Origin of the sequence: Bacillus sp. FSL P4-0334 (genome assembly GCF_038004825.1) — a bacterium.
GTDB lineage: Bacteria > Bacillota > Bacilli > Bacillales > Bacillaceae > Bacillus > Bacillus velezensis.
Map to the genome: position 1 here is coordinate 1,940,001 of NZ_JBBORX010000001.1, position 228,670 is coordinate 2,168,670.

233 protein-coding genes, 2 tRNA genes, 2 pseudogenes and 2 riboswitches (1 of these 239 running past the window's edge) are annotated in these 228,670 nt (G+C 47.7%); of the genes and pseudogenes, 142 read left to right on the top strand and 95 right to left on the bottom strand.

Annotated features, from left to right (window positions below):
• The first annotated feature begins 138 nt into the window (after positions 1–138).
• The 4 genes from NSQ37_RS09960 (at position 139) to thiC (ending at position 4,776) form a co-directional block, all read left to right on the top strand.
• A tRNA-Leu gene (locus NSQ37_RS09960) sits at positions 139–220 on the top strand.
• Between the two features lie 146 nt (positions 221–366).
• On the top strand, positions 367–1,938 hold the full coding sequence (locus NSQ37_RS09965; protein WP_341123667.1) for a Na+/H+ antiporter NhaC family protein: 1,572 nt from the start codon (positions 367–369) through the stop codon (positions 1,936–1,938).
• Between the two features lie 85 nt (positions 1,939–2,023).
• A complete protein-coding gene (locus tag NSQ37_RS09970; RefSeq protein WP_326365217.1) occupies positions 2,024–2,722 on the top strand; it encodes a Type 1 glutamine amidotransferase-like domain-containing protein in 699 nt (232 codons plus the stop codon).
• Between the two features lie 49 nt (positions 2,723–2,771).
• Positions 2,772–2,882: riboswitch (TPP riboswitch) on the top strand.
• A 121-nt stretch (positions 2,883–3,003) separates the two neighbouring features.
• Positions 3,004–4,776: a phosphomethylpyrimidine synthase ThiC gene (gene thiC / locus NSQ37_RS09975; RefSeq protein WP_042634986.1), complete on the top strand. Its 1,773-nt coding sequence runs from the start codon at positions 3,004–3,006 to the stop codon at positions 4,774–4,776.
• A gap of 40 nt (positions 4,777–4,816) precedes the next feature.
• Here the strand turns inward: thiC and NSQ37_RS09980 are convergent, their stop codons facing one another.
• Positions 4,817–6,172: an FAD-binding oxidoreductase gene (locus NSQ37_RS09980; protein ID WP_326365236.1), complete on the bottom strand. Its 1,356-nt coding sequence runs from the start codon at positions 6,170–6,172 to the stop codon at positions 4,817–4,819.
• A 259-nt stretch (positions 6,173–6,431) separates the two neighbouring features.
• On the opposite strand from NSQ37_RS09980, the gene NSQ37_RS09985 reads away from it, so the two are divergent.
• From NSQ37_RS09985 to NSQ37_RS10010, 6 genes are all read left to right on the top strand, one after another.
• Positions 6,432–6,611 (top strand): FbpB family small basic protein, encoded by a 180-nt coding sequence (locus NSQ37_RS09985; protein WP_015417079.1) that lies wholly within the window; start codon positions 6,432–6,434, stop codon positions 6,609–6,611.
• 2 nt (positions 6,612–6,613) lie between these two features.
• The gene (locus NSQ37_RS09990) at positions 6,614–8,335 is read left to right on the top strand and encodes an ABC transporter substrate-binding protein (RefSeq protein WP_341123668.1); all 1,722 of its coding nucleotides are present in this window, start codon (positions 6,614–6,616) and stop codon (positions 8,333–8,335) included.
• Positions 8,336–8,403: 68 nt separating this feature from the next.
• Entirely contained in the window at positions 8,404–9,360 is a 957-nt protein-coding gene (locus NSQ37_RS09995; protein ID WP_007408412.1) for an ABC transporter permease, read from the top strand.
• Positions 9,361–9,372: 12 nt separating this feature from the next.
• Positions 9,373–10,278 (top strand): oligopeptide ABC transporter permease, encoded by a 906-nt coding sequence (gene opp4C, locus NSQ37_RS10000; RefSeq protein WP_032868248.1) that lies wholly within the window; start codon positions 9,373–9,375, stop codon positions 10,276–10,278.
• The gene (locus tag NSQ37_RS10005; protein ID WP_020955542.1) at positions 10,275–11,261 is read left to right on the top strand and encodes an ABC transporter ATP-binding protein; all 987 of its coding nucleotides are present in this window, start codon (positions 10,275–10,277) and stop codon (positions 11,259–11,261) included. The genes opp4C and NSQ37_RS10005 overlap by 4 nt, the downstream gene beginning before the upstream one ends.
• The gene (locus NSQ37_RS10010; protein WP_020955543.1) at positions 11,254–12,219 is read left to right on the top strand and encodes an ABC transporter ATP-binding protein; all 966 of its coding nucleotides are present in this window, start codon (positions 11,254–11,256) and stop codon (positions 12,217–12,219) included. Before NSQ37_RS10005 ends, NSQ37_RS10010 begins: the two co-directional genes overlap by 8 nt.
• Before the next feature lie 71 nt (positions 12,220–12,290).
• On the opposite strand, the gene katA is transcribed toward NSQ37_RS10010, so the two are convergent.
• Positions 12,291–13,736: a catalase KatA gene (gene katA, locus NSQ37_RS10015; protein WP_003155420.1), complete on the bottom strand. Its 1,446-nt coding sequence runs from the start codon at positions 13,734–13,736 to the stop codon at positions 12,291–12,293.
• 256 nt (positions 13,737–13,992) lie between these two features.
• Here katA and NSQ37_RS10020 point away from each other — a divergent pair, with 256 nt between their 5' ends.
• The 6 genes from NSQ37_RS10020 to rpsN all read left to right on the top strand — a co-directional run bounded on the left by NSQ37_RS10020 (position 13,993) and on the right by rpsN (position 19,361).
• The gene (locus NSQ37_RS10020) at positions 13,993–14,928 is read left to right on the top strand and encodes an amidohydrolase family protein (protein ID WP_163113829.1); all 936 of its coding nucleotides are present in this window, start codon (positions 13,993–13,995) and stop codon (positions 14,926–14,928) included.
• Positions 14,929–15,150: 222 nt separating this feature from the next.
• A complete protein-coding gene (locus NSQ37_RS10025; RefSeq protein ID WP_020955545.1) occupies positions 15,151–15,918 on the top strand; it encodes an ABC transporter ATP-binding protein in 768 nt (255 codons plus the stop codon).
• A gap of 15 nt (positions 15,919–15,933) precedes the next feature.
• A complete protein-coding gene (locus NSQ37_RS10030) occupies positions 15,934–16,923 on the top strand; it encodes an aliphatic sulfonate ABC transporter substrate-binding protein (RefSeq protein ID WP_020955546.1) in 990 nt (329 codons plus the stop codon).
• The gene (locus tag NSQ37_RS10035; protein WP_007408419.1) at positions 16,923–17,756 is read left to right on the top strand and encodes an ABC transporter permease; all 834 of its coding nucleotides are present in this window, start codon (positions 16,923–16,925) and stop codon (positions 17,754–17,756) included. Before NSQ37_RS10030 ends, NSQ37_RS10035 begins: the two co-directional genes overlap by 1 nt.
• Before the next feature lie 24 nt (positions 17,757–17,780).
• Positions 17,781–18,917, top strand: coding sequence for an FMNH2-dependent alkanesulfonate monooxygenase (ssuD, locus tag NSQ37_RS10040; RefSeq protein WP_149061635.1), 1,137 nt, complete (start codon positions 17,781–17,783; stop codon positions 18,915–18,917).
• A 174-nt stretch (positions 18,918–19,091) separates the two neighbouring features.
• Positions 19,092–19,361: a 30S ribosomal protein S14 gene (gene rpsN, locus NSQ37_RS10045; RefSeq protein WP_025284463.1), complete on the top strand. Its 270-nt coding sequence runs from the start codon at positions 19,092–19,094 to the stop codon at positions 19,359–19,361.
• A 20-nt stretch (positions 19,362–19,381) separates the two neighbouring features.
• Here rpsN and NSQ37_RS10050 read toward each other — a convergent pair whose 3' ends face one another.
• Both NSQ37_RS10050 and NSQ37_RS10055 read right to left on the bottom strand, forming a co-directional pair.
• Complete coding sequence (locus NSQ37_RS10050; protein ID WP_007408423.1) at positions 19,382–19,849, bottom strand: hypothetical protein; 468 nt, start codon at positions 19,847–19,849, stop codon at positions 19,382–19,384.
• Positions 19,846–20,049, bottom strand: a complete 204-nt coding sequence (locus tag NSQ37_RS10055; protein WP_003155407.1) for a helix-turn-helix transcriptional regulator — start codon at positions 20,047–20,049, stop codon at positions 19,846–19,848. Before NSQ37_RS10055 ends, NSQ37_RS10050 begins: the two co-directional genes overlap by 4 nt.
• Positions 20,050–20,239: 190 nt before the next feature.
• Between NSQ37_RS10055 and NSQ37_RS10060 the strand changes: the two genes are divergently transcribed.
• Positions 20,240–20,313, top strand: a tRNA-Gly gene (locus tag NSQ37_RS10060).
• An 89-nt stretch (positions 20,314–20,402) separates the two neighbouring features.
• Here the strand turns inward: NSQ37_RS10060 and NSQ37_RS10065 are convergent.
• Positions 20,403–21,026 (bottom strand): hypothetical protein, encoded by a 624-nt coding sequence (locus NSQ37_RS10065; RefSeq protein ID WP_326365221.1) that lies wholly within the window; start codon positions 21,024–21,026, stop codon positions 20,403–20,405.
• An 84-nt stretch (positions 21,027–21,110) separates the two neighbouring features.
• On the opposite strand from NSQ37_RS10065, the gene queG reads away from it, so the two are divergent.
• From queG to NSQ37_RS10155, 18 genes are all read left to right on the top strand, one after another.
• Positions 21,111–22,271, top strand: coding sequence for a tRNA epoxyqueuosine(34) reductase QueG (gene queG, locus NSQ37_RS10070; RefSeq protein WP_015239452.1), 1,161 nt, complete (start codon positions 21,111–21,113; stop codon positions 22,269–22,271).
• A 75-nt stretch (positions 22,272–22,346) separates the two neighbouring features.
• A complete protein-coding gene (locus NSQ37_RS10075) occupies positions 22,347–23,258 on the top strand; it encodes an amidase domain-containing protein (protein ID WP_144464986.1) in 912 nt (303 codons plus the stop codon).
• Positions 23,259–23,294: 36 nt separating this feature from the next.
• Positions 23,295–23,777 carry a tRNA (uridine(34)/cytosine(34)/5-carboxymethylaminomethyluridine(34)-2'-O)-methyltransferase TrmL gene (trmL, locus tag NSQ37_RS10080; RefSeq protein WP_007610253.1) on the top strand — a complete coding sequence of 161 codons (483 nt, stop codon included), beginning with the start codon at positions 23,295–23,297 and terminating at the stop codon, positions 23,775–23,777.
• 136 nt (positions 23,778–23,913) lie between these two features.
• A complete protein-coding gene (locus tag NSQ37_RS10085) occupies positions 23,914–24,546 on the top strand; it encodes a YhbD family protein (protein WP_341123672.1) in 633 nt (210 codons plus the stop codon).
• Positions 24,537–25,250 carry a polymer-forming cytoskeletal protein gene (locus NSQ37_RS10090; protein WP_007408429.1) on the top strand — a complete coding sequence of 238 codons (714 nt, stop codon included), beginning with the start codon at positions 24,537–24,539 and terminating at the stop codon, positions 25,248–25,250. Before NSQ37_RS10085 ends, NSQ37_RS10090 begins: the two co-directional genes overlap by 10 nt.
• 11 nt (positions 25,251–25,261) lie before the next feature.
• Positions 25,262–25,972, top strand: coding sequence for a hypothetical protein (locus NSQ37_RS10095; RefSeq protein ID WP_072588933.1), 711 nt, complete (start codon positions 25,262–25,264; stop codon positions 25,970–25,972).
• Between the two features lie 358 nt (positions 25,973–26,330).
• Positions 26,331–28,226 carry a serine/threonine protein kinase PrkA gene (gene prkA, locus NSQ37_RS10100; RefSeq protein ID WP_003155391.1) on the top strand — a complete coding sequence of 632 codons (1,896 nt, stop codon included), beginning with the start codon at positions 26,331–26,333 and terminating at the stop codon, positions 28,224–28,226.
• Between the two features lie 190 nt (positions 28,227–28,416).
• On the top strand, positions 28,417–29,601 hold the full coding sequence (yhbH, locus tag NSQ37_RS10105) for a sporulation protein YhbH (RefSeq protein ID WP_100001312.1): 1,185 nt from the start codon (positions 28,417–28,419) through the stop codon (positions 29,599–29,601).
• 180 nt (positions 29,602–29,781) lie between these two features.
• On the top strand, positions 29,782–30,246 hold the full coding sequence (locus NSQ37_RS10110) for a MarR family transcriptional regulator (protein ID WP_003155389.1): 465 nt from the start codon (positions 29,782–29,784) through the stop codon (positions 30,244–30,246).
• A 36-nt stretch (positions 30,247–30,282) separates the two neighbouring features.
• A complete protein-coding gene (locus NSQ37_RS10115; protein ID WP_007610259.1) occupies positions 30,283–30,948 on the top strand; it encodes an HlyD family secretion protein in 666 nt (221 codons plus the stop codon).
• Positions 30,949–30,988: 40 nt separating this feature from the next.
• Positions 30,989–32,584 (top strand): MFS transporter, encoded by a 1,596-nt coding sequence (locus NSQ37_RS10120; RefSeq protein WP_003155387.1) that lies wholly within the window; start codon positions 30,989–30,991, stop codon positions 32,582–32,584.
• A gap of 24 nt (positions 32,585–32,608) precedes the next feature.
• Positions 32,609–33,142, top strand: coding sequence for an NAD(P)H-dependent oxidoreductase (locus tag NSQ37_RS10125; RefSeq protein ID WP_003155386.1), 534 nt, complete (start codon positions 32,609–32,611; stop codon positions 33,140–33,142).
• 12 nt (positions 33,143–33,154) lie between these two features.
• Positions 33,155–33,526, top strand: coding sequence for a hypothetical protein (locus NSQ37_RS10130; protein ID WP_025284468.1), 372 nt, complete (start codon positions 33,155–33,157; stop codon positions 33,524–33,526).
• Between the two features lie 119 nt (positions 33,527–33,645).
• Complete coding sequence (locus NSQ37_RS10135; protein WP_012117148.1) at positions 33,646–34,413, top strand: hypothetical protein; 768 nt, start codon at positions 33,646–33,648, stop codon at positions 34,411–34,413.
• Between the two features lie 2 nt (positions 34,414–34,415).
• Positions 34,416–34,793, top strand: a complete 378-nt coding sequence (locus NSQ37_RS10140; protein ID WP_061581849.1) for a GntR family transcriptional regulator — start codon at positions 34,416–34,418, stop codon at positions 34,791–34,793.
• The gene (locus NSQ37_RS10145; protein WP_025284469.1) at positions 34,783–35,499 is read left to right on the top strand and encodes an ATP-binding cassette domain-containing protein; all 717 of its coding nucleotides are present in this window, start codon (positions 34,783–34,785) and stop codon (positions 35,497–35,499) included. The genes NSQ37_RS10140 and NSQ37_RS10145 overlap by 11 nt, the downstream gene beginning before the upstream one ends.
• A complete protein-coding gene (locus NSQ37_RS10150) occupies positions 35,500–36,417 on the top strand; it encodes an ABC transporter ATP-binding protein (protein ID WP_012117151.1) in 918 nt (305 codons plus the stop codon). It abuts the gene before it with no gap.
• Positions 36,410–37,357 (top strand): ABC transporter permease, encoded by a 948-nt coding sequence (locus NSQ37_RS10155; protein WP_025284471.1) that lies wholly within the window; start codon positions 36,410–36,412, stop codon positions 37,355–37,357. Before NSQ37_RS10150 ends, NSQ37_RS10155 begins: the two co-directional genes overlap by 8 nt.
• A 90-nt stretch (positions 37,358–37,447) precedes the next feature.
• Here the strand turns inward: NSQ37_RS10155 and cspB are convergent, their stop codons facing one another.
• Entirely contained in the window at positions 37,448–37,648 is a 201-nt protein-coding gene (gene cspB, locus NSQ37_RS10160) for a cold shock-like protein CspB (RefSeq protein WP_003155376.1), read from the bottom strand.
• A gap of 382 nt (positions 37,649–38,030) precedes the next feature.
• On the opposite strand from cspB, the gene NSQ37_RS10165 reads away from it, so the two are divergent.
• On the top strand, positions 38,031–38,861 hold the full coding sequence (locus NSQ37_RS10165) for a MetQ/NlpA family ABC transporter substrate-binding protein (RefSeq protein ID WP_122503798.1): 831 nt from the start codon (positions 38,031–38,033) through the stop codon (positions 38,859–38,861).
• A gap of 16 nt (positions 38,862–38,877) precedes the next feature.
• Here the strand turns inward: NSQ37_RS10165 and NSQ37_RS10170 are convergent, their stop codons facing one another.
• The gene (locus tag NSQ37_RS10170) at positions 38,878–39,957 is read right to left on the bottom strand and encodes a GGDEF domain-containing protein (RefSeq protein ID WP_012117154.1); all 1,080 of its coding nucleotides are present in this window, start codon (positions 39,955–39,957) and stop codon (positions 38,878–38,880) included.
• 151 nt (positions 39,958–40,108) lie between these two features.
• On the opposite strand from NSQ37_RS10170, the gene NSQ37_RS10175 reads away from it, so the two are divergent.
• Entirely contained in the window at positions 40,109–41,500 is a 1,392-nt protein-coding gene (locus tag NSQ37_RS10175; protein ID WP_122503799.1) for an L-cystine transporter, read from the top strand.
• 102 nt (positions 41,501–41,602) lie between these two features.
• Here the strand turns inward: NSQ37_RS10175 and NSQ37_RS10180 are convergent, their stop codons facing one another.
• Positions 41,603–42,181, bottom strand: coding sequence for a hypothetical protein (locus NSQ37_RS10180; RefSeq protein WP_043021368.1), 579 nt, complete (start codon positions 42,179–42,181; stop codon positions 41,603–41,605).
• Between the two features lie 142 nt (positions 42,182–42,323).
• On the opposite strand from NSQ37_RS10180, the gene NSQ37_RS10185 reads away from it, so the two are divergent.
• Both NSQ37_RS10185 and NSQ37_RS10190 read left to right on the top strand, forming a co-directional pair.
• Positions 42,324–42,863 carry a YhcN/YlaJ family sporulation lipoprotein gene (locus NSQ37_RS10185; RefSeq protein WP_003155362.1) on the top strand — a complete coding sequence of 180 codons (540 nt, stop codon included), beginning with the start codon at positions 42,324–42,326 and terminating at the stop codon, positions 42,861–42,863.
• Positions 42,864–42,983: 120 nt separating this feature from the next.
• Positions 42,984–43,886: a hypothetical protein gene (locus tag NSQ37_RS10190; RefSeq protein ID WP_014417278.1), complete on the top strand. Its 903-nt coding sequence runs from the start codon at positions 42,984–42,986 to the stop codon at positions 43,884–43,886.
• Here the strand turns inward: NSQ37_RS10190 and NSQ37_RS10195 are convergent, their stop codons facing one another.
• Positions 43,887–44,549: a spore coat protein gene (locus NSQ37_RS10195; RefSeq protein ID WP_099566517.1), complete on the bottom strand. Its 663-nt coding sequence runs from the start codon at positions 44,547–44,549 to the stop codon at positions 43,887–43,889.
• Positions 44,550–44,741: 192 nt separating this feature from the next.
• Here NSQ37_RS10195 and NSQ37_RS10200 point away from each other — a divergent pair, with 192 nt between their 5' ends.
• Together NSQ37_RS10200 and NSQ37_RS10205 are read left to right on the top strand one after the other, a co-directional pair.
• Complete coding sequence (locus NSQ37_RS10200) at positions 44,742–46,796, top strand: bifunctional metallophosphatase/5'-nucleotidase (RefSeq protein WP_341123676.1); 2,055 nt, start codon at positions 44,742–44,744, stop codon at positions 46,794–46,796.
• Positions 46,793–47,389, top strand: a complete 597-nt coding sequence (locus NSQ37_RS10205) for a class D sortase (protein WP_039062837.1) — start codon at positions 46,793–46,795, stop codon at positions 47,387–47,389. Before NSQ37_RS10200 ends, NSQ37_RS10205 begins: the two co-directional genes overlap by 4 nt.
• On the opposite strand, the gene NSQ37_RS10210 is transcribed toward NSQ37_RS10205, so the two are convergent.
• Positions 47,386–48,294 carry an RluA family pseudouridine synthase gene (locus NSQ37_RS10210; protein ID WP_007408447.1) on the bottom strand — a complete coding sequence of 303 codons (909 nt, stop codon included), beginning with the start codon at positions 48,292–48,294 and terminating at the stop codon, positions 47,386–47,388. The two genes, NSQ37_RS10205 and NSQ37_RS10210, sit on opposite strands and share 4 nt — an antisense overlap.
• Positions 48,295–48,403: 109 nt before the next feature.
• On the opposite strand from NSQ37_RS10210, the gene NSQ37_RS10215 reads away from it, so the two are divergent.
• The 13 genes from NSQ37_RS10215 (at position 48,404) to NSQ37_RS10275 (ending at position 62,525) form a co-directional block, all read left to right on the top strand.
• On the top strand, positions 48,404–48,799 hold the full coding sequence (locus NSQ37_RS10215) for a DUF5365 family protein (RefSeq protein ID WP_015239467.1): 396 nt from the start codon (positions 48,404–48,406) through the stop codon (positions 48,797–48,799).
• 130 nt (positions 48,800–48,929) lie between these two features.
• On the top strand, positions 48,930–49,352 hold the full coding sequence (locus tag NSQ37_RS10220; RefSeq protein ID WP_007408449.1) for a CBS domain-containing protein: 423 nt from the start codon (positions 48,930–48,932) through the stop codon (positions 49,350–49,352).
• Between the two features lie 127 nt (positions 49,353–49,479).
• The gene (locus NSQ37_RS10225; RefSeq protein WP_003155347.1) at positions 49,480–50,169 is read left to right on the top strand and encodes an HAD family hydrolase; all 690 of its coding nucleotides are present in this window, start codon (positions 49,480–49,482) and stop codon (positions 50,167–50,169) included.
• Positions 50,162–51,700 (top strand): bifunctional GNAT family N-acetyltransferase/carbon-nitrogen hydrolase family protein, encoded by a 1,539-nt coding sequence (locus NSQ37_RS10230; RefSeq protein WP_007408451.1) that lies wholly within the window; start codon positions 50,162–50,164, stop codon positions 51,698–51,700. Before NSQ37_RS10225 ends, NSQ37_RS10230 begins: the two co-directional genes overlap by 8 nt.
• Before the next feature lie 244 nt (positions 51,701–51,944).
• Positions 51,945–53,297, top strand: coding sequence for an aspartate aminotransferase family protein (locus NSQ37_RS10235; RefSeq protein WP_095352277.1), 1,353 nt, complete (start codon positions 51,945–51,947; stop codon positions 53,295–53,297).
• 16 nt (positions 53,298–53,313) lie between these two features.
• Positions 53,314–53,889, top strand: a complete 576-nt coding sequence (locus tag NSQ37_RS10240; protein WP_007409286.1) for a glycerol-3-phosphate responsive antiterminator — start codon at positions 53,314–53,316, stop codon at positions 53,887–53,889.
• A 172-nt stretch (positions 53,890–54,061) separates the two neighbouring features.
• Positions 54,062–54,889, top strand: coding sequence for an MIP/aquaporin family protein (locus NSQ37_RS10245; protein WP_032874243.1), 828 nt, complete (start codon positions 54,062–54,064; stop codon positions 54,887–54,889).
• A gap of 16 nt (positions 54,890–54,905) precedes the next feature.
• The gene (gene glpK / locus NSQ37_RS10250; protein WP_007409284.1) at positions 54,906–56,396 is read left to right on the top strand and encodes a glycerol kinase GlpK; all 1,491 of its coding nucleotides are present in this window, start codon (positions 54,906–54,908) and stop codon (positions 56,394–56,396) included.
• A gap of 138 nt (positions 56,397–56,534) precedes the next feature.
• A complete protein-coding gene (gene glpD, locus NSQ37_RS10255) occupies positions 56,535–58,202 on the top strand; it encodes a glycerol-3-phosphate dehydrogenase (protein WP_003155341.1) in 1,668 nt (555 codons plus the stop codon).
• A 139-nt stretch (positions 58,203–58,341) separates the two neighbouring features.
• On the top strand, positions 58,342–60,084 hold the full coding sequence (locus NSQ37_RS10260) for a phospho-sugar mutase (protein ID WP_012117166.1): 1,743 nt from the start codon (positions 58,342–58,344) through the stop codon (positions 60,082–60,084).
• A 145-nt stretch (positions 60,085–60,229) separates the two neighbouring features.
• A complete protein-coding gene (locus NSQ37_RS10265) occupies positions 60,230–61,357 on the top strand; it encodes a GAF domain-containing sensor histidine kinase (protein WP_032871069.1) in 1,128 nt (375 codons plus the stop codon).
• Entirely contained in the window at positions 61,357–62,001 is a 645-nt protein-coding gene (locus NSQ37_RS10270) for a response regulator (protein ID WP_012117168.1), read from the top strand. Before NSQ37_RS10265 ends, NSQ37_RS10270 begins: the two co-directional genes overlap by 1 nt.
• On the top strand, positions 62,001–62,525 hold the full coding sequence (locus NSQ37_RS10275; protein WP_167340582.1) for an NADPH-dependent FMN reductase: 525 nt from the start codon (positions 62,001–62,003) through the stop codon (positions 62,523–62,525). The genes NSQ37_RS10270 and NSQ37_RS10275 overlap by 1 nt, the downstream gene beginning before the upstream one ends.
• Before the next feature lie 13 nt (positions 62,526–62,538).
• Here NSQ37_RS10275 and NSQ37_RS10280 read toward each other — a convergent pair whose 3' ends face one another.
• Entirely contained in the window at positions 62,539–62,781 is a 243-nt protein-coding gene (locus tag NSQ37_RS10280) for a YhdB family protein (RefSeq protein WP_003155335.1), read from the bottom strand.
• Positions 62,782–62,971: 190 nt separating this feature from the next.
• Between NSQ37_RS10280 and NSQ37_RS10285 the strand changes: the two genes are divergently transcribed.
• Positions 62,972–63,295 carry a DUF3889 domain-containing protein gene (locus NSQ37_RS10285; protein WP_007610300.1) on the top strand — a complete coding sequence of 108 codons (324 nt, stop codon included), beginning with the start codon at positions 62,972–62,974 and terminating at the stop codon, positions 63,293–63,295.
• A 44-nt stretch (positions 63,296–63,339) separates the two neighbouring features.
• Here the strand turns inward: NSQ37_RS10285 and NSQ37_RS10290 are convergent, their stop codons facing one another.
• From NSQ37_RS10290 to NSQ37_RS10300, 3 genes are all read right to left on the bottom strand, one after another.
• Complete coding sequence (locus tag NSQ37_RS10290) at positions 63,340–64,794, bottom strand: C40 family peptidase (protein WP_167340583.1); 1,455 nt, start codon at positions 64,792–64,794, stop codon at positions 63,340–63,342.
• 178 nt (positions 64,795–64,972) lie between these two features.
• Entirely contained in the window at positions 64,973–65,407 is a 435-nt protein-coding gene (gene nsrR / locus NSQ37_RS10295; protein ID WP_007409277.1) for a nitric oxide-sensing transcriptional repressor NsrR, read from the bottom strand.
• 132 nt (positions 65,408–65,539) lie between these two features.
• Positions 65,540–67,054, bottom strand: coding sequence for a mechanosensitive ion channel (locus tag NSQ37_RS10300; protein ID WP_015239475.1), 1,515 nt, complete (start codon positions 67,052–67,054; stop codon positions 65,540–65,542).
• A 169-nt stretch (positions 67,055–67,223) separates the two neighbouring features.
• Here NSQ37_RS10300 and NSQ37_RS10305 point away from each other — a divergent pair, with 169 nt between their 5' ends.
• On the top strand, positions 67,224–68,630 hold the full coding sequence (locus NSQ37_RS10305; protein WP_015239476.1) for a SpoVR family protein: 1,407 nt from the start codon (positions 67,224–67,226) through the stop codon (positions 68,628–68,630).
• Positions 68,631–68,668: 38 nt separating this feature from the next.
• On the opposite strand, the gene NSQ37_RS10310 is transcribed toward NSQ37_RS10305, so the two are convergent.
• Positions 68,669–70,048 (bottom strand): alkaline phosphatase, encoded by a 1,380-nt coding sequence (locus tag NSQ37_RS10310; protein ID WP_043021357.1) that lies wholly within the window; start codon positions 70,046–70,048, stop codon positions 68,669–68,671.
• A 459-nt stretch (positions 70,049–70,507) separates the two neighbouring features.
• Here NSQ37_RS10310 and NSQ37_RS10315 point away from each other — a divergent pair, with 459 nt between their 5' ends.
• Positions 70,508–71,332, top strand: coding sequence for a C40 family peptidase (locus NSQ37_RS10315; protein WP_007409272.1), 825 nt, complete (start codon positions 70,508–70,510; stop codon positions 71,330–71,332).
• A 68-nt stretch (positions 71,333–71,400) separates the two neighbouring features.
• On the opposite strand, the gene NSQ37_RS10320 is transcribed toward NSQ37_RS10315, so the two are convergent.
• A complete protein-coding gene (locus NSQ37_RS10320; RefSeq protein ID WP_043021356.1) occupies positions 71,401–72,276 on the bottom strand; it encodes a LysR family transcriptional regulator in 876 nt (291 codons plus the stop codon).
• 109 nt (positions 72,277–72,385) lie between these two features.
• Here NSQ37_RS10320 and NSQ37_RS10325 point away from each other — a divergent pair, with 109 nt between their 5' ends.
• The 4 genes from NSQ37_RS10325 to NSQ37_RS10340 all read left to right on the top strand — a co-directional run bounded on the left by NSQ37_RS10325 (position 72,386) and on the right by NSQ37_RS10340 (position 77,645).
• Positions 72,386–73,489 carry a citrate synthase/methylcitrate synthase gene (locus tag NSQ37_RS10325; protein ID WP_042635013.1) on the top strand — a complete coding sequence of 368 codons (1,104 nt, stop codon included), beginning with the start codon at positions 72,386–72,388 and terminating at the stop codon, positions 73,487–73,489.
• Between the two features lie 79 nt (positions 73,490–73,568).
• The gene (locus NSQ37_RS10330; RefSeq protein WP_007409269.1) at positions 73,569–74,438 is read left to right on the top strand and encodes an SDR family oxidoreductase; all 870 of its coding nucleotides are present in this window, start codon (positions 73,569–73,571) and stop codon (positions 74,436–74,438) included.
• A gap of 333 nt (positions 74,439–74,771) precedes the next feature.
• Complete coding sequence (locus tag NSQ37_RS10335) at positions 74,772–76,175, top strand: amino acid permease (RefSeq protein ID WP_160241833.1); 1,404 nt, start codon at positions 74,772–74,774, stop codon at positions 76,173–76,175.
• Between the two features lie 114 nt (positions 76,176–76,289).
• Positions 76,290–77,645 carry a sodium-dependent transporter gene (locus NSQ37_RS10340; protein WP_015239483.1) on the top strand — a complete coding sequence of 452 codons (1,356 nt, stop codon included), beginning with the start codon at positions 76,290–76,292 and terminating at the stop codon, positions 77,643–77,645.
• Positions 77,646–77,680: 35 nt separating this feature from the next.
• Here NSQ37_RS10340 and NSQ37_RS10345 read toward each other — a convergent pair whose 3' ends face one another.
• From NSQ37_RS10345 to sigM, 3 genes are read right to left on the bottom strand one after another with little or no spacing between them, the layout of a single operon-like run.
• Complete coding sequence (locus NSQ37_RS10345; RefSeq protein ID WP_003155315.1) at positions 77,681–77,971, bottom strand: anti-sigma-M factor; 291 nt, start codon at positions 77,969–77,971, stop codon at positions 77,681–77,683.
• A complete protein-coding gene (locus NSQ37_RS10350) occupies positions 77,959–79,032 on the bottom strand; it encodes an anti-sigma factor (protein WP_099566527.1) in 1,074 nt (357 codons plus the stop codon). Before NSQ37_RS10350 ends, NSQ37_RS10345 begins: the two co-directional genes overlap by 13 nt.
• Positions 79,025–79,516, bottom strand: coding sequence for an RNA polymerase sigma factor SigM (gene sigM / locus NSQ37_RS10355; RefSeq protein ID WP_003155312.1), 492 nt, complete (start codon positions 79,514–79,516; stop codon positions 79,025–79,027). The genes NSQ37_RS10350 and sigM overlap by 8 nt, the downstream gene beginning before the upstream one ends.
• A 240-nt stretch (positions 79,517–79,756) precedes the next feature.
• On the opposite strand from sigM, the gene NSQ37_RS10360 reads away from it, so the two are divergent.
• Positions 79,757–80,356, top strand: coding sequence for a lysophospholipid acyltransferase family protein (locus tag NSQ37_RS10360; RefSeq protein ID WP_007409265.1), 600 nt, complete (start codon positions 79,757–79,759; stop codon positions 80,354–80,356).
• 45 nt (positions 80,357–80,401) lie between these two features.
• Here NSQ37_RS10360 and NSQ37_RS10365 read toward each other — a convergent pair whose 3' ends face one another.
• Together NSQ37_RS10365 and NSQ37_RS10370 are read right to left on the bottom strand one after the other, a co-directional pair.
• Positions 80,402–81,736: a hemolysin family protein gene (locus NSQ37_RS10365; RefSeq protein WP_003155308.1), complete on the bottom strand. Its 1,335-nt coding sequence runs from the start codon at positions 81,734–81,736 to the stop codon at positions 80,402–80,404.
• A 61-nt stretch (positions 81,737–81,797) separates the two neighbouring features.
• On the bottom strand, positions 81,798–82,223 hold the full coding sequence (locus NSQ37_RS10370; protein WP_007409263.1) for a MerR family transcriptional regulator: 426 nt from the start codon (positions 82,221–82,223) through the stop codon (positions 81,798–81,800).
• Between the two features lie 179 nt (positions 82,224–82,402).
• Between NSQ37_RS10370 and NSQ37_RS10375 the strand changes: the two genes are divergently transcribed.
• The 3 genes from NSQ37_RS10375 to NSQ37_RS10385 all read left to right on the top strand — a co-directional run bounded on the left by NSQ37_RS10375 (position 82,403) and on the right by NSQ37_RS10385 (position 86,482).
• The gene (locus NSQ37_RS10375; RefSeq protein ID WP_043021383.1) at positions 82,403–83,587 is read left to right on the top strand and encodes a pyridoxal phosphate-dependent aminotransferase; all 1,185 of its coding nucleotides are present in this window, start codon (positions 82,403–82,405) and stop codon (positions 83,585–83,587) included.
• A 32-nt stretch (positions 83,588–83,619) separates the two neighbouring features.
• Positions 83,620–84,864, top strand: coding sequence for a beta-ketoacyl synthase N-terminal-like domain-containing protein (locus tag NSQ37_RS10380; protein ID WP_015239486.1), 1,245 nt, complete (start codon positions 83,620–83,622; stop codon positions 84,862–84,864).
• Positions 84,865–85,093: 229 nt separating this feature from the next.
• Positions 85,094–86,482: a hemolysin family protein gene (locus NSQ37_RS10385; RefSeq protein ID WP_007610337.1), complete on the top strand. Its 1,389-nt coding sequence runs from the start codon at positions 85,094–85,096 to the stop codon at positions 86,480–86,482.
• A 13-nt stretch (positions 86,483–86,495) separates the two neighbouring features.
• Here NSQ37_RS10385 and crcB read toward each other — a convergent pair whose 3' ends face one another.
• The 3 genes from crcB to NSQ37_RS10400 are packed head-to-tail and all read right to left on the bottom strand — an operon-like array spanning position 86,496 to position 87,965.
• Positions 86,496–86,855, bottom strand: a complete 360-nt coding sequence (crcB, locus tag NSQ37_RS10390; protein ID WP_012117180.1) for a fluoride efflux transporter CrcB — start codon at positions 86,853–86,855, stop codon at positions 86,496–86,498.
• Positions 86,852–87,247, bottom strand: coding sequence for a fluoride efflux transporter FluC (locus NSQ37_RS10395; protein WP_341123688.1), 396 nt, complete (start codon positions 87,245–87,247; stop codon positions 86,852–86,854). Before NSQ37_RS10395 ends, crcB begins: the two co-directional genes overlap by 4 nt.
• 1 nt (position 87,248) lies before the next feature.
• Positions 87,249–87,965: a glycerophosphodiester phosphodiesterase gene (locus tag NSQ37_RS10400; protein ID WP_015417128.1), complete on the bottom strand. Its 717-nt coding sequence runs from the start codon at positions 87,963–87,965 to the stop codon at positions 87,249–87,251.
• Between the two features lie 169 nt (positions 87,966–88,134).
• On the opposite strand from NSQ37_RS10400, the gene NSQ37_RS10405 reads away from it, so the two are divergent.
• From NSQ37_RS10405 to NSQ37_RS10415, 3 genes are all read left to right on the top strand, one after another.
• The gene (locus tag NSQ37_RS10405; protein WP_003155299.1) at positions 88,135–88,239 is read left to right on the top strand and encodes a YhdX family protein; all 105 of its coding nucleotides are present in this window, start codon (positions 88,135–88,137) and stop codon (positions 88,237–88,239) included.
• Positions 88,240–88,402: 163 nt separating this feature from the next.
• Positions 88,403–89,518, top strand: a complete 1,116-nt coding sequence (locus NSQ37_RS10410; protein WP_007409256.1) for a mechanosensitive ion channel family protein — start codon at positions 88,403–88,405, stop codon at positions 89,516–89,518.
• 63 nt (positions 89,519–89,581) lie between these two features.
• Positions 89,582–90,313: an NAD-dependent protein deacylase gene (locus NSQ37_RS10415; RefSeq protein WP_301294548.1), complete on the top strand. Its 732-nt coding sequence runs from the start codon at positions 89,582–89,584 to the stop codon at positions 90,311–90,313.
• Between the two features lie 33 nt (positions 90,314–90,346).
• Here the strand turns inward: NSQ37_RS10415 and NSQ37_RS10420 are convergent, their stop codons facing one another.
• Positions 90,347–91,195, bottom strand: a complete 849-nt coding sequence (locus NSQ37_RS10420; RefSeq protein ID WP_326365232.1) for a polysaccharide deacetylase family protein — start codon at positions 91,193–91,195, stop codon at positions 90,347–90,349.
• A gap of 256 nt (positions 91,196–91,451) precedes the next feature.
• Between NSQ37_RS10420 and dat the strand changes: the two genes are divergently transcribed.
• Positions 91,452–92,303 (top strand): D-amino-acid transaminase, encoded by an 852-nt coding sequence (dat, locus tag NSQ37_RS10425; protein WP_047935539.1) that lies wholly within the window; start codon positions 91,452–91,454, stop codon positions 92,301–92,303.
• A 41-nt stretch (positions 92,304–92,344) separates the two neighbouring features.
• Here the strand turns inward: dat and NSQ37_RS10430 are convergent, their stop codons facing one another.
• Positions 92,345–92,929 carry a TetR/AcrR family transcriptional regulator gene (locus tag NSQ37_RS10430; protein WP_012117186.1) on the bottom strand — a complete coding sequence of 195 codons (585 nt, stop codon included), beginning with the start codon at positions 92,927–92,929 and terminating at the stop codon, positions 92,345–92,347.
• A 108-nt stretch (positions 92,930–93,037) separates the two neighbouring features.
• Between NSQ37_RS10430 and NSQ37_RS10435 the strand changes: the two genes are divergently transcribed.
• Positions 93,038–93,589 carry a hypothetical protein gene (locus NSQ37_RS10435; protein WP_007409251.1) on the top strand — a complete coding sequence of 184 codons (552 nt, stop codon included), beginning with the start codon at positions 93,038–93,040 and terminating at the stop codon, positions 93,587–93,589.
• A 38-nt stretch (positions 93,590–93,627) separates the two neighbouring features.
• Here the strand turns inward: NSQ37_RS10435 and NSQ37_RS10440 are convergent, their stop codons facing one another.
• Complete coding sequence (locus NSQ37_RS10440; protein ID WP_015239493.1) at positions 93,628–94,128, bottom strand: universal stress protein; 501 nt, start codon at positions 94,126–94,128, stop codon at positions 93,628–93,630.
• Positions 94,129–94,549: 421 nt separating this feature from the next.
• Here NSQ37_RS10440 and NSQ37_RS10445 point away from each other — a divergent pair, with 421 nt between their 5' ends.
• Together NSQ37_RS10445 and NSQ37_RS10450 are read left to right on the top strand one after the other, a co-directional pair.
• Positions 94,550–96,307: an ABC transporter ATP-binding protein gene (locus NSQ37_RS10445; protein WP_015239494.1), complete on the top strand. Its 1,758-nt coding sequence runs from the start codon at positions 94,550–94,552 to the stop codon at positions 96,305–96,307.
• A complete protein-coding gene (locus NSQ37_RS10450; protein WP_015239495.1) occupies positions 96,304–98,325 on the top strand; it encodes an ABC transporter ATP-binding protein in 2,022 nt (673 codons plus the stop codon). Before NSQ37_RS10445 ends, NSQ37_RS10450 begins: the two co-directional genes overlap by 4 nt.
• Before the next feature lie 38 nt (positions 98,326–98,363).
• Here NSQ37_RS10450 and NSQ37_RS10455 read toward each other — a convergent pair whose 3' ends face one another.
• From NSQ37_RS10455 to NSQ37_RS10480, 6 genes are all read right to left on the bottom strand, one after another.
• Positions 98,364–98,984 (bottom strand): NAD(P)-dependent oxidoreductase, encoded by a 621-nt coding sequence (locus NSQ37_RS10455; RefSeq protein ID WP_015417136.1) that lies wholly within the window; start codon positions 98,982–98,984, stop codon positions 98,364–98,366.
• Between the two features lie 28 nt (positions 98,985–99,012).
• Entirely contained in the window at positions 99,013–99,138 is a 126-nt protein-coding gene (locus NSQ37_RS10460) for a hypothetical protein (RefSeq protein ID WP_007610363.1), read from the bottom strand.
• Between the two features lie 101 nt (positions 99,139–99,239).
• Positions 99,240–99,446, bottom strand: coding sequence for an alpha/beta-type small acid-soluble spore protein (locus tag NSQ37_RS10465; RefSeq protein ID WP_007610368.1), 207 nt, complete (start codon positions 99,444–99,446; stop codon positions 99,240–99,242).
• A gap of 224 nt (positions 99,447–99,670) precedes the next feature.
• A complete protein-coding gene (locus NSQ37_RS10470; protein WP_012117190.1) occupies positions 99,671–99,886 on the bottom strand; it encodes a YheE family protein in 216 nt (71 codons plus the stop codon).
• A gap of 82 nt (positions 99,887–99,968) precedes the next feature.
• Entirely contained in the window at positions 99,969–101,327 is a 1,359-nt protein-coding gene (locus NSQ37_RS10475; protein ID WP_015239497.1) for a YheC/YheD family endospore coat-associated protein, read from the bottom strand.
• Positions 101,317–102,408 carry a YheC/YheD family endospore coat-associated protein gene (locus NSQ37_RS10480; protein ID WP_012117192.1) on the bottom strand — a complete coding sequence of 364 codons (1,092 nt, stop codon included), beginning with the start codon at positions 102,406–102,408 and terminating at the stop codon, positions 101,317–101,319. The genes NSQ37_RS10475 and NSQ37_RS10480 overlap by 11 nt, the downstream gene beginning before the upstream one ends.
• Before the next feature lie 237 nt (positions 102,409–102,645).
• Here NSQ37_RS10480 and NSQ37_RS10485 point away from each other — a divergent pair, with 237 nt between their 5' ends.
• Both NSQ37_RS10485 and NSQ37_RS10490 read left to right on the top strand, forming a co-directional pair.
• Positions 102,646–103,779: a DUF445 domain-containing protein gene (locus NSQ37_RS10485; protein WP_015417139.1), complete on the top strand. Its 1,134-nt coding sequence runs from the start codon at positions 102,646–102,648 to the stop codon at positions 103,777–103,779.
• Positions 103,780–103,864: 85 nt separating this feature from the next.
• Positions 103,865–104,215 (top strand): YlbF family regulator, encoded by a 351-nt coding sequence (locus tag NSQ37_RS10490; RefSeq protein ID WP_014720937.1) that lies wholly within the window; start codon positions 103,865–103,867, stop codon positions 104,213–104,215.
• A gap of 38 nt (positions 104,216–104,253) precedes the next feature.
• Here the strand turns inward: NSQ37_RS10490 and NSQ37_RS10495 are convergent, their stop codons facing one another.
• Positions 104,254–105,393 (bottom strand): DNA alkylation repair protein, encoded by a 1,140-nt coding sequence (locus NSQ37_RS10495; protein WP_079891469.1) that lies wholly within the window; start codon positions 105,391–105,393, stop codon positions 104,254–104,256.
• 383 nt (positions 105,394–105,776) lie between these two features.
• Between NSQ37_RS10495 and NSQ37_RS10500 the strand changes: the two genes are divergently transcribed.
• The 3 genes from NSQ37_RS10500 (at position 105,777) to NSQ37_RS10510 (ending at position 109,649) form a co-directional block, all read left to right on the top strand.
• Complete coding sequence (locus NSQ37_RS10500) at positions 105,777–106,643, top strand: Cof-type HAD-IIB family hydrolase (RefSeq protein ID WP_007409237.1); 867 nt, start codon at positions 105,777–105,779, stop codon at positions 106,641–106,643.
• A 112-nt stretch (positions 106,644–106,755) separates the two neighbouring features.
• A complete protein-coding gene (locus tag NSQ37_RS10505) occupies positions 106,756–108,258 on the top strand; it encodes a coproporphyrinogen III oxidase (protein ID WP_326365233.1) in 1,503 nt (500 codons plus the stop codon).
• 101 nt (positions 108,259–108,359) lie between these two features.
• Entirely contained in the window at positions 108,360–109,649 is a 1,290-nt protein-coding gene (locus NSQ37_RS10510) for a lysine N(6)-hydroxylase/L-ornithine N(5)-oxygenase family protein (protein ID WP_136396240.1), read from the top strand.
• A 47-nt stretch (positions 109,650–109,696) separates the two neighbouring features.
• On the opposite strand, the gene NSQ37_RS10515 is transcribed toward NSQ37_RS10510, so the two are convergent.
• The 3 genes from NSQ37_RS10515 to NSQ37_RS10525 are packed head-to-tail and all read right to left on the bottom strand — an operon-like array spanning position 109,697 to position 111,776.
• Positions 109,697–110,890 (bottom strand): cation:proton antiporter, encoded by a 1,194-nt coding sequence (locus NSQ37_RS10515; protein ID WP_254003640.1) that lies wholly within the window; start codon positions 110,888–110,890, stop codon positions 109,697–109,699.
• A 7-nt stretch (positions 110,891–110,897) separates the two neighbouring features.
• On the bottom strand, positions 110,898–111,395 hold the full coding sequence (locus NSQ37_RS10520) for a cation:proton antiporter regulatory subunit (RefSeq protein WP_012117200.1): 498 nt from the start codon (positions 111,393–111,395) through the stop codon (positions 110,898–110,900).
• A gap of 27 nt (positions 111,396–111,422) precedes the next feature.
• Entirely contained in the window at positions 111,423–111,776 is a 354-nt protein-coding gene (locus NSQ37_RS10525) for a hypothetical protein (protein WP_326365234.1), read from the bottom strand.
• Positions 111,777–111,960: 184 nt separating this feature from the next.
• Here NSQ37_RS10525 and NSQ37_RS10530 point away from each other — a divergent pair, with 184 nt between their 5' ends.
• Positions 111,961–112,728 carry an enoyl-CoA hydratase gene (locus NSQ37_RS10530; RefSeq protein WP_007409232.1) on the top strand — a complete coding sequence of 256 codons (768 nt, stop codon included), beginning with the start codon at positions 111,961–111,963 and terminating at the stop codon, positions 112,726–112,728.
• A gap of 24 nt (positions 112,729–112,752) precedes the next feature.
• Here the strand turns inward: NSQ37_RS10530 and NSQ37_RS10535 are convergent, their stop codons facing one another.
• Positions 112,753–112,938: a YhzD family protein gene (locus tag NSQ37_RS10535; RefSeq protein WP_015239502.1), complete on the bottom strand. Its 186-nt coding sequence runs from the start codon at positions 112,936–112,938 to the stop codon at positions 112,753–112,755.
• Positions 112,939–113,043: 105 nt separating this feature from the next.
• Between NSQ37_RS10535 and NSQ37_RS10540 the strand changes: the two genes are divergently transcribed.
• The 7 genes from NSQ37_RS10540 to NSQ37_RS10570 all read left to right on the top strand — a co-directional run bounded on the left by NSQ37_RS10540 (position 113,044) and on the right by NSQ37_RS10570 (position 122,054).
• The gene (locus NSQ37_RS10540; RefSeq protein WP_007409231.1) at positions 113,044–113,940 is read left to right on the top strand and encodes an ABC transporter ATP-binding protein; all 897 of its coding nucleotides are present in this window, start codon (positions 113,044–113,046) and stop codon (positions 113,938–113,940) included.
• A complete protein-coding gene (locus tag NSQ37_RS10545) occupies positions 113,933–115,192 on the top strand; it encodes an ABC transporter permease (RefSeq protein ID WP_025284501.1) in 1,260 nt (419 codons plus the stop codon). Before NSQ37_RS10540 ends, NSQ37_RS10545 begins: the two co-directional genes overlap by 8 nt.
• 114 nt (positions 115,193–115,306) lie before the next feature.
• A protein-coding gene (locus NSQ37_RS10550; RefSeq protein ID WP_094031235.1) for an IS3 family transposase occupies positions 115,307–116,457 on the top strand; the annotation gives its coding sequence in 2 pieces (ribosomal slippage) (positions 115,307–115,580 and positions 115,580–116,457; 1,152 coding nt in all).
• Between the two features lie 134 nt (positions 116,458–116,591).
• Positions 116,592–117,815, top strand: a complete 1,224-nt coding sequence (locus tag NSQ37_RS10555; RefSeq protein WP_151280474.1) for a metallophosphoesterase family protein — start codon at positions 116,592–116,594, stop codon at positions 117,813–117,815.
• Positions 117,812–120,694: an ATP-binding protein gene (locus tag NSQ37_RS10560; protein WP_341123703.1), complete on the top strand. Its 2,883-nt coding sequence runs from the start codon at positions 117,812–117,814 to the stop codon at positions 120,692–120,694. The genes NSQ37_RS10555 and NSQ37_RS10560 overlap by 4 nt, the downstream gene beginning before the upstream one ends.
• A 73-nt stretch (positions 120,695–120,767) precedes the next feature.
• Positions 120,768–121,712, top strand: a complete 945-nt coding sequence (yhaM, locus tag NSQ37_RS10565; protein ID WP_015239507.1) for a 3'-5' exoribonuclease YhaM — start codon at positions 120,768–120,770, stop codon at positions 121,710–121,712.
• Positions 121,713–121,826: 114 nt separating this feature from the next.
• Positions 121,827–122,054 (top strand): sporulation YhaL family protein, encoded by a 228-nt coding sequence (locus NSQ37_RS10570; protein WP_012117207.1) that lies wholly within the window; start codon positions 121,827–121,829, stop codon positions 122,052–122,054.
• Positions 122,055–122,092: 38 nt separating this feature from the next.
• Here the strand turns inward: NSQ37_RS10570 and NSQ37_RS10575 are convergent, their stop codons facing one another.
• Positions 122,093–122,944 (bottom strand): peptidylprolyl isomerase, encoded by an 852-nt coding sequence (locus tag NSQ37_RS10575; RefSeq protein WP_015239508.1) that lies wholly within the window; start codon positions 122,942–122,944, stop codon positions 122,093–122,095.
• 158 nt (positions 122,945–123,102) lie between these two features.
• On the opposite strand from NSQ37_RS10575, the gene yhzE1 reads away from it, so the two are divergent.
• Both yhzE1 and yhzE2 read left to right on the top strand, forming a co-directional pair.
• Positions 123,103–123,189 (top strand): sporulation protein YhzE1, encoded by an 87-nt coding sequence (gene yhzE1, locus NSQ37_RS10580; RefSeq protein ID WP_017417375.1) that lies wholly within the window; start codon positions 123,103–123,105, stop codon positions 123,187–123,189.
• Between the two features lie 124 nt (positions 123,190–123,313).
• Positions 123,314–123,400 (top strand): sporulation protein YhzE2, encoded by an 87-nt coding sequence (gene yhzE2, locus NSQ37_RS10585; protein ID WP_003155248.1) that lies wholly within the window; start codon positions 123,314–123,316, stop codon positions 123,398–123,400.
• A 57-nt stretch (positions 123,401–123,457) separates the two neighbouring features.
• Here yhzE2 and NSQ37_RS10590 read toward each other — a convergent pair whose 3' ends face one another.
• Entirely contained in the window at positions 123,458–123,676 is a 219-nt protein-coding gene (locus NSQ37_RS10590) for a hypothetical protein (RefSeq protein ID WP_003155245.1), read from the bottom strand.
• 60 nt (positions 123,677–123,736) lie between these two features.
• The gene (locus tag NSQ37_RS10595; protein ID WP_007409225.1) at positions 123,737–124,267 is read right to left on the bottom strand and encodes a DUF3267 domain-containing protein; all 531 of its coding nucleotides are present in this window, start codon (positions 124,265–124,267) and stop codon (positions 123,737–123,739) included.
• 210 nt (positions 124,268–124,477) lie between these two features.
• Here NSQ37_RS10595 and NSQ37_RS10600 point away from each other — a divergent pair, with 210 nt between their 5' ends.
• Positions 124,478–124,819 carry a YhaI family protein gene (locus tag NSQ37_RS10600; protein ID WP_003155243.1) on the top strand — a complete coding sequence of 114 codons (342 nt, stop codon included), beginning with the start codon at positions 124,478–124,480 and terminating at the stop codon, positions 124,817–124,819.
• On the opposite strand, the gene NSQ37_RS10605 is transcribed toward NSQ37_RS10600, so the two are convergent.
• Together NSQ37_RS10605 and NSQ37_RS10610 are read right to left on the bottom strand one after the other, a co-directional pair.
• Complete coding sequence (locus NSQ37_RS10605; RefSeq protein WP_003155240.1) at positions 124,816–125,427, bottom strand: HTH-type transcriptional regulator Hpr; 612 nt, start codon at positions 125,425–125,427, stop codon at positions 124,816–124,818. The genes NSQ37_RS10600 and NSQ37_RS10605 overlap by 4 nt on opposite strands.
• Before the next feature lie 180 nt (positions 125,428–125,607).
• Positions 125,608–125,964 (bottom strand): YtxH domain-containing protein, encoded by a 357-nt coding sequence (locus NSQ37_RS10610; protein WP_007409224.1) that lies wholly within the window; start codon positions 125,962–125,964, stop codon positions 125,608–125,610.
• Between the two features lie 117 nt (positions 125,965–126,081).
• Here NSQ37_RS10610 and NSQ37_RS10615 point away from each other — a divergent pair, with 117 nt between their 5' ends.
• Positions 126,082–126,273, top strand: a complete 192-nt coding sequence (locus NSQ37_RS10615; RefSeq protein ID WP_007409223.1) for a hypothetical protein — start codon at positions 126,082–126,084, stop codon at positions 126,271–126,273.
• A 57-nt stretch (positions 126,274–126,330) separates the two neighbouring features.
• Here NSQ37_RS10615 and NSQ37_RS10620 read toward each other — a convergent pair whose 3' ends face one another.
• The 3 genes from NSQ37_RS10620 to NSQ37_RS10630 all read right to left on the bottom strand — a co-directional run bounded on the left by NSQ37_RS10620 (position 126,331) and on the right by NSQ37_RS10630 (position 128,622).
• Positions 126,331–126,849, bottom strand: coding sequence for a tryptophan transporter (locus NSQ37_RS10620; RefSeq protein WP_007409222.1), 519 nt, complete (start codon positions 126,847–126,849; stop codon positions 126,331–126,333).
• 120 nt (positions 126,850–126,969) lie between these two features.
• Positions 126,970–128,049 carry a 3-phosphoserine/phosphohydroxythreonine transaminase gene (gene serC / locus NSQ37_RS10625; protein WP_015239509.1) on the bottom strand — a complete coding sequence of 360 codons (1,080 nt, stop codon included), beginning with the start codon at positions 128,047–128,049 and terminating at the stop codon, positions 126,970–126,972.
• 135 nt (positions 128,050–128,184) lie between these two features.
• On the bottom strand, positions 128,185–128,622 hold the full coding sequence (locus NSQ37_RS10630; protein WP_007409220.1) for an HIT family protein: 438 nt from the start codon (positions 128,620–128,622) through the stop codon (positions 128,185–128,187).
• A 490-nt stretch (positions 128,623–129,112) separates the two neighbouring features.
• Here NSQ37_RS10630 and NSQ37_RS10635 point away from each other — a divergent pair, with 490 nt between their 5' ends.
• The 3 genes from NSQ37_RS10635 to NSQ37_RS10645 are packed head-to-tail and all read left to right on the top strand — an operon-like array spanning position 129,113 to position 131,822.
• Positions 129,113–129,856, top strand: coding sequence for an ABC transporter ATP-binding protein (locus NSQ37_RS10635; protein ID WP_025284506.1), 744 nt, complete (start codon positions 129,113–129,115; stop codon positions 129,854–129,856).
• On the top strand, positions 129,849–131,075 hold the full coding sequence (locus NSQ37_RS10640) for an ABC transporter permease (protein WP_253613115.1): 1,227 nt from the start codon (positions 129,849–129,851) through the stop codon (positions 131,073–131,075). Before NSQ37_RS10635 ends, NSQ37_RS10640 begins: the two co-directional genes overlap by 8 nt.
• 42 nt (positions 131,076–131,117) lie before the next feature.
• Positions 131,118–131,822: an EcsC family protein gene (locus NSQ37_RS10645; RefSeq protein ID WP_103527015.1), complete on the top strand. Its 705-nt coding sequence runs from the start codon at positions 131,118–131,120 to the stop codon at positions 131,820–131,822.
• 22 nt (positions 131,823–131,844) lie between these two features.
• Here NSQ37_RS10645 and NSQ37_RS10650 read toward each other — a convergent pair whose 3' ends face one another.
• The 3 genes from NSQ37_RS10650 to hmoB form a co-directional block, all read right to left on the bottom strand.
• Positions 131,845–133,032: a M20 family metallopeptidase gene (locus NSQ37_RS10650; RefSeq protein WP_132106317.1), complete on the bottom strand. Its 1,188-nt coding sequence runs from the start codon at positions 133,030–133,032 to the stop codon at positions 131,845–131,847.
• 69 nt (positions 133,033–133,101) lie between these two features.
• On the bottom strand, positions 133,102–134,487 hold the full coding sequence (locus NSQ37_RS10655) for a hypothetical protein (protein ID WP_163113810.1): 1,386 nt from the start codon (positions 134,485–134,487) through the stop codon (positions 133,102–133,104).
• A 117-nt stretch (positions 134,488–134,604) separates the two neighbouring features.
• A complete protein-coding gene (gene hmoB / locus NSQ37_RS10660) occupies positions 134,605–135,105 on the bottom strand; it encodes a heme-degrading oxygenase HmoB (RefSeq protein WP_059367301.1) in 501 nt (166 codons plus the stop codon).
• A 122-nt stretch (positions 135,106–135,227) separates the two neighbouring features.
• Between hmoB and NSQ37_RS10665 the strand changes: the two genes are divergently transcribed.
• The 6 genes from NSQ37_RS10665 to NSQ37_RS10690 all read left to right on the top strand — a co-directional run bounded on the left by NSQ37_RS10665 (position 135,228) and on the right by NSQ37_RS10690 (position 144,155).
• Positions 135,228–137,369: a transglycosylase domain-containing protein gene (locus NSQ37_RS10665; RefSeq protein ID WP_015239514.1), complete on the top strand. Its 2,142-nt coding sequence runs from the start codon at positions 135,228–135,230 to the stop codon at positions 137,367–137,369.
• 123 nt (positions 137,370–137,492) lie between these two features.
• Complete coding sequence (gene hemE, locus NSQ37_RS10670; protein WP_015239515.1) at positions 137,493–138,554, top strand: uroporphyrinogen decarboxylase; 1,062 nt, start codon at positions 137,493–137,495, stop codon at positions 138,552–138,554.
• Between the two features lie 75 nt (positions 138,555–138,629).
• Positions 138,630–139,565, top strand: coding sequence for a ferrochelatase (gene hemH / locus NSQ37_RS10675; RefSeq protein ID WP_003155221.1), 936 nt, complete (start codon positions 138,630–138,632; stop codon positions 139,563–139,565).
• 27 nt (positions 139,566–139,592) lie between these two features.
• The gene (gene hemY / locus NSQ37_RS10680; protein ID WP_012117218.1) at positions 139,593–141,026 is read left to right on the top strand and encodes a protoporphyrinogen oxidase; all 1,434 of its coding nucleotides are present in this window, start codon (positions 139,593–139,595) and stop codon (positions 141,024–141,026) included.
• A 148-nt stretch (positions 141,027–141,174) separates the two neighbouring features.
• Positions 141,175–141,747, top strand: a complete 573-nt coding sequence (locus tag NSQ37_RS10685) for a TetR/AcrR family transcriptional regulator (protein ID WP_003155219.1) — start codon at positions 141,175–141,177, stop codon at positions 141,745–141,747.
• Between the two features lie 74 nt (positions 141,748–141,821).
• A complete protein-coding gene (locus tag NSQ37_RS10690; RefSeq protein WP_007409209.1) occupies positions 141,822–144,155 on the top strand; it encodes a YhgE/Pip domain-containing protein in 2,334 nt (777 codons plus the stop codon).
• Between the two features lie 61 nt (positions 144,156–144,216).
• Here the strand turns inward: NSQ37_RS10690 and fabHB are convergent, their stop codons facing one another.
• Positions 144,217–145,194 (bottom strand): beta-ketoacyl-ACP synthase III FabHB, encoded by a 978-nt coding sequence (gene fabHB, locus NSQ37_RS10695; protein ID WP_003155217.1) that lies wholly within the window; start codon positions 145,192–145,194, stop codon positions 144,217–144,219.
• Positions 145,195–145,331: 137 nt separating this feature from the next.
• Entirely contained in the window at positions 145,332–145,562 is a 231-nt protein-coding gene (locus NSQ37_RS10700; protein WP_122503813.1) for a hypothetical protein, read from the bottom strand.
• 131 nt (positions 145,563–145,693) lie between these two features.
• Here NSQ37_RS10700 and NSQ37_RS10705 point away from each other — a divergent pair, with 131 nt between their 5' ends.
• Complete coding sequence (locus NSQ37_RS10705) at positions 145,694–146,725, top strand: M42 family metallopeptidase (RefSeq protein WP_007409206.1); 1,032 nt, start codon at positions 145,694–145,696, stop codon at positions 146,723–146,725.
• Between the two features lie 40 nt (positions 146,726–146,765).
• Here NSQ37_RS10705 and NSQ37_RS10710 read toward each other — a convergent pair whose 3' ends face one another.
• Positions 146,766–148,055 carry a cation:dicarboxylate symporter family transporter gene (locus NSQ37_RS10710; RefSeq protein WP_003155211.1) on the bottom strand — a complete coding sequence of 430 codons (1,290 nt, stop codon included), beginning with the start codon at positions 148,053–148,055 and terminating at the stop codon, positions 146,766–146,768.
• A gap of 234 nt (positions 148,056–148,289) precedes the next feature.
• The gene (gene yhfH, locus NSQ37_RS10715) at positions 148,290–148,430 is read right to left on the bottom strand and encodes a protein YhfH (protein WP_012117221.1); all 141 of its coding nucleotides are present in this window, start codon (positions 148,428–148,430) and stop codon (positions 148,290–148,292) included.
• 151 nt (positions 148,431–148,581) lie between these two features.
• On the opposite strand from yhfH, the gene NSQ37_RS10720 reads away from it, so the two are divergent.
• The 4 genes from NSQ37_RS10720 (at position 148,582) to NSQ37_RS10735 (ending at position 152,723) form a co-directional block, all read left to right on the top strand.
• Complete coding sequence (locus NSQ37_RS10720) at positions 148,582–149,316, top strand: MBL fold metallo-hydrolase (RefSeq protein ID WP_032866173.1); 735 nt, start codon at positions 148,582–148,584, stop codon at positions 149,314–149,316.
• Positions 149,317–149,328: 12 nt separating this feature from the next.
• A complete protein-coding gene (lplJ, locus tag NSQ37_RS10725; RefSeq protein ID WP_167340588.1) occupies positions 149,329–150,324 on the top strand; it encodes a lipoate--protein ligase LplJ in 996 nt (331 codons plus the stop codon).
• Between the two features lie 80 nt (positions 150,325–150,404).
• Positions 150,405–151,049 (top strand): SDR family oxidoreductase, encoded by a 645-nt coding sequence (locus tag NSQ37_RS10730; protein WP_007409203.1) that lies wholly within the window; start codon positions 150,405–150,407, stop codon positions 151,047–151,049.
• A 132-nt stretch (positions 151,050–151,181) separates the two neighbouring features.
• Positions 151,182–152,723, top strand: coding sequence for a fatty acid--CoA ligase family protein (locus tag NSQ37_RS10735; protein WP_253613111.1), 1,542 nt, complete (start codon positions 151,182–151,184; stop codon positions 152,721–152,723).
• A gap of 47 nt (positions 152,724–152,770) precedes the next feature.
• Here the strand turns inward: NSQ37_RS10735 and NSQ37_RS10740 are convergent, their stop codons facing one another.
• The gene (locus tag NSQ37_RS10740; protein ID WP_012117225.1) at positions 152,771–153,166 is read right to left on the bottom strand and encodes a hypothetical protein; all 396 of its coding nucleotides are present in this window, start codon (positions 153,164–153,166) and stop codon (positions 152,771–152,773) included.
• A 154-nt stretch (positions 153,167–153,320) separates the two neighbouring features.
• Between NSQ37_RS10740 and NSQ37_RS10745 the strand changes: the two genes are divergently transcribed.
• Positions 153,321–154,571: a M48 family metallopeptidase gene (locus NSQ37_RS10745; RefSeq protein ID WP_012117226.1), complete on the top strand. Its 1,251-nt coding sequence runs from the start codon at positions 153,321–153,323 to the stop codon at positions 154,569–154,571.
• A gap of 45 nt (positions 154,572–154,616) precedes the next feature.
• Here the strand turns inward: NSQ37_RS10745 and NSQ37_RS10750 are convergent, their stop codons facing one another.
• A complete protein-coding gene (locus NSQ37_RS10750) occupies positions 154,617–155,765 on the bottom strand; it encodes a S8 family peptidase (RefSeq protein WP_341123716.1) in 1,149 nt (382 codons plus the stop codon).
• Positions 155,766–156,254: 489 nt separating this feature from the next.
• On the opposite strand from NSQ37_RS10750, the gene NSQ37_RS10755 reads away from it, so the two are divergent.
• Positions 156,255–157,133, top strand: a complete 879-nt coding sequence (locus NSQ37_RS10755; RefSeq protein WP_072588957.1) for an ABC transporter substrate-binding protein — start codon at positions 156,255–156,257, stop codon at positions 157,131–157,133.
• A 15-nt stretch (positions 157,134–157,148) separates the two neighbouring features.
• Here the strand turns inward: NSQ37_RS10755 and NSQ37_RS10760 are convergent, their stop codons facing one another.
• The 7 genes and pseudogenes from NSQ37_RS10760 to NSQ37_RS10785 form a co-directional block, all read right to left on the bottom strand.
• Positions 157,149–157,724 carry a histidine phosphatase family protein gene (locus NSQ37_RS10760; protein ID WP_341123717.1) on the bottom strand — a complete coding sequence of 192 codons (576 nt, stop codon included), beginning with the start codon at positions 157,722–157,724 and terminating at the stop codon, positions 157,149–157,151.
• 50 nt (positions 157,725–157,774) lie between these two features.
• A complete protein-coding gene (locus NSQ37_RS10765; RefSeq protein WP_043021333.1) occupies positions 157,775–158,866 on the bottom strand; it encodes an acetyl-CoA C-acyltransferase in 1,092 nt (363 codons plus the stop codon).
• Positions 158,854–160,290, bottom strand: coding sequence for an acyl-CoA synthetase (locus NSQ37_RS10770; protein WP_341123718.1), 1,437 nt, complete (start codon positions 160,288–160,290; stop codon positions 158,854–158,856). The genes NSQ37_RS10765 and NSQ37_RS10770 overlap by 13 nt, the downstream gene beginning before the upstream one ends.
• 11 nt (positions 160,291–160,301) lie before the next feature.
• Entirely contained in the window at positions 160,302–160,859 is a 558-nt protein-coding gene (locus tag NSQ37_RS10775; RefSeq protein WP_003155185.1) for a biotin transporter BioY, read from the bottom strand.
• 130 nt (positions 160,860–160,989) lie between these two features.
• Positions 160,990–161,505, bottom strand: a complete 516-nt coding sequence (locus NSQ37_RS21245) for a methyl-accepting chemotaxis protein (protein ID WP_370529535.1) — start codon at positions 161,503–161,505, stop codon at positions 160,990–160,992.
• 291 nt (positions 161,506–161,796) lie between these two features.
• A pseudogene (locus tag NSQ37_RS21250) lies at positions 161,797–162,384 on the bottom strand (protoglobin domain-containing protein); the annotation flags it as partial.
• 18 nt (positions 162,385–162,402) lie between these two features.
• Positions 162,403–163,926 carry an FAD-dependent oxidoreductase gene (locus NSQ37_RS10785; protein ID WP_341123719.1) on the bottom strand — a complete coding sequence of 508 codons (1,524 nt, stop codon included), beginning with the start codon at positions 163,924–163,926 and terminating at the stop codon, positions 162,403–162,405.
• 124 nt (positions 163,927–164,050) lie between these two features.
• Between NSQ37_RS10785 and NSQ37_RS10790 the strand changes: the two genes are divergently transcribed.
• Positions 164,051–164,908, top strand: coding sequence for an SDR family oxidoreductase (locus NSQ37_RS10790; protein WP_007610477.1), 858 nt, complete (start codon positions 164,051–164,053; stop codon positions 164,906–164,908).
• A 30-nt stretch (positions 164,909–164,938) separates the two neighbouring features.
• On the opposite strand, the gene NSQ37_RS10795 is transcribed toward NSQ37_RS10790, so the two are convergent.
• Positions 164,939–165,172: an IDEAL domain-containing protein gene (locus tag NSQ37_RS10795; protein ID WP_012117233.1), complete on the bottom strand. Its 234-nt coding sequence runs from the start codon at positions 165,170–165,172 to the stop codon at positions 164,939–164,941.
• 315 nt (positions 165,173–165,487) lie between these two features.
• Here NSQ37_RS10795 and NSQ37_RS10800 point away from each other — a divergent pair, with 315 nt between their 5' ends.
• The 4 genes from NSQ37_RS10800 (at position 165,488) to NSQ37_RS10815 (ending at position 167,610) form a co-directional block, all read left to right on the top strand.
• Positions 165,488–166,066, top strand: coding sequence for a competence protein ComK (locus NSQ37_RS10800; protein ID WP_012117234.1), 579 nt, complete (start codon positions 165,488–165,490; stop codon positions 166,064–166,066).
• 145 nt (positions 166,067–166,211) lie between these two features.
• Positions 166,212–166,580, top strand: a complete 369-nt coding sequence (locus NSQ37_RS10805) for an iron chaperone (RefSeq protein ID WP_012117235.1) — start codon at positions 166,212–166,214, stop codon at positions 166,578–166,580.
• A 26-nt stretch (positions 166,581–166,606) separates the two neighbouring features.
• Positions 166,607–166,978 carry an iron chaperone gene (locus NSQ37_RS10810; protein ID WP_015239528.1) on the top strand — a complete coding sequence of 124 codons (372 nt, stop codon included), beginning with the start codon at positions 166,607–166,609 and terminating at the stop codon, positions 166,976–166,978.
• 122 nt (positions 166,979–167,100) lie between these two features.
• Positions 167,101–167,610, top strand: coding sequence for a MepB family protein (locus tag NSQ37_RS10815; RefSeq protein ID WP_012117237.1), 510 nt, complete (start codon positions 167,101–167,103; stop codon positions 167,608–167,610).
• Positions 167,611–167,838: 228 nt separating this feature from the next.
• Here the strand turns inward: NSQ37_RS10815 and NSQ37_RS10820 are convergent, their stop codons facing one another.
• On the bottom strand, positions 167,839–168,549 hold the full coding sequence (locus tag NSQ37_RS10820) for a YrpD family protein (RefSeq protein WP_085341868.1): 711 nt from the start codon (positions 168,547–168,549) through the stop codon (positions 167,839–167,841).
• Between the two features lie 195 nt (positions 168,550–168,744).
• Between NSQ37_RS10820 and NSQ37_RS10825 the strand changes: the two genes are divergently transcribed.
• Complete coding sequence (locus tag NSQ37_RS10825; RefSeq protein ID WP_003155168.1) at positions 168,745–169,014, top strand: excalibur calcium-binding domain-containing protein; 270 nt, start codon at positions 168,745–168,747, stop codon at positions 169,012–169,014.
• A 31-nt stretch (positions 169,015–169,045) separates the two neighbouring features.
• On the opposite strand, the gene NSQ37_RS10830 is transcribed toward NSQ37_RS10825, so the two are convergent.
• From NSQ37_RS10830 to NSQ37_RS10845, 4 genes are all read right to left on the bottom strand, one after another.
• Positions 169,046–169,363, bottom strand: coding sequence for a YbjQ family protein (locus NSQ37_RS10830; protein ID WP_003155166.1), 318 nt, complete (start codon positions 169,361–169,363; stop codon positions 169,046–169,048).
• A gap of 41 nt (positions 169,364–169,404) precedes the next feature.
• Positions 169,405–170,874, bottom strand: coding sequence for a sodium:solute symporter family protein (locus NSQ37_RS10835; RefSeq protein WP_015239531.1), 1,470 nt, complete (start codon positions 170,872–170,874; stop codon positions 169,405–169,407).
• Positions 170,871–171,071 (bottom strand): DUF3311 domain-containing protein, encoded by a 201-nt coding sequence (locus tag NSQ37_RS10840; protein ID WP_007409181.1) that lies wholly within the window; start codon positions 171,069–171,071, stop codon positions 170,871–170,873. The genes NSQ37_RS10835 and NSQ37_RS10840 overlap by 4 nt, the downstream gene beginning before the upstream one ends.
• Positions 171,072–171,191: 120 nt before the next feature.
• Positions 171,192–171,551: a hypothetical protein gene (locus NSQ37_RS10845; RefSeq protein WP_012117241.1), complete on the bottom strand. Its 360-nt coding sequence runs from the start codon at positions 171,549–171,551 to the stop codon at positions 171,192–171,194.
• A 152-nt stretch (positions 171,552–171,703) separates the two neighbouring features.
• On the opposite strand from NSQ37_RS10845, the gene NSQ37_RS10850 reads away from it, so the two are divergent.
• The 4 genes from NSQ37_RS10850 (at position 171,704) to NSQ37_RS10865 (ending at position 175,078) form a co-directional block, all read left to right on the top strand.
• A complete protein-coding gene (locus NSQ37_RS10850; protein ID WP_015239532.1) occupies positions 171,704–172,330 on the top strand; it encodes a TVP38/TMEM64 family protein in 627 nt (208 codons plus the stop codon).
• The gene (gene lepB, locus NSQ37_RS10855; protein ID WP_003155158.1) at positions 172,327–172,842 is read left to right on the top strand and encodes a signal peptidase I; all 516 of its coding nucleotides are present in this window, start codon (positions 172,327–172,329) and stop codon (positions 172,840–172,842) included. The genes NSQ37_RS10850 and lepB overlap by 4 nt, the downstream gene beginning before the upstream one ends.
• Before the next feature lie 147 nt (positions 172,843–172,989).
• The gene (locus tag NSQ37_RS10860; protein ID WP_341123722.1) at positions 172,990–174,468 is read left to right on the top strand and encodes a monooxygenase; all 1,479 of its coding nucleotides are present in this window, start codon (positions 172,990–172,992) and stop codon (positions 174,466–174,468) included.
• An 88-nt stretch (positions 174,469–174,556) separates the two neighbouring features.
• Positions 174,557–175,078, top strand: a complete 522-nt coding sequence (locus tag NSQ37_RS10865) for a MarR family transcriptional regulator (RefSeq protein WP_012117244.1) — start codon at positions 174,557–174,559, stop codon at positions 175,076–175,078.
• A 36-nt stretch (positions 175,079–175,114) separates the two neighbouring features.
• Here NSQ37_RS10865 and NSQ37_RS10870 read toward each other — a convergent pair whose 3' ends face one another.
• From NSQ37_RS10870 to NSQ37_RS10890, 5 genes are all read right to left on the bottom strand, one after another.
• Complete coding sequence (locus NSQ37_RS10870; protein ID WP_015239535.1) at positions 175,115–176,272, bottom strand: AbrB family transcriptional regulator; 1,158 nt, start codon at positions 176,270–176,272, stop codon at positions 175,115–175,117.
• Positions 176,273–176,439: 167 nt separating this feature from the next.
• A complete protein-coding gene (locus NSQ37_RS10875; RefSeq protein ID WP_007409175.1) occupies positions 176,440–177,636 on the bottom strand; it encodes an MFS transporter in 1,197 nt (398 codons plus the stop codon).
• 15 nt (positions 177,637–177,651) lie between these two features.
• Positions 177,652–178,272 (bottom strand): TetR/AcrR family transcriptional regulator, encoded by a 621-nt coding sequence (locus NSQ37_RS10880; RefSeq protein ID WP_012117247.1) that lies wholly within the window; start codon positions 178,270–178,272, stop codon positions 177,652–177,654.
• A gap of 250 nt (positions 178,273–178,522) precedes the next feature.
• A complete protein-coding gene (locus tag NSQ37_RS10885) occupies positions 178,523–179,032 on the bottom strand; it encodes a ferritin-like domain-containing protein (RefSeq protein WP_025284528.1) in 510 nt (169 codons plus the stop codon).
• A 68-nt stretch (positions 179,033–179,100) separates the two neighbouring features.
• Positions 179,101–179,814, bottom strand: a complete 714-nt coding sequence (locus NSQ37_RS10890; RefSeq protein WP_079891472.1) for a DUF421 domain-containing protein — start codon at positions 179,812–179,814, stop codon at positions 179,101–179,103.
• Between the two features lie 140 nt (positions 179,815–179,954).
• On the opposite strand from NSQ37_RS10890, the gene addB reads away from it, so the two are divergent.
• The 5 genes from addB (at position 179,955) to NSQ37_RS10915 (ending at position 192,081) form a co-directional block, all read left to right on the top strand.
• Positions 179,955–183,455 carry a helicase-exonuclease AddAB subunit AddB gene (addB, locus tag NSQ37_RS10895; protein ID WP_069007028.1) on the top strand — a complete coding sequence of 1,167 codons (3,501 nt, stop codon included), beginning with the start codon at positions 179,955–179,957 and terminating at the stop codon, positions 183,453–183,455.
• Entirely contained in the window at positions 183,442–187,146 is a 3,705-nt protein-coding gene (gene addA / locus NSQ37_RS10900) for a helicase-exonuclease AddAB subunit AddA (protein WP_341124679.1), read from the top strand. Before addB ends, addA begins: the two co-directional genes overlap by 14 nt.
• Positions 187,147–187,210: 64 nt before the next feature.
• Positions 187,211–188,383, top strand: coding sequence for an exonuclease subunit SbcD (gene sbcD, locus NSQ37_RS10905; RefSeq protein ID WP_326364973.1), 1,173 nt, complete (start codon positions 187,211–187,213; stop codon positions 188,381–188,383).
• Complete coding sequence (sbcC, locus tag NSQ37_RS10910) at positions 188,380–191,772, top strand: exonuclease subunit SbcC (RefSeq protein ID WP_326364974.1); 3,393 nt, start codon at positions 188,380–188,382, stop codon at positions 191,770–191,772. The genes sbcD and sbcC overlap by 4 nt, the downstream gene beginning before the upstream one ends.
• 15 nt (positions 191,773–191,787) lie before the next feature.
• Positions 191,788–192,081 carry a hypothetical protein gene (locus tag NSQ37_RS10915; RefSeq protein WP_003155144.1) on the top strand — a complete coding sequence of 98 codons (294 nt, stop codon included), beginning with the start codon at positions 191,788–191,790 and terminating at the stop codon, positions 192,079–192,081.
• Between the two features lie 43 nt (positions 192,082–192,124).
• On the opposite strand, the gene NSQ37_RS10920 is transcribed toward NSQ37_RS10915, so the two are convergent.
• The 7 genes from NSQ37_RS10920 to NSQ37_RS10950 form a co-directional block, all read right to left on the bottom strand.
• Positions 192,125–192,343 carry a spore germination protein gene (locus NSQ37_RS10920; protein WP_003155143.1) on the bottom strand — a complete coding sequence of 73 codons (219 nt, stop codon included), beginning with the start codon at positions 192,341–192,343 and terminating at the stop codon, positions 192,125–192,127.
• A 39-nt stretch (positions 192,344–192,382) separates the two neighbouring features.
• Positions 192,383–192,778, bottom strand: a complete 396-nt coding sequence (locus NSQ37_RS10925) for a spore germination protein GerPE (protein ID WP_007610514.1) — start codon at positions 192,776–192,778, stop codon at positions 192,383–192,385.
• Positions 192,778–192,954: a hypothetical protein gene (locus NSQ37_RS10930; RefSeq protein WP_003155141.1), complete on the bottom strand. Its 177-nt coding sequence runs from the start codon at positions 192,952–192,954 to the stop codon at positions 192,778–192,780. Before NSQ37_RS10930 ends, NSQ37_RS10925 begins: the two co-directional genes overlap by 1 nt.
• Positions 192,951–193,568, bottom strand: a complete 618-nt coding sequence (locus NSQ37_RS10935; protein WP_003155139.1) for a spore germination protein GerPC — start codon at positions 193,566–193,568, stop codon at positions 192,951–192,953. The genes NSQ37_RS10930 and NSQ37_RS10935 overlap by 4 nt, the downstream gene beginning before the upstream one ends.
• A 35-nt stretch (positions 193,569–193,603) precedes the next feature.
• Positions 193,604–193,840, bottom strand: a complete 237-nt coding sequence (locus NSQ37_RS10940; RefSeq protein WP_007409164.1) for a spore germination protein GerPB — start codon at positions 193,838–193,840, stop codon at positions 193,604–193,606.
• Positions 193,841–193,852: 12 nt separating this feature from the next.
• Positions 193,853–194,074 carry a spore germination protein gene (locus NSQ37_RS10945; RefSeq protein ID WP_003155135.1) on the bottom strand — a complete coding sequence of 74 codons (222 nt, stop codon included), beginning with the start codon at positions 194,072–194,074 and terminating at the stop codon, positions 193,853–193,855.
• Positions 194,075–194,263: 189 nt separating this feature from the next.
• Positions 194,264–194,479 (bottom strand): aspartyl-phosphate phosphatase Spo0E family protein, encoded by a 216-nt coding sequence (locus NSQ37_RS10950; RefSeq protein WP_007409163.1) that lies wholly within the window; start codon positions 194,477–194,479, stop codon positions 194,264–194,266.
• Positions 194,480–194,696: 217 nt separating this feature from the next.
• Between NSQ37_RS10950 and NSQ37_RS10955 the strand changes: the two genes are divergently transcribed.
• The gene (locus NSQ37_RS10955; protein ID WP_326364975.1) at positions 194,697–195,602 is read left to right on the top strand and encodes a fumarylacetoacetate hydrolase family protein; all 906 of its coding nucleotides are present in this window, start codon (positions 194,697–194,699) and stop codon (positions 195,600–195,602) included.
• 93 nt (positions 195,603–195,695) lie between these two features.
• Positions 195,696–196,052: a YisL family protein gene (locus NSQ37_RS10960; RefSeq protein WP_007409161.1), complete on the top strand. Its 357-nt coding sequence runs from the start codon at positions 195,696–195,698 to the stop codon at positions 196,050–196,052.
• Here the strand turns inward: NSQ37_RS10960 and NSQ37_RS10965 are convergent.
• Positions 196,049–196,282, bottom strand: coding sequence for a hypothetical protein (locus tag NSQ37_RS10965; RefSeq protein ID WP_186302953.1), 234 nt, complete (start codon positions 196,280–196,282; stop codon positions 196,049–196,051). The genes NSQ37_RS10960 and NSQ37_RS10965 overlap by 4 nt on opposite strands.
• 35 nt (positions 196,283–196,317) lie before the next feature.
• A complete protein-coding gene (locus tag NSQ37_RS10970) occupies positions 196,318–196,860 on the bottom strand; it encodes a DUF2777 family protein (RefSeq protein WP_038456447.1) in 543 nt (180 codons plus the stop codon).
• 175 nt (positions 196,861–197,035) lie between these two features.
• Between NSQ37_RS10970 and asnB the strand changes: the two genes are divergently transcribed.
• Positions 197,036–198,877, top strand: coding sequence for an asparagine synthase (glutamine-hydrolyzing) (gene asnB, locus NSQ37_RS10975; protein WP_326364976.1), 1,842 nt, complete (start codon positions 197,036–197,038; stop codon positions 198,875–198,877).
• 85 nt (positions 198,878–198,962) lie between these two features.
• Complete coding sequence (locus NSQ37_RS10980; protein WP_076423861.1) at positions 198,963–199,703, top strand: squalene/phytoene synthase family protein; 741 nt, start codon at positions 198,963–198,965, stop codon at positions 199,701–199,703.
• A gap of 34 nt (positions 199,704–199,737) precedes the next feature.
• Here the strand turns inward: NSQ37_RS10980 and NSQ37_RS10985 are convergent, their stop codons facing one another.
• Positions 199,738–201,105: an MATE family efflux transporter gene (locus NSQ37_RS10985; RefSeq protein WP_043021379.1), complete on the bottom strand. Its 1,368-nt coding sequence runs from the start codon at positions 201,103–201,105 to the stop codon at positions 199,738–199,740.
• Positions 201,106–201,227: 122 nt separating this feature from the next.
• Here NSQ37_RS10985 and NSQ37_RS10990 point away from each other — a divergent pair, with 122 nt between their 5' ends.
• Positions 201,228–202,091: an AraC family transcriptional regulator gene (locus NSQ37_RS10990; protein WP_283888110.1), complete on the top strand. Its 864-nt coding sequence runs from the start codon at positions 201,228–201,230 to the stop codon at positions 202,089–202,091.
• 143 nt (positions 202,092–202,234) lie between these two features.
• On the opposite strand, the gene NSQ37_RS10995 is transcribed toward NSQ37_RS10990, so the two are convergent.
• Entirely contained in the window at positions 202,235–202,729 is a 495-nt protein-coding gene (locus NSQ37_RS10995) for a DinB family protein (RefSeq protein WP_015239546.1), read from the bottom strand.
• Between the two features lie 53 nt (positions 202,730–202,782).
• Positions 202,783–203,391 (bottom strand): annotated as a pseudogene (locus tag NSQ37_RS11000) (LysE/ArgO family amino acid transporter).
• A 125-nt stretch (positions 203,392–203,516) separates the two neighbouring features.
• Between NSQ37_RS11000 and pdxR the strand changes: the two are divergent.
• Complete coding sequence (gene pdxR, locus NSQ37_RS11005) at positions 203,517–204,959, top strand: MocR-like pyridoxine biosynthesis transcription factor PdxR (protein ID WP_253613106.1); 1,443 nt, start codon at positions 203,517–203,519, stop codon at positions 204,957–204,959.
• 7 nt (positions 204,960–204,966) lie between these two features.
• Here the strand turns inward: pdxR and NSQ37_RS11010 are convergent, their stop codons facing one another.
• From NSQ37_RS11010 to NSQ37_RS11025, 4 genes are all read right to left on the bottom strand, one after another.
• Positions 204,967–205,593, bottom strand: coding sequence for a pentapeptide repeat-containing protein (locus NSQ37_RS11010; RefSeq protein ID WP_341123730.1), 627 nt, complete (start codon positions 205,591–205,593; stop codon positions 204,967–204,969).
• Between the two features lie 195 nt (positions 205,594–205,788).
• Positions 205,789–206,229 (bottom strand): GNAT family N-acetyltransferase, encoded by a 441-nt coding sequence (locus tag NSQ37_RS11015; RefSeq protein WP_007409151.1) that lies wholly within the window; start codon positions 206,227–206,229, stop codon positions 205,789–205,791.
• Positions 206,230–206,311: 82 nt separating this feature from the next.
• Positions 206,312–208,153 (bottom strand): bifunctional homocysteine S-methyltransferase/methylenetetrahydrofolate reductase, encoded by a 1,842-nt coding sequence (locus NSQ37_RS11020; protein ID WP_061046910.1) that lies wholly within the window; start codon positions 208,151–208,153, stop codon positions 206,312–206,314.
• An 89-nt stretch (positions 208,154–208,242) separates the two neighbouring features.
• A riboswitch (SAM riboswitch) is annotated at positions 208,243–208,364 on the bottom strand.
• A gap of 100 nt (positions 208,365–208,464) precedes the next feature.
• Positions 208,465–208,956 (bottom strand): YajQ family cyclic di-GMP-binding protein, encoded by a 492-nt coding sequence (locus NSQ37_RS11025; RefSeq protein ID WP_012117263.1) that lies wholly within the window; start codon positions 208,954–208,956, stop codon positions 208,465–208,467.
• Positions 208,957–209,055: 99 nt separating this feature from the next.
• Between NSQ37_RS11025 and NSQ37_RS11030 the strand changes: the two genes are divergently transcribed.
• From NSQ37_RS11030 to NSQ37_RS11045, 4 genes are all read left to right on the top strand, one after another.
• On the top strand, positions 209,056–209,952 hold the full coding sequence (locus NSQ37_RS11030) for a CvfB family protein (RefSeq protein WP_172615145.1): 897 nt from the start codon (positions 209,056–209,058) through the stop codon (positions 209,950–209,952).
• A gap of 170 nt (positions 209,953–210,122) precedes the next feature.
• Complete coding sequence (locus tag NSQ37_RS11035) at positions 210,123–211,100, top strand: BMP family lipoprotein (protein WP_032871161.1); 978 nt, start codon at positions 210,123–210,125, stop codon at positions 211,098–211,100.
• Positions 211,097–212,746 carry a methyl-accepting chemotaxis protein gene (locus NSQ37_RS11040; RefSeq protein WP_119026997.1) on the top strand — a complete coding sequence of 550 codons (1,650 nt, stop codon included), beginning with the start codon at positions 211,097–211,099 and terminating at the stop codon, positions 212,744–212,746. Before NSQ37_RS11035 ends, NSQ37_RS11040 begins: the two co-directional genes overlap by 4 nt.
• Before the next feature lie 131 nt (positions 212,747–212,877).
• Positions 212,878–214,128, top strand: a complete 1,251-nt coding sequence (locus tag NSQ37_RS11045; protein ID WP_106080425.1) for a cytochrome P450 — start codon at positions 212,878–212,880, stop codon at positions 214,126–214,128.
• Positions 214,129–214,176: 48 nt separating this feature from the next.
• Here NSQ37_RS11045 and NSQ37_RS11050 read toward each other — a convergent pair whose 3' ends face one another.
• Positions 214,177–214,299, bottom strand: coding sequence for a hypothetical protein (locus NSQ37_RS11050; protein WP_003155105.1), 123 nt, complete (start codon positions 214,297–214,299; stop codon positions 214,177–214,179).
• Between the two features lie 48 nt (positions 214,300–214,347).
• Entirely contained in the window at positions 214,348–215,199 is an 852-nt protein-coding gene (locus NSQ37_RS11055) for a DegV family protein (RefSeq protein ID WP_172868876.1), read from the bottom strand.
• A gap of 125 nt (positions 215,200–215,324) precedes the next feature.
• Between NSQ37_RS11055 and NSQ37_RS11060 the strand changes: the two genes are divergently transcribed.
• Positions 215,325–216,167, top strand: a complete 843-nt coding sequence (locus NSQ37_RS11060; protein ID WP_007610547.1) for a YitT family protein — start codon at positions 215,325–215,327, stop codon at positions 216,165–216,167.
• 14 nt (positions 216,168–216,181) lie between these two features.
• Entirely contained in the window at positions 216,182–216,643 is a 462-nt protein-coding gene (locus NSQ37_RS11065) for a BsuPI-related putative proteinase inhibitor (RefSeq protein ID WP_007409142.1), read from the top strand.
• Between the two features lie 36 nt (positions 216,644–216,679).
• On the opposite strand, the gene NSQ37_RS11070 is transcribed toward NSQ37_RS11065, so the two are convergent.
• The 3 genes from NSQ37_RS11070 to NSQ37_RS11080 all read right to left on the bottom strand — a co-directional run bounded on the left by NSQ37_RS11070 (position 216,680) and on the right by NSQ37_RS11080 (position 217,924).
• Positions 216,680–216,877: a DUF3813 domain-containing protein gene (locus NSQ37_RS11070; protein WP_003155097.1), complete on the bottom strand. Its 198-nt coding sequence runs from the start codon at positions 216,875–216,877 to the stop codon at positions 216,680–216,682.
• Entirely contained in the window at positions 216,877–217,026 is a 150-nt protein-coding gene (locus NSQ37_RS11075) for a hypothetical protein (protein WP_003155094.1), read from the bottom strand. The genes NSQ37_RS11070 and NSQ37_RS11075 overlap by 1 nt, the downstream gene beginning before the upstream one ends.
• Positions 217,027–217,111: 85 nt before the next feature.
• A complete protein-coding gene (locus NSQ37_RS11080; RefSeq protein WP_007409141.1) occupies positions 217,112–217,924 on the bottom strand; it encodes a Cof-type HAD-IIB family hydrolase in 813 nt (270 codons plus the stop codon).
• A gap of 120 nt (positions 217,925–218,044) precedes the next feature.
• Here NSQ37_RS11080 and NSQ37_RS11085 point away from each other — a divergent pair, with 120 nt between their 5' ends.
• Both NSQ37_RS11085 and NSQ37_RS11090 read left to right on the top strand, forming a co-directional pair.
• Positions 218,045–218,812 (top strand): prolyl oligopeptidase family serine peptidase, encoded by a 768-nt coding sequence (locus NSQ37_RS11085; protein WP_007409140.1) that lies wholly within the window; start codon positions 218,045–218,047, stop codon positions 218,810–218,812.
• 62 nt (positions 218,813–218,874) lie between these two features.
• A complete protein-coding gene (locus NSQ37_RS11090) occupies positions 218,875–219,183 on the top strand; it encodes a metal-sulfur cluster assembly factor (protein ID WP_003155088.1) in 309 nt (102 codons plus the stop codon).
• 131 nt (positions 219,184–219,314) lie between these two features.
• Here the strand turns inward: NSQ37_RS11090 and fosM are convergent, their stop codons facing one another.
• Positions 219,315–219,758 carry a FosM family fosfomycin resistance protein gene (fosM, locus tag NSQ37_RS11095; protein ID WP_198161194.1) on the bottom strand — a complete coding sequence of 148 codons (444 nt, stop codon included), beginning with the start codon at positions 219,756–219,758 and terminating at the stop codon, positions 219,315–219,317.
• Positions 219,759–220,079: 321 nt separating this feature from the next.
• On the opposite strand from fosM, the gene NSQ37_RS11100 reads away from it, so the two are divergent.
• From NSQ37_RS11100 to NSQ37_RS11135, 8 genes are all read left to right on the top strand, one after another.
• Entirely contained in the window at positions 220,080–221,516 is a 1,437-nt protein-coding gene (locus tag NSQ37_RS11100) for an FAD-binding oxidoreductase (RefSeq protein ID WP_251248639.1), read from the top strand.
• A complete protein-coding gene (locus NSQ37_RS11105; RefSeq protein ID WP_012117271.1) occupies positions 221,513–222,055 on the top strand; it encodes an MFS transporter in 543 nt (180 codons plus the stop codon). The genes NSQ37_RS11100 and NSQ37_RS11105 overlap by 4 nt, the downstream gene beginning before the upstream one ends.
• A gap of 164 nt (positions 222,056–222,219) precedes the next feature.
• Positions 222,220–223,257, top strand: coding sequence for an N-acetyl-gamma-glutamyl-phosphate reductase (gene argC / locus NSQ37_RS11110; protein ID WP_076423869.1), 1,038 nt, complete (start codon positions 222,220–222,222; stop codon positions 223,255–223,257).
• Positions 223,258–223,279: 22 nt separating this feature from the next.
• Positions 223,280–224,497: a bifunctional ornithine acetyltransferase/N-acetylglutamate synthase gene (argJ, locus tag NSQ37_RS11115; protein WP_015239557.1), complete on the top strand. Its 1,218-nt coding sequence runs from the start codon at positions 223,280–223,282 to the stop codon at positions 224,495–224,497.
• Positions 224,498–224,511: 14 nt separating this feature from the next.
• Entirely contained in the window at positions 224,512–225,288 is a 777-nt protein-coding gene (argB, locus tag NSQ37_RS11120; RefSeq protein WP_007409134.1) for an acetylglutamate kinase, read from the top strand.
• A complete protein-coding gene (locus NSQ37_RS11125) occupies positions 225,285–226,442 on the top strand; it encodes an acetylornithine transaminase (RefSeq protein ID WP_253613102.1) in 1,158 nt (385 codons plus the stop codon). Before argB ends, NSQ37_RS11125 begins: the two co-directional genes overlap by 4 nt.
• Positions 226,443–226,511: 69 nt before the next feature.
• A complete protein-coding gene (locus NSQ37_RS11130) occupies positions 226,512–227,570 on the top strand; it encodes a carbamoyl phosphate synthase small subunit (protein ID WP_012117273.1) in 1,059 nt (352 codons plus the stop codon).
• Positions 227,563–228,670, top strand: partial view of a carbamoyl phosphate synthase large subunit gene (locus NSQ37_RS11135; protein WP_341123741.1) — the 5' end (the start) only. The gene runs 1,988 nt beyond the window's last position; the window shows 1,108 of its 3,096 coding nt (coding positions 1–1,108); its start codon is at positions 227,563–227,565; its stop codon lies off the right edge, out of view. Before NSQ37_RS11130 ends, NSQ37_RS11135 begins: the two co-directional genes overlap by 8 nt.

A 228,670-nucleotide genomic window follows, 5' to 3' on the forward strand; every position in this document is an offset into this window, starting at 1 on the left:
CATAATGACTATCAATATAAGTTTCTTGCTTGTATCGTATATACTGCATTACCATTTAAAAAACTTTGCTAAAACCGTTGACGTTTTATGAAATACATGTTATATTTATATACGTCGGTTGAACACGACGCATTACATGCCGGTGTGGCGGAATTGGCAGACGCGCACGACTCAAAATCGTGTTCCTTCTGGAGTGCCGGTTCGACCCCGGCCACCGGTATACAAAGGCTTCTACAATATGTAGAAGCCTTTTTTGTTGTGTGAAAATATCCTCCAAGGCTTGTGAAAACATGATACGCGAGCAATTGTATAAATCCGCTTTTTTCAAAGATACTAACAAGAAGTTCTTTGAAAGAGGTGTTTTTTATGGAAGGGACTTGGGCTTGTCTTATCCCATTTATTCTGGTCATTCCCATTTCAATCATTACAAAGCAAGTGCAGTCCGGTCTGTTTGTCGGTTTGCTGGTCGGAAGCTATCTTTTGCATCCCAGCTTGCTTGGCGGGATTGAGCATATGGTTCAATATGTAATCAGCAACATTGTCGTCACCAATAATATTAGAATCATTGTGTTTCTATATTCATTTGCCGGCCTTGTAGGGATTATAAAGCTGACCGGCGGGATAAAAGGATTCGTCCATTTGATCAGTAAAAAAGTTAAAACCAAAAAAGGTGCGATGCTGCTTGCATGGCTGTCGACATTTGGCACGTTCAGTGAACCGGACTTTCGCATCGTCACAATTGCACCGATCATGAAAGCTTTAAGCAAGCGTCTGGACCTGTCGAAACAGAAAATTGCGTATGCCATTGAGTTTACGGCAAACCCTGTCATTGCCTTGATTCCGATAGCAACGGCATTTGTCGGCTACATGGTTTCCATTATCGGACAGGCCCTCAAAACGTCAGGAATAGATCAGCCGGCTTACACGGTGTATGTGAAAAGTATTCCCTTCAATTTTTTCTCCATTGTGATTATAGTAGTCGGAATTTATTACTGCTTTTTTAAGAAACAAAAAGCGGACGAAAGCTTAGAAAAAACAGAAAAGAGCGGACAAACTTCTGCTCGCAAACATAACAAAAATACGGAACCGATTCCGCGGAACAGGGGTGTGTTGCTTTCAAAAGGATCAGGTTCATTCAACATGGAAACAGGGACGATCTCAGATATTCACGGTGGACATACGGGAATGTTCGAAAGTGATGAGCATACTGACCAGCAGGAGGAGCTGGATTCGGCGCACCGTGCTTATATTAACGAAACACCGATTCGGCCTTGGAATTTAATCATTCCGATCGGGCTGTTTTTGCTATTAACACTCTTTCTCAGCTGGTGGGACGGCCATTCAAAAGCACAAGGGTTTTTGAATGCTTTTATCAAAAGCGATATGCTTGGCGTCATGTTAACCGCATTATTGGCAGCAGTTATTGCAGCATTTGCTCTTTTTATGTTTCAGCGTTTTCATGCAGGCGAGCTTGTTACCCATTTTATTAAGGGCGGAAACGAATTGGTCAACGTTATTATTATGTTATCGCTGATTTGGGCAGTAACAGCAGTATCTGAAGATCTGGGATTCTCGGAATATGTTACTTCTCATTTAACGTCATGGATCCCTCATATGTTTATTGCGCCGTCTCTTTTTATACTGGGGGCTGTTATATCCTATTTTATCGGGTCATCCTGGGGGACTTGGGGGCTTTTAATGCCGCTCGGCGTAACGCTGGCAGTTCAGTCACATACCAGCTTATTATTAGCGATCGGGGCCGTGTTTGCGAGCGGAACATTTGGAGCGTTTGCTTCTCCTCTCAGTGATAATACGGTGACAACTTGTACGGTGTTGGGGATCGATGTTGTGAAGTATGCCCGTTCGAAGCTTGTTCCGGCGCTTATCGCCGCGGGGATCTCCGTTTTGTTATACGGTGCGTTTTCATTTTTCAGATAACAAATACTTTTTAAAGGCGGTATCCGAAATTGGGATAACGCCTTTTTATGAGCTGTTATACTAGAGGAAAAAAGAGGTGATGACATTGAAGCAGATTATTGCAATGGGCGGCGGGGGCTTTTCCATGGAGCCGGATCATCTTGTGCTGGATCAGTATATTTTAGAGCAGTCGGCGCGGTCAAAGCCGAAAATTTGTTTTTTGCCGACGGCAAGCGGAGATTCGGAGAATTATATCGGCAGGTTTTATCAGGCCTTTCAAAAGCTGCGGTGTGAGCCGGATCACTTGTCGCTGTTTAAACCGCCGGGTTCTGATCTCAGATCCTTTCTCATGAAGAAAGATATTATATATGTCGGCGGCGGAAATACGCGCAATATGCTTGTCTTATGGAAAGAGTGGGGGCTTGACCTTATTCTTCGTGAGGCTTGGGAAAACGGCATCATGTTGGCTGGTCTCAGCGCCGGGGCGATTTGCTGGTATGAAGAAGGGTTGACGGATTCAGCTGGAGATTTGAGAGAGTTAAGAGCTTTAGGATTTTTGCCGGGCAGCTTTTGTCCGCACTATGACGGAGAAGCGGAGCGCCGGCCGGTGTATCACCGTCTGATTTCAGAAAAGAAACTCAGGGAGGGCTATGCCGCTGATGACGGCGCTGCGCTTCATTATAAAGACGGTCAGCTGTTCCAGGCTGTCTCTTCCCGGGAAACCGCAAAGGGTTATCGGGTTTTTAATACCGAAGAAGGCGTTCGGGAAACAGAGCTTATGACCGTACCGTTATCTGAATTTTGATAATATGCTTTTTTTTGTACACAACTTATGTTACGATGAGAGCGAAATCAATAGTTACTGGGGGTGCCCGTCTGAGCGGGCTGAGAGAGAAGCGGCGGCTTCTTAACCCTTTGGACCTGATCTGGTTCGTACCAGCGTGGGGAAGTAAAGGTTTTATTATTGTTGATGAAAACAATAATAGTTTCTTTCTGACTGCAAAACCGGGTTCTTCTTTGAATCCGGTTTTTTTGTGCTGGTGCTGAGCTTGGTTCTGTTATTCAAATGATAAAGGAGAGATTTGTATGCAAAATCAATCAGTACAGCAAGCGAACATTTCCATTATGTCGAGTTTTTCCGGCAGTAAAAAGGTTTATGCAGAAGGTTCTTCGCCCGATATACGAGTGCCGATGCGGGAAATCAGCCTGAGTGCGACTACGGGGGCATTCGGGGAAGAGGAGAATGCGCCGGTCCGTGTTTATGATACGAGCGGGCCGTATACAGACCCGGATGTACAGATTGATATTCATGAAGGGCTGGGGGCGCTCCGCACAAAGTGGATTACCGGGCGCGGAGATGTAGAAGAATATAACGGCCGGACCGTGAGACCTGAAGACAACGGTTATAAAAAAGAGGGCCGTGCCGCTGAATACCCCGGCCTACAGCGGAAACCGCTTCGGGCCAAGCCGGGGAAAAATGTAACACAATTGCATTATGCGAGAAAAGGCATCATTACGCCTGAAATGGAGTTTATCGCAATACGTGAGCATGTGTCTCCCGAATTTGTCAGAGACGAGGTAGCCAGCGGCCGGGCGATTATTCCTTCTAACGTCAACCACCCGGAAAGCGAGCCGATGATTATCGGCCGGAATTTTCATGTGAAAATTAATGCCAATATCGGCAACTCGGCTGTTACATCTTCTATCGAAGAAGAAGTCGAAAAAATGACGTGGGCGATTCGCTGGGGCGCCGATACGATGATGGACTTATCCACGGGAAAAGACATTCATACGACGCGTGAATGGATTATCCGCAACTGTCCCGTGCCTGTGGGGACGGTGCCGATTTATCAGGCGCTTGAAAAAGTAAATGGCATTGCCGAGGATTTAACGTGGGACATTTATCGTGACACATTGATTGAGCAGGCGGAGCAGGGCGTGGATTATTTCACCATCCATGCCGGCGTACTGCTTCGTTACGTCCCGTTAACGGCTAAACGCACGACGGGAATCGTATCCCGCGGGGGGGCGATTATGGCGCAATGGTGCCTGGCTCATCATCAGGAAAGCTTTCTGTACACGCATTTTGAAGAAATTTGTGAAATCATGAAGACCTATGATATCGCTTTTTCTCTTGGTGACGGGCTTCGCCCCGGTTCGATTGCGGATGCCAATGATGAAGCGCAGTTTGCGGAATTGGAGACTCTCGGAGAATTGACGGAGATTGCGTGGAAGCACGATGTGCAAGTGATGATCGAAGGACCGGGTCATGTGCCGATGCATAAAATTAAGGAAAACATGGACAAGCAGCTGGAAATTTGTAAAGAGGCGCCTTTTTACACGCTCGGGCCATTAACGACGGATATCGCTCCGGGTTATGACCACATTACTTCAGCAATCGGCGCGGCGATGATCGGCTGGTACGGGACGGCGATGCTTTGCTATGTCACGCCGAAGGAGCATTTGGGGCTGCCGAATCGTGATGATGTAAGAGAAGGTGTCATCACGTACAAAATCGCGGCACATGCCGCAGACCTTGCTAAAGGGCATCCGGGTGCACAGATCCGTGACGATGCTCTGTCTAAGGCGCGGTTTGAATTCCGGTGGCGTGATCAATTTCATTTGTCGCTTGATCCTGAAAGAGCAATGGAATATCATGATGAAACGCTGCCGGCTGAAGGCGCAAAAACGGCTCACTTCTGTTCGATGTGCGGTCCGAAGTTCTGCAGTATGAGAATTTCTCAGGATATTCGTGATTATGCGAAGGAAAACGGACTTACTGAAGACGAGGCCGTCAACGAAGGACTGAAAGAAAAAGCAAAAGAGTTTGCAGAGAAGGGAAGCCGCTTATATCAATAAAAGAAAAGATGAAGATGGAGTTTGCCCATCTTCATCTTTTTTAGAAAAACGGTGAACGGCGAAGCGGCGGAATGCTCTGTTCAAAGCGGAATATATTTTCCGGATCGTATTTCGTTTTGACTTGACGGAGGCGGTGAACATTTTCTCCGTAATACGTTTGCAGCCAGTTTCTGATTTCTCTATCAGGCCAATTCACGTAATCTCCCATCGTTTCTCTTGATAGGGACGTTCTCAGTCCTTCGATCCAGCGGACATTTTGTCTTTCTTCTTCAGCAGATGTCCAAGTTGTAATATATTCTTGGGCAATGATTGCGTTGCGATAGTAGAATGCCGTTTGGTCCGGAGCGATCCGTCCGGCCGCCCCGCCGAGAGATTGCTGCCACACACTGGCGTTTTCGTTCGGAGCGTGCTCTAAATAGCGCTTTAAAGTGGAAATTGCGCGTGTTGATAATGGTTTTTCAATAAAGGATCCTGACCGCTTCATCTTTTGCGGCTGATTGCCTCCCGGGCTGTTAAAAAAGGCTGCCGCTTTAATAAATGGCACTGTCTTGACCATGCCGCTTGCCGGTTTTCCCGCTTTCATTAACGGAGCCAGCAGTTCTTTCAGCTCATCCTTTGTCCCGGTAAATTGACCGAGCGCTTCTATGCGGTTTACTTCCTTAGGCCAAAACTGAATTGATGAGGTAAGCCGGTTGTCTGTAAATGGAGCCCAGCGCTGCCATGTGTTAAATACTTCCTCAAAATCATCCCAGCCCCAAGTGACAGAAAAAACAGACACGCACGAGATCGGCACGGCTTTAAACATCATGGATGTGACAATGCCGAAGTTGCCTCCCCCTCCTCCCTGAGACGCCCAAAATAGATCAGAGTGCTTTGAACGGTTGACTGTGATCAAGTCAGCACCCGCTTTTTGGTCCGCTATGATCATTTCGAGCTGGAGGAGACGATCGCAAGTAAGTCCGGCTGTCCTTGTTAAATATCCGATTCCTCCCCCGAGCGTCAGCCCCGTGATTCCCACATTCGCAATGGTTCCCGCAGGAAGGGTCAAGCCGTACCGCCAGAGTGTCCGGTAGACTTCCCCCAATTCGGCTCCCGCTTCAATCGAGACCAGCCGCTTATCCTCATTTACTCTTATTTTCTTCATTTCACTGAGATCAATGACTAGTCCGTCATTTAACAGGGAAAAATTTTCGTAGCTGTGTCTTCCGCCTCTGATACGGAAAGGCACATTGTTCTCACGCGCCCATCTCAGCGCATTGAGGGCGTCATGTTTGTTTTGACAAAACACAATGATGTCTGGATATCTTTGCAGGCTTAAATTGATATTGGTTCTTGCAGCATTATAGTCCGGGTCATCTTTTTTGACGATGCGGCCGGTCAATGTTGTCTTTTCCACATTCTCACTCACTTTCACTTGTACTCTGCTATGTTTTCTAGCATATGCGGAAAAATGAGAGAGTGTATGAGGAAAACCCCCGGAAGGAAACGATATTTTAAATTATAGTTGACAGGTAGGGATTGTATGAATTAACATAATCATTACATATTTCCAAACGATGGCTGATCGGATCACCGAAGGCTCTTATCTTTTAAACAGATAAGGGCCTTTTTTGCGTGAAAGTCATTGAATGAAATGAAAAGCGGAGGGATGAAAAGTGGCGTTAAAAAAGGTATCACATGTGCGCAAAAAGAGCAAAAAACGAAAAAAGTACAGAAAATACACATTGAATTTCGAACTGCTTGTAGAGAAAAACAAACGGGAGATTATGAGAAATGAGGAACAGATGGAGCAGATTTATATAAAGATAGATGAAAAGCATGCGGGGGTTCGATAAAGATGAAGGAGAGAAAATGGGGGATAAAAACAACGGTACTCGCGCTGTCGGTATCCATCATGTTATCAGGGTGCGCGTTAGGGAGCGCCGGGGAAGAACCGTCATCTGCGGCGGATAAAAAGGAAGAAACACGTATTGCCCATGTCAAGACAAAGGAATTTAAAGCTTCTCATCCGGCGGCCATTCCCGCTAAATCGAAAGCCAGAACTGACACTTTTGTTGCTGGGATTTCCGCGCCGGGCGGTGTGTTTCTGCCGTACTTTTACGAAAACGGCTGGGACGGAAATGCGACAGATCCTATTTTTGAACCGTTAGTCAAACTGGATAAAACGGGGAAGCCTGCCCCGGCTCTTGCGGAAAGCTGGAAAATTTCCAAAGATCAGCTTACATACACGTTCCGTTTAAGAAAAAATCTCGTTTTCAGCGACGGTTCACCGCTGACCGCAAAGGATGCCGCATTCACTTTAACACTGCTGCATGATCCTGCCTACGCGGGCTATGAAGATATCACCACGGCCTATATTAAAGGCGGTAAGGCTTACAAAGAAGGAAAGGCAAAGACGATAGAGGGCATTTGCGTCCTTGATGACAGAACCATTCAAATCACGACTGAGAAAGTCAGTGCGAAGTCGCTGCTTTTTTTAGGCGGGCAGGTGCTGTCAGAAGCCTACTACGGGAAGAAATATCAATTCGGCAAACTGGACTATTTAAAAGAGCTTTATGCCAAACCGCTCGGAGCGGGACCTTATCAATTTACAGAATATCTTCCGGGACAGGAAATACGCTATCAGGCTAATGAACACTATTATGCAGGAAAACCGAAAACGGAAAAGCTCATTTATAAAATTATCGATCCGTCAACTTCCCTTCAGCTGTTTGAAACGGGTGACCTTGATTACGCTTCTTTCTCACCTGATGATGATACGGTTCAGCATTTAAAAAGTCTCGGTTTTGCCAATATAAGCGTATCTGTCGTGAATGATTACGGGCTTGTGTACGTCAATCACAAGCGTCCGCCTTTTCGAGATAAGAAAGTGTCCCAGGCGCTTATTTACGGACTTGACCGTCAAAAAATCGTCGATGTCCGCTTTAAACGCTACGGAGAAGTCGCGAATGTGCCGGTGTCTCCGGTTTCGTGGGCTTATGATGACAAAGATGTCAATCGGTACGCGTTTAACCCTGAAAAAGCCAAAAAGCTTCTCGATGAAGCAGGCTGGAAAACGGGCAAAGACGGTGTACGTGAAAAAAACGGCAAAAAGCTTGAAATCAGCTATTACACGTCTAAAGCGGATGATGATTTCATCCCGATCTCGAAAGAAAATTACGCGGATATCGGAATCTCATTAAAACCGGAAGTGATGGATTTTAATACAGAAGTAGCGAAAATAAATGACAAACAATATGACCTTGCCGCCGTTTCCACCTCGCAGATTCTTGATCCGAATGACACGGTGGAAAAGCTGGCTTCCGGCCATCCCAATAATGTAACGGGATATTCCAATCCGAAAGCGGACCGGCTGATAGAGAAAGGAGCCGGCACGCTTGATATCAGCAAAAGAAAAGAGATTTATCACCAGCTGTACCGGGAGCTCGGGGAAAACCCGCCTTACATTCTGATTCATTACCGTCAGAGCGCAAGGGCGGTCAGCGGAAAAATAAAAGGGCTTGAGCCTGACAATTATTCTGGAATCAGTTCAAGTCTCTCAAATGTCTCAATTCAATAGAACGGTTGGGCAAAATACCCGGTGCATCCCGGGGATTTTGCCCTTTCAGCGGAAAGGAGGGGCTTTTTGTGAAACGGTATGCCGCAGAACGATTCATTCAAATGCTTGTGATCTTATTTGGTACGTCCTTTATTATTTTTTTCTTATTCGCCATGCTGCCGGGCGACTATATTGATTCCAATGTAAACCTGACTCCTGAAAGAGCGCAGGAGTTAAAAGCGCTTTACGGGCTGGATCAGCCGATTTGGCAGCGCTATGTGACGTGGCTCGGAAATGTGCTCAGCGGAGATTTTGGGTTTTCTTTAAAATATCAGGAGAACGTCCTGTCACTGCTTCGGAAATATGTCTGGAATTCGTTTTTTGTCGCGTTTTTGGCGTTGCTTGTCACATGGTCAGCCGCGATGATAACGGGTGTCATATCCGCTGTCAGGAAATACTCATGGTTTGACGGGATCGTGACGTTTCTTGTTTTTGCTTCCATGGCGTTCCCGTCTTTTTTTATCAGCCTTCTGTTTATTAAGTGGTTTGGGGTGGATTTGAAAATATTGCCCGTCGGCGGGATGATTGATACCGGAAGCACGAGTACAGGTTTTTCGTACGTGCTTGAAGCCGCCAGACATATGATTCTTCCGGTCGTGATTTTATCTATGCTCGGCATCGGCTCGCTGACAAGGTATTTCCGCTCCGGCATGCTGGACGTGATCAGACAGGATTATATCAGAACGGCGAGAGCGAAAGGATTGAAAGAGCGCACCGTCATCTGGAAACATGCGTTGAAAAACGCGCTCATTCCGGCCATCACCCTGCTTGCTTTTGAACTGCCGGGACTGTTTTCCGGAGCCATCATTATTGAACAGATTTTCGGTTGGCCGGGTGTCGGCCGTATTCAGCTTGAATCTGTGCATTATCGTGATTATCCGGTTTTGATGGCGTTTACATTGTTTTTGTCTTGTTTAACGATTGTGGGGAACTTCTTGGCGGATATCGCTTATGCCGCGGTTGATCCGCGGGTCAGGCTGAAATAGGGGGTGTTCGAAATGAAAAAACAAAAAGGGGTGCCGCCTTCTCTTTGGAAGCAGACGTACCGCCGCCTGCTGCATCATAAGCTGACGGTCATCAGTCTTCTTTTCTTATGTTTTATGTTTTTATTGTGCTTTATCGGGCCGTCTTTTTCTCCGTACATAACAGATCGGACGGATATTTCAAATGCCAATCAGCAGCCGGGAATCCATCATTGGCTGGGAACCGACCAGTACGGGAGAGATGTGCTGACGAGGCTGATGCTGGCTGGACAGATTTCTCTGACCGTGGGGCTTGCTTCAATGGTGCTGTCGCTTGTCATCGGTTCTTTACTCGGGGCTGCGGCCGGATTTTATCGGGGAGCCGCTGATATGATCATTATGCGTATTGCTGATATGCTCATGTCCATCCCGGGCCTGCCGCTGCTTTTGATTTTGGCTGCGGTGATGTCGGAGTGGAAAGTGCCTTCTGAATACAGAATGTACTTGATTATGATGATGTTAAGTCTGATCGGATGGCCCGGTCTGGCGCGGCTTGTACGCGGACAGATTTTGTCGCTGAAGGAGCAGCCGTTTATGATGGCCGCGGAAGTTTTGGGGCTTAGTGATAAACGGAAAATCCTCTATCATTTGCTTCCCAATACATTGCCGTTATTACTGGTAGCGGCGACTTTGCATGTGGCGGGAGCGATGCTGAGTGAATCGGCGCTGAGTTTTCTCGGGCTTGGCGTTGCTCCGCCGACACCTTCTTGGGGAAACATGATGGAAGCGGCGAATCATTTTATGGATTTTACACTCCGTCCGTGGCTGTGGATTCCGCCGGGAACGGCCATTTTTCTGACCGTTGTGGCGATTCATCTGCTTGGAGACGGTTTAAGAGACGCTTTTGATCCTAAGGTAAAACGGCAGGTGAAAATGAAATGAAAAAACCGCTTTTAGAAGTGATGCATTTGGAAACGGCTTTTTATACAGAGGAGGGGGCGGTAAAGGCCGTGGACGATGTCAGCTTTACGATACATGAGGAGGAAACGGTTTGTATTGTAGGGGAGTCCGGCTGCGGGAAAAGCATGGCGTCATTGTCCATTATGCAGCTTATTCCCGAGACGGGGAGAATCGAACGGGGAGCGGTGCATTTTTCCGGACGGAACCTGTTGGAATTGAAACCAAAAGACATGCAGAAAATCCGCGGCAGCGAAATCGGGATGATATTTCAGGAACCGATGACATCTTTGAATCCGGTGTTTACAATCGGTGAGCAGCTGGCCGAACCGATTCGCGAACATTTATTGCTGAGTAAGAAAGAAGCATGGCGGAGGGCCGTTGAACTGATCACGTTAGTGGAGATCCCGCATGCCGAGCAGGTTATGCACCAATATCCTCATGAACTGAGCGGCGGCATGCTGCAGCGCATCATGACGGCTGTCGCGCTAAGCTGCGAACCGAAACTGATCATTGCCGACGAGCCGACGACAGCGCTTGACGTAACCATTCAGGCGCAGATATTGGATTTATTGCGGGATATGAAAAAGCAATTTCGCATGTCTATTTTATTCATTACTCATGACCTTGGCGTAGTTGCTGAAATGGCTGATTATGTGATTGTCATGTATGCGGGAAAAATTGTGGAGGAAGGACCGGTTGCAAAGCTGTTTTCTGATCCGAAGCATCCGTATACGAAAGGGCTGCTCGCGGCCAAGCCGGTTATCGGTCAAAGAAGGGAGACGCTGTACACCATTCCGGGGCAGGTCCCCGAGCTTGCGGACCTGTCGGGATCGTCTTGTTATTTTGCGGAGCGATGTGAACACAGCATGGAAATATGCCGGAAATCGAGCCCGCATTTTACTGAATTCGGGAAGGGGCATCAGGCGGCGTGCTGGCTTTACAGAGAGGAGAAAGCAGATGAGTGATGTATTGCTGGAGGTCAAGGGGCTGAAAAAATATTACGAGGAGCATGGGGGGATGAGAAAGACCCGCAAAAATCCCGTAAAAGCAGTTGACGGTGTCAGTTTTACGATAGAAAAGGGAGAAGTGTTCGGCTTAGCGGGAGAATCGGGCAGCGGAAAGTCATCAATCGGCAAGACCATTTTGAGGCTTCATGAAAAAACAGCGGGAGAGGTGTTTTTTCAGGGGCGTGATGTGTTTCGGATGAGCCGGCGCGAGCTCAAAACTTTCAGATCAGAAGCGCAGCTCATCTTTCAAGATCCGTTCAGTTCTTTAAATCCCCGGCGCCGGATCGGAGAAGCCATCGGTGAAGCGATGATCGAGCATCAATTGGCGGTGAAGCGGAACGCGCGTGATAAAGCGGCGGAAGTTCTTGAAGCCTGCGGACTTTCCGCAAACTTTATCGACCGTTATCCGCATGAATTTTCCGGAGGGCAGCGGCAGCGGATCGTGATTGCAAGAGCGATGGCGCTCAAGCCGCAATTTATCATTATGGATGAACCCGTGGCGGCGTTAGATGTCTCCATCCAGGCGCAGATGATCAATTTGTTCAGCAGCCTTCAAAAACAGCACGGGCTGTCATATTTGTTCATTTCTCATGATTTAAGCGTGGTGGAGCACTTATGTACGAAGGTCGCCATTATGTATTTAGGGACGATTGTGGAATACGCGTCAAAGGAGGAGCTCTTTTCACGGCCGCTTCATCCTTATACGAAAGCGCTGTTATCAGCCGTGCCTGTTCCTGATCCCGGAGTGAAAAGGGAGCGGATAATTTTAAAGGGTGATATACCGAGCCCCTCTGATCCGCCTTCAGGCTGTAAATTCCGAACGAGATGCCCGGCAGCCAAGAAGATATGTGCTGAGAAAAGTCCGGCGCTGTCAGAAAAAGGGCTTCATCATTTTGCGGCATGCCACTTCGTATAATTGAGAAAAAAACGGTTTTATTGATAATAAACAGGAAAAACCTGCCGGGCAGACCGGCAGGTTTTTTGATGTTATTTTGGTGATGGCAGTCCGAGTCCTTCGGCAACGCGTCTGCCGTATTCAGGATCAGCTTTGTAGAAGTGGCCGATCTGGCGCAGCTTAATTTCTTCTTTTTCCACAGGTTTCATCGCACTGACGATATTGGCAACAAGGCGCGCGCGCTCTTCCTCACTCATCAGGCGGTACAGGTCGCCGGCTTGTGTGTAATGATCATGATGATTATAGCTTACACTGTCTGCGAAACCTGATACAGGATATGCCGCCTGTTTATCTTCAGGTGACTCTTTCGGGCCGCCGAAGCTGTTAGGCTCGTAATAGACGGAGCGGCCGCCGTTATCATCAAAACGCATTTGTCCGTCACGCTGATAGTTTTTCACTTCATTGCGGGAACGGTTGATCGGCAGCGCCTGATGGTTCGCGCCGACACGGTAGCGATGCGCGTCATGGTATGCGAACAACCGGCCTTGAAGCATTTTGTCAGGTGAGACGTCGACGCCGGGGACTAATGTGCCGGGAGAGAACGTCGCCTGTTCTACTTCCGCAAAGTAATTTTCCGGATTGCGGTTCAGAACCATGCGGCCGACTTCAATGAGCGGATAGTCTTTTTGAGACCATACTTTTGTGACGTCAAACGGATCAAAGCGATATGTGTTTGCGTCTTCTAACGGCATGATTTGAACATATAATTTCCATGCGGGGAAATCGCCGTTTTCAATCGCATTGAACAAATCTTCCGTATGGTAATCGGGATTTTCGCCCGCGATTTTTGCGGCTGTATTAACATCAAGGTTTTTCACGCCTTGCTCTGTTTTAAAGTGATATTTGATCCAGACGCCTTCGCCTTTATCATTTGTCCATTTAAATGTATGGCTTCCGAATCCGTGCATATGGCGAAGAGTCGCCGGAATGCCCCGGTCTGACATCAGAATGGTGACCTGGTGCAGGGATTCCGGTGACAGAGACCAGAAATCCCAAACGGCCGTCGGGTTTTTCAGATGTGTTCTCGGATCTCTTTTTTGTGTATGGATAAAGTCAGGGAACTTGATGGCATCGCGGATGAAGAACACGGGTGTATTGTTTCCGACGATGTCGTAGTTTCCTTCTTCTGTATAAAACTTAACGGCAAATCCGCGCGGGTCGCGCACTGTGTCACTAGAGCCCAGTTCGCCCGCAACGGTTGAGAAACGGATGAAGAGCGGCGTGCGTTTACCGACTTCTGACAGAAATGCGGCTTTCGTATATTTTGTAACGTCATTTGTGACTTCAAAATAACCGTGTGCGCCCGCGCCTTTTGCGTGAACGACACGCTCGGGAACGCGTTCTCTGTTAAAGTGCGCCAATTTCTCAAGCAGATGGACGTCTTGTATTAAAGCAGGACCGCGATCGCCGGCCGTCATTGAGTTTTGGTTATCTCCGACAGGAGCGCCCCAGCTGGTTGTCAATTTATTTGAACTCATATGATCACCTCTTTAGATTTATAAAAATATAATATCACCTATCATTAAAAAGTCAATATTATTTTATAATGATTATAAAATAATTATTTTTATTATCGAAAAAAGGGTTTGGATTTGAAAGCCTACTTGACTGACGGGAATAATGGGTTTAAGATGAGAAAAAATAGAAACCGCTGACTTGGACACAAGAGGCTCTTATTCTTCACTGGATAAGGGCCTTTTTTTATTGTCAGGCGGTAAGGGAGGCGGCGATTGTATGCTTTTCCGGCAGCATTTTAAACCTGTCGATATTCACGGTCATCTGCCGTACAGCCTTTATTTCGGCAAAAACGATAAGACATTTTCCGATTATAACCGGGAGCGGTCAGATAGAATGAATCTGACTTGGGATTTTCCTGATCCGCATGATGTTGAGGGCGATGACGGCGAAATCGCTTTGATGACAAGATGGGAGAATGAATTAGATAAGTACGGCATTGACGTGCTGAATTTTTTAACAGCAGAGAGCAATGACCGGATGGCGGCGTTTATTCAAGCCAATCCCGCGAGATTTACCGGATTTGCATATCATCCTTTGGAGCGGGAGGATGCGTATGAAGAGCTGAAAAGAGCGGTAGAAGAGCTCGGTCTGAAAGGATATAAACTGTTCGGGCCGCTGACAGACATCGATTTTCATGATCCGTCGCTGAAAAAGCTGTGGACGTATCTGGCTGACAAAAGACTGCCTGTATTAATTCACTTCGGACTTTTAGGGAGAGCGGGGGGCATTGTCAGCCATCGCAACATCAACCCGCTCTCCATCTATCGCGTCGCGAGAGAGTATGCTGATATACCGTTCATCATTCCGCATTTCGGCGCCGGATATTATCAGGAACTGCTGCAGCTGTGCTGGAGCTGCCCGAATGTGTATATTGACACGTCCGGCTCAAATCAGTGGATGAGGTGGATGCCGTACCCGATTGATTTGGAAATTCTGTTTCGAAAGACATCTGAATTAATCGGTGCTGAACGGATCATCTTCGGGACGGATTCGAACGGATTTCCGAGAGGATATGTATACAGATATCTTCAGGAGCAGGTGAGGACCTGCCGGGAAATCAATATGCGGGAAGAAGATATAGAGAACATTTTCGGCAACAACGCGCGGACATTATTGAAAATCGCCCGCCAAGAAAAGGAAGTAAATGCGTGATACAGCCGATGCGCTCTCTGGCAGGGGTATGCCGGAGGGCGTATTTTAATCCTTATAAAAAACAGTTGACAAGTCGGAATAATTTGAATTAACATGATATTCAAATTTAAAAACAAACGGGTTGCCGATCGGACCGCCGAAGGCTCCCATCTCTGCAAGCAATCGGAGATGGGGGCCTTTTTGTTTTTCGATCGCACGCGGCAGAAAGAGAGGGGAAGACAGATGGCTGTAACCATCAGCATACAAGAAAAAGCTTTTGAGCATGAAGGCCGGAAAACATCGGTGCTGAATGATATTGAGCTGTCAATTGCATCGGGAGAATTTTTGACTGTCATCGGGCCGAGCGGATGCGGCAAAAGCACGCTTTTAAAATTGATTGCCGGTCTTGATACCGATTATAAAGGCTCTGTCACAATAAACGGCCGCAATGTGTCGGGACCGGGGATCCGGCAGGGATTTATCTTTCAGGAGCACCGGCTGTTTCCCTGGCTGACGGTAAAACAAAACATCGCTGCCGATCTCAATATGAACGACCCGGCCGTTCGGAAAAAAGTGGATGATCTGATTGAGGTTGTCAGGCTGCAGGGAGCGGAGAACGCTTATCCGCGCGAATTATCCGGCGGCATGTCGCAGCGGGTTGCCATCGCCAGAGCCCTTTTGCGTGAGCCGGAGGTGCTGCTTTTAGATGAACCGTTCGGGGCGCTTGACGCTTTTACGAGAAAACATTTGCAGGATGTGCTGCTTGATATATGGCGCGAGAAAAAAACGACGATGATTCTGGTCACGCATGATATTGATGAATCCGTCTATTTAGGCGATAAGCTGGCGATCCTCAGGGCAAAGCCCGGCCGGCTGCACAGCCTGATGCCGATTCAGCTTCCGCATCCGCGCAATCGGACGTCAGCGGATTTTCAGGCCGTCCGGCAGAAGGTGCTTTCTGAATTTGAGAAAACGGAAGACCTCCGGTTTGCGGATGGGTCCGGAATATAGAAGGGACGAAGCGAAGTGAAAAAAATCATCATTCTTTTAGCCGCAGCAGTCATGATGTCAGCCGGATGCAGTGCAGACAGGACAGGAGGGAGCGGGAAAACGGTGAAAGAAATCCGGATCGGCATCCAGCAGAGTTTAAGCCCGCTTCTCATTGCCAAGGAAAAAGGCTGGTTTGAAGAGGCCTTCAAAAAAGACGGAATAAAAGTAAAATGGGTCGAATTCCAAAGCGGTCCTCCGCAGTTTGAAGGTCTTGCCGCCGATAAGCTTGATTTTTCCCAGGTCGGCAATTCACCGGTCATTTCCGGTCAGGCGGCAGGGATTGATTTTAAAGAGATCGGGCTGTCTCAGGACGGGTTAAAGGCAAACGGCATTCTCGTAAACAAGGGCAGCGGGATTCAGAGCCTGAAAGAATTGAAAGGTAAAAAAATCGCTGTAGCCAAAGGCAGCAGCGGCTTTGATTTTCTCTATAAAGCTTTAGATAAAGCGGGGCTTTCCGCCGATGACGTCACCATCATCCAGCTTCAGCCTGATGAGGCGGTTTCCGCTTTTGAAAACAAATCAGTTGACGCATGGTCCATTTGGGAGCCGTATTTGTCAATTGAAACGCTGCAGCACGGGGCGGAAATATTGGCGAACGGAGAAAGCACAGATTTATATTCTCCCGGTTTCACGTTAGTCAGAACGGGATTTTCCAAAGAACACCCGGATGAGGTGGTCCGTTTTCTGAAAGTGTTCAATAAAGCAGTTGCATGGCAAAAGGAACACAAAGATGAAGCTGTCTCCTTATATGCGAAAATCAAACATCTTGATCCGAAAGTCGTCAGAAACGTGCTTAACAATACTGAGCCTCTCAATGAACCGATCAATGATGATATTGTCAAAGCCCAGCAGGAAACCGCTGATTTTCAATATCAAACAAAAGCGATTCATAAGAAAATTCATGTAAAAGACGTTGTCGACAATTCATTTATTAAAAAAGCGCTTGAAACGGGGGATGGCAAGTAATGAAAGCAGAAGCATCAACGGCTGCCGGCGCAATAAGCCAATCAGAAAAGAAAGCTCTGGCAAGATCCCGGAAGTATTCATACCAATGGATGAAAGGGATTGTACTCCCGGCTGCGGTCATCGCAGTATGGCAGTTTATCGCAAGTCTGGGCATCGTCTCGGCCACGGTGCTCCCCTCACCTGTCGTCATCTTGCAGACGTTTCAGGAACTTCTTCTTTCAGGTGAACTTTGGGGTCATTTAGAGATCAGTTTATACAGGGCTGCTGCCGGATTTCTGCTTGGCGCGGGCCTCGGACTTGTTTTCGGGCTGCTGGTCGGTTTCTCAAAGCGGACGGAAGCATATCTAGATCCGTCTCTGCAAATGCTCAGAACGGTTCCGCACTTGGCCGTGACTCCTCTGTTTATTTTGTGGTTCGGGTTTGATGAGACATCAAAAATTCTGCTGATCGCATTAGGGGCATTTTTCCCCGTGTACATTAATACGTTTCTCGGAATCCGCAGTGTGGACGCGAAGCTGTTTGACGTCGCGCGGGTGCTGGAATTTAACTGGTATCAGCAGATGACGAAATTAATTCTTCCGGCATCTCTGCCGAATATCCTGCTCGGCATCAGGCTCTCTCTCGGCATTGCGTGGCTCGGTCTCGTGGTGGCGGAACTGATGGGATCGAGCGAGGGCGTCGGTTATATGATTATGGATGCCAGACAATTTTCACAGACAAATAAGGTGTTTGTCGGCATTATCATTTTTGCGGCTGTCGGCAAGCTGACAGATGCATTGGTCAGAATGCTCGAACGGAAACTATTAAAATGGCGGAACAGTTATGAAGGGTAACCTATTAAAAAAGGAGAGATTCATATGGAGATTCTTTGGTTTATTCCGACGCATGGTGACGGCCGGTATTTAGGGACGCAAACGGGAGGGAGAACGGCGGATCATCTTTATTTTAAGCAAGTGGCACAGGCGGCGGACAGACTCGGGTATACGGGGGTTCTGCTGCCGACGGGGAGATCATGTGAAGACCCGTGGCTGACGGCTGCCGCTTTAGCGGGGGAAACGAGTGACTTGAAATTTTTAGTGGCGGTCCGTCCGGGACTGATGCAGCCGTCTGTCGCCGCGAGAATGGCGTCGACAATGGACCGGCTGTCAGACGGCCGTTTGTACGTAAATGTCGTAGCGGGCGGAGATCCTTATGAACTGGCGGGAGACGGTATGTTTATCAGCCACGATGAACGTTATAAGGCGACTGAAGAATTTTTAACCGTCTGGCGCGGACTCATGCGGGGCGAAACGGTGACATATGAAGGGGAGCATATCAAAGTGGAAAACAGCAATCTGCTGTTTCCGCCAAAGCAGTCTCCGCATCCGCCATTATATTTCGGCGGTTCATCACAGGCGGGAATTGAGGCTGCGGCGAAACATACAGATGTCTATTTAACATGGGGAGAGCCGCCGGAGCAGGTAAAAGAAAAGATTGAAACTGTTAAAAAACAGGCTGCCAAGGAAGGAAGGACGATGCGTTTTGGCATCAGACTTCACGTGATTGTCCGGGAGACTGAGGAAGAGGCATGGGAAGCGGCTGAACGATTAATCAGCCATTTAGACGAAGAGACGATTGCGAAAGCGCAGGCTTCGCTCCGGCGCGCTGATTCTTCGGGACAAAAACGGATGGCCGATCTCCATAACGGTGACCGCTCGAAGCTTGAGATCAGCCCGAATCTCTGGGCCGGCATCGGACTGGTCAGAGGCGGAGCGGGCACGGCGCTTGTCGGTGATCCGCAGACTGTCGCTGCTCGAATTTTAGAGTATCAGGCACTCGGCATTGAGTCGTTTATCTTTTCAGGCTACCCGCATCTGGAAGAAGCTTATTATCTGGCTGAACTCGTGTTTCCGCTTCTGCCGTTTCAGAATGAACGGACTAAAAAGCTTGAGCGCAGACTGGGTGAAGCAATGGGCAACGACCATTTTGCAAGAGGAAATAAAGCGAAAGTCTGATGACGTCGCAAGGCGGATAATTGACGGCGGGCGCTTTCTGCGGATTCATTTCCGGGGAAATGCCGGCAGTGAAGGCGGGTATTCACCCGCCTTTTTAAGCGCTTAGCTTGCACGATGCTCATATGGATGATATGATACAAAACGTAACAATTACGATTTGATAGGGGTGCTGAAATGGCAAAAAAATCAAAAGTGATCAAAGAGCTCAAGCGGCAGAAGCTTGTTGAACAATATGCGGACATCCGAAGAGAATTAAAGGCAAAAGGAGACTGGGAAGCGCTGAGCAAACTGCCGCGTGATTCTGCTCCGGGCAGGCTTCATAACCGCTGTACGGTGACGGGGCGGCCCCGCGGATATATGAGAAAATTTAAACTGTCCAGAATCGCATTCAGGGAGCTGGCCCATAAAGGCCGGATTCCCGGGGTGAAAAAAGCGAGCTGGTAATGTAAAAAACTCCGGATCTGTCATGAACCGGAGTTTTTGCCGTGCTTATGAAAAGTGAAAGCATAAGCCAAATGCTGAATCATCATCAGAATGAAAATCAAAAGAATCGGAAAAAAGGGAAGATGCGGCTGAATCAGCGGATAAAACAAAAGCAGAACGGCTGCGGCCGGCAATGAGAAGTAAACGGCGATATACGAGGAACGGCAAGCTTTAGCCGTCATCATTCGTTCTCTTTCATCCTGTTCCTCAAATTCATCGGGTACAAGCCTGTGCTTTTTGCCGTTTCGTTTTTTCTTTTCTGCATAGATATACAATGCGGCACAAACGGTAAACAGCAGAAACGGCGTGATATTCAGCTCAAATGAACCGCTCCCCTCCGTTTGGAAAAACTGAGCGATCCGCGGCGCCGCTTCCATAAAGGAAATAAGCGTCCAGCAGGCCAATCCGTAGAGCGCAAGGTGAAAACACGCTTTTCTTTTCAAACTCATTTTTTCTCCTCCTCCAGCCAGAACACTTCCTCCATCGGCAGGGAGAAAGCCCGGCAGATGTTAAGCGCCAATAAAAGTGAAGGCACATAATCTCCTTTTTCAATCGCTGCAATCGTCTGTCTGGTGGCTCCGGCTTCTTTTCCGAGCGTTTCCTGAGAATAGCCGAATCTGGCTCTCAGCTCTTTTACTTTATTTTTCATCATCAGGCGTACCTCAAGTTTTCTTCTTTTTTATATTGTATGAGACTCTTAACAAAATGTAAACCAAACTTAACATGTGGACAAAAAAAGAATTTTTTTCGACAAATTTTTTAACATTCCCTTGACGAAAAAAAAATAAACATGTAATATTAGAAACATCAAATCGGTACTGACAAAAAATAATTTTAATGCGGGTGTAGTTTAGTGGTAAAACCTCAGCCTTCCAAGCTGATGTCGTGAGTTCGATTCTCATCACCCGCTCCATACATACGTTATTAACGCAGTGTTTCGTTTCTCTGATAAACGAAGTATTGCGTTTTTTTATGTGAAAAAAGACACGAAGGCGTGTCTTTTTATGAAAGCCAAGAGACGGTATGCGTGCCTCCGTGAATTTGTTCAAACATTTTTGTTAAGGATGATAGCAGCTCATCCGCCGCGTCGGCATGAAATGAAGGCGGGAAAAAGATCAGCTGCAGCATTTTCTTTGTGCCGGGCGTGACAGGGCGTGTATTGATATGTCCGGTGAAGTCGCCGAAAACGCCGTCCGGGCCGGAGAAAGACAGTACGCTTTCTTTTTCTCCGATCGTAATTGAAATTGGTTGATCTATTTCTGCGGCGTCATACGCTAGGATAGGCAATGAATATTTCAAGGAGAAAAAAAGTATGGTATCATGGGCTGAATTCACACTTTCAATGAATCGTTCCCGGGAAATATCGCCGAGCATAAGCTCCATCGGCGTTTTTTGTCCTGAAAAGGCGGGACTGAGCTGTTCCATTATACGCGCCCACTCTTTTACAAAAGGCTGCTCATCTATACCGCCATCAGCATAATCAAAGTAAAGAGATTCTTGAAATAAACGGAGGCGGCCTTTCAGCATTTGCGGAGCAGGCCCGACTTCGATCTGTTCATATAAGACGGCTGCCGCTTTGATCCCCGGCACCCGTTCAGCAATAAGTGGATCTAAACTGATGTTCAAGTGTGTTCACTCCATTTCGGGATGATAAAACTCTATTATACCTGTGCGGGAGCCTGATCACAAAGAAAGGAGGCTGTGCAAAAAATGAATATTCATAAACTGAAAGAGGAATTAATCGAATACGCCAAAAGCATCGGAGTCGACAAAATCGGGTTTACGACGGCTGATACGTTCGACAGTCTGCGGGACCGGCTGATTCTTCAGGAATCACTCGGCTATTTATCCGGTTTTGAAGAGCCGGATATTGAAAAACGGGTTACTCCGTCTTTGCTTCTCCCGAAAGCCAAATCAATCGTCGCCATCGCCCTTGCGTATCCTTCCAAAATGAAAGATGCGCCGAGGAGCACGAGGGACGGGCGGCGCGGCATTTTTTGCAGAGCTTCCTGGGGGAAGGATTATCATGACGTGCTGAGGGAAAAGCTTGATCTGCTGGAGAATTTTCTCCAAAGCAAACATGAGGATATCCGCACGAAGTCAATGGTGGATACAGGAGAATTGTCCGACAGGGCCGTGGCTGAAAGGGCGGGAATCGGCTTCAGCGCCAAAAACTGCATGATCACCACGCCTGAATACGGCTCTTACGTCTATCTGGCTGAAATGATCACCAATCTGCCCTTTGAACCGGATGTGCCGATTGAAGATATGTGCGGTACGTGCACAAAATGTTTAGACGCGTGTCCGACCGGCGCGCTCGTCAATCCCGGACAGCTTAACGCCCAGCGCTGTATTTCGTTCCTGACCCAGACAAAGGGATTTTTGCCGGATGAGTTCCGCACGAAAATCGGAAACCGTCTGTATGGCTGTGACACGTGCCAGACGGTCTGTCCGATTAATAAGGGGAAAGATTTTCATCTTCATCCGCAGATGGAGCCTGATCCGGAAATCGCAAAGCCGCTGTTAAAGCCGCTTTTGACCATAAGCAACCGCGAATTCAAAGAAAAATTCGGACATGTATCGGGATCATGGCGCGGCAAGAAGCCGATACAGCGGAATGCGATTTTAGCTTTGGCTCATTTTAAAGATGCCTCGTCTCTTCCGGAATTAACGGCCTTGATGCACCAAGATCCGCGCCCCGTTATCAGAGGGACGGCCGCCTGGGCCATCGGGAAAATCGGTGATCCTGATTATGCGGGGGAATTAGAAAAAGCGCTTCAAAAGGAGCAGGATGAGGAAGCTATACGGGAAATTGAAAAGGGACTTGAGCTGTTATCGGTTTCTGATAAGACTAAAACCGGCCGGTCCTGACATATGTATAGAGAAAAAGCACTTGGCGTGAGTTCAAGTGTTTTTCTTTATAAAACAGTATGGTGGGTGGAGCGCTTGAAGCATATTATTGAAGATTTAGCGGAGGCCCGGCTTCATTATTTAATCAACGGAACCGAGATGAGGCACAATGGGCAGCCCGGCGATCTTGAGGTCCTGACGAGAAAAAAAGAGCTGTTTGAAAAACGGAAAGTTGACATTGTGAAAGCGAAGGCAAAAGCCGTCATTGTCAAAAGCAGCCTTGAGGACGACGGCACGTTATGCGTCATGTACACGATTCATTTCGAATATTTGTGCAAGGAGCATGACGGACACCTTTACTTAGAAGAGCAGATTGAGGAGCGGACTGCATTTCTCTATGATCAGCTTTTGATTAAAGATCGGGAAGTAAAGAAAAAACCGGCGGGATTTTCTGACGGAAACAGCGTAATTGAATATGAGCGGAGTGAACGGGAAGATTTCGGGCGGGCGTTTCTATACGACCGTCTGGCTGCCGTGCAGTACGCGGAGAAGTTTTGGAATAAACGAAATCCCGCTTATAACAATTTCAGCGACAACTGCACCAATTTTATTTCCCAATGTTTACATGCCGGAAAAGCACCGATGCGGGGGCATCCGAACAGAGGCTCAGGCTGGTGGATGAAGGCAAGCTCGTGGAGCTACAGCTGGACGGTCGCGCATTCGATGAAGATGTATCTGGCCCAATCCAAGGCAGGGCTTCGCGCGGTGCAAGTATCAAGAGCCGAAGAACTGATGCCCGGAGATATCATTTGCTATGATTTTGAAGGGGACGGCCGTTTTAATCATACGGCGATCGTGGTCGCGAAAGATAAAAGCAATATGCCGCTTGTCAATGCCCAAACGTATGACAGCAGAATGAGATATTGGTCATATGAGGATTCAACGGCGTATACTCCTTCCATCAGATATGCGTTTTTTCATATTACGGATGATACGACAAAAGAGTAATTAATGATATAATGGTGGGCGGAATAAAAAACAGAGGTGAACATCGTGGCATTACATGTCGTTTTATATCAACCCGAAATCCCGGCCAATACGGGAAATATCGCACGTACTTGTGCGGCAACAGACACAACGCTTCATTTGATCCGCCCGCTCGGATTCTCGACCGATGATAAAATGCTGAAGCGCGCCGGACTCGATTATTGGGAGTTCGTCAACGTCGTATATCATGATTCATTGGAAGAGTTATTTGAGGCATATGAGAACGGAAAGTTTTTCTTCATTACAAAATTCGGCCAAAAGCCGCACACATCATTTGATTACTCAAATACGGAGGAAGACTTTTTCTTCGTATTCGGCAGAGAAACGAGCGGACTTCCGAAAGAATTGATCGAAAACAATATGGACCGCTGCCTGCGTCTGCCGATGACCGAGCATGTGAGATCATTAAACCTGTCCAACACGGCCGCGATTCTTGTATATGAAGCGCTGCGCCAGCAAAATTACAGAGATTTGACGTGAAAAAAACGCCCGCATCCGGGCGTTTTTTTATTGAATAAAAAAGACGGACAGCAGCGGTTCACGGCGTTTTTATATTTATGGGCTTAACAACGTAACAGTGTTATGTTACAATACTTTCATCGAAGGAGCTGGATTCATGGAGGAACAACTGATTTCTAAAAAAGAATTGCTGGAAGAAACATCAATCTCATACGGGCAGCTGTACCGCTGGAAACGGAAAAATTTAATTCCTGAAGAATGGTTTATCCGAAAATCAACATTTACAGGCCAGGAAACATTTTTTCCGAGAGCGGAAATATTAAAACGCATCTCAAAAATACAGAAAATGAAAGAAAATCTGTCTCTGGATGAAATGAGAGAAATGCTGTCTCCGCAAATGACTGATGTCAATATAACGTCTGCGGAGCTGCTTCAAAAGGGACTGATTTCAAAAGCCGCGCTGCAAGTTTATGGCGAAGACGGTGTGATATTCACGTCCCGCCCGCTGCTGTCTTTATATGTGCTTGAAGGACTTTTGCAATCGGGCAATATCAGCCTTGAGGAAGGAAAATTGGCGGCAGGGGTGCTGAAAACGTATGAGGCTTCCGAACTGAAAGCAAATACGGAGCTTGTCATGCTCCGAAAGCTTGGCGTAACGACGTGCTTCATCGCAGACGCGGAACATATTTTATTTGAACCGACTGTCAAAGTGGTTGAACGGGTGGCGCTTGCTGCGGCATCGGAAGAATTAAAAACGAAATGGATGCAGGAGGACCATCAATGGAAGTAACAGATAAATTAATCATCAACGGTTCAGGAAGTTCAAAAGGAGGCCGTTTTCATACAGTAGAGATCAACGGAAGCGGCACGGTGTCAGGTGATGTGGAGTGCGCGAGCTTTTTGTTTAACGGCAGCGGAAAAACAGACGGACATGTCAAGACGCAAACGCTGACGATCAGCGGTTCGGGGAAAATTTCCGGCAGTGCCGAAGCTGAATCCATCCGTATCAACGGAACGGGTGTCATTAAAGGTGATGTCAAAACGGAGCGGCTGAACGTCGCGGGATTTTCATCTTTCGGCGGCGGTGTGAAAGCTGATGATATTTTCATATCCGGGAAAGCCGGGATTGAAGGCGATTGCGAGACAGAGACGTTCCGTTCGGAAGGCAAATGCAAGATCGGCGGCCTGCTGAATGCCGATGAAGTCAGTATTAAGCTGACGGCGGGAGAGAGCCGAGTGAAAGAAATTGGATGCCGCCATTTGAAAGTGATGAGCAGAAAGAGCGTGCTTACGCGTTTTAAGCTGATGCCGGCCCCGGTGCTGACAGCAGAGCTGATTGAAGGTGACATCATTGAATTGGCGGACACGAACGCGAAGACAGTCCGCGGAAATCATGTACAGATCGGCGCAGGCTGCACCATTGGGACTGTGGAATACAGCGGCGATTTTACATGTGATCCTTCCGCTTTGGTTAACAAAGTCGTGAAACGATAGGAGGAACTGCGATGGAAACGACAAAAAAATTGAGTCATTTAAAAATGTACGGAGCCGGACACGCCTCCGGCGGCTCCTACCAAAATGTAAGCATTAAAGGGGAAGGAACTGTCGGCGAAGGACTTCAAAGCGAACGCTGCCGGATATTCGGTACGGGACTTTTTCTCGGAGATGCCGAGATCAACAGGCTGAAAATTTTCGGAGAGCATGAAGTTGCAGGAGATTTATCAGCACGTTCAGCAAATGTGATGGGCACATTGAAAGTCGGCGGCTCCATGCGTTTCGCCACGATGAGGCTGAAAGGACTTGCTGAAATTGGCGGCGGGGCCGCGGGAGAGCGGTGTCATATAAAAGGCAGTCTCACCGTCAGCGGTGATTGCCAGACGGAGCTGCTTCATGTAACAGGATGTATCAATGTGGCGGGATTGTTAAACGCGGGGGACGTAAACATCCATTTGCGTTATGACCGAAGCCGCGTGAAAGAAATCGGCGGCACATCGATCACCGTCAGACGGAAACCCGGTTTTCTTAAACGGAAAGCCGGCACGCTTTCTGCTGAATTGATCGAAGGAGACGCAATTTACCTCGAATACACGGAAGCGGACATCGTCAGAGGAAAGCATGTGGAAATCGGCCCGGGCTGCAAAATCGGAAAAATCGAGTATCAAACAAGCTGCAAATCTCATGAAAAATCAACTGTCCAAGAACATATTCAAATATGAAACATTGTTATGTTGTACAGGAAAGGGTGCTCTTTATGAAGAGCACCCTTTTGCCGTTATTTGTTTTCAGGTTTGCTGTCGTAACCCGCCGTAAAAATGGATACTAAAAAAGTGAGAATGACCCCAAGTAAAATGATCGTTTTCATCATTTCTCCTCCTCTTTGCTTTTCCATTTGATGTCCGAGTCTGGATGAAACTGTATTTCTTTCATTATGAACGGTGCACCGGACCCTTGTCAATGACGGCCTTATAACGTCTTTATTTTTAAGAAACGAAAAGCATGTATTATCACGTCACCGCATAGATTGTAACAAAGTACCTTATTTCTAGTGCATTAACCATGATAGAGGAGGTTCTTATGGATATATTAAAGAAAATTGAAAAGTACAGAGAGGAAGAGCAGCGTCTCAAATGGGAAGGGACGTTCGCTGATTATTTGGAGATCATAAAAGAAAATCCATTGGTCGCGCAGTCTGCTCATTCTCGCGTTTTTAATATGATAAAAGACAGCGGAATCGAGGAGGATGACGGTAAAAAGACATACAGCTTTTTCTCGCGGGAGCTGTTCGGCCTTGAGGAATCTCTGGAACGGCTCGTGGAGGAATACTTTCACCCGGCTGCCAAGCGGCTCGATGTAAGAAAACGGATTTTACTATTGATGGGACCCGTCAGCGGCGGAAAGTCAACTCTTGTCACCATGCTGAAAAAAGGGCTTGAAGCCTACTCATTGACAGACAACGGCGCTGTTTACGCCATTAAAGGCTGCCCGATGCATGAAGATCCTCTCCATCTCATTCCCCATCATCTGCGCGACGACTTCTACAGAGAATACGGCATCAGAATTGAGGGCAGCCTTTCTCCGCTTAATGTCATGCGGCTTGAAGAAGAATACGGCGGCAGAATTGAGGATGTAAAGGTTGAACGTATATTCTTCTCGGAGGATAAACGTACCGGAATCGGAACCTTCAGCCCGTCTGACCCGAAATCACAGGATATCGCCGACTTGACGGGGAGTATTGATTTTTCAACAATTGCCGAATACGGCTCAGAATCAGATCCGCGCGCTTATCGGTTTGACGGTGAATTAAATAAAGCGAACCGCGGAATGATGGAGTTTCAGGAAATGCTGAAATGCGATGAAAAATTTCTGTGGCACCTTCTGTCACTCACGCAGGAAGGGAATTTCAAAGCCGGACGGTTTGCGCTCATCTCAGCCGACGAATTGGTTGTTGCGCATACGAACGAAACGGAGTACCGCTCGTTTATTGCCAATAAGAAAAATGAAGCCCTTCACTCCAGGATCATCGTGATGCCTGTTCCTTATAATTTAAAGGTGTCAGAGGAAGAACGGATTTATGAAAAAATGATTTCTGAAAGTGATGTTTCTGACGTACACATCGCCCCCCATACATTAAAAGTGGCCGCGATGTTTTCTATTTTGACCCGGCTGAAGGAACCGAACCGCTCTGATATTGATCTCGTCAAAAAAATGAGGCTTTATGACGGAGAAAGCGTTGAAGGTTACAATTCCGTTGATCTTGAGGATATGAAGAAGGAATTCCATGATGAAGGAATGAGCGGAATTGACCCGCGCTATGTCATCAACCGCATTTCCTCAACAATTATCAGAAAAAATATGGAATCGATCAATTCGCTTGACGTGCTGCGTTCCTTAAAAGAAGGACTTGACCAGCATCCGTCCATCTCCGCCGAGGACAAAGAGCGGTATATGAATTTTATTTCCGCCGCCAGGAAAGAGTACGATGACATCGCTAAAAAAGAAGTGCAGAAGGCGTTCGTCTATTCATATGAAGAATCCGCGAAAACTCTCATGGACAATTATTTAGATAATGTGGAAGCGTACTGCAATAAAAATAAGCTCCGCGATCCGCTGACGGGTGAAGAAATGAATCCTGACGAAAAACTGATGAGATCCATTGAAGAGCAGATCGGCATTTCAGAAAACGCGAAAAAAGCGTTCCGCGAAGAAATCTTAATCCGCATATCCGCCTATGCAAGAAAAGGAAAACGCTTTGACTATAATTCGCACGAAAGACTCCGCGAAGCGATTCAGAAAAAGCTGTTCGCAGACTTAAAAGACGTGGTGAAAATTACGACCTCAACCAAAACGCCGGATGAGCAGCAGCTTAAAAAGGTCAATGAGGTAGTGGCAAGGTTAATAGATGAACACGGCTATAATTCGACTAGCGCTAATGAACTGCTGAAGTATGTCGGAAGCTTGTTAAACCGCTGATGTTTGATTTCATTGAGAGGCCCGTCTGTAAAAGGACGGGTTCTTTTGTCTGTTTTTCGCAATTGTTTGTCAATTGGAGAGTCCGGCCGGCATAAGATAAAAATAAATCTTTTCGCCGGACTTGTTTCATAAACAGGACCAAGCCGGAATACACATGTAAAACGACCATAACGGTTAAGGAGGGGAATTCATGTCCCGTAATGACAGCGGAAATTTTTTGATTTCAGAGGAAGACTGGTCCCTCCATCGCAAAGGCTTTGACGACCAGCAGCGCCACCAAAAGAAAGTACAGGAAGCGATAAAAAACAACCTTCCGGATCTTGTCACTGAGGAAAGCATTATTATGTCCAACGGAAAAGATGTCGTGAAAATCCCGATTCGTTCGCTTGATGAATATAAAATCCGTTATAACTATGATAAAAATAAACATGTCGGCCAAGGCGACGGCGACAGCGAAGTCGGCGATGTCGTCGCAAGAGACGGCGCAGATAAAAAGCAGGGAGCTGGAAAAGGCCAGGGAGCCGGCGATCAGGCAGGCGAGGATTATTATGAAGCGGAAGTTTCATTGATGGATCTGGAAGAAGCGCTGTTTCAGGAATTAGAACTGCCGAATCTGCAGCAAAAGGAAAGGGACAATATCGTCCATACCGATATCGAGTTCAATGATATCCGGAAAACCGGGCTGACAGGGAATATCGATAAGAAAAGGACGATGCTGTCGGCCTATAAACGAAACGCCATGACAGGCAAGCCGTCGTTTTACCCTATTTATCCGGAAGATCTGAAATACAAAACATGGAATGATGTGACGAAGCCGGAATCGAAAGCTGTCGTTTTAGCGATGATGGATACAAGCGGTTCGATGGGCGTATGGGAAAAGTATATGGCGAGGAGCTTCTTTTTTTGGATGACACGATTTTTACGGACAAAGTATGAAACGGTTGATATCGAATTTATCGCCCACCATACGGAAGCGAAGGTTGTGTCCGAAGAAGATTTTTTCTCGAAAGGCGAGAGCGGGGGCACCATCTGTTCCTCCGTTTACCGGAAGTCTCTTGAATTAATTGATGAAAAATATGACCCCGCCCGCTACAACATCTATCCGTTTCATTTTTCAGACGGAGATAACCTGACTTCGGATAACGCCCGGTGCGTAAAGCTCGTCAATGACATCATGAAAAAATCGAATCTGTTCTGTTACGGTGAGGTCAATCAATATAACAGGCATTCCACCCTCATGTCCGCCTATAAAAATGTCAAAGATGATAAATTTAAATACTACGTCCTGAAACAGAAATCAGACGTATTTCAAGCGCTGAAAAGCTTTTTTAAAAATGAGGAAGCCGGTGTAAGCAAAGCATCGTATGAAACATAAAGCCGAGTGAAGAATCGTGCGGCCGCGGTTCTTCACCCGGCTTTTTTAAATTAAAAATAAAGAGAAAAAACGGCATAAAAAAAATCCTTAAAAAATGAAACTTTTCTCTTTACAAACCTTCTTTCATTTATTAATATTTTATCTTGTGAACTATTATTAAGGGAATGAGGTGAAAATACGGTGATTGAATCAGAGCTCGCTTTGCTCAGTTTTGAACAACTGTTTGATACTTCCAGATCGATTTACAAAAAGCAGAAAATGATTCTGGAGACAGTTCTTGAACCTTTTGATATTACAGTGCTGCAGTATCTGCTGATGTTCAAAATACATAAGAGCAAAAGCACGCAGCTTTCAAGGCTGGCTTTGTCGCTTGATCTGAAACCGGCGTCTGTCACGAGAATGACCGATATTCTGTATAAGCGCCGCCTAATGGTTCGGAGCGACTATCACGACGACCGGCGTGTTGTTATGATTCAGTTAACCGAAGAGGGGGAAGAACTTCTAAAGAAAGCTGCTGTTCAATATGCCGAAAAAGCGGCGGTCTTATACCGGCAGCTCAATACCGCTGAACTGCAGTACCTGCGCAAGCTTGCGGAAAGTTTAACGAAGCTTGCAAACGGCTGTGCAGTGAAAAACGGAAAATAAAAAAATCCCCACATATTTTTATCATCATTCCACAAAATGATAGAGGAAGAAACGAAAGGAGAAAACAAAATGAACAGAGGACGTTTAATTCTGACCAACATTATCGGTTTGATTGTTGTTCTTGCAATTATAGGCGGAGGTGCTTACTACTATTATCAAAGCACACACTATGTAAAAACCGATGAAGCAAAAGTTGCCGGCGACATGGCTGCTATCACAGCTCCTGCTGCGGGTAAAGTAACTGACTGGAACCTTGATGAGGGGAAAGAAGTAAGCAAAAACGACGTTGTTGCAAAAATCAAAGGACAGCAAAATGCTGACGTAAAAGCCATCATGGATGGAACAATCGTGAAAAACGAAGTGAAAAACGGCCAAATGGTGCAAGCCGGTACGACAATTGCCCAGGAAATTGACATGAAACACCTTTACATCACTGCAAACATTAAAGAAACAGATATTAGAGACATTGAAGTAGGAAACAAAGTAGACGTAATTGTTGACGGCGACCCTAATACAACATTTGACGGAACAGTAGAAGAAATCGGTTATGCGACAAATTCAACATTTGATATGCTGCCTTCTTCAAACTCAAGCGGCAACTACACAAAAGTAACGCAAAAAGTTCCTGTTAAAATTTCACTCAGCAACCCATCTGACAAGGTGCTTCCTGGTATGAACGCATCTGTAAAAATCTCTGAATAATACAGATCAGTCATCAAACCATGAAGGGAGGTTGTCTTAGGTGGCTAAATCAGATAATCAAGTAAAAAGTCCTAAAACATTGCTTATTGTGCTTATGGCCGGGTTATTCCTGGCGATCTTGAACCAAACGCTTCTTAACGTGGCGATGCCGCACTTAATGACCGAGTTCGGTGTGAGTGCGACGACGATTCAGTGGCTTACGACCGGATACATGCTGGTCAACGGTGTTTTGATTCCGTTATCTGCGTTCTTAATTACCCGGTTCGGACAGAGAAGCCTCTTTCTCGTAGCCATGTTCTGTTTTACAGCGGGAACGTTAGTCTGCGGAATCGCGCCTAACTTCTCAACCATGCTGATCGGCCGGTTAATTCAGGCGGTCGGCGGCGGTATCCTGCAGCCGCTGGTCATGACAACCATTCTGCTTATCTTCCCGCCTGAAAGCAGGGGGAAAGGAATGGGGATTTTCGGTCTTGCGATGATGTTTGCTCCGGCGGTCGGACCGACTCTCTCCGGCTGGATCATCGAGCATTACACATGGCGCATTATGTTCTACGGCCTTGTTCCGATCGGGGCAATCGTTATTATCATAGCGTTCTTCCTCTTTAAGAACTTGGTGGAACCGCAAAAAATCAAACTCGACAGCTTGGGTGCGATTCTATCCATTGTCGGATTTGCCTCATTGCTTTACGGAGTCAGTGAAGCGGGCAGCGACGGCTGGGGAGATCCGATCGTGCTGTCTACCGTCATTGTCGGTGTCATCGCGATTGCCGCGTTTGTCATTCAGCAATTGCGCTCTGAAAAACCGATGCTCGACTTCCGGGTATTTAAATATGATATTTTCTCACTTTCCAGTGTGATTAACATCATTATTACCGTTGCGCTTTACACAGGAATGTTCCTGCTTCCGATTTACCTGCAGAACTTAGTCGGCTTTACGGCGCTGCAATCGGGCCTCTTGCTATTGCCGGGCGCGATTGTCATGCTGATCATGTCGCCGATTTCCGGTATTCTGTTTGACAAAATCGGTCCAAGACCGCTTGCGATTATCGGGCTGGTCATCACGGTCGCAACGACATTCCAGTACACAAAATTGACAATTGACACACCTTACACGCACATTATGCTTGTCTATGCCATCCGCGCATTCGGTATGTCACTGTTAATGATGCCTGTTATGACAGCCGGAATGAACCAGCTTCCGGCACGGTTGAACAGCCACGGCACGGCGATGAGCAACACGCTTCGCCAGATCAGCGGTTCAATCGGAACAAGTTTGATCACAACGATTTATACGAACCGTACGACAATGCACTATTCGCAGATTGCGGATAAAACGAGCACGGCTGATCCAAGCTTCATGCAGTCGTTCCAAAGCGCGGTTTCGAATTTAATGGTCAACATGAACATGTCGCTTGATGCGGCGAAACAAACCGTTTATTCTTATCTCTACAAAACAGCTTCACTTAATTCCAACGTTATGGGGATTAATGACGCGTTTATGTGGGCGACGATCTTTGCGGTTATCGGCGTAGTCCTGAGCCTGTTCTTGCGTGACGTACGGAAAGACAAACAGCGGGCGAAGAAAAAAGAGGAGCTGTCATTGCTTCCGGCCCCTAAAGAAGTGAAGGAATCTTAATCATCTGAATGGGAGGTTTCCTGAATGAAAATTTACGTAGTGTACGATAGTGAAGGCGAACATACAAAACACCTTGCTGAAGCCATTGCCGAAGGAGCACGAGAAAACGCTGAGGCTGAAGTCCTGATCGACCATGTCGATCAAGCAGACATCCGCAAGCTGAAAGACATGGATGCCATTATCTGGGGATGCCCGGGACACTTTGGCACCATCAGTTCAGGCTTAAAAGCGTGGATCGACAGACTCGGCTATCTGTGGGCTGAAGGCGAGCTGATTGATAAAGTCGGCGCCGTATTCTGTACGACGGCGACAACACATGGCGGATTAGAAATGACAATGCACAATCTGATCACTCCTATGTTTCACCAAGGCATGATTGTTGTCGGACTTCCCGGCAACGTTCCTGAAAACGCGCTGTACGGCTCTTACTACGGCGCGGGCGTCACATGCCCGGTTGACAGCGATGTGCTGATGACGGAAGAAGGCCTTCAATTAGGCCGTGCGCTTGGCAGACGTGTCAGCCAAGTCACAGGTAATCTAACTGCCGGACGACAGTAAGGAGAGGGTTATATGGCCATTATTATAGCGGTTATTGCTGCTGTCATTGTGATTGCACTTCTTATCACATTCAATGTCCGCAGCACTTCTGCAGGACAGAATGTCAAAGAAGAAAAGAGAGAAGCGATCGGCACTACAGCCGAACAGCCGGAAAAGCATGATCCGGCCGAGGAGCGCTCAGCCGAGCATGCTCCAGTCGTTGTAAAATCTGAATCTCCCCGTGAGAAAAAGAATACAATGGGCGATGATGTGTACCGTCAGGCGCTTCAGAAGTTTAAGACTTCTGAGACGGATCAGGAACCAAACGATCCTGATAGCGGCGGCAAAATGCAGGATAGCAGCTATCGTGATGCGCTGCTCTCCTTAAAAAACAAAAAGAAGTAATTGAAAAGGCAAATCTGCGTAAGAGCGGATTTGTCTTTTTTTTATTGAAGATATTGTAATACGTGATGATCTAGTGTACTATGTTACTCATACACTTGATCCGAATGGAGAGAGAAAGAATGACATCGTTTTTAGGTTTGCTGAAAAAAGATGCGAAAGTTTCATGGATTTGGCTCGCGGTGTGGCTTTGCGGCATGATTTGCTGGGCGTTTGCAGCCCATGTCATCGCTGCCCGTCAGAAAGAACCGCTCGTCATTTTCGGCTTTTTTACGGCAATGGGGTTTTTTCAATTTCTTGTAGCGCCGCTTTTTATGTACTATCACCTTCATAAAGAAGGAAAAAATCAGCTGTGGCTTTACAATCCGAATGGAGGATTTTATCTGCTGGCTTCCAAGCTGACGGCCTCACTGCTGTATCAGTTGATCGGGCAGCTGGCGCTGACCGGTTACGGTATTTGGATGTACCGGATGCTTTCTGCAAAAGGAGCGCTGGAACACACCATTCCCCTGGCCGGCACATTAACCGGACTGAATGCTTACCTGCTGATCAGTTCAGCGTATTTATCTGTGATCGTGGCCGTCTTTTGGACTGTTTTTCACTCATTAAAACATGTTCCCGTCCTCCGTTGGGTGATCTGCATCGTGCTTGCGTTTGTCTGGACCTATATTGACGATAAAATCATTACGCCTTTCACTTCATCTCAACATGATTTATGGCCGGTAAAAGTGTATGCGGATTTTGATTTTCACTATACAAAATTGACCGGCTGGACGGTGGAGCTGAAGGCCGTCCACATCTCGCTTTTCAGCTTCCTGGCAGTGATCGTGCTTGCGGCGCTCTGTCTCGCACTGGCCTCTATGCTGCTGAATCGAAAGGTTGAGGTGTAATGATGGAGAATGAATTTCAGTCATCCAAGCCGATTTATCTGCAGATTGCCGATCGTGTATATTACCGGCTGATCCGAAGTGAGCTTTCACCGGGGGACAAACTGCCGTCCGTAAGGGAGATGGCCGTACAGATGAAAGTGAATCCGAATACGATACAAAGAACGTACAGTGAAATGGAAAGGCTGGGGATCGTGGAGACGAGAAGAGGACAGGGAACCTTTGTAGCGGAAAGGTCCGATCTGAAAGTGGAGCTGAAAGACAGGCTGACTAAAGACGTTTTCAAACGCTTTATTCAGGAAATGGCGGAGCTGGGGCTATCTCCTGAGGAAATGATCGACGGGATCAAACAATATGCGGAGGAAGCAAACGATGAATCTTGATTTTGAACGCGTAACAAAAAAATACGGCCGCAGGCTCGCGGTCAGCGATGTATCATTTTCATTGTCTCCGGGTAAAATCTACGGAATTTTAGGGCCGAACGGAAGCGGTAAATCAACAACGCTTAAAATGCTTGCCGGGCTTGCGTTCCCGACCTCGGGCGCCGTCCGGATCGGAGACTGCGCAGTAAGCAGGAACATGCTGTTTCGTACGGCTTATTTAACCGAACATGATATGTTTTTCGCCCGGACGACCGTCGGTGATATGCTCACATTTTATCATTCGCAATTCCCGGATTTTCAGCTGGAAAAAGCACATAACCTATTAACGGAAATGAATCTTTCAGCGAAGCAGAAGATAAAAGAGCTGTCCAAAGGCAGCCGGGGCAGGCTGAAAATCGTTTTGGCCCTGTCGAGAAAAGCATCCGTCATTCTGCTGGATGAGCCGTTTTCAGGTCTTGATCCGGCGGTCAGAGAATCGATTGTCAACAGTCTCGTATCTTATATTGATTTTGACAGCCAGATCGTCGTCATCGCCACGCATGAGATCGGCGAGATTGAGACGCTGTTAGACGAAGTGATGGTTTTCATAAAAGGGAAAATCGCTGAACGGCGCGAGGTCGAAGAAATTAGGGAACAGGAAGGAATGTCCGTGCTGCAATGGTACAGAAGCGTCATGCAGGCGCACGAAATAGAAGGGGGATTCTAATTGGAAACGGTATTAGAACTGCAACAGGTAAAGAAAACGATAAAAGGACGAACGATTATTCATGATCTGAGCTTCTCCGTCCGGGCGGGCGAAGTGTTTGGGTTTCTAGGGCCGAACGGAGCGGGGAAAACCACTACGATCAGAATGATGGTCGGATTAATGAAACTGTCTCAGGGAGACATCGTAATCTGCGGGGAATCCATTACGAAAAACTATGCAAAAGCGGTCAGGCACGTCGGAGCCATCGTGGAAAACCCGGAGCTGTACAAATTCCTGAGCGGTTATAAAAATTTACAGCAGTACGCAAGGATGGTAAAAGGCGTTACGAAAGAAAAAATAGATGAGGTCATCGAGCTCGTCGGGTTGCAGGACAGAATACATGACAAAGTAAAAACCTACTCTCTCGGAATGAGACAGCGTCTCGGCCTCGCCCAAAGCCTGCTGCATAATCCTAAGGTGCTGATTCTGGATGAACCGACAAACGGCCTTGATCCCGCGGGCATCAGGGAAATCAGGGACCATCTGAAAAAGCTGACACGTGAAAAAGGAATGGCTGTCATCGTCTCAAGCCATCTGCTGTCAGAAATGGAGTTAATGTGCGACCGAATCGGCATTCTGCAAAAAGGGGAGCTTGTCGATATTCAAAAAGTAAGGGATGAAGGAAAAGAGGATAAAGATACATACTTCTTCCATATTGAACAAAGAGAAGAGGCTCTTGCCGTTCTGAGTCAGTTTGACTGTGTGAAGAAGACAAACGGCATTGAGATCAAGCTGTCAAAACAGGAAGTGCCTGATGTGATTTCACTGCTCGTCCGTGAAAACATCCGCTTATATGAAGTGAAAATCATGACAAAATCTTTGGAAGACCGTTTCTTGGAGATTACCGGCGGGACGAAAGAGGAGGTTCAATATGTTTAAGCTGATCTATAATGAATGGATAAAAATTTTCAGCCGCGTCGGCACGTGGGCTATGATTGTAATTTTAGGCGTTTCGATGATCGGTTTTGCGCTTCTGTCAAACCATTTCACCTCGAGCGAAGCCAATCCGAATTGGAAACAGGAGCTCCAGGCCGAAAACAAAGAAATGAAACAGCAGATGAAGGAAACCGGAAACCAGACGCTCATTGATAACCTGAAACAGAATGTCGCGATAAATCAATACCGTATGGATCATAACATCCCTGAGGATACAGGGTACACAGTGTGGTCATACGTAGCTGATTCTTCGATGATGACTGTTTTGACCGGGCTGTTTACGATTATCATTGCCGCAGGCATCGTGGCGAATGAGTTCAACTGGGGGACGATCAAGCTGCTGGCTATCCGTCCGCTCAGCCGTTTTCAGATTTTGCTTTCTAAATATATGACGGTGCTGCTGTTCGGACTGCTGATGCTTGTGATTTTATTTGCCGGCTCCGCTCTGTTGGGATTGGTCTTTTTCGGTACAGGGGGAGATACTGCGGCTGATGTTCATCTCGTATACAAAGACGGCCATGTTTTTGAGCAAAATATCATCGCCTTCCTCGCTAAAACATATGTCTATGAATCTGTCTCCGCTTTTATGCTTGCGACGATGGCGTTTATGCTGTCTGCGGTATTCCGGAACAGCTCATTAGCGGTCGGATTTTCTATTTTTCTATTGGTTATGGGAAACACGGCGACTGTATTTCTTGCCACGAAATTTGAATGGACCAAATATATTTTATTCGCCAATACGGATTTGTCGCAATATATGAACGGGACTCCTTTAGTAGAGGGGATGACGATGACATTTTCGGTTGTGATGCTTGTGATTTACTTCGTTATTTTTCTGGCGCTCGCATTCGGCGTCTTCTTAAAACGCGATATTGCCACCTGATATAAAAAGCTGTTTTGCCTTTGCAAAACAGCTTTTCGTTTTAGATGAAAAAAACCCTGCCGGCGTACACCGGCAGGGTTTTTAAACAATTTATGCTTTTGTTACGTTAGCAGCTTGTGGTCCGCGGTTTCCTTCAACGATTTCGAAAGAAACAGATTGGCCTTCTTCTAAAGTTTTGAAGCCTTCGCCTTGAATAGCAGAGAAGTGAACGAATACATCGTCTTGACCTTCTACTTCGATGAATCCGAATCCTTTTTCAGAGTTGAACCATTTTACTTTACCTTCTAACATGAAATTTCCTCCTAAAGCGACATAACGCTTAAATTCACTATTCTTGCTCTAAAACAAACTTCCAAGACGAAAACTCTTACAAAACTTTCTTCTTAAAGATAGTTCGAACAAAAATAATTACCTTTACTCTACCAGTAATTCGAAGAAAAAACAACTGCTAAATGTAACTTTTTTCGAAATAACATGTTTTAAGAGGAGAACGCTCTGATACGGAAATCTGATTTGAGACTAGAACAGCCCATTTTCAGCTGATAAAAACCGCTTTGCAGCCTCTTAAGGAAGCAATTGACAACCCTTTTTTTAATCGGTATTGTATGTAATCATGAGCCCGAATACCATGGTGCAGCCTCTGTACATAAAAATAGATAGGGAGTAGGTCAACTTGAACCTGCGGCTTATAAACAGTCTGTTTCTTTTCATTTTGATCATATCACTTACTTCATGCCATTATCCTGACGGGAACCGGACAATTACTATCGGAATCAATGAATCTGATCAATCGATCTGGGAGTTTGTCGCGAAAAAAGCCGGTGAGGAAGGATTGCAGCTTTCTTTGGTAACGTTTTCGGATTATGCCGAGGCCGATTTGGCGCTTGCCGGCGGGGATCTCGACGCCAATGCGTTTCAATCCGTTTCTTATTTTCAATCTTTGCCGCCTCATGTGAAAAAGAAGCTGGCTCCTTTAGGAACGACATATGCGGCATCGCTGGGGGTGTATTCCAAGCAACATAAACGGCTGAAGGATATACCGGACGGAGCGGTCATTGCTGTGCCTGGTGAAGCGGCGGCCTTCGGCAGGGCGCTTTTTCTCATGCAGGAGGCCGGACTGATGACATTGAAAAAGGGATTCACCGGTACGGGTTCAACTGATATGATCAAGGACAACCCGAAGCATCTGACCTTAAAAACGGAAACAAAAAAGAACGCCTATCAGGCGGCGGAACATGCTGACGCAGCAGTTCTCAGTCAAAGCGAGGCGAAAAGAGCAGGATTTCATGCGGAGAAGGACGCGCTGATCCGATCGGCGCAAATGAAGGAAGCGTATATTCATCTGATCGCCGTCAGGGCTGAGGATAAAGATGATGAACGGATGCAAAAACTCCTGTCTTTGTATCAATCAGATGATACCGCGGCGTTTATTGAAAAAGAATATGAGGGCAGCCTGATTCCTGTTTTCCTGAGGGGCGGCTTTCTCACTGAAAAGAAAGAATGATTTCCTCTTCGGGCGATCATTCTTTTTTTTCAGTGCTGCACACTTGATTGCGCCCTGATGTTTTCGCTTTGTACAGCATCCGGTCCGCGATCAGGGGCAATGTCTGAGGGTCCGATGTATTTGTCGGATAATGCGCGATGCCGAGGGAAACGGTCACGGGAATTGTATCTCCGCTCGTCAGCAGAATCGGGTTCGCGTCAATCGTGTGCCTGATTTCTTCTGCGAGGTGAAGCCCTTTTGTATACGTGCAATTGGGCATAAGCACGGCAAATTCTTCCCCGCCGATGCGGGCTGACGGATCAGAACTGCTGAGTAAGAGCCTCAGGCGCGCCCCCAGTTCCTTCAGCACTTGGTCCCCTTCATAATGGCCGTATTGATCATTGATCTGCTTAAAGTGATCAATATCCAAATAAATAAGCGCGAGCTGAGACGAGGGGGATTGAGACGCCCGATCGTACAGAACGCGCGAGACTTCCTCGAATTTTCTCTTATTAAAAATCCCCGTCAGAAAATCATAATTCGCTTGAAACTTGTATTGCTTGAACAAAAGGCGGGCATCGGCTTCGTGTTTAATGATATACAGCGACAGCATTCCGCCCAAGGTAGAAATGAGCCAAAAATAAACGAGGGCCCCGGCAGGCTGTTCAGGCATAAGTAACAGCAGCGTCAGGGTGATAATAACATTTGAAAAGAGCAGCATAACGAACGCATTTTTGTGATTCGGCTTTTTTCCTCTGAATACGGCCACAGAAAGTATCGCAATCATGCCGACTGCGGCGATAGAATAAATGGCGCTGGCATTGAAATTGATCAGGATACGGCCTGCCACGATAATGAAAAAGGCAGCTGCTGTAGACACCCAGCCTCCGTAAAGAGCGGCGATGATAATGGGGATATTTCTGAGATCAATGATGGAATCGGAGTAAGAAAAGCCGAAAGCAATCAGAAAAACCCCTAAAAGCCCGCAAACCGCCCCCTTCAGTAATTGAAACATCGGACGGTCTTCTTTATGTGAAAGCGACTCTTTAAAAAGAACGGTGAAGAGATAATTAAATGTGATTAAAATCGTCAAATTAAGAAACAGTTCCTTCAGCATAACAATCACCCTTATATAAGTTACTAAAGAAAGGATGGAAAGAAAAGAGAAAAATCATTAAAAATACATATATTGTCAATTCTTACTTGACCGATCGGAATTGATGTAATATAGTGTTTAAGGATAATGAGCAAGGGAGTGTTTACCTGTTTTGGAGAATTTATTTGTAATCTTACATGTTTTTATTTTGTTTTTGTTTATAGCAGGTCTGTTTGTGATGCAAAAAAAACACGTTTCCTTTTCTAAACGTGTCTTTACCGCACTCGGATTAGGCATTGTATTCGGTTTTGCACTGCAATTGATTTACGGGCCGGCTTCACATATCGTGACACAAACGGCCGATTGGTTTAATATTGCCGGCGGCGGTTATGTCAAATTGCTTCAGATGATCGTCATGCCGCTAGTCTTTATTTCTATTCTCGGCGCATTTACGAAGCTGAAACTGACCCATAACATCGGGAAAATCAGCGGACTGATCATCGGAATTTTGATTGCTACGACAGCAATTGCCGCGGCAGTCGGAATTGTTTCGGCGCTTTCCTTTGATCTGAAAGCCGTTCATATCGACCAGGGGAGCACTGAGTTATCAAGGGGTCAGGAGCTGCAGCAAAAATCTGAGGATATGACGGCCAAAACGCTGCCTCAGCAAATCGTTGAGCTTCTGCCGGGGAATCCGTTTCTTGATTTCACGGGAGCCAGACCGACTTCCACCATCGGAGTCGTTATTTTCGCCGCTTTCCTCGGCATCGCTTTTCTGGGCGTGAAACGGAAGCAGCCGGAGCACGCAGCGACATTCAGCGGAATTGTCGATGCGGTTTACGCGATTATTATGCGCGTCGTGACATTAATTTTAAGACTGACGCCTTACGGGGTATTGGCGATTATGACCAAAACGATCGCGACAAGCGACATCGACAGCATTGCGAAACTGGGGATGTTTGTGATCGCTTCATACGCCGCGCTTATCGCCATGTTTATCATTCACTTGCTGCTGATCACGTTCAGCGGTTTAAATCCGATCACATACGTGAAAAAAGCATTTCCGGTTATGGTGTTTGCGTTTACGTCCCGTTCAAGCGCAGGGGCTTTGCCGCTCAATATTAAAACACAAAAAAGCATGGGCGTACCGGAAGGCATTGCGAACTTCGCCGGTTCATTCGGCTTATCAATCGGTCAAAACGGCTGTGCCGGCATTTACCCGGCGATGCTCGCGATGATGATTGCGCCGACAGTAGGGCAAAACCCGTTTGAACCGGGATTTATCATCTCCGTCATCGCCATCGTGGCAATCAGTTCATTCGGTGTAGCAGGCGTGGGAGGCGGCGCGACATTTGCGGCTCTGCTCGTCCTATCCTCTTTGAACATGCCTGTCGCGCTTGCCGGGCTGCTCATTTCAATTGAGCCGTTAATTGACATGGGGCGCACCGCCTTAAATGTCAGCGGCAGTATGACCGCAGGGCTGTTAACAAGTAAAATGACGAAGGAAACCGATACCGCGGTGTACAATGATTCCTCAATCGTCATTGAAGCTGAAGAAGCTTAACAAAAGCAGATCGATGGTTCATTTTCTTATAGAAAAATATGAGATAGAGCGCTAAAACGAAAAAATCCTTCATCGTTGAACGAATGAAGGATTTTTTCGTTTCTAATGATTTCCGGGTTCAATTTCTTCCAGCATATTCATCACGGTGCTGTCATTTAAAACATTTACCGCGCTTTCTTCGAAGTGAATCGGCTCGGTATAGTGAGGCTTCGGCGAAGTTTCTTTACTGCGGCTGCGGTCTGCCTGTCCGTCCGTATGGGATGAGCCGGAGTGATTGCGGGAAGTCTGCTCATGCTGCTGTCCGCTGGATTCCCCGCCGAAAGCCTGTTTGATCAGCTCGGCAGGCTGTAATGAGCCGGTTTGTGAATGCCGGGCTTTGTCCGTGTGCTGCTGTCCGCCGGATTCCCCGCCGAAAGCCTGTTTGATCAGCTCGGCAGGCTGTAATGAGCCGGTTTGTGAATGCCGGGCTTTGTCTGTGTGCTGCTGTCCGCCGGATTCCCCGCTGAAAGCCTGTTGAATCAGGTCAGCAGGCTGCATGGAGTGTGTGCCATCTTTATGCTGCATTCTGCCTGAAACCATTCCGGAGATTTTCCGGCGGATTTCGGGTGATAAAGCTGCAATCAGAATCGATGATCCGATCAGCAGCGCTGTCGGGCTGATGCCGCTTTTTTTTCTGAACAAGTTAAATCCCTCCTCATTCAATTGATTACGCTTACCTTTCCCTTTCCTTCTGATATTTATCCAAACCTCAGAATGCAAACGGCGTGCATAAATCCCGCCGAATAGAAAAACCTATACGTAAAGTGAGAAAGGAGGAATTCACATGATAAAAAAGCAAGCAGTTATCTCTGCCCTTCTTCTGCCGATGCTGATTACCGCAGGGTGCAGTATGGGAAACCAGGGAGAAGGAAAACGAAATGACAACCGCACCCAGAATGTAAATTACCGCAACACGCCTAACGACGGTGCGACAAATATGAATACAGTGAACCGTCATAACCAAAATACCGATCACAATGACAATCGTAACCTGAGAGTGGCTGATAAAGCCGCCGACAAGGTGACTGATTTAAAAGAGGTTAAAAATGCGACTGTGATCGTTGCCGGAAACAGCGCATATGTTGCTGTTGTTTTGACAAACGGGCAAAAAGGCGCCATCGCCAACCATTTAAAAAATAAGATTACCGATAAGGTGAAATCAGCCGATAAACATGTCCGGACTGTATATGTATCAGCGAACCCGGACTTCGTTGAACGCATGCAAGGCTACGGAAAACGAATCCAAAACGGACATCCTGTATCCGGTCTGTTTGATGAGTTCGGCCAAATGGTGCAGCGTGTATTCCCAAACCCCAATAAATAAATGAATGGAAAAGCCGCATTTGCTGCGGCTTTTTTATTTTATCTGCCGTCACGACCCAGCGCTCCTGAGCATAAAGTAAAGAATGAGATGAAAATGAAAGGATCGGGGAGGGGAGCTTGTTTGCGTGACGGCATGGGGAAACGGGCGGCATTCACTCTGATCCTGTGCGGAGTCCTTGTCATATTGGCTGTCAGTTCAGCCGTTTCAGTAAGTATGATGTACGTCCTGTCAGGCCAAAACAGCCGCTCTGTTCCGACGAAGGAACAAGTGACTGAACACATGAATAAAGAAATTTACAAACATACAGCGATTTACTATACGGCGGATGAAAAGCCGCTCTTGGATCTGACCAAGCTTACGCTGGACCACGCAAAGCGTATCAATCAAATCATTGTCGGCTATAAAGGTGCAGCGCCGCTTGAACTCATTTTCTTTTCGGATGAAGCTGAAATGGAGCAATATTCAGGATTGAAAAATGTAGTCGGTTTTTATTCAGAACAGGAGCAGATGATGGGGCTTTTGCCTGAAGAGAAAAAACAGCTTTTGAAAAAAGATGAGCTGGCCGTTTTCATGTATAAGCAATTGATTATACATGAATATACACATTACGCGTTTCATCAAAAAACGCGGCAATTGGGGACGGATACGTCTGTATTTCCGCTTTGGTTTCATGAGGGGCTGAGCGAGTGGGTCGCGCATTATGATGTAGTCATTGATCCGATTGCATTTTCCGTCGTGCCGTTTGATCAATTAACGACCGACCGAAAATGGCAGAAATCGCGTATGGAATATGAAACGGATGTCTATTTGCAAAGCTTCTATATGATAAAGGACTTAACCGAAACATTCGGAGAAGGCATTATCTTAACCATTATCAACAAAACCGCCGAAACACAGGATTTTGAAAAAGGCTTTGAAGCGGCTACGAAAGAAAGCCTGAAACAATTTGAACATGATTTCATAAAAGCATATGAAAAAAAGAAAACGGCATTGGAGAGTCAGGTTTCCAACGCCGTTTTTTAATCAATGGAGGTTTTGCTGCTGCTGTCCCATTTGTCCTTTAATCGGAGGCATTTGCGGCTGTCCCTGGGCCGGCGTAAATGAATTCAGCATGGTCTGCATATCTTGTGCATTGAGCTGAGGAACCTGATAATAACCGTGTTTGTTTTGGTATAAGAAGATTTCATACGCCATTTCGACATATTGCTGAATTTGGGCGGAGAGCACTCTTCTAGTGACGGGATTGGTCATTTCAAGCGAGCTCATCGTCAAGAGAGAAGCTTGAGCTTTAATCAGGCCGAGCATATGGCCGCTGATCCCGAGATCTTTGACATCATTTAATGATTGATTCGGTTTTTTCGGCTGAGTCGGTTTTATACCGTAGACGGCCTGGTTCTGTTCCTTCATCATATATGTCGACGTTTCCTGAGAAGGCTTTTGGCCGGTCTTAAAGCATTCTGCCGTCAGATTATAGAGTCCGAGAATGAATTGATACTGGCGGTCAAGGATGTCGGCCAGCTGCTGATCCTGTATAAACTGTCTGAGCATCATAAATTGATCCAAAACGCCGACTGTTCCGGCCAGCACTTCATGCATATCGAAAAGCTCATGTCCTCCGTGATTCACTTGCGGTGAACCCGGGATCCCTTGATTTACTGGCGGCTGCTGATTCTGCTGCTGTTCCACTGGTTGTTTTCCTCCTTCATGTCAAATCATCATTAAGATGTGAAAAAAGCCGATCCGTTATACATCAAGACCTGTTTCGTTACGTGGGGATTATTTACTATTTTGCGCCAGTGAAGACAATCTTTACAAAAAAGTGATGTGATTTCTAAGAAAATAAGCTAACGTATTTCTTAGAAGACAGGGGGGAAATAAATGAAGAAAAAAAGGGGTATGCGTCTTACGTGCTGTTTGCTGACGGTTTGTTTTATGATGTTCAGCGTGAAAGATGCGGAAGCAATCGGACAAGCAGGATCACTGAATGAAGCTGGAATGGATAAAGCGTATAAAGAACGGCAGACTGAAGACTCCGGCCGTGTCCCGCTCAGAATCATCAGCATGAATGATCTGCACGGAAAAATTGATCAGCAATATGAGCTTGACCTTAACGGAGACGGTAAACCGGATGGCACGTTCGGGCGGATGGACTACGCCGCAGCGTACATTAAAAAGGCGAAAGCCGAGAAAGAACACGCCTTTGTCGTGCATGCGGGCGATATGATCGGGGGCAGCTCTCCCGTGTCAGCCCTTTTTCAGGATGAACCGACAGTAGAATTGATGGAAGACATCGGTTTTGATGTCGGAACTGTCGGCAATCACGAATTCGATGAAGGAACGAATGAGCTTAAACGGATCATCAATGGAGGAGATCATCCGGACGGTAAGGGGACAAGCGGTTATGACGGCCAAAATTTCCCGCTCGTCTGCGCCAACTGTAAACTGAAGTCAGGGGAGTCCTTTGTGCCGCCGTATGAAATTAAATACGTTTCCGGAATTCCGGTCGCATTTATCGGGGTTGTAACCAGATCGGCGGCAGGCATGGTCATCCCGGACGGAATTAAAGATATTACGTTTACGGATGAGGTAAAGGCCGTCAATGACGCCGCCGCTGACCTGAAGAAAAAAGGAATTAAAGCAATCGCCGTGCTCGCCCATATGTCTGCTGAACAAAATGGCTCAGCAATCACGGGAGAATCCGCAAAGCTTGCAAGCGGAACAGACTCAGAGATTGATGTGATTTTCGCCGCGCACAATCATAAAGTCGTAAACGGAGAAATCGACGGCAAGCTGATCGTGCAGGCATTTGAATACGGAAAAGCAATCGGAATCGCCGATCTTGAACTTGATAAAGAGTCGAAGGATATCGTGAAAAAATCAGCGGAAATCCAATATATCGATCAAAGTAAAATCAAGCCTGACCCGGCTGCGGCAGGCATATTAAGCAAATATGAAGAGAAAGTGAAACCGATTATCAGCGAAGCGGTCGGGGAAGCGGCCCATGATATAACGGGCGGGTATTCAAATGACGGCGACACGGCGCTCGGAAATCTGATTGCCGACGGTATGAAAGCGAAGATGAAATCCGATTTTGCGCTTATGAATGGGGGAGGCATCCGGGACGGCATAAAAAAAGGGGCGATCACATGGGGAGACCTTTATAATGTACAGCCGTTCGGCAATGTGCTGACGAAGCTTGAAATCAAAGGAAAAGATTTGCGGGAGATCATTAACGCGCAAATTTCTCCGGTGTACGGTCCGGATTACAGCATCAGCGGATTTTCCTATACATGGAACCCGGAAACCGGACAAGCGGTTGAAATGAAAATGGCGGACGGGACAGACATACAGCCCGAAAAAGGATATACAGTAACAGTCAATCAATTTATGGCGACGGCAGCGGGGGCAAAATACGGTCCGATCGGGAAACTCGGCAAGAATCCGGTGACGGGGCCTGAGGATTTGGAAGCGACAGTAGACTATGTCAAAAACTTTTCCGCGCCGATTTCTTATCAAACCGACGGCCGCATCCGCACGGCATCAGCCGCCGAAACACCTGATGACACCGGCAATCAGCCGGGAAGCGGGGAAACACCGGGCGATACCAGGCCTGATAAAGGAGAAAAACCTCAAGCGGAAAAACCCGCTAAAAAACCGGATGCGGCAGAACAGCCTGATCAAACCAAAAAACCTGAACGTCCTGTCGTAGAAGAAACAGCATCTGATACAGTGCAGTCAATTCCCGAATCCCGTCCGGCGCCTGCCGCAAATTCGGAACAAAGGACAAAACAGACTGAAAGCGGCACACAAAAAGGCCGCCCATTGCCTGATACTTCAGCGGGCAGCCATCAGACGGCATTGGCCGGCCTAGTGATCACGGGTGCCGGCGTATATTGGCTTTTCAGAAAGAAAAGGGGAACCCGCACACGATGAACAAACTGAAACATATTCCGCTTCTCGTCATCATCGCCGGTATCATCATCACATGTTACGGAAGCTGGAAGATCATTGATTCACATATGAAAACGAACCATTCGCTTGAAGAAGCAAAAAAAGCAACAGAACCTGTCTTGGAAAAGAACGAAACAAAAAGCGCTGTGCTGACACAGCGCAAAAAAGAATTTCACCCCGAAACGGGTGAGGCAAGCGGCATTTTAGAAATCCCTGAAATCGACGCTGAGCTCCCGATCGTGGAAGGGACTGACGCAGATGATTTAGCAAAAGGCGTCGGACATTATAAGGACAGCTATTATCCGGGCGATCACGGCCAAATTGTGTTATCCGGCCACAGGGACACGGTGTTCCGCCGGACCGGCGAATTGAAAAAAGGAGACAGACTGAACGTGATTTTGTCTTACGGCACGTTTTCTTATAAAATCAGCCGTACAAAAATCGTCAGCCGGGATGATACATCTGTCATCACCCTTCAGCACAAGCGGGAGGAACTGATCCTGACCACTTGCTATCCATTTTCTTACATTGGAAATGCGCCGAAACGATATATTATATATGCCGACCCGGTTTAAGAAAAATACGTTTCGGTAAAATGAGCCAGATCAGCCGGCATCGGCGCCTCGGCAACGATTTCTTCTCCTGAGATCGGATGGACGACACTGACTTTTTTTGCGTGAAGCGCCTGCCTGTGAAACAGCGTCCTGCTTCCGCCGTACAGGTCATCGCCCGCCAACGGATGGCCGATGCTTGCCATATGCACCCTGATTTGATGTGTTCTCCCGGTTTCCAGTTCAAGCTCTGCCAATGTAAGCTGCGCACCGGGATGATAGCCTTTCACTTTGTAATGGGTGACGGCAGCTTGTCCGCCGGGTGAGACGCGCCGTCTGACCGAATGTGACCTGTCGCGGCCGATCGGCGAGTCAACCGTGCCTTTTTTAGGCGTGACTTTTCCTTCCGCCGCGGCGATATAGGTGCGTTTTAATGTTTTGGTTTCGAGCTGACGGTCAAGGATTGCATGGGCCAGGCGGTGTTTCGCGAAAACGACCGCGCCTGACGTGTCACGGTCAAGACGGTGAACGTGGCGCACTTTCGCCTGCTCGCCGTTGATTTGAAAATGGTAAGCGATCAGGTTGCTGAGGGTGCCGGTCTGACCCTCTTCATTTGGATGAGTCGGCATTCCCGCCGGCTTATTTGCAATCAGCATATGATTGTCCTCAAATAAAATGTCCGGCTCTCCGTATTCCGGAGTCACCGAAGAACCCGTTTTTTCCTGAAGATCAATGAATAAGCGATCTCCGGTTTTCAGTATGATGTTGTTTTTCGGGGATGTTCGATTCACCTGAATGCTTTCTTGGTTCATCCATTCCGTAATTACGGGTTTTGACGCCTGGAATTCAGATTTCAGGACTGAAAACAGCCATTGTCCGGCGTGCTTTTCCGTAATCAGGAGTTCCAGACCGCGGTCATTTTGTTTCATATCATAAAGCTCCTTTTCAAGCGGAAAGCGGCTGTTTCAATAGGAAACACTTACCTTAGCTTTCGCGTTTTTTTCTATGCTATTCTTGATAAAGATTAAGGATATTCACATGGCAAGAAAGGTGATTGATGTGAGAATTGTGAACGCAGCGACTGACGGACAAGAAAGCGCGATACAAGAGCTTTCCTCTGAATTGTTTCAAAATGTCTTTCCTCTTTATTTCTCCGAACTGGAAATTCAGCGCTTTAAAAAAAGGGGCGTATTATCATTACAAAACCAACGTTACCAAGGAACTTTAAAAGAAGCGTTTCAAATTATGGCTTGTCTGCAAACGGTACATATCATGCTGTCAAAGCCGCACCCGGTATATGATGTCAAAGAGCGGGCGCTGTTTGATAAAAATTGCGCTTTGCTGAATGAATGCGGAATGAATTTTCCCTTTACCTATGATGATTTCGAGACAGGGGCCGGATCAGAAGCCTGCAGTCACAGAAGGCTGATCTGACGGGTATAAAGAGCCTTTTGACAGGCTCTTTTTTGCTTCCTTGACATGATACCACAATTTCTTTCCTCTAACTCCCTTTATAATGAGACAAATCCCCGAGCATAATAAATATCGAAAGGGGTGCTTTACAATGAGTTCAATCAAACAATCAATGACTACCCACGTGGCTACCGTTTCTCCCAATCAAACGATTCAGGAAGCGGCTGCGCTGATGCACCAGCATAATGTCGGAGCAATTCCCGTCGTTGACGGAGGGGAATTAAAAGGAATGCTGACAGACCGTGATATCGCATTGAGAACAACGGCTCAAGGCCGCGACGGCCAAACACCTGTTTCACACGTGATGTCTTCTGCAGTTGTATCCGGAAACCCGGAAATGAGTCTTGAAGAGGCGTCACATCTGATGGCCCAACACCAAATCCGCCGCCTTCCCATTGTCGATCAAAATCATCTGGTCGGGATCGTTGCGCTTGGAGACTTAGCGGTTGATCAGCGTTCAAATGAGTCTGCGGGAGCGGCTCTTTCCAATATTTCCAGTCAAAACACACAGTAACGGATGAAGAGAGCTTGCACTTATGCAGGCTCTTCTTTCCGTCAGAATGTTACATTTTGAACGCGAAAGAAATTCACGGTATAGTGTATACATAGGTCAGTACGTTTAACTAAAGGAGCTGTAACCATTGATAAAAGCATTAATCTTTGATTTTGACGGGTTAATTTTAGATACAGAAACCCATGAATATGAAGTGCTGCAGGAAATGTTTGAAGAACACGGTTCAACATTGCCTTTATCCGTCTGGGGAAAGGTGATCGGAACGGCCGCGGGGTTTAAGCCGTTCGCATATTTAGAGGAGCAGCTGGGAAGAAAGCTCGATCATGATGAACTGACGGCGATCAGGCGCGGGCGCTTCGAACAGCGGATGAAGACGGAAACGGCGCGCCCCGGGGTGGAAGCTTATTTAGCCGCGGCAAAAGAATTAGGATTGAAGGTGGGGCTCGCGTCCAGCTCAGATTTCAAATGGGTATCGGGCCATCTGAAGGAATTAGGCCTGTTTGATGAATTTGAAGTGATTCAGACGGCTGACGACGTAGAAGAAGTGAAGCCGAATCCGGAGCTCTATCTGAAAGCTGCGGAACATTTAGGCGTTGAACCATCTGAATGTCTGGCCTTTGAGGATTCGGTCAACGGCTCTATCGCAGCCAAACGGGCCGGCATGAAATGTGTCATCGTGCCGAATAAGGTAACAAGCGCCCTGTTATTTGAAGAATACGATCACAGACTGGAATCGATGGCGGAAATGGAACTTGAATTACTCTTACAGCGATTGAACGATCAAAACGAACCGGCAGGGGGAAGCAGCATTGTCTGAGAAACTTGATCTGACCCGTTTTGAAAAGAAAATGGTCATACGGAATATGGAAGAGAAAGATATTAACAAAATTATTGAACTGCAAAAGGATTGTTTTCCGGGGATGGAGCCGTGGGAGCCTGAGCATTTAATCAGCCATCTCGCGCACTTTCCGGAAGGTCAGTTTTGCGCCGAGTATGAAGGGGAAATTATCGGTTCATGCTCAAGCCTGATCATCAATTTCGATGAATATGATGACCGCCACACGTGGCAGGACATTACAGACGACGGTTATATCACGAACCACAACCCGGACGGATTGAATCTGTACGGGATTGAGGTAATGGTTCACCCGGAATACAGACGGATGAAGATCGGACACCGGCTGTATGAGGCGAGAAAAGACTTGGCGAGACGATTGAATCTGAAAAGCATCATTATCGGCGGGCGGATTCCGAATTATCATAAGTATGCGGAAGAAATGACGGCGAGAGCTTATGTCGAACAGGTGACGCGCCATCAGATTTATGATCCGGTGCTTTCTTTCCAGCTGATGAACGGATTTACGCTCATGCGGATCAATCCGAATTATCTCCCGGATGACACCGCGTCCATTAAATATGCGACATTAATGCAATGGAACAATGTCGATTACCTGCCGCAATCGAAGCGCTATTACAAATCGGCATTTCCGGTGCGCATCTGCGTCATTCAATATGAAATGAAAAAGATTTACTCCTTCGAGGAATTTGCCAATCAGGTTGAATATTATGTCGATGTGGCTTCCGATGCGAGATCTGATTTCGCGGTGTTCCCGGAGATTTTCACGACGCAGCTCATGTCTTTCCTCGAGGAGCGTTCTCCGAGTCTGGCCATTCAGAGGATTACCGAATATACCGAGGACTATATCAGCCTCTTTACAGATCTCGCGGTGAAATATAATGTCAACATCATCGGCGGCTCCCACTTCGTTGAAGAAGAGGGGAAAATTTATAACATCGCCTACTTATTCAGACGTGACGGCACGATTGAAAAACAATATAAGCTTCACATTACGCCGAATGAGCGGAAATGGTGGGGCATCAGCGCCGGAGACAGGGTGCGCGTATTTGATACGGACTGCGGAAAGATCGCCATTCAGATCTGTTACGATATTGAATTTCCGGAGCTTGCGAGAATTGCCGCGGATCAAGGGGCGAAAATTATCTTTACGCCGTTCTGCACTGAAGACCGCCAAGGCTACTTGCGCGTAAGGTACTGCTCTCAGGCGCGAGCGGTTGAAAACCAAATTTACACCGTCATCTCAGGTACGGTCGGAAACCTGCCGCAAACAGAAAATATGGATATTCAATACGCGCAGTCAGCCATTTTTGCTCCGTCTGATTTTGAATTTGCCAGAGACGGAATCGTCGGTGAAACGAATCCGAATATCGAAATGGTCGTGATCGGGGACGTGGACCTTGAAATATTAAGAAGGCAGCGTGAAAACGGAACCGTGCGCCAGCTGAAAGACCGGCGCAAAGATATTTACCGGATTACGCATCTGAAATAAAAAAAACGCCCGCTCCGCTTAAGGGGCGGGTTTTTTTATAAAAACACTTGCACCGGCCCCGGTTTCGGGATATGCTCTTGTAGCCCTTTCGCTTTCTGGGAGAAAGCGTTTTTTTAATTGCCGCCGCTTTATTGACTCGCCCATGCCGCGCCTTTATATTCTTATTAAGAGGAAAACTTCACCAAGAGAATCGGCGTCAGAAGCCGGGCAGCTTTCGATACAGTGCAATGATATTGAAAGGGAGATGAGCGGTGTGGAACATGTACAAAAAAATCAGTCACTCAAACAAAAGGATAAAGAGCTGATTTGGCACGCGATGAAAGGGGCGGAGCCGGATGACAGCATAATCGTCCAAAAAGGGGAAGGCGCCTGGGTTACGGACATTGACGGCAGACGGTATTTGGACGGCATGTCAGGCCTGTGGTGCGTCAATATCGGATACGGGAGAAAGGAACTTGCCGATGCGGCTTACAGTCAATTGAAGGAGCTTCCTTATTATCCGCTGACCCAAAGCCATCAACCCGCGATTGAGCTTGCGGAAAAACTGAATGAATGGCTCGGCGGCGATTATGTAATCTTCTTTTCCAACAGCGGATCGGAAGCAAATGAAACCGCGTTCAAAATTGCCCGCCAATACCACATTGAAAACGGCGATCACAGCCGCTTCAAATTCATCTCCCGGTACAGAGGCTATCACGGCAATACGATGGGGGCGCTCGCCGCTACCGGCCAGGCGCAGAGAAAGTATAAATATGAGCCGCTCTCACAAGGTTTTTTGCACGCGGCGCCGCCTGATCTTTATCGGAATCCCGGCGATGCCGTCACATTGGAAAGCGCGCATGAAATCGACCGGATCATGACGTGGGAGTTAAGCGAAACGATTGCCGGCGTTATTATGGAACCGATTATTACAGGCGGAGGGATACTGATGCCCCCGGACGGGTATATGGCAAAGGTAGAGGACATTTGCCGCCGCCACGGCGCGCTTCTGATCAGTGATGAAGTCATTTGCGGTTTCGGCCGCACGGGAGAGCCGTTCGGATTTCAGCATTACGGCGTTTCACCGGACATCGTCACAATGGCAAAAGGCATTACGAGCGCTTATCTGCCGCTGTCGGCAACGGCAGTAAAACGGGAGATTTTTGAGGCGTATTCGGGCGGTGAGCCGTACGGCCGCTTCCGGCACGTGAATACATTCGGAGGCAATCCGGCAGCCTGCGCCCTGGCTTTGAAAAACCTGCAATTGATGGAGGACGAAAATCTGATCGCCCGCTCCCGGGAGCTTGGAGAAAGGCTGCTCCGTGAGCTTGAGCCGCTCAGAGAACATCCGGCGGTCGGAGATGTACGGGGCAAGGGCCTTCTTGCCGGCATTGAGCTCGTCAAGGACAAAATCACGAAGGAACCCGCTGATGCCGCCCTTGTGCAGCACGTCATCACCGTGTGCAGAGAAAAAGGCCTGCTTGTCGGGAAAAATGGCGATACTGTAGCGGGATATAATAATGTCATTCAGCTGTCTCCGCCTTTTTGCCTGTCGGACGAGGAGCTCTCTTTCATCATTTCGACCGTCAAGGAAAGCGTGCTGAGCATTGATTTTTAATGTAAAGGAGTAAAACATGAGTTTTCACAACCAGCAGATTCTACCGGCAATCCGGAACATGAAGCAATTCGATGCATTTTTAGAAAGTCCGTTCTTATACGGCGTCATTTTAGATATCCACCTCGGTCAATTAAAAGGTGTCGTGAATGAAGCGAAAAAACACGGAAAACTTCTGATGGTTCACGTCGATCTAATCCACGGCATTAAGCATGATGAATACGGTGCGGAGTTCATTTGCCAGGATATCCGGCCCGCGGGCATCATTTCGACGAGATCATCAGTCATCGTCAAAGCGAAACAAAAGAAAATATACGCGATCCAGCGTCTGTTTCTCTTAGATACGAGCGCCATGGAGAAAAGCATGGAATTCGTCGGGAAGCATAAGCCTGACTTTATCGAGGTTCTCCCGGGCATCGTTCCGACTTTAATCAGAGAAATTAAAGAAATGACGGGGATTCCGATTTTTGCCGGCGGCTTCATCCGCACGGAGCAGGACGTTGAAAACGCCTTGCAGGCAGGAGCCACGGCCGTGACGACTTCAGACACCGACCTATGGGCTAAATATGAACATTCTATGACAAAAAAAGATTGACACCGCTTACACCCATTGTTACAATAGACCTAGGTTAATACTATGTGATGGAGACCCGGAGACCCACAACAGCTCTTTACGGAAGCAATAAAGCGTAAAGCGGTTTGTTGTGGGTTTTTTATTCTCTATAACTCTGTCAAACCTGCTATTATGTCATTTAGGAGGAATGATGATGACAGCATTTTGGGGAGAAGTAATCGGTACAATGCTGCTTGTTATTTTCGGCGGCGGCGTTTGTGCGGGAGTCAATTTAAAGAAATCGCTTTCATACCAATCCGGATGGATTGTTATTGTATTCGGCTGGGGATTGGGAGTAGCCATGGCGGCATATGCCGTCGGCAGCATTAGCGGCGCCCACTTGAATCCGGCTTTAACGATAGGCCTTGCGCTTGAAGGCAGCTTTCCTTGGAAAGAGGTCCCTGTTTATATTGCGGGACAGATGATCGGAGCAATGATCGGTGCGGTTGTTGTGTTCCTTCATTATCTGCCGCATTGGAAGGCGACGGATGATCCGGCCGCCAAACTGGGCGTTTTCTCGACCGGTCCGAGTATTCCTCATACATTTGGGAATATGATAAGTGAAGTCATTGGTACGTTTGTGCTTGTGCTCGGCATTTTGGCAATCGGAGCGAATGAATTTACAAAAGGGCTGAACCCGCTGATTGTCGGATTCCTCATCGTTGCCATCGGGATTTCTCTTGGAGGGACGACCGGATATGCGATCAACCCTGCGCGGGATTTGGGGCCGAGAATCGCTCACGCCTTTTTGCCGATTCCGAAAAAAGGGCCGTCAAATTGGAAATATGCCTGGATTCCCGTAGTCGGTCCGATCATGGGCGGTGCGTTCGGCGGCGTATTTTACAATGCCGCGTTTAAAGGAAATGTGACACCTAGCTTTTGGTTTGTAAGCGTTATAATGGTTGTAGTGCTTTTCATACTCTATATTTATACCAAGAAATCTCAATCACAGAAAACATTATCAAATTCTGAATATATTTAAAAAGGAGAGCGGCATCATGGAGACCTATATTTTATCAATTGACCAAGGCACAACAAGTTCAAGAGCGATTCTTTTTAATAAAGAAGGAAAAATCGTGCATTCCGCTCAAAAGGAATTCACACAGCATTTCCCTCAGCCGGGCTGGGTGGAGCACAATGCGAACGAAATTTGGGGATCGGTGCTCGCCGTTATCGCGACTGTGATCTCCGAGTCCGGAATCAGCGCTGATCAAATTGCCGGCATCGGCATCACGAACCAAAGGGAAACGACGGTCGTATGGGATAAAGATACCGGAAAGCCGGTATACAATGCGATTGTATGGCAATCGAGACAAACATCCGGCATTTGCGAAGAGCTTCGTGAAAAAGGATATAATGATACATTCAGAGAAAAAACGGGACTTTTGATCGACCCTTATTTCTCAGGAACGAAAGTCAAATGGATTCTTGACAATGTAGAAGGCGCGCGGGAAAAAGCGGAAAACGGAAGTCTTCTGTTCGGAACGATTGATTCATGGCTCATCTGGAAAATGTCCGGAGGGGCGGCGCACGTAACGGATTATTCCAACGCTTCAAGAACGCTGATGTTTAATATACATGAATTAAAATGGGATGACGAGCTGCTTGATATTTTAGGCGTGCCGAAATCAATGCTGCCGGAAGTGAAACCGTCTTCTCATGTGTACGCGAAAACGGTTGATTATCATTTCTTCGGTAAAAACATTCCGATTGCGGGAGCGGCCGGAGACCAGCAGTCTGCGCTGTTCGGTCAGGCGTGCTTTGAAGAAGGCATGGGGAAAAACACATACGGCACAGGCTGCTTTATGCTGATGAATACCGGAGAAAAAGCCATCACTTCTGATCACGGCCTTCTGACGACAATTGCCTGGGGATTAGACGGAAAAGTCGAGTATGCACTGGAAGGAAGCATCTTTGTCGCAGGTTCTGCCATCCAATGGCTGAGAGACGGCATGCGGATGTTCCAAGATTCGAAAGAAAGCGAGACATACGCAGAGCGTGTGGATTCCGCTGACGGTGTTTATGTCGTGCCCGCTTTCGTCGGATTAGGCACACCGTACTGGGACAGTGACGTGCGCGGCTCAGTTTTCGGCTTGACACGCGGAACGACGAAGGAGCATTTTATCCGGGCTACGCTTGAATCTCTCGCTTATCAGGCGAAAGATGTGCTTGATGCCATGGAGGCTGATTCAGGCATCTCTTTAAAAACATTGCGTGTAGACGGCGGAGCGGTAAAAAATAACTTCCTCATGCAGTTCCAAAGCGACTTGCTTGATGTGCCGGTTGAACGTCCGGAAATTAATGAAACGACGGCGCTCGGTGCTGCGTATTTGGCCGGAATCGCTGTCGGCTACTGGAAGGACAGCACTGAAATCGCTGATCAATGGAACCTTGATAAGCAATTCAAACCGGAAATGGAAGATGAAAAACGCGATGAATTGTACGGCGGATGGAAAAAAGCAGTAAATGCAGCTATGGCTTTTAAATAAGATAAAAATGTGGTATACTGAAAACAAGTTAATAGGAACGGTCCTGAGATGAGGAGAGACCACAGCACCAAAGTGATGACATGCGCTTTGGCTGTTGTGGTCTCTTTTTCTATACCGTGACAACAAGGAGGAAACGTAATGATGAATCACCAATTTTCAAGTTTGGAACGGGATCATATGCTGGAAGACATGACTAAAAAAACATACGATCTGTTTATTATAGGCGGAGGTATTACGGGTGCCGGTACGGCGCTTGACGCTGCTTCAAGGGGAATGAAAGTCGCTTTGAGCGAAATGCAGGATTTTGCGGCCGGCACATCAAGCCGATCCACAAAGCTTGTCCACGGCGGTTTGCGTTATCTGAAGCAATTTGAAGTCAAAATGGTTGCAGAAGTCGGTAAGGAACGTGCCATCGTGTACGAAAACGGCCCGCACGTCACGACGCCGGAATGGATGCTGCTGCCGTTTCATAAAGGCGGCACGTTCGGTTCATTCTCTACTTCCATCGGCCTGCGTGTGTATGACTATTTAGCGGGAGTAAAAAAATCAGAGCGCAGAAGCATGCTGTCTGCTAAAGAAACGCTGCAAAAAGAGCCGCTCGTCAAAAAAGACGGCTTAAAAGGCGGAGGCTATTATGTAGAGTACCGGACGGACGATGCGAGACTGACGATTGAAGTCATGAAAGAAGCCGTTAAATTCGGTGCGGAGCCTGTCAACTATTCTAAAGTGAAAGAACTGCTTTATGAAAAAGGAAAAGTTGTCGGCGTTTTAATTGAAGATCTGCTGTCAGGCAAGGAATACAAAGTTTACGCCAAAAAAATCGTCAATGCGACAGGTCCGTGGGTCGACGAGCTGAGAGAAAAAGACCACAGCAAAAGCGGAAAACATCTTCAGCACACAAAAGGGGTCCATCTCGTATTCGACCAATCCGTATTCCCGCTTAAACAGGCGGTGTACTTTGATACGCCGGACGGCCGGATGGTGTTCGCCATTCCGCGTGAAGGAAAAACATACGTGGGTACGACCGATACGGTTTACAAACAAAAACTTGAGCACCCGCGCATGACGGTGCAGGATCGTGATTATGTCGTCAGCTCCATCAATTATATGTTCCCGGAACTGAACATTACGGCGGACGATATTGAATCAAGCTGGGCCGGCCTCAGACCGCTTATTCACGAAGAAGGGAAAGACCCGTCTGAGATCTCCCGTAAAGATGAAATCTGGACATCTCAATCAGGCCTGATTACGATCGCCGGAGGAAAACTGACGGGCTACCGTAAAATGGCTGAGCACATTGTCGATCTTGTCCGCGACCGCTTGAAAGAAGAGGGCGGCCAGGACTTCGGCGGCTGCAAGACGAAGACGATGCCGATTTCCGGCGGACATGTCGGCGGCTCTAAAAACTTCGAGTCATTTGTGGAAGCAAAGACAAAAGACGGCTTGAAAATCGGTTTATCACAGGAAACCGCTAAGCAGTTAGCCATCAGATACGGCTCTAACGTTGAAAATGTATTCAGCCGGATTGAGGGTCTGAAAGACGAAGCGGAAAAACGCCAGATTCCGGTTCACATTTTGGCTGAAGCGGCTTACAGCATCGAAGAAGAAATGGCTGCGACACCTGCCGATTTCTTCGTCCGCAGAACGGGAAGACTGTTCTTCGACATCAAATGGGTGCAAACGTATAAAACGGCCGTGATTGATTACATGAGCGACCGATTCCAATGGAATGACGAAACGAAAGAAAAACACACTGAGTGGTTAAATACGCTGCTGCACGACGCGGTTGTTCCGCTCGAACAATAATAACCGGAGGGCTGTGCCGAAAAGGCATGAGCCCTTCTTTTATCTTTTTACATAAAGCATTTGGTTAAGTTATCAAGTGACACGGGCAGCCGCTTCATATTAAAATATGGTCATAAGCTGAAATTATAGGAGGACGAACATGAGTTGGAGTAAGAGTTACGAACGCTGGAATCAGGCCGAACAATTAGATTCAGAATTGAAAAAATTATTGGCGGACGCAGAAGGAAACGAGCAGCTGCTTGAAGATTTTTTCTACAAAAATCTTGAGTTCGGAACAGGAGGCATGAGAGGAGAAATCGGGCCGGGTACGAACAGGATGAATATTTACACGGTCCGCAAAGCATCCGCCGGACTTGCGGCGTATATCGCGAAACAGGGGGAAGACGCGAAAAAAAGAGGGGTTGCGATCGCATACGACTCCCGTCATAAATCTCCTGAGTTTGCGATGGAAGCTGCAAAAACCCTTGCTTCCCAAGGCATTCAAACATACGTATTTGATGAGCTCCGCCCGACGCCTGAGCTGTCTTTTGCGGTGAGAAAGCTGAACGCTTATGCCGGTATCGTCGTGACGGCCAGCCATAACCCGCCTGAATATAACGGATATAAAGTGTATGGCGATGACGGCGCACAGCTGCCGCCGAAAGAAGCGGACATCGTCATTGCGGAAGTGAATGCCATAGAAAATGAATTAACGATTCAAGTTGAAGATGAACAGTCGCTGAAAGAAAAAGGTTTGATTAAAATAATCGGTGAAGAAATTGATAAACCGTATACTGAAGAACTGACTTCCATCTCCGTACATCCCGAGCTTTCGGCTGAAGTGGATGTCAGCGTCGTGTTCACTCCGCTGCACGGCACGGCAAATAAACCGGTGCGCCGCGGTCTTGAAGCACTCGGTTACAAAAACGTCACCGTCGTAAAGGAGCAAGAGCTGCCGGACCCGGATTTTTCAACCGTCAAATCGCCGAATCCGGAAGAGCACGCGGCATTCGAATATGCCATTAAACTCGGAGAAGAACAAAACGCTGATATTCTCGTCGCTACGGACCCGGATGCCGACCGTCTCGGCATTGCCGTAAAAAACAGCGAAGGCAAGTACACAGTGCTGACGGGAAACCAGACAGGCGCGCTTTTATTGCATTACCTGCTTTCCGAGAAGAAAAAACAGGGCGCCCTTCCTGAAAACGGTGTCGTCATGAAAACGATTGTCACGAGCGAATTGGGCCGCGCCGTCGCTTCATCGTTCGGATTAGATACGGTTGACACGCTGACAGGCTTCAAATTTATCGGTGAAAAGATCAAAGAATATGAAAAATCAGGCCAATACACATTCCAGTTCGGGTATGAAGAAAGCTACGGCTACTTAATCGGCGATTTCGCGCGTGACAAAGACGCGATACAGGCTGCACTGTTAGCCGTCGAGGTATGCGCCTTTTATAAAAAGCAGGGCATGTCGCTTTATGACGCGCTGCTGTCCATTTTTAAAGAATACGGTTATTACCGTGAAGGCTTGAAGTCATTGACGTTAAAAGGAAAACAGGGAGCAGAGCAGATTTCCGCTATCCTGACTTCCTTCCGAAACGATCCGCCGAAGCAGATGGCTGGAAAACAAATCACGCAGGCTGAAGACTATTCAACGGGAAAACGGACTGTATTTGCCGATCATCATGAAGAAGATATTGATCTGCCGAAGTCAAATGTCCTGAAATATTTCCTTGAAGACGGCTCTTGGTTCTGCCTTCGTCCATCGGGAACGGAGCCGAAAGTGAAGTTCTATTTCGCCGTGAAGGGAACTTCTTTACAAGACAGCGAACAGCGTCTTGCCGCATTATCTGAAGCCGTCATGAAAACGGTAGATGGCATAGTGGAAAAAACGAAATAAACAACAAACCGCCGGAAGCGACATCCGGCGGTTTTTTTATACGCCTCATCCGAAAGTATGAGGAAAATTCATGCTGAAAACAAAGGAATATACAGAAAAGAATTGATATAATATGGATAATTCTGATTGGCCGGAGTGAGGGAAATTGACGAAAACGACGGTAGAAACGTTAAAAGCGATTGCGGAAACCTTAAACCAAAGCCACGATCTAAAGGAAGCGCTTGATAAAGTGCTTCGCGAACTGCTCAGCCTGACCGGGCTGCAGACAGGGTGGATTTTTCTGATTGAGCCGGACGGATCTTATACGCTCGCCGCATCCGCTTATTTACCGCCGGCTCTCGGTCAGCGGGAAAATGCACTCATGTGCAGCGGGGAATGCTATTGTCTGACCAAATTCAGCAATGGCGGATTGACAAAGGCCGTAAACATAATGAATTGTAAACGGATTGAATTCGCGGAACAGACGACGAACTGCCGCGATACAGAGGGCATTACCCATCATGCGACCGTACCGCTTGAGGACGGCGGCCGGAAGTTCGGTTTATTAAACGTCGCCGCAAGCGAAAAGACATTTTTCAACGAAGAAGAACTGCATCTTCTTGAAGCGGTTGCATTTCAAATCGGAACGGCGATTCAGCGGATGAAATTGGCCGAATTTGAGCAGCAGAACGCCCTGTTGATGGAACGAAGCAGACTTGCGCAAGAGCTGCATGATTCCGTCAATCAAATGCTGTTTTCTGTCAGCTTAACGGCAAAAGCCGCAAAGAGCTTTACAGATGATGATCGGCTCCGGCAGATGATTACGTTTATTCAAGAGCTGTCTCATGATGCGCTAACAGAAATGAGGGCGCTTATTTGGCAGCTGAAGCCGGAAAGTTTGACGAAAGGGCTGTATGCGTCGATCAAAAGCTATGCCGCTCTTATCGGCCTGGAAGCCGTTTGTGAAATGGAGGATGAGCTGGAGCTTACAGATGAACAGGAACACGCGCTTTGGCGGATCGCCCAGGAAGCCTTGAATAACTGTAAAAAGCATGCGGGAACGGACCGGGTTATCATTTCCGCCGTTAAAAAGCCGGATTGCGCTGAGCTTCATATTAGCGACCGTGGAGCGGGCTTCAGCGCTGATGCGCATGCTGTGCTCCCATCGCTCGGCGTGGCCGGCATGAAAGCGCGGGCTGAAGCAATCGGCGGCCGCTTTACACTGCAATCCGAGCTTGGCGCCGGAACGATTGTCTCCGTTCGGCTTCCGTTTCGGGACAGGAGGTCTGATTGATGAAAATTGTGATTGCTGATGATCATCACGTTGTCCGCAAAGGACTGCGCTATTTCTTCGCCACTCAGGAAGACATTGAAGTTGTCGGTGAGGCGTCCACCGGTGCTGAAGCGCTTCAGCAAGCTGAAAAGACGGAGCCGGACATCATTCTGATGGATTTATCAATGCCTGATATGGACGGCATAGAAGCGGCAAAAATTGCGGCGGAACGATTTCCGGACATCAGTATCGTCGTTTTGACGAGCTATTCTGATCAGGAGCATGTCATTCCCGCCCTTAAAGCCGGCGCAAAAGCGTATCAGCTGAAAGACGCCCAGCCCGATGATTTAGTAAAAACGCTTCGGGAAGTGTATTCCGGACGTTACCGGCTGTCGGCGGATATTGTGCCTCACGTGCTGACCCATATGGTTCAGGATGATCAGGATAAGGAAAAATATGATCAGCTGACCCCCCGTGAAAAAGATGTTCTTCAAGAAATAGCCAAAGGGAAAAGCAATAAGGAAATTGCGGCGGCACTGTTTATTTCAGAAAAAACAGTGAAGACCCACGTGTCCAACCTGCTGTCAAAGCTGAATCTTTCCGATCGGACGCAGGCGGCATTGTATGCGGTAAAATATAATGTTTTTGGAAAGGCGGTAAAATGATGAGCATATTAGTGATCAGCGGAACACCGAGAAAAAACGGGCGGACTAGAATTGCCGCTTCTTATATAAGTGATCGGTTTCATACCGATTTTATTGATTTGAGCGAAAGTGAACTGCCGCTTTATAACGGTGAAGAAGAACAGAACGAGCTGCCTGCAGTGGAAGAGTTAAGGCGGCAGGTGAAAAAGTCGGCGGCCGTCGTCTTATTATCTCCCGAGTATCACAGCGGCATGAGCGGCGCTTTAAAAAACGCCATCGATTTTTTAAGCAGCGATCACTGGGCATACAAACCGGTGGCAATCATTGCTGCGGCGGGCGGAGGAAAAGGAGGCATGAACGCGCTGGCGAATATGCGGACGGTCATGCGGGGCGTCTATGCAAATGTCATCCCGAAACAGCTGGTCTTAGACCCGATTCACATCGACATGGAGCGCCTGACCGTATCTGAGGATATGGCTGTCAGCCTAAAAGAGATGATCGAAGAGCTGAATATGTTCACAAACATAAGAAATCCCGGCGTCTGACGCCGGGATTGTTTTATGTCAGCATGGCTAATTGATCTTCATAAGCGAGCTCTGTCGCATGATCAATATACCCGAGAAGGGAATACAGCTCTTTTTCAAGCACCGCATGATCATATTCGAAATGATACGCGTGCAGAAAGTGCTCAATACGCTTTGATAATAAATCATCTTTTGTACGAACCATCAATATTAACAAATTGTCCCATTGAGACCGGTGTGTGTAATACAAGGCTTTGTCATAATCGGCATGATCCATCTAACGCTTCTCCTTTCAATGAGAAGTTCTCCGTTAGTTTATGCCGTCGAAGACCGATGCAACGGGGGAAAAGTTGGTGTCCTTATCACAGCGGCATAGCAATATGAGGGAGACATAAAATAAAACCGCATATCCGTCTCTTCTTTGGACACGCTAAGATTGACAAAAAACGACTCAGGAGAACATAAAGATGAAATCCCTTCCATTTGCGCTTGCCCTCTTGTTTTGCGGCATTCTCATTGCCTCGATCGCTGAAAAAGGGCATACAGAACACCTTGATCCATCAGTTGAAAAATGGGAGCAGCTCGCATGGAACCAGCTTGAACGTGAATACAAGGGGGCCGAGCTTACCGATTATTCGTACATGGGCCGTACAAAAGTGAACCGGGAACAGACGAAAGATGTGTTTCGCGTAACGGTGCAAACAACAAAAGAAACGTTTTCATCCCGTGCTGAAGTGTATTTCCATCCCGTGACAAAACATGTGATCAGCATTAATATTTTCAGACTGTAAAAAAAGCTGCACAGCCTAATTGAGGCCGTACAGCTTGTCAGATATCAGAAGAAACGTTTTGCGCCGAGGTAACGCTGTTTCCAATAGGAATTGTTCATGCTGGAAATAACGACACCCGAATCGTTGGCATTAATAAACTGGCCGTTCCCGAGATAAATACCGACGTGGGAAGGTCCGGCTTTATAAGTTGAGAAAAAGACAAAGTCACCGACCGCCGGCTGGCTGACTGATGTCATCGTATTCCAGTAGCCTGCGGCTGAAAGTCTGGATACAGAAGTGACCTTATTGAGAACGTAATAAATGAAACCGCTGCAGTCAAAGCCTCTCGGCGTCGTCCCGCCCCATACATACGGTACGCCCAGCTGAGCTTTTGCGGCATCGATCATTACATTAATCTTCGCGCTTGTTGAACCTGTGCCGCCTGTGTTGCCGGACTGATTCGGTGTTGTGTTTGTCTGCTGCCCGGTAATCGTCAGCTTTTGTCCGATTTGAAGAACATCTGTTTTCAGCTTGTTTTTCTCGCGGATCTGCTGGGCGGTCACATTGAACTTTTGGGCAATCACCCATAAAGAATCCCCGCTTTTCACGGTATATGTAGTGGTTTTCCCTGTATCTCCGGACTGGTTCGGAGTTGACGGTGAAGACGAAGAGCCGGAAGATGACGTTTTGGTCAGCTTAAGCACTTGTCCGACCCGAAGCATGTCTGACGTCAGTTTGTTGATGCTTCTGATTTGCTGAACCGTCATGTTGTATGCGTTTGCGATTTTCCAGAGTGAGTCTCCGCTTTTTACTGTATAGGAGGACGTTTGCGTCTGGTTTTTATTTTGGTTTGAATTGTCTTTTGACGGCGTGTTTCCCGAAGAAGACGTTCCTTTTGTTTTCAGGACTTGGTTTACGTAGATCGTATCCGTTTTTAAGTTGTTTAATACTTTGAGTTCCGCAATGGTCATATTGACGCTGTTTGCGATCTTCCATAGTGAATCGCCGAGTTTGACTTTATACGTCCCGGAAGATGATGACTGCTTTTTGCTGCTGTTTGAGCTGCTGCCAGGAGCGGTTTTTTTCTGATCGGTGCTTGAGGAAACTTTCCCCGTCACTTGCAGCTTCTGTCCGGCGCGGATTAAGTCGCTTGTCAGACCGTTCAACTTTTTCAGTTCCTGTACGGACATTTTAAAATCAGATGCGATCAGCCACAGCGAGTCGCCGCTTTTCACTGTATAAACGCTTTTAGTCGTGCCGCTGTTCTTTGAAGATGGCTTTTTGCTGCCGGAATCTGATTTGCCGTTAGGAATGTTGAGCGTCTGCCCGATAGAAATAACGGTGGATTTTAGATGATTCGCTGATGTAATGGCATCCACGCTTGTATTGTAGTTTTGGGCAAGCTTCCATAATGAATCTCCGCTTTTAACCTTAATCGTTTGTGCTTCTGCCGGTGTTACAGCTAACGCAGACCCGACGATCGCAGATGCAGTCAAACCGACCGCTACCTTTTTTTTCATAATGAATCTCCCTTTTCCTGCGATGATTTTACTATCCCCATTCGTTGCAGCCGCAAGGTGAGGATATCAGTAATGATAATCTTTATATCGGCACTTGTCTGCAATCGTTTATCATATTAATAGAAATAGTCCTTTTTTCTTATGTCGGCATAAAAAAAGAAGGAATGCGGGCATTCCTTCAGCTTCTGAGCAGTCTCATAATCTCCTCTTTGTTTTTGACCAGATCCCTTAACGTATATTTGTCTAAAACGGCCAGGTAAGCTTGCAGGGCTTCATTCAGAAGGTTCTTTAAGTTGCAGGCGGGAGATATGATACAGAGATTTTTTTGGGAGTCAAAGCATTCTACGATGTTAAAGTCGTCTTCTGTATTTCGAACGACTTCTCCAATGTTTATGTCTTCCGGTGTCATTCCTAATCGGATTCCGCCTCCCCGGCCCCGGATCGTTTCGACATACCCGAGCTGGCCGAGGCGGTAAATGACTTTCATGAGGTGGTTTTTAGAGATGGAATAAGTATCTGCGATTTCTTTTATGTTGGAAAGTTCGTCGGAATGTCTGGAAGCCAAAAAAATCAAAACGCGTAAAGAATAATCGGTATAGTTCGTTAATTTCATAGAATGACCTCGAAAAAAGAGATTTTGCTTCTGTTACAGTCTATCATATATGAATCTAAAATGAAAAAAAAGGAATTTGCCCCCTTAACTCAAAAAAAAACGTGCGCTCCTTCTGAGCGCACGTTTTTTTCGTTAAGACATCGGCGGCTTCCGATCGTCAGCCGATTGATGTTTTTCAATTTTGCGATCCAATTTTGCGAGATAACGGGAGGCGAATTCTTTTCCGCCAAGACCGAATGAAAGTCCGAAGGCAAGCGCGAAACCGCCCAGAATCAGAATAAACGCGGCATTTACGATCGTGTCGGCGACACCGAGCTGATCCAGCGCCATAAAGATTGAAAGAGTGATAATGGTATATTTCGCAAGCGGCGCCAGGAATCTGAATTCCTTTCCGCTCAGCATGCCGGCAAGCAGCCTGCTGACGAGCTGTCCGGCCAAAAGCCCGATTCCGAGAATAAATACAGCGGCCAGAACATTAGGCAGGTAAGCGATAATACCTGTTGCGATAACAACGAGAAATTCGAGATGGACAAGCTGCAGCGCCTCTGCCGTAAAGAGCAGGACGATGATGATCTGAACAATCATGCCGACCGTCTGAGAAAGCGTCAGCTTCGGGGTACCCGTCTGTTCAAAGCCCATTTTACCGAGAAGAGAGTCGAAACCGGCCCGGTGCAAGAGCCCGGATACAATGCTGTTGACCCATTTTCCGATCCAGATGCCGGCGATGATCAGCACGATACCGATGATGATATTAGGGAGCATTGTGAAGACCGTGTGCAGCATGGCTGACGCCGGTTCAGAAATACCCGCCACATCAAGCCGGTCAAGCGCAGAAATGATCACCGGAATGAAAATCAGCACGTAGACAATCGTTCCGATGATTGCCGACAGGCTTGTATCCTTCAGATAAATAGAAAGCCCCATACGTGCGGCGAGCCTTTCCGTGCCGATACTCGCCAGAAAGTTTGTGACGATATCACGGACGAGACGGGCAACAAGCCAGCCAATTAAAACAATCAGCGCCGCGGCGAATAATTTCGGTATAAAGGACAAAACGCTTTGGATCATATTTGTAAACGGCCCTGATACTCCGCTGATCTGGAGAGCGGCCAAGACGCCGGGCAGGAACAAGAGCAAGACGAAGTAAAAAACGATTCGTGAAGCGGCCGTAACGGATCTGCTCATCTCCGCTTCTTCAGACACCATTGTCCATTTTCTGAGCCGGCCGTTTTCAGCGAGTTTCATGCCCGCTTTTTTGACGAGATAGCTGAAAAGCGAAGCGGCCGCCCAGCCCAACAGCAGAATCAGGCCGGCTTTTAAAATGCTCGGCACAGCCGCCGTTATCGCTGACAGCATGCTGACAAAAGGCGAAGCCACGGTTGTCAGATGCAGAATGTTAAAGAATAGAATAAAAACGATGATTAATGCGATAAAATAAATGACTTTACTGATGACTTTTTCTGAGGAATAGCGCGCCGGCTTTTTTTCGGCGAACAGCCTGTCGTCGATTTTTGTTTTTTGCAGGCCTTTGTATACGGCTTTTTCAATGATTTTGGCAATGCCCCAGCCGATAAGCAGGACGAGCAGTGCGATGATCAGATTCGGGAGTTTGCTGAGATACGTCGTAAGCATGTCTGCTGTATTCAAGTAGAATCGCTCCTTTTCTTTTTGGGGTATGGTGTGTGTTTTACCCATTTACATATAAAGCAAACGGGGCGGATGTGCCGAAAGTTTTCAGCCGGAAACCGGTCTGTTATTTCATCTTTTGAGAGGAGGGGTCATACATTATAAATAAGTCCAAGTAGGGGGGATTCGGTTGAACGCGGAGGAGACAAAAGGTTTACAGCGGGCAATTGAGGAAATAACCGACATTGCGAAGGGTTTCGGCCTTGATTTCTACCCGATGAGATATGAAATTTGCCCGGCTGAAATTATTTATACATTCGGCGCGTACGGCATGCCGACGAGATTCAGCCACTGGAGTTTCGGCAAACAATTTCACAAGATGAAACTCCATTATGATCTCGGTTTGAGCAAAATTTATGAACTTGTCATTAATTCCAACCCTTGCTACGCTTTTTTGCTGGACAGCAATTCGCTGATCCAAAATAAATTAATTGTAGCCCATGTTCTTGCCCATTGTGATTTTTTCAAACATAACTGCCGCTTTCAAAATACGAACCGGGACATGGTTGAGAGTATGGCGGCTGCGGCGGAGCGGATTAAGCATTATGAAAGAATTCACGGGATAAAAGAGGTGGAGTCCTTTTTAGATGCCATTCTGGCGATTCAGGAGCATATCGATCCGTCGCTCGTCAGGCCGAAGCTGCTGTGGAGCGTCGATGACGAAGAGGAGGACGAAGAAGAAACCGCGCCATCGCCTTACGATGATTTATGGGGAATGGATAAGCCGAAGCAGGTGAAAAAGAAAAAAGGGAAAAAACCGTTTCCGCCCCGGCCGGAAAAAGATATTCTGCTGTTTATCGAGGAACATTCGCGGGAGCTTGAACCGTGGCAGCGTGACATTTTAACCATGATGAGAGAAGAAATGCTGTATTTCTGGCCTCAGCTGGAAACGAAAATCATGAACGAAGGCTGGGCATCCTATTGGCATCAGCGGATTATCCGCGAGCTTGACCTGACTTCAGATGAAGCCATCGAATTTGCGAAGCTGAACGCAGGCGTCGTTCAGCCGTCAAAAACGGGAATCAACCCGTATTATTTAGGGCTGAAAATTTTTGAAGACATCGAAGAGCGTTATGACAACCCGACAGATGAAATGAAAAAAACAGGAGTAAAGCCCGGTTCCGGACGCGAGAAAATGTTTGAGGTCAGGGAAATTGAATCGGATATATCATTTATCCGCAATTATTTGACGAAAGATCTCGTGATGCGTGAGGATTTGTATTTATTCCAAAAGCAGGGCAGGGACTATAAAGTGATCGACAAAGAATGGAAGGCCGTGCGCGACCAGCTCGTGAACATGCGGGTCAACGGGGGATTTCCTTATCTGACCGTCAATGACGGGGATTACCTGAAGAATAATGAGCTTTATATTAAACATTGGTATGAGGGAATTGAGCTTGATCTGAAATATTTGGAGAAAGTGCTGCCGTATCTGTACCAGCTGTGGGGCAGGAGCGTGCACATCGAATCTGTTCTTGAAGACAGAGAAGTGATGTTTTCGTATGACGGCAAAGGAGTGCACCGGAGATATCTGTAAAAGAAGAAAGGATGCGGGGAAACCCCCGCATCCTTTTTTTATTTTCCGTGTTTCAGGATGTGAAAGATCTTTTTGGCCTGGTCCGTGTTGTTTAAAAGCCCCGTAAATGACTCTCTTCCCGGACCGTATGCGTAAACGGGAACTTCTTCGCCTGTATGATCGCCGGTTGTCCAGCCGCTGTTGGTTTTCGCATTAAAGAGCTTAATGATCGCTTTGTAGATACTCTTGTCAGCATCCTGTTTTGCGGCCGTTTCGATCTGTTTGATTTCAGCTTTTGACCATTTCAGGTCTGTATAGCGCGCAAGCACGGAAGATACGGATTTCCCCGCTTTGATTTGGTCAGCCATAAATGCCGGGGTTTTTTTTGCGGCAAGAATCGGTTCAACATGCCAGTTTTTATCGTCATTCGCGCCGATCGTCAATCCGCCGGTGGTATGGTCAGCCGTGGCAACGACAAGCGTATGTTTGTCCTTTTTGGCAAATGCGATCGCTGCTTTATACGCTTTTTCAAAATCCTTCATTTCGCTCATTGCGCCGACTATATCATTGTCATGTCCCGCCCAGTCAATTTGGCTGCCTTCGACCATTAAGAAAAACCCTTTTTTATTCTTGTTCAGCCTGTCGATCGCTGCCGTTGTCATGTCTTCTAATGAAGGGACGGCGTTTGAGCGGTCGATTGCTTTGTCGAGTCCGCCATCGGCAAACAGGCCGAGAATCTTCTTGTTACGATCCTTTTTGAGCTCCTGTTTTGATGTCACGTAGCTGTATCCCGCTTTTTTGAAATCCTTTGTTACATTGCGGTCTTTACGGATAAAGTTTGACTTGCCGCCTCCGAGGAGCACATCGACTTTCTGTTTTCCGTTGATGCGGTCATCAAAGTAGCTGCTTGCGATGTCATCCATGTTCTTTCGGGATTTGTTATGGGCTCCGAATGCCGCAGGGGTGGCGTGGGCAATCTCCGAAGTTGCGACAAGTCCGGTGGATTTCCCTCTTTGTTTCGCTTCTTCGAGGACGGATTTTACCCGCTTTCCTTTTTTATCGACTCCGATCGCCGCGTTATACGTTTTCACACCCGTGGCCATTGCCGTGCCTGCCGCCGCGGAATCGGTAATATTGGAATCAGGATCGTCAGGGTAAGTCATCATCATACCGGTGAGATTGGGGTCGAATGCCGTCAGTTTCATACCATCCGAAGGCTTTCCTTTGTTAATGACCGAACGGTAGGCGTTCATATAGGGAGCGCCCATTCCGTCGCCGACCATGAAGATGACGTTTCTGATTTCGTTTTTGTCAGGCTGTTTTTTTGCCGCTGCCTGTTCGGAGTGCTGAAGCCCCGCGCCCGCAATCAGACCGGCTGTCAGCACGGATACGGCTGCCGCCGGCAGAAGTTTTGATCGAACCTGTTTAAATAGACTCATTCTCACTCGTCCTCCTTTAATCGTGTCTGCATGTCTAATGGTAGGGGGTGTTTGTAAAGAGCGCCTGTTCCTCCTGTAAATTTCAGGTGAAACATTGTTAGAAATGTAAATTCCGGTGTAAAGTTATGTTTTCAAGAAAGAGTGAAAACCATTCACTTTTTTGAAAAAGTCGAGGATTTTTTTAACAAGGGGTTATTTGGAAAATAAACTGCTTTGTTTTTCCAAAATACGAGGATCACAGGAAAAAAACATGACAAATAGACTCGTTTTTCGTCACGTTTGAAATCAAATTGAAATATTTAATACCCTTAAAAACTTTTTTCTAAAACGAATTAGTAAGAAATTTGTCACGGGAAGTCAAGTCTATTTCTAGTGGAAATTGAACCTTATAATAGGAAACAGATAAAAACTTTAAAAAAGAGACACATAAAATAGATAGAATCATTCAGGGAGGAAAATATGAAAAAGCAACTTGTTACAGCAACAACGGCAGTGGTTTTGGGGACGACTTTGTTTGCGGGCGCGGCATCTGCGCAAACGATTAAGGTAAAAAAAGGCGATACATTATGGGGACTTTCAAATCGGTATGGAACGTCAATTAATTCCATTAAATCTGAGAACAAATTAAAATCGGATATCATTTACATCGGTCAGACGCTTTCGATTAACGGTAAATCATCCTCAGGTTCAAGCTCAAGCAGCAAGTCATCATCGTCTACATATAAAGTCGTAAAAGGCGACAGCCTTTGGAAAATTGCGAATAAATATAAAATGACGGTAAACCAATTAAAAAGTTTAAACGGTTTAAAAACGGACCTGATCCGCATCGGACAAGTTCTTAAAGTAAAGGGATCAACTTCCGGTTCAACGTCTTCAGGATCTTCGTCATCAAAGCAGCCTTCATCCAGCCATAATGCTGCACAGACGAGCCTGAATGTAAACAAGCTGATTTCTGATGCGCAATCTTTAATCGGCACGCCGTATGTATGGGGCGGAACAACGACTTCCGGCTTTGACTGCAGCGGATTTATCTGGTACCTGTTAAACAAACAGACGAGTGTCGGCAGAACGAGCACTGCGGGATACTGGAGCTCAATGAAGAGCGTGTCCAGCCCGTCAAGAGGAGACTTCGTCTTCTTTACAACATATCAGGCCGGCCCTTCACACATGGGTGTGTACATCGGAAACAACAAGTTCATCCATGCCGGTTCTGACGGCGTCACAACAAGTGATCTGAATAACAGCTACTGGAAACCTCGCTATCTTGGCGCGAAAAGATTCTAGCAGCGATAGAAACCCGTTCATCAGAACGGGTTTTTTATTTAGACGGGACAGAGCTCCATTTGTTTCACCTAAAAATGAAAATGTGATAAAAAATCTAAAAAGGTTTTCTTTTTTTCATTTTCATAGAGGGCGATGGCGTACGCGCCCGCGCTCGGCATCTGGGCGAATTCGCACGGAATTTCAATCATGCTGCCTGCGGCGAGTTCGGCCCGTACCGCTGACAGCGGCAGAAATGAGACGCCCAGCCCCTCTTTAATAAATCGTTTCGTAATATGCGTCTGTGTCACCTTCATTGTCCTGACGAAAGGGAACTGTATTCTGACCTGGCGGAGCAAATCATCCCAATAGTCAGGATGGTTATGGGTCAAAAGCAGATATTGTCCGAACAGGTCTTTCACTTCATCGGCCTTCCCTGTTCCGGGTTTTCGGCCGGGCGGCGCGACGAGGACAACGGGGTCATTGTACAGGGAGCGGCAAGTGAGGGAAGATGATTGCACCTTTAAGCAGCTCAGTCCGATATCGGCTGAGCCGTTTCTGATTTGAGAGGCGATTTCTTCCGATTCGAAAATGGTAACCGTCATTTCGGTTTCTTTATTGTCCTCTGTATAACGCTTCATGACAGACGGGAGAACGGTGTCGGCGATAAGCGGCGAAACAGCGAGTGTCAGCGTGTGCGAGTAGCCCTGGCGCACCCTGTGCAGCTCCGCCATGCTGTTTTCATAGTCTTCCAAAAGCCTCATGGCAAACGGCACGTATGCTTTTCCTTCTTCGGTCAATTGTATTTTCCGGCCGCTTCGCTGAAACAGCTTGCAGCTGATTTCTTTCTCTAATAATTTTATATGAACGGTGACGGTCGGCTGAGATAAAAAAAGCGTTTCCGCCGTTTTTCTGAAATTCTCATATTTTGCCGCGGTGACGAAGGTGTGAAGCCATTTAAAATCCATAGATGCACTCCTCTGATTAAAAGTTTTAATTAATTCCCTTAAAAATATTCATTATTTTTTAAATATTATATTTACTATAATAACAGAAAGAGGATAAGGGGGAATGAAATTGATTTATCGTGGATTGAAAGGGATTACTTGTGCAGAAACGGCTATCAGCCACATTGACGGAGAAAAGGGGCATTTAATATATCGCGGCTATGATGCGAAGGATATTGCGCTGCAATTCAGTTTTGAAGAAGCGGCGTATCTCATTTTGAACGGGGCGCTTCCTGATGAGCGGCAATTGCTTGCGTTTCAGGAAGAACTTGCAGCCGAGCGCGGGCTTCCGAAACATTTGATCGACTTACTGGAAACGCTTCCGGATGAAATGGACGACATGGCGGTGCTGAGAACGGCTGTTTCAGGTTTGGGCACAGATTCATTTACATATCCGCCCAAGCCGGAAGAAGCGATTAAACTGATTGCCGTCACACCGACGATTATTGCGTACAGATACCGCCGTAAACAAGGGCAGGAAGCGTTGTCACCTGAGGCGCGATACGGACACGTTGAAAACTATTTGTATATGCTGACAGGCAGGCAGCCGTCCGCAGCCCAAAAGAAAGCGCTTGAAACGTATATGATTCTGGCGATGGAGCACGGGATGAATGCATCGACTTTTTCAGCGAGAGTCACCGTTTCGACTGAATCGGACTTAGTGTCTGCCGTCACTGCCGCACTGGGTACGATGAAAGGGCCGCTGCACGGAGGCGCGCCTTCAGGCGTCACGAAAATGCTTGAAGACATCGGGAAAAAAGAAAATGCAGAAGCGTATTTGGCAGCGAAGCTTATGAGGGGAGAACGCCTGATGGGCTTCGGGCACAGGGTGTACAAAACAAAAGACCCGCGGGCGGAAGCGCTGCGCATAAAGGCTGAAGAAGTGGCGGGAAATGATCCGTCGCTTGACTTGGCGCTTTATGTGGAGAAGGAAGCCATCCGCCTGTTAGAGCAATATAAGCCCGGACGGAAGCTGTATACGAATGTGGAGTTTTACGCAGCGGCTGTGATGCAGGCCATTGATGTCGACAATGATTTATTTACGCCGACCTTTTCAGCAAGCAGAATGGCAGGCTGGTGCGCACACGTGCTTGAACAGTCCGCTGACAACATGATTTACAGGCCGTCTGCGAAATACACCGGCGCTTTTCCCGAAACGGCTCAGCAGCTTTAATTACCGGCATATTTGTCCGTTTAACTCCCCGCACTGCGTGGTATCGTCTCAGTAATACCAATTGCAGGAGTGTGAGAATATGAATCCGATGGACAGACAGACGGAAGGACAAAAGCCGCAGGTGCAAAAGCGCCAGCCCGGCATTGAGTCAGACATGGAGCCGAAACCGCTCTTGGAGGACCCGGATGTAAAAGGGTCTGGCAGATTAAAAGGAAAAGTCGCCGTCATCACGGGCGGAGACAGCGGCATCGGCGCAGCGGCTGCGATCGCTTACGCGAAGGAAGGGGCGGATCTTGCCATCCTGTACCTAGACGAACATGCCGATGCCGAGAGAACGAAAAAGCGTGCGGAAGAATACCAGGCCGAATGCCTGTTAATTCCGGGAGACGTCGGTGATGAGGCACATTGTCAGAAGGCGGTCCGCCAAGTCTTAGATCACTACGGAAAAATAGATATTCTCGTTAATAATGCGGCTGAGCAGCATCCGCAAAACGGGATTCTTGATATTACAGCTGAACAGCTGGAGAAGACATTCCGTACAAACATGTTTTCTATGTTTCATATGACAAAAGCCGTGCTGCCCCACCTGCAAAGAGGGAGCGCCATCATTAATACAACGTCTATTACTGCTTATCAGGGAGACACATCATTGATCGACTATTCGTGCACGAAAGGCGGCATCGTTTCCTTTACGCGTTCAATGGCGATGTCATTGGCCGATCAGGGGATCAGAGTAAATGCGGTGGCCCCTGGCCCGATCTGGACCGCCCTGATCCCGGCAACGTTTACTGAAGAAAAGGTGGAAAAGCATGGTCTGGACACTCCGATGGGAAGACCGGGACAGCCTGCGGAACACGCCGGAGCTTACGTGCTTCTGGCTTCAGACGAATCTTCCTATATGACGGGGCAAACCATTCACGTAAATGGCGGCAGATTTATTTCAACATAATACGCAAGTCTTATCCCGCGCTTTTAAAAAGGGCGGGATTTTTATTTGAACGTACATATGAATACGATTTTCAAAAAATGGAAGTCTCCAGCTGAATCACTAATGCTAATATTTCACAGTGGAGAATCCGCTGAGTTCTGTTTTATGAAAACTAAAAATAATATATAGAATTTTCAAAAAAGTTATTTTCATTTTTATATTTTTCGCTATAATATGACATAGGAGAAAGGAATGATGTGCTGAAACATTTCATGCGAAAAATAAGAATTTAGTCATTATTGCTATTGTTATCTGAATATTCTAACATATATTGGTTTACAAGGAGTGAAGCAGATGAAGGGGAGCGTATTCAGAAAGAAAAGCATTCAGGACCTGCTTGCATCAACGAGCGGGGAAAAGTCGCTTAAAAGAGAGTTAGGGGCCTTTGATTTGACCCTTCTGGGGATAGGGGCCATCATCGGAACGGGGATTTTTGTATTAACCGGAACAGGCGCTGTCACGGCGGGGCCGGGGCTGACCGTTTCATTTGTCATCGCCGCTCTTGCGTGTTTATTTGCGGCTCTGTCATATGCTGAATTTGCTTCAAGCGTCCCGGTTTCGGGTTCCGTCTACACGTTTACTTATGCGACACTGGGTGAACTTCTCGCGTTTATCATCGGATGGGATTTAATCTTGGAATATATGCTCGCCGTCAGCGCGGTTTCGGTCGGCTGGTCCGGCTATTTTCAATCATTCTTGGCGGGCTTCGGCATTCATCTTCCGACCGCATTAACGGCCGCGCCGGGATCCATTAAAGGCACGGTCACATTCTTTAATCTCCCCGCATTTGTTATCGTGCTTGCGATTACATTCCTCCTCTATTTAGGCATTAAAGAATCGAAGCGGGTCAATAATATTATGGTCATTTTGAAGGTTCTGGTTGTTCTATTGTTTATCGCCGTTGCGGCCGTATATGTCAAACCTCACAACTGGCAGCCGTTTATACCGATGGGGTTCGGCGGTGTTTTCAGTGCCGCGGCGCTCGTTTTCTTCTCTTTTATCGGTTTTGACGCCGTCTCTTCCGCCGCTGAAGAAACGAAAAATCCGGCGAAGGATCTGCCGAAAGGAATTATCTTTTCATTAATCGTCTGCACCGTGCTGTATGTGACCGTATCGGCGATTATGACGGGCGTCGTTCCGTTTGCCCGCTTTGAAGGCGTTGACCATCCCGTGTCTCTCGTCCTGCAGATGGCCGGACAGAATTGGGTGGCCGGGATTATTGATATCGGCGCAGTGTTGGGGATGACAACGGTGATGCTCGTCATGCTGTACGGCCAGACGAGGGTGATGTTTGCCATGTCCCGTGACGGTTTGGTGCCGGGAGCGCTTTCAAAAGTCCATCCGAAGCATAAAACGCCGCACGTGGTGACGTGGGTGTTCGGCATCCTGTCGGCATTACTCGGCTCGCTCGTCCCGCTTGATGAACTGGCGAAGCTGGTGAACATCGGCACGCTTGCCGCATTTGTCCTGATTTCCGTGGCGGTTATCGTATTGAGAAAGAAACAGCCTGATCTGCCAAGGGCTTTTAAATGTCCGGGGGTTCCCTTTATTCCGATATTGTCCATTCTGTTCTGCGTGTTTTTGATTATTAACCTCGGCGCTACCACCATATTCCGTTTCTTTATCTGGCTGATCATCGGTCTGGTGATTTATTTCTTATATTCGAGAAAGCATTCGAAATTAAACGGGGATTTGTAAGGAGCGGCACCCGCCGCTCCTTTTTATTTTTCGGAATAATGAAACATATTGAAATGGGCTTAAGTTATCGCAGCGAATAAGGGATAATATAGGGCGGAAGGGAAGTGGAAAGTCGTGTCTGACCAAAAAAGGGTTCAATGGGCCTCAAAAATAGGATTTATTATGGCCGCTGCCGGTTCGGCGATCGGCCTGGGAGCCATTTGGAAGTTCCCTTACGTAGCGGGTACGAACGGGGGAGGCGCTTTTTTTCTTATATTCGTCCTCTTTACCGTGCTTTTAGGCTATCCGCTTTTGCTCGGTGAATTTATTTTCGGAAGACGGAGCCAGACAAATGCGATTGATGCCTACAAACAAGCCGCGCCGAAGTCGGTATGGCACCTCACGGGTTATGTGGGTGTGGCGGCCTGTTTTTTAGTTTTGTCTTTTTACAGTGTTGTCGGCGGGTGGATTTTGCTTTATGTGTTAAAAGCCGTTACCGGTTCTTTATCCGGGCTCACTCAGGAGCAGTACGGCACGGTGTTCGGGACGGTCATTGAAAATCCGATCCAGACTCTCATTGCGCAGCTTGTATTTATGATCATGACGGTGGCGGTCGTCGCAAAAGGCGTGCAGAAAGGGATTGAACGTGTCAGTGCGGTGCTGATGCCGATTTTATTCGTGCTGTTTCTATTGCTTGTGCTGCGATCAGTCACGCTCGATCATGCCGTTGAGGGGATTAGATTTTTATTGGTTCCGCACTTTGAAGATTTGACGCCGGAATCCATCCTATATGCTTTAGGACAGGCGTTTTTTACATTAACGCTCGGTGTTTCGGTCATGGTGACATACAGTTCGTATCTGCCGAAAACCCAAAATCTTCCGGGTTCGGCGGGTTCCATTGTTATGATGAATGTGCTCGTTACGCTGTTTGCGGGACTGGCCATTTTCCCGGCGGTTTTTTCGTTCGGCTTTAAACCGGATGAAGGGCCTACACTGCTGTTTACCGTGCTGCCGGCTGTGTTTGACCGGCTGCCGTTCGGCTCGCTGTTTTTTATCAGCTTTTTGGCGGTCTTTTTCTTCGCCGCGCTGACTTCGGCCTTTTCGATGGTGGAAATTATCGTGGCGACTGTCGGGAAAGGTGATGAAACGAAAAGAAAGAAGCTGTCGTGGACAAGCGGTCTGCTCATTTTCTTAGTCGGAATTCCGTCCTGTTTATCATACGGTGTTCTCGGTGATGTTCATTTGTTCGGAAAAACGTTTTTTGATCTTGCGGATTTCACCGTCAGCAATGTGCTGATTCCGCTCGGCGCTTTATTAATATCAATCTTCGTCCCGCTGAAAATACCGAAGCAGGAGCTGTTTGCCGAGATGAAAAGCGGTTCCGCCATCGGCTATCGTTTCTTTCAGGTGTGGTATTTCCTTCTGAAATATCTCGTGCCGCTGGCTATCATCGTCGTATTGCTCCATTTAATCGGCGTTCTTTCATTTTAAAAAACAGGCCCCCGTAAAAGGGCCTGTTTTTATGTTTAAAAACCGAATTGCAGATTCGTATCAACCGCAACGATCGTATATACACAGACAATGACGAACAGATTGAGAATGACACCGAGCAGTCCCGGGCCCGTCCGCCCTTTTTTAATAAACAGCTCAATGATGCCGAACGGCACGGCGGCCATCGCAAACGGCAGCATCTGATAAGAATAGAAAGTCACATTGCTGATGATTGCCACGTTCAAAAGCAGCAGCGACAAAATCGCGGTACCGACTGATATCCAGCCGAAAACATTATGCTCTTTAAAAATTCTTACCAATTCCATAATTCCACCTCACCGATGTTTGCTGCTTTTACTGTTTTGTTTTTCAGCAGACGTTCGATTTCTTTTGTCGGCCCCGTCACGACAGAGCCGTATACGTTCATTCCGTGATGTTCAACATAGTCGATTCGGCTGCCAAGATTCATGTCTTTGCGTTTCGATATTGCATGCGCCCATTTTTTATGGCGGGACATAAATTCAAGGGCATTGATAAATTGTTCACGGTCTGTCTGTCCTTGCGTTTCGAAAGAGGACACCATCTTGGAATCTTTCCCGGGAAATCCTAACGGCTCGGCATAAGGACTGTCTTTCAGATTTTTCTCCGTTTCGACCGCGTTCCATAAAAACTTCACATCGTATTTTTTAAAAGTCGAATATATTTGAGAAGAAGGATAGGCCCTGTCATAAGAAAGATAGACCTCCGCCACGCTTCCTTCAGGCAATTTTTTTAATGTCTGTCCGGCTTTGTCAATCGTGCGTTCCTTTAAGCCGGAAGGATGGGCGAAATAATGCTTTGCCTGTGCCGCGTCTAAATCATAGTAGTTAACGGCAGGCGATTTGACCGTATCTAAAAACATTTCAATCCGTTCTCCGCCGACGGATTTCGTTTTTGTGCCGATCTGCTTTTGCAGCGGAAATTCCGTATTCATTCCAAACAGCTTCACCTGGCTTTTCAGTCCGGAGGTATCGACGAGGACGTTCGGCATTGTGGTCGCCACCGTCACTGCCGCGGTCTCCATTAATTGATTGCCGGTGCTTTCTTTTCCTCCCAGACCGTAATAGAGGTAGCTTCCTAATGTGCAAAGCGGCAAAATCATCAAAGTGGAGATGACGGCGAGAACTGAAATCCGCAAATACGATTTGCGTTTTCCGTATGATAAAATGGCCTTCTGTTTTTCCGGGCTGATGCCGACGTCCCATTCCCGGTCGTCCTGCATTTCGCTTTCAATCAACTCCTGATAGACTTCCAGCTTTTCCAGCTCTTCTTCAAAGGCGGCCATTTCCCGGTCGCTCATTTCTCCATTTTTGTATTGGTAAAAACGCTTTTTAAATTCTTCATTCATCATTAACACCTCTATTATAAAGTGCTTTCAGCCGCTGTCTGGCACGAAATAAAACACTTTTAAAATTAGCCTCTGAAATATTCATAATATGGGATGCTTCTTTGTAATTCAGTTCTTTTAAATAATACAGTGTTAAGGCCTCCCGATAATTGTCGGGAAGTTCGGACATATACCCTGTCAGCACTTCCTTGATTTCAATCTGATGAGCCGGGCTTTGAACAGCCGTCTGGAAAAGGCTCCCAATTAAGTCATCGGAAATGGTCACTTCCTTTTTATGTTTTCTGACATAATCTATAAACGCATTTCTCGCCACTTGAAAAAGCCATGGCTTTACTTTGCTGTGGTCGTAGGAGTGAATGTGTATGTATGCCCTCATAAAGGTTTCCTGCAGCAAATCTTCAGCGAGATGCTTGTCTTTTGTCATGGAGAGCAGGAACCGGTAAACATCATTCATATACATTTGGTAAATTTCATCGATCGTCACTGCCTTTTCTCCCCTCTATGTTATACACGCATAAGAAAGGTTTAAAGTTGCACGTTCCATGCAAACGGCTTAAATTCATTTTCACCTCATCAAACACCATTTCTCTATAGTACCCAAAATCCGTCATAAAAGATAGAGATCGGCGGAGGAAAAATATAATTATTAGTACCAGGTAATAAAAAATATTGTTATAATAGAGAGAGAGAACACTTTTGATCATTACAACAAAGGAAGTGCGTTATGTATAAGTTTTGTGCAAATGCCATCAAATGCATTCTATCCCTGCGCGGAGGAGTGAAAGTGTACAATAAAGAGAATCTTCCGTCTGATAAAGGATTCGTTATCGCGTGCACGCATGCGGGCTGGGTGGACGTCCTCACGCTCGGTGTCGGGATATTGCCCCATCAGATTCATTATATGGCGAAAAAAGAGCTGTTTCAGAAAAAGTGGATCGGACGTTTTTTGAAGAAGATTCACGCGTTCCCGGTTGACCGTGAAAATCCGGGCCCGAGCAGCATTAAAACGCCGATTAAGCTTCTGAAGGAAGGAAAGATTGTCGGGATTTTTCCGAGCGGTACGAGAACATCAGAAGACGTCCCGCTGAAAAGAGGGGCCGTGACCATCGCCCAAATGGGAAAAGCGCCGCTCGTTCCGGCCGCATATAAAGGGCCGTCTACGGGAAAAGCGCTGTTTAAAAAGGGAAAAATGCGGCTTATCATCGGCGAGCCGATTTTTTTGGAGGACTTTTCCGATCTTGCGCCGAAGGAGAGGCTTGCGGCCATGACAGAAGAGCTGAATGCCAGAATTAAAGAGCTTGAGAAAAAACTTGAACAATTGTAAATGAAAAAAAGCTTGCCGTCTGTATCAGACGCGCAAGCTTTTTTGTTATGCTTCTTTTTGTTCGGCGGTTTCCAGCAGTTCATCAAACGCCAGTTTTTTCACTTCGATATATGCGACGTGGTGGCCGTCAATTTCATTAATGATAAATTCACAGCCTTCTTCGATAATCGAGTCGTATTGTTCGACGTCGTATTTCTGGGTAAGGAACCAGCCGCCGATGGTGTCGACCTCGTCATTTTCCAAATGGATGCCGAGGAGTTCGTTCACTTGATCAATCAGGACCTTGCCGTCAAGCATGTAATGGCCGTCGCCGAGTTTACGGATTTCGTTGATTTCATCGATATCAAATTCATCACGAATTTCCCCGACGATTTCTTCAATAATGTCTTCAACGGTGACAAGCCCCGCGGTTCCGCCGTATTCATCCGACAGAATCGCCATATGAACCCGTTCCTTCTGCATTTTTACAAGCAGATCGTGAATCGGTGCCGACTCAATCACATGGATGATCGGATTAACAAAATCGGTAATCGGCGAGTCGACTGATACTTCGCCGCTGATGCAGGCGGTCAGCACTTCTTTAATGTTAATAACGCCGATAATATTATCTTTGTCACCCTCTTCGACAGGGTACCGGGTATATTTTTCAATCTGAATGATGTCCATCATTTCAGAAATTTTGATATCATGCGGCAGACTGACGATTTCCGTACGCGGAATCATGATTTCTTTTGCAAGTCTGTCGTCAAATTCAAAGATTTTGTTCACATATTTAAATTCAGACTGGTTGATTTCACCGCTTTTATAGCTTTCCGATAAAATGATGCGCAGCTCTTCTTCAGAGTGGGCAAGCTCATTTTCAGACACCGTCTCCAGACCGAACGTCTTCGTTAAAAGACGGGCGGAGTTGTTCAGAAGCCAGATAAACGGGAACATGATGCGGTAAAACCAAATGAGCGGTTTCGAAAACAGCATTGAAACGGCTTCCGCTTTCTGGATGGCGACTGTTTTCGGCGCCAACTCTCCCACGACCACGTGTAAGAATGTAATGATCGCATAGGCGAGAATAAATGAAATAATATGCGATAATGAGCTTGGTACGTTTATCTTTGTGAAAAGCGGATGAAGCAAGCGTTCAATCGTTGATTCGCCTAAGACACCAAGACCGATGGAAGTCAATGTTATGCCGAGCTGGCACGCCGATAAATACTCATCTAAATGCGTGGTCACTTTTTTGACACCGATTGCGGCTTTATTTCCTTCTGCTATAAGCTGGTCAACCCGTGAGCCTCTGATTCTGATTATCGCAAACTCAGATGCTACGAAAAATGCCGTCAGCGCGATTAAAACCGCGACTAAAATCAAATTCACAATGTCCAATTAGAACCTTCACTCCTTTTGGGAAGATGAAGGTAACACCTCCTGTTAGTAAGATAATGGTTTAACTTAACAGCAGCATAAATGATTGAAGCACTGCAAGCTTTTCAGGAGCCAGCCTTTTTTTCAGCTGGGCGCGCTCCTCTGGTTCAAGCTTTTCAAACCGATTCAAGATCACGGAGATGTTTTGATTCATGTGATCAATTTCCGATGCCAGATTTCCAATATCGTCAGGCAGGGCTGAAGAGGGAAACTGGTTCTCCAGTCGATCTTTTATATCAGACAGGGCCAATCGCTGCTTTTTACAAGCGACTATAAACTTTAACCGATTAAGTGCAAGTGTATCGTAGTAACGATAGTTCGAACAAGACCTGTCAGGCTTTAAAAGCCCGAGGTTTGTGTAGTAATCCACCGTGCGTTTCGTTACACCGGCAAGCTCTGCTAATTCACTGATGCGATAAGTCTCAGCCCCATCTAAATCCCTCCCCAACCATCACGTTATAGTTATGAGAATAGTTTAATATATGAAGGGGAGTTTGCACAAGTTTATTGTTTTCCGTCTTTCTCCTGAAACGGCGCGGCGGGCTGTCTGAAAAAGCGTTGACTGCGCCATGTAAATCTTTCATAATCATTGTAAATAGAAACGGAAGAAAAAGACAGAAGGGACAGATGACAGTGGCCGGTTTATCACGGGAAGTGACACAGAATCTGGAGAAAGGTTCATGGATACGCAAACTATTTGATGAAGGCGCTCGGCTGAAAAAAGAGTTCGGCGCCGATAAGGTGTTTGATTTTTCAATAGGAAATCCGGTTGCGGAGCCGCCTGAAACATTTAAAAAGGCGCTTTGCGAAGCGGCTGAAACAGGGCGGCACGGATACATACAAAACCAGGGGCTTCCGGAGGCGAGAGAAAAGGTTGCGCGCTTTTTGTCAGAGCGGTTTCAGACAGAAATTTCCGCAAGGCATACAGTCATGACGGTCGGAGCCGGCGGGGCGCTGAATGTCGCGCTGAAAAGCATTTTAAACCCCGAGGAAGAAGTCATCCTACTTGCGCCTTATTTTGCGGAATATAAAGCGTATGTTGAAAATTACCGCGGCAGACCCGTCATCTGCCCGCTGACTGACTCATTTGAGATTGATATTGAAGCGGTTAAAGGTGCGATCACCCCCCGTACGAAAGGCCTGATCGTTAATACGCCGCATAATCCGACGGGGACTGTGCTCAGCCAGAAAAACCTTAACGAATTGGGCGCCTTATTAAAAGAAGCCGAAGAGCGGAACGGCCAAAGCATATTTATTTTATTTGATGAACCGTACAGCCAGCTGATCTACGGAGAAGAGCAGGCGAATCCGTTTCAGGCGTATCACCGCGTGATTTTAGTCAGTTCGTTCAGTAAAGATCTCGGCATTGCGGGGGAAAGGCTCGGGTATATCGCGGCAGACGCCCAAATGCCTGAGGGCGATCTTCTGACGGATGCGTTCGTTTTCTGCAACCGGACGCTCGGCTTTGTGAACGCTCCGGTCATGATGCAGCGTGCCGTGGCGAAAATGGATGATCTTTCGATTGACGCTGAACCTTACAGAAAGCGGAGAGACCTTATGGTGGACATCCTCACAGAAGCCGGCTTCGAATTTGAAATGCCGAAAGGAGGCTTTTTCGTCTTTCCGAAATCACCGATTGAAGACGAGGTGGCATTCTGCATGCATGCCGCACAGAAATACAAACTATTGATCGTACCCGGCAGCGGATTTGGAAAAAGCGGCTATTTCCGATTATCTTTCAGCGTGCCTTCAGAACAGATCAGACAGTCGCGCGATATTTTCAAAGCACTGTATCAAGATTTTTCTTCATAGCTTCCAATACATAAAGATGGGAGAACGGACAAATGTCGAGGAGTAATAATGGCACGTCAGACATCAGCATTACAGGAATCGGAGTCTTAACCGCGGTCGGACAAGGCAAGGAGGCGTTTCTCGATGCGCTTATGGAGGGGCGGCACGCCTTTGATGTGATGAAACGGCCCGGCCGGCAGAAAGGCAGTTCGTTTATCGGCGCGGAGCTTAGCGAATTAACGCCGCCGGACGCGCTGTCGAAGCGCTTGTACCGAAGGGCCGCATTATCAGGAAAGACGGCGCTTATCGCTTTATATGAAGCGTGGCATGACGCTCAATTAGACGGCGCTGATCACAGCCGCACCGGTCTGATCATCGGCGGCTCGAATATGACGCAGCGCGAATTGCTGCAGGCCTTTGAGAAAAACGGTGAAACGCCGCAATTTGTAAATCCGACATACGGGCTTTCTTTTATGGATAGTGATTTGTCGGGGCTTTGTACGGAGCAATTCGGGATAAAAGGGCCGGCCTTTACGGTCGGCGGCGCGTCGGCAAGCGGCCAGGCGGCGGTTATTCAGGCTGCTCAAGGAATCAAAGGCGGCCTGTTTGACCGGTGCATCGTGATCGGGGCGCTGGCCGATCTGTCGTACATGGAGTGTCATGCTCTCCGTTCTTTGGGAGCGATGGGCACTGATACATACGCTGAACGGCCTGAAGCCGCCTGCCGCCCGTTTGACCGGCATACGGACGGGTTTATATTCGGAGAGGCGTGCGGGGCGATTGTGCTGGAACGCGCTGAATCTGCCGAACAGAGGGGCGCGCGTTCGTGGGCCGGCTTAAAGGGCTGGGGGATGGCTTCCGATGCGAACCGCAACCCGAATCCTTCAGCAGAGGGCGAAATGACGGTGATCCGCCAGGCGCTGGAGCGGGCCGGTCTTTCAGCAAAAGAGATCGATTACATCAACCCGCACGGCACCGGTTCGCCGATCGGTGATAAGACTGAATGCCGGGCGCTTTCTGAAAGCGGCCTGTCGCACGCGCGGATTAATGCGACAAAATCGATTACCGGACACGGTCTGAGTGCGGCCGGAACGGTGGAAATCATTGCTGCTCTCTTGCAAATGCGGGAAAACAAGCTTCATCCGATCCGAAACTTAACGGAGCCGATTGACGATTCATTTCAGTGGGTGACCGACGGGCCGAGCGCCCATACCGTACACCATGCGTTAAGCTTAAGCATGGGATTCGGGGGGATTAATACGGCGCTTTGTTTAGAAAATCATTTCCGAAGCAGATAACGGCAGCCTTCTTTTTGAAGGCTGTTTTTTATATGATAAAAATCTGAAAATGATGAAAGAATGGAGTTGTGATACAATAAACTATACAAATGACAATCATGCTTTGACTTAGGAGGTGGCAGGATGGGGCCCTCTGTGTAGTCAATCATCCATTTCGTTCCTCTCGCTTAAGAAAAAACGATGAAATCAGGAGGTGACGTCCTTATCCTTCAATTCGGGATAAGGTGAAATGGACGATATTGACAGTTTGATTTTAATCGGTGTGCTCATTGCGTTAACGGCATTTTTCGTGGCGAGTGAATTTGCGATCGTCAGAGTGAGAAGATCCAGAATCGATCAGCTCATTTCAGAAGGGAACAGACGGGCGGTGCTCGCAAAGCGTATCATTACGGATCTTGATGAGTATTTATCCGCCTCGCAGCTTGGCATTACACTCACATCCATCGGGCTCGGCGTACTGGGAGAGCCTGCATTTGAGCGGATGCTTCATCCTGTGTTTCAGGGCATGGGGCTGCCGGATTCTGCTGAGCATGTGATTGCTTTTGCTGCGGCGTACGGGCTGATTACGTTTCTGCATGTCGTCGTCGGTGAGCTTGCGCCTAAAACGGTTGCGATTCAAAAAGCGGAAAAGCTGACGTTATGGATTGCCGGACCGCTTCGGTTATTTTACGTGTTCATGTTCCCGTTTATTTGGGTGCTGAACGGCTCCGCGAGAATTCTGACCGGTTTGGCCGGATTAAAGCCGGCATCTGAGCATGAAGGCTCCCACTCTGAAGAAGAGCTGCGGATCCTGCTGTCAGAAAGTTTAAAAAACGGAGAAATCAATCCGTCTGAATATACATTTGTGAATAAAATTTTTGATTTTGATAATCGGATCGCCAAGGAAATCATGATCCCGAGAAAAGAAATCGCGGCTGTTTCCACTGATATGGACGTGCCGGAAATGCTTGATATGATGCTGAAAGACAAATATACGCGCTGGCCCGTAACGGACGGGGACAAAGACAGTGTCATCGGCATGATCAATACGAAGCATCTCTTTTCAGATCTGCTGTTTATGACAGAAGATGAAAAAGCGGAAGTATCCATCACGTCTTACGTCCGCCCGGTGATTGAAGTCATCGAGACGATCCCGATACACGACCTGCTGATAAAAATGCAGAGAGAACGGATTCATTTGGCGATATTGTCTGATGAATACGGCGGAACGTCCGGTCTTGTGACGACCGAAGACATCCTTGAAGAAATCGTCGGCGATATCAGAGACGAATTTGATGAGGACGAACAGCCGCAGATTCAAAAGCTGTCCGAACGCCATTATGTGCTGGACGGAAAGGTTCGGATTGATCAGGTGAATCATCTTCTCGGCGCAGGGATTGAAGAGGAAGTCGACACGATCGGCGGTCTTGTGCTGAAACGGAATATTGACATCTGTGCGGGTGAGTCGATACAAATCGGGGGATACACTGCCCTCATATTAGAAATGGACGGCCGGTTTATTAAACAGCTTGAACTCAAAGAAGAACAGGGCCGCCCGGGCGGTCAGGGAACAATAAACCGCCAGCTGCCCGTGCCTGAAACGGTCATGCTTCATAACGCAACCTTGAGCGAAAAATAAGCTCAAGGTTTTTTTAAATGGATATCATAACAAAGCCGCACCAGAACGCCAAAAGGCTTCCGGCTGCTGAAACAGCGATGTAGAGCAGGCTTTCCTTTATGCGATTGTTCATCATCAGCTGCACGGCTTCAATACTGAACGTGGAAAAGGTCGTAAACGCACCGAAAAAGCCCGTCGCGATGATGATGCCGGCGGAAGGATTATCCAGACCCAGGCCGGTGAACATGCCGAGGCCGAAGGAGCCGAGCAGGTTGACCGCAGCCATTCCAAGCGGCATCGGAAAACCTTTTGTTCTTTCTGAAATTGTTTTACCCAGCAGAGACCGTAATACCGCTCCGATACCCGCTGCGATAAGCATCAGGACAATCGTCATGGCGTATCATGCCCCCTTCCCGCTGCGTGAAGGGCAATCCGCCGTCCCCAGAAAATGCCGGCACATGCAAGGGTAATGCCAGAGACTAATGTCGCGGCAAAATAACAAAAAGCCGCTGCGGGAGACGATTGCAGCAGAAAAATGGTTTCTTTTGCGAAGGTTGACATCGTCGTGAAACCTCCGCAAAAACCGGTTCCTAAAAAGGCGGTCAAAAGAGGGCGTTTAGCCCGAATGATGAAATAACCCGTAATAAGACCGAGTAAAAGGCTTCCCGCCGCATTTTCGAGGAAAGTGGCCGCCGGGAAAGAACTGCTGTGAATGTGCGCGCTCATTTCAAAGCGGAGCAATGCGCCAAGCGCGCCTCCGATAAAAATTGTGATGTATTGTTTCATATCAGCCATCCTTAGAAATAAAATCCGGAAAATCAGTTACAATGCCGTCAACTGCCATCATTTGCAGTTTTTCGGCCGTCTTTTGATTTCTGACCGTCCAGGCAAATACTTTCAGGCCGTGTCTGTGAGCGGTGGAAATCAAGAACCGATTCAGGCGGGTATATTTAATATTGACATAATTTACGGCTGATTTGTAGGCGGCCAGCTGGCTTTTGGAAAACATCCCGAAGCTGGGTCTTGCAATTATTGCAGTCGGAACGGACGGATACATGTCGTGAAAGGTCTGAATTGACTTGAGGCTGAATGATTGAACGATAGGGCGGATGGAAAAGGAAAACCTGCTTAACAGCTGGCCGACTGCTTTTTCAAGACCGACTTGAGAAACGTGCCCCTTCAGTTCAATTAAAAATCCGATTTCAGAATGATAACGCTTCAGAACCTCTTCGAGCAGGGGAATCCGCTCCCCTTTAAACTCAGCCCCATACCAGCTGCCGGCATCCAGAGACTGCAGCTTCTTCAGCGTAAAATCTTTTACAAAACCGGAGCCGTCCGTCGTCCGGTCGACTTTGTCATCATGGATGACGACAATCTGGCCGTCTTTTGTGAGCTGGACGTCAAGCTCAATGAAATCAGCGTTCATTTCGGCAGCGATATCAAATGCCGCAAATGTATTTTCGGGCGCGTAACCGGATGCGCCGCGATGAGCGATGGTATACAAGCTTGTCAGCTCCCCTCATGGGCATTTCTGTTATTATATCAGATTCGTATATGCACAGCGATTCAAACTGGTGAATGTGCGAAACAGTATTTTTTTGGAATAAAGATAGTGCTTTTTTCGGTTTACAATCCGCAGTGATGATTTATAATGGCAAAAAGGAGGCGAGATCATGGGAAAAGGGAGATTGAAAGTGGAAGAAAGAATTAAGGCCGAAACCGATGCTGAAATCCAAAAAGCGACTCTCCTGAAACAGACACAATCAAAGAAGAAATAGTGCCTGACCCTGTTGTATCTGGCTGAAAGATGAACGAATGTGTGAAAAACCCCGGCTGTGCTCTGATGCCGGGGTTTTTCAGGCTGCCTAAAGACATTAAAAGAAGCTGATGTCCGAATGTTTTAGTATAATAGATTTTCGACAAGACAAAGGAGCATATGCCATGATGACACAATTTCAGAGCTTTTTTACGCTTGACCATATTTTGCAGATCAGTATCAGCATCGGAATTTTAGCGGCTTTTCTCGTTTTGAGAAAACTGTTTGTCAAATACTTTTTTCAGCTCATTTACAAATTGGCGAACAAGCCGAAAACCGACATATTCAAACAGATTGCCGTAGCGTTTGACAAGCCGGCCAGGTGGTTTTTCGTGGCGCTGGGTCTATTTTTGGCGATTGAGTATTCGCCGTTCTTAGACGGACAGATGGACATTGTCAAAAAATTGTACCGCTCTCTGATCGTTGCGCTGATCGCCTGGGGGCTTTGCAATCTGACATCGGCGTCTTCGTTTTTATTTCATAAAGTCAATCAGCGCTTTGAGCTTGATATGGATGACATTTTGGCGCCGTTTTTATCCAAGGTGCTGCGCTTTGTCATTCTCGCGCTCAGCGTCAGTGTGATCGCGCAGGAATTCAATTATGATGTAAACGGGTTCGTGGCCGGACTCGGACTTGGCGGATTGGCCTTCGCGCTTGCGGCTAAAGATACGATCAGCAATTTTTTCGGCGGCATTATCATCATTACGGAAAAGCCGTTTACGATCGGCGACTGGGTCGAGACGTCATCTGTAACGGGGGGCGTTGAAGATATCACATTCCGAAGCACAAGGTTCCGCACGGCGCAGGGGGCGCTTGTTACCGTACCCAATTCAACGCTGTCCATGGAAGCCATCACAAACTGGACGAGGATGACGAAGCGCCAGGTCACGTTTTCCGTTCGTGTTTCTTATGCGACGCCGATTGATCGTTTAGAGCGGTGCATCACAAGGCTCAGAGAAATGCTTCGTGAACATGAAGGCGTGCATGATGATACGATTATGGTTAACTTTGACGTGTTTGCGGACAGCTATTACAATCTGTTTTTCAACTTTTACACAAAGACCATCGTGTGGGCGGAAAGCCTGGATGTGCGGCAGGATATCAACCGCCGGATTATTGATATTTTTGCTGAGGAAGGCGTGGAATTCGCCTATCCGGGCCAGAATGTATTCGTAAAACAGAAAAGCCACGATGATCCGGTTCATGTGAAGGATCATTCCGGAGAAAAAGAACGGGCATAACAGGCGCCGTTCTTTTTTCATGATATGATAAAAAGAAAAGGCGGTGGAAGAGTGGAAGCGTTTATGACATTGATCAATCAGGCGGAACGTATCGTGGTGCTGACGGGAGCGGGAATGAGCACGGAATCCGGCATTCCTGATTTTCGTTCGGCGGGTGGTATATGGACCGAAGACACATCCAGAATGGAAGCGATGAGCAGGGAATACTTTGAACGCCGTCCGCGTGAATTCTGGCCTAAATTCAAACAGCTCTTTCAGATGAAAATGAGCGGAAGCTATGAGCCGAATGCCGGCCATACGTATTTGGCGGATCTTGAAAAGCGGGGAAAGCAGGTAGACATTTTCACGCAGAATATTGACGGGCTGCATAAGAAAGCGGGAAGCAGCAGTGTCTATGAGCTTCACGGTTCAATTCAGACCGCCGCATGCCCCCGCTGCGGAGCGCGCTACGGGCTTTCTCATCTGCTGAAGGACGAAGTGCCGGAATGTACGGCCGAAATCGGTGATCATGCGGTATGCGGCACCGTATTAAAAACGGATGTCGTGCTGTTCGGCGATCTCGTTCAGCATTTTGAAACCCTTTATGAAAAGCTTGATAAAGCTGATCTTCTTCTTGTGATCGGCACTTCGCTTGAAGTGGCGCCGGCAAGGTTTGTCCCTGAGGATGCGGGCCGGATTCCCGGTTTGAAGCAGGTGATCATTAACCTTGAGCCGACATATTGCGACCATTTATTTGATCTTGTCATCCATGAGAAGATCGGTGAATTTGCAAAACGGATCAGCGCCGCGACATAAAAAAAGCCGGATCATATACAGATCCGGCTTTTCTTATTCATGGACGGGAAACATTTGATCCGTCAGAACATCAAAGGAGTAGCCCTGGGCTTTCAGTTTTTGGATCAGGCTCGGCAAAGCGTGCACCGTCGCAGGCAGATCGTGCATTAAAATGACATGCGGCCTGCTCGTATGAACGCTTTCCAAATATGCGAGCTGATTCAATACTTCCGGCACGTACCGTGCGTTTTTGTACTTCCAGTCTTCACTGTCTATCGTCCAGTCCCAGTACACGAATCCGTCTTTTTCGAGATTCTTAATCTGGGCATCCGTCAATGACGGTTTACTGCCGTAAGGCGTGCGGACAAGATCCGTTTTTACTCCGGTGATTGCCTCGAGTGTATCGCGTCCCTGCTGCATTTCGTTCAGCGGTGATGTCGGTGTTTGATAAAACAGGTGATTATCGTGCGTCACGCCGTGCAGGCCGAGCGCGATTCCTTCCTGCTTCGCTCTTTGCACGGAATGCTGATAGGCTTTCATCCGCGGTTCAAGCATAAAAAAAGTGGCCTTTGCGCCATTTGCCTTCAATACATTCAACAGCTGTTCAGTATATGGAGACGGCCCGTCGTCGAAGGTTAAATATACCGTTTTTTTCCCTGGGTCACGCTCTCTCTGCAAATGTTTCATTAAGACGTCGGGAGAATCATTTTTCAGCCGCAGGCTTTCTGCTTCATCCCGAAGCTGCCCGTTTGCGGTCACGGTGACCTGTTTGTTTTTTGCGGCGGAAGCGGAATATCCCATTATGACGATTACCAGAAGCAGTCCGCACAAAACTGCTAAACTCGTAAGTTTAAAAGCCAATGAAAACAGAGAAGGGGAAGCACCTTCTTTTGTGTTGCGCATAACAATCTCTCCAGTAGCATAAGTTTCTGCATAATGCCGATAACAGCGGAGGCTTGCGAAGTGCCATAAGTTAACAGCATATGTATGTCGAATCAAGTATACAGGAACAAAACTGGAAAAGACATAGAAAAGATGTCGAATAATAAGATTTTAAGAAAAAAATAAACTCCGCAGCCGGCTCGTTCAGTATGATAGAATAGTTGACAATAACAGCTGAGAATGCACATCACGGCAGATAACGATGAGGAGGGTTTACATGAAGACATTAGTAAACGGCCAGTTGATTGATCGTGAAGAAGCGGCAGTTGATATTGAGGACCGCGGATATCAATTCGGTGACGGTGTGTATGAGGTCATCAGAGTGTATAACGGCGCCTTATTCGGTCTGCGTGAGCACATCGACCGTCTTTTCAGAAGCGCCGCAGAAATCGGCATCACCCTGCCGTTCTCCGCAGAGGACATAGAATGGGATCTGCAAAAGCTTGTACAGGAAAACAAACTCATTGACGGCGGGATCTATATGCAGACGACGAGAGGGAAGGCGCCGCGCAAGCACCAGTATGACGAAGGTTTGGAACCGCAGACGACGGCATATACCTTTTCAGTGAAAAAACCGGAAAATGAACAAAAAGCCGGAGCGCAGGCCATAACGGCGGAAGACAAACGCTGGCTGAGGTGTGACATTAAGAGTCTGAATTTACTGTATAATGTGATGATTAAACAAAAAGCCTATGAAGCAGGCGCTTATGAAGCGGTGCTGATAAGGGACGGAGCGGTCACGGAAGGAACCTCTTCCAATGTATACGCCGTCATAAACGGCACTGTCCGGACGCATCCTGCAAATGAGCTGATTTTAAACGGCATTACGCGGATGAAACTGTTAGAGCTGATGAAAGAAAACGGGATTGAGGTGCGGGAGAAGGCTCTTACCGAAGACGAACTCAGGGATGCGGATGAAATTTTCATCTCGTCAACGACGGCTGAATTAATCCCGATCGTAACCCTTGACGGGAAACCGGTCGGAAGCGGAGCGCCGGGACCTGTAGCCAAAACGATTCAGGAGGCTTTTCAGTCGCACATTCAGCAGGAGCTCGGGGTTCAGTCATAAGCTGAAAAAAGGCCGGAACACATCCGGCCTTTTTGCTTCAGTCAGATAAAAAGAGATTCGATATGCTGCACGAGCACACGGGAGATCTTCTCTTTTGAAAGACGCTCAGGTTCAAGCATGGCATGCAGCGCCAATCCGTCGGCGATGGCGTACATTTTCTCCGCTTCGATCTCTTTATCAAGATTCGGTTTCAGAAGCTTATTTTCATCCAGCCAGTCAATCAGACCGCGGATATATGCCAAGATCCCGTCCTGCTGGGGTTGAAACTCTTCTCCCTTATGTCTGGCATAAGCTGTGAAAGCGAACCATACCTCCATTTCAGCCATCGTTTCTTCATCTGTCGGGATGATTTCAAGCATCAGACGCACCGCTTTTTCTTTCGGCGGCAGATCTTTCATGGCAACTTCGTTAATTCTGGCGGCCGCTTTTTCTTTTACGAGTGTCATCGCATACCCTAAAAGCTCATCCTGGGTGGTGAAATAGTGCCTCAGCGCGCCTAAAGAAAGACCCGCTTCCTGGGCGATGTTTCTCACTGTCGCTCCTTCCATTCCCCGCTCCAAAATCGTCCGCCAAGTGGCTTCGGCTATTTGTTTTCTTCTTTTTTCATGATCGATTATTTTAGGCATGGTTCCAGTGTAACAGGAAATATTTTTTCTTGCAATTTTGTAATACAGTTGTATTAAATAAAAAGCAGTGATACAATGCATTTTAGAAAACGATAAGGGGGAACCGGATTGAACGCGATTGCTTGGTTGATTGTCATTTGTGAGGCTGCTTTTTGGGCGGCTGTCATCTTCGGATTGGCGGCGCGCTATATATTCAGGCGGCAAAAGCTCGGAATGTTTTTTTTCGCTCTCATTCCTTTATTGGATGCCGTACTGTTTCTGGCGGCCGCAGCTGATTTATACAGAGGGGCGGCGGCGACTATGGCGCATGCGGTGGCGGCCATTTATATCGGAGTGTCTGTCGCCTTCGGGAAAAGCATGATTCAATGGGCGGATGAGCGGTTCCGCTATTATGTGGTCAAGGAAGGGGCAAAACCGGTCAAGCGGTACGGGCTGGATTATGCCAAACATTATGCAAAAGGATGGGGAAGACATGTATTAGCATTTGTCATCGGCGGCGTTCTTTTAGCCGGAACGGTATTTCTCATTCAGGACGCTTCCCGCACCGAAGCGCTCAGCAAGCTGTTAAAGGGCTGGTCTGTCGTATTGTGCATCGATTTTTTGATCATGGCGAGTTTTTTTGTGATGCCGAAAAAAAGAAGAAACAGCCGGGAGCTGTAAAAAAAGCAGCTTTTGATTAAGCTGCTTTACAGAAAGAATTATTTTACGATCAGCACGGGAATATCGGATTTCGATGACAGTTTTTCACTGACGCTTCCGAATAAAAGTTTTTTCAGCCTGTTCTGGTCCCGGTTCCCCATGACGATCAAATCCGCCGATATACGGTCGGCATGCTCGATAATGGCATCAGCGGGATCACCTTCTAAAATGTCGATATCCCCGTCAATCTGGCTGTCGTTCATCAGCATTCTCGCTTCCGCAACGATTTCTTCCGTACGGTCTTCATAAATCATCGGATCAGGGGAGATTCTTTCCGCCTGGAGCGGGTCAGGAACGCTTGCAATCCCGCCGCCGATATACGTTGCCCCGGCTCCCGGCCTCGGGGGATCAACAATCGTCCGGGTATCTTTTGCATTGTGGGAATGTACGACCGTTAAATCCGCGTGAAATGTTTTTGAAAGGTCTATGGCTTTTTGGAGCGCTTTTTTACTATCATCACTTCCGTCAAAAGCTGCTATCAACCGGTCCGCGTGAAACATCGGCCTCATCCTTTCAGTAAAAAAGGTTTGTTTTACAATACCCGAATGGCAGAAATGTAAAACCTGCATTGACAAAAAAAGGATTTGTTTATATGATGAAGGAACAATATAGGGAAAAAGGAGGTATGGATCATGTCAAAACTAAAGCTTGTCAACTCATCTTCAGCTGAATACCGGCGTGACTCCCATACAGCGTCCGTTTTCTGAACATTTGCTTAAAAACGGGGCAGTCGCGCATAAGCGGCGGGTCTGTACCTTATTTATAATAATAAGAGGCATGGAGCTGAGGCTTCATGTCTTTTTTTATACAAAAAAATGAAAGAAAGACAGGTGTGATGCTTGTGGCGGTATTAGCGAAAACAATGAAAAACAATCCGGAAAAGCTTGAGGGCGGCTGATTGATGAAAGGGGATGACAGTATTTGTTTACTGTATTAAAAAAGCTCGCATGGTTTTTTAAAGCCTATTGGCTGCGCTATACGACAGCGATTGTTCTGTTATTGATTGTGAATGTCATTGAAATGTTTCCGCCTAAACTTCTCGGTAACGCGATAGACGATATGAAGGCGGGCGTGTTTACAAAAAGCGGGATGCTGTTTTACATATGTGTATTTCTCGCATTAACGGCAGCCGTCTATTTACTGTCTTATTTTTGGATGTATCAGCTTTTCGGCGGGGCGAATGTCATGGAGAAGATTCTCCGTTCAAAGCTGATGGGAAGGCTTCTTCAAATGTCACCGCCGTTTTACGAGAAATACAGAACGGGCGATTTAATGGCGCGGGGGACAAATGACTTGCAGGCCGTCAGTATGACGACGGGCTTCGGGGTCTTAACGCTCGTTGATTCGACGATGTATATGCTGACGATATTTTTGACAATGGGGCTTCTCATCAGCTGGAAGCTGACATTTGCCGCGATTATTCCGCTGCCGATAATGGCGGCTGCGGTCAGCCTGTACGGAAAAAAGATCCATGAGCGGTTTACGGAAGCGCAGGATGCTTTCGGATCATTAAATGACAAGGTGCTGGAGTCGGTATCCGGCGTCCGGGTCATCCGGGCTTTCGTACAGGAAAAAAATGATATCAGCCGGTTCGGTGATATGACGGCGGATGTATATGAGAAAAACATGAAGGTGGCGTTTATCGATTCACTTTTTGAACCGACTGTGAAACTTCTCGTCGGCCTCAGCTATCTCATCGGTCTCGGCTACGGCGCATATCTCGTTTTTCAAAACCGGCTGACGCTGGGAGAGCTGGTATCGTTTAACGTGTACCTCGGAATGATGATCTGGCCGATGTTTGCGATCGGAGAATTAATCAATATCATGCAGCGCGGGAATGCCTCCTTGGATCGTGTCAATGAGACGCTTTCCTATGAGCCAGACGTGATCGGGCCCAAGCACCCCGCCGGCATCAAGGAGCCCGGGCGTCTTGTTTTTGAACAAGTGACTTTCACGTATCCGAGCGGAGCGGGACCGGCGGTTTCTGATGTATCTTTTTCCGTAGAAAAAGGGCAGACACTCGGCATCGTCGGGAAGACGGGAAGCGGAAAGACGACGATCATTAAGCAGCTGTTGCGTGAATATCCGCCCGGTGCGGGAGCAATCACGTTTACAGGCGTTCCGATTCAGGAGATTCCGCTTGAGGAGCTCCGCGGGTGGATCGGCTATGTGCCGCAGGATCATATTTTATTTTCAAAGACTGTAAAGGAGAATCTGCTTTACGGACGGCAGGATGCAAACGAAGAGGAAATCGGCAGCGCGCTGAAAGACGCGCATTTTGAAAACGATATCGGCATGCTTTCCGACGGGCTTGAGACGCTGGTCGGCGAGAAGGGCGTAGCGCTCTCTGGCGGACAAAAGCAGCGCATCTCAATTGCGAGAGCGCTTTTGACCGATCCTGACATTCTCATATTAGATGATTCGCTTTCTGCCGTAGACGCGAAAACGGAAGCCGCCATCATTGACAGCATCCGTAAAAAACGGCGGCATAAAACAACGATTATCACCACCCATCGGCTCTCGGCAGTTGAACACGCAGATCTCATTCTCGTCATGGATGAAGGCCGGGTGTCTGAAAGAGGCACGCACCGGGAGCTGTTGGCGCAGAACGGCTGGTATCGAAAACAATATGAGAGGCAGCAGCTGTCCTCTCTTGAAGAAGGGGGGACGGGCGCATGAAGACCGGGAGAAGATTATGGAATTACGCGCTTCAATATAAGAAGCTGCTGATATGGGCGGTCGTCCTGCTCATTATTGCGGTCGGCACTGAGCTGACCGGCCCGTTTATCGGAAAAAAAATGATTGACGACCACATTCTCGGCATTGAAAAAACATGGGTTAAAGCCTCTGCGGACGATCCGGGCGCCGTCAGGTTCCGGGGGCATGATTATGTCAGGGAGGACCGGCTCAAACCGGGGGCGGACAAAACCGGAGAGGCGCACATTTATCAAGTCGGTGCGGGCTACTATTTTGTTGACCGTCCCGTCAGTTTTGACGGAAACCGTTCGGTGTCTGACGGCCGGCTGACAATATCAAACGGTAAAGAAAGCAGGTCATATCCCGCCATTACGTTATCAAGACAGGAGATTTTTCAATTTTACCGTCCCGAAATAAAAGGATTGCTGACGCTGACCGCCATTTACGCGGGACTGCTCATGTTTTCCGTATGTTTTCATTACGGCCAGCATTATCTGCTGCAGATGGGAGCGAACCGGATCATACAGCGCATGAGGCAGGATGTATTTTCACACATTCAGAAAATGCCGATCCGCTACTTTGATAATCTGCCTGCCGGAAAAGTCGTGGCCCGCATTACGAATGACACAGAAGCGGTCAGGGATTTATATGTAACGGTGCTGTCGACATTTATCACAAGCGGCGTTTATATGCTCGGCATTTTTACGGCGCTGTTTATGCTTGACGTCAGGCTGGCCGCCGTTTGCCTGCTGATTATTCCGATTTTAATGATCTGGTCGGTTGTGTACCGCAAATACGCATCCGTCTTCAACCAAAAAATCCGTTCCATTAACAGTAACATCAATGCGAAAATGAACGAATCCATTCAAGGAATGCCGATTATTCAGGCGTTCCGCCGCGAAAAGGAAACGATGAAGGAATTTGAAGAATTGAATGAAGCTCATTTTCGCTATAAGAACAAAATGCTGTCCTTAAATTCCCTCATGTCCCACAGTCTTGTCAATGTGTTGCGCAATCTGGCGTTTGTCGGGCTGATCTGGTATTTCGGAGGCGCGAGTCTGAGTGCGGCCGGAATTGTTTCGATCGGTGTTTTATATGCATTTGTTGATTATTTAAACCGTTTGTTCCAGCCGGTTACGGGGATTGTCAACCAATTTTCAAAGCTTGAATTGGCCCGTGTCTCTGCCGCCAGAGTATTCGAGCTTTTACAGGAGGAGGAAACAGAAGAAGAAGGCGCTCCCGCAGACAGAAAGGCGGAAGGGACAGTGGAATTCCGCGATGTTTCTTTTGGGTATCGAAAGGGAGACGAGGTGCTGAAACAGATCAGCTTTACAGCTGAAAAAGGGGAGACGGTCGCCCTCGTCGGCCATACGGGGTCCGGCAAAAGCTCCATCCTGAATCTTCTGTTCCGTTTTTATGATGCTCAAAAAGGGGATATTCTGCTGGATGGTCAGAGCATATACGGCATGTCGAGGCAGGAGCTGAGGTCGCATATGGGCATTGTGCTGCAAGACCCGTATCTTTTCTCGGGCACGATCGGCTCCAATGTGACACTCGATGATCAGCGTATTTCTTTGGAGCAGGCGGAAGAAGCGCTTCGCCAAGTCGGCGCCGCAAGTCTTCTGCAATCCCTGCCGAAGGGCATCAGAGAGCCCGTCACCGAAAAAGGCGGCACACTGTCCTCAGGCCAGCGTCAGCTGATTTCTTTTGCAAGAGCGCTTGTGTTCGATCCGGCCATTTTAATTTTGGATGAGGCGACGGCGCACATTGACACCGAAACAGAAGCAGTCATTCAAAAAGCGCTGCAAGTCGTTCAAGAAGGACGCACGACATTTATTATCGCCCATCGGCTTTCCACGATCAGACACGCAGACCAGATTCTCGTGCTGGAAAAGGGCCGCATTATTGAAAAGGGAAGCCATGACGAATTAATGGCGCAAAAGGGGCAGTACCACCAAATGTATGAATTGCAGAAAGGAACGGCGAAGTCCGCGGTGTAATCGGAAAGGGTGAATCAAAGATTCGCCCTTTTTTTCATTCAGTAAGCCAGTCCCACCCGTTTTCTGACAAACTGCGGGCTGATCAGCTCACGGTACAGAAAATGCGCCGTGTCTCCGACGGTGATTTCAGCGCCGTCTTCAGGAAGGCGATCCTGTTCGAACCGGTAAACTCCGGCAGCGTCTCCGTCAGGAAGGTAGGTGGGACAGATGATCGTCCAGTCAAGATCCTCTGCCAGCAGCATTTCGTATACGCGGGCGTGTTCCTTTGCGGCTCTTGTTGATTTTCGTTTTGATTCTGCCGATTCAAAACGGTATTGATCAGGCATAAGCCGTGATTGAAGGATACCCGCGGTGCCGATCGTAATCAGACGCTGAACATGATGCCGTTTCATGCTGTCTATTATATGGGTCATAGCGGCTGAAAGGGTATCGTCACCGTCTGTGCCGAGACAGCTCACGACTGTATCCGCTTTGGAAATCAATCGGCTTACATCTTCCCGCCGCCTCGCATTCCCTGTTATGATTTGTTTTTCAGGAATGGGAAGGACTGTTCCGGCTGATCTGACAAGAGCGAATATCTCCATGTGTCCATGTTTCTGCGCTTCTTTTATAAAAGCCTGTCCGACTCTTCCCGTTGCTCCGAGTAAAGCGATGTTCATGTAAAAAACCTCCTCGCCGCTCATTATATCATTCAAAGCAGCGGGGAAAAGAATACCTGTGAATAAACGGGAAATGGTGGGCAACATATTCATTGACCAAAGAAACACTTACGAACTGAAACAGCTCCCAATTGACTGAGGCAATGAATGACATGTTTTCCCTCCTTTTTTCCTAGGGTATGTGGAATAGGAAAAAAGGGTGACGGCATAAAAGAAGACGCGGTATCCCGCGCCTTCTGTAAGCCATTTATTGAGTTATTGTACGCCTTGGCCGCCCATGTTCTGCTGTGCGAAAGATACTAAACGTTTCGTGATTTCTCCTCCGACAGAACCGTTTGCACGAGAAGTTGTTTCTCCGCCAAGGTTTACGCCGAACTCAGAAGCGATTTCGTATTTCATTTGGTCGATTGCTTGAGCAGCGCCGGGTACTACTAGTTGGTTTGAAGAGTTGTTGTTTGCCATTTGTATGATCTCCTTTATAAATTAGTATGGTTGGGTTTGCTGGAATTGCACCAGCCGATGGTTTTCGGAATGAAAACCATTGCCAGCTCGGCTTCACCCAATGCTGTTTGCCGCTTTGTACTACGTATTATGGTGAATCAAACGGCATCTCATTCGGAAAACGGTGTGGTAAATAGCGGAAGGAAAAAGAAAAGCCCAGCCTGGTGCGGCTGAGCTTTTAGCTTTCAGTCATATATGTGATAAAGCATTAATTCATGCAGCTCTTTTACGAGAGCCGGCTCTTCTTTTCCCGGATGTGTGTGTCCCCATTCAATGTCTCCTGACTTGTGGTAAATCCCTTCGTAATGCGTACCCTGCCAGTAAAATGAAATCCGCCATCCGGGCAGTTTCTCTTTTTTGAATAACGGTTTCCAGCTGAAGTGCGAAATCATGACGTTCACGCTCCTTATGGGAAATGTTGATCTTGTTCATTGTAGCTCATCGTTCAATGCCTGTCCCGGGTAAACCTAAAAAAAGACAGCCTCACCGCCAAAGTTTTTCCGGGGCGGTGATGGACCGTTCTGATAAATACGACGCGTATTCAAAATTTCTCCGTTTTGTCAGGTAATCGACCGATCTCAGCTTCGGATGGGAAAAAATGCTGCGCCCGGGGCGGGAATTGGCTTCAAACATCCAAACTTTCCCTGAATGATCGACGCCGAGGTCAAAACCGATTTCGCCGATAAAACCTTCAATGTGCTCATTTAACACGCGGCTGACCGCCAAGGCGGCTTTTGAAAGTTTCCGCATCATGCCGACTCTCTCTCTCGGATCGCCGTATAATTCAGCTAACGTCCTGACTTCTCCGCCGGTTGCGAGATGCGTCGTGATGCTGTTTTCACCGGAAATTTTTGCCGCAATGGCCGTCACTGTCCATTTCCCCTCGGCGTTTTTATTCGTGTGCACCCTGAAATCGACGGGGCGCCCATCCAGCCGGATCAGGTCAATGCCTTGCTGAATTAAAAATGCGGACGGGTCATTGTTTTCTTTAAATGATGTCATGAAGGATGCCGCATCTGAATACTCTGCCGTCACCACCGTTTTTTCCTCATTCGTGTGTTTGACAGATAAGCCGGCATCTGTTTTTTCCACCTTGTAAATCCCCGTGCCGAGTGCGCCGTCTGCAGGTTTGATATAGACGGTGTCAAACGTGCTGCATAACGTTTCTAACGCTTCTGCATTCGGGTGCAGGACAGATTTTGGCAGAAGTGAAGCGGTGAGACTGTTTTTTTCCAGAAGCTTATGAATGTCCCATTTATTAAAGAATTGCGGATTAAACCATGGAATCTGATAGTCATTCATCAGCCTTTGTTTTGTCTGCTGTAAAAGCGGAACTTCTTCCGTTTTTCGGCTCGGGAGCCTGTCATATACGACATTCGGAAGCGGGACGGCCGTCCGTTTCCAGCTGTTTTCTTTATAAATCAGCGCTTGGACGGTGCCTTCTTCCCAGTTGATCTGATGGGCCCCGAAAACGAAACAATATCCGTTCGCCTGTTCATGAAGAGAGAGCATCTTGGAAAAGAAGGCTGTACGGTCTCTTAACGGGCGGGACGGCGATGATGTGAACCCGGCTGTGAAAACGCCGATCAGCGGTCCGATGTGCACCGTCTGGCCGTGTATGAGAAAGTCAGCCCGGCTTTTATGCGGTATCAACAGCTCCTCAAACAAATCTTCAGAAAGGAGCGCGCTTTTTTCAAGTGATTGAGAAAAGGCTACACGGCATTTGACAACCTTGGTCCCGAAGGCAGCGGATAAAAGCCCTTCCCGTTTCATGGAGGAGGGGAGAAACAGCGTATTTTTGCTTTTTTTATCGATGCCGACAATCATCCCTTTATGATTCACGCGGTAATACTCCTTTCCGGCTTTCCTGTGACTGAAGTTCGCGGAAGCGTCTCAGCGGACTCGTATACAAATCCTCTTTCGCCTCCGGAGCCACGCTTAAAATAGCTTTCCGTCCCGGCTTTGAGTTGACATCCAAAAGCCAGATGCGTCCGTCTTTGGCATAACAAATATCGAGCCCCAGCTCAAACAGCGGCCCGAACCGTTCATCAAGGAAATAAGGGACGGATTGGGTGATCGAAAAGACATCATCCAATAAAACGGCCTGCTGCTTTCTCGGAATTTCCTCAAACCATGTGTCAAACTTAATCGGTTCGGATCCTCCGGGCAAATGAGATAAAAGACCGTTCTGATAACCCCTTCTGACCGCTTTTCCGACCGTTTCCCAAACGCCTGACTCCGTTTTGCGCATGAAAATGCGGATGTCGCACGGATGCCGCTCTTTATCCTGGATATTTAAGTAGGATTGAAGCAAATAGCGGTGCTGCAGCACTTTTTTGCACCAAGACTTAAAAGACACGTGATTGGAAAATGATTTTGTTTGTTTGTTTTTTCCGATATAGTAAGTGGCCGTAATTGATTTTTTGCCTGTTTCAAGCAGGATGATGCCTCTGCCTCCCGCGCCGAAAGCGGGCTTAAGTATACATGCTTTTTCCTTGGCTAAGTATGATTGCACCTGTTCATAGCGGCTGACTTCGGCCGTTTCAGGAATATAGGGACTGATCAGATGATGCTTTTGGAGCGCATCCGTGACCGTCCATTTATCAGGAAGCCCCCGGCCGATAAATTCCGTTTTCCGATATTTTTTCAGCCATTCGACGATCGGTTTGGCTTTTTGCGCTTCAGCGGATTTTCCGTAAAAACAGCGGTCGTAAATATATTCGGGAATATCGATTTCCGTTTCGTTCCACTTTCCGCTTTGCGGGTGATAGACGAGCGCTTTCACGCGCAAAGAATCCGGAAATATATCAAACGGTGTAAAGCGGGCTAAGCGCACATTATATTGAGGCGCTCTTTCAGCCAATTCCCCGGCGTAATCTTCTTCGTGCCGGCGGGATACAGACATAAAACCGAGTGTTGTCATATTATTACTCCCCCTTTATTCAAAAAGCCGCTGATGGAACGGCCCTTCCATCCAATAAATATGCTAAGCGCATCATAAAAGATGATCTACTGTAAAGAGTACGAAACAGCATCTTGCCTTATTCCTCACAAACAACAATTCAGGTTCTTCATTTGCCCGCATGCCCGCCAGCCTCTATAATACGAATAGATATATCATCAAGAAAATAGAACATAAGATGGAGGCAGAAGAAAAGGAATGGGCATTGCAGGAACGTTTCTATTTATGATTGTGATCGGAGCCGCGATCGGCGCGGTGACGAATCATCTTGCCATTCAGATGTTATTTCGTCCGTACCGGCCGTATTACCTGTTCGGAAAACGGGTTCCGTTTACGCCGGGGCTGATCCCGAAAAGGCGGGATGAATTGGCAAAACAAATGGGGCTCATGGTGACGAACCACCTTTTAACCCCGGAAGGAATAAAAAAGCGGCTTTTATCAGATACCGTTAAAAACCAGGCGCTTCTTTTCGCCGAACAATTCACACAAAAAATGGCCGCTTCCGAGATGACGGTGCACGAAGCTTTGGCCGCCGCGGGCATCCGGAATCCGCAGGAAAAGACGGATGCCTGGATTGACCGTTTTACCGATGAAAAGCTTTCGGACCTGTACCGGAAATATGAGCACCGCGCCATAAAAGACTGGCTTCCTGATGAGCTTCAGGAAAAGCTGGATGAAAAAGTCCCGATGGCCGCAGATTATATTCTAAAGCGGAGCATTGATTATTTTGAGAGCGAAGAAGGGAAAGACAGGCTCGGAAATATGATTGACGACTTTTTGAATTCCCGGGGGATGCTCGGCAGCATGGTGCAGATGTTCCTCGGCAATTCAAGCTTGGCAGACCGTGTGCTGCCTGAGCTGTTAAAGTTTTTGCGCAATGAGGAAACGAAAAAGCTTCTGGCTGATCTGCTTTCTCAAGAATGGGGCAAGCTCAAATCTTATACACTTTATGAGGCCGATGAAAAGTGGAATGCGAAAGATCTGCTGTTCAGCATGAAAAAGCGGGCTTTGGCCGCACTTCAAACCGCGCCCTTTTTCGAATGCCGGCTCGGTGACATCATCTCCCGTTATGAAGGGGAGATTACGGGAACGTACGCGCCGAAGCTGCTTGATGCGGCGCTCGGCAGTATTGCCGCTCATTTGGAGGATGTGCTGAAACGGCTGCGTCTTGAGGAAGTGGTCAAAGAGCAGGTTGATCAGTTTCCCGTTGAACGGCTGGAGGAAATGGTGCTGTCGATTTCCAAGAGAGAATTTAAGATGATAACGTATTTAGGCGGTCTGCTCGGCGGGATAATCGGAGCAATTCAGGCTTTGTTTGTCATTCTTTTCTAAGGAAAACATACGCCGATGATGAAAGTCGCTCCGCAGTCTGTTATAGTGGAGTGGTATGTCCGAAAGGAAGAAAGGAGCGGTTATTATGGCAGTTCATTTTTATGATGCAGCATATGATCTTGAAAAAGCTTTGCGAAACAGTGATGAATACAGCCGTCTGAGAGGGCTTTATGATCAAGTAAACGCAGATGAATCCGCAAAACGCATGTTTGATAACTTCCGCAATGTACAGCTGCAGCTGCAGCAGAAACAGATGTCAGGTGAAGAAATCACTCAGGAAGAGGTAGAGCAGGCACAAAAAACGGTTGCTCTCGTACAGCAGCATGAATTGATTTCTCAGCTGATGGAAGCGGAACAGCGCATGAGCATGCTGATCGGCGAGTTAAACAAAATTATTATGAAACCTCTTGAAGAGCTTTACGGCAGCCCGGAATAAGCTCCACACCCCTCCATCTATGAAATGGAGGGGTTTTTTTATTCAACAGAAAAATCAAGCGAACCTTTTACCGTTCCGTTAATGATGACAGACAGAGTGTGAATTCCCCGATAATGCTTGCGGGTGGTTAAATCTTTAAGGGAATGGTGTTTGCTGAAGGCTTTTACGTCTCCGTTATCCATGGCGGACTCCGACATCTTAAACACCTTGCGGCTGCGGTGCCCCCTTTTCTTTACAAAATCAATCGCGTATTCAACCCTGACTTTTTGCCGGGCGGATGAGCGGATCTGAAAAGAAAAATGTATGCTTGTTCCGATGGCGGCCGTTTCCGAATTCAGTGTAAAACGTTCCAATGAAATCCGGGAGGCGTCTTCAAACCCGAAAACCGCAAGCGCCTGTTTGTCTCCTCTTTTTAACAGTGTCCTGCAGGCGTGCTTCAAAATCCAGTCCGTGTGCGGACAGCTTCCGAACCGCTCGGCTGCGATCTGTGCCAGAACATCCGGATGTGTTTTGGAGATGTCATTCAGGTTATTCGCCACGCTTTTTCTGACATATAACGAGTCATCCTGCATCAAGCGGTCCAGAACAGGGAGAATCGGGGAAGGATCGTCAAGAAGAGCCGGAATGGAGATTCCCCATGGCAGGCGCGGTCTTGAGCCTTCGCTGGCAAGCCTTCTGACATGTTCGTCCGGATGCTCCGTCCAGGAAAGGAACTCTTTGAACATCCGCTCCCGGTCAAGCCTGATATACGGGCGGACCGCAAATTCGGAAGTGGAAAAACGAGTGAAATACTGAAGCGCCTTCATTGATTCGTCCCAGTGATCCGTTCCGTACTGTTGGACATAATCGGGAAAAATAATCCCGGCGAGCCCTGAGAAGTGGGGAGCTGTCTCATATAAGACGTCAAGCGCCCGTATGTAATCCTTCGGCAGTGTTTCATATAAAGAGTCTGTGATCCGGCGCATCCGCTGTTTTAACGTCAGTCCGGGCCAATCTTCCTGAAACATCAGCGCCCGGCACTTGTCCCGCTCAAAAGCCGGATACGCCGATTTGATTCTGTTCAGAAGTGCTTCTGCAAATTCTTCGTTATAAATATCTTTTAATAGAGACATGACAGTCACCGCTTTTTTTCTTTTATTATATGAGAATGTATGTTCCCTTGCAACTTTATCATACATTCAGCATAGATATTTCCTCTGATTTTTTTAGTTAAAAAAACCCTTGTTTTTTAACAATATAATTGAGATAATAACTCTGAAAGCGCCTACACTTACAGATGATCTAAGGATACGGTCGCCTATACTGCCTGGTATGTTAAGGGGTAGCAACAGAGAGTAAGTGAAACGAGCGCATCAACGGTCAAATAAGGGGTTCCTGATATATTTCGTAAATAGAAATACACATTGGGGAGAAGGCAGCAAATCGATCGTATCCCAACAAAACGACAGTTCAAAGTCTGCTTGAGGCAGGCTTTTTTGCTGCGGAGAAAAGGTTGTTCTAAACATAGAGACAGGGTCATATCCTAATGACAAGTACAGTCATCAAGGAGGGGGACTTCTCTGTGTCAAAACAAATGCTGGCGTTAAATATAGACGGAGCGCTTCTTCGCTCCAACGGCAAACTTCATCAGACGACAAAGGATGCCATCGAATACGTCAAGAAAAAAGGAATTTACGTCACACTGGTCACAAACCGCCATTTTCGCTCCGCTCAAAAAGTGGCGAAAATATTAAAGCTGAATGCGAAATTGATTACCCACAGCGGCGCATACATTTCTGAAAAAATAGATGAGCCGTTTTTTGAAAAGAAAATATCAGAAGATCACACGTTTAATATTGTTCAGGTGCTGGAAAGCTATCCATGCAATATCCGGCTTCTTCACGAAAAATATTCGATCGGAAACAAGAAGAAAGTGAACTCCAATCTGGTCGGGAAAACAATGATTCATCCGTCTGACCCGATTTTTTATCCGGTGCAGTTTGTCGAATCATTAAGTGACCTGCTCCTTGATGAGCCGGTTTCAGCGCCCGTCATTGAAGTGCATGCCGAAGATGGCCTGCAGGCTGATATAACGGATACGATAATGAAAGCATTCCCGGCCGTCGATGTGATCCGCGTCAACGGAGAAAAACTGAACATCGTGCCTAAAGGGGTTTCAAAAGAAAGCGGACTTTCGATGGTCGCCGCTGATCTCGGGCTTTCAATGGAAGAGGTTGTGGCTATCGGCCATCAGGAAGATGATCTGCCGATGATCGAGCTGGCCGGTCTCGGCGTCGCGATGGGGAATGCCTCAAATGAATTAAAAAGAAAAGCGGACTGGGTGACAAGGTCAAATGATGAACAGGGAGTCGCCTATATGATTAAGGAATATTTCCGCATGCAGCACCGCAAAGGCTTTCTCGATAAGTTCCATATGAAACGGCCGTAATCAAGAGCCGCAGACGCGAAACGCCGGTCTGCGGCTTTTTCGCGGATTGATTTTAGCCTGTTCTTTCTGTACACTAAAGAAAGTTTTGAATCTGAAAAATAAGGTGATCACATTGCAAATAAAAATAGACGGCATCACGGATGACAGGCTGCATCGTCCGCTGCAAAACATCGCGAATTTATTTTTTGAAGAGTGTGTTCTTGCGTACGGCGAAACGGAGGAACCCTCTAATCTCGTCATCTCACTTGCCATTTCTCAAGATGCAGACAGCGTGTCGGTATCCGGAGAAATCAAAGGAACCGGCGAAAAGGAACATCATACGAAACCGCTTCTTGCCGGATGGAGCGAAAAAGAAGTATTTAAACAGGTGAAAAATACGCTGTCATATGTCTACTTAAATCTTCTTCAATCGCATACGGGCATGACACAAAAATGGGGAATCTTAACCGGCATCAGGCCTACTAAACTTCTTCATAAAAAGCTGCAGAGCGGCCTGACAAAAGAAGAGGCGCATGCCGATCTGAAAAAAGATTATCTGATCCATGATGAAAAAATCAATCTGATGCAGGAGATCGTCGACCGCCAGCTCGCTGCGGTTCCCGATCTGTACCGGGTCAAAGATGAAGTCAGCATATATATCGGCATCCCGTTCTGCCCGACGAAATGCGCCTACTGCACGTTTCCGGCTTATGCCATTCAAGGACAGGCGGGAAGAGTCGGCTCCTTTTTATGGGGGCTTCACTATGAAATGCAGAAAATCGGAGAATGGCTGAAGCGGCATGATATCAAAGTGACGACCATTTATTTCGGCGGCGGCACGCCGACAAGCATTACCGCTGAGGAAATGGATTTTTTATATGAAGAAATGGTCCGCTCTTTCCCGGATGTCGCGAATATCAGGGAGATTACCGTTGAAGCGGGCCGTCCCGACACGATTACGGAGGAGAAGCTGGCCGTTTTAAATAAGTATAAGATTGACAGAATCAGCATCAACCCGCAATCTTATGAAAACGAAACGCTTAAGGCCATCGGCAGACATCATACAGTTGAAGAAACCATCGAAAAATACCATCTTTCCCGCAAACACGGCATGAACAACATCAACATGGACCTGATTATCGGCCTGCCGGGAGAAGGGACGGCTGAGTTCAGGCACAGTCTTGAGGAAACGGAAAAGCTGATGCCTGAATCTTTGACCGTTCATACGCTTTCTTTTAAACGGGCGTCAGAAATGACGAGAAACAAGCATAAGTATAAAGTTGCCGACAGACAGGAAGTGTCCCGCATGATGGATGACGCCGTCCGCTGGACAAAAGAGCACGGCTATACGCCGTACTACTTGTACCGGCAGAAAAACATTCTCGGAAACCTTGAAAATGTCGGCTACTCCTTCCCTGGTCAGGAAAGCATCTACAACATTATGATTATGGAAGAAGTGCAGACGATTATCGGTATCGGCTGCGGCGCGGCAAGCAAATTCATTCATCCGGAAACCGGAAAAATCACGCACTTCGCCAATCCGAAAGACCCGAAATCATATAATGACCGATTCGAGCATTATACAGAAGAGAAAATCAAATACTTAGATGAGATGTTCGTCAAATCTGCATTATAATATCAAAAACGGCACGGAATCAGCGTGCCGTTTTTTTATGTTTAACCGTCTGTAAAAACGGGAAAAGACCATCAGACTGTTATTCGCAAGAGGTGCATAATATGTATGATGTTATAGGAGCGGGAATCGGGCCGTTTAATTTAGGGCTTGCCGCATTGTTAGAGGATATACCCGGAACAGACGCTCTTTTTTTCGATAAAAAGAAAGAATTTGCGTGGCATCCGGGCCTGTTAATTAAAGGAACTGATTTACAGGTGGCGTTTCTGGCGGACCTGGTCACGCTCGCCGATCCGAAAAGCCGCTACACGTTTTTAAACTTTCTCCATGAACATGACCGGCTGTACCGGTTTTATACGTTTAATGAATTTGATATTCCGAGACGGGAATTTAACGACTATTTGAGCTGGGCGGCTTCAGAAATCAAATCATGCCGTTTCGGCTCAGAGGTAATCGGCGTGAAAAATGCCGGCGGACATTATGACGTCAGCGTCAAGAACATTGAGGACGGAAGCATCAGTGTCTATCAAACGAAGCATTTCGTCATGGGAACGGGGGCTGAACCGCTTATTCCCGCAGAGATTGCTGACGAAGCGCGTCAGGACACGATGGTCAGCACGGAATATTTGTTTCGGAAAGACGAGCTCGCCGGCGCCGAATCAATTACAGTGGTCGGCTCCGGACAGAGCGCCGCGGAGATCTTTTCTGACTTATTGCACGATGAACAATACCGCCGCAGCCGGCTGCAATGGGTGACACGCTCCGCCGGATTCCGAGAATTGGAAACCGCCAAGCTCGGACAGGAAATGTTTACACCTGATTATGTGGAATATTTTAACCGCCTGCCTTTTAAAGAACGGCTGAACACGCTCCCTGAGCTGGACGGACTGCGCCACGGCATTGATTCTGACACACTTGCCGCCATTTACGATGCCCTGTATCACAGATCGATCAGCGGAGGTTCGCCTGACGTATATATTCAGCCGATGGCGGAGCTTAAAAAAATTGAAAAGCAAAACGGGCGCTGCGTACTGAGCTTTCATCAATGGCAGATGGATGAAACCTTTACGGCCGATTCAGAAAAAGTGATTTTGGCGACCGGCTTTAAACCTCATATTCCGGAATGGTTTACGGCAATTGCCCCCGATATCGAATGGGAGGATGAGAAACGCTTTAAAGTGACGGCCGATTCCCGTCTTGTCTTTAAGGACGACAGGCGGCATCATTTTTTCACATTAACGAATCTTGATCATGCTCACGGAACGGGCGCTACGAATTTGAAGCTGTCTGTTTATAGAAACCAAAAAATCATCAATACCATTCTGGGAAAAGAGCATTTCTCCATTAATAAAAAAACGGCTTTTCAGCAATTTCTTCCCGCTCAAAAAAACTGACCCCTTATGAAGAGGTCAGCTTTTTTTTATGATTTCTGCGGCTTCTTTTAAGGCGTCTTCCATTTGAACACGCTGTTCAACAGGAGATATATCCGCTTCGATTCTTTCGTGAGCAAAGGGCCGAAGATGGCCAGTATCAAAACATATAAGGCGGCGAAAGGTTTAAGTGAAGCGGACAGGCCGCCGGCGATGCCGAGATTTGCGACGATAATGGAGAATTCGCCGCGTGACACAATGGTCAGCCCGATATTAGACGATGCTTTATGAGAAAGCCCCGCCCGGCGCCCGGCGATCATGCCGGCAATAAAGTTTCCGGCAATCGTCAGCAGAACGGCGCCGAGGGCAAGCCATACCGCATCTCCGAGTGAAAACGGATCAATGCTGAGACCGAAGCTGAAGAAAAACATGGCCCCGAAAAAGTCACGGAACGGCACGACAAGATGCTCAATCCTGTCAGAATGGGCCGTCTCCGAAAACACGAGTCCGAGCAAGAGCGCGCCGATCGCTTCAGCGACATGAATCGTTTCGGAAAAGCCGGCAATGAAAAAGAGCGCGGCGAAAATGACGATGACAAATACCTCGTTTGAACGGATATCAAGCAGCTTGTTCAGCAGAGGCGGCAATTTTCGAGCGGCAATGAAAAACAGCAGCATATATCCGAAAGCGATCACGATTGACATCAGCGCGCCTCCGACAGACGTCGCGTCTCCCAGAACAAGCCCGGAAACGACGGACAAGTAAACCGCCAGAAAGATATCCTCAAACATAATGATGCCGAGAATCAGCTCCGTTTCCGGATTGGCCGTGCGCTTTAAGTCGACAAGCACCTTTGCGACAATGGCGCTTGATGATATCGTGATGACGCCCGCCAATACAAGCACTTCCAAAAAGGAAAAGCCTGTGATAAAGCCGTAGATCAGCCCTAAACTGAAATTAATCAGAATATAAATCGTTCCGCCGGCGGCGATAGAACGTCCGGATTTGACTAATTTTCCGACCGAGAATTCAAGCCCGAGGTAAAAGAGGAGGAACAGGACGCCCATTCGTCCGAAAAATTCAATCACTTCCCGGCTTTCGATAAACGTCAGGTCAATGATGCCCGCTTGGGGCGCGTGCGGCCCGACGAGCATTCCTAAAATGATCAGGAAGGGGATGATCGAGAATTTAATTTTATTGGCGATGACACTCGCAATAGCCACAAGAACTAACGCCGTACCGACTTCAAATACGAGATGGTCCATAAACAGATCACACTCCGTCTCTGGAGAGGAAGTCTTGGATCAGCTTTTTCAGATGCTTTCTTTCACCTGAGAGGACGAGTGTATCGTTTGCTTCAAGGAGCGAATCAGCGCCCGGGTTTAAAAGCTTTTTCTGGTTATGCTTAATGATGGCGATGACCGTCACGTCATAGTTCTGCCGCACATCCAGTTCGCCGAGCGTCCGCCCTGCCGCTTTTGCCCCTTTTTCAACTTTAAACCATTCGATAATCAGATCGTTGAACGCCATTTCAATCGATTCAAGCGCCTGCGGTTTATACACCATACCGCCGATAATCGCGGCAATCTGTCTTGCTTCCGCATCATCAAGTGAAATGCTTGCCAGAAGCTCATCAGGGTCGCGGTCATCAAATCTGTAAATTTCCCGCCTGCCGTCATCATGAATGATGATCGTCATTTTTTCATGATTTCTCGTTTCGATTTCGAATTTTTTCCCGATGCCGGGCAGATCGTTTTCTTTAATATTCATAAAAAATCCCTCCGGAATATACTGTTTTTACATCGTAAATACAGATTGGCAATGAGAAATGGTCTGATGCCGGAGGTAATTTGACTGGTATTGTATCGGAATGGCGCATGTCTTTTCCATTGTGGAATCAATGAATTGATCAAGAGGTTTGACAGATAACAGGGAGATCATCCGGGATAACGCACCGTATCCTTTTGACAGGCCTTGCGGAGCGGTTTTGGTGTGAACTGGCGTCTTTGCCGAATCCGTTTCCTGCGGGTAAACCGAAATTTGTACATGGCTGTCTGTTTCTGTCACCAATTGGGAAGGAAGAGCGACATCCGAAGGGGGGAACAGCACCATAAAAAAGCTCAGTAACAAGCTGAGTATCACATATTTCATTATCGGCGTTTTTCCCCCCTTTTGTTTTGTATATCAATTTCACTATATAAAAATGTATGTTCAGTTTCAAATGATATGCATTTTTCGGTATCTATTGACCTTGAAAAATAAAGGAATTTCGCTTCGGCGGAAGGAATATATCATTTGAACAAAATATGTAAGCGGATTCAAGGAGGATGTAAACATGCAGTATATTCGCTATGAAGAAAAGGGAAAGATCGCAGAGATTGTGCTGAACCGGCCTGACAGTTACAACGCGCTGAATGAACAAATGCTCCGGGAATTGGAAAACGCATGCGTGATGGCCGCCGACAGTGAGGCGCTTATCGTGCTTTTACGGGGGGAAGGCCGGGGATTTTCCGCGGGCGGTGATATTCAGATGATGACGTCGGATCATGATTCAGGAGAATATGAACGGCTCATGAAAATGATCGAATCCATTACACTGACGCTCTATGATATGAAAAAAATTGTGATAGCCGCCATCCACGGAGCTGCGGCGGGGCTCGGGCTGAGTTTCGCGCTGTGCGCCGATGTGGTGCTCGCTGAAGAAAACGCCCGCCTCGCGATGAATTTCATCGGCATCGGATTGGTTCCCGATGGAGGAGGCCATTATTTATTAATGAGACGCGTCGGTGAGATCGAAGCGAAAAAACTGATTTGGAGCGGTGAAAAATTGCCTGCTGAAAAAGCGGTGCGGCTCAAGCTTGCCGACGGGCTGTTCAGCGGCGGCCCTGCGGAGGGGGCACAACCGTATATCGACCGATTGCTGCATGCGCCGCTGTCAGCGATGATTGAAACGAAGGCTATTTATCAGAGCCTCCATATCAGCCGGTTAAAAGATGTTTTGTCTCTTGAACGAAAGGCCCAGGAAAATATGAGAAAAACGGATGATCATAAAGAGGGCATCCGCGCCTTTTTAGAAAAACGGACGCCGCAATTTAACCGGTAAAATACAGAAGCCGGAAAGCTTCTGTTATCTGTGGAACAAAATCAGCTTTCCGGCTTCATTTACCAAGCGGTGAGTACTGTTCTCAAGCTTTTTTTCCTTTAACAAAGCCTCTCCGGCGGCCTTCGCCTCCGCCTCATTATCCGCTTCGATCCGTTCATTCAGCAACGTTTCTCCCGACGCATGGAATGCGGTCAATACATATTGTCCCATCATGTCACCCCCTTTATAGAATGATATTCTGATAAAGAATTTAAAATCCTCCATTAATTTTTACCCATTATTAGTATATAATGGGTCAAGGAAGGAGTTGGATTCGTGCTTACAATTGAAAACGTAACGAAAACATTCGGCAGCTTTACCGCTGTTGACAATTTGAACCTGCAAATACCTGAAAGGGAAATGTTCGGGCTCCTCGGCGCAAACGGCGCGGGAAAAACGACGACCTTTCGGATGATTTTAGGTCTTTTAAGCCTGACTGACGGGCATATCACCTGGAAAGGGCAGCCGGTCAATTATTCCATCAGTGAAAAAATCGGCTATCTCCCGGAAGAGCGGGGGCTGTATCCGAAAGTGAAGGTGAGTGACCAGCTTGTCTATCTGGCGAGATTAAAAGGAATGGGCAAAAAAGAGGCGGAAAAAGAGCTCATGACATGGCTCGAGCGGTTCGGCATTACAGATTACAAGAATAAGAAAGTCGAAGAGCTGTCGAAAGGAAACCAGCAGAAAATCCAATTCATTTCGGCCGTCCTGCATAAGCCTGAACTGCTGATTCTCGATGAACCTTTCAGCGGTCTTGATCCGGTGAATGTCGAGCTGCTGAAAGAAGCGGTTATTTCTTTGAAAAACAGCGGCGTTTCCATCGTTTTTTCAAGCCACCGAATGGAGCATGTGGAAGAACTTTGTGAGAATTTGTGCATTCTCCAGAAGGGAAAACCCGTCGTTCAAGGCAATCTGAAAGACATTAAGCGGTCTTTCGGCAAAAAAAATGTCACCGTTCATTCAGATGATGACCTCAGCTTTTTAAAAACGCATGAAGGTGTCGTGAAATGGAAGGAAACAAATGACGGAATCAGACTGCAGGTCGCGAATGAACCGGTTTCTCAGGATATTTTCCGGGCGCTGCAAGGGAAAGGTTTTATACGGAAGTTCGAATTGGAAGAGCCGTCACTGCATGATATTTTTATAGAAAAGGTGGGGGCCGTTTATGAATAAATTTTGGATTATGCTGTTTCATACATATAAAAACAAAATCGCGACAAAGTCATTCATTATTTCGACCGCCATTACCGTTTTATTAGTATTAGCGGTGACCAACCTGCAATCGATTATATCCGTGTTTCAATCGGATGACGGCAAGCAGCAAATTGCGGTGATTGATGAAACGGGCGGGCTGTACCCGGCGTTTGCAAAACAGCTTAAAGCGGCGGATACAGACAATGATCTGCAGGCAATGGAGACGAAGGAGTCCGAAAAAGATGCCGTAAAGCGTGTCAAAGACGGTGAATGGGACGGACTGTTTATCATCAGACAAGATCAAAAAGGAACGATAACAGGAGCCTACAAAGCGCTGACCATTTCTGATGAATCAGCGTATAAACTGCTCAAGCAGGCTTTAACCCAGACAAAAACCGCTGTCGAAACCGCCAAGCTCGGCATTTCGGCAGAAAAAGTCAGCAGCCTCTACACTCCGCCGGAAGTCAGCAAAGACGCGCTGGAAAAAGGGGCGAAATCTGAGGAAGAGCTCGGTCAGGTAATGGGGCTTGTCTACATCATGCTGTTTGTCATCTACTTCTCAGTTATCATGTACGCAAGCATGATTGCGATGGAAGTGGCGACGGAAAAATCGTCCCGCGTCATGGAAATTTTAATTTCAAGCATGCCGCCGATTCAGCAGATGTTTGCCAAACTGTTCGGTATCGCGCTCGTGGGGATCACACAGTTTGCGGTGCTGATTGCGGCTGGTTATCTCTCACTGAAGCTGAACCCTCAAAATGATGCGTCGTCGCCGATCAGTGCATTTCTCAATTTTAAGGATGTTCCCGTCTCGACGATAGTCTATGCTGTCATTTTCTATTTGCTCGGCTATTTTCTTTACGCGACGCTTGCCGCGTTTCTCGGCAGTGTTGTCAGCCGGATAGAGGACGTACAGCAGACGATTCAGCCGATGGTTTTTTTAGTCGTGGCAGGTTTTATGATCGCCATGTTCGGCATCGGCAATCCTGACGCCGGTTTTATTACCGTTACCTCTTACATTCCGTTTTTCACGCCGATGATTATGTTTTTACGCGTCGGGATGCTCGATATCCCGTTTTGGCAGGCTGCGGCCGGAATCGCCCTGACACTGCTCACTATCGTGATCTTTGCAGCGGTCGGCGCGAAAATTTACAAAGGCGGCGTTTTGATTTACGGAAACGCCAGCGGATTCAAAGCGATCAAACAAGCGCTGCGCATCTCCAAAAAATAAGTGAAACAGCCCGGAACAGCGGGACTGACCCCATAATATGAGACAAACAAAAAACACCTTCAAGTTTGAAAACGGATCGTTGTTATCCGAAATTAGACTTGGAGGTGTTTTTCTATGAGGGCAAGAGTGAGTTATCCGGTTGAAGTCAAACAGAAGGCTGTAGAAATGAGATTGGCGGGCGTGCCTGTGAAGGAGATCATGCAGGAATTGAATATAAAGAATAAGACGCAGGTGCAGACATGGGTCAGGTGGTATAAAGCTGGGGACACACATCGATTCGAACAACCTGTCGGAAAGCAATATTCTTATGGAAAAGGTCCAGAGTATTCTTCCGAATTAGAGAAACTGCAGGCAGAAAATCGTTATCTGAGACAACAGAATGAAGTGTTAAAAAAGTACAACGAATTGGAAAGGAAGCTGATAGCGAAACGCCAGTCGAGCTTGTAGAAGCATTGCGCAGCACAATGACCATAAAGGATATCTGTATTCATTTAGGTATCTCACGAGCATCTTATTATCGTTGGAAGAAGAATCTGATGAAAGATAACCCTAAATACCATTTAGAAAAACAAATCGGCACGTTGTGCCGAGAACACAAGTATCGATATGGCTATCGGAAAATCACAGCCATATTAAAAAAGGGAATGCGTATGAATCATAAAACGGTTCAGCGCATTATGCAGAAGAATCAGTGGCAATGCCGGGTTAAGGTGAAAAAGCGTAAGAAGAATGGGCAGCCATATGCCGTGGCCGAGAATATATTGGATCGGAACTTTCAGTCTGATCGCCCTCTGGAAAAGCTAGTAACGGATATCACATATTTGCCTTATGGGCAGAAACAATTGTATCTTTCCAGTATATTGGATTTATACAATGGAGAAGTGATTGCTTTTACGATTGGCGATAGACAGGACACAGACTTTGTCTTACACACACTTGATCAGCTGCCCGCACTGCCAGAGAACTGTGTGTTACATAGTGACCAAGGTTCTGTTTATACATCTTATGAGTATCAGAAAGCTGTTAAAACAAAAGGCATTACCATGAGCATGTCCCGCAAAGGGACGCCCGCTGATAATGCCTCCATCGAATCGTTTCATTCCTCACTAAAGTCTGAAACGTTCTACCTCGACAGGTTGGAAAGCACTACGACGACCATCGTAGAACAAACTGTCGAAACCTATATACACTATTATAACAACATTCGTATTCAAACGAAACTAAACAACCAGCCGCCGGTCACATACCGACAGCTGGCTGCTTAAAGGTGTTTTGATCCCTGTCTCAAAAACGGGGGTCAGTCCCCAGCCGGGCTGTTTTTTTATTTTACAGAACGTGCATTCGTATAAAAACGGTGCTAAAATAAGGGTAATTCAATTTGCAGAAAGGGGAGGGCGAGATGGCTGATCTGACGTTTATTCATGCCGCTGACCTGCATCTGGACAGCCCGTTTTACGGCATTTCGAATCTGCCTGAACCGGTATATGCGCGTATTAAAGAAAGCACATTTCACAGCGTCCGCCGACTGACGGACGGGGCACTCCGGGAGCAGGCAGATTTCGTGCTGCTTTCGGGGGATCTGTTTGACGAAGCCAACAGAAGTTTAAAAGCCCAGCTGTTTTTGAGAAAACAGTTTACGAGATTACAGGAAGCGGATATCCAAGTGTTCGTCATATTCGGCAACCATGATCATTTGGGCGGTAAGTGGTCGCCGATTGAATGGCCGGAAAATGTACATATCTTCACCTCGGATACACCGGAGGAAAAATCTTTCTTTAAAAACGGAGAGCTTGCGGCAAGCATATACGGATGCAGCTATCAGGAAAGAAGCGTAACGGTCAATCAGGCGGCCCGTTACCGGAAAATGACCGGCGCGCCTTATCATATCGGCATGCTCCACGGCATGTTATCAGGAGCGGAAGGGCATGACCCGTACTGCCCGTTTACGAAAGAAGACCTTGAAAAAAGCGGCATGGATTACTGGGCGCTCGGACACATTCATAAACGGCAGGTTCTGTCCGCCCAGCATCCCGCCGCCATTTACCCGGGGAATATTCAAGCCCGGCATTTAAAAGAAACCGGGCCTAAGGGATATTATCTCGTCCGGGCGGCAAACGGTGAGATGTCTTGGGAATTCAAAGAAGCGCATGATGTGTTATGGGAGGAAATTGATCTTGATATCTCCGGAGCTGAACATATGACTTCACTTCTGAAAGCCGCATCGGATACATTCTCCGGCTTGCGCGCGGCGGGCCGCCCGGCATGTGTCAGGCTGGTGCTTCGCGGCGCGGCGCCCCGCTTTTGGACGGAGGCGCCCGCAGGTATCGCGGAGGAGCTTCTTTCCGCTTTACAAGAGGAAGAGGCCGAAGAGGAATGTTTCGTCTGGCCGCTTGCGCTTGAGGATCGGACGGATCAAACAGACACCGTGCCGCCTGATCCGTTTTTTAAAGGGCTCCTTCAGGACATAGAACAATGTGCGGACATGAGCGGTGTGTTTGAAGCCCTTGAGCGTCATCCCGTATACCGGCGTCAGATGGCTTCATTTACAGATGAAGAGATACTGGATATTAAGCGGCAGGCTCAAGCCGTTTTAAGACGCCAGATGAAGGAGCTTCAGCGATGAAAATAACGGCGATGCATATTTACCAATACGGAAAATTTTCCGATCGAAGTTTTCAGCTGTCAGATTCTCCCGTGCAAGTGATCTACGGGTTAAATGAAGCGGGCAAAACGACATTGATGTCCTTTATCAAAAGCGTGCTGTTCGGTTTTCCGAAATCAAAAAAATACGAACCGAAAAACGGCGGGGTTTACGGCGGCGCTGTGGAATTGAAGCATGTCGATCACGGCGCTGTCAAAATCGAACGGACAAAAGGCGCTGCCGAAAAAGTCAGAGTGTATACGGCTTCAGGCGAAATCAAGGACGGAGAATGGCTCAAACAGCTTCTCTCCGATACAGACCGGGCGCTGTACGAAGCGATCTATTCGTTCGATGTATTCGGACTGCAGGAGATTCAAGCTTTTAACCGGGACAAAATCGGCGAGTTTCTCCTGTATTCGAGCTTATTCGGGTCGGAAGCGGCGGCAAAGCTTGACGGGCGACTGGCAAAAGAACTTGACAGGATGTATAAGCCGAACGGGCGGAACCCCCGCTTAAATCAGGAGTTGGATACATTAAAGCGGCTCAGCGCCCAGCTGAAACAGGCGGAAGCTGCGGAAGCGGGCTATCACAGCCTTCTGGAAGAGAAAAAAAGCGCCGGCGGCCGTTTGCAGGATGCCGAAGCACGATTGAAAGACATAACTGAAGAAATCAAAACAGTAAAATCGGCGATAGAAGCAAAGCCGCTCGCAGACAAAAAAACAGCCTTGGAAAGCGAACTTTCTTCTTATCCGGTAGCATTGAAGCAATTCCCGAAGGACGGAATGCATCAGCTTGAAAAATACGAATCGCATCTCCATCCGAAAGCGGCCCGTCTTGAGGGGCTTCGGGCAAAAGCGGCTGAACTCAGGCGGCAGACTGATCTGCTCGCTCCAAATGAGGACTTGCTGCAAAAAGAGCGGCAGCTGCAGGAGCTTTCCGGCGAGCAGCATATGTACGAATCGCGCGGCGAACAGCTTGCCGCCATCCAATCACAGATCCGGCAGACATCTGCCCGCGTTTCGTCAGGATTGCAGCAGCTCGGAAGACATGAGGAGGACGGCATTCTTTCACTGAACACCGATTATGAATATGAATGGCGGCTGCAGGAAGCCGTGCAGAGCGCCGGACAGGCAAGAGAAAGAAAGACACAGCTTGATGCGATTTTCGAACAAGCGCGGCTGGAGCTGGAAGAAGCCGAACGAAAACATGCCTTGACGGCAGAAAACATTTTGGACCCCGCTGTCAGGAAAGAAAAAGAAGCCGCTTTACAATCATATAAGCAAATGGCTGATACAGAAGGAAACGAATGGCAGGCACATGTTCAGCATCTGGAAAAACAGCGCGCCAAACAAAAAAAGCTCTTTCTCGGTGCGGGCATTCTGTTCATTGCGATTTTCGCTATGTTAAAGGAATGGCTGCCCGCCGCCCTTTTTACCGGCGCTCTGCTGCTGTATATGCTGTCCGGCATGCAAAAACCGCTGCCGTCAGAAAGAGGAGGGCCCGGACACAAGAAAAAGAAGCCGGCGATCTCTAAAGAAGCGGCTGATCTTCTGCAGGAAGAGCTTTGGCGTGACGGCCGGCACCGGCAGCAGCTGATTGCGGATCAAGCCGTGCTTGAACAGAAAGAAGCGGCATATGAAAGAGTCATCCGCCAATATGAAGAATGGGAGGCCGAAATGGCGCCGTCTGAAAAACAGGCGGAACTTTTTATGAATGAACTGGGGTTTTCAGGAAGTCCTTCCCATCTTCTTGACGCATATCATGTGATGAAAGATGTCAAAAAAGAAATCCTTAACAAGCATGAGCTGACCATTGAAGCGGGCAGGCTGCAAAAGCTGCAAAGAGCATTTGAGGACCGGGTCAAAAAGCTGAGTCCTTCAGACGGAAGGGAGCTGTCCGTAAAAGAAAGACTGCACGTTTTGCTGGCGCAGGCGGAACGGGCCCGTGAGGAAGCAAAACGAAAGCAGGCGCTCGAAACGGATCTGCTGCATGCACAAGAGCAAATGCGTGAATTAAACGAAGAAGTTCATTACTACGAACAGCAGGTCAAACAGCTTTTCATGGCGGCAGGCGCAAAAAACCGCGAACACTTTTGTGAACTCGCCAGGCTGACTGAAAGCCGCCGGGAAACAGAGCGGCAGCTGCGCGAAATCAAAACGCACTTGTCCGGCATAGGCGGAAAACAGCTGGAGCCGTACATGAGCCGCACAGTGTCCGAACTTGAACATACAGTCGTTCAGAAGGAAACAGAGAAAAAAACGCTTGAGGAAAAAAGCGCCCAGCTCCGTGAGCAAACCGCTTTATTAACGGTGAAGCAAGAGCAGCTGGAGTCCTCGGGGCTTGTATCCGATTTAAAACAGCAGACAGAAATGCAGAAGGAGCGCGTGAAAAAAACCGCTAAAGAGTGGGCCGCATTACAGACGGTCAGACACATTATCAGGGAAAAAATGGAGCGGCATAAAAAAGTGACGCTTCCCCGTCTGTTAGAAACCGCCGGTGCATTATACGGACCGCTTACGGACGGACGCTATCACAAATTGTATTTTTCCGAGGCTGATGATTCCATTATGGTTATGCGGAAAGACGGAACGGTGTTTTCTGCAGGCGAACTGTCACAGGCGGCATGCGAGCAGCTTTATGCGGCGATTCGTTTTGCCCTTGCGTCAGAGAGGGAATCTGCGGTATCACTGCCGTTTTTACTTGATGACAGTTTTGTCCATTTTGACAGGCAGCGGCTGCAGCGGCTGTTTGATGTGCTGAATCAGCTTTCAGAAGGCGGGCGGCAGATACTTTATTTCACCTGCCATGAGCATGTCAGCCGGTCTTTTCACAGCGGACAAGTCATGCGGCTCCTGTCATAAAAGAGTTTATTTTCAAAAAAGAGGTATGTGCTATACTGGTATTATGTAAGATATGGAGGGAGCTTTTAATAGAATGGCAAAAGGTATTATGCTGCACGAGGTCGGCGAGCAGGTCGATCAATACTTTCTGATTAAATCTTCGACTAAGGGAATCGCAAGCAACGGAAAACCATTCCTGACGTTAATGCTGCAGGACCAATCGGGAGATATCGAAGCGAAGCTGTGGGATGCCAAGCCGACTGATGAAGTAACGTACGCGGCGCAGACGATCGTGAAGGTGATCGGAGATGTCCATCACTATCGCGGACGAAACCAGCTTAAGCTGAGAAACATCCGGCCGGCCGGCGAGAACGAAAATGTCAGCATTGATGATTTTCTGGAAACGGCGCCGATTCCGAAAGATGAAATGATGGAAACCATCACTCAATACATTTTTGAAATGAAAAATCCAAACATCCAGCGGATCACGAGACATCTGGTCAAAAAATATGCGGCTGAGTTTATGGATTATCCGGCGGCGGCTAAAAACCACCATGAGTTCGTTTCAGGGCTTGCGTATCATGTAGTGTCCATGCTGAACCTGGCAAAAGCGATAGCCGATCTGTATCCGTCTCTTGACCGGGATTTACTGTATGCCGGAGTCATTCTGCATGATCTCGGCAAAGTAAAAGAGCTTTCAGGCCCCGTCTCCACGACGTACACCGTGGAAGGGAATCTGCTCGGACACATTTCGATCATGGTGACAGAGCTTTCAAAAGCAGCCGAAGAGCTTCAGATTGACGCTGAAGAAGTGCTGATTCTGAAGCATTTGATTTTAAGCCATCACGGAAAAGCGGAATGGGGAAGCCCGAAACCGCCGATGGTGAAAGAAGCGGAAATTCTTCACTACATTGACAATCTGGATGCAAAAATGATCATGATGGACAGAGCGCTGGAACGGGTGAAGCCGGGCGAATACACAGAGCGTGTATTTGCGCTTGAAAACCGTTCTTTCTACAAACCGACTTTCCATCAATAAGATAAAAAGGCCGATTCTCTATGATCGGTCTTTTTTACGTTCAGCTCTCATAACTTGTCTTTATCAAGCATAGCTTAGAATAAAGACTCTGGGTGAAAAAGGGAGGAAACCGACGTGCTATTTTTTCCTTGGTGGGTATACCTTTGCATTATCGGAATTATTTTCAGCGCTTATAAGCTTTTCACAACAGCTAAAGAAGAGGAAAAGCTTGACCAGTCGTTTATTGAAAAAGAAGGAAGGGTGTATATTGAACGGATGGAACAGGAACGCGAGCGCCGTATGGCGGCGCCCGCAAGTGAAAACGGGGATGCGGAAGAAAACTCCAATCATTCCATCGCATAAAAAAACTGTGCGGCTCGCCGAGAGCCCGCACAGTTTTTTTATTTAGATTCAGAAGAAGTTGAAGTGTTAAACGTGTCTTTTAAGTCTTTGTCTTCCACTTTTACGTCAGCTTTTTTCATGACTTTTTGAATTGCCGCCTGTACAGCTGAGTTGTCGTTTAATTTCTGTTTAAGAACTTCTTCTTTCAATTCTTTTTTCATGTCATCATATTTGCCGCGTTCTTCTGTCTTTTTGATGATATGATAACCGAATTTTGTTTTGACCGGATCGCTGACTTGTCCGACTTTCAGGCCGAATGCAGCTTTGCTGAATGTTTCATCCATTGACTTTTTATCGAACCAGCCAAGGTCGCCGCCGTTGTCTTTTGAGCTGTCAGTTGAATATTCTTTCGCAAGCGTTTCAAACTTCTCGCCTTTTTTCAGCTTTTTCTCCACTTCGTCAGCTGTCTTTTTGTCAGCGACAAGGATGTGGCTCGCGCGGATTTTACCTTTTAAGCCATCGTAATATTCTTTCGTATCGGAGTCAGTCACTTTGATGTTGTCTTTCGCCGCTTTTTGTGCAAGCAGTTCGTACTTCACCTGATCTTTCAGGTAATCTTCGCCGTACTGCTGTTTAAGGGCGCTGTACTGATCGCCGAGCTGCGTTTTGTACTCTTTCAGCTTGGTATCGATTTCTTTATCCGATACTTTGTATTTTTTTGCTAATACTTTTTCTTGTACGAGCTGTGTCAGCACACTTGCGCCCGCGGTTTTTTTCATGTTCGTGTAGAGCTCGCCTTTTGTTACATTTCCGGCATCCGTCTTGGCAATCACGTCGTTGTCGCCGCTGCTGCAAGCGCTGAGAGCCAGGACGCTCGTTGCCGTAATAGCTGCTATCGCGATTTTCTTCATTCCTTTAAACACTCCTAATCATCCAAATTAAATTGCATATGCGTATCATAACATATTGTGGCTTTCTGTAAAAAGATTTTAAATAAAGGGCATTCGTCTAGTCAAACTTTTTCCTGATACATACAAATATATTGATCATGAAAAGGAGGTAATGAACCATGGGCGGAGGATATTCAAACGGTTTCGCACTGCTCGTAGTACTGTTCATATTGCTTATCATCGTAGGTGCAGCTTACATTTGTTAAGCGAAACGGATCGCTTTTTCTAAAAGCGGTCCGTTTTCTTACCCGAGCGCCTAATCGTTTCAGAAGTAAATTGCATATGATGTAATTGGAAAAATAAAACGTTTTGTAGGAGGTGCTTTTGGAGATGGGTGAAGTATTTGCAGGCGGTTTTGCATTATTGGTTGTTCTGTTCATCTTATTGATCATCATCGGCGCTTCTTGGCTTTATTAAGAAAAAAATATGGCTGTCGGGGGGTCAGACCTCCGTCAGCCATATTTTTTTGCCTGTTTACACAGTAAAGGAGATCTCGACGAATGAAGAGATCAGTAAAATTAAAATAGATACATTAATAAAACGGAATACCTTATCCTGCCGGTCTTCAGGAATCTCTCTGACAAGGCATAATGTATTTGTGAGCCTGTTTATGAAATAAAGAATAAACAGGGCAGCCACGATAAAATAGAATAAAATGATGGGAGATTCCCCCTCTCTCTGAACTGCTCCCATATTACATTACCAAATATTTATTAAAAAAGATAGAATGTAACCTGAAAAATCAGCGGGACATCAAGACTCCGGCACTTTTTTTACTAAAATATCAAAACCGTCGGATTCCTGGTCAATCAGACATGATTTGGGCGCTTTGACCAGATGCAGGGCAAACAGAAGATCAGGCAGGCAATACCCCGCATGGATGCTCGAAATCATATAAAAGTAATGAGCGTGTCTCGGAAATGCCAGTCCGGCATAAAACAATAACGGCGTAATGAATAAAAACGGGCTGATCGTTGAAATCAGCATCGTCGTTTTCGGTATGCCTTTCCATGTCGGCATCCGCAAGAAGTACATTTTCATTTCCTTTTTTCTTTTTTTACAGATCATCGGCAGGACATGTATGACTTTATGTACAAATAAAGTAACAACGAGCAGAACACAAAAAGCAAACACGTGCCCGTCACTTAAACTGATATTCGGACGCAGCAGCCCGAATGCCAAGAAGTTGCATATAAAAAACAGGATCATAAAACCTACAGCAGTCAATAATAAACGAACCGCACCATAATCTTTGATCAGATTAATGGTTTTCCAGCAATTCATCAGAGTCATCCTTCCGTACAAAGATGGAATACAATCTCAAAATAATTTACTCTCTTCAGGAGAAAAAATCAATCCTTTTTTAAAGAAAAAAATAAACCTGGAAAGAGAAGAACAGAAGAGCTCGGTGAAACATGGAAATGTACGGTTTAACCTTTCTTCTCCATTCATTATCAGCTAAAATAAGATTAAAGATAGAAAGAAGTGAAACGGATGGATTCAATGGATCAGCGTATCGGGCGTTTAGAATATTACATACAATTGCTGGTGAAAACGGTGGATATGGATAAGTACCCTTTTTATGCGATGATGATTGAAAAAGGGCTGACCGAAGAAGAAGGAGAAGAGGTCGGGCGGATCTGCCGCGAATTGGAGGACGAGCTGGAGTCGCAAAAAGCGCAAGGCTTTGTGACGTTTGACAAGCTCCTTGCGCTTTTTGCGGGACAGCTGAACGAAAAATTAGATGTTCATGAAACGATTTTTGCTCTTTATGAGCAGGGGCTTTATACAGCGCTGATGGAAGAATTTATTGAGATTATGAAGCACTTTGATTAACTGTTGATCGGTTCCAGCTCTTCAGCCGTTTCATGGACAGCCGATTCGTCCGTTTTTTTCTTCAGCCTTCCGTCTTCACTATCAAAATCATTGTTTATGTTTGTCAATGATTTCTCGAATATCTCCATAAAATCTTCGCCGTAAATGTGGCGGATGACACAGGTTAATTCTTCAACCTCAGGAAACTTCCCGAATAAGTGGTAGATCGGCTGTGAGCCTTTAAACACAGCGTTTCTCGACGGATCAAACTCCTCAAGCAGGCTTTCGAATACATTTTCCCCTTCTTCTGTTAACTGAATGTACGTGTTCCGTTTATCATTCAGCCGCTTGGAAAATTTCAGATATCCCCGTTCTTCAAGCTTTTTTGAAAAGTTAAATGCAGTTGATACGTGCATAACGCCGAATTTGGCGATTTCTGAAATAGAAGCTCCTTTAAGCTGATAGGCAATCCATAATATATGATGCTCATTAATATTAAGGTCGTACGGCTTCAGCCAATTCTGCCAGTCTTTCTCGATAGATTTCCACAGCGCTTTGGACAGCTGCGCCATTTTTTGGGTATAGATTAAAGCTTCTTTTAGATCGTAAGGCGGTTCAACACGATTCAATACAGATCACCTGCTTCACATTTTCTTTTCCTCTATTATGCCAATAAAATAAAGATTAATAAAGATGAAAATTTAAGAATTTTATAATAAATTCTTGATCCGTTGCTGGGAAAGGCTTTAAACCGCAAAAAAAAGTGCGGAACGCAATATGTCCGCACTTTTTTTTGGTTGTATAGGATATTAGTTTTGTAAGGTTTTCTCCAGCTGTCTGATTTTCTCTTCAATATCAGCGATTTCCTTTTGGAGATCCTGCTGGTGCGGTTTGATTTCCTCCTGCCACCTTTTAATGCTGGTCTGAAGCTCTCCGCCTACGTCTTTAATGACTTCAGCGCTTTCTTTCGCCGTTTGGACAAGCTGGTCCTTAAGCGCCATTCCGTCTTTTTTTAACCGTTTGATTGTGTCCTCAATTGAATTGCAATTCGCTTTGATTTTGCCCCGCAGCTCTTTTCCGGATGAAGGAGCCGAGAGTAACACCGCTGCGCCTCCGATCAATCCGCCTACGAAAAGGCCTGTTAAAAGGGAACGTCCGTCAGCCATTTGAAATCACCCCGTTTTTTTTCTCATAACTTTTATCATTTTTGTTCAGAAGAATAAACTTCTATACATAGCTTGCTTTATTTTAGCATATTTTTTAAGGGAAAAGGAGGGAGAAGGTTGTCTGTCTTTATGATTGTTTTATCTTGTATGGCTCTTGTCTTTGCGGCGGGCGCCGTTTATTACCTGAAACTGCTCGGCCAGGCCGCTTCTTATCCGCCGAAGCGGGTCGTCCGCCAAAAGGCCATCGTCTGCTCAGCAGGAACCGCCCTCGCATTGTTCCTTATCTTTTTCACAAAACTTCTCGTATAAAACATGCTGAAACACATTAAAAAACCTCTTCCGGCCGGAAGAGGTTTCGGTATGCGGTTATTTCACCGTTTCAATCATATTGGACCGTTTTAAGATCGTCTGCACAATCGGATGCATAATGATAATGGCGATCGTATTCAGCGCAGCCGCCGGAAGGACGACCGCGAGCACCAATGCGGTGAATCCGCCCGGCAGGCCGACAATCAGAAGGGCCAGCGCCAAAAAGAGCAAACCGGAGATGAAGGTGCCGGCTATCGTAATGACGGCGGCGGGCGCTGTTTTCACGCTCTTTTTCACCAAAAGCGCCAGCGCGAGAAACAGAAACGCCGTTACCGGTTTTTCAATGATATTCGGAAGCTGTCCGCCCGGAAAAGATGTCGTGAGTGCGGAAATGATTCCCGTTACAATCCCAATCATCAGCACGTTCTGCACACGGGGGAATAACAGAATACCCATAAACATCATCACAAGCATCATATCGGGTTTCATTCCGAATAATACCGGCGGCATAATGGAATGAAGCACCGCTCCGATTGCCGCAAACAGGGCCATAATGACTAATTCTTTTGTTTTCATACTAAGCTCTCCTCTGCTAAGCTTTTTCGCCATCCAATAATATGCTCGTCATTTATTGCGATGGCCGGAAAAATTGATATGCAAACAGTATATCAAAGGAACCGTTATGTTAGAAGAAATTTATTCGTTTTCCTGCTGGAACTTTCTCATAAACTGAGCCAGTTTTTCACAATCAGCCAGGCTGACGGCGTTGTAGATAGACGCCCTGCAGCCTCCGACTGAGCGGTGGCCTCCGAGTCCGGTCATTTTAGCCGCTTTCGCTTCTTCAACGAATTTTTTCGTGAGACTGCTGTCGCGGAGGGTGAACGTGACGTTCATGTGAGAACGGCTGTCTTTTGCGGCATGCCCCGCGTAAAACCCGCCGCTTGCGTCGATTGTGCCGTACAGGACATCGGCCTTTTCCTGATTGCGCCGTTCAGCCGCTTCGACACCGCCGTTTTCAGCCAGCCATTCAAGGACGAGGCTCAGCATATAAATCGCAAATGTAGGCGGCGTATTATACAGTGAATCGGCTTTTGTGTGAGTGGAGTATTTCAACATTTTAGGGACGTTGGCGTTTTCGTTTTCAAGCCATGATTTTTTCATGATGACGACCGTGACGCCGGACGGCCCGAGGTTTTTCTGGGCTCCGCCATAGATGACATCAAACGTTTTGACATCAATTTTTCTGCTCAGGATGTCGCTTGACATGTCGGCTACGAGCGGGATTGTTGAATTCGGGAACTCTTTCCACTGCGTTCCGAAAATCGTGTTGTTTGACGTAATATGCAGGTAGGCGCCGTCTTTGATTCCTGAGAGGTCCGCTTCCGGTATGTGGTTGTGGTTTGAATCTGCGCTTGTTGCCGTGACGGATGTGTTTCCGAACAGTTTCGCCTCGGCGAGTGCTTTTTCAGACCATGCGCCCGTTACGATGAAGTGCGCCGTTTTTTCCGGTGTTAAAAAGTTCATCGGCAGCATGGAGAATTGAAGGCTTGCGCCGCCTTGAAGAAATAAAATATCGTAATCGTCGGGAATATCCATCAGTTCTTTCAGAAGGCTTTTTGCTTTTTGGTGCACCGCATCATATTCCGTGCTTCGGTGGGACAGCTCCATGACGGACATGCCGGTATCATTGAAGTTGACAAATTCTTTTTGTGCTTTTTGCAGCACATCCAGTGGAAGGGCTGCGGGTCCTGCATTGAAATTCGTTGTACGTTCCATGTTTACGATCTCTCCCTGTTTTCCGCTTTAGTGTAAGAAATAATACAATTATCCTATCACAATTTTTTGATTTTTTTGATATAAAAAAATATAATTTATGTTTTTTGTGTTTTCGGACGCAAAAAAACCTCATCTTTAAGATGAGGCAAGCCGTTTTCTGACGGTTGAAGCGATCTCCTGAAGATCGTCAGGCGTATAGTCTTCGGCGTGGGTCTTCCAGACAGCCCCGAAACCGTCGCCTTTTCCGTAACGCGGAATGATATGCATGTGAAAATGGAACACCGATTGGCCCGCTTTTTCACCGTTGTTATTGAGAATATTCAGCCCGATCGGCTCGAATTCATCGCGGATGGCGCGTGCGATTTTCGGCACCGCTTCAAAATATTCTTTAGAAAGCTCAGGCGTAAACTCGTACACGTTTTCGATATGTGTTTTCGGAATCACGAGCGTATGGCCTTTTGTGACCTGGCTGATATCAAGAAACGCCACGACGTGTTCATTTTCGTATACTTTTGAAGACGGAATGTCACCGGCAATGATTTTGCAGAAAATACAATCGTCCGCTTTGTGCATAGATGGGTTTCCTCCCTGAAAAGAAATATATGTATATTCTCATCGTACCACAAAAACGGCCAAAACAAAAAACAGGATGAACGGCTGCGCGTTCACCCTGATGCAGAAGTACGAGCTTTATCATAGAAAATTGAATATGCCTTTTGTAAGCACCTCATTTGTTTTTAAAATGAAGACTTATGGGTCTGCTTAATCATTCCTGGGACAAACACCTCATTTGATTATTTCATCATGAATGAAGAACATCATCAAAGCAGTGTGTGAAGAAATTGTAAGCACAGGACATGTTGATTTTCATCCAACTGTTCTAAGACGTCTTTTATAAACACCTCATTTTCAGTTGATTAAAGCTGTTTCCTTCTACATACATTATGATGTCCCCCAAAACGATAACTATGCACACTTTTCACGTGAGAAAAAAAGGGAATCGTTTCAAATCAGACTTTATTTTTGGTACTATGAAGAAAAACGAATCAGAAGGGGAGAAATTATGTCTCTGCTATCGGTAAAAGACTTAACCGGCGGTTATACGAGAAACCCGGTCTTAAAAAATGTTTCATTCACCCTTGAGCCGAACCAGATTGTCGGACTCATCGGATTAAACGGCGCGGGCAAAAGCACGACGATCCGGCATATTATCGGATTAATGGATCCGCATAAAGGCTCGATCGAGCTGAACGGCAAGACGTTTTCGGAGGATAAGGAAAGCTACCGCTCGCAATTTACGTACATCCCCGAAACGCCGGTGCTGTATGAAGAACTGACGCTCAAAGAGCATCTGGAGCTGACGGCCATGGCGTACGGCCTTTCCAAAGAAACGCTTGAAAAAAGGCTTCCTCCGCTTCTGAAAGAATTCAGAATGGAAAAAAGGCTGAAATGGTTTCCCGCTCACTTTTCCAAAGGGATGAAGCAGAAAGTCATGATCATGTGCGCGTTTCTCGCGGAGCCTTCGCTTTATATCATTGACGAGCCGTTTCTCGGCCTTGACCCGCTTGCGATCAATGCATTGCTGGAGCGGATGGACGCCGCGAAAAAAGCCGGATCAAGCGTGCTGATGTCAACGCATATCCTGGCTACGGCAGAGCGCTACTGTGACGCTTTCATTATTTTACATAACGGCGAAGTGCGGGCAAGCGGCACACTGGAAGAACTGAGAGAGCAGTTCGGCATGGAAGACGCAGCTCTTGATGACTTGTATATTGAACTGACGAAGGAAGACGCCGGCCATGAATAATATGTCTACGATTTGGCAGTCCCGGCTTGAAGAGCATATAAAGGAAACCAGAATGTATATGAAATATATGCTCAATGATCATCTCGTCATTGTGCTGATCTTTTTTATTGCCGGCGCGGCGAGCTGGTACAGCAAGTGGGTCAAAGACATTCCCGTTCATTTTCCGTCATTTTGGGTGATGGCGGTGCTCTTTTCATTTGTGCTGACCGGTTCATACGTCCGGACGCTGCTAAAGGAAGCGGACCTCGTGTTTCTGCTGCCGCTTGAACCGAAAATGGGGACATACTTTAAGCATTCATTTAAGTACAGCTATCTGTCACAGCTGTTTCCGCTTATTGCTCTGTCGCTTGTATGCATGCCTCTGTTTTTCGCTGTAAGTCCGGGGGCGTCGCTTTCGTCGTATGCCGCCGTATTTATTCAGATGCTGGCGGTAAAAGCGTGGAATCAGGCCATGGAGTGGCGGATGACGTTTATGAATGACAGAAGCATGAAAATGATGGATGCGGTCATACGCTTTATCTGCAATATGCTGCTTTTATACTTCGTCTTACAGTCGTTTTATGTGTACGCTGCCGCCGTCTATGTTGTGATGGCCGGCCTTTATGTGTATTTCACATCGGCCGCAAAACATAAATCATTAAAATGGGAAGCTCATATTGAATATGAATTAAGAAGGAAACAGCGTTTTTACAGAATCGCCAATCTGTTTACCGATGTGCCTCACCTGAAAAAACAGGCAAAACGCCGGGCGTATCTCGACTTTTTGCTCAGAATGATTCCGTTTGAACAGCGGAAAACGTTCTCCTATATGTATGCGCGGGCCTTTCTGCGTTCAAATGATTATCTCGGCATTCAGGTCAGGCTCACGATTATTTTTATCCTGATTATTATGCTCGTTTCCGCCAATCCGTGGATAACGGCGGCGTTAACCGTTTTTACCGTTTTTATTACGGGGATACAGCTTCTGCCGCTGTTCGGGCATTTTCATCATCTTTCTCTGCAGGAGCTTTACCCGGTCAATCAGAAAGCGAAGCTGCAAAGTTTCTTTTCGCTGATGAAATCGGCATTAACCGTGCAGGCGCTGCTGTTCTGTGCAGCGTCAGCCTATGCCGCGGGAGTCAGCGGGGCGCTGTATGCGGCTGTTGCTTCAGCCGTTCTGATTTTTGTGATCATGCCTTCGTATATGGGCGGAAGATTGAAAAAGTACGGCAAGCTGTAATCAATCGGGTTTTTGAAACCTCAATGAAAGAAGGAGACACAGATGACCGACGATCAGCAGCTGATACAGGAAGCACTGCAATGGAAAGCGCGTTTTTTGCGCAAAGATTCTATGCTTGAACGTTTTTCTAAAGGAATGCAGGCGAAAATAAATGAGCGGATTCCCGATAAAATTCATGCCGTCATCACAGAAAGCATTAAAAAAATGACCGAAGCAACAATGGCGGGTTCAAATCTGGTGAAAAGCAAGCGGGATACAAACGGTATGACGCTTGCTGAAAAAGATGCCCTCGCCAGACAAACCATCGTATCGTACCAAAAGGTCGCGGCAGCCGAAGGTATCGGTACGGGGGCCGGCGGAATTTTTTTAGGGATGGCTGATTTTCCTTTGCTGTTATCCATTAAAATGAAATGTCTGTTCGATCTTGCCTCCATTTACGGCTATGATGTGAAAGACAGGGATGAGCGATTGTTTTTGCTGTTTATTTTTCAGCTGGCTTTCTCAAGCGGTGAACAGCGGAAACGCATATACTCAATGATTGAACAATGGGATTCGAAAAAGCATGATGTCGATTGGAGAGTTTTTCAGCAGGAATACCGCGATTATCTGGACGTAGTGAAATTGTTTCAGCTTTTGCCGGTCGTCGGAGCCGCCGTGGGCGGAGCGGCCAATTATAAACTGCTGTCACAGCTCGGTGAGACGGCAAGGCACGTTTTTCATTTAAGAATCACAGCAGCCGGTACGTAATGTACCGGCTGTTTTTTATGCCCTATCGGGGGTAGCTTACCGCGGCGCCGATAAGCACCTTGGCGGCCGTCAGCATCGCTTTTTCATTAAAATCAAATTTCGGATGATGATGAGGATAAATGGTTTCCGCATTTTCTAAAGCGGCGCCCGTAAAGAAAAATGCGCCTTTTGTATGCTGCAGATAATAGGAAAAATCCTCTCCGGCCATCTGCGGCTCTCCTTCAATGACCTTCGTGACGCCCTCTGTTTCCGCTGCGGCTGCCGCCGCGTGCGCCGCTTCCTCGGGATGATTAACGACGGCGGGATAACCGCGCTTGAAACGATATTCATAGGAAGCGGAGTGCATGGAACAGATTCCTTTTACGACGGCTTCTATTTCTGCTTCGAGCAGGCTGCGCACACTTTCGTCAAACGAGCGGACGGTGCCTGATATGACTGCCTGATCGGCAATCGCATTAAACGGATTTTCAGCGGTGAACGAGCCGGCTGAGATGACGGCCGGCTGCACCGGATTTACCCGCCGGCTGACGATATGCTGAAGAGCCGTGACGATTTGTGAGCCGATTAAAACGGCGTCCTTCGTATCGTGAGGAATCGCGCCGTGGCCGCCTTTCCCGATGACTTTAATCGTAAAGCCGTCAGCGGCGGCCATCACTGCGCCCGGGCGGCATAAGACCGTCCCGACGGGTTCAGTCGCCCAAAGGTGAGTGCCGAAAATGGCATCGACATGCTCGAGGCAGCCATCCTCAATCATTGCTTTTGCTCCGCCGGGAGATAATTCTTCGGCGTGCTGATGGATCATCACAAATGACCCTTTCAGTTTTTCCCGGTTGCGGTACAGCACTTTTCCGACCGCAAGCAGAGCCGCCGTATGGCCGTCATGCCCGCAGGCGTGCATGACGCCGGGAATTTGTGAAGCATAGGGCACATCTTTTTCATCCTGTATCGGCAAAGCGTCAAAATCAGCTCTGAGTGCCACGGCCGGTCCCGGTTCACTCCCTTCAATATAGGCTGTGACACCGTTGCCCCCGACATTCGTCCGGATGGGAACGCCGAGCTTTTCATAAAATGAGGCGATGAACGCCGGTGTTTTTTTCTCCTTAAAGGATGGCTCGGGATTCATGTGAAGGTGACGCCTGATTTCAACCATTTCCTCATACAGCCCGTCAAGCTGAGCGTTTAAGCTTTTTTGAAGTGTCGTTAACGTCAAAAGCGATGTCCCCCTCGTCTGCTTTTCCCATGATTGTATAGAAAATGTCAGAAGATTTCAATCCTTTTGCTACGGGAGAATGATGATGGCGGCGATCGTTGTGACGACTAGCCCGGCCGCAACCGGGATAAAGTTTTTTCTGGCAAGCTCAAACGGATCAACTTTACAAATAGCCGCAGCGGGGATCAGTGCCCAAGGGACCAATGTTCCGCCCCCGACCCAGATCGCTGAAATCTGGCCCAGCGCCGTTAAAACGGCCGGGTCCGTATGAAGCGCGGCGGAAAACAGCTTTGCCATCGAGCCTGCAAGAGATATACCGGAAAACCCTGACCCGTCGAGCCCGGTAATGGCACCGACTGCGGTCAGGGCGATGCCGGCGAATTCTCCGGACATCGGAAAAGAATGGGACAGGGCCAATCCGAGGTCATTGACGATCCCCGCAGATCCTTTCGGCAGCGGGGTGTTCAAAATACTTTTAAACCCCGCGTCACCGAGATAAAAGAAGGCCGCGATCGGAATGACGGGGCCGAATACTTTAAAGCCGAATTGAAAACCGCCGATAAAATACTCGGTGATCTTTTCTAAATGCCGCTCTTTATATACAATGAAATGAATGATCAGGAGAATGCCGATCGCGGTTCCTCCGACGAGTGCCGTCGCATCGTTTCCTTGCAAACGGTATACGATCATACAGATAATATCGGCGAGAAAAACAAGCGGAATGAAAACCGCCAGGACCACCCTGAGTTTTTTCGGCAGATACATACTTGTGTCCAAAGAACCGGAGCTGTCCAAGGAGAGGGGGGCCTTCGTTTTTTTTCGATCCCGCATGATGAGGAAGAAAGCGGTGATTGTCGTCGTTAACCCCATGATCAAAACGAGCGGAATACTTGCCTGCATGACATCGCTCACGGGAATGCCCGCGGCATCGGCCGTTAATTTCGGGGCCGCCTGAATGACGTAATCCCCCGATAAAGCGAATCCGTGGCCGAACAGGTTCATCGCCATAGCCGCAGCGATCGGAGAAAGGCCCGCCCGGATCGCTGCGGGAAGCAGCACAGCGCCGATCAGCGCCACCCCTGGGGACGGCCAGAAAAAAAGAGAGATGGCAAACATCAGACAGCCGATAACCCAATACGCGACAGCCGGCCCTTTCATCAGCTTTGCAAACGGAGAAATCATCGCTTCATTAATACCGGTTTCGGTCAAAAGGCCGCTCATCGCCACGATAAAACAAATGATAAAAATCGTCGGCAGCAATTCTCCGGCTGCATACGTGAAGCTGTGAAACAGACTGCTGACCGAAGCGGAGAATGAATGCGTCGTCCATAGCGCAATCACAAAAATGCCGGCGAGTGAAATAAAGGTTGTATCTTTCCTGAGGAGCATAAAAACGATAATGGCCGCGATAAAAGCAACATAAAGCAGATGTACCGAGTAGACGCCGATCCCCAATTGAACCACTCCGTTTATAAATAGGATTGCTACAGATTATTCATAGGCGGGCGGAAGGTGCAAAGAAGGATGCGTAAAATCGGGACATCAAAAAAGCCGGAGAATCTCCGGCGGTTTTCAGTCTATTGCGTAATAAGCGGTTACATAAGACGGGCGGGAGAAAATAGACGTCGTGTCGATGCCTGCAGATGTTCCGCGTTTTTTATGAGCTTCCTGATAAGAGTTTGACTGCTGCCAGCCCTGAAAGGCTTTTTCCTCTTCCCACAGGGTCAAAATGACATACGTATCGCCTTCGAGCGGTCTTAATACGCGGATGGCTTCAAAACCGGGTTCATTTTCCACTTTGCCGGCGCGGTTTTTAAACCGGTTTTCAAACAGCGGACGGCCTTCCTGGGTAACGGCGATGTTGTTGAGGACGGCGTAGCCCGGATTTTTGATTTCCCCGACGCTGTCGATGCTTTCATAGGAATGGGGCGCCTGAAAAACGGTTTCTCCATTTGTTTCATGAATTAAAACCGCATTATCCCCCCCTTGCATCAGCACCATATTCTCACTCGGGTGTTTCTTTGCAATCGTCTTTAAAAAATCGGCTGTCCCGTATGTAATATAAACCTTCATATCAGCCACCTCCTGCTTGCTAGTATATCAAAAGAGTGGTATAAGTTTCTATTGGCGACTCATTCTGACATAATTCGAAACAATATTTCCCATACTACAAGTTAAGAAAGGCGAGGTGACTTATGCTGAAAAAGAAAAAAAGATTCTTTATTCCGGCTGTAATTGCGGCGGCAACCGCTTTTCTCGCGTTAATCGGATACATTATCATTATATTTCTCGGCCATTATGTCATCGATGAAAAGAAATTAATACTGCACGCATCTTCAAAAATCGTCGATCAAAACGGTGATGAAATCGCGAGCCTCTATACGGAAAATCGCGAGCCGGTATCCATTCAGCAGGTTCCGGAAGATGTGAGAGATGCCTTTATCGCCGTTGAAGATAAACGGTTTTACGAACATCACGGCATTGATGTGAAGTCTGTCGGCCGGGCGGTGTTCCGGGATGTTTTAGCAGGCGGCAAGGTGGAGGGCGGCAGCACGATCACCCAGCAGCTGGCGAAAAACATTTTTCTGACTCATGATAAAACATTTTTGCGCAAGACGAAGGAAGTCATTATCGCCATCAATCTTGAGCGTGATTACAGCAAGGACAAGCTGCTTGAAATGTACCTGAACCAGCTTTATTTCGGCCATGGCGTTTACGGCATTCAAGCCGCGTCCCACTACTACTTTAATAAAGAAGTAAAAGATTTAACCGTTGCGGAAGGAGCCGTTCTGGCAGCGATTCCGAAGGCGCCATCTCTTTATTCGCCGATTCAGCATCCGGATAAAAATAAAGAACGCCGCGATACGATTCTTGCAATGATGAACGACCAAGGCTATATCAGCGCCAAGGAAGCCGTCAGAGCCCAGGGCCGGACATTGGGGCTTCATGTCAAGAAAACATCAGAAACGCCTTGGTTTGACAGTTATATTGATCTTGTCATCAAGGAGGCGGAAGACCGTTATTCGATGTCAGGTGAACAGCTGCTTCAAGGCGGTTATACGATCCGGACGTCACTTGATTCCAAGCTGCAGAAAACGGCATACACCCTCATGAAGGAAAGCGGCTATTTTCCGGGGACGGATCAGGCGGCAGAGGGAAGCGCCGTCTTTATTGATAATAAAACCGGAGGCGTGCGCGCGGCGGTCGGCGGACGCGACTACGTGACAAAAGGATACAACAGGGTTACGGCGAAGCGGCAGCCGGGCTCAACGTTTAAGCCGATTGCCGTATACGGGCCCGCCATGCAGGAAGACAAGTTCAAACCGTATTCGCTTCTCCAAGACAAACTGACGTCCTACGACGGGTATGAACCGAAAAATTATGACGGACAGTACAAGGGGGAAGTGACGATGCAGGATGCGATCACTTACAGCATAAATGCGCCCGCTGTCTGGACATTGAAGCAGATCGGCGTAGATACGGGAAAATCGTATCTTGAGAAAAACGGCATGAACATTTCTGACAACGGACTCGCGATTGCGCTTGGCGGTCTGTCAGAAGGCGTCACCCCGCTTCAGCTTGCCGGAGCTTATCATACCTTTGCGGCAAACGGAATGTATACGAAGCCAATTTTTATAGAGAACATCACGGACGAAGACGGAGAAACGTTATCCGGGCCTAAAAACGGCAAAACGCGCGTTTTCAGCGGACAGACGGCATGGAATATGACGAGAATGCTTCAGCAGGTCGTAAAAGAAGGAACCGCTTCACAAGGCAGCTATCAAGGTGACCTGGCGGGGAAAACCGGCACGACCACATTTCCCGGCGTCCCCGGCGCGACAAAGGACGCCTGGTTTGCGGGATACACTCCCGGACTGACGGGAGCCGTCTGGATGGGCTATGACAAAACGGATAAAACCCATTACCTGAAAGGCGGAAGCCAATACCCGGTCAGACTCTTTAAAGATATCGTTACAAAAGCGGGTGAAAACGACCGGACATTCAAAAAGCCTGAAAATGTGAAGGAACTTGGCAGCCCGATTGAGCTGGAGGCGGTAAAGTCCCTGTCGGCCCGTTATACATTTAAGGCGATGGGACTGATTACGGTTCAATTAAAATGGGATATTCAAAAGGATGATCGGGTTGTTTACCGAATATATGAGAAGAAAGACGGAAAAGACAAACTTCTGGATTCGGTGAAAGGAAAAGGCAGCTTTGACATACCGTACGCCAATCTGTTTTCAGGGGCTTCATACAAAGTCGTTCCATATAATTCACAGACGGATCAAGAAGGAGAGGGAACGGAATACGTTCAGCCGAAGCTTTTTTCTTCTTAATCATGAATTCGGCGATTTTTTGAACATTAAGCCTCAATTCTATACGCTTTTGAAAAAACAAGGTATAGTGTAATGGGCGAAGAACACGAACGTATGGTTGCAGGAGGAAAGGTGGAAATTCAGATGAGTAAACGAGAAGCGTTTAATGATACGTTTTTAAAAGCGGCACGGGGAGAAAAAACAAATCACGTCCCTGTCTGGTACATGAGACAGGCGGGGAGGTCTCAGCCGGAATACCGCAAGCTGAAGGAAAAGTACGGCTTAGTCGAAATTACGCATCAGCCCGAGCTGTGCGCGTATGTGACGAGGCTCCCGGTCGAGCAGTACGGAGTGGACGCTGCCATTTTATATAAAGACATTATGACGCCGCTTCCTTATATCGGAGTGGATGTTGAAATAAAAAACGGAATCGGCCCGGTGATCGATCAGCCGGTGCGCTCTGCTGCGGATATTGAAAAGCTCGGCGAACTGAATCCCGAACAGGATGTTCCTTACGTGCTGGAAACGATCCGATTACTCGTAAACGAACAGCTGAATGTTCCGCTCATCGGTTTTTCGGGAGCGCCTTTTACGCTGGCCAGTTATATGATTGAAGGCGGGCCTTCTAAAAATTACAACAAAACAAAAGCGTTTATGCACAGTATGCCGCAAGCGTGGCAAATGCTGATGGACAAGCTCGCGGACATGATTATCGTTTATGCGAAAGCGCAGATTAACGCCGGCGCAAAAGCCATTCAGATTTTTGATTCATGGGTCGGCGCGCTGAACCGCGAAGATTACCGGCAGTTTATAAAACCGGTGATGGACAGAATTTTCCGGGAGCTTTCAGCAGAACAAGTTCCGCTGATCATGTTCGGCGTAGGCGCAAGCCACCTGGCCGGGGATTGGCATGACCTTCCTCTTGATGTCGTCGGTCTTGACTGGAGACTCGGCATAGATGACGCCAGAAAACAAGGCATTACAAAAACGGTTCAGGGCAATCTTGATCCGTCGCTTCTTCTTGCGCCTTGGGAAGTCATCGAGAAAAAAGCGAAAGCAATACTTGATCAAGGCATGAAAACGGACGGGTTTATTTTCAATTTAGGGCACGGTGTATTCCCAGATGTCAATCCGGAAACGCTGAAAAAGCTGACGGCGTTTGTACATGAATACTCCGCGGCCAAAAAAACGGAACAATCTTCCTGAGCAGATCGTTGGTTATAAGTAGATTTTCCTGTCAAAATCAAGGTGGACAGACCATCAAAAGAGGTGTGTAACAAAATGAGCAGCAAAAAGAAAATGGGACTTCTTGTCATGGCTTACGGAACGCCTTACAAAGAAGAGGACATAGAACGTTATTATACGCATATCAGACGCGGAAGAAAGCCGGAGCCTCATATGCTTCAAGATTTAAAAGACAGATATGAAGCGATCGGAGGCATTTCGCCGCTTGCAAAAATTACGCAGGAGCAGGCGGAGAAGCTCGCACAGCGTTTAAATGAAATCCAGGATGACGTAACATTCAAAGTGTACATCGGATTAAAACATATTGAACCGTTTATTGAAGACGCGGTGGCGGACATGCATAAAGACGGCATTACAGAAGCTGTCAGCCTTGTGCTCGCCCCTCATTTTTCAACATTCAGCGTCCAGTCATACAACAAACGCGCGAAAGAAGAAGCGGAGAAGCTCGGCGGCTTGACCATCAAGTCTGTTGAAAGCTGGTATGATGAACCGAAATTCGTTGATTATTGGGTCGGCCAGGTGAAGAAAACATATGAATCAATGCCGAAAGAAGAACGGGATGACGCGATGCTGATCGTCTCAGCGCACAGCCTTCCTGAAAAAATTAAAGAATACGGCGATCCGTATCCTGACCAGCTGGAGGAATCCGCAAAACTGATTGCCGAAGGCGCCGGAATTACCGATTACGCAGTCGGCTGGCAAAGCGAAGGGAACACCCCTGATCCGTGGCTCGGGCCGGATGTGCAGGATCTCACGCGCGAGCTGTACCAAAAGCATCCTTATAAAGCATTTGTATACGTGCCCGCAGGCTTCGTTGCCGATCATTTAGAGGTGCTTTACGATAATGATTATGAATGCAAAGCTGTGACCGAAGAAGTCGGCGCAAGCTACTATCGTCCGGCTATGCCGAACGCACAGCCTGAATTTATCGACGCGCTTGCAGCGGTCGTGCTGAAAGAGCTGGACAAGTAGAATTAAACGGTAAAGAAGGCGATAAAAATGAGTGGCGATAAAAAACATCTGGTCATCATCGGCGGCGGCATAACGGGATTAGCCGCCGCCTTCTACATGGAAAAAGAAATCAAGGAAAAACAGCTGCCGCTTGAGGTCACCCTGATTGAAGCGGGCCCGAGAGCGGGCGGCAAAATTCAGACGCAGCATAAAGACGGCTACATCATTGAGCGGGGGCCGGATTCTTTTTTGGAAAGGAAAAAAAGCGCGCCGCAGCTCGTCAAGGATTTGGGGCTTGAGCATCTGCTCGTCAACAATGCGACCGGCCAGTCTTACGTGCTCGTCAACGAGACGCTCCATCCGATGCCGAAGGGCGCGGTTATGGGCATTCCGACCAAAATCGCTCCGTTCATCTCCACCGGTTTATTTTCTGTTCCCGGAAAGGCGCGGGCGGCGCTTGACTTTGTCCTGCCTGCGAGCAAACCGAAGGAAGATCAGTCTCTGGGTGAATTTTTCCGCAGACGCGTCGGTGACGAAGTCGTTGAGAATTTAATAGAACCGCTATTATCAGGGATTTATGCCGGAGATATTGATAAGCTGAGCCTCATGTCCACGTTTCCGCAATTCTATCAGACTGAGCAGAAGCACAGAAGCCTGATTCTCGGCATGAAAAAATCGCGTCCGCAGCCTTCGGGACAGCAGCTGACAGCCAAAAAGCAGGGCCAGTTTTTAACGCTGACGACAGGGCTTCAAACGTTGGTGGAGGAGCTGGAAAAGCAGCTTACGCTGACAAAGGTGATGAAAGGAACGAAAGTCACCCATATCGGCCGCGAGGAGAAAGGATATTCTGTGACGCTTGATAACGGCAAAGTGCTCTATGCGGAAGGATGCATAGTAACAGCCCCGCATAAAGCCGCGGCGAAAATGCTTTCTGATCTGCCGGCGGTTTCATGTCTTAAAGACATGCATTCTACGTCCGTTGCCAACGTCGCTTTAGGTTTTCCTGAGGGAGCCGTCAAGATGGAGCATGAAGGTACGGGATTCGTTATCTCAAGAAACAGCGACTTCTCCATCACGGCCTGCACATGGACGAATAAAAAATGGCCGCACGCGGCGCCGGAGGGCAAAACGCTTCTCAGGGCGTACGTCGGAAAGGCCGGAGATGAATCCATCGTAGATCTTTCAGATAACGAGATCATTAAAATCGTAATGGAAGATTTGAAAAAAGTAATGAAAATAAATGGTGAACCGGAAATGACCTGTGTGACCCGCTGGAACGAAAGCATGCCGCAATACCATGTCGGCCATAAGGAGCGCATCAAAGAGTTCAGAGATGCGCTGAAAGCTTCCTATCCGGGCGTATACGCGACGGGCGCGTCTTTCGAAGGGGTGGGCATCCCCGACTGTATCGACCAGGGAAAAGCCGCCGTATACGATTCACTGGCTTATTTATTTGAAACGTACCAGCCTCCGTTATCGTAAAACGGAGGTTTTTTTGCATGTTCCCGTTCTGTAAAGGGAACACCAATAAAGAGAGAAAACATTTGAATCTTCTTTGCGACTGTGATAAGTTATCTTATGTACAAAATGACTAAAACGTTCAAACGGTCAATTTAACGAGGTGGGAAACATGTCCGTCGATCGGAAAAAGCTCATTCTGGAAGCGGCAACGAAGTCTTTTACACAATTCGGCTACAAAGCAACGACAATGGATCTGGTGGCAAAGCTTGCAAATGTGGGGAAGGGAACCATCTACACGTTTTTCAAAAACAAAGAAGAACTGTTTGATGATATTTTCACCACTATTTTAAGAGAAATGAAGGAACACGCAGACGAAGCGATGAAACCGGAGCTTTCATTTCACGAAAATGTCCACCGGGCGCTTGTCGCGATTTTGGAATTCAGAAAAACACACCAGCTGACTATTAAAATTTTTCAGGAGAACGCCGAGATTGGTACAATAGCCGTTCAGGATGTCATTGCGAAAATGGAGCGGGCCATTCTGTCATACATTAAAGAAAAGATAGAAACAGCCATTGAAAACGGAAGCATTAAACCGTGTGATCCGGAACTGACCGCTTTTGTGATGCTCAAGCTCTACATCGCGCTGATATTTGACTGGGAAAAAAACCATCCGCCTCTTGAAAAAGAGACGATCGCCGAATTGCTGGAAATGTATGTTGGTCAAGGATTATCTAAATAATAGATGATCCTTCACTTTTTAGGTGCAGTGACCGTTTTGTCAAATGAGTCAGTTTGCGGAAGGAGGCAACAGGGTTGAATACAATAAAAAGCCAGTGGAAAGACATTGTAACGAACAAGAAACTGTTAATCCCCATCATTGCCATATTATTCGTTCCGCTGATCTACAGCGGAGTGTTTTTGAAGGCGTACTGGGACCCGTACGGCACGGTGGATCAGCTGCCGGTTGTCGTTGTCAACCAGGATAAAGGGGCGGACTACGAAGGGAAACATCTTCAGATCGGTGACGATCTTGTGAAAGAGTTAAAGAAAAATGATAATTTTGATTGGCATTTTTCAAGCGATCTTGATCAATCGTTAAAGGACTTATTAAATGCTAAATATTATTTATTGGTCGAGATTCCTGAAGATTTTTCTAAAAACGCCAGCACGGTAATGGATAAAAATCCGAAGAAGCTGGATCTGAAATATCATACGAATGCCGGATCAAACTATGTCGGCGCGACAATCGGGGAAAAGGCGATCGACAAACTGAAAGCCTCCGTGTCGAAAGAAGTGACAGAGCAATACGCAAAAGTCATTTTTGATAACTTTAAAGATATTGCCAAAGGGCTCGGCAAAGCCAGCAGCGGAGCCAAGAAAATAGACGACGGCACGAAAAACGCGAAAGACGGCAGCGCCAAGCTGAAGGAAAATTTAGCGAAGCTTACTGAAAGCACCGCCACCATCGGCGATAAAACACAGCAGCTTGCAGACGGCGCGGCGAAAGTGACAAGCGGAATTCAAACGCTTGACAGCTCTATCGCAAAACTTCAGAGCGCAAGCGCCGAAATTCAAGATAAATCAGGACAGATTGCTTCAGGAGGAGGCCAAGTGGCCAGCGGGCTGAAAACAAGCCTTGACGCACAAAAGCAGCTCCAGCAAAAGCTTCCGGATTTAACGAATGGATTAAGTGCGTTAAACAGCAAGGCGCAGGAAGTGTCGCAAAAAGCGGCGGCATTTGAAGATGCGATCAATTCAGTCAACCTGTCAGACATTGAAAACGCGGTTGGGCAGCTCGAACAGACTGAAAAGGATCTGCAGCAGTTTAAGAAGAAGCTTTCTGATCTGAAAAACAGCCTGGATGCCCGGGATGATGCGGTCAAAAAGGTGATTAAGGACAGTGATTTCTTAACGGATGAGCAAAAAGCGAAACTTGTTCAGCTTCTGAATGAGAAGCTTCCGAAGGCCGACCTTCCGGATTTAGACAATATCGTCAGCCAGCTTCCGTCCGGCGGAGATATTCAGCTTCCGGATATGTCAGTCATAAAAAGCGCGCTCAAAGATGTAAAAGCGAAGGCTGATCAGCTGAAAGCACTGCCTCAGTCCACATCGAAACTGTATAACGGCGCAGCGGCGGTACAAGACGCGATTAACCAGCTGACAGCGGGAACTGATAAATTATACAGCGGAGCGCAGACCGTTTTTGAAAGCCAAAACAAACTGACAGCCGGCATCGGCGAATACAACAGCAAGTTCGGACAGCTCAAATCAGGATCAGAAGCGTTAGTGTCAGGGAGCGGCCAAGTATCAGGCGGCTTAACGAAACTGCTGGACGCGCAAAACAAAATCCATGACGGCTCGTCCAAAATTGAGCAGGGTCAAGCGTCTCTCGGCACCGGTTTAAGCAAACTTTTAGACGGCACCGGACAATTGTCCAGCCAGCTGAAAGATGCGGCTGATCAAACCGGGGACATTAAGACAGATGACAAAACGTACAGCATGTTTGCCGATCCGGTAAAAACGGACGATAACGCGATTCATTCCGTGCCTAACTACGGTACCGGACTGACGCCTTATATTCTCTCTATGGGCTTGTATGTCGGCGGATTGATGCTGACGGTCGTATTCCCTCTGAGTGAAGCTTCAGGGCGTCCGAGAAACGGTTTTGAATGGTTCCTCAGCAAATTCAGTGTTATTCTGCTTGTCGGACTGATTCAATCCGTTATTGTCGCCACGGTTCTGTTAAAAGGAATCGGGCTTGATGTGGAAAGCACGTGGAGATTCTATCTCTTTACGATGATTACCAGCATCGCGTTCCTGTCCATGATTCAATTATTGGCGACAACGATGGGGAATCCGGGACGCTTTATCGCTGTCATCATTCTGGTGCTCCAGCTCGGGGCAAGCGGAGGAACCTTCCCGCTTGAACTCCTGCCGGGATTCTATCAAGTGATTCACGGGGCACTGCCGATGACTTACAGCATCAACGGGTTCCGTGCCGTCATTTCAAATGGCGACTACGGCTACATGTGGCAGCAGGCATCCATTCTGTTGGGCATCGCCGTTGTCATGATCGCGCTGACCATCGTGTATTTTACGGTGCAAAGCAAAAAAGAACACAAAACGGAAGAAGAAATAACAGCATAAGAAAAAGAGGCTCTGAGCAGATGCTCAGGGCCTCTTTTTTTAGATTTCGATCGTCGTACTATTAAAATCCCCATCTTACCAACAGTCCGGTATACGTCAATCCGCCGCCGAACCCGAATAATACCAGCGTCTGGCCTTCCGACAGTTTTTTTGCTTTCACAGCTTCATCCAATGCGAGAATAATAGAAACCGATGAAGTGTTGCCGTAATATTCAACGCTTGTCAATGTCCGTTCAAGTGGGAAGGGCAGTTTTTCGCAGATGGATTCGATCATCCGCATGTTGGCGCTGTGAGGAACGAACCAATCCAGATCGTCTTTTGAAAAGCCGGCTTTTTCTAAAAGGGCATTGCATTCCTCAGGCACGGTTCTGGCCGCCCATTTATATACTTCGCGCCCGTTTTGCACCATGTTTCCTCCGCCTTTAAGCGGCTCGCCGTTTAATTCTGCGCTCAGTCCCGTGCGATACAGCACGTCCGCGCTGCCTCCCGCTGTTCCTTGCACGGCTGCCAAAAAGCCCGGCGCTGATTCGTCGCGTTCTACCAATAGGGCGCCAGCAGCGTCTCCGAAAAGAACGCAGGTCGTCCGGTCAGTATAATCCGTTACCTTTGATAATGTTTCACCGGCAATGACAATCACTTTTTGATGGGAACCGGCGGTAATTAATGCGTCTGCGAGCTGAAGGCCGTAAGTGAGTCCGGCGCATGTGGCGTTAATATCAAGCGCCCCCGTGTGCGGCCAGCCGAAGTAAGCCTGCACGCGTGCCGCGGTGCTTGGAAACGCATAGTCCGCCGTCGTTGTGGCGACAAGGATCATATCGACATCATCAAGAGTTCCGCTGTATCGTTCTGCAAGGTTTTTCACCGCTTCCACACACAAATCCGATGTGAATTCATGTTCGCCGGCAATGCGTCTTTCCTTCATACCGGTGCGCTGGACGATCCATTCATCAGATGTATCGACGATGCGCTCCAAATCCGCGTTTGTTAATCGGCGTGCCGGAGCATATGTACCGATTGCTGTAATTTTAGATTTTGACATGAAAAAATCACTCCTTTATATCAGATTATAACACCTGATATTATTACTTGGTACTAATTTTAATAAAAAAACCCAAGCAGCATCCGCTGTTTGGGGAGCATGAGAAATCTATTTGTAAAACGGGCTTGTGTGAACGATTACCAATGACGGCAGCAGCGGCGGCATGAATGATGATGCTTCTTTTTTTCTTTCTTCTTTTTACAAGGGTCTTCTTTTTTCTTTTTACAAGGGTCTTCTTTTTTCTTTTTACAGTGATCTTCTTCTTTTTTACAGCCCCAGAAGGCTGCACCAGACCAATCATCCTCAAACCAATCCTCAAACCAATCATTATGAAATCTTTTCCGCTTGTGCGGTTTACGGCTGATCATACATTTCCCTCCTATGCTCATGCTCCCTTCATTCTATGAAAAAAGAGAAGGAAAAGATTGGACGGGTTATGGATCAAAAGAGTATATTTTAAGAAGAATAAAATTGATAGGAGGAATGACCTGTGGCAAATATGAAACATACGATGGAACTGATTAAAGAATTGGTGTCGATTCCGAGTCCGACGGGCAATACATACGAGGTTATCGCCTATACAGAAAGTCTTTTAAAAGAATGGGGCGTCTCCTCTTACAGAAACCGCAAAGGCGGTCTTTTTGTCACAATTCCCGGCCGTGATGACAAGAAACACAGATTGCTGACGGCGCATGTCGATACGCTCGGCGCGATGGTAAAGGAGATAAAGGCGGACGGCCGGCTGAAGATTGACTTGATCGGCGGCTTCCGCTATCACTCGATTGAAGGGGAATATTGCGAGATCCAAACTTCTTCCGGCAAAACCTATACAGGCACCATCTTAATGCATCAGACTTCAGTGCACGTCTACAAGGACGCCGGCAAGGCAGAGCGGAATCAGGAGAATATGGAAGTCCGCCTTGATGAGCCTGTCCGGACGAAGGAAGAGACGTCCGATCTCGGCATCAGGGTCGGCGATTTCATCTCATTTGACCCGCGCGTGCAGATTACGCCGAGCGGCTTTATTAAGTCCCGGCATCTTGATGACAAAGCGAGCGTGGCTCTGCTCTTGAATTTAATCCGCCGCATCACGGAAGAGAAAATCGAACTTCCGTATACGACGCATTTTCTGATTTCTAATAATGAAGAAATCGGCTACGGCGGCAATTCCAACATTCCTCCTGAGACCGTCGAATACTTGGCTGTTGATATGGGGGCGATCGGCGACGGCCAGTCTACGGATGAATATACCGTCTCCATTTGCGTGAAGGATGCGAGCGGCCCGTACCATTATCAGCTCAGAAAACATCTGGCCGGGCTTGCGGAGCGCTATGGCATTGATTATCAGCTTGATATTTATCCGTATTACGGTTCTGATGCCTCAGCAGCCATCCGTTCGGGCCATGACATCGTCCATGGGCTGATCGGCCCGGGAATTGACGCTTCACACGCTTTTGAACGCACGCATGAATTATCGCTTCTTAATACGGCGAAGCTTTTGCACCGGTACGTTTTATCGCCGATGGCATAAAAAACCCTGCGCGGAAATCATTCCGTGCAGGGTTTTCATTTTAACCTGAGATGGTTGTGTTTTGTTCTGTTTTGGCGAGGCTCATGACCTTCGCGCCTTTAACGGGATCATACTGGCCTTCCCATTTTGACATCACAACGGATGCCAGCGCGTTTCCGGTCAGATTGACGACCGTACGGGCCATGTCCATAATCCGGTCAACACCGGCGATGAATGCAAGGCCTTCTGCAGGAATGTTGAATGCGCCTAATGTCGCAAGCAGGACGACGAAAGAAGTCCCGGGCACGGCAGCCATTCCTTTGGAAGTGACCATCAAGACAAGCACAAGGGTAATCTGCTGCCAAATGGACAAGTCAATGTGGTATACCTGAGCGAGGAATAAAGCGGCGATAGATTGGTACAGCACAGATCCGTCTAAGTTAAAGGTATATCCGATCGGCACAACAAAGGAAACAATACCTTTCGGACAGCCGATTTTCTCCATTTTTTCCATAACGCGGGGGAGTACGGTTTCGGAGCTTGACGTACTGAACGCCAATAAAATTTCATCCTTCATATAGGCGAGGAATTTGAAAATGTTTACTCCGGCAAGCTTTCCGACGATTCCGAATACAACAATGAGAAAGAAAGCCAAAGCTACATATACTAAACCGACCAGTTTACCGAGTGAAAGCAGGGAACTGAGCCCAAATTTGGAAACGGTAACACCAATCAACGCAAAAACACCAAACGGCGCAACTTTCATGACGAGGTTTACAACATGGAACATCGCATGAGAAACACCTTCAAAGAAGGCCAAGACAGGCTTTCCTTTTTCACCGATTGCCGAGATGCCGAGTGCAAACAGCACGGTAAAGCAGATGATGGCAAGCAGATCTCCTTCGGCTAATGATTGGAAGAAGTTTGTCGGTACGATATGCAGGAATGTGTCTGCGATAGATTTGTTATTTTGTTCTTTTTCTGTTTCAACATATTGACTGATATCTGTCTTTTGAGCTTCATGTATATTAACGCCTGTTCCCGGATGAAACAGATTCGCCAAAGCCAGCCCGAGAATAATGGCAAAAGTGGTAATGATCTCAAAATACAAAATCGTTTTGAAGCCTAATTTTCCGACTTGTTTTCCGCTTCCCGCGCCGGCAACGCCGATGATTAAGCTGGAGACGACAATTGGAATCACTATCATTTTGATTAAGCGTAAAAACAAATCGCCGATAGGCTGTAAATATGTTGGAATGGCGGGATTGCCGTACCAGATGACACCGACTACAACCCCTAGTATGAGTCCGACGAAAATTTGCGTCGCTAGTCCAAAGCGTAATTTTTTCATAGATTACCTCCCGAAGAAAAAAAGTGCAATAAGTATCTAAAAAGATAGCTATTAGAACAAATTATAATAGAAAAGAAAACAATCCGTCTATAGAAAAATATAGTTTGAAAATACTGAATCTTTTAAAACGTACAGATAATTGCTAATAATGGTGAATAACGCCCTATTCAGAAAGTATGATGACGGCCGAAAAAACGGGCGCCGCACAACTTAGAATTGTGCGGCGCCCTATTGTCACATATCCTTAATTTTCAAGCAGTCATTGCACAGATTAATGTGACACTCATACTGCTCAACAATCTCATTTCCGCATTCTTCGCATTTCTTACCGGGTAAATTTCTGAAAAAATCCGACATCTTTTCCAACATACCCATCCCTCTTTCATTGTTTTGTCTCTACATTGTATTATAACAGTTTTGGAAAATCAACGGCTGTTTTGACACAATGTTTAAAACATGCAATTTGTACGAAAAATAGGTATATTGGAGGAAAGGATCTTTTTATCATAAACATTCGGAGGATTATATGAAAGTTACAGTTATTGGATGCTGCGGCGGGTTTCCGGCCGCAAACGAAGCAACTTCAGGCTATCTGTTTCAGTCCGGCGGTTATTCTCTGCTCGTCGATTGCGGAAGCGCCGTATTATCAAAGCTGTTTGCCTATGTTCCGGCAGAAGAGCTTGATGCCGTCATTTTGTCCCATTATCACCATGATCATATCGCTGATATCGGGCCGCTTCAATTTGCCAAACAGGTCGGCTCCTTTCTCGGAAAAGGGACGCATGCACTGCCGATTTACGGGCATGATGCTGATATAGAACAGTTTGAGCGCCTTACATATAAAACGCATACAAAGGGAGTGGCCTATCAGCCGGACCGCCCGCTTTCTCTAGGTCCGTTCACCATTACCTTTCTGAAAACAGTGCATCCGGTCACTTGTTATGCGATGCGGATTACTGACGGTTCAGCTTCTGTTGTGTATACGGCTGATTCAAGCTACCAGGACGCGTTTATCCCGTTTGCGGAAAATGCCGATCTGCTGATCTGCGAGTGCAATTTTTACGCAGACCAGGACGGCACGTCAGCCGGCCATATGAACAGTTTGGAAGCCGGACGTATCGCGAAGGAGGCCGGAGCGGGGGAGCTGATTCTCACGCATCTGCCTCATTTCGGCGAGCACCGGAAGCTGAAAGAAGAAGCGGTATCCGTGTTCGGGGGCGAAGTGACAATCGCCGCTTCCGGATTGAAGTGGGAGAAATAAAGGAGGAGCACCATGTTATTTATCGACAACCAAAACATAACCGACCCGAGGATCAACCTCGCGATCGAGGAATATTGCGTGAAGCATCTCGACCCTGAACAGACATACCTGCTGTTTTATGTCAATCAGCCGTCGATTATCATTGGGAAGAACCAAAACACAATAGAAGAAATCAATACGAAATACGTAGAAGATAACGGAATCATCGTCGTCCGCAGGCTGTCAGGAGGCGGTGCGGTTTACCATGACCTCGGGAATCTGAATTTCAGTTTTATCACCAAGGATGACGGCGACAGCTTTCACAATTTTAAAAAATTCACCGAACCCGTTATTCAGGCGCTACATCAGCTCGGTGTGGAAGCTGAATTAAGCGGCCGAAACGACATCGTCGCGGACGGCAGAAAAATTTCCGGCAACGCTCAATTTTCGACGAAAGGGCGTATTTTCAGCCACGGAACATTAATGCTGGATTCCGCCATTGATCATGTTGTGTCAGCCTTGAAAGTGAAAAAAGACAAAATCGAATCAAAAGGCATTAAGTCAATCAGAAGCCGTGTCGCCAACATCAGCGAGTTTCTTGATGACAAAATGACGGCGGACGAATTCAAAAAGCACCTGCTTCACCATATTTTTAATACAAATGATCTTTCCGAAGTGCCGGAATATAAACTGACCGATGAAGACTGGAAAGCGATCCGGAAGATTTCCGAAGAGCGCTATCAAAACTGGGACTGGAATTTCGGCAGGTCGCCCGCATTTAATCTTCAGCATTCGAAACGTTATCCGGTCGGATCGATTGATCTGCGTCTTGAAGTGAAAAAAGGAATCATTCAGGACTGCAAAATTTTCGGTGATTTCTTCGGTGCGAAAGATGTGAGTGAAGTCGAACAGGCGCTGACCGGAAAACAGTATGACAGAACCGCTATCAAGGAGGCGCTGGCCGGAATCGATCTGAAACAGTATTTCGGCAAAATAGAGCTGGAAGATTTCCTCGAGCTGATTTATTAGAACATTTGCCGAACGCATGATTTGAATCAGCGCCCGTTTTTGTGAAATGATAGAACCATAATGAATGGGGAGGGATCATGATGAAAGTATTTCTCATCGGAGCAAACGGACAGATCGGACAGCGGCTGACCGGGCTGTTTCAAAAAGACGGCACGCATACGCTGCGGGCGATGGTCCGGAAACAAGAGCAGAAAGAAGCGCTTCAAGCCGCGGGAACAGAAGCCGTTCTTGCAGATTTGGAAGGAAGCCCGGAAGACATCGCGAAAGCCGCTGAAGGCTGTGACGCGATTGTGTTTACCGCCGGATCAGGAGGAAGCACCGGATACGATAAGACGCTTTTGATTGATCTTGACGGAGCCGCGAAAGCGATAGAAGCGGCAAAGATAGCCGGCATCAAGCGGTTTATTATGGTAAGCGCCCTTCAGGCTCATAACCGCGGCAATTGGAATGAAGCGCTGAAGCCGTATTACGCCGCAAAGCATTATGCGGATAAAATTCTTGAAGCGAGCGGTCTGACGTATACGATTATCCGGCCGGGCGGGTTATTAAATGATCCCGGCACGGGAAATATCAAAGCCGCGGCTGATTTAGAAAGAGGCTCCATTTCAAGAGACGATGTCGCCAAGACCGTTATCGCATCCCTTGATGAACCGAATACGTATGAAAAAGCGTTCGATCTGACAGCGGGCGGCACGCCGGTCAGTGAAGCGCTGAAACAATTATAGTTTCCGGTTTTACGGCACTCGGGGCTTTTTGCCCTTGAGTGTTTTTCTATATTTTTCTATAATAAAAGTGAACGTTTATTCCGGATAAATGAATGACTATTCATTCATTACAATTTTTAAAGGGGTGGGAAAATGAATCTGGTTTCCAAATTGGAAGAAACGGCATCGCAGAAACCGGAAAAACCAGCTTGTCTGTTTCAAGATCAGTACATGACGTATGAGGAGCTGGCAGGTAAAATCAAAGCATTTGCAAACGGCTTGGAGGACAGGGGACTGAAAAAAGGGGATCATCTCGCGCTGCTGCTCGGAAATACGCCTGATTTTGTTATTGCGTTTTTCGGTGCGTTAAAAGCGGGAATTGTCGTCATACCTGTAAATCCGGCATATACACCTTCAGAAATCGCATACATGCTGAAAAACGGCGATGTCAAAGCGATCGCCGGCATCGACCTTTTAATTCCCGTATTTGAAAGCCTGCACGGCTCGCTGCCGCTGCTGGAGCATATCATTATCAGCCAGACAGCAGAGAACGCTCCATCGACAGAAGACCCTCAATTGCGCTTAAAAATGACAACGTTTACAAAAATGCTTCGCCCGGCGGAGCGCAGCAGAACTTATCCGATATTGTCCAAAGATGATACTGCCGTCATTTTATACACCTCAGGGACGACCGGAAAACCGAAAGGCGCCATGCTCACCCATCAGAATCTTTTCTCCAATGCAAATGATGTCGCCGGATACTTAGGAATGAATGAGAAAGACAAAATTGTGGCGGCATTGCCGATGTTTCACGTTTTTTGTTTAACCGTTTGTATGAATGCGCCTCTGATGAGCGGAGCGTGTGTCTTAATCGAGCCGCAATTCAGCCCGGCTTCTGTGTTTAAACTGATTAAAAGCCGTCAGGCAACCATTTTTGCCGGCGTTCCGACGATGTATAACTATCTGTATCAATACGAGCACGGCAAGGCGGAGGATTTTGCGTCCGTCAGACTGTGCATTTCAGGCGGGGCCTCCATGCCGGTCGCTCTGTTGCAGACATTTGAACAAACCTTTGACGTCACCATTCTGGAGGGGTACGGACTTTCTGAAGCGTCTCCGGTTACTTGTTTTAATCCGTTTGACCGAGGGAGAAAGCCTGGCTCGATCGGGACGAATATTTTACATGTCGAAAATAAAGTCGTCGATACGCTCGGACGCGAATTGCCCGACCATCAAGTGGGAGAATTGATCGTGAAAGGGCCGAATGTGATGAAAGGCTATTACAAGATGCCCGAGGAGACGGAGCACGCGCTGAAAGACGGCTGGCTGTACACGGGTGATTTGGCGAAGCGCGACGAAGACGGTTATTTTTATATCGTCGACAGAAAAAAAGATATGATTCTCGTCGGCGGATACAACGTCTATCCGCGCGAAGTAGAAGAAGTGCTCTACAGCCATGAGGGCATTAAAGAAGCCGTGGTCATCGGCGTTCCTGACGCCAAAACGGGGGAAGCGGTGCATGCTTATATAGTGCCGGGGGACGGTGAGCTAACAGAGCAGGCGGTTTTTGATTACTGTGAAACACATTTGGCAAAATATAAACGGCCGGCGGAAGTGGTTTTTCTTGATGAGATTCCGAAGAACGCGACCGGGAAGCTGCTGAGGCGGGCGGTCCGGGACATGCTTCCGAAATGACGGACGAAAAGCGAAGCCGGGGGCTTCGCTTTTACATGCTGATCCGGTCAGCTCTGCGATTCTTCCTTAATGATGCTTTGCACAAGCTTCGTATCATGCCGGGTCAGTTTGTAATACGTGTTTTTATACTTGTACAGCATATAATTGCCGCCTTCGAGCCACATGCTGAATGAATCGAAACGGTCTTCATGGTATTTGACCGTTCCGTCGTAATCGGGAGATACGCTTTTGGTCAGTTTGACTTGTTTTCCTTGGTTCAAGATATCGAGCATATCTTTTACATTCTGTCTGTCTTTAATTTTGATTTCTTTTTTTCCGTGCTCAGACAGAATAATCAGATCTGCGTTGCTTGATGGAAACACATCGCCGGTCCGGCTGTATACATAGAAGAAAGCAATAACCAAAAGGGCGATTACTACAATAAACGCGATTATTTTTTTCATATTCATCACTCCGTCTTTTAGTCTTTCCCGCTTCCTGTTGTTCCATTCTTTTCTGTTGTGAAAAGATTAACATCCGTTTCGGAGGCTTGGTTCTATTTATTTGCATTTATGCTTACAATAGGAGTAAGTCATCAGGCTAAGGAGGGAGACTTCCATGCGCAAATGGATAGCGGCAGCGGGACTTGCCTATGTGCTGTACGGCCTTTTTTTCTATTGGTATTTCTTTATGACAGGCGACTCCGCCGTCCCGGAGGCCGTAAAGGGAACGAAAGCCGATCCGTCCTCGTTTATGGACCCGGGCCGCCTGGAAGCCGCTGAAAACTTTTCAAATGTAAAGGATTTTTTATTTTTCATCGGTGCGCCGTTAGATTGGTTTTTATTTTTTCTGCTGCTTATTACGGGGCTTGCCAAAAAAATAAAGCATTGGCTGGAAGCAGCGGTGCGCTTTCGGGTGCTGCAAATCGGAAGCTTCGTATTTGTGATTTCACTCATCGTTACGGCGGCTTCGCTTCCGCTTGAATGGATCGGATATCGGGTTTCGCTTGCGTATCATATTTCGACGCAGACAACAGCAAGCTGGATAAGAGACCATGTCATTGATTTCTGGATCAGTTTTCCGCTGTTTGCCGTGTGTGTGCTTGTGTTTTACTGGCTGATCACAAAGCATACAAAAAAATGGTGGTTTTACGCTTGGTGTCTTACTGTGCCGTTTACCCTGTTTTTGTTTTTCCTGCAGCCGGTCGTGATTGATCCTTTATACAATGATTTCTATCCGCTGAAAGACAAGGAGCTGGAAAGCAAAATCTTGTCGCTTGCCGACAAGGCCGATATTCCGGCCAGCCATGTTTATGAAGTAAATATGTCGGAGAAAACGAATGCGCTGAATGCGTATGTGACGGGAATCGGTTCGAATAAGCGAATCGTTTTGTGGGATACGACGCTTAACAAACTGAAGGATCGGGAAATTTTGTTCATTATGGGGCATGAGATGGGGCACTATGTGATGAAGCACGTGTACATCGGACTGGCCGGGTATCTCCTGCTGTCATTAGCCGGGTTCTATATCATTGACAAGCTTTATAAGCGGCTGTCCAAATTCTTCGGCCGAATGCTTCATATAAAGGGGCCTGAAGATCTGGCCGCCCTCCCGCTGTTATTGCTGCTCATATCCGTTCTCAGTTTTGCTTCTGATCCGATTACGAATGCCGTCTCCCGGTATCAGGAAAACGCCGCCGACCGCTACGGCATTGAGCTGACCGGAAACCGGGAAGCGGCGATTGAGACGTTTCAGGACTTGGCCGATACGGGACTGAGCCGGGTCAACCCGCCGTTTCTCGTCAAAATTTTCAGAGGGAGCCACCCGTCGATCATGGAGCGGATTGAACATGCGGAGGAAGAAAAATAATAAAAAAACCGGCGGGGCCATGGCCGACGCCGGTTTTTTTATGTTTTACTGAGCTGCCGCCTGTACGTTGATCAGCCCTTTTCCGTAGTAGAAAGCATCACCAAGTTTTGTAGTGGTGTTTTCTAAACTGCTGCGGACTTGAGTGTTTGTCCAGTTCGGGTGCTTAGAAAGAATCAAAGCAGCCGCTCCGGCAACGTGCGGAGATGCCATTGACGTACCATTGTACGCGCCGTATTTGTTTTCAGGAAGCGTGCTTTGGATAGAGACGCCTGGTGCCATGACATCAAGCTCAGAACCTACGCTTGAGAAAGATGCTCTTTGGTTGCTGCTGTTAACAGCGCCTACCGCAATGACAGAAGGGTATTTACCAGGGTAGCCCACTGTGCTTGAGCCGCCGGAAGTGCCTTCGTTACCGGCTGCCGCAACGACTACGACGCCGGAAGCAACGGCTTTGTCAACTGCCGCTTTTAACGCTGCAGAACCAGAAGGTCCGCCGAGGCTCATGTTAATAACGTCCATATTGTTTGCGATCGCCCACTCAATTCCGTTAATGATCCAGCTGTACTGGCCGGAACCGTCAGCGCCGAGAACTTTTACAGCGTAAAGAGATGCGCTTGGCGCAACGCCTAATACACCGACTGAGTTATTAAGAGCCGCAACTGTACCGGCAACGTGAGTTCCGTGAGAGTTGTAGTCTTGGAAAGGATTTGTTTCAGAAGGAACCATGCTGGCTCCGCCTGCTACTTTTAAATCAGGATGAGAAGAATCGATACCGCTGTCGATAACCGCTACTTTCACATTTGATCCGGTGAAGCCTTGAGAGTGCAGAGCAGGGGCTTTAATTTGTGATACGCCGTAAGGCACGGACTGCGCGTACGCTTTTGCAACGTGATCTTCTTCAACGTAAGCGACGCTTGGGTCTTTTTTCAGCTCTTTTACAGCTTTTTCATTTAATGTAGCTGAAGCTGCGTCTACATATTTGAATTGCTTTTGCACTTTCCCGCCTTTTTCAGAAATGACATCTTTTTTCTTAGCGGCGCTCATCGTGCTCATTGTCTGTTTAAATCCGACAATGTATTTCTTTTCCCCGTTTGATTTCCCTGCCGCCTGGGCAGGAGACGTGCTGCCGAACGCCATCGTAAAGATTAACGCTAAAGCAAACAGCAAACTGATCCATACCTTTTTGCCTCTCACTCTTTATCCTCTCCTTTTTTTCATTTGCAGAACAACCAATAGACAGATTATTCTGTGGATTAATTGTATAGCATGGAATAATATTTTAGTAGACCCAATTTTTTTCAATTTGTTTTATTTCTATTTAGGTATATCATCTCTCTTTCGTTTAATAGGAACCCGAAATATTTAAATTTTAATGGAAAAAACCGATGGAAGGACATGAGTATTTGTACACAGCCGCAATCGCTCTCTTGTTTGCTGGGTCGAACGGTTTGATTCCATTTTCGGAAGCTGCGGCAAAAACAGGATAAATGTCACCTTTTGTTGAATGCAGAAGTCTGATGGAAACGAAAGCGGAATGAAATAAAGCGGCCGGCATGAATCAGTCTTCGGCTTTCTTGACGGAGAAAAGCTGTGAAACCATTTTATAAAAATAATGATAATGAATATCATTGATACTTATATTGTCAATGATATAATTGCGGAAAAACGAAAGAGGGGGAACAGATGAAACAAATTTTCAGTATGCTGATGATCTTATCCGTTCTCTTCATAACGGCATGCTCAGAACAGGAACATGAAACCGCCGTCAGGCACGATCTGGGGACGGCGCATGTGGCTGCGCACCCGCAGCGCGTTGCCGTGTTGAATCCGGGCTTTAATGATATTCTCCATGATCTCGGCATAAAGCCTGTGGCTGCGGCGGATAATCGGACAGAGCGAAACGACGGCAGTCCGTCCGTCGGGCCCCCGTCATATCCCGATTTGAAAAAGATCACTTCGTTAAAGCCCGATCTCATCATTGCAGACTCAAGCCTTCACAGGGGGATATACCGAAAACTGACAAAGATCGCTCCGACAATCGCTTTAAAAAATGAAGCTGCGGATTATCAGGATGCGGTTGACGCTGCCCTTACTATTGAAAAGGCGGTCGGTAAAGATGGCATCATAGAGAAACAATTGTCGGCTCAGGAAGAAAAGCTGAATGACATCAAAAGAAAGCTGGATGCAGAAGGCGGCACGATTTTATTAATTGACGCTGCAAATGACAGCATTTCCGTAAAGGATGATCAGTTTTTTACGTCCCGGCTTTTGACGCTCGCAGGGTTTACCTATGCGGTCCAGACGGATTCCGGCGGGAAATCAGACTCTATCAAAATGACGTCCGGGCAGCTTTTGCATATCGATCCTGATTACATCGTGCTGTTGGACGGTGAGAAAGAACTCGAAAAAAATCACCTCTGGAAACAGCTGACAGCTGTAAAAAACGGACACGTTTACCGCGCGGACAGGGCGGTATGGACGGAGCGCCGGAGCATTGACGGGGCGGACGCAATATTACATGATCTGCAGAAAAAAATGCTCGCCAAAAAGGCCCAAAACTGAATTCGGGCCTTTTTGTTATGATTCTGATAGGTGGCTGCTTACATTGTAATCTTTGATGCGCCATTTATTTTCAATTCGTTCGATATTGCTTAGGCACGCATTGACAAGCTTTGCGTTTTGGATGTCGGTATCACCGTCAGAAATGGCGGACAAGAGGGCATGAATGGCTGCGCCGTGAGCGACGATCAGAACTTTTTGCTCAGGAAACCGCTCCTGAACTTTCACTAAACCGGCAAGCATTCTGTCTGTCAGCTCTTCTGCTGTCTCCATGTTCGGGTAGTTTTTATCCGGGTAGCGCTTCGACCGTTCCAGTAAAGACATTCCTTCCGCATCACCGTAGCTCCGTTCTCTGAAATCTTCCATGACGACAATGGGAAGATTCAAAAACCCGTTAATAATGTCAGCTGTTTTTCTGGCCCGTTTCATCGGGCTTGAGACGATGACATCCCATTCGGACCCCTTTAAGTACTCTCCTGTTTCTTTCGCCTGACGCTCTCCCGTCGCATTTAACGGAATATCCGATTTGCCTTGAAGCTTCTTTTGGGCATTCCAATCAGTCTCTCCATGTCTTACTAAACAAACGGCAGTCATAAAGTCTCCACTCCGATCATTTTTTATCGATATCATCTATTATACTGCCGTTACGTTAACACTTCAAAGAGAAGCGCCAGTCCGACTCCGCCTCCGCTACCGATCGCTGCTGCTGCGTAGCGGGCATCCGGGCGTCTTTTTGCTTCATAAAAAAGCCGGGTGACAAGCGCCGCCCCGGAAGCCCCGTACGGATGCCCGACGGCCAGAGCGCCGCCCCTGACATTTATTTTAGAATACGGCACTCGAAGCTGCTGTGAAAAAACGCATATTTTGACGGCAAACGCCTCGTTGATTTCGTATATATCAATATCATCCGGTGACAGGTCACGTTCCTTCAAAAGCTTTTTGACGGCATAAACCGGAGCTGCTGACGGATAATGCGGATGGACCCCGCTTACCGCACTTCCGATAAAACGCAATCCCGGCTTTAAACCGAGAGACCGCGCTTTTTGTTCTTCCATCACACAAACTGCCGCCGCCCCGTCAGAAATTCCGCAGCTGTTGGCGGCGGTGACAGAGCCTCCGGACTGAAAGACGGGCTTGGCACGGGAGATGAGAGGCTCCATGTTCCGCTTTTTCAGCATGTTTTCGTCAGCGGCGAATCCGTGACAGGGAAGAATTTCCCGGCGGTACAAGCCGTCTTCGTGCGCTTTGACGCTCCGTTCATAGCTGAGAAGGGCATATTCGTCCTGCATCTTTCTCGTTACGCCGTAAGCCTGTGCCGTATACTCGGCCGCTATGCCCATATCAGGATCGCCGATGTGTTCAGGAGAAAAGCGCGCCCGGGATGAGAAAGGGGAACGGCTGCTGCTCTCCGCTCCTCCCGCGATGTACGTGCTCCCCGCGCCGGCTTTGACAAAGTGGCACGCGACCCTCACGGCGTCCAGTCCGGAGCCGCACTGCCTGTCGATGGTCGTACCGGACACGCTCAAAGGAAGTCCGGCGGCCAAGGACGACAGCCGGGCGAGATTCCCGCCGCGGCCCGTCGCGTTTCCGATCAGGACTTCATCAATGTCTTCGGGCATGTTCCGGCTCAAATGGCGGATCAGCGGAGCTGCCAAATCTTCTGGGAGACAGTCTTTTAACAGGCCGTTTTCCCGGGCGAAAATTGTCCGTTTCGCATCCGTAATTACAGCTTCCATTCCATCATGTCCTTTGCCTGCTTTTGTACGGCGGCACGGGCGATCTTTCCGCCGGCTGTTTCCGGTATGTCTGAGAACAGCCATTTTTTCGGGATTTTATATGCCGCCAGCTGCTCGCGGCACTGTTTCTTCAGTTCCTTTACATTTGCATGTCCGTCGATCACCGCAACGGCGATGCTGCCCCAATAATCATCAGGAATGCCGATGACGGCCGCTTTTCTGACGCCCGGACAGCGGTTGAGCACACGTTCTATCTCTTCCGGGAATACATTCAGGCCGCCTGATACGATCATCCCGTTTTCACGTCCTTCGATATAAAGATAGCCTTCACGATCGATATATCCCATGTCATCAACCGTCATCCAGCCGGAATCATCAGGTTTTGCGCCGTTGATGTATCCGGAGAATTTCATCGGGCTGTTCACAAAAATCTTCCCCGTTTCGCCCGGCATGCAGCGTTCTCCGCCGGGCCGGCGGATTTCGATTGTAACATTTTCAAACGGGCGGCCCGCCGCGTCAGGCTTTCGGGCGCTGTCTTCAGGCGATAAGAACGCCACGAAACTCAGCTCGGACGTTCCGTAAAAATCGTACAACCGCAGATGGGGATAGCGCTCTGACAACGCTTGTTTAGACGAAGCGGGCCAGTCTGCACCGGAAGAAATCACCTTGAGCGGTGTATCCGGAAACGACTCTAGTGAGAGCAGGGCGTCCGTCATTGTCGGAACGGTATATAGAACGTCAGCTTGTCTGAGCCGGCCTTTCATTCCGGCCGGATTGAATTTTCTTTGAAGGATGACGGTTCCGCCGATAAACAAAGTGCTGACGGCGCCGTATAAAAAGTGTGACGAGCGAAGCGTGCCCGGTACCAGCACTTTGTCATCAGGGGAAATGCCGAATTCACGTTTCGTACAAGAAAAGCTCTCCAGCCACGAACGGTGAGAGCGGGTGAAGGCTTTCGGCTTACCGGTCGATCCCGAGGTGAATCCGGTATAAAAGGGCAGGCCGGCGTTTTTGATAAAAGCGCCTTCCGTTTTTTCCGCCTCGATCAAAGGCCTGCATTCATCCCACAGGATGACAGGCGTTTTGACGCCGTCCAGTCTGCCGCTCAGCCGGCGGTCACAGATGACGAGGCCGGTTTTGCTGATGTGCAGCTGGTCCGCGAGTTCCGCCGCTGCCGAGCGGGGATCTAACGGAACCGCCGTGCAGCCGGCATGCGCCGCCCCTGCGAAAAGTTGTAAAAATGGGATGCCGTTCGGCAGTAATATTGCAATGTTTTCCGGCTTACCTGAAAGGCTGCCAAGCCAGTTTGCGGTTTGGTTAACCAGCCTGTTCCAAGTTTGATAGGTGATCTGTTCTGTTTCTGTCTGAATTGCGATCTGTTCCGGCGCTTGTCCGGCTGTATCTGAATATGATGATGTAATCATGATGACTAAAATCAGCTTCCTTTCGTCGGCAAAAGCCGGCTTGCTTGAAGAGTTTTCCTGATTCTTACGGCTGCGAATGAGGCTGCGGCCGCTTTAAGCAGATCTCCGGGCACATAGATGAGGCTGAGCTTTACGGCAGTTAAGATATCAATGTGCATCATAAAAGCCTGAACGGGAATGCCGATGACATACAAAAACAGCACGCCGAACAAGAACTGTCTGATAAACAAATGGGGGACAGCAGCTGAGCGAAGGCCTTGGATGCTGAGGCTCAGCAGTAATGCCGCCAGCGGATATGCGATGAGGTATCCGGCGCTCGGCCCGAAAAAAACCCCGAACCCGCCTCTGCCGCCTGAAAGGAGAGGCGCTCCGCATGCCACAATCAGCAAAAACAGCAATTGGCTTAAAAACGCCGCTTTCGGTTTTAGGATGCTTCCCGATAAGAGCACTCCGATCGTCTGGAGCGTAATCGGAACCGGCGTAAAGGATAAGAAAAGCGGCGGGAGCAGCCCCAAAAGTCCCATAATGGCGGTAAACACGGCAATATGCATCATTTCTGTCAATTTCATAATGTATTCCTCCAGCTTATCAAAATATGTTTATACAATAAAGCGAGTCTTTATATATGTCAACTCTATTATATTTTAAGTTAACATTAAAAAGACCGGCCCTTTATGAAAAAGGCCGGTCGGTTTATCTTTATTCTTCTGTAAGGATAACAAGTGAATCAACGGATGATGCAACGTGGGAAACGGCGCGGCTGACTTCTTGAAGACCGCCGAGAAAGGCCTGCAAATCAACGTCGATTTTGCCTGTCTGGTCTTTGCTCGTTTTCATGCTTTGGACGATGTCATCAAACAGACGGTTGATCTGCGCCATTTTTTCTTTCGTTTCACTTACAAGTCCGTTTACATCTTTAATATGTTTGGACACGATGTTGATTTGTGTATTGGTATTGTTCACGAGCTCTGATACGGTGGAAACGGTTTTTTTCGTATCCTCTGAAAGCTTTCTTACCTCCGTCGCCACAACGGCGAACCCTTTGCCGTGCTCCCCGGCTCTCGCGGATTCTATTGAAGCGTTGAGTGACAGGAGATTCGTTTGCTCGGCGATCCCCGTCACGATGCCGAAGATTTTTTCGATCTGCTGGGCGATGTCATTCAGCTTGTCCATTTCTTCTTCAATCTGCAGAAGGCTGGCGTCGATTTTATTCATCTGCTGCTGCTGGCTTTCAAGCTCTTTTTTCCCGCCGATTGATTTTTCTTCGACATGTACGGAAGTGACGGTGCCGGCTTTTGACGCCTCGGAAATGCCCTCGGATTTATCGACCAGCTCCTGCACGGCTCTGCTCGTTTCTGAAAACAAATCAGCGAGTGATCCGGATGTTTCCTGGATTTTTTGATGAAGACGGGCTTTCTTTTCCTCTTGTTCGTCACGCTGGCAGTTATATTCAGTCTGGAATGCTTCAAGGACGAGCTGCTGTTCAAGATTCAATATTTTCGTCGTCGCTTTGATCGCTTTTAAAAGCTCATGCAAATCCGGAATGGTTGCTTCATATATGTTCATCATCGACAGAAGCAGATCCTGGAACGCTCCCATATACCATTTCGGTTCAAGGCCGATCCGCAAATGGATGGAAGCGATGCGCTGTCTTTTTTCAATGAATTCATCATCAATCGTGCCGGCAAACATCTCATGGATATGACGCCGTAATGTTTTTTTCAGGCGCTCGACCGTGCTGTGGTCGTTAATGATCGTCATTAATGATTTTTCGTGATCCAGGTTTCGGTAAAAGGAATCGACGATTGTTGAGATATGTTCTTTAATTAACGGCTGCAGCTCTTCAAGCACATGAAGTTCTTCGTTTCCAAGCCTGACCATTTTCAGCTGTTTTTGGACATCTGCATATTGATTTGAAAGCGCGATGCGTTTTTTTCCATCGGCTTCCGAAAAATAAGCTGTTTCTTTTTTGCGGTCTTTTTTAAATAACAATATAAGTTCCCCCAGATATTCTCTTTTTCTTTTTATCGGTATGGAAGGAACTTGAATGAAGGAATCTGATAAAAATATTTTAATGCAAAAAAATAAAACCATTCGTACAGAATGGTTTAGTTAATCTTGGCTGAGGCGCTTCAGCGGCTTGATGGCGGGACCTTCGGCAACCCCGCCGTCGGGTGTGAACCGGGACCCGTGACAAGGACAGTCCCACGTCCGTTCGCCGTCATTCCATTCGACCTCACAGCCCAAATGGGTGCATGTCGTATCGACAAGATGCAGACAGCCTTTTTCATCTTTATAGGCGCCGGCCCGTTTGCCGTTTACCGTTACGATTTTTCCCTCCCCGGGCCGAAGAGTCTCAGGTGAAGCGTCCGGCCTCTCAAGTTTGCCCGAGATAAGGTGTTTGGCCACGTCGGCATTATAGGAAATCAGTTTTTTCAGTCCCGGATCTGCGTGGAAGCGTGACGGAATAAACAGGCCGGAAAACGGGTTCTTTTTGTTTTGAATATGATCAGCCAAAAGCTTCGCGGCGAGCGCTGAGCTTGTCATGCCCCATTTTTTAAAACCGGTCGCCACCAAAATATGTTCTTCATCTCCCGAGATGGGACCGATGAACGGAATTTTATCAATGGTGACTAGGTCTTGTGCAGACCAATGATATGGGATGCTTTCAACCCCGATTGTGTCTTCCGCAAATTGTTTCAGCGCTTCGTAATGCTCGGACATTTCTTTTCCCTGGCCTGTTTTGTGGCTTTCGCCGCCGACAAGAACCAGTTTTTCACCGTTCAAATCGGTGTATCGCAGTGATCTGGACGGCTTGTCTATGCTGAGATACATCCCGTCCGGATACGCTTGTTTCGGTTTTACCGCGAGTACGTAGGATCTGCTGGCATACATTCTGGCGGCGTAAAGCCCGCCTCCGTCATAAAAAGGAAAGTGGGAAGAGCAGACAATATAGCTGCACTTGATGCCGTGTCTGTTTTTCGTGACCACTTCCGGCTGCGGTTCTTTTTTTATGTCGATCGCAGCCGTCTGTTCAAAAATCCGCGCCCCGTTTTTAACGATCTCTTTGACGAGCGCCGCGCCATATAAAAGCGGATGGAATTGCGCCTGATTCTTCATGGCGAGACCGAGCCTGCAATCAACGGGGACGGGAAGTTCTTTCACAAGCTCGTGTTCAATACCGAGCTTGGTATAAGCTTCCTGCTCACTGCGGATTTTTTTGACGCCTGATTCTGTATTGGTGTAAAGATATGCGTCTTGTTCAATCAGTCTGCAGTCAATCGAAAGGTCCTTGATGATCTGCTTCATGTCTTCCATGGCGCGGAGATGGGCTTCGAAATACAGCCTTGCGCTGGTCAGGCCGATCTGCTGAATAAGATCGGCATAGATGAAATCATGCTGGGCGGTGATTTTTGCGGTCGTTCCCGCGGTCGTCCCGTTTAAAATCCGGTCTGCTTCAATGACAGCGACACGGAAACCTCTTTTCGTCAGTTCGTATGCCGTTGTCAGGCCCGTAATTCCTCCGCCGATAATCGCAACGTCACATTCCGTATCTTCAGTGAGGGCGGGAAAGGAAGGAATGTCAGCTGTTGCTTTCCAATAGGAAGCCGGTTCCTCGTTTGAAAAAGTAGTCAATTCAGATTTACCTCCTCTGTTGTATATTCTTAATTTTTCCAATAAGACTCTGTTCATACATGAAATTCGTATAAGATGCTCAAATTACTCATAATATAGTAATTAATGTAAAGGAGTGATCAAAATGGCTAACCAGAAGAAGAAAACCTTGCCGCCGCAGCATCAAAACCGGCAGCCGGGCTTTGAATATGTAATGGACCCGCGTCCCGTTTTTGACAAACCGAAAGCGGCGAAAAAACTTGAAGGGAAAACGGCGATCATCACGGGCGGAGACAGCGGGATCGGCCGCGCCGTATCCGTTTTATTCGCGAAGGAAGGCGCTAATGTGGTCATCGTTTACTTTGATGAGCATCAGGATGCCGAAGAGACGAAGCAATATGTAGAAAAAGAGGGGGCGAAGTGTCTGCTGATCGCAGGGGATGTCGGCGACGAAGCCTTTTGCAACGATGTCATCCGCCAGGCGGGCCAAGCCTTTCCTTCCATTGACATCCTGGTCAACAACGCGGGTGAGCAGCACGTGCAGCCGGGGATTGAGAAAATCACGAGCCACCAGCTCATCAGAACGTTTCAGACGAATATCTTTTCAATGTTTTACTTAACGAAAGCCGCGCTCCCTCACCTGAAAAAAGGAAGTTCAATCATTAATACGGCCTCTATTACCGCCTATAAAGGCCACAAAACATTGATTGACTATTCAGCGACAAAGGGGGCGATCGTCACGTTTACAAGATCTCTTTCCCAATCTCTTGTCACTCAGGGCATCAGGGTAAACGCAGTGGCGCCGGGGCCGATCTGGACGCCGCTGATCCCGGCGAGCTTCTCGGCGAAGGAAGTGGAAGTCTTCGGCTCAGACGTGCCGATGCAGCGCCCGGGAGAGCCTGTTGAAGTGGCGCCGAGCTATTTGTACTTAGCAAGCGATGATTCTTCCTATGTCACGGGACAGACGATTCATGTGAACGGCGGCACCATCGTAAACGGATAATGTAAAAAAAGCCAATCCATATGGATTGGCTTATTCACTCTGTTTAAGTGCTGCATATTCTTTTGAAAGCGTGAGGAACGCTTCTTTATTTTTATCATCAAGCGCCTTATTAATCTGCATGGTCAGCATGGCGAGCCGGCGTTTATACAAGGATTCATCAAGCACCATTTGAATGTAAATATCGGCCATTGTCACATCGAATTCGTTTGCTATTTGCGTGTTGCGGGACTTCATGAGCTCAGTGTACGACTTTTTCTCTTTCATAAAGAATCCCCCCAATGCCTTTTTTATAGTATATGGATAACGGCCGGAAAAATCAATTAATTTTTATAATCTTTAGACAACTAATACTTGGAAATATATCGACATATCCTGCAAATTGACGAAAAAACGAAAATGATCATCGTATAAATGAGGTGAAACGAAAAAGAAAAACAATATTTAAATAGTAAGTTAAGACTAAATTACATCTTTAAAAGGTGATTTTTAGCTATATTCAAAAAAAACCTGTCGTTTTCCAATGACAGATGATAGATTATTAGTATAAATTTTCAAGAAAAGGATTGGAGGCTGCACATTATGTGCCAGAAAACACATGCACCCTTAGAAAGCTACGAAGTAAATCGTTCAACCATCGCTGTTTTGCCTGAGGAAATAGACGGTAAAATGGGGTCGAAGGTCATTGAAAAAGACTGCATTCTGTATGTCAGCATGAAGCCGATTCACATCATCGACAGAAGCTGCCGCTACTTTGGCTCCAGCTATGCCGGGAGAAAAGCGGGAACATATGAAGCGATTAAAATTTCTCACAAGCCGCCGATTATGGTGGACCCTTCAAATCACATCTTTTTATTCCCTACACTTTCTTCTGCAAGGCCTCAATGCGGCTGGATATCTCATGTGCACGTTAAAGATTTTCAACCGACGGCATTTGATGACACAGCGGTCACGTTCTCAAACGGCAAAACGATGGAACTGGAAGTATCCTATCATTCTTTTGAAAATCAGGTTTACAGAACCGCCTATCTCAGAACCACTTTTCAGGACAGGATGGGCAGTCATGTCCCGAAGCGGCAGGAATTCATGCTGTATCCGAAAGAAGAGCGGACAAGAATGATCTACGACTTTATTTTGCGGGAGCTGGGGGAGAGATATTAGAGAAAGCTGTGATGTGAAGGGACGGGTCCTCTCCTTTTGGGGAGGGCTTTTTTCGATTTACATGCCCGGGCAGAGTTGTATCGTGTCCGTCTGTTGGCTATGATGATGTAAAGAGTAATGATATTTCATTTTAGGAGAGATGGGCATGGATGTGTTTGCAAAATATGTATCAGGAATCGATAACCCGGATCACCGTCTCAAAGCAGAGGAAATTTTGTCGTGGACGGCTGGCCAATTTCCGAACTTAGAAGCGCAGATCAAGTGGAACAAACCGACATTTACCGATCACGGCACCTATATCATTATGTTTGCCGCGGCAAAAAATCATTTGAGCATTTTACCTGAAAAAGAGACGATGGAGCATTTTGCCGATGACATCGCTCAAGCCGGGTACAGCGCTTCTTCGCGCCTGTTCAGAATTCGATGGACTGATCCGGTGCACTATGATCTGCTTAAGAAGATCATCGAATTTAACATCAAGGAAAAAGCTGAAAATCCGGGGTTTTGGCGCTAGCGGACGTGATGTTGAAGGAGGAAGACATGGACGTTTTCAAAGACTATTTATCAAGTATCGACAGCCCTGATCATCGTCTGCGAATGGAGGAAATTCTGTCGTGGACGGCTGACCAATTTCCGAACTTAGAAGCGCAGATCAAGTGGAACACGCCGATGTTTACCGATCATGGCACCTTTATTATCGGCTTTGCGGCAGCAAAGCATCATGTAAGTGTTTCCCCCGAAGAAGCTGGAATTGCGCATTTTGCCGAGGACATTGCCTGTGCCGGCTACAGCGCTACTTCCCGTTTGTTCAGAATTCAATGGACTGAACCGGTGCATTATGAGCTGCTTGAACGCATGATTCAATTCAATATTCAGGATAAGGCGGACTGCTCAGCATTTTGGCGGAAATAATGAAAGAAATGTTAAAAAAACAACCCTGAGGAGGGCTGTTTTTTTATTGGAAACACATGATCAGCCCATTTTAATCAAGAAGCAATGGATGACGTACTATAAAAAATAAGGAGTACGAAGCAGTGAATGAATTTTATAAGGCGTTAACATATGTAAATAAAATTTTTTATGAACCAAATCACTTAACGATACATGATATTCAAGAAGAAGCTCAAAACTCAGAGTATGGGGCCGGTATGTTTCAACTGCATTCAAAATCAGTTCGATTCAGAGTCGCAAAAATAACGCCTAACAAGATAGGACAGTTTGTTGCTTTTTGGGAAAAAGATGGAGATGGTAAAAACCAAGCCTTTTCATATGAAAAAGCTGCTGATTTATTGGTTATCAATACTTTTGCCAGTAATAATCATTTTGGACAATTTGTTTTTCCAAAAGAAGTTCTTGTAAAGCAAAATATCCTTAAAACAGCCGCTACAAAAGGAAAAATGGCAATTAGAGTTTACCCTGAATGGGAAAATCCCACTAGCAAACAAGCTATCGAAACACAAAAATGGCAGTTGGCATATTTTGTTGAGGCGAACGATGCAGATCGTTTTCCAGCACAAGACCTGTTAAAGCTATATTCTAACTAAAATTGGACAGCCCTGAGCCGGCTGACAGTATGTGAAGTTAACCGGTGCGTGAGTTGGAGAATAACGGGGAACCTCAACAAATGAGGTTCCTCTAATTGTTATATAGAAATCGACATTTTGAATGTAACAGAGTTTGTTTATTAAACGTAATCCGAAAAATAAGGGATTTGCGTATCCGGCAGACCCTCACGAAACGCACGATGACAGAAATCGTGCGTTCAACATTCTTTATTTGACGACAGACATGCTGACGCTGCTGCCTGACACTGTCAATTTGGCAAAATCCTGTGTATCAATCACAGGTGTGACTGCTTTATTGTCAATCGTGATGTTCGTAAAGGCTGTTGAGAAGTTTGATTTGATGTAAGGGCGCTGATCCTCTGATGTGACCGCGACGGTGGCGAGCGCTTTCCATTTTGAGACAGAGCCTACATTTGTTTGGGCGAGTTCTGAGATGACGCGGCCGGTGTATCCGTCATTATTCGTGCCCCAATATGTGGCGCGGGTATTGCCGTTCAGATTTTTGTAAATGGTCAGCTGTACGGTGCTGCCGGGCCGGAAGCCTTTCGTATAGGTGAATTGGCTTTCTCCTTCCAGATACCGGACCTGGCCTTGTCCCTTTGAACCGACTTTCATGATCGGTTTCCATACATGATAGGTGTCACTGTACTGAAGCCCGATATCAGCCTCTGTGCCTCCGGTAAATCCTGAGTAAATATAGGCTGTACCATTTGACACCTGAATCGAGCTAGGAAGCTGAATTTTCGTGACGAGTACAGAACCCGTGCTGTTCAGGTAGGCCCTTCCGCCGATTCCTTTGCTGAGCTGGGACGCCGCTTCCGCCGTATTGGGATTGATCAACCCCGGAATTTCCGCCGTACATGTGCCGAATAGAACGGCTGTAGTGAGCACACCCGCAAAAAGCCCTTTTTTCATCATCATTTCTCCTCCTATCATCATAGTCAGATCGCGCTATCAATTCATATTATAAAAGGTTTTGGGAAAAATTCCATAAAAGATATACAGTCGGACGTAAATTAAAACTATTTTCCTATTTATCTTGTAAATGGAGATTATTTGAACTATGATATGTTCAGCAATACCGCATAACTCAGGAGAGGGGATAGGATAGAGATGAAAAAGACGGCAGCTGTGCTTTTGTCTTTCGGTCTTGTGTTCGGATGTTCATACGGAGCGGGGCAGACGGCAGAAGCGAAAACAAAGGTGAAAACGTATCAAAACTGCAAGGCGCTGAATAAGGTGTATAAGGGCGGCGTGGCCAAATCGTCGAAAGTGAAAAACAAGGGCGGCAGAACAAAGTACAAGCCGTATGTATCAAAAGCGCTTTACAATGCAAATAAAAGACTTGACCGAGATAAAGACTATATCGCATGTGAGAAATAAAAAAACAAGCCTCTTTAAAGAGGCTTGTTTTTTAAATGGATTCGGCGGTGACGGCGGTTCCGTATCCGATTAATTCGGATGTGTTCTGTCCTGCGGTCAGTTCGAACCGCAGGCCGACGATGGCGTTTGCTCCGAGCTGCTCCGCCTCTCTGATCAGCCGCTCTTTCACCGCTTTTTTGGAGTCTTCCAGCATTTCAGTATAGCTTTTCAATTCGCCGCCGACGACAGATTTTAAGCCTGCAAGCAAGTCTTTGCCGATGTGTCTGGACTGGACGATACTGCTTGTCACCAAGCCTTTCACTTCCGTAATCTGTTTTCCGGCGACGGTTTCGGTCGTTGTCATGATCATGCGTTTTTCCCCTTTCGTGTATCTTACCGCTATCTTACCATTTAAGCCGCCTTTTCGGCTGCGCTGATTTGTTTTTTTCTGACTGCGGCGCTGACTGCAAACATGACGGCAATGTTCAGAACCAGTGCGATGATGCCTGTATTCATATCCTTAACGATCTGCGGAAGAAACGGAAAGAGGGTTCCGATGGTTGATTCGGTCAGCGTAATGAAAGCCACCGTTCCGACCCCGGCCGTTATGCCGGCAAAAGCGCCGTGGCTTGTGATGAAACGCCGCTTCGGCAGGCTGAATAAGAGGGCGGGGAAAAGCTGGGTGACAAGGCTGTAGCCCATTAAAAGCAAGGTGACGATGGTATTTCCGCCTTTCAGCGTAAAATATACGGATATCAGCGCGATGACGGGTACGGCGTATTTCGCGAGCCGTGAGACTTTTTCGTCAGTCGTGCCGGGCAGAATGGCTTTGTACACATTTTTGGCGAACAGCGTGCTTGAGGCCATTAATATCATTGAACCGGGTACAAGCGCCGTCAGAATGCCCGCCGATCCGATCAGTCCGACAAACCAGGGATCAAAGGTTTTCACAGACAGCTTTAATAAGGCGAGATCCGTGTCCGTCCCTTTTAAACCGGGCACCTGCAGAATCGCCGCAAATCCGGTAAAGATGACAAACAGCAGGACGAGCTGATAAAGAGGCATGATGATTGCGTTTTTCCGAAACACCCGCGGATGCTCCGCCGAATAGGAAGCGGCAAATGTATGGGGCCACATATAAAAGCCGAGGGCGGTCAGCAAAACCGTTGAGCTGAACCAGGAAACACTCTGTCCGGTTTCCGGCAGCGTGAGAAAACCGGGTTTTGCGGCGTCAATTTGTTTGAACATCTCCGTAAATCCGCCATAGTAATGAATGGGCAGATAAATGCCTAAATACAGGACGATGCCTAAAATCATGATATCTTTAACGACTGATATCCACGCTGAACCGTGGATTCCTGATATCATCACATAAATCGTGATGGAGACAGCGCCGATCCAGACAGCGGCTGAGGGCGGAATCTGTCCGTATGACGTTGCTGAAACAATTAATCCGAGCCCTTTCAGCTGCAGGACGAGATAGGGGATGAGGGATGCGATGCCGACGAGCGATACGAGAATGCCGAGGAGCGGGCTGTTGTATTTTGAAATGAAAAAATCTGATTGCGACATCAGTTTGTGTTGTTTGGCGTAAGTCCACACGGCTGGCAGAAGCCAATATGACAAAATGTAGGCAAGGCAGCCGTACGCGATAATATAAAAGGCGGGGCCTCCTTTTCCGTAAGCCCACCCGCTTCCGCCTAGGAATGTAAAGGTCGTGTATATTTCTCCCGCCATTAATAAAAAGACAAACATCGTGCCGAAGCCGCGTCCGCCCACCGTCCATTGTTCAAGGTCCATATGTTTTCCTTTTCGGGCCCGGATTCCGAGATATACACAAAACAGGAGCACGGCGGCCATTACGGGAAATGCTGCGTTCATTCCGCCTCACCCGCCTTATTTTCTTTGTCCAATTTGTAAACGGCGGCCATCAGAACGGAAGTCAGCACCGCCCAGATGACGACATACGCGAGAATGAAAGGCATTCCGAAAACATAAGGCGTCACCCGGTTGGCAAATGGAATGCCGGCGAGAATTCCGAAAAAGGGCAGGGCGGCGAGAACATGAATCAGTTTCATAACATTCCTCCTTTTCATTGAAAACAGCGTGTCCCGATTATAAAGAAAATCATGTCGAATGTATAGTGTGAATAGTCTGAAATTTATCAACTGAAAAGGAAAAGCAGTCCCGTCTGCTTTTTAAATGGTCGCAAGAGACAGGTAATATTCTAATAAGGCAGTTACCTGTTCCCTTATTCTCGGGTTGAAATAACGGTGTTTTTCTTCATAGCCGTTAATGGTGCATATATAAAGCGTAAATGCTTCGTCTCTTTCCGCTTCGTATATTTTAATTTTACGCTTTCTTAACTCTTTTCGAACATCACTCAAATCCTTTTGTGCTAATTTTAAAGAGCAGCTGATAAGCTGTTTATAGGGTTGTTTTAATTTGAACGGGCACGAATCAAGCGCTTCGAGGTCCCGGTTCAGGATGGCAGCCGCCATGGGCAGAAACAGCCCTTTTTCGATGAGATCGCGGGTGCCGCTCCGGATGTCAGGCATAAATACTCCTTCTTTCTTAAAAAAGAGAACGTTTGTTCTTATTTTATACTCGCTTACACGATATTTCAAGTCGGAAAATCTCGTAAACATTTTCGTTTTTTGGAGATAATGTGTAGAATAAGGATAGACAAACTCGTTAAGGAGTATAAACGTTGGAGCAATTTTTATCATATTTGACTGAGGAACAGCTGACGGAATGGTTCCAAAGCTATAGAGCTTTCGGCCCGGCGGCTGCGGTTGCACTGCCTTTTATTGAAGCGTTTCTTCCGTTTTTGCCGCTCGTTGTATTTGTGGTGGCGAATACGAATGCATTTGGTTTGTGGGAAGGTTTTTTTCTGTCATGGCTCGGGTCTGCGGCAGGATCGATGCTGATGTTTTATGCCGTCCGCCGTTTCGGACAGAAAAGAGCTTTCGGTTTCATCCGCAGGCATCAGACCATAAGGCGGATGATGCTCTGGGTTGAGCGGCACGGTTTCGGTCCGCTGTTTATTTTACTTTGCTTCCCCTTTACGCCGTCCGCTGCGGTTCATATCGTTGCCGGTCTGTCACGGGTGGGGGCGCTGCAGTTTATTTCAGCAGCCGCTATGGGGAAAATGGTCATGATTTTTATGATCAGCTTTATCGGATATGATCTACATGCGCTCATGACACAGCCTTTCAGGATGGCGGGCGCCATTACAGTGATCGCGGTGCTGTGGTATGCCGGAAAGCATATCGAACGGCGTTTACAGACGAGAATCAGTCAGCATGAGAAAGACGGAGGGAGACAGGAATCTTGAAAAAACGATTTTGGTTTATAGCCGGCGTGCTTATCGTTGTTTTGGCCATACAATTAAAGAATGCCATTTTTATTGATTATAAAGTCGAAGGAATCAGCATGAATCCGACCTTTAAACAAGGAAATGAGCTGATGGTCAACAAGTTTTCCCATCGTTACAAAACGATCCGCCGTTTCGATATTGTCCTGTTTAAAGGCCCGCACCGCAAAGTGCTGATCAAACGTGTCATCGGGCTCCCCGGCGAGTCAATCGCATACAGGGAGGATCAGCTGTATGTGAATGGAAAACGGGTGGCGGAACCGTTTTTAAAACCGTTAAAGTCATCATTGTCCGCCGGGAGCCATGTGACCGGTGATTATACGCTGAAGGAAACGACCGGGCGCAAAAGCATACCGAAGGGACAATACTTTGTTATTGGCGACAACCGCATATACAGCCTCGACAGCCGTCATTTCGGTCCGATTAAGGATAAAGACATTGTCGGAGTCATCAGTGAATCAGACGCCAAGTAAACGGCGTCTTTTTTTTCGGAAATGATTGTAAAAAAGCAGAGGAAAGACTATAATGAAAATTGTTACGCGCGAAACAAAAAGGAGGCGTTTTATTTTTTGGTGATTTTGTTACTCGTGTAACAAAAAATATGAAAGAGGGCTGATGAGATGAAAACACAGGCTGCCATTATCGGGGGAGGTCCGGTCGGGCTTATGCTTGCATCAGAACTGGCGCTGGCCGGAGTGAAAACGACTGTCATTGAACGATTGAAAAAGACGGTGCCATATTCCAAAGCGCTTATCATGCATCCGCGCACACTTGAGCTTTTTGCCATGAGAGGCATATTGGAACGCTTTTTGGAAAAAGGGACGAAGGTGTCTTCCGGCCATTTTTCCATGCTGGATACACGGCTGGATTTTTCTCGGCTGGATACGAAGCAGAATTATTCGTTAATGCTGCCTCAGGCAGAAACGGAGCGGATTTTGGAGGAGTATGCATCAAGTCTCGGCGCAGACATCATCCGCGGGGCGGAAGCGGTGGCTGTCACCCAGACGGATGACGGAGTGGAGACGGTGTTCCGGGACGAAAGCGGGATCCGCACTCTTCACAGCTTATATGCCGCGGGTACAGACGGAGCGGGGAGCATTGTCAGGAAACAGGCGGGCATCGCTTTTTCGGGCACTGATGCCGACTTAACAGGAACCCTCTGTGATGCCGCTTTGAAACATCCGCCCGAATCTTCCTTTTTTTCAACGTGCCGCCTGGAGGGATCGGTTGTGATTGTCCCTCTTACGGACGGACTTTTCCGCGTCCTCATCGTTTCTCCGCACGCTCCGCAAAAGCGGAAGGAAGAGCCGGTCACCGAAAATGAGCTGAAAGAAGACCTGAGGCGGATATGCGGCACTGATTTCGGATTGGGTGATCCGGTATGGATGTCGCGGTTCGGCAATGCCGAGCGTCAGGCTGAGCAGTACCGCTCCGGCCGGGTTTTTGTGGCCGGTGATGCGGCGCACATTCATTTTCCCGCAGGCGGCCAAGGGCTGAACACGGGGCTTCAGGATGCCTTCAACCTCGGCTGGAAGCTGGCGGCGCAAATGAAGGGGAAAGCGGCGCCTTATCTTCTGGACAGCTATCATCAGGAAAGGCACAGCACAGGAAAAGAAGTGTTGCACAATATAAAAACCCAGATAAAGCTCATGGATTTTACCGAGTCGGGGATGGCATTAAGAGAAACGATGACCGCTTTGCTGGATTTTCAGGAGTCCAACCGTTTATTGGCGGGAAAAGTATCCGCGCTTGATCTGCATTATGAACCGGATGCGGAGCTGCCGCCGCATACCCTGAACGGAAAACGCCTGCCGGATATCGAATTGACCCTTCATGACGGGCGGCCGGCCCGGCTGTATGATTTTCTTCATAAGGGCGCCTTTGTGCTTTTGTCATTAAGAGGGAGCATTCCCGCCGGTATTGATACGGACAGCGTGGCAGCTGTCAGTGCGGAGCTTGCTGAAACACGTGCCGATTGGGATGACGTCCACACCGTTTTAATCCGGCCGGACGGCCACGCGGCATGGGCAGCCGGCGGCTCGGGACGTGAAGCGGAAGAAGCTGTTCTGGCCGGTTTGGAGAGATGGGGATTCATCTGATGCCCTTTTATGCGCCTGTGTGATTGTTTCTTGTGTAACAAAACGTTATAGTAAAAGAAACAATCAATACGGAAGGGTGATTCAGCAGTTGGACAGAAGACAGCCAGACCATGCAAAACACATGATTCTTGAAGGGCTGACAGATATTTTTCACGAGCAGGAGAGGTGTCAGGAGGACATCAGGGCGTCGTTGGCCGGACGGATGGACGAACTCCGTGAAGAAAACGGAAAAAAATTGCAGCTGACCTTGACGGAAATTCACATTTTGTCGTGTATCGGAGATCATGAACCGATCAATGTCACGTCAATAGCGGAAAAAATGAAGACGACAAAGCCGACCGTGTCGAGAAGCTGCGCGAAGTTTTTGGAAGCCGGCTTTCTGCGCAGGACCCGGCTGAGCGACAATAAAAAAGAAGTCTATTTCCGGCTGACTCCTGCCGGGAAAGAGCTGCATTCTCTTCATCATGAATATCATGAATTGATAAAAAAGCGGCTCTTGGCGTTTTTAGACCGCTATACAGATGAAGAACTGTTATTTGCTGAACGGCTGTTCCGTGATCTTTCAGCAAACTGGCGGTCTGTAAATGGCGGCGGAGAGCTGTTCAAATAAAAAACACGCATATGGATGCGTGTTTTTTTATTCGGATCATGTTCCTCTTTCTGCCCGGCCTCTCTCGCCGTGTGCCCGTTTCAGCTGAGAAAGGTGGTGCAGCAGACGATAGAAGGGCGGAAGCATGGCGATGACGAGAACGATCCGGATGACCTGAACCGCGACGACGAAAGTCGAGTCTTCGTGCAGGGTGATCGAAGTCGCCGCCATCTCGGCGATCCCGCCGGGAGAAAAGGCGAGAACAGATGTAATCATGGAGATGCCCGTTAATTTAGAAACCGCAACCGCGCTCAGAATCATGGCGGCAATTAATCCGACGGAAGAAATAAATCCGACAGTCAGCACTCTCGCCACGCCGGTGAACATGCTTTTGTACATTTTTGATCCGATTGTGGCGCCGAGAAAAATTTGTGACAGCTGGTTCGCTTCCGGCGGCCACCAGGCCAGCATGTCTTTGCCCGCCAAGGCGGACACGCCGATTTCCGCAGCAGCAACGCCGATCATGCTGCCGAGCAGCCAAGGGGCGGGAAATTTCAGCCGTTTTGCGCCTTTGCTTGCAAGCCAGGCAGCCAAAATAAATCCGGCCGTTAACAAGACGGGAGTAAGGCCCGGATGTGAAGCTCCTGCCGAAACGGCTCCGGCTGATGTCTGAGCTGCACCGTTTTGTTTGGTAAATAAGAAAATGACGAGAAACGGTATTGTCATGACGACCAAAAGGACGCGCGTCAGCTGAATAAGGCTTACAATCGCGGTGTTTGCGCCGACTTCCTGGGCGATACCCGGCATGGCGGATAAACCGCCTGGCGCCGTGCCTACAAAGCTTGTCATCATGTCCGTCCGGCTGAACCGAAAGAGCACATATCCGGAAACAAGCGCCATCACGATAGAGAAAATCAGCATGAAGCCTACCGGAAGCCAATGCTCCCGTAAAACCGACAGAACGGACAGGTTCAGTTTCTGGCCGAGTTCGATGCCGAGGATCATTTGTCCCGCTGCAAGCCATCTGCGGTGAATCCCTCTTCTGTCAGGCGCCATGAACAGCCAGCGGGGCCTCGTCATGGAGAGGATGCAGCCGGCGGCCAGCGTTCCGAGCATCCAGGCGATCGACATCCCTGTAAGCGAAAGAAGAAACCCCCCTGCCGCACTGATGAGAATAAACCAGATATCCGTAAGGAGATGTTTGTCTTTCTTCAATGAAAACCCTTCTTCCTGAAACATTCATATTAAATTGTTAAGCTCGTTAACCTTACTATTACTATAGTATAGATTTTGAGATAAATAAATAATGAATTATTTCTCATAATCCATTCATTTTTCTTATCGCAAACGCAAAAAAAGCTCCGGAGATGGGTGAGTGCACCCTACTCCGAAACCTCGCCCGCTTTTCCTTTCCACACAAAGGTCAATCCCAGACCGAGAAATAAAACCACACCTGCGAACAGAAACGGGAAGTGAATATTCATATCAAATAAAATACCGCCCAGAGCCGGGCCGAAAATGGTGCCCAAACTCGTGTATGTTGAGTTCATACCGGCAACAAACCCCTGCTGATTTCCTGCGATTTTCGATAAATAAGTAGTCAGTGCCGGGCGCAGTAAATCAAACGCAAGGAAAATGATGCAGGTGACAGCGAGCACGGGCAAAAATCCTGACATCACCGTAGAAACGAAAGCCAGCACAGCGCCGATGATCAGACAAAGCTGAATGACTTTTTTCTCCCCGAGGAAGTTGACAAGTCTTCCGAACGCGAGTACTTGAATGAGGACCGCCACAATGGAGCTGAACGTAATAATAATGGCGATATCCTTTGGCGTGAAGCCGAATTTATGGTTTGTAAATAAGCTGAATACCGTTTCGTACGCCGACAGTCCGAATGCCAAAACAAAAACGATGATAAAGGCGATCAAGTAGTTTGGATGAATCGACTTTTTCAAATCTTTTAAGAAAGTTGATTCTTTGACGCTTTCCAGCTGCTTTGCGCGTTCTTCTTTAGTTAACGGCTCTTTCAGCATAAAGACAGAGGAAATCACTGCGATAAATGCAATTCCCGCCGCAAAGAAAAACGGCATACGAACGCCGTGATCGGCAATAAATCCTCCTATGCCGGGCCCGATGATAAACCCTGTGCTGATGGCGGCAGATACATAGCCCATCGCCTTCGATCTTTCCTGCACCGTCGTAATATCTGCGACATACGCTGTAACAGCGGGCATGATAAAAGCGGCACTGATGCCCCCCAGCACCCTTGCGAAATATAAAATGGAGACATGTGTGCCCAATCCGAAGGTCAGTTCGGATAATGCGAATAAAAACAGTCCGGCGAGAATCATGATTTTTCTGCCGAAGCGGTCAACCCATCTCCCCGCAATGGGGGATGCAATTAATTGCGCAACGGCGAAGGCAGCGACAAGGTATCCCATTGTGCTGCCCGTCAAGTGCATCACATTCATAAACAGCGGCATAACGGGAATGATCAATCCGATGCCTAAAAACGCAATAAATATATTGCTTAATAAGATGATGAGTACAGCCTTTTGTTCTCTGATCGGTTTTTGCATGTTGTTTCTCCTTTGTCAGCTGTCATTCTGTTTATCAGCGCTGATCGACCCGTGAATAAACACGGAGATGGCTTCTTTTTGCAATTCGATTCTTTGCTGAATGGTATCGTTTTTATATAACACATCTAAACCGTAGAAGACGGATAGCAGGATTTTTACTTTTGATTCGACATGATGAATGGACCAGCTGCCGTCTTGATTTCCCTCTTCTAAGATCTCTCTCATCACATCGTCATATTCAATATCAATTTTGTTGAGCCGCTTTACGACCTCCTCTGACGTAAACGCACTCGCATAAAACTCTTCACTTGCTCTCATAAGCGGGTAATTGATGCTCATCCGGCTGAGCAGCTCCGCAAAGCCCGCCAGTTTTTCGGCAGCATCTTTCAGATCAGCTTCCATTTCCCTCCACGTCTCGATCATCACGCGGTGATCCTCTTCCATGATATGAAGAAACAGAAACTCTTTTCCTTTAAAATGGTGATATAGATTGCCTTTACTGATTTCGGCCGCCTCTAAAATATCCCGAATCGATGTTTCTGAATATCCTTTTTTTGCAAATAAGTCACGCGAAGCGGATACGAGCCTGTTCTTCGTCTTTTCGCTCTTTCCGGCACCGCCTTTTGTATTTGTCACTTCACACAGATCCTTTCCGCCTCATTCATATCGTTGTCCCGGCAAAGCGGGGCTCGGTTCGTTTAAAACCGACCAGTTGGTTTATTTTATTATAAAGGGTTTTTGCTGATTATACAATGAAGAAGGTATCCATTGTTTAGAGGGAGTATAAAACGGCTCGAAAAGTAAACCCCATTCTCTCATGTTGAGAGAACGGGGTTTGTCAGCGGTCTGAAGACTCCCGGCGGGGGAGCGTGATCTGCCTGAACCGTTATTTGCCGGTATTCACCTCGGTGTAGCTTGTGTTCGGCGCGTTTGATACCGTTCCCCCTGTATGGTGGGAAGGAGAGTGGGCCATATCGTATAAAAACCAGACGGCATGACGCTGTTCGTCAAATGCCGTGCGGGCAAATAACCGCTTCGCTTCCGGATGCACCGCTCTATCGGATGCCTGCAAATAAAAATCATTCGTTTTCTGCTCATCATAAAACGCCGCCCTCAGTCCTTCTCTGTATGTGTGCGGACAATGCTCCGTCTGTTTCGGCATCAACTGTTTTCCGGTAATTGACGTATACAGTGAAGAGAAAGCGTGCAGGTGGCGCACTTCTTCCTCTCTGATATGTTCGATTCGTCTTCTGATTTCTGCGGTTGGCGCTTTTTCGGCTAATATTGAGTAGCAAATCACAGCGCTGTATTCACCGTTTATGGATTTTACCAGATCCTTGATAAGCACAGAATCGTCACTGCAGATGGCTGTATAATGAAAAAAATTCTCGTGCATTTGACTCACCCCCGGATGTTTATAGGGTATTATACGGCGGCAGCCCGTGACATGTGCGGATGTCATGTTTATTCTTGATCTAGCGGCGATGTAATATGGTCGTCGTATGTGTCGACAAAAAGCCGGCCGTTGCTTCCGCGCACAGCGTATACGACGTCTTCCGGTTTGAGGTTTCTCTTGTCCAATTCTTCTCTCAGCCATTTTTCCGATACGTGGTTTTCTTCCAGATTCTTCATCACCAGCCGGCCGTCCATAATCAGCTCAACGGCAAAGTTCTTTTCATGTCCGGCAAAGATGCCGAGATCCTGTCTTGTAACGGGCGCGAATTCCGGTTTGACCTCCACTGACATGCTGCCGTTTGTTTCAATGATGGCAGTCTGAACCTGAGAAATGTCAAATACGTCATTTACACGCAGCTGCTGGTTCAAGTAGTCGATGGTATAACGCATCGTTTTCATATTATGCTCAAGTATTTTACCGTTTTGAATGATAATGGTCGGTTTGCCTGCAAAGAAACCCCTCAGGACCCTGTTTTTCATAGAAAGATATGCGACAAGGTAAATGATTGCCACGAAAATAATGTAGGCAATGACATGATAATGAATCGGCAGCTTTGTATTAAACGACAGATTTGCCGTGATGGCGCCGAGCGAGATGGCCGCAATGAAATCAAAAAGCGTCATCTGTGAAATGGTTTGTTTACCGAGTATCCGGGCGCCGATAAACAGAATGCTGAACGACAGAGCCGTCCGTACAATTACTTCGGGATATTCTGACATCATCATTAGTCCTTTTTTCTTTATTTTGGTCAAAAACGATATTTTTTAAAACAGTCATCCCGTTTTTACCAGCAGATGAGATTGGTCATTTTCGTCAACTTTCGATAAAATGTAGAAAGATAAAAAGAGAGGGGTCTTCTAATTTGGGTGTTGAGTTTTTAGTAGGCAGATCGGGGAGTGGGAAAACGAGGCTGATTATCGACAGCATTCAAGATGAACTGCGCCGGGAGCCGTTCGGGAAACCGATCATTTTTCTAGTCCCGGATCAAATGACGTTTTTAATGGAATATGAGCTTGCTAAAACGCCGGATATCGGCGGCATGATACGCGCTCAAGTGTTCAGTTTTTCGCGTTTGGCGTGGCGCGTGCTTCAGCATACCGGGGGCATGAACCGCCCGTTTGTGACGACGACGGGTGTGCAGATGCTTTTAAGGAAATTGATTGAAGAATATAAGCACGAGTTTAAAGTGTATCAAAAAGCGAGTGATAAAACCGGGTTCACTGAGCAGGTGGAACGGATGCTGACAGAGTTTAAGCGGTACTGTATTGAGCCTGAAGACGTCCGACGCATGGCGGAAAGCGGAACGGCGTCAGAATATCGCGGAGAGCGGATGCTGTCTGAAAAACTTCATGATTTAGGCATTTTATATCAGCAGATGGAAAGAAGCCTCGCCGGACACTATTTGCATTCAGAGGATTATTTGACGCTGCTCGCTCAGCAGATTCCTTTGGCGGACGTTGTAAAAGGCGCCCGTGTTTACGTCGACGGATTCTATCAATTTACGCCGCAGGAATTAAGGGTGCTGGAGCAGCTGATCATGCATGCTGAACATGTCACATTCTCGCTGACGGCGGACAGCCCTTCGGCGGAACAGGCACCGGATGAGCTCGATCTGTTCAGAATGACGGGAAGCACATACTATAAGCTTTATCAGACGGCAAAGGAATTGAATGCCGATATTTCCTGCAAGGAACTGCATGGCACGAAGCGGCATCAGCATGCGCCGGAGCTTGCCTGTATAGAGTCGCAGTACGATGTGCGTCCCGCCGCGGCGTATACCGGCGGACAGGAAGCTTTTACCGTCATGCAGGCGCAAAACAGAAGAGCTGAGCTTGAAGGTATTGCCCGGGAAATTCAATCACTTGTCCGGGACGGAGGATACCGGTACAAAGATATGGCGATTCTCATCCGTCAGCCGGAAGATTATAAAGATTTGCTGAAGGAAGTGTTTGCCGATTACGGGCTTCCTTATTTTATTGACGGAAAAGCTTCTATGCAGCATCACCCGCTTATTGAATTCATCCGTTCAAGCCTGGATGTCGTGAAGGGGAACTGGAGATATGAAGCGGTGTTCCGCTGTGCGAAAACCGAACTGTTATTCCCGCTTGATCAGCCGGAGCAGAAAATAAGGGAGCAGGTTGATCAGCTTGAAAATTACTGTATCGCCTACGGCATTAAAGGGGAGCGCTGGACGAGCGGCGAGCGGTTTGTATACAGGCGCTTCGTATCGCTCGATGAGGATTTCGCGCAGACGGATCAGGAAATAGAGATGGAGAACATGCTGAATGAGACGAAAGAGTGGATGGCCGCGCCCCTTGTCCGGCTTCAAAACCGGATGAAAAAAGCGAAAACGGTTCAAAGCATGGCGGAGGCTCTTTATCTCTTTTTGGAAGATACCGATGTTCCCCTGAAGCTGGACCGGAAAAGGCAGCGGGCCGAAGAGGCCGGAAACATGATCGAAGCGCAGCAGCACGGCCAGGCGTGGGATGCCGTTATCCAGCTTCTCGAGGAGTTTGCCGGCATGATGGGTGAAGATGAAATATCTTTGGCGCTGTTCCAGCAAATGCTTGAAACGGGAACGGAATCGCTTCATTTTTCTTTAATTCCTCCTGCGCTTGACCAAGTATTTGTAGGGAATATGGATCTCTCAAGAATGTACGGCACGTCCTGCACATTCGTCATCGGGGCCAATGACGGCGTTCTTCCGGCGCGCCCGGATGAAAACGGCGTGCTGTCTGATGATGACAGGGAGTGGCTGAAAGCAGTCGGAGTGGAGCTGTCTTCCGCGGGGCGTGAGCGGCTGCTTGATGAGCATTTTCTCATCTATATGGCGCTGTCGAGTCCGTCTGACCGTCTTTATGTGTCATACCCGATTGCCGATGCGGAAGGAAAAACGCTCCTGCCGTCAATCGTTGTAAACCGGCTTGGCGAGCTGTTTCCCGATCATCAGGAAAAGCTGTCAGCGGCTGATCCCGAGCAGGTAAGCGAAGAAGAGCAGCTTCAGTATCTCGTCAATAAACAGGTGGCTCAGACATATACGGCAAGTCAGCTCAGGCTGTGGACAAGAGAGTACGAGATCAGTGACGTATGGTGGAGCGCATACAATGTGCTGATGAAAGAGCCTGATCACCAGCGTGCGAAAAAGCTGTTTTCAAGCTTGTTTTTCCGCAATGAGGCGAAGCGTCTTGAACGGCCTGTTTCGCGCCAGCTTTACGGCGAGCATATTAAAGGAAGCGTCTCCCGGATGGAGGCGTTTAATGCCTGCCAGTTTTCTCATTTTGCATCTCACGGGCTTCAATTAAAAGAGCGGCAGTTTTTCAAGCTGGACGCGCCGGATATCGGCCAGCTGTTTCACTCCAGCCTGAAGCTGATTTCAGACCGGCTTCGTGAGCAGAAGCTGGAATGGCGCGATCTGACGAAAGATCAGTGCCGGAATTTCTCCTATGAAGCGGTGGAACGGCTTGCGCCAAAGCTGCAAAAAGAGATTCTGCTCAGCTCAAACAGACACTTTTATGTGAAGGAAAAACTGCAGAAGATCGTCACGCGTGTTTCTGGCATATTAAGCGAGCATGCGAAGGCGAGCGGTTTCGTCCCGGTCGGTCTTGAACTCGGTTTCGGCGGAAGCGGGCCGCTGCCTCCGCTCACTTTCACGCTGAAAAACGGCTGTACGATGGAACTCGTCGGACGGATCGACCGCGTGGATAAAGCGGAAAGCTCAAAAGGCCTGCTGCTGAGAATCGTTGATTATAAATCAAGCGACAGGGGGCTTGATCTGGCTGAGGTGTATTACGGGCTCGCTCTGCAAATGCTCACATATCTTGACTTATCGATTACACATTCCGAAGATTGGCTCGGTATGAAAGCGACCCCGGCAGGCGTTTTGTATTTCCATATTCATGATCCGATGATTCAGGCCAGTCTGCCGATGGGGCTTGATGAAATCGAGCAGGAAATTTTTAAGAAATTTAAAATGAAAGGCCTTCTCCTCGGTGACCGGGAGGCGATCAGCCTGATGGACACGACTTTGGAGGAAGGGCGTTCAAATATCGTCAATGCCGGTTTGAAAAAGGACGGTTCTTTAAGATCCGACTCAGCCGCGGTCAGCGAACGGGATTTTCATCTGCTGACAGACCATGTGCGGCGGACATTTGAACAGGCGGGCGAAGCGATAACGGACGGGCTTGTGTCCATTACTCCGTATAAGCTGAAAGATAAGACGCCTTGTACGTACTGTGCGTTTCAATCGGTGTGCCAGTTTGATGAGTCGCTTAAGGAAAATGAATACCGCAGCCTGAAAGCGGAAAAAGACGGCACCATACTGGATTGGCTGAAGAAGGAGGCGGATGATGATGCAAATTCCTAAACCGAAAGACAGCATATGGACGGATGACCAATGGAGCGCCATCGTTTCTTCCGACCGCGATATTCTGGTCGCTGCCGCAGCCGGATCAGGTAAAACGGCCGTGCTCGTGGAACGGATGATCAGAAAGATAACCGCGGAGGAAGATCCGGTTGATGTTGACAGGCTCCTTGTGGTGACCTTTACAAACGCCTCAGCAGCGGAGATGAAGCATCGGATCGCGGAAGCATTAGAAAAAGAGCTCGCCAAAAATCCGGGATCTCTGCATATCAGACGGCAGCTCTCTCTCTTGAATCGGGCGAGCATTTCGACGCTTCACTCTTTCTGTCTGCAAGTGCTTAAAAAATATTATTATATGATTGATCTTGACCCCGGTTTTCGGATGGCTGACCAGACGGAAGGCGAATTGCTCGGAGACGAAGTTCTTGATGAGCTGTTTGAAGATGAATACGCAAAAGGGAATCAGGCGTTTTTTGAGCTTGCGGACAGATATACGACAGACAGGCATGATCTGGATCTTCAAGACCTTGTCAAACGGGTGTACGAGTATTCCCGGTCGCATCCTGACCCGGAAGTATGGCTGCAAAGCTTTGTCCGCCTGTATGACGTGACGGAAGAAAGCAAAATGGAAGAGCTTCCGTTTTACCAGTATGTGAAAGAAGATGCTGAAATGGCGCTCTTCGGGGCAAAACAAAAGCTTGAAAAGGCGCTTGAACTGACAAAAGCGCCCGGCGGGCCGGCCCCGCGCGCTGATAATTTTCTGGATGACCTTCAGCAGATAGAAGAGCTGATCAGCTGCCGGCATGACTTCGATGCGCTGTATGAACGGGTTCCCGCAGTTTCCTTTAAACGGGCGAAGGCGGTAAAGGGTGATGAATTTGACAAAGCGCTTTTGGACGAAGCGACCGATTTGCGAAACGGCGCGAAGAAACTGATCGAAAAGGTAAAGACCGATTATTTTACAAGAAGTCCGCAAGATCACTTAAAGAGTTTAGCAGATATGAAGCCTGTCATCGAAACGCTCGTTCAGCTCGTGATATCGTACGGAAAACGATTTGAAGCGGCGAAACAAGAAAAATCAATTATTGATTTCTCAGATTTGGAACATTACTGCCTGGCGATTTTAACTGCGGTTGATGAAGAAGGCCGGCGGGTGCCGAGCGAAGCGGCCGTTTATTATCAAGACCAGTTCCATGAAGTTCTGGTTGATGAATATCAAGATACGAATCTTGTGCAAGAGTCTATCCTGCAGCTTGTTAAAAGCGGGAATGAAGAGGCGGGAAATCTGTTTATGGTAGGCGATGTCAAACAATCGATCTACCGTTTCAGACTTGCTGAGCCGCTGCTGTTTCTCGGGAAATATAAAAGGTTTACAGAAAGCGGGGCAGGCACGGGGCAGAAAATTGATCTGAACCAAAATTTCCGCAGCCGCTCCGATATTTTGGACAGTACGAATTTCTTGTTTAAGCAGCTGATGGGCGGAAAAATCGGCGAAGTGGATTACGATGAACAGGCGGCATTGAAGCTCGGCGCATCGTATCCGCCGAATGACGCGGCAAAAACGGAACTGCTGCTCATTGACAGCGCTGATGACGCAGACAGCTCCGAGGATGCCGAAGACTTTGAAACTGTGCACTGGGAAGCGAAAGCGATAGCCGGGGAGATCCGAAAGCTTGTCTCATCTCCGTTTAAGGTATATGACGGCAAAACAAAAACACACCGGAATATCCAGTACCGGGATATCGTAATTTTGCTGCGCTCCATGCCGTGGGCGCCGCAATTAATGGAAGAGCTGAAAAACCAGGGCATTCCGGTGTACGCCAATTTGACGTCGGGTTACTTTGAAGCCGTGGAGGTGGCTGCGGCGCTTTCAGTCTTGAAGGTGATTGATAATCCGTATCAGGATATTCCGCTTGCTTCCGTGCTGCGCTCGCCCATCGTCGGATGTGACGAAAATGAACTTGCGCTGATACGCCTTGAAAAGAAAAAAGCGCCGTTTTATGAAGCGCTGAAAGCATATATAGCGAACGCTGACAGGCATGATGACCTGTATCAAAAACTGAGAACCTTTTATGACAGTCTGCAAAAGTGGCGGTCATTTTCGACGAATCATTCGGTGTCTGAGCTGATTTGGGAAGTATACCGCGATACCGGATATTTTGACTATGCAGGCGGCATGCCCGGCGGAAAGCAGCGCCAGGCCAATCTGCGCGTCTTGTATGACCGGGCGCGCTCGTACGAAGCGACGGCGTTCCGCGGGTTATTCCGCTTTTTGCGGTTCATTGAACGGATGCAGGAGCGCGGCGATGATCTGGGGACGGCCCGGGCGCTCAGCGAGCAGGAGGATGTCGTTCGGCTGATGACGATCCACAGCAGCAAAGGACTTGAATTCCCCGTCGTTTTCACCGCCGGACTCGGCAGAAGTTTTAATATGATGGATCTCAACAAATCATACCTGCTTGATAAAGAGCTCGGTTTCGGCACGAAGTATATCCATCCGGAACTCAGAATCAGCTATCCGACTCTTCCGCTTGTGGCGATGAAGAAAAAGATGCGCAGAGAGCTCTTATCCGAAGAATTGCGCGTATTGTATGTGGCGCTGACCAGAGCGAAGGAAAAGCTGTTTCTCGTCGGTTCCTGCAAAAACCGGGAAAAACAGCTGGCCAAATGGCAGGCGCAAGCAGACCGGGCCGATTGGCTTCTTTCTGAATTCGACCGCTATCAGGCGTCATCTTATTTGGACTTTATCGGGCCGGCGCTCATCCGCCACCGTGACATGGAGGCGCACAGGACGCCGGGACTTTCCTCATCTGAGGATATCGCGCGCGACCCGTCGCGTTTTCACATCCGGATGCTGCAGCAAAGTGAATTGCTGGAAGAGAATCCAAAAGAACGTGCTGAAGAAAAGAGCAAACGTCTCAAAGCGATTCAGCAGGGCGAGCCGATTCCTGATTCGTTTTCATTTGATGATCAGGCGCGCCGTCTGCTTGAATGGGAATATCCGTACCGAGAGCTGACGGCTATCAGAACGAAGCAATCAGTTTCTGAGCTGAAGAGAAAGCAAGAATACGAGGATGAATACAGCGGCCGCTCTCTCATCAAACCGTCAGGAGACACGCTTTTATACAGGCGTCCCGGTTTTATGATGAAAAAAGGGCTGACAGCCGCCGAAAAAGGGACGGCGATGCATACGGTGATGCAGCACATACCGCTGACGCACGTTCCGACTGCCGAAGAAGCGGAGCGGACGGTCCGGATGCTTTACGAAAAAGAGCTGCTGACAGAAGAACAGCAGGAAGCTATTGATATAGAAGAAATTGTCCAGTTTTTCGGAACTGAAATCGGGAAAGACCTTCTCGGGGCGCGGCGGATTGACCGGGAAGTGCCGTTCAGTATGGCGCTTCCGGCCGGCGAGGTGTACAAGGATGCCGAAACGGCCGGTGAACCGCTGCTCGTGCAGGGGATTATTGACTGCCTCTACGAAACTGCGGACGGTCTCTATTTGCTGGACTATAAAACAGATCGGATAGAGGGGAAATTCCGGAACGGATTTGAAGGCGCGGCTCCGATTCTGCAAAAAAGGTATGAAACACAAATCGAATTGTATACAAAAGCGGTTGAACAAATTACAAAAACGAAAGTGAAAGGGCGTGCGCTCTATTTCTTCGATGGAGGTCACGTTCTTACACTGTAACAAGATCCGAAGCTCCTTTTTGGAGCGGATCTTTTTTTCTATCAAAAAGTGAGGTGAATGCGGTATGCGCATTTTACATACAGCTGACTGGCACCTCGGCAAAACGCTGGAAGGCAGAAGCCGGCTGAGCGAGCAGGCCGAGGTATTGGAAGAGCTGAATACCATTGTCAAGGAAGAAAATATTGATGCGGTCATTATGGCGGGGGATGTATTTGATACGGTCAACCCGCCTGCGCTCGCTGAACAATTGTATTACGAAAGTCTTTCCGCGCTTTCTGACGGCGGAAAGCGCCCGGTCGTCGTCATTGCCGGAAACCATGACAATCCCGACAGGCTGGCGGCGGCTTCTCCGTTAACAAATGAGCGCGGCATTCATTTAATCGGCTATCCGCGGACAGAACCCGTGCATATTGAAGTGCCGTCGGCGGACGAGCTGTTAGCCGTAGCTGCGCTGGCATATCCGTCAGAGGCGAGATTAAACGAAGTGCTTTCTGATACGTTTGAGGAAAAGCTTCTTCGCGATCATTACGATGTCAAAATCAGAGAGGCGTTTGCTCACATGTGCGGACTGTGCCGGGACGATGCCGTGAAAATCGCGGCGAGCCACATTTATGTCGCGGGGGGAAATCAGACCGATTCAGAGCGTCCGATTGAAGTCGGGGGCGCTTACACAGTTGCCGCTGACAGCCTGCCGGCTGATGCGGCTTACGTGGCTCTCGGCCATCTCCACCGTCCGCAAACGATCAAGCGCGCCAAGACGGCTGCCCGTTATTCGGGCTCTCCGCTGGCATACAGCTTTTCGGAAGCCGGTTATGCCAAATCGGTGACGGTGGTAGAAGCGAAGCCCGGCGGAGAAGCGAAGTGGGAAGAGATTTTCCTGTCTTCCGGTAAACCGCTCGTCAAATGGAAAGCGGAGGGGCTGAGCGAGGTTCACGGCTGGCTCGATGAAGGGCGTGACCGGAATGCCTGGATCGATCTTGATATCCATTTGACGGATCAGCTTTCTCTCGAGGAAATTCATCGGCTGAGAAAGGCGCATCCCGGCTTTATCCATATCAGGCCGGTTTTTGAAGAAAAAGAGACCGGCAATGACCGGATTGAAGTGAAACACACATCAATTGAGGATCGCTTTAAGAAGTTTTATGAAAAACAAACGGGCGGCGGCGTGCCGGATGAGGAGATGGTCAAGCTGTTTTTAGAGCTTGCGTCAACAGATGATGAGGAGGATGCGACATGAAGCCGATTCTGTTAACGATAAAAGGGCTCCACAGCTTCAGAGAGGAACAGACCATCGATTTTGCCGGACTGTCCGGAGCCGGGGTGTTCGGAATTTTCGGGCCGACCGGAAGCGGAAAATCATCAATCCTTGATGCCATGACACTCGCTTTATACGGAAAAGTGGAGCGCGCCGCAAATAATACGCACGGCATCCTGAATCATGCCGAAGAGCAGCTCGCCGTCTCATTTACATTCGCGCTTCAATCCGGCCACCGGGTTTCCTACAAGGTCGAGCGCGTTTTTAAGAGAACGGATGAAACGAAAGTAAAAACCGCCCTCTGCCGCTTGATTGAAATCAAAGACGAACAAACGGTGCTGGCCGATAAAGCGAATGAAGTGAACAAAAAGGTAGAGGAGCTTCTTGGCCTGACCATTGACGACTTTACAAGAGCCGTCGTGCTGCCGCAAGGAAAGTTTGCCGAGTTTCTGTCGCTTAAAGGCGCGGAAAGAAGACATATGCTCCAGCGCCTGTTTAATCTGGAACAGTACGGGGACAGGCTTGTCAAAAAATTGCGGCGGCGGGCGCAGGAAGCGGCAGCGAAAAAAAATGAAATGCTGGCGGAACAATCCGGGCTCGGAGACGCAGGAGAAGATGCGCTGAAGCAGGCTGAACAGCAGTTTCACGAAGCGAACGAACGGCTTGAAGAAGCTGAGAAGAAACGGGTCCGGGCAAAAGAGCGCTTTGAGAATCACCAGGAAATTTGGAACCTGCAGACAGAAAGAGATGAATATGAGCGCCGGGAGAAAAAGCTTGAGGAAAGACGCCCGTACATCACGGATTTGACTGAGCGTCTTAAAGAGGCGGAAACAGCTCTCGCCCTTGAGCCGTACGCAGACCGTTACACAGAAGCCGTCCGCCGGAAGCAGCGCGCCGAACAGGAACACGAACTGGCCAAACGGAAATCAGAGGCGGAAACCGTTTCATTTACCCGGCAAAATGAAGCCTATGAAGCATGGCGGGCCCATAAGGCCGAACAGGAGCCGAAGCTTGTCAAGGAAGAAGAGCTGTATCAAAGACTTTCAGCCATTGAACAAAAACTGCTTGAAGCGAAAAAAGAAGCGGAAAAAACAAATGCGGAACACAGCAAAAAAGAGGAAGAATACGAAGCCGCCTCGAAACAGCTGGCCGGAGTGAAAGACCGCCTGACCCGCGGCCAAAACAGGCAGAATGAGCTGAAAGAAGAGCTGAAAGCAGTTCAAGTGACCGCCGATGAACGGAAAAAATGCCAGACCGCAGCACAGCTGGCGGCGGGCTTTCAGCAGACACAGGAACAAATCACGAAAGAGCGGGCCAATCTGACAACGCAGCTGAAAAACGTGGAGAAGCTGAACGGAGAAAGCGAGTCGCTCACAGCGAAAGCGAAAACGGAAGAGGAAGACATTACGCGCGCTTATCAAACGCTTCAAACCGTTTACCATATGGTCTGTGAAACGGAACGTTCACTGAAAGCCGCAGCCGAACGGGCTGACAAAACGCAAGCCGATCTCCGCAGGCGCTCAGAGGAAGCGAGAACGGCTGCATTAACAAAAGAATTATCGGAAAAACTAATCGAAGGAAAGCCTTGTCCTGTATGCGGCTCGACGCAGCATGACCGCCCGCGTTCCGCTCATGAAACATTCTCGCCTGATACGGCTGTGCAGGAACAGTTGCAGCAGGTTGAAGCGCTGCTTTCTGAGGCGGCGGCTCTTTCTCAGGAGGTGCTGACAGCCAAGGTTGCATTAGAAGAGCAGTCGGGGCGTTTTACCGAAGAATGTCCGTTTCTGCAAAGCGCCCGGGTTCCGGAGCTGGAAGCCGCTTCTTCCATCAGCGGACGCCCGCTTGATGAAGCGTTCAGCGCCGTCCGCTTGGAGTGGAAACAAATGAAACAGGATATGCTGTCGGTAAAAGAGAAGGTCACAAGACTGATCAGCGCGCATCAGCAGACGGTGAAACAAGCTGAGCAGCTTGCCGAACGAATCCGCTACGAGGAAAAAGAAGCCGGCCGTCTCAGACATTCATTAGAAGAGCTTGAATCGCTGTCAGAAAGCCGATTGAATCAGTACAATGAAGTCTGCGGTGATATTCCGCCAAACCAGATTGACGCCTGGCAGGCTTCGATAGATGAGAAGGACAGGCAGGCAGAAGAATGTGAGAAGCGCATTGAAACAAGCATCGCATTCCTCAAGGAACATGAAGAGGAGAAAGAACGCCTGCAGGAGATGAAGCATCGGCTTGAACGGGAACGGCTCGAGCTTCACTATGCGTCTGAGCGCCTGCAGCAGGTGATTGACGGATATGAACAAGAGCTCGGAACAGCAGCTGAAGAAACATCAATTTCCGCAAAGCTTGAAGCGGTGCGGCAGGAATTACAGCTGTTAAAATCCAAAGAACAGTCCCTATTCGATGCGCTGAAGCAGGCGCAGCAATCACTGAATGACGCAAAAGGCCGGGAATCCGGGAGTCTCATGTCACTCAGGGATGCTGAGACCTCCCTTGAGAAAGCGCAAAACGACTGGCGCGTGAGGTCAAAAGACACCGGGTTTGCCGACCCGGACCAAGTCAAAAAAAGTCTGCTTCCGCAAGGGCGTGCAGAGGAAATGAAAAAAGAAATAGATGAGTTCTTGGACACCTCAAAACAGCTATCGGCAAATATCAGCCGTGTTACTGATAAATTAGCCGAGCGCCGGATATCGGAGGAAGAATGGACAGCATCCGTTTCTCTGCTGAAGCAGGCAGAGGCTGAGTCAGGCGCCGCCATGGAGGAAAAAGGAGCACAGGCAAAAGCTTTCGCGGTTATGCAAAAACAGCATAAGCGCTTTAAAGAGATTGAAGCCGAACTGAAAAGCTGGCAGACACAGATTGACAGGCTTGATAAGCTCCAGTCTGTATGTAAAGGCAATACATTCGTCGAATTTTTAGCGGAAGAACAGCTGGAAAGCGTGGCTCGAGACGCCTCTGCCCGTCTCGGAGCTTTGACAAGGCAGCGGTATGCCATATTAGTCGATTCAGAAGGCGGTTTCGTCATGCGTGATGACGCGAACGGAGGCGTCAAACGGCCCGTATCAAGCCTTTCCGGCGGAGAGACGTTTCTGACATCGCTGTCGCTTGCGCTTGCCTTGTCCGCCCAGATTCAGCTGCGGGGGCAATACCCGCTGCAATTCTTTTTCTTAGATGAAGGATTCGGGACTCTTGACCAAGGGCTCTTAGACACCGTTGTCACAGCGCTCGAAAAGCTGCAATCGGACAACTTATCCGTCGGAGTGATCAGCCATGTGCAGGAGCTGAGAGCGCGTCTGCCGAAAAAATTAATCGTTCATCCGTCCGAGCCGGGCGGGAAAGGCACCCGGGTCACATTGGAGATCATGTAGAAAGGAGAAGGAATCATGGCCGATTCTGCCGAGGGCACATGTGAATTATGCGGCCGCCATCATGTGCGGCTGACGGAGCACCACTTAACGCCTAAGGAAGAAGGCGGGACATTCCTTCCGACCGCAATGCTCTGCATCCCTTGTCATAAACAGGTTCACGCTCTCTATACGAATCAGGAGCTTGCGGCAAGGCTCGCGGGAATAGAAGAGCTGCGGCGTGACCCGAAACTCGCGCGGTTTGTGAAATGGATCAGAAAACAGCCGCCGGAAAAGCTTGTAAAAACAAAAAAAGCAAATGAACGAAAATAACGCTGAACCAAAAGCAGCCCTCTTCTGAAAGAGCGGCTGCTTTTTAGGCGTTTCCGACCACATTTTGATCGCTGACATCGGGGTCTATATAGTTTGTCGCATTGACAACGTTGTTTAATAACAGGAAATCTCCGGTATTGCCTGCTCCCGAACCGAGCGCAGATTTAGAAGAGCTTTTTGGAGAAAGGTAAAAGGAATCACCAAAGTTTACGACTCCGCCCGATATGGAATTGATAGCTATAGGTCCGGTAATTGCTGGCATAAACGACACCCTTTATAGAAGTCTCACCGTCATTATATGTCAGGGCTGCTGTGATTGTGAGCTTGGTGTGACAATCTGCCTAATATGTTTCAGCCGCGAATCTCCCAGAACGATCGACGTCGATCCGATTTGAACTACGGACGCTGACGATACCCCTTGAACTTTCACATTCCTTACCCGAATTGAAGGGTTTTCATGGCAGAATGCGCTTTGGACTCCCGTTTCTGGTAACGGCATGACGGCCGGCTGCCGAAAGATCTGGTATTCTTTTTTGTTAAATGAGCCTTCATCATCTCTGTATAAGGCAATAGTACGCTGATCGGCCAATACTTTGATCCGCATATTGATTTCATTCGTATCGCCTGCTTGAAAGACACTCGCAATCCCGACTGAATTGATTTTGGCGTTCCGGAGGCGTGAAATGCGCTTTAACATTATTCCGGCGCCAGCGGCACATAAGGCCCGATAATAAGAGATTCCGGAGGCGTGTCAAAGATGGAAGACAGATAGACGGAATCGGTGTCGCCGATTAATAATAAGGAAGAACTGGACACACCGGTAGACCGGATGTCGCCGACTTCAATATTCCGGTTAATCACTGTAAAAATCATGACGGATCATCACCTTTCATTTCACCAGGTATGTGCTTAATAAAGTGCTCGACGGCCCTGACAATATCACGCTTCACATGTTCGGCAATCTGCTCGGCATATTGCGCGGGCGCCGTGTTTTCTTCTTTCGGGACATGGGACAGATAATACTGAATCCGGCTGTCCATCTGCTTTCTGATATCTTCAATAATATGATATTTGTTCGTTTCGTCCAGCCTGCTCTCATACTGAGTTTCGAGCTGCTCTAAAAGCGCGGGGATTTCTTCATTCAGGTACATATCGACGTTTTGGCGGATTTGCTGCATTTGCTGGCCCGCCTGTTCCTGCTGCATCATTCCGACCTGCGGAGATGTCTGGCCGACTTCGAAGTTTTGCACGGCATTCGGATCAGTCGGATTCAATCCGATATTCAGTGTTCCTTCCAGCCGTTCAATTTTCAGCTGATCAAATTTATACTCGAGCCGATCGATTCTTGTAGAAGGCTGCTGCTTCAGCGTTGAAATTTCATTTTGGAATTCTTTCAGCTGCCGTTCGAGCTCCTGAATCTGCTGCGCCTGCTGCTGGACGAAAGAATTTAAATTCTGCAGGTAGGATGAAACGGATTGATCATACATGACATTCACCTCGCGTCTCGTTTCCTTCATTAAAACTACCGGCTTGGCGGCTGGAGCGGTACAAATGATGAGGTGCCGGGACCTCCCCCTGTTGTTACAGTCTGCTGCCCCGCGGTGACAGGCGGCGCCGGCTCAACATAACTCCCTGTGTTGTACAGATTGGAAAGAGATTTAATTGAACCGGCGCTTCCGATTTGCAGTATGGAGGAATTGCTGACAGATTCTACACGCATGTAATTGATATGGATCGACTGATTGACGTAAAAATTCATACGGCGCCTCCTTTATGCGTTTCCTGCCATCGGCTGATCGATTACATCATTATCGTACACATTCGTTGAATTCCTGTAATTCGTCAGTGTGAGATTGTCTCCGGTATTGAAGCTGCCCGCTCCGGCAAATGTCTTAACCTCTGCTTTTGGAGAAATGGTGATGCAGTCGCCTATATGAACGACTCCGCTCGTACCGACGGCATTAATTTTAAACGCTCCGACAATTGCGGGCATACGAGCACATCCTTTTCGTGAAGATTTTCATGACTACACTCCAGGAGCTTATCTGGGCTGCCTGCCTAAAATAGCTTATGACAAATGCATATTTTTGTGAGCGGAAAAAACTTTAGATGTAAAAACACCGGCGCTTTACGCATGCCGGGTCTTATACATAAATGATACAGATTTATATACATATCACGTTTATGAGAAAGCCTCTTTTTTTCCTGCGGTGCGGCCGTGCTCAATCTGTGCGGCCGGGTTCAGCCCGCTGTCTTTCGTTTGTTGGATGAGCCCGCCCCGGCACCCGTTTAAAAGGCTGTCCAGCTCCTGGCTGCACCTGATGGTCTCCGTTGCATTGATTCCGAATTTTTGCGCTGTCTCGAATAAAGTTAATCTTTTTTCTTCAATTTTGTTCATCGTGTGATCTCCAATTCTCGATTATTTTGGAAAACATAGGATGACAATAGTATAACCCATTTTGGCCAAGAAGGTTTTATTTCGTCAATATGACTAAAAAAGTGACAATTTTTGATACTCTTTTACACTTATTTTCAGCCTGTTTAAAAGAGGAATTTCCCGTCCGGAGGAAGAATACATAAAGGAATGCCAGATTTAAAAATGATGGGGGATTAACATGAAATTTGCGACAGGGGAACTGAACAGCCGAACATTTGTCGGTCTGATCATTGATGATGACAAAATCTTAGATCTGCAAAAGGCTGAAAAAAAATTGTTTGAACTTGAGACGATTCCGGGTTCGCTGATCGAGTGCATTCAAAAAGGAGATAAGTTTGTCGCGCATGCCGGACAGCTTGCGGAATGGGCGAAAAAACCGAATGATGAGTCGGGTTCATTTATGTATGCGCTGTCTGACGTAAAGCTTTGCGCGCCTATTCCGAGACCTTCAAAGAACGTGATCTGCATCGGGAAAAATTATCGTGATCATGCTGTTGAAATGGGGAGTGAGGCGGATATACCGGAGCATCCCATGGTTTTTACGAAAGCCCCCGCTGCCGTTACAGGACACGGAGAAACAGTGGACAGCCACTTGGACGTAACGGACCAGCTTGATTATGAAGGGGAGCTTGCGGTAATCATATCAAAAAGCGGATCGCACATCTCCAAAGAACATGCGCTTGATCATATATTCGGCTATACAATTGTAAATGATATAACAGCGCGCGATCTGCAGAAGAAACATAAACAGTTTTTTATCGGCAAAAGCCTCGATACGACATGCCCGATGGGCCCGGTCATTGTACATAAGTCGGCCGTCAGTGATCCGCAAAGCCTGAAAGTTGAAACGCGGGTGAACGGAGAACTGCGCCAATCAGGATCAACGGGTGACATGATTTTTCCGATAGCTGAATTAATCGAAACGCTGTCAAAAGGAATGACGCTTGAAGCCGGTGACATTATAGCGACGGGGACGCCGTCCGGTGTCGGAAAAGGGTTTAAGCCGCCGAAATTTTTAAAGCCGGGGGACCGCATTGACATTACAATTGAACCGATCGGCACGCTGTCGAACCAAATCGGATAATTGTGTGTCTTTCGCACGATTGATAATGCTCCGATCGGCTTGTTGTGGTACCATAAGTGAGGCAGATTGATCTGATAGGGGGAATTGAACATAATGACACATTGGCATATTACTTCATGGGTCGTTGCGCTTATCCTGGTATTTGTCAGCTACGGGCTGTACGGTTCCGGAAAAGCGAAGGGCGCAAAAATTACGCATATGATTCTGCGCTTATTCTACATTATTATTATTCTGACCGGAGCTGAGCTTTTTGTCCGTTTTGCGAATTGGAACGGAGAGTACGCCGGAAAAATGCTGCTCGGCATCATTACCATCGGACTGATGGAAATGCTCGTCATCCGCAAGAAAAAAGGCAAATCAACCGGCGGACTGTGGATCGGTTTTATTATCGTGCTCGTCCTGACAGTGCTGCTCGGCCTTCACTTGCCGATCGGCTTTCACGTATTTTAATCAATCGCTTGAAAAACCCGGATGCATCCGGGTTTTTTTAGTTGCGCATACATTCTGCGCAACTGTGCCGCTGAATGAGAAATGCCGTGACAGGGGGATGTTGATGAGGCGAAGGAGATTTGCAGGATGCCAAAAGCGTCAATCACTCTTGCTACCGCAAAAGCTACGGCTGTGAAGGGTAAAAGCAAACGCCGGGCGTCAATCAGCGTGAAAAACAAAGCTAAATACATCAGGCGGCACCTATTTAAAAGGTGCCGCCTGTTTGTTACGCGGTGCCGTCTTGTCTTGCCGCTGAATACATAATGGAGCGCCGCCCGTCAGATGCCGTCCATTCAAATCTGTCGTGTTTACCCGAGCTGCCGCGGTGATGCTGCAGGGCGCATTGTGCGTCATCCGCCGAGAAGTGATAAAACGAAACGCCTTCACCGGAAAACAGCGCCTGATTGTAGGAAAATACGCAATCATATACAGACAGGCCGAACCCGTGAAGATGGCTGAGAAACAGCAGAAACGTTTCATCGTCCAGCGAATCGAGCAAGGTTAACAGCGGCCGTTTGACCGCCTTTTCATAACGGATTTCTTCCCCGCCGAGCAGGGGGATGGTGTCTGCGCCGATTTCGGCCGCACCGCCGCAAATCCGTGCCGGCTGCCATCTGCCGCCGCGTTTCATCAATACGTCTGCGTTTCCTAGACTGTCTGCAAGCAGGATATCGCCTTCATCGTTTTCGACGAGGCAGATGCCGTCCTCTATCATCAGGGTGCCGCGACCCCATTTGTTTTTTTCTGAGAAAAGCTGTTTTCGTTTCATAACCGTGCCGGTCTCCTTTGTTTGTTTCTTCTCTTCCGTTCTTTCCAAATCGGGCTTGTCTCATACAACTCTTAGTGGGACAAATCAACTATCTGCGTTTCTTTGCATAAACTGGGTAAAGTGCTGATAGAAACGAATTTGATACCGACAGAAACGGGATTGGAGCTGATATCACATGTGTGGAATTGCGGGTTGGGTCGATTTTCAAAAGCAGCTCGTCCAAGAGAAACATATTATGAACAATATGATAGACACTCTTTCAAAACGAGGACCTGATGATTCAAACGTCTGGGGAGAGCCCCATGTTTTATTCGGACATAAAAGACTTTCGGTCGTTGACATTGAAGGCGGCCGCCAGCCGATGGCCTGCACGCATCAAGAGGAAACGTACACCATCATTTATAATGGCGAGCTGTATAACACGGAGGAATTGCGGAAGGAGCTTCAGGCGAGGGGCCACCGTTTTGAGAGGACCTCTGATACAGAAGTGCTGCTGCACAGCTATATTGAGTGGCGGGAGGAGTGCGTGAACCGCTTGAACGGTATTTTCGCTTTTGCCATCTGGGATGAAAAGCGCAAGCGGCTGTTCGGGGCAAGAGACCGGCTCGGCGTCAAACCATTTTTTTATAAAGAACACGGCTCTTCCTTTCTGTTTGGGTCGGAATTGAAAGCCATTCTTGCTCATCCTGATGTGAAAGCCCGAACAGACAGCGGCGGACTTGCGGAAGTATTCGGACTCGGGCCGTCCAGAACTCCGGGCTGCGGGGTGTTTAAAGGAATTCACGAGGTGCGTCCCGCCCATGCGTTCACTTTCTCAAAGGACGGTTTGTCCATATGGCGTTATTGGAATGTAAAGAGCGAAAAGCATACAGACAGCTTCGATGAAACCGCGGCTCACATTCGGTACTTATTTCAGGATGCAGTGACACGCCAGCTCGTATCTGACGTGCCGGTTTGCACGTTTTTATCAGGGGGGCTTGATTCGAGCGCGATAACCGCGATAGCCGCCGCTCATTTTGAGAAACAAGGCAGAGATCCCCTTCATACTTATTCAATTGATTATGAGGAGAACAGCAAATTTTTTAAAGCGAGCGCCTTTCAGCCGAATGATGACGGCCCGTGGATCGATAAAATGACAAATGCATTCGGCACACAGCATCATAAGTGCGTGATTACGCAGGATCAGCTGGTTGAACATCTGGAGGAATCCGTTCTCGTCAGAGACCTGCCGGGCATGGCTGATGTTGATTCCTCGCTATTATGGTTCTGCCGGGAAATTAAAAAAGATTTTGTCGTGAGCCTTTCCGGAGAATGTGCGGACGAAATTTTCGGCGGATATCCGTGGTTTCACACCGCGGCAGAAGAAGACGGATTTCCTTGGATGAGGTCGACTGAGGAGAGGATCACGCTCTTGGATGAAAAGTGGCAAAAACGGCTGAATCTTAGAGAATACGTGAATGCGAGATATGAAGAAACCATTGCGGAAACGCCGCTGTTAGACGGTGAGACGGGAACAGATAAAACGAGACGGCAGCTGTTTTACTTAAATATGCTTTGGTTTATGACAAATCTGCTCGACCGCAAAGACCGAATGAGCATGGGCGCAAGTCTTGAAGTACGGGTGCCGTTCGCCGACCACAGACTTGTGGAATACGTTTGGAATATTCCTTGGGAAATGAAAATGCATGGCAGCCGGGAAAAAGGCATCTTGCGGAAAGCGCTTGAAGGACTGCTTCCTGAAGATATTTTGTACCGCAAAAAAAGCCCTTATCCGAAAACGCATCACCCGAAATACACGCAGGGGGTCACAGAATGGCTGAAAACGATTTTACAACAGAAAGATTCCGTGCTTCACACCCTGCTTGACAGAAAGAAGCTGGAAATGCTGCTGGAGACAGAAGGTTCATCTTTTCAGGTTCCGTGGTTCGGCCAGCTGATGAAAGGCCCGCAGCTGATCGCCCATCTTGCCCAGATCCATACATGGTTTGAGGCGTACCGTATCGATATAGAAGAATAACAGTGCCGCGACCGGTTTCCGCTGAAGGATATCGGTCTTTTTATTGTGAAACATATGGTACACTAAAAAACAGAGGAGTGATACCATGACCGAATACGAAACATGCGCCCAGCTTGCCGAGGCGCACTTTCCTTTATATAAACGGACTTTCTCATCCCTGCCGCCAAAAAACAGGCGGGCCGCATGGGCGGTGCTTGCTTTGTTTCACGAAGCTGACCGGCTTGATGTGCAGGAACTTGGAGGATTTGAACAGGCGGCACAAGACTTTCTGAACGGGTCCCGCGCCGACGGCTTTTTGTGGGAGGCGCTCGCCGATGTGCGGCAGCAATTTGCGCTTGAAGAAGAGCCGTTACGTGAGTTTATCGCCGGCCAAATCTCTGACAGAGAAAAAGTAACGTATCAAGAGTTTGATGACCTGCTGATGTACGCGGGCCAAACAGGCGGAGCCCTCGGCCTGCTGCTGCTGCCGGTTTGTGCGCGCCGGAACCAAGAGAAACTCCGCCATGCAGCCGTTTCATTAGGAGCAGCCATTCAGCTGACCCGGGTGCTTCTGGAGGTCCATACGGACGAGCGGGCGAAAAAGCGTCTCCCGCGCCAGGTGATGAAGCAATTCGGCTATACGGAAGAAGAGCTGGAGAGCCATACCGTCAACAAAGCTTTTATGAATGTATGGGAGTACATCGCATTCGAGGCCGAGGCGTATTTCGAGGAGGCGTCTGAAGAGCTGGAGCTGTTTCCGTTATACTCAAGGCCCGCCGTTACCGGTTTAGCGGCACATTACCGGTCAGAGCTCGGTGACATGAGAAAACAGCTTTCACAAGCATAAAAAAACGCCCGGCTTCATAACGAAGCCAGGGCGTCTATGCAATCCCTTTTTGAATCCAAATCCGCGACCGCCATCTTCTGTACATAAGAATGCCTCTGACCCATTCATCCGCGATAAATGAAATCCAGATGCCCATAAGCCCTAATCCGAAATGAATGCCGAACAGATAAGCGAGCGGCAGTCCGATACCCCACATGGAAATCATCGCCATGTAGACGGGAAATTTTGCATCTCCGGCAGCCCGCAGCGAGTTGATGATAATGACATTGAATGAACGGCCGGGCTCAAGAATGATCGTCATGGCGATCAGCATGCTCGCCGTCGCAATAATGTCAGGGCTGCTTGTGAAAATTCCGATCAGCTGCTTTGAAAACAAAGTCATGATCACTGATGTCAAAGCGGCAATGCCAAGCGCCCAGTACAGACTTTTCATGCAGCGGTCATAAGCGTCGTCAAACCGTTTGGCGCCGATATATCTGCCGATCAAAATCTGTGTGCCCTGGCTGATCGCCGTTCCGAACAGCAGGATAAACATGGTGATGTTTTGTGTATAAACCTTTGTTGTAAGCGCCTGAGCGCCCATAATGGCGATAAAATAAGTGACAACCATTTGCGAAATGTTGTAAGACAGCTGTTCGCCGGCAGACGGAATCCCGATTTTCAGGAGTTTCCGCAAGTGCTCTTTATGGACGTGAAAAATCTTTTGCCATGTCAGACCGAGTCCGATGCGTTTTTTGACGATCACAATCATCGCGATCAGCCCGATGATCCGCGCGAAGGACGTTGACATCGCAACACCGGCGACGCCTAACACCGGAAGGCCGAGCGGCCCGAAAATGACAAGAAAGTTTCCGGCAATATTTAAAATATTCATCCCGATCGTAACGAACATCGTATCCTTCGTATGACCGTAGCTTTTTAAAATGGCGCTGAACGTCATAATCAAAGCCTGAATGAAGGACAGCCCGCCGACCACCTGCAAAAAGACTTTGGCATCCGGCATCAATTCATTGGAAAGACCCATCACATGAAGCAGCGGAACGGCCGCAAAAAATATGGCGGCGCTGATGGCGAGACTGATGACAAAGTTCGCTCCTATTGATACATAAGCCACTTCCTTCGCCTCTTTTTTCTGTTTAGATCCTAAAAACTGTGAAATCACAATTGTCGTACCCGTAGCGATAAAGCTGAACATCACGATAATTAAATTTAAAATCTGATTGCTGACACCCACGGCCGCCACACTGTTGTCAGAGTATTGGCTAAGCATAAGAGTGTCGGCGTTTCCCATAAACATATATAATGAAACCTCAATAAATATCGGCCAAGTCAGCGCGTATAATGAGAGTTTGTGATCAGAGGATTGTTTGAACGCAGCCCGTTTTAAAATCGCTTGTTTCATTTCTTTTAACCCCTTTCCTGACAAAATCAACGTTTAAAAGTGTACCTCCATTTTCTTATAATAAAAAGGGAGAGAAACGAAACTTCTTGCAAAAATCCGACTTAAAAAGGAGGGCCGAAAATATGTCCTTTCTCGAGTTCACAGTTCCTCCGTTCCCGGTCTTTATCGCTGCGGGAGAAGGAGTGTTCAAAAAAGGCGAAACCCATGTGAGACGGGTCTTCCCGGTGTTTGATCTGCTGTATGTGAAAGAAGGCGTCCTCTACATTACAGAAGACGAAAACGCCTTTTCCGTTGAAGCGGGAGAATATATTCTGCTTTCTCCCGGCCTTGAACATTACGGGACAAAAGGCAGTGAAGAAACGACATCCTATTCGTGGCTTCATTTTGAGGGAGCGGCTTATGAGATGGCGGAAACAACCGGGAACAATTGGTCGGAGCTGAGGCGAAAAAAAGGGAGCTTTGAAGAGCCGTCCCGCTACCGCCTGTCCCTGCCGCAAAAAGGGAAGGTGAGACGCCCGCAGTTTATGGCCGGGCAATTCAGTGTGCTGACAGATGACAGCGCCGAGAATTCCGACCTGCCGCTCAGAAAGCAGATTCTGTTTGAAGAGCTGCTGCTCCATCTTCAGAAGGAAGCGTTCCAAATCCCGTCCGCAAAGGAAAGAGTCGCATGGGAGGCCGCCCGGTACCTGCAGGAGCACTACAAGGAGAAAACAACCATCAAAGCGCTCTCTTCGGCTCTTCATTACAACCAAGACTACGTGACCCGCTGTATGCAGCAGGTGCTCGGCGTCACGCCCGGCCAGTATACGAACAAAGTCAGAATGACGGAGGCGAAACGTCTTTTGTCCGCAACCAATGACAAAATGGGGGCGATCGCGGACGCCATCGGTATGGAGGACCCGACCTATTTTTCCAAACTGTTTAAACAGATTGAAGGCATTTCGCCGCTTGAATACCGCAAATTCGTAAGCCGGAAAACGGACTGACCTAAAACCAGAGAACAAAAGAGGGATCAGTAAGCATGAAAATGACAATTTACGATGTGGCCGAAAAAGCGGGCGTCTCCGGCTATATCGGATTATGATAGATTCGAAGTAAAAAAGCAAAGGCCCGGGAGGCCTTTGCTTTTTTATGATTCGTATGAGAAAAAAATGTAGTCAGTCGGCACGCCTTTATAGCCCATTTGGTGAAGCATCGCGGTGATATTGCCGCGATGGTATGTGCCGTGATTCACAACATGCCGGATCACATCGGCATATGTCGTCTGAAGCGTCCCCAGGCGCGGATGAGAAATAGAGATCGGACCTTCCGGGTTCTCCATTTCTTTTAAAAATTCGCTGAATTCTTTGTCCAGTTCAGTCATTCTATGTTCAATCGCCTCAAAATCTCCGTCAAGCTTTTCAAATTGATCAAACTGCGAGACGATTTGTTCGAAAGTTTCTCCGTAAAGCACGTGAAGCCAAATGTAATCAGCCCGGTATATATGCACAAGCACGGCGTTCACAGTCGGAAAAACACTTTTCAGTTTCTGCTGTAAGCTGACCGCGGGCAGCGTCTTCAGATGCTGAATAACTTGCTCATTTGCCCATCTGTGGTAGTGATACAGCTTTAAAATGTCTGACATTCCAATTCCCCCTCTTCTTCCGGTACATTCAACATGGCCTGGCCGAATTCCTTTTATCGAAACAAAAGCGCCGCAAAATAAAAAGCAGCACCCCACATCACCAATGCCGAGCATTTATTCAGGATGCCGAGGAGCCGGCCTCCTGTATCCGCCGTTTGAACGAGCCGTCCCGCGAATGCCAGTCCGGCGAACCATACCCAGGAAACCGCGATACAAGCACCGGCAAACAGCCATTTATCAATTCCCGGATAGGCGGCGGAGCTTGTGCCGATGACACTGACGGTATCCAAAATCGCATGCGGGTTCAAAAGGGATACCATGACGGCCGTGACCGCCTGTTTTTTTGCCGTGAAAACCGTTTCTCTCGCCTGTTCGGCCTGCGGTTTGCTTCTCCAAGTCTGCCAGCCTAAAAAACTGAGAAACAAAAAGCCGCCTATAAGCATGACGGTCTGAAAAACGGGAATCTCTGCAATAATCATTGACACGCCTGCGACGGCCGCGCTGATGAGAATCGTATCGCATACCGCGGCGGCAATCACTGCGGGAAATGCCTGCCACACATGTTTTTACCAGGCTCCCTGCTGAAAAATAAACACGTTTTGCGCGCCCAATGGCAAAATAAGGCCGAAAGCGAGCATCACTCCGTGAAGAATGGCATTCATTTCGTAAAACCCTCCAATCGTCAACTAAATCTCATTGTAGCCGCACTGTGTGCTGATGTCTCCGGCCATTTGGCTGGTACTTGAACCAGCCAAATGTATAATAAATAAAGAAGGAGGGATGACGTATGAACAGCTGGCGTCCGGATCGGGAGTCGCACATACCGCTTTATCTCCAGATCGAACAGCATATAAAAGAAAAAATACTTCATGGCGAATGGACCATCGGCACGAAAATTCCCTCACAAAGAAAGCTCGCCGAGGAGCTTCAGGTCAACCGAAGCACAGTGACGGCAGCAGTTGATGAGTTAATCGCCCAAGGTCTTCTGGAAGGAAAAAGAGGGGGAGGCACAAAGGTCGTCAACAATACGTGGAGCATCATGGCAGCGGCTAAGCCCCTTGATTGGAGCACATACGTTACATCGGGGAGTCATCAGCCGAATTTATCCTTGATTCAGGCCATTAATCAAAACGAGCCGCGTCCGGATCTGATCAGGCTGGGGACGGGTGAACTGAGTCAAGAGCTGCTGCCTGAGCAGGAGATGGCCGAACTGTTCCGTGAAGCGGGAACTAACATTTTTGCGCTCGGCTATGAAGAACCGAAGGGCAGCCTGCAGCTTCGGCAAAGCGTCGCGGAACATTTGAAAACAAAGGGGATTCACGCGTCCCCGGCATCCATCGTAATCGTCTCAGGCGCGCTGCAGGCGCTTCAGCTCATTTCAATCGGGCTGCTAAAACCAAACTCCGTCATGCTGACTGAAAACCCGTCGTATCTCCATTCCCTGCGTGTGTTTCAATCAGCGGGCGTCAGGCTTAAGGGAGTGCCGATGGATGGGAGCGGAATCAAAACGGATCATCTTCCCGCTTACCGGCGGCAATACGAAGCAGGGCTGCTGTACACCATTCCGTCATTCCATAATCCGACGGGAACGGTGATGTCACTCAAGCGGAGGAAGGAACTCATCGTCCTCGCAAGAAATCACCGCCTGCCTGTCATTGAAGATGACGCATACGGTGATTTATGGATCGATAAAGAACCGCCGCCTCCGTTAAAATCCATGGACGGTGAGGGGAATGTGCTGTATGTCGGCACGCTGTCAAAAACCGTAAGCCCTGGTCTGCGCATCGGATGGGTCGTCGCCCCTGAGCCGGTTGCAGACAGGCTCGCCGATATTAAAATGCAGACGGATTACGGCTCCAGTGCTTTATCTCAATGGGCGGCATGTCAATGGCTGTCAAGCGGCCGCTATGAAGCGCGCCTTTTGCGTCTCAGAAAGGAACTTAAAATCAGAAGAGATGCGGCATTGCGTTCTCTTGAAAGATACGCGGGAGATATTGCGGAGTGGCGTGTGCCGGAGGGGGGCTTTTATATTTGGGTCACTTTTCATCAAGCAATCGCCGTTCAGACGCTTTTCACCCGTGCCTTGGAGGCCGGCGTGCTGATCAATCCGGGAGCTCTCTATCTTCCCGAAGACCGGCAAAGCCTGCGTCTTTCCTATTCATACGCATCCTTACCGGACTTGGAAAAAGGCATTCAAACGATAGCGGACATCGCCCGCCGTTTCGTTTAATAAAAGATCACGTCACAATGGCTCCGAGTGCTTCTGCAAATGTAATGGCATGAGACGGAGAGATGCGGCATCCTTTCAGCTTCTCAAGTGAGACGTGCAGATGATCAAATGAGCACGTGCTGATATCCATATTAAAAAGAGACGTGCCGATGAAGTTTGCGCCGTTCAAATCACAGACGTCAAGATCTGTGTATTCAAGAACGGCATCATTCCACTCACTTTCTGTAAGAGCGCACGTGTCAAACCGGACATGCTTCATATTGGAATAGCTGAAGGAGCTGTAATTTGCGAGGCAGTCTTCAAACCGTACATGACGCATGGCGGAATCCGCCAGATTCAAGCCGAGAAGTTTTGAATGCTGAAACGCCGTTCTATGGATGATGCTTCCGCTGAAATCAGCGTTTGAGACATCACATTTGTCAAACAGGACATCCGTACATTCCATATGTCTGAAAGAGACATCCGTAAAAACGGTGTTTCTGAAAATGACTTTTTCGGCGCGCAGGCCGTCCAGTTTGCCGCTTACGACGGCGTTTTCTATGACGACTTCTTTTATGAGGTCGTCCTGAAGCGCTTCTGTGAAAGAAAGCACCGGCAATTCTTTCGGGATTTTCGGTTTTTGGATCGTATTCATCTCATACTTCCTTTTCTGAATTAATAGCTGAAAACGGCAATTGACAGATATCGTTCTGCCTGCCATCCTTGCTGTTGTGTAATGTACAAAGGGTATTAAAAAAGCGGGAGGGCGTCAATAGTACCGCATATAAAAGCAGGCGTGACATTCAAGGTAATGCCCTTAGAGACATGTCCCCAAGGGAATTTGTCTGTTTCAGGCGAGTTCTTTATACATGATCACATGCGGGCCGATGCCGGGTATGTCAAAGGGGCTGCCCGTGCTTTTCCAGCCGAGCTTTTCGTAATATCCCTTTACGTGACATCTGGCGTTGCACCAGACAAGCGCCGCCCCCATATCTGCCAGTTTTCGTTCTGCATAGGCGATTAACGTGCTTCCCGCTTTTTGCGTCCGGTATTCCTCAAGCGTCGCCATGCCGCGCAGCTGGTAGGCGGGCGCTGCCTGTAACGCCTGCTGGTTCTGCGGGTAGAAAGAAGCGATGCTGATCAATGTCCCGTCGTAAAAACCTCCGAGATGAAAGGCTCCTTTGACGCTGTCCTGATCATATTTACAATCCTCAATCGTCTGATGGGGGCGCAGCACGCTGTGTCTGATCGCGTATGTGTCTTCTGCGGTGATGGGTTTTACTTCAACCATGAAAAAATCCTCCTTTGCTTGATTCTTTTTCTGTATCGTACCATGAAAAAGCCGCCTGTCATATCAGGCGGCCTCTTCCGCGTCAATGCAAATATACATCAGCCCGCTTTTCATCCTTTTTCTTAATATAAGCTGCAAGCTCTGACGTCAAATCAGAACGGAGAAACGGGGTGATTAAATAAATTCCGTTAAACAGTTCGCACGCCGTGTCGAGAAGCGACTTGGCGATGGCGAGGCCTTCGGCTTTCTGCTTCCGCTTGTCTTCGCCGGCGAGCGCCATTTTTTCGCGGATGCTGTCTGACAGCTTAATGCCCGGGATTTCATGATGGATGAACTCTGCGTTGCGGCTGCTCGTTAACGGCATGATTCCGATATACACCGGTGTTTTGAGATGCTTCGTTTCATGATGAATGTCAATGAGCTGCTGCTCCGAGTAGACAGGCTGGGACACGAAGTAGTCAGCTCCGCACTCGATTTTTTTCTCCAGCCGTTTTACTGCTTTATCGAGATGGCGGACATTCGGATTAAATGCTCCGGCTACGGAAAAGTTCGTTTTCTTGCCGAGCGGTTTCCCTGATAAAGAAATGCCCTCGTTGAATTGTTTAATCAGCCTGATCAAGTCAAAGGACGTTAAATCATAGACGGAGGTAGCCCCTGGAAAGTCGCCGATTTTTGAAGGATCACCCGTGATGGCTAAAATGTCGGTGAGCCCGAGCGTATCCAGCCCCATTAAATGTGACTGAAGGCCGATGATGTTGCGGTCTCTGCATGTAATGTGAACGAGAGAACGGATATCAAGGCGCTCTTTCAGCAATGAACCGCAGGCTGCATTGCTGATCCGCGGTGTCGCCAATGAATTGTCGGCGAGCGTCAGCGCTTCTATGCCGGTTTCTTTTAATTCAGCCGCCGCTTGCAGAAATTTGTCAAAATTCAATTTTTTCGGCGGATCAAGCTCTACGATAATTGACCGTTTTTGAGCGGCGATTTCGTTTAAACCCGGTTCGATTCGTTCGTTGCTGACTGAGATGACTTCTTCTTCCCGTCTGATTTTCACTTCTTTCTCAGTGACGGGGGAAAGGCCGCGGACCGCTTCAGCCATGGCTCTGATATGGTTTGGCGTCGTACCGCAGCAGCCGCCGATAATGCGCGCGCCCTGAGTGCGGAACTGTACGGCGCTCTCCCGGAAATAGGCATCGTCCGTATCATAAACAAGCCGGCCTTCTTCTAAAGACGGAAGGCTGCTGTTCGGATAGACCGATAAATAAGCGTCACTGAAAATCGGCACTTCGGTGAGCGCTTCAATCATGTGGTACGGGCCGAGCCGGCAATTGATTCCCGTTATGTCAGCGCCGAGATCGGCAATGGACCTGAGGGCTTCCCGAAGCGGCGTTCCGTCCTGCAGCACGCCCTGTTCGTGCATGGATACGTTCAGCATAATCGGAAGTTCCGTTTCTTTTCTCGCGATCTTCAGCACTTCGCGCGCCTCTTCTAAATCATAGTATGTTTCCAGAAGCAGACCGTCCGGCTCTTCGTGCAGCAATAAATAAAGCTGCTCCCGAAAGCTGCGTTTAATCTCCTCCAGGCTGTAGGCGTTTTTGTTAAAGGTGCGGATGCCGCCCATCGTTCCCAATACATAAGCGCCGTCTGAGGAAGCGCGCGCGATTCTGACCGCCTCCTGATTGATTTTTTTCGTTTCGTCCTCAAGTCCGTATCTTGAGAGCTTAATAAAATTCGCGCCGTACGTATTTGTCTGGATGATGTCTGCCCCGGCTTCCACGTAAGCCTTATGTATCCGCTTGATCTCTTCGGGCTTTGATACGTTCAGTTCCTCAAAACATCTGTCAATGCCGTAGGAATAGAGGAGAGTGCCCATCGCGCCGTCTCCGATTAAAATCCGTTCTTTTAAGTCTTGTAATAGTCCCATTGTTTGCCTCCTTCGTCACATTCAGCAAGGAAAAAAGAGAAATAAAAAAAGTCTTCTTAAGAAGAAGACTTTGTAATCATTTGTCTCTCTTCTTATCTTCCAAGCTGTTTTTAGCTTGCTGGATTTAGCACCTTGGTCATGGTTTGGGTAAACCACTACACCGGTTGCTGAAGCGTCGTCGGGCCAGTCCCTCGGCTTCTCTTGATAAGAACGTTCATGTAATTGTCATGGGTTTCCAAAACTTAACTGTGAAAATCCCTTTCTCCAAATTTACCGAAAATAGAGACAATAATCAATAGGAATCACATAATTTATCTAAAATTAATAAATTGAACGTCAATCGGCAGGTCTGCTCCGCGGACGGCTGCAATAATCTGCTGCAGATCATCTTTATTTTTTCCGGTGACGCGCACTTGGTCGTCCTGAATCTGCGACTTGACCTTCAAGCCGGAGTTTTTAATCACCGCGTTGATTTTTTTGGCGTTGTCTTTATCAATGCCCTGTACAAGCTTCGCACGCTGGCGCACCGTGCCTCCCGATGCATTTTCGATTTTGCCGTATTCAATGTTTTTCGTCGGCACGTCCCGTTTGATCAGCTTGCCGCTCAGCACATCTTTGAGCTGATTCAGTTTAAACTCGTCATCAGAAATCAGGACAAGTTCTTCCTTTTCTAAAGTTACATCGCTTTTCGATCCTTTAAAGTCATAGCGCGTGCCGATTTCTTTCAGCGTCATCTGAATCGCATTCTGCACTTCGGGAAATTCAACTTTGGATACAATATCAAAAGAACTTTCTTTTGCCATGAGAAAACCTCCTATAACATTTCACTTATGAGTTGATTATAGTAGAATAAAGAGAAATGTCCAACAGCATAAAGCATGAATTTATGCATATTGGAAAAAATGAGAAAAACATCAGCCTCATACGGGCGAATCAGGAAGGACGATAACATGAGACCAGGGCAGCAGCTCACGCTTAGTATAGATCACCAAACCGATTTCGGTTATTTTTTAACCGACGGCGAGGATACGGTTCTTTTACATAACAGTGAAATCACAGAGGATATCGAAGACAGAGATGAAGTGGACGTATTTATTTACGTCGATCATCAGGAAAGACTCGCGGCGACGATGAAAAAGCCGCTCATCAGCTTTTATGACTACGGATGGGTGGAAGTGACGGACGCTGTGGAAGATATGGGCGTATTCGTCGACGTCGGTCTGTCAAAAGACGCGCTCGTCGCAACGGAGCACCTGCCTCCGTACAAATCCGTCTGGCCGCAAAAAGGAGACAGACTGTATTGCATGCTGAAGGTGACAAGCCGCGGGCGCATGTTTGCCAAGCCGGCGCCTGAGGATATCATCAGTGAATTATTTACGGATGCAGGGGAAGACGTCATGAATAAAGACCTGACGGGCACGGTGTACAGACTGATTGCATCAGGCTCTTTTCTGATTACCGATGAAGGCATCCGCGCGTTTATTCACCCTTCAGAAAGAAAAGAAGAGCCGAGACTCGGCAGCCGCGTGACAGGGCGTGTCATCGAGGTGAAGGAAGACGGCTCCGTCAACATGTCCCTGCTGCCGAGAAAGCAGGATGCGCTTTCGGTTGACGCGGAAGAAATTCTGACCTATCTGAGATCAAGAAACGGCGCGATGCCTTACGGAGACAAAAGCCATCCTGACGATATCCGCGAACGGTTTCATTTAAGCAAAGCCGCCTTTAAGCGGGCGCTCGGGCATCTGATGAAAAACGGCAAGGTCTATCAGGAAGACGGCTGGACATACGAAAAACAATAAATTTTCTGCAAAAACATCGGTGAACCAAAACCGATGTTTTTTATTTTCTCAAAAGCTCCTATACCCTCATTTGTTTAACATCCTGCCGAACATACATATTTTATTGAAATAAAATATTCTGACATCCGAACCGATATATAACTGTAGAAAAAAACAAAAGGAGAGTTTCAATGAGAAAAATGGCGATATTTGCGGCTGTACTGCTGCTTGCGCTCAGCACGGCGGGATGTGCCGGCAAATCTGAGGAAACGGCGGCCGAAAAAACGAAAACAATCGGCATCATGCTGACAGACAACGGCCTCGGCGACCAATCATTTAATGATTCAGGCTTTCAAGGTTTGATGAAAGCGAGAGACGAGCTCGGCATCACATTTGACTATCGGGAAATAAAAGACACCGGTACATACGAAAAAGGACTGACCCAGCTTGTCCGGGAAGGCAATGACCTTGTTGTGGGGCTCGGTTACAGCATGCAGGCGGATTTAGAAAAGGTCGCTAAAAAATATCCGAAGCAGCGGTTTGTGCTGATTGATTCCGTATCAGACCTGGATAATGTCACCTCCGTCACGTTTAAAGAGGATGAAGGAAGCTTCTTAGCCGGAGCGCTGGCGGCCATGACGAGCAAAACCGGCACAATCGGATTTATCGGCGGTTCAGATGCCGACGTCATTAAACGGTTTAAAAAAGGCTATCTGAAAGGCGCGGAATCAGTCAAACCGAGAATCCGCGTGCTGTCGGACATCAGCGGTACGTTTGATGATGATAAGCTCGGGAAGGGCATCGCCCAAAACATGATCCGAAAAAAAGCCGATGTCCTGTTTACGGCGGCCGGCTTCACGGGTGTCGGCGCACTGAAAGAAGCGGAGGCGCAAAAAGTATACGCCATCGGTGTTGACAGCGATCAATATTACACCGCCGAGCACGCCGTTATCTCTTCTTTAGTGAAAAACGTCGACCATGTCATCTATGAATTGGCGAAAGATTTAAAAGACAACAAGGAGATCAAAAGCGGAGAGATCGTTTACGGACTGAAGAAAAACGGCATGGACTTAGCTAAGATCAGAGTTGTCAAAAACGCAGGCGGGCTGACGAAAAAGATCACGGATATGAAAAACAGTCTGATTGAAAAAGGAGGCGATCTGAAGTGACATTACGGACAAGGCTGCTCGTTAACGCAGCCGTTACGATGATTTGCTTCGCCGCCGTCATCGGCTTTACCATCGTAAACATGATGAAGATTCAGGCTTCAAATGAAGATGAAGTGGACGCGCTGTTAAACGTTCAGGAAGCAAAAGCTGACCTTAATACGTTAAAAGAAAGCATCACCGGCTATTCCTATACGCTCGCAGACGCCCAGAAAGAAGATGTGCGAAGCTATATGAAAAGCAGCTCAGACAAACTGGCGGCGCTCAAAAAAACGATGACGGACGGTGCAGACAAAGCCGCTTATGACAAACTCGCCAAAAAATACGAATCATGGCAGGCGGAGGCGGACGCTGCTCTTGATTCGAAAAGCCCGGCTGAAGCGACAAGGACGGCGGCCCGCATCAACGGTCTTCTGAATGATATTTATATGCTGAATCTGAAAAGCCGGGATCACTATGAAGACATGCAGAAGCAGACGGCTGACCAGATTCAGTTTATCGTTTACAGCGCAGCCGTGCTGACCATCGTGATACTTGCCGTCACCGTCATATCTTCCATCAGGCTGACGAAGAGAATTGCAGGGCCGATCCGCCGCATGGCTGAAAATGCCCGTCGTATTGCAGGAGGGAACCTTGCTGTTGAAATGCTTGATTATAAAGGGAAGGACGAACTGAAAGAGCTGAATGACTCATTCGGAATGATGGCTGAACAGCTCCGCACCTTAATTCAGGCGATCGGAGAGGTCGGCCGTGAAGTCGAGACTTTCGCGGAAGGTTTGACGAAGGAAAACCAGACGCTGAAGGACATGACCGAGCAGGTGTCCGTGTCGACGGAAGAAATGGCGAAAGGCTCCCAAACCATTTCAGAAGATCTGCAGCATACGGTGCAATTCATTGAACAAATGGATGAACATTCAAAGGCGAACGCCGAACGTTCAAAACAAACGACGAGAAGCAGCGAAGAGACGATTGCGGCGGTGGCTGCGGGGCGCGGTGCTTTAGCCGAGACCAAGCAAGCCATTGATAAAAGCAATGAGACATCAAAAGAGATTTCCGAAGCCGCCGATCTCTTCATAGAGCATGCGGCAGGCATCAGTATGATGGCGCAGACCGTTTCTGACATTGCGGGCCAGACCAATCTGCTGTCATTAAACGCCGCAATCGAGGCGGCCAGAGCAGGCGAGGCCGGAAAAGGATTTGCCGTCGTTGCCGAGGAGATACGGAAGCTCGCAGACGGATCAGCCAAAGCGACCGCGCAGATTTTCGATATGGTAAAGCAAATTGAAGACGGCATCACGTCTATTACCGGAGCTGTCACGACCGGCGTCGCTTTAGCGGGCAGACAGCAGGAGCTGATGGAGAAAACGTCAGAATCATTCGTCCATATTGAACAAAAAGCCGCCCATATTAAAGCGGAGCTTACTCAATTGGACGGACGGATCATCGAATCGAAACAGCTTGGTGAGCAAGTGCTGCATCATGCCGGAAGCATCAGTGCCGTCGTTCAGGAAACGGCTGCGGGAAGCGAAGAGATTTCTGCCTCCGCGCTTGAGCAGCTGTCTTCTTTTCATAAAATGGCGGAAAGCGTCAATAATCTGGTGAGCCTGACAGAGCGGTTAAACGATCAGGTCCGCCGGTTTACTTTGTAACGGGCTTATGCCCGCCCCTGATTTTTGCAGCCTGACATGAGTAACTTCTGAATGAAACACAAATACTGAATATACTTGTGTTTATATTTATTCTTTTTCGTGAAAGGTGAAAAAAGATGGGAGGAATCGGGATGAATGAACAAATTCCGCATGATAAGGGTCTTGATAATAGTCTGGCTTTATTACGCGATGGATATGTATTTGTGAAAAACAGAGCGGAGAATTATCGCTCGGATGTGTTTCGCGCCCGTTTATTAGGGAAGACATTCATTTGTATGAGCGGAGCGGAAGCCGCAAAGCTTTTTTATGACACAGAACGATTTCAGCGGGAGCATGCCCTCCCCAAACGGGTGCAGAAAACGTTATTCGGAACAGGGGCAATCCAGTCAATGGACGGTGAACGGCATAAGCACAGGAAGCTTCTATTTATGTCGCTGATGACGCCGCCCCGGCAAAAACGGCTTGCGGAAGCGGTGGCAAAACAGTGGAAAGCATCTGCGGAAAAGTGGGAGGGTTCAAACCGAATTGTCCTTTTTGATGAAGCGAAGAAAGTGCTGTGCCGGGCTGCCTGTGAGTGGGCCGGCGTCCCGCTGAAAGACTCAGAAGTGAAAGAGCGGGCGGAGGATTTCACCGATATGGTAGACGCATTCGGCGCTGTCGGACCGCGTCATTGGAAAGGCAGAAGGGCGAGGCTGAAAACGGAGAAATGGATAGAGGAGGTCATTGAGGATGTGCGGTCCGGCAAGCTGCAAACGCCGGAGTGCTCAGCCTTGTATGAAATGGCTTTTCATACAGAACTTGACGGGAACAGACTTGATTCTCACATGGCTGCTGTTGAGCTTATTAATGTTCTGCGCCCGATTGCCGCCATTTCTTACTTCATTACGTTTTCAGCTCTTGCATTGCATGATTACCCTGAATATCGGGGTAAACTGAGATCGAGAGATGATCAGGAGGCCGAAAGATTTGTACATGAAGTTCGGCGGTATTACCCGTTTGCCCCGTTTTTAGGAGCCGTTGTGAAAAAAGATTTCGTATGGAAGAACTGTGAGTTTAAAAAGGGTGCATCCGTCATGCTTGACCTATATGGGACAAACCATGATTCCCGGCTTTGGGAGAATCCGAATGAATTTCGCCCGGAACGTTTTCAGGGGCGGGAGGAAAATAAATTTGATTTCATTCCCCAGGGCGGAGGTGATCCGGCTAACGGCCACCGCTGTCCGGGTGAGGGAATGACCGTGGAAGTCATGAAAACTTCCCTTGCGTTTCTTGCCAATGAAATAGAGTACGATGTTCCGTCCCAAGATTTGAGCTTCAGCCTGTCCAGAATGCCGGCATTGCCTGAAAGCGGATTCGTGATAAGTGATGTTAGACGCATATAGAACAAAAAACAGCCCTCTATCTTCATCCACAAGAGGGCTGTTTTGCTTTTACAGATGGTCCGGTTTTTTGGAATTCTGGTTTTTTCCCGCCTGCCGGTTTTTTTCGGCAAGCCGGTTCTTTTTCTGATTTACGGCGTTATTGTCCAACGGTTTTTTGTCATCATCTTTCATGCGGCAAAGCCTCCCTTCTGTCCGTTAGGATGCCCGCCCGCATTGAAATTATGGCTTCAGGAAAAAAATCGCGAGCGTGCCCGGCCCGGAGTGCGCGCCGATCGCAGAGCCGATTGAATGAAGAATGATCTCTTTCGGATGGAACGCTTCTTCAATCATTTCCTTCATCCGAAGCGCTGTCTCCTCGTTATCTGCATAGCTGATCCCCACGGTTTGATCCGCCCAATCGCCGCCTTCTTCCTTCATCATTTCTATAATCCGTTTAAACAGTTTCTTCTGTCCGCGCAATTTTTCGAGCGGCACGAGCCTGCCGTCATCCACATGCAGAATCGGTTTGATGTTCAAAAGCCCCCCGACAAAAGCGGACGTTTTTGAAATTCTGCCGCCCCGCGCGAGATAAGCGACATCATCGACCGTAAATATATGTTTCATCCGTGCGCAAAAGCTCTTTACAGACGTTTCGATTTCTTGTATTGTATTCCCGTTAACACAGAGTGTTTGCGCGTGCATCACCGCGAGGCCGCAGCCCAATGAAGCGCATTTGGAATCTACAATCCGTAAATCAAAATCGGGAAATTCCTCTTTTACTTCATTGGCGATCATTACGGCCGTCTGATAGGTGCCGGAAAGACCTGAGGAAAAGGCGATGTATATCGCCGGGTCTCCCAGTTCCGCGTATTGTAAAAATACTTTTTTTATCGTATCCGGTGATGCCTGGGATGTTTTCGGAACTTTCCCGTCCCGCATCGCTTGAAATATATGATCCGCCTGAATGGTGACCGCGTCCTCATATTCGTTTCCGTCAAGTGTTACGTGCAGCGGGATGAACCCGATCCGGTTTTCTTCAATATAAGATTTCGGCAGATCAGAGGCGCTGTCAGCAATAAGGTGAACTGTCATCATAATTCCCTTCTTTCCGATTGGTGAGAGTGATGCCAACTATATCATATAAATGTGGCAAAATAGTGTTCAAAACTTTATTTTAAGGGAAAAGCTAATAATGAAAATGAGCGGAGGAGCAAGCCATGGTACTAGAACAAGCAAAAAAATTAGCAATCGTCGTCATCGGCGCGTTTCTGTATGCGGCGGGACTGAATTTATTCCTGATACCGGCGAATGTATATGCCAGCGGTTTTACCGGTGTCGCCCAGCTGCTGTCAAGCGTCGTTGATCAATACGCCCCCTTTTATATTTCGACAGGAGTTCTCATGTTCCTCTTAAACATTCCCATCGGTGTGTTAGGGTGGCTGAAAGTCGGCAGATCATTCACTGTATACAGCATATTAAGCGTAGCGATGACGTCCGTCTTTATGGGAATTCTCCCGGAAATGAGACTGTCGCACGATATTCTTCTGAATACCGTATTCGGAGGAGTCATCTCAGCTATCGGCATCGGTTTAACGCTGAAATTCGGCGCTTCGACAGGCGGTCTTGATATCGTGTCGATGGTGCTGGCCAAATGGAAGGATAAGCCGGTCGGCACATATTTCTTCATTTTGAACGGGATTATCATTTTGACGGCAGGATTATTGCAAGGATGGGAGAAAGCATTATATACCCTTGTCGCTCTGTATGTCACAACAAGGGTGATTGACGCCATTCACACCCGCCACATGAAACTGACCGCCATGATCGTTACAAAAAAAGCCGATGAAATCAAAGAAGCGATTTACGGGAAAATGGTCCGCGGCATTACGACGGTGCCGGCAAAAGGCGCTTACACAAACGAACAGAAAGAAATGATGATCATCGTCATCACGCGGTACGAATTGTATGACCTTGAGAAAATCGTGAAAGAAGTCGACCCGAAAGCCTTCACAAACATCGTGCAAACGACGGGGATCTTTGGTTTCTTCAGAAAAGACTGATAGGAGCGGATAGAATGAAGTGGCTGTTTGGCCTGTTATTACCGGTCATTTTACTGATCGGATGCAGCAGTCAATCCGGGCAGAAGGAGCCCGCTGAGGAGGTATCCGGAGAGATGAATGAACAGCAAGCGGAATTAGCCGTAAACCCTGTGCAGACGGATCAGCAGATCGAATTTCAAATGTCTTTAAAAAACAAGAGCGGCAGCCCGATCGATTTCACATTCAGCTCAGGGCAGAAATTCGAATTGACCGTACATGACCAACATCACAAAGAACTGTACCGCTATTCAAAAGACAAAATGTTTACTCAGGCGTTTCAGACCGTGACCTTAATGCCGAATGAAACGTATGACTTTTCAGATGTGTGGAAGAACGTTCCCGGTCCGGGAACATACACGGTGACGGTGACGTTTTTAGGGAAGTCCGATCAGATCGGAAAAAGACTGAAAACGGTAAAAACATTTGAAGTAAAATAAATAAGCGGCGCCCTCGTCTTAACGGGGCGCCTTTTTTTATTGCAATTTCTCCAGCTGATCCTGAAATTGGTGCAGCTGCTGACGTTCTGCATCCGTCGAATTGGCGTACGCGGAAGACACGGCGTTTTTGGCGCGTGAAACAGCTTTTTCCTGATCGCCGTCCTCGAAACCGTTAGCAATCATGACGGCCTGCTGGACAAATGACTTGGCTTGAGAAAACAGTTCGTTTCTCATTAAAAGTCAACCTGCCTTTCAGCCGAATCTTTTGCTGCATCATGCTGTGCTTCCTCTAATGTAGACCGATATGGAAATCTTGCGTCATGAAGACTGACAGAGTCCTTGCCTTGCTGAATAAACCGTTTTGATTTGTTTCGTTTACCCATTGCAATGTCCCCCTTCCATATTTAGACGAGATGAGTCGTCTGTTTTAGTATGGGCGGAAGGCTTTGTGTTATGAGCGGCAAAACCTCACAGGGAGAAATAGGATTTTAAAAATTCGGCGATTCCGTCCGCTTCATTTGATCCCGTGACGCGGTCGGCGGCCTGTTTGACTTCATCCGTGCCGTTTCCCATCGCTACGCCGCAACCGGCAAACCGGAGCATTTCAAGATCGTTGTCTTCGTCGCCGAACGCGATGATCCGTTCTCTCGGCACTTGGTAATAGTCGCTGATTTTCTTCAGGCCGACCGCTTTATTCATCCCGTGTTTAATGATTTCAATCACATGCCACGGAGCCGCCCATCTTCTGTGGTCAATGACCTCGGCGTGCACATCGGATAAATGTGCTCGTATATCCGCGACGTCCTCTTCCTTCGCGTGAATCAATACGGACGTTACATCCTCCTTGACCGTTTCACGCAGATCGCCGAATGTGACATTCGCCGTATTCATATGAAACGCCTCAATTAAATGCTCATCATGATAATGGAAGTACACATCGTCAATGACCTCAGCGAGCACATTATGTATTTGATAGGTCTCTGTAAGTTCGGCAAGCTGTCTGACCACATCGACCGATAAAGACGTGTGGTAGCGTCCCCATGATTCGTCTTTCGGGTGGTGGACAAATGCCCCGTTAAAATTGACAATCGGCGTTGTCAGCCCAAGCTCGTCATAATACATCGAACTGGAACGGAAAGGGCGCCCGGTTGAGATGCAGACATGATGGCCCGCTTCTTTCAGCTTCTGAATCGTCCGTGCCGTTTCAGGGGAAATGGTTTTATCGTCTTTTAATAAAGTTCCATCCAGATCTAAGGCGATGAGATAAGGTTTTGTCTCCATAAATAACTCCTTTTGTCATATAATTTGCTGTTTTTCACTTATGTACAGTGTAGCTTTTTACCATCTTTATTGTCTACATGTTACACTTATGATTATGGTTATCCTAAGGAGGGAGTCAACGTGATTCTTATTGATCATCAAACCGTATCAGGCATTCCGTTTTTACATATTGTAAAAGAAGAAAATCGGGACCGTCCCGCTCCCCTTGTTTTCTTTATTCACGGTTTTACAAGCGCGAAGGAGCATAATCTTCATTTCGCTTACCTGCTTGCTGAAAAGGGCTTCAGGGCGGTGCTGCCGGAAGCTCTTTACCACGGTGAACGCGCTGAACAGCTGTCAGCAGAAGAGCTCGCCGTCCATTTTTGGGACATTGTATTAAATGAAATTGAGGAGCTTGACGTGCTGAAAAAGGATTTTGAAGCGCGCGGTCTGATTGAAGACGGGCGGATCGGTCTTGCGGGCACGTCAATGGGCGGAATTACGACATTCGGCGCGATGGCCGCGTATGATTGGGTCAAAGCCGGCGTCAGTCTGATGGGAAGCCCGAACTATACGGCATTTTTTCAGCAGCAGATTGACCACATTCAAAAGCAGGACATTGACATTGACGTCACAAAAGAACAGGTCGATGAACTGTTTGCGCGGCTCAAACCGTTCGATCTCAGTCTGGAACCGGAAAAACTCCGCAGCCGCCCGCTGCTGTTCTGGCACGGCGTTCAAGACAAAGTCGTTCCGTATGCACCGACCCGCGGCTTTTATGAAACGATTAAACCTCATTACAGCAGCCGGCCTGACCATCTTCAGTTTCTGAAAGACGAACGGGCTGATCATAAAGTCCCGAGATACGCCGTTTTAGAAACCGTCGCCTGGTTCGATAAGCATTTATAAAGCACAATGGTGTTAACAAAAGCCGCTTTTACGTTATACTGAGGAAAAAGGAGTGATGGAACGTGGAAGAAGCATTAAAAGAAAACATCATGGGCGCCTTGGAGCAGGTTGTTGACCCTGAGCTCGGCGTCGATATCGTCAATCTCGGCCTTGTATACGACGTTGATATGGATGACGACGGCCTGACGCATGTTACGATGACACTGACATCAATGGGGTGCCCGCTCGCTCCGATCATCGTCGACGAGGTGAAAAAAGCGCTCGCCGACATTCCGGATGTAAAAGAGACGGAGGTCCACATCGTCTGGAATCCGCCTTGGACAAGAGACAAAATGTCACGCTACGCAAAAATCGCATTAGGGATTCAGTAATAAGAAAATGCACCTCGGATTTTAGGTACATCCTAAAGTTTGGAGGTGCTTTTCTTTTGTCTGCATTTACAAGGAAAAAATCAACGCGGATAAGCGACAGTGAGGGTTTGTTTTGGATCGCAAACAAACCTTTAAATATAAAATTTCATATGAGGTTTATCTTTTTTGTAATAGGACAGTCTGTCTTGGAGTGTACCTGTGTGGAATTCAAATTTATGCCCATCGGGATCAGTAAAATAAATTGACTTATGATCTTGCTTATCCCTAGGACGCCCATTTAATATATTTACATTTAGATTTTTTAACCTATGATGTATTGCATCAAAATCTTTTGGGTCAATTGTAAAGGCCATATGCGTATAAGATTTATGTATTTCATTTCTTGGTATATCCGCCTCTAAGTTAAGTGCAAGCCAAAGCCCGTTCAGATCAAAATATGCTGTCTTTTGTCCTTTAACCAGGAGTTGTGCATGAAATACTTGTTCATAAAATTCTATAGATTTTTCCAAATTTGAAACAGAAAAAAGAAGATGATTGATTCCTTTTATGTTTATTTTCCCCACCTCATTTAACATGTTTGTTTTAAACAATTCCTTTGGTAATACATCTGCATATATATCGATTATATACTGACTAAAAAATCATTTTAAGGATTTCTGTGGATTTTTATGCCCGGTGTTTTCCGGCTGACCGTTTCGAGCTGTACTAAACATGATTCTGTCGGGCGCCGTTCTGTCTGCTTTGCCGCTGCAGACCGGCGAGCGGAAAGAAGGGCAAGTCACTAAAAAAACCCGAGTTTCCCACCATTTAGGGTTTTTTGCGGTATCGGGTTAAAAAGGAAAAAAACGGACGTGAGGCATGATATAATAGACCGGCTGCATGCGAGGGAGGAATCCATGAAGAAAAAATTACTTCTCATTATCCTTAGCATTCTTGTTTATACGGCGCTGTTCGCTGTTTCCGCTTTTCACAAAGAGCCGGTGCAGCAGGCAGGGACAATGACGGATGTCAGCCGTCTCATGCCCGTGAAAATTAAGCAGACGGTCAAAGGAAAAGAGAAAGAAACATTGGTCGAAACCATTAAGGAAGCAAAGAGAAAGCATCTGAAGATCTCAATCGCAGGCGCCCAGCACTCAATGGGCGGCCAGACGTATTATGAAGACGGTATCGTTCTCGACATGACGGGCTACAACAAAATACTCGGTCTCGACCGAAAGAAAAAAATCATCAGGGTGCAGGCGGGAGCGACGTGGAATGATATTCAGCGCTATGTCAATCCGTACGGGCTCGCGGTAAAAGTCATGCAATCGCAAAACATTTTTACGATCGGCGGCTCACTGAGCGCCAACGCCCACGGCCGGGATATCCGGTACGGTTCGCTGATTGATACGGTCAAATCGTTTCATCTTTTAAAGGCGGACGGCAAAGTCATCACCGTTACTCCGAAAGATGACCTGTTTTCAGCCGTCATCGGCGGCTACGGCCTGTTCGGCGTCATCCTTGACGCGGATATTGAGCTGACGGATGATGAGCTTTATGAAATGAAAACGAAACGCATGAACGCTGATACATACAGTCAATATTTTACGCAGCATGTTCGGCGCAACCCCGCCGTGCGCATGCATCTCGCGCGGATCGCAACAGGGGATAAAGGCTTTTTGCACGATATGTATGTGACTGATTACACACTCTCAGACAACCAGAAAGAATTAAAGCGGCACAATGAACTGAAAGAAGATGAGCATCCGGCGCTGACGAAATTCGCGCTCGGCCTCTCCCGCCGGTATGACTGGGGCAGAAATTGGTTCTGGTCAACCCAGCAGTCTTATTTTTTCAGCCAAAACGGCGTGAAAGTCTCCAGGAACAATGTCATGCGGTCAGAATCGAAATTTTTGGAATATGAAAACACGGACAACACCGATGTGCTGCAAGAATACTTCGTGCCAGTCGGCGAATTTGCGCCGTACATTCATGATTTACGCAAGACGCTGTCACATGAAGATCTCAATCTCGTAAATATTACGATCCGCTACGTGCAAAAAAATGAAAAAGCCGATCTGTCATACGCAAAGGAAGACATGTTTTCACTCGTTCTTTTAATCAACGAAGGGTTTTCAACAGACAGCCAGGCGAGTGCGGCGCGTATTGTCAGAAAAATGACGGATACGGCATTGCGCCACCGCGGCAGTTATTATCTCCCGTATATGCTGTATCAAACGAAAGAGCAGATGCGCGAGGCATATCCGAAAAGCGATATGTTCTTTCAGAAAAAACACAAATATGATCCGGATGACTTGTTTATGAATTATTTTTATCAGAGGTACAAATCATGAAACACAACCATTTAAAATGGCTGATCCTGTCTCAGAGCAGTGTCTTTTTTGCCGGCAGCCTGATCTTTCCGTTTTATATTTTATTTATTAAAAACATCGGTTCCAGCTACACGCAATTCGGTCTCTCATACGGCTTGTTTGGCTTGAGCGGCGCATTGATTCATCCGCTGCTCGGCCGGCTGTCGGCAAGACTGGATTCCCGCTGGTTCCTTATGGCAAATTCGTGGGGGATGGCGGTGCTTCTTCTGACGCTCCCGCACATTACCGGCGTACACCAGGTTTATGTTGTGCAGGTGCTTTTGGGCCTGTTCGGCGCGATGCAAAAACACGGCGAGAAAATCATGATCGCCGATTACACCGACGGCGGGGAGCGGGGAAAAAAAGTCGGCAGCTATCATTTCTGGACGGCCGTATTTTCAGCTGCCGCCATTATTCTCGGCGGGTTTCTCGCTGATTTCTTTACGGTTTATATTATTTTTTACGCCAGCTCCGTGCTGTTTTTTATAAGCGGGCTGATGATGCTGAAAAAAACAGGCTGATCCGATCAGCCTGTTTTTCTTATGCCCCCCTCGATCGAGAGGGGGGTTTTTGTCAGCGAAAACAGATGGAAAATGAATGAAAAAATATTAAATATACAATTGAATTAATTTTTATTCATGTTATAATGTTAAATAATTTCACAAAAACCAAGAAGGTGAACCCGTTGAAAATAGGTATTATAGGCGCGACTGGTTATGGAGGCGCCGAACTTGTCAGGATTCTTAACCATCACCCTTATGCAGAAGATTGTATATTATATTCATCGAGCGACGAAGGAAAAGAATATGCCGCTTCATATCCGCATTTGAGGAATATAGCGTCACAATCACTTCGGCCGCTTCATATAGAAACGATCCGAAACGAAATTGATGTCATGTTTATAGCCGCGCCGCCCGGCGTTTCCGGAGAGTGGTCGCCCAAGCTGGCGGAGGCGGGTATCCCGGTCATTGATCTATCCGGCGATCTGCGGATTCAAAACCCGGCCTTGTATGAAAAGTGGTATAAGCGGAAGGCCGCTCCGAAAGGAACGATTCAAAGCGCGGTTTACGGTTTAGCTGAACTGCAAAAAGAAGAGATTCAGACTGCAAAGCTGATTGCCAATCCGGGTTGTTTTCCGACGGCTGTGCTGCTCGGGCTCGCCCCGCTGGCGAAGAATAAGCTTTTACAAGATTCATTTCTGATTGTTGATGCGAAAACGGGCGTATCCGGCGCCGGCCGAAAAGCATCCATGGGCACTCATTATTCTGAGCTGAATGATAATTTCAAAATTTATAAGGTTAATGAGCATCAGCATACTCCGGAAATTGAACAGCAATTAGCGGCTTGGCAGCCCGGCACAGGCCCGATCACGTTTTCCGCTCATTTGGCGCCGATGACAAGGGGCATTATGGCGACGATGTATACGGAGGCTCCTCCGGGTATGTCTGCTGCACAGGTAAGAGAATTGTATTCCGAATTCTACAAAGATTCATATTTTGTCAGAATCAGGCCGGAAGGTGAATTTCCGGCGACGAAAGAGGTATACGGCAGCAATTTTTGTGATATCAGTGTCACTGTGGATGAAAGAACAAACCGTGCCACCATCGTTTCTGTCATAGATAATCTGATGAAAGGCGCCGCAGGGCAGGCGGTTCAAAATTTAAATATCATGAATGGCTGGCAGGAAGAAACGGGACTTACGATGACGCCAGTCTATCCATAGAACGAAAGAGGGATTCAAAAATATGATTCAGCTGAGTGAGGAAATCACGAAAATAAAAGGCGGCGTATCCTCGCCGAAAGGATTTGAGGCAAAGGGCGTGCACTGCGGTCTGCGCTATTCAAAAAAAGATCTCGGAGCGATTATCAGCGAAGCGCCTGCAGTCAGTGCAGCGGTATATACGCAGAGCCATTTTCAGGCAGCACCGCTGAAAGTGACGCAAGCCAGCCTGAAAAAAGAGGGTGTGCTTCAGGCGGTTATCGTCAACAGCGCGATTGCCAACGCCTGTACGGGAGACCAAGGATTAAAGGACGCCTATGAAATGCGGGACGGCTTCGCGAGCCAGCTCGGCATTGAGCCGGAGCTTGTTGCGGTTTCGTCAACCGGGGTGATCGGCGAGCTTTTAGACATGAAAAAAATTCAAGCGGGCATTGAACAGCTCGGTCAAGCGCCGTCCGTGTCCGGAGCATTTGAAGAAGCCATTTTGACGACGGATACAGTGACGAAACAGACGTGTTATGAACTGGTGATCGGCGGAGACATCATCACGATCGGCGGAGCGGCGAAAGGCTCCGGCATGATCCACCCCAACATGGCGACAATGCTCGGCTTTGTCACAACGGACGCGGCCGTGGAAGAACAGGCGCTCAAAAACGCGCTTAGAGAGATTACGGATGTTTCATTTAACCAAATCACCGTTGACGGAGAAACATCGACGAATGACATGGTGCTTGTGATGGCAAACGGCTGCGCGGGGAATGATTGCCTGACGGATCAGCACCCTGACTGGCCGGCTTTTAAAAAGGGATTAAAGCTTGTATGCGAAGACCTTGCCAAAGATATAGCCAGAGACGGTGAAGGAGCGACGAAATTAATTGAAGCCAGAGTCGAGGGCGCGAAAAACAACCTTGAGGCGAATATTATCGCCAAAAAAATCGTCGGCTCAAGCCTTGTGAAGACCGCCGTTTACGGCACAGACGCCAACTGGGGGCGCATCATCGGCGCAATCGGGCACAGTGCGGCAAGCGTAACGGCCGAACAAGTGGAAGTTTTCCTCGGCGGCCAGTGTCTGTTTAAACACAACGAACCTCAGCCGTTTTCGGAAACTGATGCCAAGGAGTACTTATCAGGTGATGAGATTACGATTGCAGTCCGCCTGCAGGAAGGCTCCGGCAGCGGCCGGGCATGGGGCTGTGACTTAACCTATGATTATATTAAAATCAATGCGAGCTATCGCACATAACAAAGGGGAGCGGCATGAAGAAAACGATCGTTTTTAAGTGCGGCGGCAGCGTAATCCGCGAGTTATCCGCCGATTTTTTTCAAAATGTAAAAGAGCTTATGCAATCCGGCTGGAACATTGCCGTCGTCCATGGAGGCGGCCCGGACATTTCAAAAATGCTGAAAACATTGCAGATTGAAACGGAATTTGTCGATGGACAGCGGAAAACGACCAAACCGGTGCTGGAAACAGCGGAAATGGTCTTGTCAGGGACGATCAATAAATTTTTCGTAACCGAACTCGCGAAAAACGGGCTGAAAGCCGCGGGAATATCAGGAAAGGACGGCGGTCTCCTTCAAGCATCCTATCTTAATCAAGACAAATACGGAGAAGTCGGCGAAATACAAAAAACCGATCCGTCAATCATTCACGCATTAATGAAAGAAGGCATCATTCCCGTTATCGCTCCGCTTTCCATGACAAGTGATTTCGAAACGCTGAACGTCAACGCAGACGCCGCGGCATCGGCCGTCGCTTCAGCCTTACACGCCGATAAACTTTTATTTGTCACGGATGTCGAAGGAATTATGGACGGAGAGAGCAGGCTGGATACTTTGACGCCGCAAGAGATTCAGGCCCTCATAGATGACGGCGTGATTTCAGGAGGGATGATTCCGAAGGTAAACTCGGCATTATCGGCACTGAGTGAAGATGTCGAGGAAGTGATGATCGTAAACGGAAAAGGAGCGTTTTTCACCGATCAAGCCTTCCAAGGAACAAAAATCGTCAAAGAAAAGGAGAGCGTGTCATGAGCAGTCTATTTCAAACCTACAGCCGCTGGCCCATCGATATCAAAAAAGCGAAAGGGACAATTGCAGAGGATGAAAACGGAAAAACGTATCTCGATTTTATTCAGGGCATCGCCGTTTCCAATCTCGGCCATTGTCATGATGAGGTCACAGAAGCGGTGAAAGAACAGCTTGACAGCGTATGGCACGTTTCCAATCTGTTTGAAAATGATCTTCAGGAAAAAGCCGCGGCAAAGCTTGCCGAACATAGCGCGGGGGATCTCGTTTTCTTCTGCAACAGCGGGGCCGAAGCGAATGAAGGCGCCATTAAGCTTGCTCGTAAAGCAACGGGAAAGACAAAAATTGTAACATTTCATCAATCCTTTCACGGGCGGACCTATGCGGGGATGGCCGCCACCGGACAAGACAAAATCAAGACCGGTTTCGGACCGATGCTTCAAGGCTTTCACTATCTTCCGTTCAATGATCCGTCGGCATTCAGCACGCTTTCAAAAGAGGATGATATCGCCGCCGTCATGCTTGAGACGGTGCAGGGAGAAGGGGGAGTCAATCCCGCCGATCCGGAATTCATCGAAGCCTTACAGACATTTTGCAAAGACAAACAGGCGCTGCTTATCGCAGACGAGATTCAAACCGGAATCGGCCGGACGGGCAAGGCATTCGGCTATGAGCATTTCGGCATCTCGCCGGACATCATCACTGCTGCGAAAGGGCTTGGAAACGGTTTTCCCGTCGGAGCCGTGATCGGCAAAAAGAAGCTTGGAGACGCCTTTACGCCGGGTACGCATGGTACGACTTTCGGCGGCAATAAGCTTGCCATGGCAGCTGTGAAAGCAACCTTGGATATTGTGTTTCAGCCGGACTTTCTCCTGGCGGCGGCAGACAAAGGATCATTTTTAAAAGCGCAGCTGAACCGTGAACTGACAGGGCCTTTTGTAAAAGAAATCCGCGGAAAAGGGTTATTAATCGGCATTGAATGCGCAGGTCCCGTGTCCGGCATCATCGGAGATCTGCAGGGACGCGGGCTTCTCGTGCTTCCGGCCGGACCGAATGTCATCAGGCTGCTCCCGCCGCTTACGGTTTCTGAAGAAGAAATGCTGTCGGCCGTCAGTATGCTTAAGGCAGCGATCGAAGCGCATTCGGCAGTGAAACGGTAATTTTTTTTCGATATAAAAGTATAAAAATTCATATTTTTAATTAATTATTCATCAAGAGGTGGGCTTTAGATGAAAGGCTATTTAGTATTGGAAGACGGAACATCATTTGGCGGTGAACTTGAAAAAGAAGCCCGCTGTGTTGGCGAAGCGGTTTTTTTCACCGGAATGACGGGCTATCAGGAAGTGCTTACAGACCCGTCATATAAGGGTCAGATCATCGTCTTTACGTATCCGCTGATCGGAAACTACGGAATTAATGAAAAAGACCTTGAAAGTAAGATTCCTCAAGTCAAGGCTGTTGCCGTCTATGAAGCGTGTGAACATTTTTCTCACCATGAAGCAGTCTCAAGCTTGAGAGAGTATTTAAATAAATGGAACATCCCGCTCTTAACCGAAGTGGACACACGGGCCGTCGTCAAAACCATCCGCTCCGGCGGCACGATGAACGCTGCCGTGTCAACAACAGGAGAAATTCCGGCAGCATCCGGAACAGAAAACCCGGCGGAGCTGGCGCAGTCTGAAGACATCACGTCAATGGGGAATGGAGACCGGCATATTGCGCTGATTGATTTCGGTTATAAAAAATCAATCGCCTCGTCACTTGTAAAGCGCGGCTGTAAAGTAACGGTCATTCCGTATCAGCAGATGAACGCTGTTTACGACATTCAGCCCGACGGAATCGTGCTCTCAAACGGCCCGGGCGACCCGAAAGCGATTGCGCCGTACATGAACCGGATTACATCATTACTCAGTGATTTCCCCGCACTCGGCATTTGCCTCGGGCATCAGCTGATTGCCCTGGCTTTCGGAGGAAATACGTATAAGCTGCCGTTCGGCCACAGGGGTGCCAACCATCCTGTCATTGACCGGAAAACGAAACGGGTGTTTATGACAAGCCAGAACCACAGCTATGTCGTTGATGAAGCATCAATTGACGAAAACGAGCTGTCCATCAGATTTCATCATGTCAATGATACATCGGTAGAAGGGCTCATTCATAAGCGCCTTCCCGTATTAAGCGTCCAGTTCCACCCTGAAGCTCATCCCGGACCGGCTGAGAGCGAGTGGATATTTGATGAATTTCTAGAGAAAGTGATACCAGCAAGGAGAGAAATCGCTCATGCCTAAAGATACAACCATTTCCAGCATATTAGTCATCGGCTCCGGCCCCATCATCATCGGCCAGGCGGCAGAATTTGATTATTCAGGAACGCAGGGCTGCATGGCTCTGAAAGAAGAAGGATACCGCGTTATTCTAGTCAACAACAACCCGGCAACGATTATGACGGATGAGGCGTTTGCCGATGAAATATATTTTGAACCGCTCACAACCGACAGCATCGAGGCCATTATTGAAAAAGAAAAACCGGACGGTCTGCTTGCCAATTTGGGCGGCCAGACGGCATTGAATTTAGCCGTTAAGCTTGAAGAAGCAGGCGTGCTGAAGAAGCATCACGTCAAGCTTTTGGGAACATCGGTGGAAACCATTCAAAAAGGCGAAGACCGGGAGCAGTTCCGCGCCCTGATGAAAGAGCTTGATCAGCCCGTTCCGGAAAGCGAAATCGTCGACAACGAAGAAGACGCCCTCCGTTTCGCTGAGTCTATCGGATTTCCGGTCATTCTGAGACCGGCGTACACGTTAGGCGGAAAGGGAGGCGGAATCGCGAAAACGAAAGAAGCGTTTCAGACGCTTATTAAACAGGCGCTGTTAGCAAGCCCGATCAGCCAATGCCTCGTCGAAAAAAGCATCGCCGGATTTAAAGAAATCGAATATGAGGTCATGCGCGACAGCAATCATACATGCATCACCGTCTGCAATATGGAAAACATCGATCCCGTCGGCGTGCATACAGGGGACTCCATCGTCGTCGCACCGTCCCAGACGTTAACGGATGAAGAATATCAGATGCTGCGTTCAGCAAGCCTGGCGATTATTTCGGCGCTGGATGTGGTCGGAGGCTGCAACATTCAATTTGCGCTGGATCCGTTCAGCAAACAGTACTATGTCATTGAAGTGAACCCGCGTGTCAGCCGCTCTTCAGCTCTCGCGTCAAAAGCGACCGGCTATCCGATTGCCAAAATGGCGGCGAAACTTGCCGTCGGCTATACGCTTGATGAACTGAAAAATCCGCTGACGGGCTCTACTTATGCAAGCTTTGAACCGGCGCTTGATTATGTCATCGTCAAATTCCCGCGCTGGCCGTTTGATAAATTTAAACATGCCGACC

What these genes read in the sequence shown, in the direction of transcription:
- NSQ37_RS11035 (WP_032871161.1), top strand. Translation starts at nt 210,123, where the DNA reads ATGAGAAAAATGGCGATATTTGCGGCTGTACTGCTGCTTGCGCTCAGC.
- NSQ37_RS10825 (WP_003155168.1), top strand. Translation starts at nt 168,745, where the DNA reads ATGAAAAAGACGGCAGCTGTGCTTTTGTCTTTCGGTCTTGTGTTCGGA.
- NSQ37_RS10510 (WP_136396240.1), top strand. Translation starts at nt 108,360, where the DNA reads ATGTATGATGTTATAGGAGCGGGAATCGGGCCGTTTAATTTAGGGCTT.
- NSQ37_RS10490 (WP_014720937.1), top strand. Translation starts at nt 103,865, where the DNA reads ATGGCAGTTCATTTTTATGATGCAGCATATGATCTTGAAAAAGCTTTG.
- NSQ37_RS10685 (WP_003155219.1), top strand. Translation starts at nt 141,175, where the DNA reads ATGTCCGTCGATCGGAAAAAGCTCATTCTGGAAGCGGCAACGAAGTCT.
- NSQ37_RS10790 (WP_007610477.1), top strand. Translation starts at nt 164,051, where the DNA reads ATGGCTAACCAGAAGAAGAAAACCTTGCCGCCGCAGCATCAAAACCGG.
- yhzE2 (WP_003155248.1), top strand. Translation starts at nt 123,314, where the DNA reads ATGGGTGAAGTATTTGCAGGCGGTTTTGCATTATTGGTTGTTCTGTTC.
- NSQ37_RS10760 (WP_341123717.1), bottom strand. Translation starts at nt 157,724, where the DNA reads ATGACTGCCGTTTGTTTAGTAAGACATGGAGAGACTGATTGGAATGCC.
- NSQ37_RS10635 (WP_025284506.1), top strand. Translation starts at nt 129,113, where the DNA reads ATGTCTCTGCTATCGGTAAAAGACTTAACCGGCGGTTATACGAGAAAC.
- NSQ37_RS21245 (WP_370529535.1), bottom strand. Translation starts at nt 161,505, where the DNA reads ATGAATAAAATCGACGCCAGCCTTCTGCAGATTGAAGAAGAAATGGAC.
- NSQ37_RS10460 (WP_007610363.1), bottom strand. Translation starts at nt 99,138, where the DNA reads ATGTCATTCATTGCCTCAGTCAATTGGGAGCTGTTTCAGTTCGTAAGT.
- NSQ37_RS11100 (WP_251248639.1), top strand. Translation starts at nt 220,080, where the DNA reads ATGAAGAAAAAATTACTTCTCATTATCCTTAGCATTCTTGTTTATACG.
- NSQ37_RS10330 (WP_007409269.1), top strand. Translation starts at nt 73,569, where the DNA reads ATGAATCCGATGGACAGACAGACGGAAGGACAAAAGCCGCAGGTGCAA.
- NSQ37_RS10775 (WP_003155185.1), bottom strand. Translation starts at nt 160,859, where the DNA reads ATGAAATTGACAGAAATGATGCATATTGCCGTGTTTACCGCCATTATG.
- NSQ37_RS10205 (WP_039062837.1), top strand. Translation starts at nt 46,793, where the DNA reads ATGAACAAACTGAAACATATTCCGCTTCTCGTCATCATCGCCGGTATC.
- NSQ37_RS10245 (WP_032874243.1), top strand. Translation starts at nt 54,062, where the DNA reads ATGACAGCATTTTGGGGAGAAGTAATCGGTACAATGCTGCTTGTTATT.
- NSQ37_RS10530 (WP_007409232.1), top strand. Translation starts at nt 111,961, where the DNA reads ATGCAGTATATTCGCTATGAAGAAAAGGGAAAGATCGCAGAGATTGTG.
- NSQ37_RS10990 (WP_283888110.1), top strand. Translation starts at nt 201,228, where the DNA reads ATGTCCTTTCTCGAGTTCACAGTTCCTCCGTTCCCGGTCTTTATCGCT.
- NSQ37_RS10465 (WP_007610368.1), bottom strand. Translation starts at nt 99,446, where the DNA reads ATGGCAAACAACAACTCTTCAAACCAACTAGTAGTACCCGGCGCTGCT.
- NSQ37_RS10800 (WP_012117234.1), top strand. Translation starts at nt 165,488, where the DNA reads ATGTGCCAGAAAACACATGCACCCTTAGAAAGCTACGAAGTAAATCGT.
- NSQ37_RS10515 (WP_254003640.1), bottom strand. Translation starts at nt 110,890, where the DNA reads ATGGACCATCTCGTATTTGAAGTCGGTACGGCGTTAGTTCTTGTGGCT.
- yhfH (WP_012117221.1), bottom strand. Translation starts at nt 148,430, where the DNA reads ATGGGTATGTTGGAAAAGATGTCGGATTTTTTCAGAAATTTACCCGGT.
- NSQ37_RS10960 (WP_007409161.1), top strand. Translation starts at nt 195,696, where the DNA reads ATGACACATTGGCATATTACTTCATGGGTCGTTGCGCTTATCCTGGTA.
- ssuD (WP_149061635.1), top strand. Translation starts at nt 17,781, where the DNA reads ATGGAGATTCTTTGGTTTATTCCGACGCATGGTGACGGCCGGTATTTA.
- NSQ37_RS10240 (WP_007409286.1), top strand. Translation starts at nt 53,314, where the DNA reads ATGAGTTTTCACAACCAGCAGATTCTACCGGCAATCCGGAACATGAAG.
- fosM (WP_198161194.1), bottom strand. Translation starts at nt 219,758, where the DNA reads ATGTTAAATGAGGTGGGGAAAATAAACATAAAAGGAATCAATCATCTT.
- NSQ37_RS10115 (WP_007610259.1), top strand. Translation starts at nt 30,283, where the DNA reads ATGATAGAGGAAGAAACGAAAGGAGAAAACAAAATGAACAGAGGACGT.
- glpK (WP_007409284.1), top strand. Translation starts at nt 54,906, where the DNA reads ATGGAGACCTATATTTTATCAATTGACCAAGGCACAACAAGTTCAAGA.
- NSQ37_RS10595 (WP_007409225.1), bottom strand. Translation starts at nt 124,267, where the DNA reads ATGAATTGCTGGAAAACCATTAATCTGATCAAAGATTATGGTGCGGTT.
- NSQ37_RS10705 (WP_007409206.1), top strand. Translation starts at nt 145,694, where the DNA reads ATGAAACATACGATGGAACTGATTAAAGAATTGGTGTCGATTCCGAGT.
- NSQ37_RS10915 (WP_003155144.1), top strand. Translation starts at nt 191,788, where the DNA reads ATGGCCGATTCTGCCGAGGGCACATGTGAATTATGCGGCCGCCATCAT.
- NSQ37_RS10485 (WP_015417139.1), top strand. Translation starts at nt 102,646, where the DNA reads ATGGGCATTGCAGGAACGTTTCTATTTATGATTGTGATCGGAGCCGCG.
- NSQ37_RS10310 (WP_043021357.1), bottom strand. Translation starts at nt 70,048, where the DNA reads ATGAGTCTATTTAAACAGGTTCGATCAAAACTTCTGCCGGCGGCAGCC.
- NSQ37_RS10945 (WP_003155135.1), bottom strand. Translation starts at nt 194,074, where the DNA reads ATGCCCGCAATTGTCGGAGCGTTTAAAATTAATGCCGTCGGTACGAGC.
- NSQ37_RS11080 (WP_007409141.1), bottom strand. Translation starts at nt 217,924, where the DNA reads ATGGAGACAAAACCTTATCTCATCGCCTTAGATCTGGATGGAACTTTA.
- NSQ37_RS10055 (WP_003155407.1), bottom strand. Translation starts at nt 20,049, where the DNA reads ATGAAAAATAAAGTAAAAGAGCTGAGAGCCAGATTCGGCTATTCTCAG.
- serC (WP_015239509.1), bottom strand. Translation starts at nt 128,049, where the DNA reads ATGGAACGTACAACGAATTTCAATGCAGGACCCGCAGCCCTTCCACTG.
- NSQ37_RS10545 (WP_025284501.1), top strand. Translation starts at nt 113,933, where the DNA reads ATGAATAAATTTTGGATTATGCTGTTTCATACATATAAAAACAAAATC.
- NSQ37_RS10130 (WP_025284468.1), top strand. Translation starts at nt 33,155, where the DNA reads ATGGCCATTATTATAGCGGTTATTGCTGCTGTCATTGTGATTGCACTT.
- pdxR (WP_253613106.1), top strand. Translation starts at nt 203,517, where the DNA reads ATGAACAGCTGGCGTCCGGATCGGGAGTCGCACATACCGCTTTATCTC.
- NSQ37_RS10885 (WP_025284528.1), bottom strand. Translation starts at nt 179,032, where the DNA reads ATGCACGAGAATTTTTTTCATTATACAGCCATCTGCAGTGACGATTCT.
- NSQ37_RS10835 (WP_015239531.1), bottom strand. Translation starts at nt 170,874, where the DNA reads ATGAACGCAGCATTTCCCGTAATGGCCGCCGTGCTCCTGTTTTGTGTA.
- rpsN (WP_025284463.1), top strand. Translation starts at nt 19,092, where the DNA reads ATGGCAAAAAAATCAAAAGTGATCAAAGAGCTCAAGCGGCAGAAGCTT.
- hemH (WP_003155221.1), top strand. Translation starts at nt 138,630, where the DNA reads ATGAGCAGCAAAAAGAAAATGGGACTTCTTGTCATGGCTTACGGAACG.
- NSQ37_RS09965 (WP_341123667.1), top strand. Translation starts at nt 367, where the DNA reads ATGGAAGGGACTTGGGCTTGTCTTATCCCATTTATTCTGGTCATTCCC.
- NSQ37_RS10450 (WP_015239495.1), top strand. Translation starts at nt 96,304, where the DNA reads ATGAAGACCGGGAGAAGATTATGGAATTACGCGCTTCAATATAAGAAG.
- NSQ37_RS10520 (WP_012117200.1), bottom strand. Translation starts at nt 111,395, where the DNA reads ATGAATATTAAAGAAAACGATCTGCCCGGCATCGGGAAAAAATTCGAA.
- NSQ37_RS10360 (WP_007409265.1), top strand. Translation starts at nt 79,757, where the DNA reads ATGTATAAGTTTTGTGCAAATGCCATCAAATGCATTCTATCCCTGCGC.
- NSQ37_RS10210 (WP_007408447.1), bottom strand. Translation starts at nt 48,294, where the DNA reads ATGAAACAAAATGACCGCGGTCTGGAACTCCTGATTACGGAAAAGCAC.
- NSQ37_RS10940 (WP_007409164.1), bottom strand. Translation starts at nt 193,840, where the DNA reads ATGAATTTTTACGTCAATCAGTCGATCCATATCAATTACATGCGTGTA.
- NSQ37_RS10700 (WP_122503813.1), bottom strand. Translation starts at nt 145,562, where the DNA reads ATGATCAGCCGTAAACCGCACAAGCGGAAAAGATTTCATAATGATTGG.
- NSQ37_RS10875 (WP_007409175.1), bottom strand. Translation starts at nt 177,636, where the DNA reads ATGCAAAAACCGATCAGAGAACAAAAGGCTGTACTCATCATCTTATTA.
- NSQ37_RS11130 (WP_012117273.1), top strand. Translation starts at nt 226,512, where the DNA reads ATGAAAGGCTATTTAGTATTGGAAGACGGAACATCATTTGGCGGTGAA.
- NSQ37_RS10805 (WP_012117235.1), top strand. Translation starts at nt 166,212, where the DNA reads ATGGATGTGTTTGCAAAATATGTATCAGGAATCGATAACCCGGATCAC.
- NSQ37_RS10560 (WP_341123703.1), top strand. Translation starts at nt 117,812, where the DNA reads ATGAAAATAACGGCGATGCATATTTACCAATACGGAAAATTTTCCGAT.
- yhzE1 (WP_017417375.1), top strand. Translation starts at nt 123,103, where the DNA reads ATGGGCGGAGGATATTCAAACGGTTTCGCACTGCTCGTAGTACTGTTC.
- katA (WP_003155420.1), bottom strand. Translation starts at nt 13,736, where the DNA reads ATGAGTTCAAATAAATTGACAACCAGCTGGGGCGCTCCTGTCGGAGAT.
- NSQ37_RS10010 (WP_020955543.1), top strand. Translation starts at nt 11,254, where the DNA reads ATGAGTGATGTATTGCTGGAGGTCAAGGGGCTGAAAAAATATTACGAG.
- NSQ37_RS11050 (WP_003155105.1), bottom strand. Translation starts at nt 214,299, where the DNA reads ATGAAAGATGATGACAAAAAACCGTTGGACAATAACGCCGTAAATCAG.
- yhbH (WP_100001312.1), top strand. Translation starts at nt 28,417, where the DNA reads ATGTCCCGTAATGACAGCGGAAATTTTTTGATTTCAGAGGAAGACTGG.
- NSQ37_RS10315 (WP_007409272.1), top strand. Translation starts at nt 70,508, where the DNA reads ATGAAAAAGCAACTTGTTACAGCAACAACGGCAGTGGTTTTGGGGACG.
- NSQ37_RS10720 (WP_032866173.1), top strand. Translation starts at nt 148,582, where the DNA reads ATGAAAGTTACAGTTATTGGATGCTGCGGCGGGTTTCCGGCCGCAAAC.
- NSQ37_RS10985 (WP_043021379.1), bottom strand. Translation starts at nt 201,105, where the DNA reads ATGAAACAAGCGATTTTAAAACGGGCTGCGTTCAAACAATCCTCTGAT.
- NSQ37_RS11105 (WP_012117271.1), top strand. Translation starts at nt 221,513, where the DNA reads ATGAAACACAACCATTTAAAATGGCTGATCCTGTCTCAGAGCAGTGTC.
- NSQ37_RS10270 (WP_012117168.1), top strand. Translation starts at nt 61,357, where the DNA reads ATGAAAATTGTGATTGCTGATGATCATCACGTTGTCCGCAAAGGACTG.
- NSQ37_RS10770 (WP_341123718.1), bottom strand. Translation starts at nt 160,290, where the DNA reads ATGATTACATCATCATATTCAGATACAGCCGGACAAGCGCCGGAACAG.
- NSQ37_RS10020 (WP_163113829.1), top strand. Translation starts at nt 13,993, where the DNA reads ATGCTTTTCCGGCAGCATTTTAAACCTGTCGATATTCACGGTCATCTG.
- NSQ37_RS10135 (WP_012117148.1), top strand. Translation starts at nt 33,646, where the DNA reads ATGACATCGTTTTTAGGTTTGCTGAAAAAAGATGCGAAAGTTTCATGG.
- NSQ37_RS10420 (WP_326365232.1), bottom strand. Translation starts at nt 91,195, where the DNA reads ATGCGCAACACAAAAGAAGGTGCTTCCCCTTCTCTGTTTTCATTGGCT.
- NSQ37_RS10345 (WP_003155315.1), bottom strand. Translation starts at nt 77,971, where the DNA reads ATGGAATTGGTAAGAATTTTTAAAGAGCATAATGTTTTCGGCTGGATA.
- NSQ37_RS11070 (WP_003155097.1), bottom strand. Translation starts at nt 216,877, where the DNA reads ATGAGAAACGAACTGTTTTCTCAAGCCAAGTCATTTGTCCAGCAGGCC.
- hemY (WP_012117218.1), top strand. Translation starts at nt 139,593, where the DNA reads ATGAGTGGCGATAAAAAACATCTGGTCATCATCGGCGGCGGCATAACG.
- NSQ37_RS11055 (WP_172868876.1), bottom strand. Translation starts at nt 215,199, where the DNA reads ATGACAGTTCACCTTATTGCTGACAGCGCCTCTGATCTGCCGAAATCT.
- NSQ37_RS10930 (WP_003155141.1), bottom strand. Translation starts at nt 192,954, where the DNA reads ATGATTTTTACAGTGATTAACCGGAATATTGAAGTCGGCGACATCCGG.
- thiC (WP_042634986.1), top strand. Translation starts at nt 3,004, where the DNA reads ATGCAAAATCAATCAGTACAGCAAGCGAACATTTCCATTATGTCGAGT.
- lplJ (WP_167340588.1), top strand. Translation starts at nt 149,329, where the DNA reads ATGTTATTTATCGACAACCAAAACATAACCGACCCGAGGATCAACCTC.
- sbcD (WP_326364973.1), top strand. Translation starts at nt 187,211, where the DNA reads ATGCGCATTTTACATACAGCTGACTGGCACCTCGGCAAAACGCTGGAA.
- NSQ37_RS10200 (WP_341123676.1), top strand. Translation starts at nt 44,742, where the DNA reads ATGAAGAAAAAAAGGGGTATGCGTCTTACGTGCTGTTTGCTGACGGTT.
- NSQ37_RS10410 (WP_007409256.1), top strand. Translation starts at nt 88,403, where the DNA reads ATGATGACACAATTTCAGAGCTTTTTTACGCTTGACCATATTTTGCAG.
- NSQ37_RS10375 (WP_043021383.1), top strand. Translation starts at nt 82,403, where the DNA reads ATGACAGTGGCCGGTTTATCACGGGAAGTGACACAGAATCTGGAGAAA.
- prkA (WP_003155391.1), top strand. Translation starts at nt 26,331, where the DNA reads ATGGATATATTAAAGAAAATTGAAAAGTACAGAGAGGAAGAGCAGCGT.
- asnB (WP_326364976.1), top strand. Translation starts at nt 197,036, where the DNA reads ATGTGTGGAATTGCGGGTTGGGTCGATTTTCAAAAGCAGCTCGTCCAA.
- NSQ37_RS10320 (WP_043021356.1), bottom strand. Translation starts at nt 72,276, where the DNA reads ATGGATTTTAAATGGCTTCACACCTTCGTCACCGCGGCAAAATATGAG.
- NSQ37_RS11015 (WP_007409151.1), bottom strand. Translation starts at nt 206,229, where the DNA reads ATGGTTGAAGTAAAACCCATCACCGCAGAAGACACATACGCGATCAGA.
- NSQ37_RS10965 (WP_186302953.1), bottom strand. Translation starts at nt 196,282, where the DNA reads ATGTATTTAGCTTTGTTTTTCACGCTGATTGACGCCCGGCGTTTGCTT.
- argB (WP_007409134.1), top strand. Translation starts at nt 224,512, where the DNA reads ATGAAGAAAACGATCGTTTTTAAGTGCGGCGGCAGCGTAATCCGCGAG.
- NSQ37_RS10185 (WP_003155362.1), top strand. Translation starts at nt 42,324, where the DNA reads ATGATAAAAAAGCAAGCAGTTATCTCTGCCCTTCTTCTGCCGATGCTG.
- NSQ37_RS10125 (WP_003155386.1), top strand. Translation starts at nt 32,609, where the DNA reads ATGAAAATTTACGTAGTGTACGATAGTGAAGGCGAACATACAAAACAC.
- NSQ37_RS10955 (WP_326364975.1), top strand. Translation starts at nt 194,697, where the DNA reads ATGAAATTTGCGACAGGGGAACTGAACAGCCGAACATTTGTCGGTCTG.
- NSQ37_RS10415 (WP_301294548.1), top strand. Translation starts at nt 89,582, where the DNA reads ATGACATTGATCAATCAGGCGGAACGTATCGTGGTGCTGACGGGAGCG.
- hmoB (WP_059367301.1), bottom strand. Translation starts at nt 135,105, where the DNA reads ATGAAGGTTTATATTACATACGGGACAGCCGATTTTTTAAAGACGATT.
- NSQ37_RS11060 (WP_007610547.1), top strand. Translation starts at nt 215,325, where the DNA reads ATGGTACTAGAACAAGCAAAAAAATTAGCAATCGTCGTCATCGGCGCG.
- NSQ37_RS10275 (WP_167340582.1), top strand. Translation starts at nt 62,001, where the DNA reads ATGAGCATATTAGTGATCAGCGGAACACCGAGAAAAAACGGGCGGACT.
- NSQ37_RS10950 (WP_007409163.1), bottom strand. Translation starts at nt 194,479, where the DNA reads ATGAACAAAATTGAAGAAAAAAGATTAACTTTATTCGAGACAGCGCAA.
- NSQ37_RS10600 (WP_003155243.1), top strand. Translation starts at nt 124,478, where the DNA reads ATGGATTCAATGGATCAGCGTATCGGGCGTTTAGAATATTACATACAA.
- NSQ37_RS10765 (WP_043021333.1), bottom strand. Translation starts at nt 158,866, where the DNA reads ATGGAAGCTGTAATTACGGATGCGAAACGGACAATTTTCGCCCGGGAA.
- NSQ37_RS10860 (WP_341123722.1), top strand. Translation starts at nt 172,990, where the DNA reads ATGAAAACACAGGCTGCCATTATCGGGGGAGGTCCGGTCGGGCTTATG.
- addA (WP_341124679.1), top strand. Translation starts at nt 183,442, where the DNA reads ATGCAAATTCCTAAACCGAAAGACAGCATATGGACGGATGACCAATGG.
- NSQ37_RS11010 (WP_341123730.1), bottom strand. Translation starts at nt 205,593, where the DNA reads ATGAATACGATCCAAAAACCGAAAATCCCGAAAGAATTGCCGGTGCTT.
- NSQ37_RS11020 (WP_061046910.1), bottom strand. Translation starts at nt 208,153, where the DNA reads ATGGGACTATTACAAGACTTAAAAGAACGGATTTTAATCGGAGACGGC.
- NSQ37_RS10025 (WP_020955545.1), top strand. Translation starts at nt 15,151, where the DNA reads ATGGCTGTAACCATCAGCATACAAGAAAAAGCTTTTGAGCATGAAGGC.
- NSQ37_RS10335 (WP_160241833.1), top strand. Translation starts at nt 74,772, where the DNA reads ATGAAGGGGAGCGTATTCAGAAAGAAAAGCATTCAGGACCTGCTTGCA.
- NSQ37_RS10840 (WP_007409181.1), bottom strand. Translation starts at nt 171,071, where the DNA reads ATGAAACTGATTCATGTTCTCGCCGCCCTGCCCTTTTTCGGAATTCTC.
- nsrR (WP_007409277.1), bottom strand. Translation starts at nt 65,407, where the DNA reads ATGAAATTAACGAACTATACCGATTATTCTTTACGCGTTTTGATTTTT.
- NSQ37_RS10035 (WP_007408419.1), top strand. Translation starts at nt 16,923, where the DNA reads ATGAAAGCAGAAGCATCAACGGCTGCCGGCGCAATAAGCCAATCAGAA.
- NSQ37_RS10935 (WP_003155139.1), bottom strand. Translation starts at nt 193,568, where the DNA reads ATGTATGATCAATCCGTTTCATCCTACCTGCAGAATTTAAATTCTTTC.
- NSQ37_RS10710 (WP_003155211.1), bottom strand. Translation starts at nt 148,055, where the DNA reads ATGAAAAAATTACGCTTTGGACTAGCGACGCAAATTTTCGTCGGACTC.
- yhaM (WP_015239507.1), top strand. Translation starts at nt 120,768, where the DNA reads ATGGCAAAAGGTATTATGCTGCACGAGGTCGGCGAGCAGGTCGATCAA.
- NSQ37_RS10620 (WP_007409222.1), bottom strand. Translation starts at nt 126,849, where the DNA reads ATGAAAACAAAAGAATTAGTCATTATGGCCCTGTTTGCGGCAATCGGA.
- NSQ37_RS10280 (WP_003155335.1), bottom strand. Translation starts at nt 62,781, where the DNA reads ATGGATCATGCCGATTATGACAAAGCCTTGTATTACACACACCGGTCT.
- NSQ37_RS10260 (WP_012117166.1), top strand. Translation starts at nt 58,342, where the DNA reads ATGAGTTGGAGTAAGAGTTACGAACGCTGGAATCAGGCCGAACAATTA.
- NSQ37_RS10050 (WP_007408423.1), bottom strand. Translation starts at nt 19,849, where the DNA reads ATGAGTTTGAAAAGAAAAGCGTGTTTTCACCTTGCGCTCTACGGATTG.
- NSQ37_RS10755 (WP_072588957.1), top strand. Translation starts at nt 156,255, where the DNA reads ATGAAACAAATTTTCAGTATGCTGATGATCTTATCCGTTCTCTTCATA.
- NSQ37_RS10145 (WP_025284469.1), top strand. Translation starts at nt 34,783, where the DNA reads ATGAATCTTGATTTTGAACGCGTAACAAAAAAATACGGCCGCAGGCTC.
- NSQ37_RS10665 (WP_015239514.1), top strand. Translation starts at nt 135,228, where the DNA reads ATGCTGAAAAAGAAAAAAAGATTCTTTATTCCGGCTGTAATTGCGGCG.
- NSQ37_RS10405 (WP_003155299.1), top strand. Translation starts at nt 88,135, where the DNA reads ATGGGAAAAGGGAGATTGAAAGTGGAAGAAAGAATTAAGGCCGAAACC.
- NSQ37_RS10480 (WP_012117192.1), bottom strand. Translation starts at nt 102,408, where the DNA reads ATGACAACACTCGGTTTTATGTCTGTATCCCGCCGGCACGAAGAAGAT.
- NSQ37_RS10795 (WP_012117233.1), bottom strand. Translation starts at nt 165,172, where the DNA reads ATGAAAGAGAAAAAGTCGTACACTGAGCTCATGAAGTCCCGCAACACG.
- NSQ37_RS09990 (WP_341123668.1), top strand. Translation starts at nt 6,614, where the DNA reads ATGAAGGAGAGAAAATGGGGGATAAAAACAACGGTACTCGCGCTGTCG.
- NSQ37_RS11125 (WP_253613102.1), top strand. Translation starts at nt 225,285, where the DNA reads ATGAGCAGTCTATTTCAAACCTACAGCCGCTGGCCCATCGATATCAAA.
- NSQ37_RS10920 (WP_003155143.1), bottom strand. Translation starts at nt 192,343, where the DNA reads ATGCCAGCAATTACCGGACCTATAGCTATCAATTCCATATCGGGCGGA.
- NSQ37_RS11065 (WP_007409142.1), top strand. Translation starts at nt 216,182, where the DNA reads ATGAAGTGGCTGTTTGGCCTGTTATTACCGGTCATTTTACTGATCGGA.
- glpD (WP_003155341.1), top strand. Translation starts at nt 56,535, where the DNA reads ATGATGAATCACCAATTTTCAAGTTTGGAACGGGATCATATGCTGGAA.
- NSQ37_RS11025 (WP_012117263.1), bottom strand. Translation starts at nt 208,956, where the DNA reads ATGGCAAAAGAAAGTTCTTTTGATATTGTATCCAAAGTTGAATTTCCC.
- NSQ37_RS10810 (WP_015239528.1), top strand. Translation starts at nt 166,607, where the DNA reads ATGGACGTTTTCAAAGACTATTTATCAAGTATCGACAGCCCTGATCAT.
- NSQ37_RS11045 (WP_106080425.1), top strand. Translation starts at nt 212,878, where the DNA reads ATGAATGAACAAATTCCGCATGATAAGGGTCTTGATAATAGTCTGGCT.
- NSQ37_RS10640 (WP_253613115.1), top strand. Translation starts at nt 129,849, where the DNA reads ATGAATAATATGTCTACGATTTGGCAGTCCCGGCTTGAAGAGCATATA.
- queG (WP_015239452.1), top strand. Translation starts at nt 21,111, where the DNA reads ATGAATATTCATAAACTGAAAGAGGAATTAATCGAATACGCCAAAAGC.
- NSQ37_RS10525 (WP_326365234.1), bottom strand. Translation starts at nt 111,776, where the DNA reads ATGAAATATGTGATACTCAGCTTGTTACTGAGCTTTTTTATGGTGCTG.
- sbcC (WP_326364974.1), top strand. Translation starts at nt 188,380, where the DNA reads ATGAAGCCGATTCTGTTAACGATAAAAGGGCTCCACAGCTTCAGAGAG.
- NSQ37_RS10235 (WP_095352277.1), top strand. Translation starts at nt 51,945, where the DNA reads ATGAGCGGTGTGGAACATGTACAAAAAAATCAGTCACTCAAACAAAAG.
- NSQ37_RS10995 (WP_015239546.1), bottom strand. Translation starts at nt 202,729, where the DNA reads ATGTCAGACATTTTAAAGCTGTATCACTACCACAGATGGGCAAATGAG.
- NSQ37_RS10590 (WP_003155245.1), bottom strand. Translation starts at nt 123,676, where the DNA reads ATGGGAGCAGTTCAGAGAGAGGGGGAATCTCCCATCATTTTATTCTAT.
- NSQ37_RS10380 (WP_015239486.1), top strand. Translation starts at nt 83,620, where the DNA reads ATGTCGAGGAGTAATAATGGCACGTCAGACATCAGCATTACAGGAATC.
- NSQ37_RS11075 (WP_003155094.1), bottom strand. Translation starts at nt 217,026, where the DNA reads ATGGGTAAACGAAACAAATCAAAACGGTTTATTCAGCAAGGCAAGGAC.
- NSQ37_RS10735 (WP_253613111.1), top strand. Translation starts at nt 151,182, where the DNA reads ATGAATCTGGTTTCCAAATTGGAAGAAACGGCATCGCAGAAACCGGAA.
- NSQ37_RS10090 (WP_007408429.1), top strand. Translation starts at nt 24,537, where the DNA reads ATGGAAGTAACAGATAAATTAATCATCAACGGTTCAGGAAGTTCAAAA.
- NSQ37_RS10845 (WP_012117241.1), bottom strand. Translation starts at nt 171,551, where the DNA reads ATGCCTGACATCCGGAGCGGCACCCGCGATCTCATCGAAAAAGGGCTG.
- NSQ37_RS10385 (WP_007610337.1), top strand. Translation starts at nt 85,094, where the DNA reads ATGGACGATATTGACAGTTTGATTTTAATCGGTGTGCTCATTGCGTTA.
- NSQ37_RS10830 (WP_003155166.1), bottom strand. Translation starts at nt 169,363, where the DNA reads ATGATCATGACAACGACCGAAACCGTCGCCGGAAAACAGATTACGGAA.
- crcB (WP_012117180.1), bottom strand. Translation starts at nt 86,855, where the DNA reads ATGACGATTGTCCTGATGCTTATCGCAGCGGGTATCGGAGCGGTATTA.
- NSQ37_RS10455 (WP_015417136.1), bottom strand. Translation starts at nt 98,984, where the DNA reads ATGAACATCGCTTTACTCGGAGCAACGGGAAGAGTCGGACAGGCTTTT.
- NSQ37_RS10290 (WP_167340583.1), bottom strand. Translation starts at nt 64,794, where the DNA reads ATGAAAAAAAAGGTAGCGGTCGGTTTGACTGCATCTGCGATCGTCGGG.
- NSQ37_RS10740 (WP_012117225.1), bottom strand. Translation starts at nt 153,166, where the DNA reads ATGAAAAAAATAATCGCGTTTATTGTAGTAATCGCCCTTTTGGTTATT.
- NSQ37_RS10155 (WP_025284471.1), top strand. Translation starts at nt 36,410, where the DNA reads ATGTTTAAGCTGATCTATAATGAATGGATAAAAATTTTCAGCCGCGTC.
- NSQ37_RS10395 (WP_341123688.1), bottom strand. Translation starts at nt 87,247, where the DNA reads ATGAAACAATACATCACAATTTTTATCGGAGGCGCGCTTGGCGCATTG.
- NSQ37_RS10140 (WP_061581849.1), top strand. Translation starts at nt 34,416, where the DNA reads ATGGAGAATGAATTTCAGTCATCCAAGCCGATTTATCTGCAGATTGCC.
- NSQ37_RS10085 (WP_341123672.1), top strand. Translation starts at nt 23,914, where the DNA reads ATGGAGGAACAACTGATTTCTAAAAAAGAATTGCTGGAAGAAACATCA.
- opp4C (WP_032868248.1), top strand. Translation starts at nt 9,373, where the DNA reads ATGAAAAAACAAAAAGGGGTGCCGCCTTCTCTTTGGAAGCAGACGTAC.
- NSQ37_RS10215 (WP_015239467.1), top strand. Translation starts at nt 48,404, where the DNA reads ATGGCAAGAAAGGTGATTGATGTGAGAATTGTGAACGCAGCGACTGAC.
- NSQ37_RS10440 (WP_015239493.1), bottom strand. Translation starts at nt 94,128, where the DNA reads ATGTTTCACGCGGACCGGTTGATAGCAGCTTTTGACGGAAGTGATGAT.
- NSQ37_RS10005 (WP_020955542.1), top strand. Translation starts at nt 10,275, where the DNA reads ATGAAAAAACCGCTTTTAGAAGTGATGCATTTGGAAACGGCTTTTTAT.
- NSQ37_RS10285 (WP_007610300.1), top strand. Translation starts at nt 62,972, where the DNA reads ATGAAATCCCTTCCATTTGCGCTTGCCCTCTTGTTTTGCGGCATTCTC.
- NSQ37_RS10970 (WP_038456447.1), bottom strand. Translation starts at nt 196,860, where the DNA reads ATGAAACGAAAACAGCTTTTCTCAGAAAAAAACAAATGGGGTCGCGGC.
- NSQ37_RS10730 (WP_007409203.1), top strand. Translation starts at nt 150,405, where the DNA reads ATGAAAGTATTTCTCATCGGAGCAAACGGACAGATCGGACAGCGGCTG.
- NSQ37_RS10095 (WP_072588933.1), top strand. Translation starts at nt 25,262, where the DNA reads ATGGAAACGACAAAAAAATTGAGTCATTTAAAAATGTACGGAGCCGGA.
- NSQ37_RS10925 (WP_007610514.1), bottom strand. Translation starts at nt 192,778, where the DNA reads ATGTTAAAGCGCATTTCACGCCTCCGGAACGCCAAAATCAATTCAGTC.
- hemE (WP_015239515.1), top strand. Translation starts at nt 137,493, where the DNA reads ATGAGTAAACGAGAAGCGTTTAATGATACGTTTTTAAAAGCGGCACGG.
- NSQ37_RS10610 (WP_007409224.1), bottom strand. Translation starts at nt 125,964, where the DNA reads ATGGCTGACGGACGTTCCCTTTTAACAGGCCTTTTCGTAGGCGGATTG.
- fabHB (WP_003155217.1), bottom strand. Translation starts at nt 145,194, where the DNA reads ATGTCAAAATCTAAAATTACAGCAATCGGTACATATGCTCCGGCACGC.
- NSQ37_RS10535 (WP_015239502.1), bottom strand. Translation starts at nt 112,938, where the DNA reads ATGGGACAATATGTATTGACCGCATTCCATGCGTCGGGAGAAACGTTG.
- NSQ37_RS10980 (WP_076423861.1), top strand. Translation starts at nt 198,963, where the DNA reads ATGACCGAATACGAAACATGCGCCCAGCTTGCCGAGGCGCACTTTCCT.
- NSQ37_RS10350 (WP_099566527.1), bottom strand. Translation starts at nt 79,032, where the DNA reads ATGAATGAAGAATTTAAAAAGCGTTTTTACCAATACAAAAATGGAGAA.
- NSQ37_RS10645 (WP_103527015.1), top strand. Translation starts at nt 131,118, where the DNA reads ATGACCGACGATCAGCAGCTGATACAGGAAGCACTGCAATGGAAAGCG.
- NSQ37_RS10575 (WP_015239508.1), bottom strand. Translation starts at nt 122,944, where the DNA reads ATGAAGAAAATCGCGATAGCAGCTATTACGGCAACGAGCGTCCTGGCT.
- cspB (WP_003155376.1), bottom strand. Translation starts at nt 37,648, where the DNA reads ATGTTAGAAGGTAAAGTAAAATGGTTCAACTCTGAAAAAGGATTCGGA.
- NSQ37_RS10820 (WP_085341868.1), bottom strand. Translation starts at nt 168,549, where the DNA reads ATGATGAAAAAAGGGCTTTTTGCGGGTGTGCTCACTACAGCCGTTCTA.
- NSQ37_RS10495 (WP_079891469.1), bottom strand. Translation starts at nt 105,393, where the DNA reads ATGTATGATAAAGTTGCAAGGGAACATACATTCTCATATAATAAAAGA.
- NSQ37_RS10170 (WP_012117154.1), bottom strand. Translation starts at nt 39,957, where the DNA reads ATGCTGAAGGAACTGTTTCTTAATTTGACGATTTTAATCACATTTAAT.
- argJ (WP_015239557.1), top strand. Translation starts at nt 223,280, where the DNA reads ATGATTCAGCTGAGTGAGGAAATCACGAAAATAAAAGGCGGCGTATCC.
- NSQ37_RS10220 (WP_007408449.1), top strand. Translation starts at nt 48,930, where the DNA reads ATGAGTTCAATCAAACAATCAATGACTACCCACGTGGCTACCGTTTCT.
- NSQ37_RS10890 (WP_079891472.1), bottom strand. Translation starts at nt 179,814, where the DNA reads ATGATGTCAGAATATCCCGAAGTAATTGTACGGACGGCTCTGTCGTTC.
- NSQ37_RS10630 (WP_007409220.1), bottom strand. Translation starts at nt 128,622, where the DNA reads ATGCACAAAGCGGACGATTGTATTTTCTGCAAAATCATTGCCGGTGAC.
- NSQ37_RS10430 (WP_012117186.1), bottom strand. Translation starts at nt 92,929, where the DNA reads ATGCCTAAAATAATCGATCATGAAAAAAGAAGAAAACAAATAGCCGAA.
- NSQ37_RS10745 (WP_012117226.1), top strand. Translation starts at nt 153,321, where the DNA reads ATGCGCAAATGGATAGCGGCAGCGGGACTTGCCTATGTGCTGTACGGC.
- dat (WP_047935539.1), top strand. Translation starts at nt 91,452, where the DNA reads ATGAAGACATTAGTAAACGGCCAGTTGATTGATCGTGAAGAAGCGGCA.
- NSQ37_RS10555 (WP_151280474.1), top strand. Translation starts at nt 116,592, where the DNA reads ATGGCTGATCTGACGTTTATTCATGCCGCTGACCTGCATCTGGACAGC.
- NSQ37_RS11030 (WP_172615145.1), top strand. Translation starts at nt 209,056, where the DNA reads ATGAGAAAAACATCAGCCTCATACGGGCGAATCAGGAAGGACGATAAC.